The sequence below is a fragment of the Streptomyces sp. NPDC046805 genome, assembly GCF_040645355.1.
Taxonomy (GTDB): domain Bacteria; phylum Actinomycetota; class Actinomycetes; order Streptomycetales; family Streptomycetaceae; genus Streptomyces.
In genome coordinates, this window is sequence record NZ_JBEYYC010000004.1 from 56047 (window position 1) to 283511 (window position 227465).

At 68.5% G+C, this 227465-nt stretch carries 204 protein-coding genes, 1 tRNA gene and 24 pseudogenes (2 of these 229 only partly in view); 128 read left to right on the forward strand and 101 right to left on the reverse strand.

The features are described 5' to 3' along the window. Positions 1 to 298, reverse strand: the 5' end (the start) of a protein-coding gene (locus ABZ910_RS06400; RefSeq protein ID WP_361360149.1) for an aldehyde dehydrogenase family protein. 1145 nt of this gene lie to the left of the window's left edge; the window shows 298 of its 1443 coding nt (coding positions 1-298); it begins with the start codon at positions 296 to 298; the stop codon falls past the left edge of the window. A gap of 379 nt (positions 299 to 677) precedes the next feature. Between ABZ910_RS06400 and ABZ910_RS06405 the strand changes: the two genes are divergently transcribed. After that, positions 678 to 1121, forward strand: a complete 444-nt coding sequence (locus tag ABZ910_RS06405; protein ID WP_361360151.1) for a MarR family winged helix-turn-helix transcriptional regulator — start codon at positions 678 to 680, stop codon at positions 1119 to 1121. A gap of 279 nt (positions 1122 to 1400) precedes the next feature. On the opposite strand, the gene ABZ910_RS06410 is transcribed toward ABZ910_RS06405, so the two are convergent. Continuing rightward, positions 1401 to 1817 (reverse strand): SsgA family sporulation/cell division regulator, encoded by a 417-nt coding sequence (locus ABZ910_RS06410; RefSeq protein WP_361360154.1) that lies wholly within the window; start codon positions 1815 to 1817, stop codon positions 1401 to 1403. Positions 1818 to 1949: 132 nt separating this feature from the next. Beyond that, complete coding sequence (locus ABZ910_RS06415; protein ID WP_361360157.1) at positions 1950 to 2357, reverse strand: hypothetical protein; 408 nt, start codon at positions 2355 to 2357, stop codon at positions 1950 to 1952. 324 nt (positions 2358 to 2681) lie between these two features. Here ABZ910_RS06415 and ABZ910_RS06420 point away from each other — a divergent pair, with 324 nt between their 5' ends. Further along, the gene (locus tag ABZ910_RS06420) at positions 2682 to 3266 is read left to right on the forward strand and encodes a TetR family transcriptional regulator (protein WP_361360160.1); all 585 of its coding nucleotides are present in this window, start codon (positions 2682 to 2684) and stop codon (positions 3264 to 3266) included. 156 nt (positions 3267 to 3422) lie between these two features. Here the strand turns inward: ABZ910_RS06420 and ABZ910_RS06425 are convergent, their stop codons facing one another. From ABZ910_RS06425 to ABZ910_RS06435, 3 genes are all read right to left on the reverse strand, one after another. After that, positions 3423 to 4832, reverse strand: a complete 1410-nt coding sequence (locus ABZ910_RS06425) for an MFS transporter (protein WP_361360163.1) — start codon at positions 4830 to 4832, stop codon at positions 3423 to 3425. A gap of 241 nt (positions 4833 to 5073) precedes the next feature. Then, positions 5074 to 5643: a CoA transferase gene (locus ABZ910_RS06430; protein ID WP_361360166.1), complete on the reverse strand. Its 570-nt coding sequence runs from the start codon at positions 5641 to 5643 to the stop codon at positions 5074 to 5076. After that, a complete protein-coding gene (locus ABZ910_RS06435) occupies positions 5618 to 5788 on the reverse strand; it encodes a hypothetical protein (RefSeq protein WP_361360169.1) in 171 nt (56 codons plus the stop codon). Before ABZ910_RS06435 ends, ABZ910_RS06430 begins: the two co-directional genes overlap by 26 nt. A 503-nt stretch (positions 5789 to 6291) precedes the next feature. Between ABZ910_RS06435 and ABZ910_RS06440 the strand changes: the two are divergent. Then, positions 6292 to 6441, forward strand: a pseudogene (locus ABZ910_RS06440) (hypothetical protein); the annotation flags it as partial. 123 nt (positions 6442 to 6564) lie between these two features. Here ABZ910_RS06440 and ABZ910_RS06445 read toward each other — a convergent pair. The 6 genes and pseudogenes from ABZ910_RS06445 to ABZ910_RS06470 all read right to left on the reverse strand — a co-directional run. Next, the gene (locus tag ABZ910_RS06445) at positions 6565 to 7212 is read right to left on the reverse strand and encodes a TetR/AcrR family transcriptional regulator (RefSeq protein ID WP_361360619.1); all 648 of its coding nucleotides are present in this window, start codon (positions 7210 to 7212) and stop codon (positions 6565 to 6567) included. A gap of 336 nt (positions 7213 to 7548) precedes the next feature. Continuing rightward, positions 7549 to 7656: pseudogene (locus ABZ910_RS06450) on the reverse strand (acyl-CoA thioesterase II); the annotation flags it as partial. 168 nt (positions 7657 to 7824) lie between these two features. Next, positions 7825 to 8628: a maleylpyruvate isomerase N-terminal domain-containing protein gene (locus ABZ910_RS06455; RefSeq protein ID WP_361360172.1), complete on the reverse strand. Its 804-nt coding sequence runs from the start codon at positions 8626 to 8628 to the stop codon at positions 7825 to 7827. Between the two features lie 376 nt (positions 8629 to 9004). Then, positions 9005 to 10111 carry an NAD(P)-dependent alcohol dehydrogenase gene (locus ABZ910_RS06460; protein WP_361360175.1) on the reverse strand — a complete coding sequence of 369 codons (1107 nt, stop codon included), beginning with the start codon at positions 10109 to 10111 and terminating at the stop codon, positions 9005 to 9007. Beyond that, the gene (locus ABZ910_RS06465) at positions 10111 to 10725 is read right to left on the reverse strand and encodes an aldehyde dehydrogenase family protein (protein ID WP_361360178.1); all 615 of its coding nucleotides are present in this window, start codon (positions 10723 to 10725) and stop codon (positions 10111 to 10113) included. The genes ABZ910_RS06460 and ABZ910_RS06465 overlap by 1 nt, the downstream gene beginning before the upstream one ends. A 244-nt stretch (positions 10726 to 10969) precedes the next feature. Then, positions 10970 to 11605: pseudogene (locus ABZ910_RS06470) on the reverse strand (integrase core domain-containing protein); the annotation flags it as partial. Positions 11606 to 11686: 81 nt separating this feature from the next. Here ABZ910_RS06470 and ABZ910_RS06475 point away from each other — a divergent pair. Further along, positions 11687 to 11881: a hypothetical protein gene (locus ABZ910_RS06475; RefSeq protein WP_361360629.1), complete on the forward strand. Its 195-nt coding sequence runs from the start codon at positions 11687 to 11689 to the stop codon at positions 11879 to 11881. 362 nt (positions 11882 to 12243) lie between these two features. On the opposite strand, the gene ABZ910_RS06480 is transcribed toward ABZ910_RS06475, so the two are convergent. Continuing rightward, positions 12244 to 13638, reverse strand: a complete 1395-nt coding sequence (locus ABZ910_RS06480; protein ID WP_361360181.1) for a carboxypeptidase regulatory-like domain-containing protein — start codon at positions 13636 to 13638, stop codon at positions 12244 to 12246. Between the two features lie 100 nt (positions 13639 to 13738). On the opposite strand from ABZ910_RS06480, the gene ABZ910_RS06485 reads away from it, so the two are divergent. Next, positions 13739 to 14221 (forward strand): MarR family transcriptional regulator, encoded by a 483-nt coding sequence (locus tag ABZ910_RS06485; protein WP_361360184.1) that lies wholly within the window; start codon positions 13739 to 13741, stop codon positions 14219 to 14221. A gap of 83 nt (positions 14222 to 14304) precedes the next feature. On the opposite strand, the pseudogene ABZ910_RS06490 reads toward ABZ910_RS06485, so the two are convergent. Next, a pseudogene (locus tag ABZ910_RS06490) lies at positions 14305 to 14463 on the reverse strand (hypothetical protein); the annotation flags it as partial. A gap of 24 nt (positions 14464 to 14487) precedes the next feature. Here ABZ910_RS06490 and ABZ910_RS06495 point away from each other — a divergent pair. Beyond that, a pseudogene (locus tag ABZ910_RS06495) lies at positions 14488 to 14655 on the forward strand (ISKra4 family transposase); the annotation flags it as partial. Between the two features lie 196 nt (positions 14656 to 14851). On the opposite strand, the gene ABZ910_RS06500 reads toward ABZ910_RS06495, so the two are convergent. After that, the gene (locus ABZ910_RS06500; RefSeq protein ID WP_361360187.1) at positions 14852 to 15208 is read right to left on the reverse strand and encodes an SDR family oxidoreductase; all 357 of its coding nucleotides are present in this window, start codon (positions 15206 to 15208) and stop codon (positions 14852 to 14854) included. Positions 15209 to 15229: 21 nt separating this feature from the next. Between ABZ910_RS06500 and ABZ910_RS06505 the strand changes: the two genes are divergently transcribed. Then, positions 15230 to 15667 carry a hypothetical protein gene (locus ABZ910_RS06505; RefSeq protein WP_361360190.1) on the forward strand — a complete coding sequence of 146 codons (438 nt, stop codon included), beginning with the start codon at positions 15230 to 15232 and terminating at the stop codon, positions 15665 to 15667. 99 nt (positions 15668 to 15766) lie between these two features. On the opposite strand, the gene ABZ910_RS06510 is transcribed toward ABZ910_RS06505, so the two are convergent. Next, positions 15767 to 16189, reverse strand: a complete 423-nt coding sequence (locus ABZ910_RS06510; protein ID WP_361360193.1) for a secondary thiamine-phosphate synthase enzyme YjbQ — start codon at positions 16187 to 16189, stop codon at positions 15767 to 15769. A gap of 136 nt (positions 16190 to 16325) precedes the next feature. Between ABZ910_RS06510 and ABZ910_RS06515 the strand changes: the two genes are divergently transcribed. The 13 genes and pseudogenes from ABZ910_RS06515 to ABZ910_RS06575 form a co-directional block, all read left to right on the forward strand. Then, complete coding sequence (locus ABZ910_RS06515; RefSeq protein ID WP_351433102.1) at positions 16326 to 16394, forward strand: putative leader peptide; 69 nt, start codon at positions 16326 to 16328, stop codon at positions 16392 to 16394. A gap of 231 nt (positions 16395 to 16625) precedes the next feature. Beyond that, complete coding sequence (locus ABZ910_RS06520; RefSeq protein WP_361360196.1) at positions 16626 to 17552, forward strand: ABC transporter permease; 927 nt, start codon at positions 16626 to 16628, stop codon at positions 17550 to 17552. Further along, entirely contained in the window at positions 17525 to 18307 is a 783-nt protein-coding gene (locus ABZ910_RS06525) for an ABC transporter ATP-binding protein (protein ID WP_361360199.1), read from the forward strand. Before ABZ910_RS06520 ends, ABZ910_RS06525 begins: the two co-directional genes overlap by 28 nt. A gap of 93 nt (positions 18308 to 18400) precedes the next feature. After that, positions 18401 to 19438, forward strand: coding sequence for an ABC transporter substrate-binding protein (locus ABZ910_RS06530; protein WP_361360202.1), 1038 nt, complete (start codon positions 18401 to 18403; stop codon positions 19436 to 19438). Between the two features lie 14 nt (positions 19439 to 19452). Beyond that, positions 19453 to 20691, forward strand: coding sequence for an LLM class flavin-dependent oxidoreductase (locus ABZ910_RS06535; RefSeq protein ID WP_361360205.1), 1239 nt, complete (start codon positions 19453 to 19455; stop codon positions 20689 to 20691). Between the two features lie 43 nt (positions 20692 to 20734). Further along, a complete protein-coding gene (locus ABZ910_RS06540) occupies positions 20735 to 21865 on the forward strand; it encodes an NAD(P)-binding domain-containing protein (protein ID WP_361360208.1) in 1131 nt (376 codons plus the stop codon). A 154-nt stretch (positions 21866 to 22019) separates the two neighbouring features. After that, on the forward strand, positions 22020 to 22628 hold the full coding sequence (locus ABZ910_RS06545) for a GMC oxidoreductase (protein ID WP_361360211.1): 609 nt from the start codon (positions 22020 to 22022) through the stop codon (positions 22626 to 22628). A 4-nt stretch (positions 22629 to 22632) separates the two neighbouring features. Beyond that, the gene (locus ABZ910_RS06550) at positions 22633 to 24138 is read left to right on the forward strand and encodes an FAD-dependent oxidoreductase (RefSeq protein ID WP_361360214.1); all 1506 of its coding nucleotides are present in this window, start codon (positions 22633 to 22635) and stop codon (positions 24136 to 24138) included. 365 nt (positions 24139 to 24503) lie between these two features. Beyond that, positions 24504 to 25163: pseudogene (locus tag ABZ910_RS06555) on the forward strand (alkane 1-monooxygenase); the annotation flags it as partial. Between the two features lie 234 nt (positions 25164 to 25397). Continuing rightward, positions 25398 to 25550 (forward strand): annotated as a pseudogene (locus ABZ910_RS06560) (rubredoxin); the annotation flags it as partial. A 1-nt stretch (position 25551) separates the two neighbouring features. Continuing rightward, positions 25552 to 25743, forward strand: coding sequence for a ferredoxin (locus ABZ910_RS06565; protein ID WP_361360217.1), 192 nt, complete (start codon positions 25552 to 25554; stop codon positions 25741 to 25743). 209 nt (positions 25744 to 25952) lie between these two features. After that, positions 25953 to 27170, forward strand: a complete 1218-nt coding sequence (locus tag ABZ910_RS06570) for a helix-turn-helix domain-containing protein (protein WP_361360220.1) — start codon at positions 25953 to 25955, stop codon at positions 27168 to 27170. 82 nt (positions 27171 to 27252) lie between these two features. Next, positions 27253 to 27366: pseudogene (locus ABZ910_RS06575) on the forward strand (pyridine nucleotide-disulfide oxidoreductase); the annotation flags it as partial. A gap of 343 nt (positions 27367 to 27709) precedes the next feature. Here the strand turns inward: ABZ910_RS06575 and mltG are convergent. Beyond that, a pseudogene (gene mltG / locus ABZ910_RS06580) lies at positions 27710 to 28564 on the reverse strand (endolytic transglycosylase MltG); the annotation flags it as partial. A 49-nt stretch (positions 28565 to 28613) separates the two neighbouring features. Beyond that, positions 28614 to 30425, reverse strand: coding sequence for an ABC transporter ATP-binding protein (locus ABZ910_RS06585; RefSeq protein ID WP_361360223.1), 1812 nt, complete (start codon positions 30423 to 30425; stop codon positions 28614 to 28616). Positions 30426 to 30589: 164 nt separating this feature from the next. Between ABZ910_RS06585 and ABZ910_RS06590 the strand changes: the two genes are divergently transcribed. Then, positions 30590 to 31039: a MarR family transcriptional regulator gene (locus ABZ910_RS06590; protein ID WP_361360226.1), complete on the forward strand. Its 450-nt coding sequence runs from the start codon at positions 30590 to 30592 to the stop codon at positions 31037 to 31039. 90 nt (positions 31040 to 31129) lie between these two features. Here ABZ910_RS06590 and ABZ910_RS06595 read toward each other — a convergent pair whose 3' ends face one another. Next, entirely contained in the window at positions 31130 to 32818 is a 1689-nt protein-coding gene (locus ABZ910_RS06595) for a peptide-N4-asparagine amidase (protein ID WP_361360229.1), read from the reverse strand. Positions 32819 to 32877: 59 nt separating this feature from the next. Beyond that, a complete protein-coding gene (locus ABZ910_RS06600; RefSeq protein ID WP_361360232.1) occupies positions 32878 to 33624 on the reverse strand; it encodes a L,D-transpeptidase family protein in 747 nt (248 codons plus the stop codon). Positions 33625 to 33970: 346 nt separating this feature from the next. Here ABZ910_RS06600 and ABZ910_RS06605 point away from each other — a divergent pair, with 346 nt between their 5' ends. After that, positions 33971 to 34441 carry a DUF5709 domain-containing protein gene (locus ABZ910_RS06605; RefSeq protein ID WP_361360235.1) on the forward strand — a complete coding sequence of 157 codons (471 nt, stop codon included), beginning with the start codon at positions 33971 to 33973 and terminating at the stop codon, positions 34439 to 34441. Between the two features lie 51 nt (positions 34442 to 34492). After that, a complete protein-coding gene (locus ABZ910_RS06610; RefSeq protein ID WP_361360237.1) occupies positions 34493 to 34771 on the forward strand; it encodes a type B 50S ribosomal protein L31 in 279 nt (92 codons plus the stop codon). A 143-nt stretch (positions 34772 to 34914) separates the two neighbouring features. Here the strand turns inward: ABZ910_RS06610 and ABZ910_RS06615 are convergent, their stop codons facing one another. After that, positions 34915 to 35709, reverse strand: coding sequence for a metal-dependent hydrolase (locus ABZ910_RS06615; protein ID WP_361360239.1), 795 nt, complete (start codon positions 35707 to 35709; stop codon positions 34915 to 34917). A gap of 145 nt (positions 35710 to 35854) precedes the next feature. Here ABZ910_RS06615 and ABZ910_RS06620 point away from each other — a divergent pair, with 145 nt between their 5' ends. After that, on the forward strand, positions 35855 to 38368 hold the full coding sequence (locus ABZ910_RS06620) for a DUF3516 domain-containing protein (protein WP_361360242.1): 2514 nt from the start codon (positions 35855 to 35857) through the stop codon (positions 38366 to 38368). Positions 38369 to 38387: 19 nt separating this feature from the next. Then, a complete protein-coding gene (locus tag ABZ910_RS06625) occupies positions 38388 to 39254 on the forward strand; it encodes an acyl-CoA thioesterase II (protein WP_361360245.1) in 867 nt (288 codons plus the stop codon). A gap of 85 nt (positions 39255 to 39339) precedes the next feature. Here the strand turns inward: ABZ910_RS06625 and ABZ910_RS06630 are convergent, their stop codons facing one another. Both ABZ910_RS06630 and ABZ910_RS06635 read right to left on the reverse strand, forming a co-directional pair. Next, positions 39340 to 40305 (reverse strand): DUF6397 family protein, encoded by a 966-nt coding sequence (locus ABZ910_RS06630; protein WP_361360248.1) that lies wholly within the window; start codon positions 40303 to 40305, stop codon positions 39340 to 39342. Between the two features lie 126 nt (positions 40306 to 40431). Continuing rightward, the gene (locus ABZ910_RS06635) at positions 40432 to 40845 is read right to left on the reverse strand and encodes a roadblock/LC7 domain-containing protein (RefSeq protein ID WP_361360251.1); all 414 of its coding nucleotides are present in this window, start codon (positions 40843 to 40845) and stop codon (positions 40432 to 40434) included. 92 nt (positions 40846 to 40937) lie between these two features. Between ABZ910_RS06635 and ABZ910_RS06640 the strand changes: the two genes are divergently transcribed. After that, on the forward strand, positions 40938 to 41366 hold the full coding sequence (locus ABZ910_RS06640) for a PPOX class F420-dependent oxidoreductase (RefSeq protein ID WP_361360254.1): 429 nt from the start codon (positions 40938 to 40940) through the stop codon (positions 41364 to 41366). A 17-nt stretch (positions 41367 to 41383) separates the two neighbouring features. Here ABZ910_RS06640 and ABZ910_RS06645 read toward each other — a convergent pair whose 3' ends face one another. The 5 genes from ABZ910_RS06645 to ABZ910_RS06665 all read right to left on the reverse strand — a co-directional run bounded on the left by ABZ910_RS06645 (position 41384) and on the right by ABZ910_RS06665 (position 46358). Beyond that, positions 41384 to 41986 carry an ATP/GTP-binding protein gene (locus tag ABZ910_RS06645; protein WP_361360257.1) on the reverse strand — a complete coding sequence of 201 codons (603 nt, stop codon included), beginning with the start codon at positions 41984 to 41986 and terminating at the stop codon, positions 41384 to 41386. Between the two features lie 143 nt (positions 41987 to 42129). After that, the gene (locus tag ABZ910_RS06650; protein WP_361360259.1) at positions 42130 to 42543 is read right to left on the reverse strand and encodes a DUF742 domain-containing protein; all 414 of its coding nucleotides are present in this window, start codon (positions 42541 to 42543) and stop codon (positions 42130 to 42132) included. Between the two features lie 22 nt (positions 42544 to 42565). After that, positions 42566 to 43003, reverse strand: a complete 438-nt coding sequence (locus tag ABZ910_RS06655) for a roadblock/LC7 domain-containing protein (RefSeq protein ID WP_361360261.1) — start codon at positions 43001 to 43003, stop codon at positions 42566 to 42568. Then, positions 43000 to 45534 (reverse strand): nitrate- and nitrite sensing domain-containing protein, encoded by a 2535-nt coding sequence (locus ABZ910_RS06660; protein ID WP_361360263.1) that lies wholly within the window; start codon positions 45532 to 45534, stop codon positions 43000 to 43002. Before ABZ910_RS06660 ends, ABZ910_RS06655 begins: the two co-directional genes overlap by 4 nt. A 47-nt stretch (positions 45535 to 45581) precedes the next feature. Next, the gene (locus tag ABZ910_RS06665; RefSeq protein WP_361360265.1) at positions 45582 to 46358 is read right to left on the reverse strand and encodes an MHYT domain-containing protein; all 777 of its coding nucleotides are present in this window, start codon (positions 46356 to 46358) and stop codon (positions 45582 to 45584) included. Between the two features lie 151 nt (positions 46359 to 46509). Here ABZ910_RS06665 and ABZ910_RS06670 point away from each other — a divergent pair, with 151 nt between their 5' ends. Continuing rightward, positions 46510 to 47109 carry a class I SAM-dependent methyltransferase gene (locus ABZ910_RS06670; RefSeq protein WP_361360267.1) on the forward strand — a complete coding sequence of 200 codons (600 nt, stop codon included), beginning with the start codon at positions 46510 to 46512 and terminating at the stop codon, positions 47107 to 47109. 114 nt (positions 47110 to 47223) lie between these two features. Here ABZ910_RS06670 and ABZ910_RS06675 read toward each other — a convergent pair whose 3' ends face one another. Next, positions 47224 to 47979, reverse strand: a complete 756-nt coding sequence (locus ABZ910_RS06675; RefSeq protein ID WP_361360269.1) for an alpha/beta hydrolase — start codon at positions 47977 to 47979, stop codon at positions 47224 to 47226. Between the two features lie 125 nt (positions 47980 to 48104). On the opposite strand from ABZ910_RS06675, the gene ABZ910_RS06680 reads away from it, so the two are divergent. The 4 genes from ABZ910_RS06680 to ABZ910_RS06695 all read left to right on the forward strand — a co-directional run bounded on the left by ABZ910_RS06680 (position 48105) and on the right by ABZ910_RS06695 (position 51865). Continuing rightward, positions 48105 to 48641 carry a PadR family transcriptional regulator gene (locus tag ABZ910_RS06680; RefSeq protein ID WP_361360271.1) on the forward strand — a complete coding sequence of 179 codons (537 nt, stop codon included), beginning with the start codon at positions 48105 to 48107 and terminating at the stop codon, positions 48639 to 48641. Between the two features lie 174 nt (positions 48642 to 48815). Then, positions 48816 to 49112 (forward strand): hypothetical protein, encoded by a 297-nt coding sequence (locus tag ABZ910_RS06685; protein ID WP_361360273.1) that lies wholly within the window; start codon positions 48816 to 48818, stop codon positions 49110 to 49112. Positions 49113 to 49248: 136 nt separating this feature from the next. Continuing rightward, positions 49249 to 50091: a hypothetical protein gene (locus ABZ910_RS06690; RefSeq protein WP_361360275.1), complete on the forward strand. Its 843-nt coding sequence runs from the start codon at positions 49249 to 49251 to the stop codon at positions 50089 to 50091. Between the two features lie 385 nt (positions 50092 to 50476). Then, the gene (locus ABZ910_RS06695) at positions 50477 to 51865 is read left to right on the forward strand and encodes a tannase/feruloyl esterase family alpha/beta hydrolase (RefSeq protein ID WP_361360277.1); all 1389 of its coding nucleotides are present in this window, start codon (positions 50477 to 50479) and stop codon (positions 51863 to 51865) included. A gap of 5 nt (positions 51866 to 51870) precedes the next feature. Here the strand turns inward: ABZ910_RS06695 and ABZ910_RS06700 are convergent, their stop codons facing one another. After that, a complete protein-coding gene (locus tag ABZ910_RS06700; RefSeq protein ID WP_361360279.1) occupies positions 51871 to 52053 on the reverse strand; it encodes a hypothetical protein in 183 nt (60 codons plus the stop codon). 347 nt (positions 52054 to 52400) lie between these two features. Between ABZ910_RS06700 and ABZ910_RS06705 the strand changes: the two genes are divergently transcribed. Next, positions 52401 to 53741, forward strand: a complete 1341-nt coding sequence (locus ABZ910_RS06705) for an esterase-like activity of phytase family protein (RefSeq protein ID WP_361360281.1) — start codon at positions 52401 to 52403, stop codon at positions 53739 to 53741. Positions 53742 to 53914: 173 nt separating this feature from the next. Here the strand turns inward: ABZ910_RS06705 and xylA are convergent, their stop codons facing one another. After that, the gene (xylA, locus tag ABZ910_RS06710; protein WP_361360283.1) at positions 53915 to 55081 is read right to left on the reverse strand and encodes a xylose isomerase; all 1167 of its coding nucleotides are present in this window, start codon (positions 55079 to 55081) and stop codon (positions 53915 to 53917) included. 261 nt (positions 55082 to 55342) lie between these two features. Here xylA and xylB point away from each other — a divergent pair, with 261 nt between their 5' ends. The 7 genes from xylB (at position 55343) to ABZ910_RS06745 (ending at position 64622) form a co-directional block, all read left to right on the forward strand. Further along, positions 55343 to 56788, forward strand: a complete 1446-nt coding sequence (gene xylB / locus ABZ910_RS06715) for a xylulokinase (protein ID WP_361360285.1) — start codon at positions 55343 to 55345, stop codon at positions 56786 to 56788. A gap of 20 nt (positions 56789 to 56808) precedes the next feature. Next, positions 56809 to 58074, forward strand: a complete 1266-nt coding sequence (locus ABZ910_RS06720; RefSeq protein ID WP_361360287.1) for an ROK family transcriptional regulator — start codon at positions 56809 to 56811, stop codon at positions 58072 to 58074. A 245-nt stretch (positions 58075 to 58319) separates the two neighbouring features. Continuing rightward, on the forward strand, positions 58320 to 59816 hold the full coding sequence (locus ABZ910_RS06725; protein WP_361360289.1) for an APC family permease: 1497 nt from the start codon (positions 58320 to 58322) through the stop codon (positions 59814 to 59816). A gap of 67 nt (positions 59817 to 59883) precedes the next feature. After that, complete coding sequence (locus tag ABZ910_RS06730; protein WP_361360291.1) at positions 59884 to 60897, forward strand: acetamidase/formamidase family protein; 1014 nt, start codon at positions 59884 to 59886, stop codon at positions 60895 to 60897. Positions 60898 to 60970: 73 nt separating this feature from the next. Further along, a complete protein-coding gene (locus tag ABZ910_RS06735; RefSeq protein ID WP_361360293.1) occupies positions 60971 to 61573 on the forward strand; it encodes an N-acetylmuramoyl-L-alanine amidase in 603 nt (200 codons plus the stop codon). Between the two features lie 110 nt (positions 61574 to 61683). Then, positions 61684 to 62988 (forward strand): GAF domain-containing protein, encoded by a 1305-nt coding sequence (locus ABZ910_RS06740; RefSeq protein WP_361360295.1) that lies wholly within the window; start codon positions 61684 to 61686, stop codon positions 62986 to 62988. 110 nt (positions 62989 to 63098) lie between these two features. After that, entirely contained in the window at positions 63099 to 64622 is a 1524-nt protein-coding gene (locus ABZ910_RS06745; RefSeq protein WP_361360297.1) for an aldehyde dehydrogenase family protein, read from the forward strand. Positions 64623 to 65036: 414 nt separating this feature from the next. Here the strand turns inward: ABZ910_RS06745 and ABZ910_RS06750 are convergent, their stop codons facing one another. Continuing rightward, positions 65037 to 65231 carry a hypothetical protein gene (locus ABZ910_RS06750; RefSeq protein ID WP_361360299.1) on the reverse strand — a complete coding sequence of 65 codons (195 nt, stop codon included), beginning with the start codon at positions 65229 to 65231 and terminating at the stop codon, positions 65037 to 65039. Positions 65232 to 65297: 66 nt separating this feature from the next. Between ABZ910_RS06750 and ABZ910_RS06755 the strand changes: the two genes are divergently transcribed. Next, complete coding sequence (locus ABZ910_RS06755; RefSeq protein ID WP_361360301.1) at positions 65298 to 65690, forward strand: alkaline phosphatase family protein; 393 nt, start codon at positions 65298 to 65300, stop codon at positions 65688 to 65690. A 173-nt stretch (positions 65691 to 65863) separates the two neighbouring features. Here ABZ910_RS06755 and ABZ910_RS06760 read toward each other — a convergent pair whose 3' ends face one another. Next, on the reverse strand, positions 65864 to 66457 hold the full coding sequence (locus ABZ910_RS06760; RefSeq protein WP_361360303.1) for a hypothetical protein: 594 nt from the start codon (positions 66455 to 66457) through the stop codon (positions 65864 to 65866). A gap of 45 nt (positions 66458 to 66502) precedes the next feature. Between ABZ910_RS06760 and ABZ910_RS06765 the strand changes: the two genes are divergently transcribed. The 3 genes from ABZ910_RS06765 (at position 66503) to ABZ910_RS06775 (ending at position 68679) form a co-directional block, all read left to right on the forward strand. Then, positions 66503 to 67129 (forward strand): ATP/GTP-binding protein, encoded by a 627-nt coding sequence (locus tag ABZ910_RS06765; RefSeq protein ID WP_361360305.1) that lies wholly within the window; start codon positions 66503 to 66505, stop codon positions 67127 to 67129. Beyond that, a complete protein-coding gene (locus ABZ910_RS06770) occupies positions 67129 to 67812 on the forward strand; it encodes a GAF domain-containing protein (protein ID WP_361360307.1) in 684 nt (227 codons plus the stop codon). The genes ABZ910_RS06765 and ABZ910_RS06770 overlap by 1 nt, the downstream gene beginning before the upstream one ends. Positions 67813 to 67893: 81 nt before the next feature. Continuing rightward, positions 67894 to 68679: an acyl-CoA dehydrogenase family protein gene (locus ABZ910_RS06775; RefSeq protein WP_361360309.1), complete on the forward strand. Its 786-nt coding sequence runs from the start codon at positions 67894 to 67896 to the stop codon at positions 68677 to 68679. Positions 68680 to 68719: 40 nt separating this feature from the next. On the opposite strand, the gene ABZ910_RS06780 is transcribed toward ABZ910_RS06775, so the two are convergent. Next, positions 68720 to 70060, reverse strand: a complete 1341-nt coding sequence (locus tag ABZ910_RS06780; protein ID WP_361360311.1) for an MFS transporter — start codon at positions 70058 to 70060, stop codon at positions 68720 to 68722. A 104-nt stretch (positions 70061 to 70164) separates the two neighbouring features. Further along, positions 70165 to 70338 (reverse strand): hypothetical protein, encoded by a 174-nt coding sequence (locus tag ABZ910_RS06785; RefSeq protein ID WP_361360313.1) that lies wholly within the window; start codon positions 70336 to 70338, stop codon positions 70165 to 70167. A 73-nt stretch (positions 70339 to 70411) separates the two neighbouring features. Between ABZ910_RS06785 and ABZ910_RS06790 the strand changes: the two genes are divergently transcribed. Then, positions 70412 to 71350 carry a LysR family transcriptional regulator gene (locus ABZ910_RS06790; protein ID WP_361360315.1) on the forward strand — a complete coding sequence of 313 codons (939 nt, stop codon included), beginning with the start codon at positions 70412 to 70414 and terminating at the stop codon, positions 71348 to 71350. 439 nt (positions 71351 to 71789) lie between these two features. Here ABZ910_RS06790 and ABZ910_RS06795 read toward each other — a convergent pair whose 3' ends face one another. Both ABZ910_RS06795 and ABZ910_RS06800 read right to left on the reverse strand, forming a co-directional pair. Beyond that, a complete protein-coding gene (locus ABZ910_RS06795; RefSeq protein ID WP_361360317.1) occupies positions 71790 to 72278 on the reverse strand; it encodes a GNAT family N-acetyltransferase in 489 nt (162 codons plus the stop codon). 391 nt (positions 72279 to 72669) lie between these two features. Beyond that, the gene (locus tag ABZ910_RS06800) at positions 72670 to 73143 is read right to left on the reverse strand and encodes a DUF2269 domain-containing protein (RefSeq protein ID WP_361360319.1); all 474 of its coding nucleotides are present in this window, start codon (positions 73141 to 73143) and stop codon (positions 72670 to 72672) included. A 270-nt stretch (positions 73144 to 73413) separates the two neighbouring features. Here ABZ910_RS06800 and ABZ910_RS06805 point away from each other — a divergent pair, with 270 nt between their 5' ends. Both ABZ910_RS06805 and ABZ910_RS06810 read left to right on the forward strand, forming a co-directional pair. Further along, on the forward strand, positions 73414 to 74142 hold the full coding sequence (locus ABZ910_RS06805) for a hypothetical protein (RefSeq protein WP_361360321.1): 729 nt from the start codon (positions 73414 to 73416) through the stop codon (positions 74140 to 74142). Between the two features lie 372 nt (positions 74143 to 74514). Then, the gene (locus ABZ910_RS06810) at positions 74515 to 74763 is read left to right on the forward strand and encodes a hypothetical protein (protein ID WP_361360323.1); all 249 of its coding nucleotides are present in this window, start codon (positions 74515 to 74517) and stop codon (positions 74761 to 74763) included. Positions 74764 to 74773: 10 nt separating this feature from the next. Here ABZ910_RS06810 and ABZ910_RS06815 read toward each other — a convergent pair whose 3' ends face one another. Then, on the reverse strand, positions 74774 to 75508 hold the full coding sequence (locus ABZ910_RS06815) for an alpha/beta hydrolase (RefSeq protein ID WP_361360325.1): 735 nt from the start codon (positions 75506 to 75508) through the stop codon (positions 74774 to 74776). A gap of 1257 nt (positions 75509 to 76765) precedes the next feature. Here ABZ910_RS06815 and ABZ910_RS06820 point away from each other — a divergent pair. Beyond that, positions 76766 to 77986: a metallophosphoesterase gene (locus ABZ910_RS06820; protein WP_361360327.1), complete on the forward strand. Its 1221-nt coding sequence runs from the start codon at positions 76766 to 76768 to the stop codon at positions 77984 to 77986. 358 nt (positions 77987 to 78344) lie between these two features. Here ABZ910_RS06820 and ABZ910_RS06825 read toward each other — a convergent pair. Beyond that, a pseudogene (locus ABZ910_RS06825) lies at positions 78345 to 78428 on the reverse strand (IS5/IS1182 family transposase); the annotation flags it as partial. Positions 78429 to 78468: 40 nt separating this feature from the next. Next, the gene (locus tag ABZ910_RS06830) at positions 78469 to 78909 is read right to left on the reverse strand and encodes a hypothetical protein (protein ID WP_361360329.1); all 441 of its coding nucleotides are present in this window, start codon (positions 78907 to 78909) and stop codon (positions 78469 to 78471) included. Positions 78910 to 79086: 177 nt separating this feature from the next. Here ABZ910_RS06830 and ABZ910_RS06835 point away from each other — a divergent pair, with 177 nt between their 5' ends. The 3 genes from ABZ910_RS06835 to ABZ910_RS06845 all read left to right on the forward strand — a co-directional run bounded on the left by ABZ910_RS06835 (position 79087) and on the right by ABZ910_RS06845 (position 82900). Further along, the gene (locus ABZ910_RS06835; protein WP_361360331.1) at positions 79087 to 80679 is read left to right on the forward strand and encodes an NUDIX domain-containing protein; all 1593 of its coding nucleotides are present in this window, start codon (positions 79087 to 79089) and stop codon (positions 80677 to 80679) included. Between the two features lie 357 nt (positions 80680 to 81036). After that, positions 81037 to 82545, forward strand: coding sequence for a methyltransferase (locus ABZ910_RS06840; protein WP_361360333.1), 1509 nt, complete (start codon positions 81037 to 81039; stop codon positions 82543 to 82545). 31 nt (positions 82546 to 82576) lie between these two features. Further along, positions 82577 to 82900 (forward strand): methyltransferase domain-containing protein, encoded by a 324-nt coding sequence (locus ABZ910_RS06845; RefSeq protein WP_361360335.1) that lies wholly within the window; start codon positions 82577 to 82579, stop codon positions 82898 to 82900. A 114-nt stretch (positions 82901 to 83014) separates the two neighbouring features. Here ABZ910_RS06845 and ABZ910_RS06850 read toward each other — a convergent pair whose 3' ends face one another. Further along, positions 83015 to 83548, reverse strand: coding sequence for a GNAT family N-acetyltransferase (locus ABZ910_RS06850; protein ID WP_361360337.1), 534 nt, complete (start codon positions 83546 to 83548; stop codon positions 83015 to 83017). 77 nt (positions 83549 to 83625) lie between these two features. On the opposite strand from ABZ910_RS06850, the pseudogene ABZ910_RS06855 reads away from it, so the two are divergent. Continuing rightward, positions 83626 to 83868: pseudogene (locus tag ABZ910_RS06855) on the forward strand (hypothetical protein); the annotation flags it as partial. A gap of 24 nt (positions 83869 to 83892) precedes the next feature. On the opposite strand, the gene ABZ910_RS06860 reads toward ABZ910_RS06855, so the two are convergent. The 3 genes and pseudogenes from ABZ910_RS06860 to ABZ910_RS06870 all read right to left on the reverse strand — a co-directional run. After that, a complete protein-coding gene (locus ABZ910_RS06860; protein WP_361360339.1) occupies positions 83893 to 85071 on the reverse strand; it encodes a CapA family protein in 1179 nt (392 codons plus the stop codon). 121 nt (positions 85072 to 85192) lie between these two features. Continuing rightward, complete coding sequence (locus ABZ910_RS06865) at positions 85193 to 86029, reverse strand: hypothetical protein (RefSeq protein ID WP_361360631.1); 837 nt, start codon at positions 86027 to 86029, stop codon at positions 85193 to 85195. Between the two features lie 360 nt (positions 86030 to 86389). Next, positions 86390 to 86647: pseudogene (locus ABZ910_RS06870) on the reverse strand (helix-turn-helix transcriptional regulator); the annotation flags it as partial. Between ABZ910_RS06870 and ABZ910_RS06875 the strand changes: the two are divergent. From ABZ910_RS06875 to ABZ910_RS06910, 8 genes are all read left to right on the forward strand, one after another. Then, positions 86601 to 87233 carry an ATP-binding protein gene (locus ABZ910_RS06875; RefSeq protein WP_361360341.1) on the forward strand — a complete coding sequence of 211 codons (633 nt, stop codon included), beginning with the start codon at positions 86601 to 86603 and terminating at the stop codon, positions 87231 to 87233. The pseudogene ABZ910_RS06870 and the gene ABZ910_RS06875 sit on opposite strands and share 47 nt — an antisense overlap. Before the next feature lie 599 nt (positions 87234 to 87832). Then, entirely contained in the window at positions 87833 to 89158 is a 1326-nt protein-coding gene (locus ABZ910_RS06880) for an ATP-binding protein (protein ID WP_361360343.1), read from the forward strand. Positions 89159 to 89160: 2 nt separating this feature from the next. Beyond that, on the forward strand, positions 89161 to 89583 hold the full coding sequence (locus ABZ910_RS06885) for a roadblock/LC7 domain-containing protein (RefSeq protein WP_361360345.1): 423 nt from the start codon (positions 89161 to 89163) through the stop codon (positions 89581 to 89583). Next, on the forward strand, positions 89580 to 89930 hold the full coding sequence (locus ABZ910_RS06890; protein ID WP_361360347.1) for a DUF742 domain-containing protein: 351 nt from the start codon (positions 89580 to 89582) through the stop codon (positions 89928 to 89930). Before ABZ910_RS06885 ends, ABZ910_RS06890 begins: the two co-directional genes overlap by 4 nt. Beyond that, positions 89908 to 90528, forward strand: coding sequence for an ATP/GTP-binding protein (locus tag ABZ910_RS06895; protein ID WP_361360349.1), 621 nt, complete (start codon positions 89908 to 89910; stop codon positions 90526 to 90528). Before ABZ910_RS06890 ends, ABZ910_RS06895 begins: the two co-directional genes overlap by 23 nt. Further along, a complete protein-coding gene (locus tag ABZ910_RS06900; protein WP_361360351.1) occupies positions 90525 to 91736 on the forward strand; it encodes a cytochrome P450 in 1212 nt (403 codons plus the stop codon). The genes ABZ910_RS06895 and ABZ910_RS06900 overlap by 4 nt, the downstream gene beginning before the upstream one ends. Before the next feature lie 10 nt (positions 91737 to 91746). Next, positions 91747 to 92979: a cytochrome P450 gene (locus ABZ910_RS06905; protein WP_361360353.1), complete on the forward strand. Its 1233-nt coding sequence runs from the start codon at positions 91747 to 91749 to the stop codon at positions 92977 to 92979. Between the two features lie 335 nt (positions 92980 to 93314). Continuing rightward, positions 93315 to 94892, forward strand: a complete 1578-nt coding sequence (locus ABZ910_RS06910) for a GMC family oxidoreductase N-terminal domain-containing protein (protein WP_361360355.1) — start codon at positions 93315 to 93317, stop codon at positions 94890 to 94892. A 54-nt stretch (positions 94893 to 94946) separates the two neighbouring features. Here ABZ910_RS06910 and ABZ910_RS06915 read toward each other — a convergent pair whose 3' ends face one another. Beyond that, on the reverse strand, positions 94947 to 95606 hold the full coding sequence (locus tag ABZ910_RS06915; RefSeq protein WP_361360357.1) for a TetR/AcrR family transcriptional regulator: 660 nt from the start codon (positions 95604 to 95606) through the stop codon (positions 94947 to 94949). Positions 95607 to 95659: 53 nt separating this feature from the next. Here ABZ910_RS06915 and ABZ910_RS06920 point away from each other — a divergent pair, with 53 nt between their 5' ends. The 14 genes and pseudogenes from ABZ910_RS06920 to ABZ910_RS06985 form a co-directional block, all read left to right on the forward strand. Continuing rightward, the gene (locus ABZ910_RS06920) at positions 95660 to 96649 is read left to right on the forward strand and encodes a GNAT family protein (RefSeq protein WP_361360359.1); all 990 of its coding nucleotides are present in this window, start codon (positions 95660 to 95662) and stop codon (positions 96647 to 96649) included. Positions 96650 to 96761: 112 nt separating this feature from the next. Next, the gene (locus ABZ910_RS06925) at positions 96762 to 97274 is read left to right on the forward strand and encodes a YbaK/EbsC family protein (protein WP_361360621.1); all 513 of its coding nucleotides are present in this window, start codon (positions 96762 to 96764) and stop codon (positions 97272 to 97274) included. A gap of 54 nt (positions 97275 to 97328) precedes the next feature. Then, positions 97329 to 97766 carry a hypothetical protein gene (locus ABZ910_RS06930; RefSeq protein ID WP_361360361.1) on the forward strand — a complete coding sequence of 146 codons (438 nt, stop codon included), beginning with the start codon at positions 97329 to 97331 and terminating at the stop codon, positions 97764 to 97766. 76 nt (positions 97767 to 97842) lie between these two features. Next, positions 97843 to 98385, forward strand: coding sequence for an FABP family protein (locus ABZ910_RS06935; protein ID WP_361360363.1), 543 nt, complete (start codon positions 97843 to 97845; stop codon positions 98383 to 98385). Positions 98386 to 98827: 442 nt separating this feature from the next. After that, a complete protein-coding gene (locus tag ABZ910_RS06940) occupies positions 98828 to 100048 on the forward strand; it encodes an argininosuccinate synthase (RefSeq protein ID WP_361360365.1) in 1221 nt (406 codons plus the stop codon). Then, positions 100041 to 101192, forward strand: a complete 1152-nt coding sequence (locus ABZ910_RS06945) for a pyridoxal phosphate-dependent aminotransferase (RefSeq protein WP_361360367.1) — start codon at positions 100041 to 100043, stop codon at positions 101190 to 101192. The genes ABZ910_RS06940 and ABZ910_RS06945 overlap by 8 nt, the downstream gene beginning before the upstream one ends. Then, entirely contained in the window at positions 101189 to 101458 is a 270-nt protein-coding gene (locus tag ABZ910_RS06950; RefSeq protein WP_361360369.1) for a phosphopantetheine-binding protein, read from the forward strand. Before ABZ910_RS06945 ends, ABZ910_RS06950 begins: the two co-directional genes overlap by 4 nt. Beyond that, positions 101455 to 103008, forward strand: coding sequence for an amino acid adenylation domain-containing protein (locus ABZ910_RS06955; RefSeq protein WP_361360371.1), 1554 nt, complete (start codon positions 101455 to 101457; stop codon positions 103006 to 103008). Before ABZ910_RS06950 ends, ABZ910_RS06955 begins: the two co-directional genes overlap by 4 nt. A gap of 28 nt (positions 103009 to 103036) precedes the next feature. Continuing rightward, the gene (locus ABZ910_RS06960) at positions 103037 to 103936 is read left to right on the forward strand and encodes an ABC transporter ATP-binding protein (protein ID WP_361360373.1); all 900 of its coding nucleotides are present in this window, start codon (positions 103037 to 103039) and stop codon (positions 103934 to 103936) included. Between the two features lie 16 nt (positions 103937 to 103952). Beyond that, a complete protein-coding gene (locus ABZ910_RS06965) occupies positions 103953 to 104711 on the forward strand; it encodes an ABC transporter permease (protein WP_361360375.1) in 759 nt (252 codons plus the stop codon). Between the two features lie 10 nt (positions 104712 to 104721). Further along, on the forward strand, positions 104722 to 105498 hold the full coding sequence (locus ABZ910_RS06970; protein WP_361360377.1) for an ABC transporter permease: 777 nt from the start codon (positions 104722 to 104724) through the stop codon (positions 105496 to 105498). A 31-nt stretch (positions 105499 to 105529) separates the two neighbouring features. Beyond that, entirely contained in the window at positions 105530 to 106330 is an 801-nt protein-coding gene (locus ABZ910_RS06975) for a protein phosphatase 2C domain-containing protein (RefSeq protein ID WP_361360379.1), read from the forward strand. Between the two features lie 10 nt (positions 106331 to 106340). Beyond that, positions 106341 to 107795, forward strand: coding sequence for a hypothetical protein (locus ABZ910_RS06980; protein ID WP_361360381.1), 1455 nt, complete (start codon positions 106341 to 106343; stop codon positions 107793 to 107795). Positions 107796 to 108234: 439 nt separating this feature from the next. Then, positions 108235 to 108321, forward strand: a pseudogene (locus ABZ910_RS06985) (GNAT family N-acetyltransferase); the annotation flags it as partial. Between the two features lie 256 nt (positions 108322 to 108577). Here the strand turns inward: ABZ910_RS06985 and ABZ910_RS06990 are convergent. Beyond that, complete coding sequence (locus tag ABZ910_RS06990) at positions 108578 to 111556, reverse strand: hypothetical protein (protein ID WP_361360383.1); 2979 nt, start codon at positions 111554 to 111556, stop codon at positions 108578 to 108580. Between the two features lie 367 nt (positions 111557 to 111923). Here ABZ910_RS06990 and ABZ910_RS06995 point away from each other — a divergent pair, with 367 nt between their 5' ends. The 9 genes and pseudogenes from ABZ910_RS06995 (at position 111924) to ABZ910_RS07035 (ending at position 121190) form a co-directional block, all read left to right on the forward strand. After that, positions 111924 to 113522, forward strand: coding sequence for an AAA family ATPase (locus ABZ910_RS06995; RefSeq protein WP_361360385.1), 1599 nt, complete (start codon positions 111924 to 111926; stop codon positions 113520 to 113522). Between the two features lie 10 nt (positions 113523 to 113532). Then, a complete protein-coding gene (locus tag ABZ910_RS07000) occupies positions 113533 to 114546 on the forward strand; it encodes a UvrD-helicase domain-containing protein (protein WP_361360387.1) in 1014 nt (337 codons plus the stop codon). An 84-nt stretch (positions 114547 to 114630) separates the two neighbouring features. Next, positions 114631 to 116010: a hypothetical protein gene (locus ABZ910_RS07005; protein ID WP_361360389.1), complete on the forward strand. Its 1380-nt coding sequence runs from the start codon at positions 114631 to 114633 to the stop codon at positions 116008 to 116010. Positions 116011 to 116073: 63 nt separating this feature from the next. Beyond that, positions 116074 to 116643 carry a hypothetical protein gene (locus ABZ910_RS07010; RefSeq protein WP_361360391.1) on the forward strand — a complete coding sequence of 190 codons (570 nt, stop codon included), beginning with the start codon at positions 116074 to 116076 and terminating at the stop codon, positions 116641 to 116643. Beyond that, entirely contained in the window at positions 116640 to 116840 is a 201-nt protein-coding gene (locus ABZ910_RS07015) for an endonuclease domain-containing protein (RefSeq protein WP_361360393.1), read from the forward strand. The genes ABZ910_RS07010 and ABZ910_RS07015 overlap by 4 nt, the downstream gene beginning before the upstream one ends. A gap of 364 nt (positions 116841 to 117204) precedes the next feature. Beyond that, positions 117205 to 117462 (forward strand): annotated as a pseudogene (locus ABZ910_RS07020) (N-terminal phage integrase SAM-like domain-containing protein); the annotation flags it as partial. 119 nt (positions 117463 to 117581) lie between these two features. Continuing rightward, positions 117582 to 118289 carry a site-specific integrase gene (locus tag ABZ910_RS07025; RefSeq protein ID WP_361360395.1) on the forward strand — a complete coding sequence of 236 codons (708 nt, stop codon included), beginning with the start codon at positions 117582 to 117584 and terminating at the stop codon, positions 118287 to 118289. A gap of 1162 nt (positions 118290 to 119451) precedes the next feature. Continuing rightward, positions 119452 to 120675 (forward strand): hypothetical protein, encoded by a 1224-nt coding sequence (locus ABZ910_RS07030; protein WP_361360397.1) that lies wholly within the window; start codon positions 119452 to 119454, stop codon positions 120673 to 120675. Beyond that, positions 120675 to 121190 (forward strand): hypothetical protein, encoded by a 516-nt coding sequence (locus ABZ910_RS07035; protein ID WP_361360399.1) that lies wholly within the window; start codon positions 120675 to 120677, stop codon positions 121188 to 121190. The genes ABZ910_RS07030 and ABZ910_RS07035 overlap by 1 nt, the downstream gene beginning before the upstream one ends. 12 nt (positions 121191 to 121202) lie before the next feature. Here ABZ910_RS07035 and ABZ910_RS07040 read toward each other — a convergent pair. Further along, positions 121203 to 123314 (reverse strand): annotated as a pseudogene (locus ABZ910_RS07040) (tetratricopeptide repeat protein). Positions 123315 to 123565: 251 nt separating this feature from the next. On the opposite strand from ABZ910_RS07040, the gene ABZ910_RS07045 reads away from it, so the two are divergent. Together ABZ910_RS07045 and ABZ910_RS07050 are read left to right on the forward strand one after the other, a co-directional pair. Continuing rightward, positions 123566 to 126697 carry a tetratricopeptide repeat protein gene (locus tag ABZ910_RS07045; protein WP_361360401.1) on the forward strand — a complete coding sequence of 1044 codons (3132 nt, stop codon included), beginning with the start codon at positions 123566 to 123568 and terminating at the stop codon, positions 126695 to 126697. A 335-nt stretch (positions 126698 to 127032) separates the two neighbouring features. Next, positions 127033 to 127458 (forward strand): hypothetical protein, encoded by a 426-nt coding sequence (locus ABZ910_RS07050; RefSeq protein ID WP_361360403.1) that lies wholly within the window; start codon positions 127033 to 127035, stop codon positions 127456 to 127458. A 457-nt stretch (positions 127459 to 127915) separates the two neighbouring features. Here ABZ910_RS07050 and ABZ910_RS07055 read toward each other — a convergent pair. The 5 genes and pseudogenes from ABZ910_RS07055 to ABZ910_RS07075 form a co-directional block, all read right to left on the reverse strand. Beyond that, a pseudogene (locus ABZ910_RS07055) lies at positions 127916 to 128114 on the reverse strand (IS110 family transposase); the annotation flags it as partial. Between the two features lie 219 nt (positions 128115 to 128333). Next, positions 128334 to 129602: a Wadjet anti-phage system protein JetD domain-containing protein gene (locus ABZ910_RS07060; RefSeq protein ID WP_361360405.1), complete on the reverse strand. Its 1269-nt coding sequence runs from the start codon at positions 129600 to 129602 to the stop codon at positions 128334 to 128336. Between the two features lies 1 nt (position 129603). After that, a complete protein-coding gene (locus ABZ910_RS07065) occupies positions 129604 to 133881 on the reverse strand; it encodes a TIGR02680 family protein (RefSeq protein WP_361360407.1) in 4278 nt (1425 codons plus the stop codon). Next, positions 133865 to 135145 (reverse strand): TIGR02678 family protein, encoded by a 1281-nt coding sequence (locus tag ABZ910_RS07070; RefSeq protein ID WP_361360409.1) that lies wholly within the window; start codon positions 135143 to 135145, stop codon positions 133865 to 133867. Before ABZ910_RS07070 ends, ABZ910_RS07065 begins: the two co-directional genes overlap by 17 nt. Beyond that, the gene (locus ABZ910_RS07075) at positions 135142 to 136824 is read right to left on the reverse strand and encodes a TIGR02677 family protein (RefSeq protein ID WP_361360411.1); all 1683 of its coding nucleotides are present in this window, start codon (positions 136822 to 136824) and stop codon (positions 135142 to 135144) included. The genes ABZ910_RS07070 and ABZ910_RS07075 overlap by 4 nt, the downstream gene beginning before the upstream one ends. Before the next feature lie 273 nt (positions 136825 to 137097). Here ABZ910_RS07075 and ABZ910_RS07080 point away from each other — a divergent pair, with 273 nt between their 5' ends. Continuing rightward, positions 137098 to 137856 (forward strand): SAVMC3_10250 family protein, encoded by a 759-nt coding sequence (locus ABZ910_RS07080; RefSeq protein WP_361360413.1) that lies wholly within the window; start codon positions 137098 to 137100, stop codon positions 137854 to 137856. 18 nt (positions 137857 to 137874) lie between these two features. On the opposite strand, the gene ABZ910_RS07085 is transcribed toward ABZ910_RS07080, so the two are convergent. Further along, positions 137875 to 138501, reverse strand: a complete 627-nt coding sequence (locus ABZ910_RS07085) for a hypothetical protein (protein WP_361360415.1) — start codon at positions 138499 to 138501, stop codon at positions 137875 to 137877. A 662-nt stretch (positions 138502 to 139163) separates the two neighbouring features. Between ABZ910_RS07085 and ABZ910_RS07090 the strand changes: the two genes are divergently transcribed. Further along, on the forward strand, positions 139164 to 140216 hold the full coding sequence (locus ABZ910_RS07090; protein WP_361360417.1) for a hypothetical protein: 1053 nt from the start codon (positions 139164 to 139166) through the stop codon (positions 140214 to 140216). 396 nt (positions 140217 to 140612) lie between these two features. Here the strand turns inward: ABZ910_RS07090 and ABZ910_RS07095 are convergent, their stop codons facing one another. Genes ABZ910_RS07095 through ABZ910_RS07105 form a run of 3 tightly spaced genes read right to left on the reverse strand, consistent with a single transcriptional unit; the run spans position 140613 to position 143457 of the window. Further along, complete coding sequence (locus ABZ910_RS07095) at positions 140613 to 141572, reverse strand: tyrosine-type recombinase/integrase (protein ID WP_361360419.1); 960 nt, start codon at positions 141570 to 141572, stop codon at positions 140613 to 140615. Then, positions 141569 to 142522, reverse strand: a complete 954-nt coding sequence (locus tag ABZ910_RS07100; protein WP_361360421.1) for a DNA methyltransferase — start codon at positions 142520 to 142522, stop codon at positions 141569 to 141571. The genes ABZ910_RS07095 and ABZ910_RS07100 overlap by 4 nt, the downstream gene beginning before the upstream one ends. After that, a complete protein-coding gene (locus ABZ910_RS07105; RefSeq protein ID WP_361360423.1) occupies positions 142519 to 143457 on the reverse strand; it encodes a hypothetical protein in 939 nt (312 codons plus the stop codon). The genes ABZ910_RS07100 and ABZ910_RS07105 overlap by 4 nt, the downstream gene beginning before the upstream one ends. Before the next feature lie 569 nt (positions 143458 to 144026). Between ABZ910_RS07105 and ABZ910_RS07110 the strand changes: the two genes are divergently transcribed. The 9 genes from ABZ910_RS07110 to ABZ910_RS07150 all read left to right on the forward strand — a co-directional run bounded on the left by ABZ910_RS07110 (position 144027) and on the right by ABZ910_RS07150 (position 155985). After that, positions 144027 to 145016, forward strand: a complete 990-nt coding sequence (locus ABZ910_RS07110) for a hypothetical protein (RefSeq protein ID WP_361360425.1) — start codon at positions 144027 to 144029, stop codon at positions 145014 to 145016. Beyond that, positions 145007 to 145432 carry a pilin gene (locus tag ABZ910_RS07115; protein ID WP_361360427.1) on the forward strand — a complete coding sequence of 142 codons (426 nt, stop codon included), beginning with the start codon at positions 145007 to 145009 and terminating at the stop codon, positions 145430 to 145432. Before ABZ910_RS07110 ends, ABZ910_RS07115 begins: the two co-directional genes overlap by 10 nt. Positions 145433 to 145767: 335 nt before the next feature. Then, on the forward strand, positions 145768 to 147411 hold the full coding sequence (locus tag ABZ910_RS07120) for a hypothetical protein (RefSeq protein WP_361360429.1): 1644 nt from the start codon (positions 145768 to 145770) through the stop codon (positions 147409 to 147411). Further along, a complete protein-coding gene (locus tag ABZ910_RS07125; RefSeq protein ID WP_361360431.1) occupies positions 147408 to 148520 on the forward strand; it encodes a PrgI family protein in 1113 nt (370 codons plus the stop codon). Before ABZ910_RS07120 ends, ABZ910_RS07125 begins: the two co-directional genes overlap by 4 nt. A gap of 119 nt (positions 148521 to 148639) precedes the next feature. Beyond that, positions 148640 to 150415 carry a DUF87 domain-containing protein gene (locus ABZ910_RS07130; protein WP_361360433.1) on the forward strand — a complete coding sequence of 592 codons (1776 nt, stop codon included), beginning with the start codon at positions 148640 to 148642 and terminating at the stop codon, positions 150413 to 150415. 94 nt (positions 150416 to 150509) lie between these two features. Beyond that, complete coding sequence (locus ABZ910_RS07135) at positions 150510 to 151361, forward strand: hypothetical protein (RefSeq protein WP_361360435.1); 852 nt, start codon at positions 150510 to 150512, stop codon at positions 151359 to 151361. Between the two features lie 39 nt (positions 151362 to 151400). Then, positions 151401 to 153896, forward strand: coding sequence for a DUF87 domain-containing protein (locus ABZ910_RS07140; protein WP_361360437.1), 2496 nt, complete (start codon positions 151401 to 151403; stop codon positions 153894 to 153896). An 85-nt stretch (positions 153897 to 153981) separates the two neighbouring features. Next, the gene (locus ABZ910_RS07145) at positions 153982 to 155031 is read left to right on the forward strand and encodes a replication-relaxation family protein (protein WP_361360439.1); all 1050 of its coding nucleotides are present in this window, start codon (positions 153982 to 153984) and stop codon (positions 155029 to 155031) included. Positions 155032 to 155037: 6 nt separating this feature from the next. After that, a complete protein-coding gene (locus ABZ910_RS07150; RefSeq protein ID WP_361360441.1) occupies positions 155038 to 155985 on the forward strand; it encodes a C40 family peptidase in 948 nt (315 codons plus the stop codon). Between the two features lie 86 nt (positions 155986 to 156071). On the opposite strand, the gene ABZ910_RS07155 is transcribed toward ABZ910_RS07150, so the two are convergent. The 13 genes from ABZ910_RS07155 to ABZ910_RS07215 all read right to left on the reverse strand — a co-directional run bounded on the left by ABZ910_RS07155 (position 156072) and on the right by ABZ910_RS07215 (position 165788). Then, positions 156072 to 156572 (reverse strand): hypothetical protein, encoded by a 501-nt coding sequence (locus ABZ910_RS07155; protein WP_361360443.1) that lies wholly within the window; start codon positions 156570 to 156572, stop codon positions 156072 to 156074. Between the two features lies 1 nt (position 156573). Continuing rightward, positions 156574 to 156816, reverse strand: coding sequence for a hypothetical protein (locus ABZ910_RS07160; protein WP_361360445.1), 243 nt, complete (start codon positions 156814 to 156816; stop codon positions 156574 to 156576). Between the two features lie 553 nt (positions 156817 to 157369). Then, positions 157370 to 158263 (reverse strand): hypothetical protein, encoded by an 894-nt coding sequence (locus ABZ910_RS07165; protein WP_361360447.1) that lies wholly within the window; start codon positions 158261 to 158263, stop codon positions 157370 to 157372. A gap of 565 nt (positions 158264 to 158828) precedes the next feature. Further along, positions 158829 to 158902, reverse strand: a tRNA-Ile gene (locus tag ABZ910_RS07170). Between the two features lie 150 nt (positions 158903 to 159052). Continuing rightward, positions 159053 to 159532, reverse strand: coding sequence for a hypothetical protein (locus ABZ910_RS07175; protein ID WP_361360449.1), 480 nt, complete (start codon positions 159530 to 159532; stop codon positions 159053 to 159055). Between the two features lie 145 nt (positions 159533 to 159677). Further along, a complete protein-coding gene (locus ABZ910_RS07180) occupies positions 159678 to 160871 on the reverse strand; it encodes a DUF932 domain-containing protein (RefSeq protein ID WP_361360451.1) in 1194 nt (397 codons plus the stop codon). Between the two features lie 288 nt (positions 160872 to 161159). After that, entirely contained in the window at positions 161160 to 161369 is a 210-nt protein-coding gene (locus ABZ910_RS07185; RefSeq protein ID WP_361360453.1) for a hypothetical protein, read from the reverse strand. A 559-nt stretch (positions 161370 to 161928) separates the two neighbouring features. Beyond that, on the reverse strand, positions 161929 to 162171 hold the full coding sequence (locus tag ABZ910_RS07190; protein WP_361360454.1) for a hypothetical protein: 243 nt from the start codon (positions 162169 to 162171) through the stop codon (positions 161929 to 161931). After that, the gene (locus ABZ910_RS07195) at positions 162168 to 162833 is read right to left on the reverse strand and encodes a hypothetical protein (protein ID WP_361360455.1); all 666 of its coding nucleotides are present in this window, start codon (positions 162831 to 162833) and stop codon (positions 162168 to 162170) included. Before ABZ910_RS07195 ends, ABZ910_RS07190 begins: the two co-directional genes overlap by 4 nt. Before the next feature lie 291 nt (positions 162834 to 163124). Further along, positions 163125 to 163520 (reverse strand): hypothetical protein, encoded by a 396-nt coding sequence (locus ABZ910_RS07200; RefSeq protein WP_361360456.1) that lies wholly within the window; start codon positions 163518 to 163520, stop codon positions 163125 to 163127. A 121-nt stretch (positions 163521 to 163641) separates the two neighbouring features. Beyond that, positions 163642 to 164022 carry a hypothetical protein gene (locus ABZ910_RS07205; protein ID WP_361360458.1) on the reverse strand — a complete coding sequence of 127 codons (381 nt, stop codon included), beginning with the start codon at positions 164020 to 164022 and terminating at the stop codon, positions 163642 to 163644. A gap of 76 nt (positions 164023 to 164098) precedes the next feature. Then, on the reverse strand, positions 164099 to 164473 hold the full coding sequence (locus ABZ910_RS07210; protein ID WP_361360460.1) for a hypothetical protein: 375 nt from the start codon (positions 164471 to 164473) through the stop codon (positions 164099 to 164101). 496 nt (positions 164474 to 164969) lie between these two features. Further along, positions 164970 to 165788, reverse strand: coding sequence for a hypothetical protein (locus ABZ910_RS07215; protein WP_361360462.1), 819 nt, complete (start codon positions 165786 to 165788; stop codon positions 164970 to 164972). Between the two features lie 906 nt (positions 165789 to 166694). On the opposite strand from ABZ910_RS07215, the gene ABZ910_RS07220 reads away from it, so the two are divergent. Further along, positions 166695 to 166907 carry a winged helix-turn-helix transcriptional regulator gene (locus tag ABZ910_RS07220; protein ID WP_361360464.1) on the forward strand — a complete coding sequence of 71 codons (213 nt, stop codon included), beginning with the start codon at positions 166695 to 166697 and terminating at the stop codon, positions 166905 to 166907. Positions 166908 to 166960: 53 nt separating this feature from the next. Here ABZ910_RS07220 and ABZ910_RS07225 read toward each other — a convergent pair whose 3' ends face one another. The 12 genes from ABZ910_RS07225 to ABZ910_RS07280 all read right to left on the reverse strand — a co-directional run bounded on the left by ABZ910_RS07225 (position 166961) and on the right by ABZ910_RS07280 (position 178051). Beyond that, positions 166961 to 169597 carry a hypothetical protein gene (locus ABZ910_RS07225; protein WP_361360466.1) on the reverse strand — a complete coding sequence of 879 codons (2637 nt, stop codon included), beginning with the start codon at positions 169595 to 169597 and terminating at the stop codon, positions 166961 to 166963. Between the two features lie 505 nt (positions 169598 to 170102). Continuing rightward, positions 170103 to 170555 (reverse strand): pilus assembly protein TadG-related protein, encoded by a 453-nt coding sequence (locus ABZ910_RS07230; RefSeq protein ID WP_361360468.1) that lies wholly within the window; start codon positions 170553 to 170555, stop codon positions 170103 to 170105. Then, positions 170552 to 170983 (reverse strand): TadE family protein, encoded by a 432-nt coding sequence (locus ABZ910_RS07235; RefSeq protein WP_361360470.1) that lies wholly within the window; start codon positions 170981 to 170983, stop codon positions 170552 to 170554. Before ABZ910_RS07235 ends, ABZ910_RS07230 begins: the two co-directional genes overlap by 4 nt. 77 nt (positions 170984 to 171060) lie before the next feature. Further along, on the reverse strand, positions 171061 to 171525 hold the full coding sequence (locus ABZ910_RS07240) for a TadE family protein (RefSeq protein ID WP_361360472.1): 465 nt from the start codon (positions 171523 to 171525) through the stop codon (positions 171061 to 171063). 10 nt (positions 171526 to 171535) lie between these two features. After that, positions 171536 to 171721 (reverse strand): hypothetical protein, encoded by a 186-nt coding sequence (locus tag ABZ910_RS07245; RefSeq protein ID WP_361360474.1) that lies wholly within the window; start codon positions 171719 to 171721, stop codon positions 171536 to 171538. A gap of 30 nt (positions 171722 to 171751) precedes the next feature. After that, positions 171752 to 172645: a type II secretion system F family protein gene (locus tag ABZ910_RS07250; RefSeq protein ID WP_361360476.1), complete on the reverse strand. Its 894-nt coding sequence runs from the start codon at positions 172643 to 172645 to the stop codon at positions 171752 to 171754. Beyond that, a complete protein-coding gene (locus tag ABZ910_RS07255) occupies positions 172646 to 173545 on the reverse strand; it encodes a type II secretion system F family protein (RefSeq protein ID WP_361360478.1) in 900 nt (299 codons plus the stop codon). Next, the gene (locus ABZ910_RS07260) at positions 173542 to 174873 is read right to left on the reverse strand and encodes an ATPase, T2SS/T4P/T4SS family (protein ID WP_361360480.1); all 1332 of its coding nucleotides are present in this window, start codon (positions 174871 to 174873) and stop codon (positions 173542 to 173544) included. Before ABZ910_RS07260 ends, ABZ910_RS07255 begins: the two co-directional genes overlap by 4 nt. A 116-nt stretch (positions 174874 to 174989) precedes the next feature. After that, a complete protein-coding gene (locus ABZ910_RS07265; protein WP_361360482.1) occupies positions 174990 to 175793 on the reverse strand; it encodes a hypothetical protein in 804 nt (267 codons plus the stop codon). A gap of 38 nt (positions 175794 to 175831) precedes the next feature. Then, a complete protein-coding gene (locus ABZ910_RS07270) occupies positions 175832 to 176398 on the reverse strand; it encodes an SAF domain-containing protein (protein ID WP_361360484.1) in 567 nt (188 codons plus the stop codon). A 265-nt stretch (positions 176399 to 176663) separates the two neighbouring features. Beyond that, positions 176664 to 177314 (reverse strand): hypothetical protein, encoded by a 651-nt coding sequence (locus ABZ910_RS07275; RefSeq protein WP_361360486.1) that lies wholly within the window; start codon positions 177312 to 177314, stop codon positions 176664 to 176666. A gap of 377 nt (positions 177315 to 177691) precedes the next feature. Beyond that, on the reverse strand, positions 177692 to 178051 hold the full coding sequence (locus tag ABZ910_RS07280) for a hypothetical protein (protein WP_361360487.1): 360 nt from the start codon (positions 178049 to 178051) through the stop codon (positions 177692 to 177694). A 559-nt stretch (positions 178052 to 178610) separates the two neighbouring features. On the opposite strand from ABZ910_RS07280, the gene ABZ910_RS07285 reads away from it, so the two are divergent. Beyond that, a complete protein-coding gene (locus tag ABZ910_RS07285; protein WP_361360489.1) occupies positions 178611 to 179246 on the forward strand; it encodes an A24 family peptidase in 636 nt (211 codons plus the stop codon). 121 nt (positions 179247 to 179367) lie between these two features. On the opposite strand, the gene ABZ910_RS07290 is transcribed toward ABZ910_RS07285, so the two are convergent. After that, a complete protein-coding gene (locus ABZ910_RS07290; protein ID WP_361360491.1) occupies positions 179368 to 180720 on the reverse strand; it encodes a transcriptional regulator in 1353 nt (450 codons plus the stop codon). Positions 180721 to 180854: 134 nt separating this feature from the next. Here ABZ910_RS07290 and ABZ910_RS07295 point away from each other — a divergent pair, with 134 nt between their 5' ends. The 10 genes and pseudogenes from ABZ910_RS07295 to ABZ910_RS07340 form a co-directional block, all read left to right on the forward strand. Beyond that, positions 180855 to 181277: an ATP-binding protein gene (locus ABZ910_RS07295; RefSeq protein ID WP_361360493.1), complete on the forward strand. Its 423-nt coding sequence runs from the start codon at positions 180855 to 180857 to the stop codon at positions 181275 to 181277. After that, positions 181274 to 181858 (forward strand): hypothetical protein, encoded by a 585-nt coding sequence (locus ABZ910_RS07300; RefSeq protein ID WP_361360495.1) that lies wholly within the window; start codon positions 181274 to 181276, stop codon positions 181856 to 181858. The genes ABZ910_RS07295 and ABZ910_RS07300 overlap by 4 nt, the downstream gene beginning before the upstream one ends. 235 nt (positions 181859 to 182093) lie before the next feature. After that, the gene (locus ABZ910_RS07305) at positions 182094 to 183617 is read left to right on the forward strand and encodes a radical SAM protein (RefSeq protein ID WP_361360497.1); all 1524 of its coding nucleotides are present in this window, start codon (positions 182094 to 182096) and stop codon (positions 183615 to 183617) included. Next, positions 183601 to 184311: a hypothetical protein gene (locus ABZ910_RS07310; RefSeq protein WP_361360499.1), complete on the forward strand. Its 711-nt coding sequence runs from the start codon at positions 183601 to 183603 to the stop codon at positions 184309 to 184311. The genes ABZ910_RS07305 and ABZ910_RS07310 overlap by 17 nt, the downstream gene beginning before the upstream one ends. Continuing rightward, on the forward strand, positions 184308 to 185102 hold the full coding sequence (locus tag ABZ910_RS07315; protein WP_361360501.1) for a hypothetical protein: 795 nt from the start codon (positions 184308 to 184310) through the stop codon (positions 185100 to 185102). The genes ABZ910_RS07310 and ABZ910_RS07315 overlap by 4 nt, the downstream gene beginning before the upstream one ends. 22 nt (positions 185103 to 185124) lie before the next feature. Beyond that, positions 185125 to 185934 (forward strand): carbohydrate kinase family protein, encoded by an 810-nt coding sequence (locus ABZ910_RS07320; protein WP_361360503.1) that lies wholly within the window; start codon positions 185125 to 185127, stop codon positions 185932 to 185934. Between the two features lie 24 nt (positions 185935 to 185958). After that, positions 185959 to 186903, forward strand: coding sequence for a nucleoside 2-deoxyribosyltransferase (locus ABZ910_RS07325; protein ID WP_361360505.1), 945 nt, complete (start codon positions 185959 to 185961; stop codon positions 186901 to 186903). Next, positions 186888 to 187382 (forward strand): hypothetical protein, encoded by a 495-nt coding sequence (locus tag ABZ910_RS07330; RefSeq protein WP_361360507.1) that lies wholly within the window; start codon positions 186888 to 186890, stop codon positions 187380 to 187382. The genes ABZ910_RS07325 and ABZ910_RS07330 overlap by 16 nt, the downstream gene beginning before the upstream one ends. A gap of 98 nt (positions 187383 to 187480) precedes the next feature. After that, positions 187481 to 187795: a MazG-like family protein gene (locus ABZ910_RS07335; protein WP_361360509.1), complete on the forward strand. Its 315-nt coding sequence runs from the start codon at positions 187481 to 187483 to the stop codon at positions 187793 to 187795. A gap of 224 nt (positions 187796 to 188019) precedes the next feature. Beyond that, positions 188020 to 188620: pseudogene (locus ABZ910_RS07340) on the forward strand (transposase family protein); the annotation flags it as partial. A 118-nt stretch (positions 188621 to 188738) separates the two neighbouring features. On the opposite strand, the gene ABZ910_RS07345 reads toward ABZ910_RS07340, so the two are convergent. After that, entirely contained in the window at positions 188739 to 189341 is a 603-nt protein-coding gene (locus tag ABZ910_RS07345) for a TetR/AcrR family transcriptional regulator (RefSeq protein ID WP_361360511.1), read from the reverse strand. Between the two features lie 100 nt (positions 189342 to 189441). Between ABZ910_RS07345 and ABZ910_RS07350 the strand changes: the two genes are divergently transcribed. Then, a complete protein-coding gene (locus tag ABZ910_RS07350) occupies positions 189442 to 190368 on the forward strand; it encodes an oxidoreductase (RefSeq protein ID WP_361360513.1) in 927 nt (308 codons plus the stop codon). 17 nt (positions 190369 to 190385) lie between these two features. On the opposite strand, the pseudogene ABZ910_RS07355 reads toward ABZ910_RS07350, so the two are convergent. From ABZ910_RS07355 to ABZ910_RS07365, 3 genes and pseudogenes are all read right to left on the reverse strand, one after another. Continuing rightward, a pseudogene (locus ABZ910_RS07355) lies at positions 190386 to 190592 on the reverse strand (3-hydroxyacyl-CoA dehydrogenase family protein); the annotation flags it as partial. Between the two features lie 697 nt (positions 190593 to 191289). Next, on the reverse strand, positions 191290 to 191481 hold the full coding sequence (locus ABZ910_RS07360; RefSeq protein WP_361360515.1) for an MBL fold metallo-hydrolase: 192 nt from the start codon (positions 191479 to 191481) through the stop codon (positions 191290 to 191292). 167 nt (positions 191482 to 191648) lie between these two features. After that, entirely contained in the window at positions 191649 to 192632 is a 984-nt protein-coding gene (locus ABZ910_RS07365) for an aldo/keto reductase (protein WP_361360517.1), read from the reverse strand. A gap of 98 nt (positions 192633 to 192730) precedes the next feature. Between ABZ910_RS07365 and ABZ910_RS07370 the strand changes: the two genes are divergently transcribed. Next, positions 192731 to 193315 (forward strand): TetR family transcriptional regulator, encoded by a 585-nt coding sequence (locus tag ABZ910_RS07370; RefSeq protein WP_361360519.1) that lies wholly within the window; start codon positions 192731 to 192733, stop codon positions 193313 to 193315. Between the two features lie 432 nt (positions 193316 to 193747). Beyond that, positions 193748 to 193870 carry a hypothetical protein gene (locus tag ABZ910_RS07375; protein WP_361360521.1) on the forward strand — a complete coding sequence of 41 codons (123 nt, stop codon included), beginning with the start codon at positions 193748 to 193750 and terminating at the stop codon, positions 193868 to 193870. Between the two features lie 209 nt (positions 193871 to 194079). On the opposite strand, the gene ABZ910_RS07380 is transcribed toward ABZ910_RS07375, so the two are convergent. The 4 genes from ABZ910_RS07380 to ABZ910_RS07395 are packed head-to-tail and all read right to left on the reverse strand — an operon-like array spanning position 194080 to position 200247. Further along, positions 194080 to 194451 (reverse strand): isochorismatase family protein, encoded by a 372-nt coding sequence (locus tag ABZ910_RS07380; RefSeq protein WP_361360623.1) that lies wholly within the window; start codon positions 194449 to 194451, stop codon positions 194080 to 194082. A 39-nt stretch (positions 194452 to 194490) separates the two neighbouring features. Then, positions 194491 to 196659, reverse strand: a complete 2169-nt coding sequence (locus ABZ910_RS07385) for a hydantoinase B/oxoprolinase family protein (protein WP_361360523.1) — start codon at positions 196657 to 196659, stop codon at positions 194491 to 194493. Positions 196660 to 196687: 28 nt separating this feature from the next. Further along, positions 196688 to 198760: a hydantoinase/oxoprolinase family protein gene (locus ABZ910_RS07390; protein WP_361360525.1), complete on the reverse strand. Its 2073-nt coding sequence runs from the start codon at positions 198758 to 198760 to the stop codon at positions 196688 to 196690. A gap of 50 nt (positions 198761 to 198810) precedes the next feature. Further along, a complete protein-coding gene (locus tag ABZ910_RS07395; protein ID WP_361360527.1) occupies positions 198811 to 200247 on the reverse strand; it encodes an aldehyde dehydrogenase family protein in 1437 nt (478 codons plus the stop codon). A 185-nt stretch (positions 200248 to 200432) separates the two neighbouring features. Here ABZ910_RS07395 and ABZ910_RS07400 point away from each other — a divergent pair, with 185 nt between their 5' ends. After that, positions 200433 to 201533 carry an NAD(P)-dependent alcohol dehydrogenase gene (locus ABZ910_RS07400; protein ID WP_361360529.1) on the forward strand — a complete coding sequence of 367 codons (1101 nt, stop codon included), beginning with the start codon at positions 200433 to 200435 and terminating at the stop codon, positions 201531 to 201533. A gap of 14 nt (positions 201534 to 201547) precedes the next feature. Here the strand turns inward: ABZ910_RS07400 and ABZ910_RS07405 are convergent. Further along, positions 201548 to 202040, reverse strand: a pseudogene (locus ABZ910_RS07405) (transposase family protein); the annotation flags it as partial. A 502-nt stretch (positions 202041 to 202542) separates the two neighbouring features. On the opposite strand from ABZ910_RS07405, the gene ABZ910_RS07410 reads away from it, so the two are divergent. Together ABZ910_RS07410 and ABZ910_RS07415 are read left to right on the forward strand one after the other, a co-directional pair. Then, entirely contained in the window at positions 202543 to 203898 is a 1356-nt protein-coding gene (locus tag ABZ910_RS07410) for an MmgE/PrpD family protein (protein ID WP_361360531.1), read from the forward strand. Further along, a pseudogene (locus ABZ910_RS07415) lies at positions 203895 to 204179 on the forward strand (SDR family NAD(P)-dependent oxidoreductase); the annotation flags it as partial. The gene ABZ910_RS07410 and the pseudogene ABZ910_RS07415, both read left to right, overlap by 4 nt. Before the next feature lie 50 nt (positions 204180 to 204229). Here ABZ910_RS07415 and ABZ910_RS07420 read toward each other — a convergent pair. Continuing rightward, positions 204230 to 205042, reverse strand: coding sequence for an IclR family transcriptional regulator (locus tag ABZ910_RS07420; protein ID WP_361360533.1), 813 nt, complete (start codon positions 205040 to 205042; stop codon positions 204230 to 204232). A gap of 180 nt (positions 205043 to 205222) precedes the next feature. Between ABZ910_RS07420 and ABZ910_RS07425 the strand changes: the two genes are divergently transcribed. The 10 genes and pseudogenes from ABZ910_RS07425 to ABZ910_RS07470 all read left to right on the forward strand — a co-directional run bounded on the left by ABZ910_RS07425 (position 205223) and on the right by ABZ910_RS07470 (position 214506). Continuing rightward, complete coding sequence (locus tag ABZ910_RS07425) at positions 205223 to 206209, forward strand: MaoC family dehydratase (protein WP_361360535.1); 987 nt, start codon at positions 205223 to 205225, stop codon at positions 206207 to 206209. Positions 206210 to 206217: 8 nt separating this feature from the next. Then, on the forward strand, positions 206218 to 207174 hold the full coding sequence (locus ABZ910_RS07430; RefSeq protein WP_361360537.1) for a CoA ester lyase: 957 nt from the start codon (positions 206218 to 206220) through the stop codon (positions 207172 to 207174). A gap of 280 nt (positions 207175 to 207454) precedes the next feature. Further along, positions 207455 to 207532: pseudogene (locus tag ABZ910_RS07435) on the forward strand (hypothetical protein); the annotation flags it as partial. A 45-nt stretch (positions 207533 to 207577) separates the two neighbouring features. Continuing rightward, complete coding sequence (locus ABZ910_RS07440) at positions 207578 to 208999, forward strand: aldehyde dehydrogenase family protein (protein ID WP_361360539.1); 1422 nt, start codon at positions 207578 to 207580, stop codon at positions 208997 to 208999. Continuing rightward, positions 208996 to 210150, forward strand: coding sequence for an acyl-CoA dehydrogenase family protein (locus ABZ910_RS07445; protein ID WP_361360541.1), 1155 nt, complete (start codon positions 208996 to 208998; stop codon positions 210148 to 210150). The genes ABZ910_RS07440 and ABZ910_RS07445 overlap by 4 nt, the downstream gene beginning before the upstream one ends. Before the next feature lie 23 nt (positions 210151 to 210173). After that, positions 210174 to 210572, forward strand: a complete 399-nt coding sequence (locus tag ABZ910_RS07450; RefSeq protein ID WP_361360543.1) for a hypothetical protein — start codon at positions 210174 to 210176, stop codon at positions 210570 to 210572. Beyond that, a complete protein-coding gene (locus ABZ910_RS07455; protein ID WP_361360545.1) occupies positions 210569 to 211423 on the forward strand; it encodes an alpha/beta hydrolase in 855 nt (284 codons plus the stop codon). The genes ABZ910_RS07450 and ABZ910_RS07455 overlap by 4 nt, the downstream gene beginning before the upstream one ends. After that, positions 211420 to 212619 carry a CoA transferase gene (locus ABZ910_RS07460; RefSeq protein WP_361360547.1) on the forward strand — a complete coding sequence of 400 codons (1200 nt, stop codon included), beginning with the start codon at positions 211420 to 211422 and terminating at the stop codon, positions 212617 to 212619. The genes ABZ910_RS07455 and ABZ910_RS07460 overlap by 4 nt, the downstream gene beginning before the upstream one ends. A gap of 250 nt (positions 212620 to 212869) precedes the next feature. Then, positions 212870 to 213769: pseudogene (locus tag ABZ910_RS07465) on the forward strand (acetyl-CoA C-acyltransferase); the annotation flags it as partial. Continuing rightward, positions 213769 to 214506, forward strand: a complete 738-nt coding sequence (locus ABZ910_RS07470) for an SDR family oxidoreductase (RefSeq protein ID WP_361360549.1) — start codon at positions 213769 to 213771, stop codon at positions 214504 to 214506. The pseudogene ABZ910_RS07465 and the gene ABZ910_RS07470, both read left to right, overlap by 1 nt. Before the next feature lie 89 nt (positions 214507 to 214595). Here the strand turns inward: ABZ910_RS07470 and ABZ910_RS07475 are convergent, their stop codons facing one another. Both ABZ910_RS07475 and ABZ910_RS07480 read right to left on the reverse strand, forming a co-directional pair. Next, positions 214596 to 214958: a hypothetical protein gene (locus ABZ910_RS07475; protein WP_361360625.1), complete on the reverse strand. Its 363-nt coding sequence runs from the start codon at positions 214956 to 214958 to the stop codon at positions 214596 to 214598. 173 nt (positions 214959 to 215131) lie between these two features. Then, positions 215132 to 215353 (reverse strand): hypothetical protein, encoded by a 222-nt coding sequence (locus tag ABZ910_RS07480; protein ID WP_361360633.1) that lies wholly within the window; start codon positions 215351 to 215353, stop codon positions 215132 to 215134. Between ABZ910_RS07480 and ABZ910_RS07485 the strand changes: the two are divergent. The 4 genes and pseudogenes from ABZ910_RS07485 to ABZ910_RS07500 form a co-directional block, all read left to right on the forward strand. After that, positions 215255 to 216170 (forward strand): annotated as a pseudogene (locus ABZ910_RS07485) (AMP-binding protein); the annotation flags it as partial. The gene ABZ910_RS07480 and the pseudogene ABZ910_RS07485 sit on opposite strands and share 99 nt — an antisense overlap. A 171-nt stretch (positions 216171 to 216341) precedes the next feature. Continuing rightward, entirely contained in the window at positions 216342 to 216722 is a 381-nt protein-coding gene (locus ABZ910_RS07490) for a hypothetical protein (RefSeq protein ID WP_361360627.1), read from the forward strand. Then, positions 216719 to 218557 carry an alpha/beta fold hydrolase gene (locus ABZ910_RS07495; protein ID WP_361360551.1) on the forward strand — a complete coding sequence of 613 codons (1839 nt, stop codon included), beginning with the start codon at positions 216719 to 216721 and terminating at the stop codon, positions 218555 to 218557. Before ABZ910_RS07490 ends, ABZ910_RS07495 begins: the two co-directional genes overlap by 4 nt. A 674-nt stretch (positions 218558 to 219231) precedes the next feature. After that, positions 219232 to 219690 carry a DUF3237 domain-containing protein gene (locus ABZ910_RS07500; RefSeq protein WP_361360553.1) on the forward strand — a complete coding sequence of 153 codons (459 nt, stop codon included), beginning with the start codon at positions 219232 to 219234 and terminating at the stop codon, positions 219688 to 219690. Positions 219691 to 220287: 597 nt separating this feature from the next. Here ABZ910_RS07500 and ABZ910_RS07505 read toward each other — a convergent pair. The 3 genes from ABZ910_RS07505 to ABZ910_RS07515 all read right to left on the reverse strand — a co-directional run bounded on the left by ABZ910_RS07505 (position 220288) and on the right by ABZ910_RS07515 (position 224483). Further along, the gene (locus ABZ910_RS07505; RefSeq protein WP_361360555.1) at positions 220288 to 221178 is read right to left on the reverse strand and encodes an alpha/beta fold hydrolase; all 891 of its coding nucleotides are present in this window, start codon (positions 221176 to 221178) and stop codon (positions 220288 to 220290) included. Positions 221179 to 221469: 291 nt separating this feature from the next. Continuing rightward, a complete protein-coding gene (locus tag ABZ910_RS07510; protein WP_361360557.1) occupies positions 221470 to 223047 on the reverse strand; it encodes an AMP-binding protein in 1578 nt (525 codons plus the stop codon). 26 nt (positions 223048 to 223073) lie between these two features. Then, positions 223074 to 224483, reverse strand: coding sequence for an MFS transporter (locus tag ABZ910_RS07515; RefSeq protein WP_361360559.1), 1410 nt, complete (start codon positions 224481 to 224483; stop codon positions 223074 to 223076). A gap of 213 nt (positions 224484 to 224696) precedes the next feature. Here ABZ910_RS07515 and ABZ910_RS07520 point away from each other — a divergent pair, with 213 nt between their 5' ends. After that, on the forward strand, positions 224697 to 224915 hold the full coding sequence (locus tag ABZ910_RS07520) for a hypothetical protein (RefSeq protein ID WP_361360561.1): 219 nt from the start codon (positions 224697 to 224699) through the stop codon (positions 224913 to 224915). Positions 224916 to 224919: 4 nt separating this feature from the next. Here the strand turns inward: ABZ910_RS07520 and ABZ910_RS07525 are convergent. From ABZ910_RS07525 to ABZ910_RS07540, 4 genes and pseudogenes are all read right to left on the reverse strand, one after another. Further along, positions 224920 to 225041, reverse strand: a pseudogene (locus tag ABZ910_RS07525) (IS481 family transposase); the annotation flags it as partial. A 639-nt stretch (positions 225042 to 225680) separates the two neighbouring features. Continuing rightward, positions 225681 to 225980: a hypothetical protein gene (locus ABZ910_RS07530; protein WP_361360563.1), complete on the reverse strand. Its 300-nt coding sequence runs from the start codon at positions 225978 to 225980 to the stop codon at positions 225681 to 225683. Between the two features lie 140 nt (positions 225981 to 226120). Next, complete coding sequence (locus ABZ910_RS07535; RefSeq protein WP_361360565.1) at positions 226121 to 226267, reverse strand: hypothetical protein; 147 nt, start codon at positions 226265 to 226267, stop codon at positions 226121 to 226123. Between the two features lie 359 nt (positions 226268 to 226626). Then, positions 226627 to 227465: the 3' portion of a phosphotransferase family protein gene (locus tag ABZ910_RS07540; protein WP_361360567.1), read on the reverse strand. It continues 181 nt past the right edge of the window; the window shows 839 of its 1020 coding nt (coding positions 182-1020); its start codon lies off the right edge, out of view; its stop codon occupies positions 226627 to 226629.

The window sequence follows — 227465 nt, forward strand, 5'->3', positions numbered from 1 at the left end:
CAGTGGGCAGTTTGCCGCTGTCGGCGCATTCCAGCTCGACGAGCCAGTCGATGTTCTCCCGCATCCCGGCCGCGATGGCCTTGAGAACCCGGGAGCGCTCTGCGGTGGTCGTCCGCCCCCAGGCCCGCTGGGCCTGGTGAGCGCGGGTGACAGCCTGCTCGACGTCCTCGGCGGTTCCGTCGGCGATGCGGAACACGAGCTCGCCGTCGTGGGGACTGGTGGAGTCGAGGTGACGGCCCGAGGCGGGCGGCACAGAGGCGCCGCCGATCCAGTGCTCGAACTGCGTGATGGTGCTCATGATGTTCTCCGTTCTTGCGGTGGGGGATCGAGCAGGCGCTAGGCGGATGGGCCTTCTCGGAGACCGATGGATGTCCACCGATCTTCGGCAAGGTCCGGCACGCCCTGCTTCCAGCGGCCGAACCGCTCGACGTAGGCCTGACCTGTGACCGGCCGCCCCTGGTAGGTGCCACGCACCGAGGAGTCGGCCTCTTTGATCCCAGGCGTGAACGGCTGGTCGGCCTGGAGCGCCGACGTCGGTCGGCCCGGGCCGCGACGACTCCCGCACCGGGGCCGCGTACCTGCAGGTCAGTTACTCCGTGTTTAGACATTCCGTGTTTGGACTGTCCGTGCATGGACTAAGCTAGGTCACGTCACCGAGAAACGCAAAGGAGGCCGGCATGGCCGAGACCGACAACCCCGCCGAGCAGCAGGAACGCGTCGGCCACCTCTTGCGTTTGGCCGTCCAACGATGGACCACGCTCTGGGCCGACCACGTCGACGCTCCGCTCACTCTGGTCCAGTCCACCGTCCTGTGGGAGCTGAAGCACGAGTCCCCGCTCGACCAGCAGACCCTCGGACACCGGACCGGGCTGGACAAGTCCACCTGCGGCTATCTCGTCGACCGCCTCTGCAAGCGTGGCCTGCTCGACGCCGGCATCGACCCGACCAACCGCCGCCGCAAGCTCATCACCCTCACCCCAGAGGGCCGCGACCTCGTCGAGAAGACCGCACCCGCGGCTGTCCGCGTCAATGAGGAGGGTCTCGCCGGCCTCTCCCCCGAGGAACGCACCCAGCTCGCGCACCTGCTGCGCCGCGTCGCGCACCCCGGCACGGACAGCTGACACGGGTGACCGGCCGCAGGAAGGTCTGACATCCCGCACGTACGCGGATCCGCAAGCATGGTCGCGGAGCGGCAGGGACAGGAGCGGACCGGGCGGGCGCGGGTGGAGCGTGAAGGGTCGTGCCGGTCTTGCCGAAGAAGGCACGGTCACCACGGCAACTTCCGCGCGCCGACTGGCGACTTGCCCACGGCTGCGACGTCGGCGCGCGGGTACGGGGGTACGACGAGCAACCGCCAGTGCGGCAGCCGCGCCTCGCGACCCTCCCGTCGCTCGGCACCCTCAGGTGGCACCATGCAGCAGCCGCGACAGTTCGGCGTCCACGTCGAGTCCGTCTGTCTCAGTGCCTGCCGGAACCAACCGGTACGTGCGCTCCAGCCACTGCGCCACCATGGGAAGCGGAGCAACGAACCGTGCGGCACCGTGCGGGGAGGACAGGGCGAGGTTCAGCTCGGCGTCCGGTCCGGATCCGGTAGGCCAGATGCGTACATCACCTTGCCCGCACGGCCGGAAGACGCCCTCCGCCAGCAGGTCGCGGGCCAACGCCCACACAACCGGGCGCTCATTGCCGATATCGAAGGCGATGCACACGGCAAACGGGTCAACTGACGCGTACCGCAGTTGGGTCGGCACCACGATGCGCTCGTCGTGCGCGAGCACTAGCTGCATATCCAGCAGTTCATCCACGTGGATCGCCATGGGTCACTCACATTGCTCTTCGAGAACCGGGTGCACCACTGCGCTGCGACAGCAGTGCACCCAACAGCCCGGGAAATTAGGCCCCGTTCGGGCCGGCGCGCAGTACGCCGACCCGACGTCCGCCTCTGACGGTCAGAAGAAGATGCGGTAGTCGAAACCATGGGCATCGCCGGTCACGATGTCCCAGGTTCCGTGGTCCCACGCGTAGAACCGGAAACCGTCGTAGCGGTACCACCGGCCGTGGTCGTCGCAGTACCAGTGGCCACCGGTGCGGTACCACGAGCGGTACCCGTCCCAGCGACCTTCCCGGCCGTCGTACCGGTTGTGGTCACGGCGGTCATCCCGACCGTCGTACCGGATGTCGTTGGCACGATCGCCATAGCGGTGGTCACCGAAGTGGGCGGCGCTCGACGAGTGGGCGACGGCAACCGCCGGGCCCGACGCGGCCGAGGCGGTGCCGCCCACCGCCAGGAGTGCGCCCACCGCAACGGCGAGCGTGGCGGCCGCGGTGGCGGCCCGACGTCCGAAGGGTTGATTCATGACCATTCTCCTTGGTGCACTCAGGAGCCCAGGATGGGAAGGCTCCGCTTGATGGCTGCGGGGTACCCCGGTACTCGTGGGACCGGGGCAACTCGCATGCCGGTCGCCGATGCCTGTCCGGGATCGGCGACCCCCTGCGCCTACGACGCATGGGCGCGGGAGGGGTGCGCTCACATTGCCGGCCCCGGGAACCGGGTGGGCGAGTCGCTGCGGCGATCCCTCGCGCTGTCTCTTCGGGCTGATTCAGCCTCCGAGCAATCTGTACGATAGTTCAGTCTGTACGATGGTTCAGGTAAATGTCGGGTGATGTGACGGAGGAGACTCATGAACCCCTCGACCAGGCAGCGGCGACCGCACGGTGATCGCACCCGGGAGCAGATCCTGGACTCGGCGATCACGCTCATCGCGGCCGGTGGCCTGACCGCGGCGACACAGCGCAAGGTGGCCCAGCATGCCGGGGTCTCACTCGCCTCGGTCACCTATCACTTCCGGACGGCGACCGATCTGCTCGACGCCGCGCTCGCACGGGCGACGAGCCTGCACGTCGCGAGGCTGGAGAGACTGCGGGATCGAGCGCTGAGCGGTGAGCTCTCACTCATCGAGGCGTATCGCGCGGCGGCACGCGACGCAGACGGTGCCGTGGCGGACTCGGCCGTGGCCGCGTACGAGCTGCTCGTCGGCGCCATCCGCAACGAGCGCCTGCGTCCTCGCGTGGACGAACTGGTCGCCGCGCTCAGCGCCTTCTTCGAGCCGTGGGTCCCGCCTCCGGAATCCAGTACCGGCATGGCTGCCACGTTTTTCAGCCTGACGCTCTTCGATCTGGCGCGCGGGGGAAGCCCGGAGACGTCGGCGCAGATCGAGACCATGTTCGACCTCTTCGGACTCACGTCACCGCACCGGCCGTTGTAAGGAATGTCATCTGGTGCGGTAGCTGTGGCCGCGATGTCGGCCGGTCCGAGTGCCTCGGTGACGAGCGCGGTCATGGCCGTCACCGCCGCAACATCGGGCGCGCGATCGCGCGCCCGATGTTGCGGCCGGCACCGGTCACCACCACGAAACGGTCGCTCAGTGCGCTCCCTGGGCCGTCCCTTCCACCGCCCGGGGAGCCGGTGCCACGCTCGCGGCATCGGAGAGCGACTCCAGGGACCGGCCGCGGGTGCGCTCGCCGAACATGCCCATCACCAGTGCCGCCAGGACCGCCGCTCCGACCAGGCAACCGAAGACCGCCTTGTCGCCGAAGCGCCCCAGGATGAACGCAATCAGGAAGCTGCCGGCGACGACGGCCAGCCGCCCCGCCCCGTTGCCGATGCCGACGCCCAGCGCGCGCAGCCGGGTCGGGAACATCTCCGGCAGGTAGGTGTAGCCGCACGCCCCGGCGGCCTGTGAGGCCAGCACCATCAGGAGCCCGGCAGCCACGAGGACCGGGTAGCTGTTCACCAGCGCGAACACCAGCAGCAGCGCGGCACTGACCGAGTAGATCACCGTGAGGGCGGTGCGTCGCTCGACCCGGTCGATGAACAGCATGGCCAGCAGCGCGCCCGGACAGGCGGCGAGCGCGACGGTCGAGCTGAAGCTCAGGCTCTGCTCGGTGGTGAACCCGTTCTCCACCAGCAGGGTGGGCATCCAGGCGCTGAACCCGTAGAACACGGTCAGCGCGAGCATCGTGAACGTGCTCACCACCACGAGCCGCTTGCGCAACGGCGGGCGCAGCAGCTCGCGCGGCGACGCAGGCGCGGGAGCGGGAAGCGGTTCCACGGGCGGCAGGTCGCCGCCGATCGCCGCGCGTGCCTGCTCCTCCACACGCGCCACGACGGTCTCGCTCGCTGCCCCACGCGCGTTCGCCGCGTTCCATCGCACGGACTCGGGCAGAGCGCGCAGCGCGACGAGCGCGATCACGATGCCGGCCGATCCCGCGACGAAGATCCAGCGCCATGCGTCGGGGCCCTGCGGGATCACCCACCTCGCCAGGGCGGCGGCCGCGGGGATGCCGAGCACACTGAACGCCAGGATCAGGGCCTGCACCCGGCCGCGCAGCCGACTGGGGTACATCTCGCTGATGTAGGTGAGCAGGACGACCGTCATCGCCTGCAGCCCGACGCCGGTGAGGACCCGGTAGACGGCGAGGTCGGCAACGGAGACGGCGAACGCCGAGGCGAGGGAGAACAGGGCGTAGAAGAACGTGGCACCGATGATCACCCGCTTCCGGCCGTAGCGGTCGGCCATCCGGCCGCCGGCGATCGAGCCGACGAACATGCCCAGGAAGGACGCGGCCGTGATCAGGCCGACGTCGGCGACGGACATGCCCCAGTCCTCGCGGATGGCGGGCGCGGCGAAGGCGAAGGCGTTGATGTCGCTCTGGTCGAAGAAGAACAGCAGGCCGAGCAGGACCATCCAGGTGCGGTGGGAGCGGGTGAGGACGGGCACCCGCTCCATCCGGTCGCTGAGACTGGGTGCGGCGGGTCTTACGTCGGTCATGGATCCTCCGGATCGAGAGAGCGGTATACGGGGACGCCGGGTCCGGGGAGGACTCGGGTGATGCGGGGACGCCGGCGGGACCGGGGCCGACGCCGGTGAGGGACGCCGCTCGGTTCGGGACGTCGGGTGAGTATCGGGTTCGCGGCGTACTGCGGCCGCTCAGGGCCTGTCGCGAGCTACGGCCCGGTCTCGGCGAGATGCGTGGCGGCGCCGAGTGAGTGCCTGAAAGCGCTGATAAGAGTCAGGGGCATGACATGGATGGCCTCGTGGGCCCTGATGCCGGCTGCGAGTTGAATCGCGGGACGCCGCGCCGGGATCGTGACGGCTCCGTCGTGTGGTGGGTCACCGCTCCCGGCCGGGTTACGGCCGGGGCTCGGGACGATGTCGAGCGATCACGCCGCGGTCCGTGGTGTGGCGCACCGTCGGCAGGGCCGACCTGCGCGGTCGACCTGGCCGCCGCCCCCTGTGCGGCAGGCCCGCGTTGCCGGTGGGCCGCCACTTGTCCAGTCGGCGATGATCCGGTCGATGTCGTGCTCGCCGACCGGCGGCCCCCGGCTGCTCGACCGGCACGAGCATCCCGCGAGCAGAGGCATGTGAGGGCCGCGAAGTTGTCGGTCGCGGTGTAGAGCGGGCCGATCGACACCTTCCCGCCGAAGATGCCCACAACCTGCCTGGCCGTCTGCGTGGCGAACCATTTCGCGAGCGCCGCGCGCACCTCAGCGTGGTGGCGCACCCTGGCACGGCGTGTGGCGTAGCGCTCGTCGGTTTCGCCATGTCCGGCCTGCCTATCGCATGCGCGACGGTGGTCCACTGCCGGTCGTTCGCGGCCAGGGCCACCCAGCGTCCATGGTCGGGAGGCTGTCGAACGGGCACAGCAGGGAAGGGGTGTTGCCCTGCTGCGCGAGCACCTCGCCGGTGTAGGCGTGCTGGTGGACGATGCGCTCGGACAGCGCCACCACACCGATCCACTCACCGCGGGCGCTACCGGCAGGCAGCTCCTCGGCGACCTTGCAGTACTAACGTGCCGATCCCCATGCCGCCCTGCTCCGCGGCCCCCGTGATGCCGAAGTAGCCATGTTTGCCACGGCGGTCGAGGAATTCCCGGGACATCTCCGCCTTCTGCGGGTCCGACTCCCGCTGCAACGCGACGCATGGCGGCGTCCGCCAAGGTTCGGTGAGCTCCGGCCCCGGCAGGTGAAGTTCTGCTGTGATCACGATGCTCCCGATCGGATGAGTTCGCTGCGTTTCAGAGACCGGCTTACGGCGATGTGGGGGCTCGAGGTGTGGGTGACTCTAGTAAGGAATTATGTGTCTGACAAGAAAATTTTCTACATCCTCGCGGAACCACGTCCCCGACCGGATCCGGGGTGCGACACCCGGCCACCGCGGCCAGGCCGCCCCGGGGGCAACGACCTCTTGAGACGGTGGCTGAGCACCAGCCTGTCGGCGTCGGACAACAGACTTGCCCAAGGCGACCGTGCAGAGGATTCTGCGAGCCCTCGCCCAGGACGGATGGCTGGAGCCCACCGCGGCCCCCGTGACGCGCTGGGCCCTGAGCCCGCGCACGCTATCGCCTCGGCCGTCAGCAACGCCGACGGCACACCCGTAGCAGTGGTGTCCGTCTCCATGCCGGAGATCCGGCTCGACCCGACCGCCTCCCCGAGATGGGGGCACTTGTCGCGACCGCCACGAAGGGCATCGAGCGGAGCTGTTCGACTGATGTCCTGCAGCGTCAGCGATCAGGGGTGTGAGACGGCTCTGGGAGGATCGCATCGACCATTGTCTGTACATCGACGAGAGCGTCATCGAGCGAGACCTCGTCAGGATCAAGCATCGCCTGGTACACCGCACCACGGAGAGCGCCCACGATGAGCCGCGCCACGCGTGCAGAGTCGATGCGACCGCTCAGGCTCCCGTCGGAGATTCCGCGCTCAACCGCATCCTGGACACTGCGCCGCAGATCGCGGTGCAGCTCCGCCATCCGCTGGTGCAGGAGCGGAATCGGCATCAGCGCCTCGAACATGAGGATGTACAGCGCGCGCATGCGTGACGGCGCGCGCCGCCAGCTGTCACGCAGGGCGTCGATCGAGGTGTGGATCGCCGCAGCGGCCGTCTGACCACTGACGGTCGGCAGCAGCAGAGTGTGGCTCCAGTCGACGACCATCCGTTCGACAAGCGCCCACAGCAGGCCTTCCTTGGAGCCGAACCGCGAGGTGACCAGCCCATGCGTGTAGCCCGCGCGCTTCGCGATGGCGGACAGTGTCATCCGCTCATAGCCGCCCTCGGCTATCAGGTCGGCGGCGGCATCGAGAAGGCGACTGGTCGACAGCTCCGAGCGGGCCTGCTTCGGAGCGGGCAAGGGGCGATCGACACGTTCCAAGGGTCCTCCTGCTCGCTCCGGGCCGACGCACGACCGACGTGGCCCGGCATCCGCTTCCCCGGCGATCATATCGGGCGACTCCGACCGGTCGCCGTCGGCGGCTTTGGTGACGGCCTCTGTCGGCCGGGGCGTAAGGGCTGGCGATGCGGCACTGGTGACCGGTCTCCGGCGCCGGCATCGGAGCTGGTCAACGCTAGGTTTGCTGGGGAGCGATCCTCTCCAGCATGATAAGGAGTCCCTCGGCTCCGGGAGCCTCAGACATGACGATCTGGTACTCAATGCGGCTCTGCTCGGCTTCGTGGAAATCGGTGTGAGGCGAAGATCGACCGCCCGCCCTCCCGGCACGCCGGGGCGCATAAAGCAGGCGTGCAGCGAGTGCACCGGGCGGCCCCGGTCCCCCTTCCGGCCCGCTGCGACCAACGCTTGGCCGACTACCTGGCCTCCTGGTTCACAATGGCCTGCTGCAACGGCATACCGCCCTGGCCGCCGTGTCTCCGTGCTCGAGTTCGGCACTGTGCGTGCAGAGCAAGTCCCGGACCTGTTGCCCCTACGCGGCCTCGGCAGGGCGGCTTCGAAGTCCGCTGATGAGACCTTTCGTGCAGTGACCCGGGACTAGACGATGTTGACGGCGTCAAGAAGCGGTGCGGCCAGCGACTCCGACCCGGTAATGGTGCAGTCCTGGCGCCAGTCGCGGCGCTTGGTACCCCAGGCGATGAAGGCGTGGGCGTCGGAGGTGACCACGACGTCGCCGCCGCCCTTCTCCTCGACGACCAGCCCGCCGGTCGGATCGGGCCGGGTCACCGTCCACCCACTCTCCCCAGGACCGGAGAACCGGAACGTGACGGGGGCGATCACCGTGGCATCCAGTGCGTCCCCCTGCATCTGCGGCAGGCCCCACATCATCCACTGGACCGCGGCATACACGGTCTCGTGCTCCGGCGCCGGCAGGACACGCTCGATCGGACCCACGGGACCCAGCAGGTCGTGCAGCAGGTGGCAGTAGTAGTCGAAGGCCATCCCATTGGCCATGGCGTGGAACGGATAGACGCCGAGACCGGGCGCAGTGAACGTCTCGGAGGCCTTCGGCTCGGCCTGGAGACCAGCCACCATGTCGGCGAGCTTCGAACTGTACGTGCGGTACTCCTCGAGGACCTCCTCCAGGGACCACCCGTTGCGGCGCAGGACGAACACGTCATGCTGGCGCTCACGAATCTCCGGCAGCGGAGCCGCATCGGGCGGTTCCGGCAGCGGGTCGATCACGGACCGCGCGGAGGCTCCGAGATGCGCGACCATGTCGCGCACGCGCCAACCGGGACATGCTGACGGCCGCAGCCACTCCTCGTGAGTCAGGCTGTCGAGGACACCATCGAGCTGATCACGCACGAGATTCCACGCGGCCAAGGCTTGAACGGTCATGGGGGTCCTAACTCGTAGGAGGTTCTGGTTCTCACCGGGTCCTGCCTGCGTTCGCCCGCAGGGAACCGACGTGCCCCGTCGGCGAACTGCCGCCCGGGATCGGCCACACGCTGTTCAGCGGGCCACGGACGACGGCCAGTGTCGTATACACCGTACAAGAAAGTTAGCTGACCGACAACATTTTCTGCCCGCTCGGCGGCCGACAGTCGCCACTCGTCACGCGCGTCGACCAGCAGCCAGGCGCGTCTCCGTACTTGGTTGCTGGTCGACGTGAGCGTCGCGGTCGCTTTCCGCAAGGTCGGCCGTGGGATGTTCCACGACCAAGGGCCGCTGCTCGATACGGGAAGCGAGCGCGAGCCCGGCGACCGATCGGCTCTCAGGAATCGGCCATGGTGAGCACGGCCTTGACGGTCGCACCGCTCTGAGTGGCCTTGACCGCCTCGTTGATCTGCTCGAACGCGAAGTGCGTGATAAGCCGGTCGAAGGGGAACCGGCCGGCGCGGTAATGCTCGATCAGCTCGGGGATGAACAGGTCGGGCACGCTGTCACCCTCGAGCATGCCGCGCACGGTTCGCCCGGTATGGATCAGTCCCATGTCCAGTTCAATGGGTGTGCCGGGTGCGGCTGCTCCGCCGAGCAAGCAGGTGCCGAGGGGCTTCAGGGCCGCGACGGCCGTTCGCACGACCTGACCGTTGGAGGTGTAGTCGATGGCGTAGTCGAGACCCTCCCCCGTGATCCGTCGCAGTTCTTCGGCCAGGTCGTCACGGGCCCCGTCGAGTACATGCGTGGCCCCGAGTTCGAGAGCCAGCTCACGGCGCTCCGGCATCAGGTCCACCGCGACGATCACACCGCACCCGGACAGGCGCGCGGCCATGATGGAACTCAGACCCACCGAACCGGCGCCGAAGACCGCCAGAGACTGTCCGGGCCGAGCGCACAGGGTGTTGAGTACCGCACCGGCACCGGTCTGGATTCCGCAGCCGAGAGGGCCCACCAGGTCTAGGGGGACGTGGTGGGAGACCTTGACGACGTTGCGCTCCGAAGCCACGGAATAGGTGGCGAACGAGGACTGGCTGAAGAAGTGGCCGCTCAGCGGGGCGCCGGTGTCCCGCGTGTAGGCGGTCGAGCCGTCCGCGCGGGTACCGATGACGTTGAGGGCGGAGCCATTGTGGCAGTACGTGGGTTTGGCGCTGCGGCAGTTGCCGCATGAGCCACAGGAGTTGAACGTCAGGACGACGTGGTCGCCGGGGGCCACCTTGGTCACGTTCGAGCCCACGCGTTCGACGACTCCCGCCCCTTCATGTCCCAGGACAGCGGGCATTTTCAGGGGGTAGTGATCGGCGGCGGCACCGAGGTCGGTGTGACAGAGACCGGCGGCGCTGACCTTGACTAGCACTTCGTCCGGCCGCGGTTCCGCGAGTTCGATGTCGCCGAGGACGAACGGGCCACCCGTCTCTTCGACCACTGCTGCGGTAATGCGCATCAACGCTCTCCTTTCCGGGTCAGGCCTGCTTCTGAGCTTCGATCGGAGCGCGGATGGCCTCGCCGAACAGCGGGCGCAGACCCGACATGCGCAACGTCCTGGTCGGTCTGGACGTACACGCCCTTGGCATGGCTGAAGGCACGAAAGCCGTCCCGACCGCGGTTCGCGCCGATTCCGCTAGGCCCGACGCCGCCGAGAGGCCGCGGGCGCGCGTTGACGTAGGCGATGGTCTCGTCGATGTCCCGGTACGTCCTGATCGGAAGCAGAGGACCGAAGATCTCCTCGGTCGGGACGAGTGCGTCCTGCTCGGGCTCGATGATCAGCGTCGGCGCGAGCTTGCGGGTCGACGCGGGCAGATCTTCCCCGGCCGGATTGATCTCGATCGGACCGATGACGTCCGCCACTTCAGTCAGCTCGGTCGACTCGGGCGAGCGATGACCGAAGTCGGCGCTGATGGTTTCGACGATGGGTCGGCTGTTGCCTCGTACCAGGGCAGCGAGCAACTCCAGACGGTCCAGCCGGACTTCAAGTGAGGGCGTGCCGTCAGTGAGGAACGCGTCGCGCTGAGCTTGCAGCGTTTTGCTCATGTCGTCGAATTGGGCGGTGCCGGACATAGGAAAGCTCCTGAGACTGCGTGAAGCGAAGTGCAGTGAAACGAAGGACCCCACGGCACTCTGGCCGGGGCGGGTCGGTCCGCGTGGCCCCGTGACCTGACAGAGACATGAGGCTTGGCAGCGCCTGACGGAGGGACTGCGGCTGTCTGTGCCGGCACTGCATCAGCGGTCCCGTCCCTACGATCCACCCTTGAAAAAATGTTGTCAACTAGCAAATTTTTTCGCGGCCGACCCGATATCGCGACTAATGAGCGGTTGCCGGCGACGGCGGGAAAGCGCGGTGCGTCCATGGCCGGGGTGGCCTGTATTGACCCGCAGCGTTGTTCACGCGGCTGATCGGTGGCTGGCCGCCGAGTGCGGTGTGGCAGCGGTGGTGGTTGTAACTGTGGAGGAAGTCTGGCAGGGCTTCGGCGCGTTCGGTGTTGCTGGTGTAGGGCCGCAGGTAGGCCCATTCGTCGAGCAGGGAGCGGTTGAAGCGTTCGACCTTGCCGTTGGTCTGCGGCCGGTAGATGCGGGTGAGCTTGCCGGCCGCGCCGAGGTCGGCCAGGGCCGGCCGCCAAGCGAAGCTCTTGCGGTAGGGCCAGGCGTTGCCGGTCAGGACGCGTTCGATGCGCTCGATGCCGCAGGTGGCGAAGAAGGCTGCGGCCCGGCGGAGGAAGCCTGCGCAGGTGTCGGCCCTCTCGTCGGTGTGGATCTCGCTGTAGGCGAGGCGGCTGCGGTCGTCGACGGCGGACTGGACGTAGTCGAAGCCCATGCTGCTGCGCCGAGCGCGGCCGGCTTGGCGGCCCAGGACCTTGTGACCGCCGCCGTCCGGGATCCGGCCGAGTTTCCTGACGTCGACATGGACCAGCTCGCCGGGGCGGTCGCGTTCGTAGCGGCGGATGACCTCGCCCGTGGGCCGGTCCAGGCGAGCACGTGATCGCCAACCAGCTGACCGGCGCGGCCAGCGAGCTCCGCGCCGGTGCCGCCGCTGGACGGCCTTCCGCTGGACGCGGCCTTCGACCCCGTGGCGATGGCCACCCGCCGGATCAGGGACCTGCTTCCGCTGTACCGGGACACGCCGGGCGGCGAGTTCCACCTCGGAGGCGACAACCTGGCGATGGGCTACCGCGACCTGCTGCTGTCGTGTCGCGCCACTCCCAGGATCCGCCGGTAGTCCCCGGGCAGCGCCGCCTCGTCCCGCGCTCGCGCCGCGGGACCGGCAGCACCGCACGGCCCGCGACCTGCCCCGCGGTAGGCGACGCTGCTTCTGCTTCCGTCTCGGCGTGCACCTGCTCGGCCGGCCGGTTCGCGACCCGCTCTGCGACGGCGAGTTCCTCGAGCTCATCGCGTACCTCCTGGAGTTGCCGGCCCAACTTCCCGGCCTACCCGATGCAGCGATGGCCGTCCGCCCTGATGGTGATCGGAGTCGTGAAAGGAGGCCGCGATGCACTGCTCGCGTCAAGGGCTGCACGAGCGGCTGCCCGAGCGGATCGGCCGTGGCCGACGAGCAGACCCGACGATGACCGAGCGCGGAGATCAGTCGGCGGCGGTGGGCCGGAGAGCGGTCCGATGGTGCTCCGGCAGGGTGAAGTCCCTGTGCAGGGTCCTACCCGACCGCGGCAGGACCCGGGCCACGTCGGGGGTCCGGCCCGGTGCCGAGAGAACGATGGTGACGATCCCCTCGGGCAGCCCCGTGGCCGCGTACACGCCCTCGCGGTCGGTGACGGTCCGCACGAGCTGGCGGCCTCGCGCATCCATGATCGTCACGACGGCGCCCACGACACCCGCGCCGTTGTCTTCGCTCACCTTGCCGATGAGCATCGGGGCCTCGCGGCGCGCGTGCTTGCCCATGTGCATCTGAACGGGGTGCGGTAGCGGGGTTTCGAAGGCGGGGTCCTCGACCACTGCTTCCTCGACCTGATCGCCGTCGTCGGCACTCGCGTCGTCGGCACCCTCGAGCGCTGCCTGCTGTTCCTGGCGGCGCTGCAGCAGCGCTCCGACTCCGATCAACGCCGCACCGACGACCGCCCATACACAGAGCACCACGGTGGGATGCAGCAGCCCCTTGTTGTCGAAGTAGAAGATCCCGCGCAGGGCGTCCAACAGGTTGCCCATCGGCATGACGGGGTGCAGCCACCGGAAGAACGCGGGCGTCATCTGCCAGGGTATGGCCCCGCCGCTGGAGGGAACGCTGAGCATGACGAACAGGCCCACCGCCACACCGGGGAGGGCCTGCCGGGCGAACGGGACCAGTCCGTAGGTCACCCAGGCGACCGCCTGCGTGATGAGGAAGGCGTACAGGAGGGCGAGCGGCTCGTTCGGGATGACATCCATGCCGACACCGATGAAGTAGCCGACGATGCTGGCGAACGCGCCCAGGCCCATGACGGCCAGCAGCTTCACGCGCCGGCTCAACGTGACCGCTCGCAACATCATCATCACGGCGAGGTAGCCGATAAAACTCCACGCCATCGCCAGGTAGAACAGCCCGGTCCCCAGGGTGTCGCCGCTCGCGGTGGGCACAAGCTCGACCGTGGACAGCTTCTCGTCGCCCTGAGCCGCGACCTGGCTGAAGGTGGTGTTCACCACCCTCTCCAGCGACGCGCCGGCGGCCTTGGCCGTGTAGAGGGTCGCGTGATTGCCGTGCAGGGCGAAGCCGGCCACCGCGTCACGGTCCAGTACCGCCTCACGGGCGGCCGAGGCGTTCTTGACCGGGATGACGTCGTAGGCGCCCGGTGCCTGCTGGTCGAAGGCGGCCTGGAGTTCACCGGCGACCGCAGGGCCGGACACAGCGACCTTCACGTCATGTGGCGTGGGCGCGTGGAACGGCAGCAGATAGCAGAGCATGAAGCCGAAGAAGAAGAACAGCGGGAACCACAAACTTCCCGCCAGCGTGCGTACGAGCTCGCCTCCGCTCTCGCGATCGGACATTCCCTTGCTCCCTCTTGCCGCGTTAACTTACTTAAGTTAAGTAAGCACAGATGGGAGCGTAAGGCAACTTTTTCTCCCCGGCCCGAAGGGGAGGTGAGGCATGATGGTGCTCATGTCCGACCAGGTCACCGACCCGATGAACGAGCTGCTGCAAGCAGTGACCGAGCTTTCCTATGTGATGAGCCGCAAACAGGTACACGTTCAGATGACGGCGTCCGGTGACGTCAAGATGGAACGGGCCGGGGTGGCGCTCCTGAGCATCCTGCGCCGCCGTGAGCCCCTGAGGCTCAACGAGCTCGCGGAGCGACTCCTGGTCCGGGCCCCGCACGTCACCCGCCAGGTCTCGCAGTTGGAAGGGCAGGGACTGGTCGAACGCACCCGTGACCAAGCCGATCACCGTGCGCAACTGATCCGGCTCACCGAGCGCGGCCGCACGGTCGCCGACCAGGTGGACCGGGCGTATTACGACCGCCTGTGCCGGACGCTCGACGACGTGCCGATCGAAGACGTACGCGCGGCCACCCGCATCCTGCACCGCCTGGTCGCCGACTCCTTGGAGAACATCCGCACCGCCCAGGAGTGATCGCACGAGCGGACCACGAAGGCATCCGTCGGTAGATCGGCCGGAGCCTTGATCATCGCACGGTTGCCCGCGGCCGACGCCTCGATGGCGGGCTGGACCACGAGGGTGACCGGGAAGTTCCAGGGGCCGATGACCTCGACGACGCCCTTCGGGCGGTCCAGGCCCGCACGCTCATGCGCCTGGGGCTGGCGGTCCGCGCGACGGACGCGGCCGGGCGGGCATGCGAGTTCGCGCTGGAGCATACTGGCAACCGGGTGCAGTTCCTGGACATCATCGGCGCCCGCTGGGGCCTCTCCGGTGCTGAAGCCGTACTCAAGCTGCGTGCCGTCCGCGCCAATGGCGACTTCGACGCCTGCTGGGCCTGGCACGAGCAGCAGGAATTCATCCGCAACCACCAAGCGCGTTCCCGCGACCGGCTCATACTCACCGCCTGATCGACAGCACCCTCGTTAGATGTGCACCCAATGGTGAAGCCACGGCGCCGCTCCGACGCAGCGGCAGGAAGCCGTAGAAGTCCGCCGTCCTGGACGGGCCCGAGGCGTCACGGAGCATCGGGTATCGAAGGAGCCGGGGTGGATCGCGTTCACCTGCTTTCTTGCGAGGCGGCCCCGGCGTTCAGGGATCGGGGATTCAATGCCTCCCCGAGATCTCGGCGCTGAACTCGTGCAGCCCCTTCCACAGATGGTGGCCGCCGTCGATGGTCAGCACCTCGCCGACGATGTACGTGGCGTCGTCGGAGAGCAGATATGCCACCGCCCGCGCCGTCTTCTCCAGCTTCAGCAGCCGCCCGGCCGGGATGGCGCCGATCAGCAGGTCCCGTACCGCCTCGTCTCCCGCAAGAATGTCCGTGGCGCCGACCGGCATCCACCCGCGCGCGACCGCGTTCACACGCACCCCGCGCCCTGCCCACTCGGCGCCGAGCGTCCGGGTCATGGCGAGCACGTCACCCTTCGCCGACGCGTTGTGCACGATGCCGGGGGCGCCCATCCACGCGTACGGGTGAGGACGTTGACCACCGCACCTGAGCGCCCTGCCGCCAGCCACCTGCGCCCCGGCTCCGACGTGCAGTGCCACGTGCCGTTCAGCACGATCCGCACCACCGCCTCGAAACCGCGCGGCGACAACTCCTCCGCCCGGTCCACGAGCGCCGCCACCGACTCCGGTTCGCGCGCGTCCGCCGTGACGGCGAACCGCCGGTCCACGGCTGCAGCCACCAACCCGTCGTACTTCCCCCTCTCATCGCGCAGCCAAGGCCCCAGCTTCGGCCTGGCCGTCGGGTCGGTGGCGCCCGACACCTCCCAGTCGTCGGCCCAGCCGATGATGTGGCCGCCGACAGACGCCGCGACGGTGAGTACGTCCTCCCTCTGCCGCTCCGGGGACGACGTGGCGAGCTTCATCCGCGACAACCGGCGCACCCCCAACAGGCACTTCCCGCATCCGTCGTAGGGGCGTTCGATCATGTTCAGGTCCGTAGCCGCGCAAGATTTTTCCGTTTCGAACACGCAAGGTACGGAGATTTGGCGGCCACACCCAGGATGATCTTGCTCAGCCCAGGAAGCTCAACCGAACCTGACGGTTGGGATTGTCCCTGTTGGTATCCACCAGGCACACCGACTGCCACGTCCCCAACTCGAGCCTGCCGTGCAGTACCGGCAGCGTCGCGTACGGGGGGACGAGCGCCGGGAGGACGTGGTCGCGGCCGTGTCCGGGGCTGCCGTGGCGGTGCTGCCAGCGGTCGTCGGCGGGGAGCAGGGTGTGCAGGGCGGTCAGGAGGTCGTCGTCGCTGCCGGCACCGGTCTCGATCACGGCGATGCCGGCCGTAGCGTGCGGGACGAAGATGTTGAGGAGGCCGTCGCGCTCGGGCACGGCCTCGCGCAGGAAGGACTCACAATCCGCGGTGATGTCCACGACCCTCTCGCGGGACCCCGTGGCGACGTTCAGCACGCGCGTGGTGAAGGCATCTGACATGACCCCATCCTGACCCATACTCAGAATTTCGCAGACCACCGGGCTTATGAATTCGAGATGCGCGGTCCATCCTCCGAGACGCCGTTGACCGGCGCCTCTCCGACTGGCTAGTTTCAGGCGCATGTTGCGTTCAGCCATGCTCACCACGCGCGGTCACATCGACCTGCTGCGGGTGGCCTCCGCCGCGTGTCGCCGCGGCCGCTGACGCCCTTTCCCCCTTCTCCTGCTTCAGCTGCGCTCCGCCGCTTCTCCTCACGTTCGATGACGCGCGGTTCGATCGGTGCCTGATCTATGCGTGATCCACGCGTGGGTCCCTGTCTGGCCTGCGCGTGATCTACGTGTGGTCCACGTCTGCGCCATGCGTGATCTATTCATGACATAGCCAGCGCCGGAGCAAGCACCCTCCCTACCTCCGCTCTCCCTCCGTGGAGCATTCATGAGCATCAGTCATGCCCCGCCCAGCTCATCCGAGCCCGATATTTCAGGAATGTCGTCGTCGACATCCGCCCCGGCCTCGACATCCGGCGTCGTTGCGGCGGACGCCGCCGAGCAAGCTTCACCCGACCTCCAGCCCCTCGTCCCCGCCTCCTCCCGCCGGACTCGCGTCCCCCGCTGGTTGCGCCGCGCCGCCGGTCCGCTCGTGCTGCTGGTGCTCTGGCAAATCCTCAGCGGTACTGGTGTGTTGACCTCCGACGTGCTCGCGTCGCCCAGTCGGATCGCGCAGGTCGGCCGGGATCTCGTCGCCGACGGTTCGCTGCCCTCGGCGATGGGCACCTCGCTCCAGCGCGTCGCCGTCGGGCTGCTGCTCGGCACGCTCGTCGGGACCGGGCTCGCCCTGGTTTCCGGGCTTTTCCGGATCGGCGAGGACCTGGTGGACGCTCCGGTGCAGATGCTGCGTACCGTGCCGTTCGTCGGTCTCATCCCGCTGTTCATCATCTGGTTCGGCATCGGCGAAGCCCCGAAGGTCGCGATCATCACCCTCGGCGTGACCTTTCCGCTCTACCTCAACGTGTACGCCGGAATCCGGGGCGTGGACGCCCAGTTGATCGAGGCCGGAGAGTCCCTCGGACTGTCGCGATGGGGACTCGTGCGGCACGTCGTCCTGCCGGGGGCCCTGCCCGGGGCGCTGACCGGCCTGCGCTACTCCCTCGGCATCGCCTGGCTCGCCCTGGTCTTCGCCGAGCAGGTCAACGCCGATTCCGGCATCGGCTTCCTGATGGTGCAGGCACGGGACTTCCTGCGGACCGACGTGATCGTGGTCTGCCTGATCGTCTACGCCTTCCTCGGCCTGTTGGCCGACTTCGTCGTCCGCTCCCTCGAAAGGCTGCTGCTGCAATGGCGACCGACGTTCACCGGACGGTGAACCCCACTCCCGCGGCGAAGAGTCCCCAATCGAGCCGGAGCCGTGCTGCACAGGCCGTCCGTGTCGCGGGCCTCACCCGTTCCTTCGACGGGCGTGCGGTCATCGACGACCTGCAACTCGACATCGCACCGGGCGAGTTCGTCGCCCTGCTCGGCCGCAGCGGCTGTGGCAAGTCCACGCTGCTGCGTGTCCTCGCCGGGCTCGACCGCGACATCGAGGGCACCGTTCTGGTGCCGCGTCGCCGGGCTGTCGCCTTCCAGGCGCCCCGGCTGATGCCGTGGAAGAGGGTGTGGCGCAACGTGCTGCTGGGACTGCCCGGTCGGCCCGAACGCGGCGCCGCCGAGAGGGCGTTGGACGAGGTCGGTCTCGGCCATCGCAGGGACGCATGGCCCAAGACGCTGTCCGGCGGCGAGGCCCAGCGCGCCGCGCTCGCCCGCGCACTGCTGCGTGAACCCGATCTGCTGCTGCTCGACGAGCCGTTCGCCGCGCTGGACGCGCTCACCCGCATCAAGGCGCAGCGGCTGATCGGGGAGCTGTGGCAGCGCCGAGGATGCGCGGTCCTGCTCGTCACGCACGACGTCGAGGAGGCCGTACTGCTCGCCGACCGCGTCCTCGTCATGGACGGCGGTGTCATCGCGCACGAGCAACGGATCGACCTCGACCGGCCGCGCGACATCAGCGACCCCCGCTTCGCCGAACTGCGCCACGCACTGCTGGAACGGCTCGGCGTCACCCCCTCGACCGAAGCCGCCTGAACTCCCTTTTTCTGTCACGCGGTTCGCCGCAGACACCCGCGGCGCCTCCGGCACTCCTCACCCGGACGCTCCCCCTACACGAACGGACCCGCCATGCACCATCGCCATCGCCATCGCCAAGTCCTGGCTCCCGCCGCACTGCTTGCCTCCCTCGCCCTCCTGCTCACCGCCTGCGGTGGCAACTCCTCCGCCAGCACAGGCACAGGCACAGGCACCGACGGATCGGGCGCCGTCACTCTCAACGTCGGTGATCAGAAAGGCGGTTCGGAGGCCATACTCCGGGCTGCCGGCGAACTCAAAAACCTCGACTACAGGATCAAGTGGTCCACGTTCACCTCGGGACCGCCGCTCCTCGAAGCCGTCAACGCCAAGGCCGTCGACATCGGCGGCGTCGGCAACACGCCTCCCGTCTTCGCGGCCGGCGCGGGCTCCGCGATCACGGTGGTGGCTGCCTGGCACGGCACGTCCAAGGGCGACACCATCCTCGTACCGAACGGATCGAAGCTGACCAGGCCGGCGCAGCTCAAGGGCAAGTCGATCGCCGTCGCCCAGGGCTCCTCCGCGCACTACCAGTTGGTCGCCAATCTCAAGGCGGCCGGGCTGAGCTTCGACGACGTCAAGGTCAAGTACCTTCAACCGGCCGATGCGCTCGCCGCGTTCACCTCCGGCAAGGTCGACGCGTGGGCGGTGTGGGACCCGTACACCTCGCAGGTGCTCCAGACCAAGCGGGGCCGCGTGCTCACCACCGGCGACGGCATCACCAACGGCCTGAGCTTCCAGGTGGCCGCCCCCTCCGCGCTGAAGGACCCGAAGAAGACCGCCGTCATCAAGGACTACCTGGCGCGGCTGCGGCGGGCGACGGCCTGGGTGCACGGCCACCAGGAGGAGTGGGCCAAGGTGTGGGCGAAGGACACCGGGCTGCCCTACGACGTCGCGCTCGCGTCGGTGAAGCGCACCCACTCCACCCGGGTCGGCGTCGCTGTCGACAAGCCGCTCGTCGCCTCCGAGCAGCAGATCGCGGACACCTTCACCGAGTTGAAGCTGATCCCCCGCAAGGTCGACTTCGGCGACTTCGTGGACTCGCGCTTCAACGGTGACCTGCCGCCGTCGACCACTCCGGCCCGTTCCTGAAGGAGATTCGCGACATGACCGTACGACTGCACTGGTTCCTGCCGACGGGCGGCGACGGCCGGACCCTCGTGGACCGGCACGCTTATGCGTCCAACGCATTCAGCTCGTCCAAGACGTCCGACGCGGCCGGCTCGTCCGCCTCAACGGGCGCGGCACGGAAGGTCCGTGGGATCCGCACCCCCGACATCGACTACCTGACGCAGATCGCCAAGGCCGCCGAGCGGCTGGGCTTCGAGGCGGTGCTGACGCCGACCGGTACCTGGTGCGAGGACGCGTGGCTGACCACGATGGCACTCGCCCAGCACACCGAACGGCTGAAGTTCCTGGTGGCGTTCCGGCCGGGACTGATCTCCCCGACGCTGGCCGCCCAGATGGCGGCGACCTACCAGCGGGTGACCCGGGGGCGGCTGCTGCTCAATGTCGTCACCGGCGGCGACTCCTCCGAGCAGCGGCGCTTCGGTGACCACCTCGACCACGACCGGCGGTACGCGCGTACGGACGAGTTCCTGTCCGTCGTCCGCGGAGTGTGGCGGGGACAGCCGTACGACTTCGACGGCACCCACTACCAGGTCGAGGGCGGGCTGTCCGCGCTGCCGCCGGACCCGGTGCCGCCGGTGTTCTTCGGGGGTTCGTCGAAGGCGGCCGGTCCGGTGGCGGCACGCCACGCGGATGTGTACCTGACCTGGGGCGAGCCTCCGGCCCAGGTGAAGGAGAAGATCGACTGGATTCGGGCGCTGGCCGAGGAGGAGGGGCGTACGGTCCGGTTCGGCATCCGGCTGCACACCATCTCCCGTGACTCGTCCGCCGAGGCGTGGTCGGCGGCGAACCGGCTGCTCGACGACCTCGACTCCGGCACGGTGGCGGCCGCGCAGGCGGCGCTGGGGCGCAGCGAGTCGGTGGGGCAGCAGCGGATGCTGGCCTTGCACGGGGGTAACCTCCCCCGAGCTCTCGGCTCCGCTCGAGCAGGGGGGACCCCCACCGAACTCGAGATCTACCCGAATCTGTGGGCGGGGGTGGGGCTGGTCCGCGGTGGCGCCGGCACCGCGCTCGTCGGCAGCCACGCGGAGGTGGCCGACCGCATCGAGGAGTACCACGCACTGGGCATCGAGCACTTCGTGCTGTCCGGGTATCCGCATCTGGAGGAGGCGTACTGGTTCGGGGAGGGTGTGATCCCCGAGCTGGCGGCCCGCGGGCTGCTGGAGCGCGCAGACACCGGGAGCGGGGCGCCGATCCTCGTGGCCGGGGGCCGCTGACCGCCAAGGGAAGATCCCCGCCCACCTCGCGGTTAGTAGAACCGTGAACGATGTGCGCGAGGTCGAGGTAGTCGTCGTAGGCGCTGGACAGGCCGGTCTGTCCAGCGCCTACCACCTGCGGCGGAGCGGCTTCGAGCCGGGCCGTGACTTCGTGGTCCTCGATCACTCCCCCGGCCCGGGCGGCGCCTGGCAGTTCCGGTGGCCGTCACTCACGTACGGCAAGGTCCACGGGATGCACGCCCTGCCCGGCATGGAGCTCACGCACGCCGATCCGGACCGGCCGTCGGCCGAGGTCGTCGGCGCGTACTTCGACGCGTACGAGCGCGCCTTCGACCTGCGCGTACGCCGACCCGTGGACGTGCGGGCGGTGCGCGACAGCGACAGTCGCGGACTGAGGGACGGCGACGACGGCGACGACGGCGACGACGGCGACGGTCGCAGGCTGCTCGTGGAGACGTCGGACGGTACGTGGTCGACGCGGGCGCTGATCAACGCCACCGGCACCTGGGACCGGCCGTTCTGGCCGCGCTTTCCCGGCCAGGAGACCTTCCGCGGGCGGCAGTTGCACACCGCGCAGTACGCCGGGCCCGAGGAGTTCGCCGGGCAGCGGGTGGTCGTGGTGGGCGGTGGCGCGTCCGGCACACAGCACCTGCTGGAGATCGCCCCGTACGCGGCCGCCACCGCCTGGGTCACACGCCGGCCGCCGGTCTTCCGCGAGGGGCCGTTCGACGAGGACACGGGCCGGGCCGCGGTCGCGCTGGTCGAGGATCGGGTACGGCAGGGACTGTCACCCAGAAGTGTGGTCTCGGTCACCGGGCTGCCCCTCACCGACGCCATCCGACAGGGACTGCGGGAAGGGATCCTCGACCGGCTGCCGATGTTCGACCGCATCACCGAACACGGCATCCACTGGCCCGACGACACCACCTACGACGCCGACGCCATCATCTTCGCCACCGGCTTCCGCCCCGTCCTCGACCACCTCGCCCCACTCCACCTCCGCGAACCCGGGGGCGGCATCCGCATGGACCGCACCCGCGTCGCACGCGACCCCCGAATCCACCTCGTCGGCTACGGGCCCTCCGCAAGCACCATCGGCGCCAACCGCGCAGGACGAGCAGCCGTACACGACATCCGCCGACTACTGGCCCCAGGCGCGGAATCCGCCGCCTGACCTCGCGAACACCGGCCCGATGGCCGACGGCTGCCCGCGTAGCGACTGTGCTGCATGCCAGCAACATCCCCCCACGTCTGGTCTCCAGACCAATGCCTCTCTGCAGGGTGAGGCCGAACACTTGCGGTCGTTGAAGGACGACCGGGAGGTTCGCATGATCGATCCTGCATCCACGCCGCGTGCAGGTGAGGGGGACAGTCGGTACGACACCGACGTTCTCGTCATAGGTTCCGGCTTCGGTGGATCCGTGAGCGCCCTCCGGCTGTCGGAGAAGGGTTACCGCGTCACCGTCCTTGAGTCGGGCCCCCGCCGGACGGAGGAGACGCTCCCCAAGACGTCCTGGGACATCCGGAACTTCCTCTGGGCGCCGCGGCTGGGTTGTTACGGCATCCAGCGGATCCACCTCTTGCGCGATGTGGTCATCCTGGCGGCGCACTTCATCGGGGGTTGCACCATCTCCGACGACCCGTCTCAGGGAGCCATCGATCCGTATCACCGCGTCTGGGGATACGACGGCCTTCACATCGTGGACGGATCGACGATCTCCGCCAACCTCGGCGTCAATCCGTCGCTGACCATCACGGCGCAGGCCGAGCGAGCCATGTCGTTCTGGCCGAACAAAGGGGAGCCAGATCCTCGCCCAACGGCTGGGAAGCCGTACCAGCGCATCAGTTCTGTCGCTCCCCACCGCCCCGCGGTTCCGGCGGGTGCTCCGGCCGCTCTGTTGACGATGTCGCGTATCGGCGACGGCAGGGAGGTGTGAGCGCATGAGCAGCGCGGGACTGGTGGTGGTAGGCGCGTCGCTGGCCGGCCTACGGGCTGTCGAAGCGGCCAGGGTGACGGGTTACGACGGGAAGATCACCCTCATCGGAGCCGAGCGGCATTCGCCGTATGACCGGCCTCCTCTGTCGAAGGCTTTCCTTCGTGACGCCGAGCCCGTTGTTCCCTCGCTGACGGATCGCCAGACGCTCTCCGGCCTGGATGTCGAGGTCCGTCTCGGGCAGGCGGCCGACGGGCTGTGCACAGAGCGGCGTGAGGTGGCCGTGGGCGGTGAGTCGGTCCCGTACGACGCTCTGGTCATTGCCACGGGCTGCACCCCCACGGCCCTTCCGGACACCGGCGGAATCCCGGGGGTGCACAGTCTGCGCACTCTCGATGACGCACACGCAATCCGGGAACGCATCGCCGAGGGGACACGTGCTGTCCTGATCGGAGGGGGCTTCATCGGCGCGGAGGTCGCCACCGTACTGCGCGCGCGTGGTGCGGAGGTCACCATCGTCGAGGCAGCAGAGGTGCCGCTCGTCCGCGCGGTGGGGCGGGAGATGGCGCCCGCTCTGGCGGCACTGCACGCGCGCGCCGGGGTGGAGCTGTGCTGCGGCGTGTCCGTCCGGGGCGTGAGCGACACGCCTGGCGGTAAGCGGGTCGAGCTGACGGACGGTTCCGTGCTCTCCGCAGACCTGGTACTCGTCGGGATCGGTGCGAAGCCGGCCACTTCGTGGCTGTCGGGCTCCGGAGTCCCGGTGTCGGACGGCGTCCTCTGCGACGAGACGTTGCGCGCGGTGCCCGGCGTCTACGCCGCAGGGGATGTGGCCCGCTGGCACAACCCCCTCTTCGGTACCACGATGCGACTGGAGAACTGGACGGCAGCGGCCGAACTCGGCGGTGCGGCAGGACGCCACGCCGTTCGCCCGGACACGGCGGTTCCCGTGTCCACCGTGCCCTACTTCTGGTCCGACTGGTACGGCTCGCGTATTCAGATGGTCGGTGTCAGCGAGGCCGACGAGGTCCGTGTCATCGGCGATCCTGACAGTGACTCCTGGGCGGCTCTCTACCGCACCGGGGACCGCGTCGTCGGCGCGCTGACGCTGAACCAGCCGCGGCGCATCATGAAGTACCGGGCCATGATCGTGCGCCGTGCGTCCTGGGACACGGCGTGTGAGTTCGCCGGCGCGTTCGCAGGGTCGGGAGGCGCGTCATGGCATTGCGTCAGCCAGCCGGCAGCGAGACGGCCGAGGCTGCTGCGACAGCGGCCGTCGTTCATGGGCCGTTTCGTCCCCTGCCCGCATCACTGCTTGCGGCGAGTGGTCGCTCTCGCCCAAGCCGCCGTGGTGTGCGAACAACCGCACCGCGGCCACCACGGGTCGGCGCCTGACCGCGTTCGCCGCGCGTCCTCGCTGGTCCGCGCTGCCGGGCATCTTCCTGCCCGCGCCGCGTGGCTGACTCTGACAACTCCCCCGTCGTCTCCCCGTCCGCGTCTCAAGGAGGCACAGTGAAAACCTTCCAGCTTTCCAGGCCGATCGACGGCAAGGAGGTGTGGCAGGACCGGAAGCGGTACCTGTGGCCCCTCGGTCTCGTCGTTCCTCTGCTGCCGTTCCTCGCCGGCGCCCTCTGCACGCTCGCGAAGAACGATCTGCTCCTGTGGATCGGCCCCATCATCCTGCTGGTTGTCATCCCGCTCATCGATCTCGTGGCCGGCAACGACCCCACCAACCCACCGGATGACGTCATCGACGCACTCGAAGAGGACCGCTACTACCGCTGGGTGACCTATCTGTACTTGCCTCTGCAGTACGCAGGGTTCGTCTACGGTATGTGGATCATCGCGTCGGACGGTGTGTCGGTGCTCGGGAAGATCGGCATGGCGTGCACCCTCGGCACCGTCTGTGGCGTCGCGATCAACACCGCTCACGAACTCGGGCACAAGCGCGAGGACTTGGAGCGATGGCTGGGCAAGATCGCGCTCGCCCAGTCCGCCTACGGGCACTTCTACATCGAGCACAACCGCGGTCACCACGTACGAGTGGCCACGCCCGAGGACCCCGCGTCGAGCCGCTTGGGGGAAAGCCTCTACCGCTTCTGGCCGCGTACGGTGGCGGGGTCTCTGCGCAGTGCCTGGGAGGTCGAGCGCAAGCGGTACCAGCGCAAGGGCAGGCATCCGTTCCGTCTCGGCAACGACGTGATCAACGCCTGGCTCATGACAGTCGCTCTGTGGGGCTGTCTGATCGCGTGGCTGGGTGTGGGCATCCTGCCCTACCTCGCGGTACAGGCCGTCTTCGGCTTCACTCTGCTGGAGATCGTCAACTACATGGAGCACTACGGGATGCTGCGCCAGACGGTCACCCACGGCAAGAAGCAGCGCTACGAGCGGGTGACCCCGTCGCACTCCTGGAACTCCAACAACATCGCCACCAACGTCCTGCTCTACCACCTGCAGCGCCACAGCGACCACCACGCCAACCCGACCCGGCGCTTCCAGACCCTGCGTGACTTCAAGGAGAGCCCGGTCCTGCCCACCGGGTACACGGGCATGATCGTCGTGGCGCTGTTCCCGCCGTTGTTCCGCCGTCTCATGGACCCCTTGGTGGTCGACCACTTCAACGGTGACATCCGCCGGGCCAACGTCCAGCCGGGCAAGCTTGAAAAGCTGCTCAAGAAGTACCCGGTGCCGGAGGGAGCCATAACCGTCGTGGACAGCGTCGACCGATCGGCCAAGACCTTTGCCGACGGTGTCGAGGCCGCCCGCTGCCCGGGCTGCGGTCACACCTACGTCATCGCCGAAGGCAACGAGCTGGAGGGATTCGCCGCAGGCACCCCGTGGTCGCAGATCCCCGACGACTGGACCTGCCCGGACTGCGGTGTGCGCGAGAAGATCGACTTCGTTCCCCTGGCAACCGAGGCGGCCTGACATGCGCATTCTCACAGATCTCCACAAATGCGAGGGCCTGGGCATGTGCGAGGCCATGGCCGACCAGTACTTCGAGGTCGGAGACGACGGACACGTGGTCCTTCTGGACGAACACCCGAACGATCAAGACCGCCAACTCGTCGACTCCGCAGTGAAGTCCTGCCCGGTGTCGGCGCTGCGCCTGGAGAACTGACAGACGGTCTTCGCCGCGCCTCCCGGCACGGACAAGTACCGCTGTCCCCTTTCCTGCACGCCAGGCGCGGAGGAAGTTTCCCGAACACCCAAGACCGGCAAGCCAGTCCGAGAGGAGAAGCTCTGAACAGGATCAGCGGCCTACCCAGCGCAAACACGACGGCTACGATGCCCAGCGTGCCCCAAGCGACTACACCGACACTGCGACGTGTGGCCGCCTCCATGCTCGCGGAGGTCGACGATCTGGCCGACGCAGTACTCGCCTCTGTCACAGCACAGCTTCCAGAGCTGGCCGCTGATCCCCGTACGGCCGAGGTCTTCACCAGCACGGTCTTCGACAATGTGGTGACGGCCCTGCGCGCGCTCAGCGTCGGCGCCCCCGCCGAAGGGTCCCCAACACCGCCAGTGGCCTTGGAGTTCGCCCGACGGCTCGCCCAGCAGGCCGTTTCCATCACCACCATGCTGCGCGCCTACCGCATCGGGCAGGAGGTCTTCCAGCAGCACGTGATGACCCAGGTCGCCAAGTTCTCACTCGCGGCAGAGGAGGTGGCCGAGACGGCGATGGCCCTGTCGGCATTCGCCTTCTCGTTCATCGACCAGGTCTCCGAACAAGTGGTCAACGCCTATGTTCTGGAAAGGGATTCCTGGCTACGGCACCGCAACGCGGTGCGGCTGGCACGCGTCCGGGCGCTGCTCGACGGGAGGATCTCAGACCCACAGGAACTGGAGGCAGTGGCCGGGTTCCCAGCAGACATGCCTATGGTGGCCTTGATCATCTGGCATGAGCGCAACTCGGGCAATTCCAATCACCTTGGCAGCCTGGAGCAGCATCTGGGTCAACTCGCCTCATCGATGGAGATCAGCCCCAGAGCAACACTGTCGGTCGCTCCGGACGAGTCGACACTCTGGGCATGGATGCCCTGCTCGGGACTCAATCCGACGGCCATGGCCGAGCGCATGGGTAAGGCAGCCGAGGGGGTGCTGGCGACCGCCGGCAACCCAGGGCTGGGAGTCGCCGGGTTCCGTACCAGCCACAGGCAGGCCCGCCAAGCGCAAGCCATCGCTCTGATCGCGGACCGCGACCGCCTGCCGCCGTTCCTCGCCACGTCCGAACTTGGCCCGCTGGCCTTGCTCGGAACTGATCCGGGCGACCTGAAACCGTGGGTCGAATCGGTACTGGGCCGCCTGGCCACCGACGACGATCACAACGCCCGCTTGCGGGAGACCGTGTACGTCTATCTGTCCACGGGCAACAGTCTCAACTCCGCCGCGACCGAACTTCACCTGCACAAGAACACCATCCAGTACCGCATCCGCAAAGCCGAGGAAGCCCGCGGCCGACCACTCTCCGACGGCCGAATCGACGTAGAAGTAGCCCTCTTCGCCTGTCGGTTGCTCGGCAGCCCCGTGTTGCGCTCCGCACCGTGAACCTCCCTGCCGGGGTGGCGCGGCCACCTGCGGCCTCGCCGGCGCGTGCAGAGTCGGCAGGCGAAACCGCGCAGCCTCGGGCATCGACCTGGTCGGCTACGGCCCCTCGGCGAGCACCATCGGCGCCAACCGGGCGAGGCGCGCGGCCGTGCGGGGCATCAGGCGGCTACTCGGCGCGGAGCCGAACGCCGCCTGATGCCCCGGCAGATCGTCTGTGCATGTTCCGGTAGGTGGCCGACTGGGTGACGGCCCTGCGGGTGGCCGACCATGCGACGGCCCCATAGGCGGCCGACTGGGCGATGGCCCGGTTGGTGGCCGACTGCGTGGTGTCCGGTAGGTCGTCTCCGTGATGTCCCGCCGGCTCACTTCGCGGGCTGCGCGGTCTGGCTTGCGCTCTGACTCGGACTCTCGCTCGGGCTCTGACTCAGGCTCGGGCTCTGCTGGGAGCCCTTGTGGGCCTCCTTCTCCTTCTCCTGGTTGGCCTTCTTCTCCTTGGCCTTCTTCTCGTCGGCCTTCTTCTGAGCCTGCCGGGCCTGCTCGGCGTTGAACTCGGTCACGTTGCGCTCGTGCTCCGCGTAGTCGGCGGTGAAGCGGGTGTCCCCCGGCTTGACCGTGACGAAGTACAGCCAGTCACCCTTCGCCGGGCTGAGCGCGGCACGCATCGCGTCCTCGCCCGGGTTGTCGATCGGCGTGGGCGGCAGGCCCATGCGCTGGTACGAGTTGTAGGGGTTGTCGATCTGGGTGTCGGCCGAACTCGTCCGGAGCGTGTTGCGGTTCAGGGCGTAGTTGATGGTGGAGTCCATCTGCAGCGGCATACCGCGCTCCAGCCGGTTGAAGATGACCCGGGCCACCTTCGCCATGTCGGCGGTGGAGCCGGCCTCGGCCTGGATGATGCTCGCGATGGTGACGGCCTGGTAGACGTTCATGGTGTTGCGTTGCGCACCGGCCGCGACCGGAGCGCCGTCGAACTTCTTTTTGGCGGTGGCGACCATGGCCCGCAGCACCGACTGGGGCGTCGCATGCGCGTCGAGCGGATATGTCGCCGGGAAGAGGTAGCCCTCCGGGTTCCCCTCGGCGGCGTTCGGGAGCTTGAGGGCGGCGCGGTCAAGGGACTTCCTGGTGCTGCCCGCGGGCAGGGCGAGGGCCTTGTCGACGGCGTCGTAGACCTGGCCCGCCCGCCAGCCCTCCGGGATGACGAGGGTTCTGGGCTTGGCGGCGTGGCCGTTGTCGTGGGTCAGCAGCGGCACCGCCACGGCGGTGGCCGCCGCGACGGCGCCGGTCGCGATGAGAGCGAGCCTGCCCCGGCGCGTCAGGCGGACCGTGTTCTGTGGCGGAGTGTTCGGTGGCGGAGTGTCCGGTGGCGGAGGTGTCAGTGGCGGAATGTTCGTCTGCATGCGGGCACGTTAACCCGCAAATCGCCATAAACCCGGCATATTCATATTTTCATTTCGCAGGTTCCAGTCGCGCGTCTCGGCGGACGAGGGCGGCGTACCGCCCGTCCAGCTCCAACAGCTCGTCGTGCGTGCCGCGTTCGGCCACGCGTCCGGAATCGAGGACCACGATCTGGTCGGCGCCCCGGACGGTGGACAGGCGATGCGCGATGGTGAGCGTCGTCCGGTTGGCGGACAGGGCGTCGATGGCCTCCTGGACGGCACCTTCGGTACGGGTGTCCAGGGCGCTGGTCGCCTCGTCGAGGATGAGGACCGGCGGGTCGCGCAGGATCGTACGGGCGATGGCGAGGCGCTGCTTCTCACCGCCGGAGAAGCGGTGGCCCCGCTCGCCCACGACGGTGTCGTAACCGTCGGGCAGCCCGGCTATGTGGTCGTGGATCTGGGCCGCCTTCGCCGCCGCGTGCAGTTCCTCGTCCGTGGCGTCGGGCTTGGCGAAGCGCAGGTTGTCGGCGACCGACGCGTGGAAGAGGTACGTCTCCTGCGAGACCACGCCGACCGCGCGGGCGAGGGTGTCGAAGTCGAGGTCGCGCACGTCGACGCCGTCCAGGGTGACCCGGCCACCGGTGACGTCGTAGAGCCGGGGCACCAGGTAGCCCAGAGTGGACTTGCCCGCGCCGGTCGGACCGACGATCGCCAGGCTGCCGCCCGCGGGGACGGTGACGTCGATGCCGTCGAGGACGGGGCCGACCGTGTCGTTGTCGCGGTCGTAGCGGAACTCGACGCCCTCGAAGCGGACCTCGCCCTTGACGCGGTCCAGGCGGAGCGGCCGGTCCCGCTCGGTGATGTCGATGGGCAGGTCGAGGTACTCGAATATGCGCTGGAAGAGCGCGAGCGAGGTCTGCATCTGGACGCCGGTCGTCAACAGGCTGACCGCCGGGCGGAACATGCCCTGCTGGAGCGAGACGAAGGCGACGATCGTGCCGAGCGAGACCCGCGGTCCGCCCATCTGAAGGGCCACACCCGCGGTCCAGTAGATGACGGCGGGCATCGCGGCCATCACGATCGTGATCACCGCCATGCGCCAGCGCCCGGCCATGTTCGACTTCACTTCCAGACCGACCAGCCCCTCGGACTCCTCGGCGAAGGACGCGGTGAGCGAGTCGGAGCGGCCCATCGTGCGGCCGAGCAGGATGCCGCTGACGGAGAGCGACTCGGTGACCGTGGCCGCCATCGCGGCCATCTGCTTCTGGCGCTGGGTGGTGATCTTCGTGCGCTCGTTGCCGACGCGACGACTGATCCACACGAACGCCGGCAGCAGGAGCAGGGACACGATGGTCAGCCGCCAGTCGAGCGCGACCATCGCGACGATCGTCGCCACCACGCTGGTGAGGTTGGAGACGAGGGAGGTGGCGGTGGAGGTGACCGTGGCCTGCATACCGCCGATGTCGTTGGCGATGCGGGACTGCACCTCGCCAGTGCGGGTGCGGGTGAAGAAGGCGAGCGACATGCGCTGCAGCCGTCCGTAGACGGCGGTGCGCAGATCGTGCATGACCCGCTGGCCGACGGTCGTCGAGATCAGGGTCTGCAGCACACCGAAGACGCTGGTCAGGACGGCGCTCAGGATCATGCCGAGCGCGAGCAGGCTCAGCAGCCCGGTGCGACCCTCGGGGATCGCGACGTCGAGGATCTCCTTGAGCAAAAACGGTGTGGCGACCGACACCAGCGACGAGGCGCCGACCAGCAGGCCGACCATCGCGAGCCGTCCGCGGTACGGACGGAAGAGCCTCAGGATGCGGCGCACCTGCCGGGGCTGTTCCTTGGCGTCGGGAGGCGGGGTCCAGGTGAGTTGGCGGTCGGGATGCATGGGCTCCTACGGGGGGTGAGCGGTCCGCGTTGCGGACGTCGGCGTTACGGGCGTCAGCGTCATGGATGCCGGATTACGGGCATCGGCCGGCGAAGACCGACCGACTGACCGTTGTTCATTGTTACCTACACTCACAATGAACTGCATCCTGATATTGTTCCCACATGACCAGCCCCGATCCCGACAGCCTGCTCGCCGAGCAGCTGCTGCGGCTCACCCGCCGGGTGCACCGCGTCCAGAAGCGCCACCTGGCGCAGCGCGAGCTGGGCGTCACCCCGGCCCAGTCCCGCCTGCTGCGCACCCTGGCGCACTACAGCTCGCCGCCGCGCATGGCGGACCTCGCCGAGCGCCTGGAAGTGGTACCGCGCGCGGTGACGACGCTGGTCGACGGACTGGAGGCACGCGGCACGGTCCGCCGGGTACCCGACCCGACGAACCGCCGGGTGACCCGCATCGAACTGACCGACGACGGGCGCAAGACCCTCGGCGAGGTACGTGCCGCGCGCCGGTCAGCGGCGGAGGAGATCCTTGCGCCGCTGACCGCGGGGCAGCGGGAGGCGCTGGGCGGACTGCTGGACACACTGATCGACGGGGCCGCTGTCGAGCACTGCTGAATTCCGCCGGATTCCGCTGGTTCCCGCTGAACTCCTCGGATCGCCGACGCGTGACCGGTTCTGTATGCGCCTCGCGTGGCCTCTGTGTGATCAGCAGCCGGTGTCGTCCTGGGTGAGCACCCCCTGCACCGTGGTCAGCGAACGGTCGTAGCAGCCTGCTGAGCCGTACAGCCGGTACCGCTCGCTCGTCGTGCCGACCGCGTGGCGCTGATCGCGGGGAACATTCAAGGTGTACGTCGCGTCGCCGGTGTAGGTGTCGTCGAGCCGCGACCACGAGGTGCGGCGATCCCCGTGCGATTCCTCGACCGCCGCCCGGTCGCCGAGCGTCAGGACGGTGCGCAGCCGGTCGTCCGTGCCGATCGTCGTGGCGCCGTTCATCGTGTACGTCCGTCGCGTGTGCGTCGTCCTCACCGGCCCGCCGCCGTCGACCGCCACGGACTCGTCGTCCGTCCATGTGGCGTCGAGGCCGTCCGTCGTCTCACCCTCGGTCCAGCGGTGCACGGAGGAATCGGCCAGCGTCCGGTCGACGGTGGTCGTCACGCGCCCGTGCGAGGTGTCGACGTATCCGGCGACGGTCAGCCGGTGACCGGCCTCGGTGTCGACGCGGTCTTGCTGCGAACCGGGTATGTAAGTGGACGAGTTGGTGACTTCGGTCGCCTTGTGCACGGTGAGTCCCCCGGTGACGTGCGCACGCTGCGCGTCCCGCCACACCAGCACGTTCACTCGGGTGCTCCAGCCGGCCTGCCCCTCGGGGACGCCGGCGACCGAGACCTCGACGCGGTGGGGGCGGCCGTCGTCGAGCAGCCCCGCGAACGGCGTCAGGTCGCATTCGATCGGCTTGACGTCGAAGGCCCGTGGCCCCGGAATGACGTACCAGAGGTAGGGGTCGGACCAGCCGCCGGTCCACACGTTCGGGAACGGCGCGGCGATTCCGGCCAGTTGGCCGTCGACCGTTATCTGCACCTCGCGGTACGCACCCCGGTCCGCCTTGCAGGAGTACGGCGCCGGCTCGGGCACCGTCAGATACCAGAACTCCTCGCAACCGCCGCCCGATCCGGTGGCGTACACCTCAGCAACGATGCGCTCACTGTTGCGCGGGGTGGTGAGGGTCGCACCGGAGGCTGTGCCGGCGAGGGGCAGAACGCGGTCGGGCGGCGTGGCGGCCCTGGCCTGCGGATCGGCCGTGTAGAAGGTCAGCGTGGCCCGGACGTCGATGACACCCGTGTACGTGCCGTCGACGACGTTCCCGATGAGCATCTCGACGTCCCGCGGGCTGTGGAAGGTGTCGCTGTATCGCGTCACATCCTTCTCCATGGACCACTCGATACCGTCCGGCGACGGCTCCGGCGTCGACGTACGCAAGACCTCCACCCCACCGACGCGCAGATAGCCGAGCCGGTCGAACTGGCGCCCCTTCACCTTGCCCTCGAGCCGCAGGACGACCTTGCTCCAGCGGTCACCGCATCCGCCTGGTGGCGTGTAGGTCCCCTTGTACGGCGTGTAGTCGCGGAACTGAGCCTCGGCAAGGGTGACTTGGCACGACTTGCCGTGCGGCTCGGCGACGGGCGGCGCGGCAGTGACCGGGTCGTGCCAGTCGGTGCCGAACTCGGCCGGGACATCGGCGGGTTGAGCTGCTTGAGCTGGGGCTGCCTGAGCCGGAGCGGCTTGAGCTGGAGCGGCTTGAGCTGGAGCCGATTGGGCGGGTGACGCGCCGACTCCGAGGGCGCTCACGAGGAGGGTCGCTCCGGCGAGCATGGACATGACGATCCGTCTTCTCATGTGCGGTGTTCTACGGCGACTCGTCCGTCTCGGCAATGGCGCCTCTCCCGCCAACCGCGTCAGGCCGCCAACTCCGCCCTGTCTCCCATGACCACGACCGGATGCCGGGCCGGGTCCAGCACCCGCAGCAGATACTCCATCGCCGATCTGGACACGCTGACGCAGCCCGACGTACCGCTGCCATGGTCCATGTGCAGCCAGATACTCCCGCCCTTCCCCTCGCCCTCGGGGCGCGCCGGATCGTTCGGCGGGGTGCCCTTGATGCGGTTGTAGTCGATGGCGATGACGTAGTCGAAGTCGTGCCAGTGCGACGCGGCCCACCAGCGGGGCGCCGCGAAGGAACCGTCCTGCGTGTACGGCAACTTGGACCCGGGATCCGCGAGCACACCACCCGCATCCGTGAGGGTGAAGACGCCGACGGGACTGCGTCTGTCGCCGGAGCGGTGGTCCGTGGTCCACCCTCTCTTGCCGTTGTGCGCCGCCCACTCCCGGGTCCGCGTCCAGGTGGCGCCGCGCCTGCTGTACAGCACCACCGTGGCGTTCGCCGCGTTCCCGCCGTCGCCGTAGACCGCGACGACCTGGCCGGATGCCGCGGGGATCCGCTGCCGCATCCGGGGCCCGACGCCGGGGATACGCGACGGCTCGAAGGCGCGGTGCGCGTGTGCCGGCCGGGCGGCCGTGGGCCCGTCGCCTCCCGCTCCCCCAGCGGCGCCGCCTCTCGCCGCGCCGCACCCGCACAAGGCCACCCATAAGATCCCGCAGGCCGCCACCGCGACCGCCGCACGCCGCACACCCTCGATCAGCACCGGACCATGCTGGCATCACACACCGGGGGATCGCGTGAGGTTTCGGACACCGGCGGCCCCGGTGATCCGGCCGAGGATGACGGCCCGATGCAGAAAACCGGGTCAGCGAGCCTCCGCCCATGCCTGGCGTCGGCCCCCGGTGCGAGTCGTGAGGGTGCGTACGCGCAGGCCAGGGTCCGTGACGTTGCGCGGTCCCGAACCGGGGTGGAAGGCTGGAGAGCAGCACCGGTTCGGGGACTGCCCGCGGACCGTCCGGTTCGCGCCGGGTGAGACCGGTGCCCCGCGTGCCGACGGTTCGCCGCCGACCGCGGTATGAGCGGGCCGTCCCCATCACCTGGAGGTACCCGTGAACAGCGCCGACGGATGGGGAGACGACGTCTACCAGCCCGATGGGTCCGAGGTACAGGACGACGCAGGGCTGCTCGACGCGGAGGACACGCTGGTCAACGACGGCGTCAGCGACCCTCTCGACCGGGGCTGGTCGCCTCCTGAGCGACCCTGGGCGGTGGAGCACACCGGTGTGACGGCGGCGGAGCGCCACCAGGGCGAGACCCTGGATCAGCGGCTCGCCGAGGAACTGCCCGACCCTGCCGTCCCCGACGGCGACGGCATCGGCGACTGTCAGGGCACCGACGGCGAAGCGCTCGACGACGAGGTCGGCGACCGCCGGTCCGGCCGCCTCGTCGCGCCCGACGAGGGAACTCACGAGGACGAGGAGAGCGCGCTGGTCGCCACGGACGTGGGCATCGACGGCGCGGGCGCCTCCGCCGAGGAGGCCGCGATGCACATCGTGGACGAAGAGACCTTGCCCGGTTGACACCGGCGTCCCCTGCCCGTTCCCGCCCACTGCCCCGTGCGAGGAGCCGACATGCAGCAGGACAAGCACCCCGAATACCGGTCCGTGGTCTTCCGCGACCGGTCCGCTGGTTACGCCTTTCTGACACGGTCCACCGCGACCAGTGACCAGACCATCGACTGGGACGACGGCGAGACATACCCCGTGGTCGACGTGGAGATCTCCTCGGAGAGTCACCCGTTCTACACCGGCAAGGCCCGCACAGTGGACACGGAGGGTCGCATCTCGCGCTTCGAGCGGCGCTACGGCGGGGCCGCACCGGACTCCGGCGGGCCCGGCGGAGCGGCCTGACGTCCCACTGCCCGGCCACTCAGCCGACGGTCGGGCAGAGCGGCGGCAGGACCGGACAGGCCGGCCGAACCCCCGAACAGGACGATCAGCCGGCCCTCGCGGCCAGACGGCGGGCCCGCACGGTCGACCGGCCCACCCTTCGGTCAGATCACATTGAGGGCCGCCGCGCAGCCCACTCCCCCGAGGATCATGAACGCCGGCATCAGCACCTTGATCTCGATCCAGCTGCCGGCCCGGAACCGCATGCCCTTCGGCGGCCCCACCGGGTACCAGCGCTTGCGGCCCAGCGGGATCGGCCACAGGATCGGGCAGCCGGAGACGGTCAGCGCGTCCCCGACGCAGTGCACCAGCGCCCCCAGCACGATCGGCAGCCCCAGCCACAGGTACTCCTGGCCGGGCTCGGTGAACAGCCAGTGAGAGCCGTTGCCCGGTTTGTCCAGGACACCGGCGATGATCCACGAGCTGGTCGCGGCGAGCAGCCAGACCAGAACATCGCTGCTGGAACCGCGTGCGGCCCGCCACAGCAGCCCCTCGATCGCCAGCACCATGTGCGCGAACAGGATCGCCAGCACCGCCCAGCGGCCGCCGGCGACCGCCAGGGCGGACGCGCCCGCGCCGATCAGCACCGCCCACACCCAGGTGTGCGTCAGGGTGCGGTGCCCGCCGGAGCGACGCGGGTCGCCCGGCTTCCTGGTCCCCTTGTAGACGGCGTAGGAGAGCGCGTCCACGAACTCGCACAGCCAGCGCGACAGCGGCCCGAAGGAGCGCGAGATGGTGGCCGCCTTGTGGTCGAGGTCCGGGGCGAGCGCGGCGCCGGCACAGATCAGCGCGCCGGACAGAACGACCGGCCAGGGCATCGGGTACCCCGCCGCCGCGGCGGCCGCCCCGACGCCGAGCCAGGCAGCGGCCCCCGACAGTGAGTGTGCTGGTCCCATCATGGCCGTTGCCCGCCCCATTCCTCGTGTGCCGCAGTCCAGTTGACCAGGTGCGTTGACGCTTCGTCGGCGACACAGCGTAGCGGTAGCGATCTTCGCATCCACAGCCGATTCCCTGATCGGCCGGAAGGCCAGGCAAGATGGGTGCGTGACCCTCATCGATCAGCTGCCGCCGACCGCCGACCCCGATGCCCTCTACGAGTCCTTCGAGTCGTGGGCGCAGGACCGCGGTCTCACGCTCTACCCCCACCAGGAGGAGGCGCTGATCGAGGTGGTCTCCGGCGCGAACGTGATCGTGTCGACCCCCACCGGCTCCGGCAAGAGCATGATCGCGGCCGGTGCCCACTTCGCCGCGCTGGCCCGCGACGAGGTCACCTTCTACACGGCCCCGATCAAGGCGCTCGTGTCGGAGAAGTTCTTCGAGCTGTGCAAGATCTTCGGCACCGAGAACGTCGGCATGCTGACCGGCGACGCCTCCGTCAACGCCGACGCCCCCGTGATCTGCTGCACGGCCGAGGTGCTCGCGTCCATCGCGCTGCGCGACGGCAAGGACGCGGACATCGGCCAGGTCGTGATGGACGAGTTCCACTTCTACGCGGAGGGCGACCGCGGCTGGGCCTGGCAGATCCCGCTGCTCGAACTGCCCCAGGCGCAGTTCATCCTGATGTCGGCCACGCTCGGCGACGTGGCCTTCTTCGAGAAGGACCTCACCCGCCGCACCGGCCGCCCCACGGCGGTGGTCCGCTCGGCGACCCGCCCGGTGCCCCTCTCCTACGAGTACAAGTTCACGCCGCTCACGGAGACGCTGACCGACCTCCTCGAGACCAAGCAGGCGCCGGTCTACATCGTGCACTTCACGCAGGCGCAGGCCGTGGAGCGGGCGCAGGCGCTGATGAGCATCAACATGTGCACGCGGGAGGAGAAGGAGCAGATCGCCGAGCTGATCGGCAACTTCCGCTTCACCACCAAGTTCGGCCGCAATCTCTCCCGTTACGTCCGCCACGGCATCGGCGTCCACCACGCCGGCATGCTGCCGAAGTACCGGCGTCTGGTGGAGAAGCTCGCGCAGGCCGGTCTGCTGAAGGTGATCTGCGGCACGGACACGCTCGGCGTGGGCGTCAACGTCCCCATCCGTACCGTGCTGTTCACGGCGCTGACCAAGTACGACGGCAACCGCGTCCGTACGCTGCGCGCCCGCGAGTTCCACCAGATCGCGGGCCGGGCGGGCCGGGCCGGCTTCGACACGGCAGGTCTGGTCGTCGCGCAGGCGCCCGAGCACGTCATCGAGAACGAGAAGGCGCTCGCCAAGGCGGGCGACGATCCGAAGAAGCGCCGCAAGGTGGTGCGCAAGAAGGCGCCGGAGGGCTTCGTCGGCTGGGCGGAGAACACCTTCGAGAAGCTGATCGCGTCCGAGCCGGAACCGCTGACGTCCCGTTTCCGGGTGACGCACACCATGCTGCTGTCGGTGATCGCCCGCCCCGGCAACGCCTTCGAGGCGATGCGCCGCCTGCTGGAGGACAACCACGAGCCGCGCAAGCAGCAGCTCCGGCACATCCGGCGGGCGATCGCCATCTACCGCTCGCTGCTGGACGGCGGCATCGTCGAGAAGCTCGACAAGCCGGACGCCGAGGGCCGCATCGTCCGTCTCACGGTCGACCTCCAGCAGGACTTCGCGCTCAACCAGCCGCTGTCCACCTTCGCGCTCGCCGCGTTCGAGCTGCTGGACCCCGAGTCGCCGTCGTACGCGCTGGACATGGTGTCCGTCGTGGAGTCCACGCTGGACGACCCCCGGCAGATCCTGGCCGCCCAGCAGAACAAGGCGCGCGGCGAGGCCGTGGCGGCGATGAAGGCGGACGGCGTCGAGTACGAGGAGCGCATGGAGCGTCTCCAGGACATCAGCTACCCGAAGCCGCTGGAAGAGCTGCTCTTCCACGCGTACAACACCTACCGCAAGAGCCATCCCTGGGTCGGCGACCATCCCCTGTCGCCGAAGTCCGTCGTCCGTGACATGTACGAACGGGCGATGTCCTTCACCGAGTTTGTGTCCTTCTACGAGCTGGCGCGTACCGAGGGCATCGTGCTGCGCTACCTCGCCGGCGCCTACAAGGCGCTGGAACACACAATTCCGGACGACCTCAAGTCGGAGGATCTCCAGGACCTGATCGCCTGGCTCGGCGAAATGGTGCGCCAGGTCGACTCCAGCCTGCTGGACGAGTGGGAGCAGCTGGCCAACCCGGAGGAGATGACCGCGGAGGAGGCCCAGGAGAAGGCCGACGAGGTCAAGCCGGTCACCACCAACGCGCGCGCCTTCCGGGTCCTGGTCCGCAACGCGATGTTCCGCCGCGTGGAACTCGCCGCCCTCGACCAGGTCGAGGAGCTCGGCGAGATGGACGCCGAGTCCGGCTGGGACGCGCAGGCCTGGGGCGACGCGATGGACAAGTACTGGGACGAGTACGAGGACCTCGGCACCGGTCCCGACGCCCGCGGCCCCAAGCTGCTCGTGATCCAGGAGGAGCCGCAGAACGGCCTGTGGCGCGTCCGGCAGATCTTCGACGACCCGAACGACGACCACGACTGGGGCATCAGCGCGGAGGTCGATCTCGCGGCCTCCGACGCGGAGGGCCGCGCGGTCGTCCGCGTCACCGATGTCGGCCAGCTGTGAACACAGGAGAATCCCACCCATGACCAACCCTGCGGAACGACTGGTCGACCTGCTCGACCTGGAGCAGATCGAAGTCGACATATTCCGTGGCCGGAGCCCGCAGGAGTCCCTCCAGCGCGTCTTCGGCGGCCAGGTGGCGGGCCAGGCCCTGGTCGCCGCCGGACGCACCACGGACGGCGACCGCCCGGTGCACTCCCTGCACGCGTACTTCCTGCGCCCGGGTCGGCCGGGCGTGCCGATCGTGTACCAGGTGGAGCGGGTGCGGGACGGGCGTTCGTTCACCACACGTCGCGTCACCGCCGTGCAGCAGGGCCGCACGATCTTCAATTTGACCGCCTCCTTTCACAAGCCTGAGGAAGGACCGTTCGAGCACCAGTTGCCGCCGGCCCGCGAGGTGCCGGACCCCGAGTCCCTGCCGCCGGTCGCGGAGGAGATCCGCAAGCACATGGGGGCTCTGCCGGAGCAGTTGGAGCGGATGGCGCGCCGCCAGCCCTTCGACATCCGTTACGTGGACCGGCTGCGGTGGAGCGCCGAGGAGATCAAGGGTGCCGAGCCGCGCAGCGCGGTGTGGATGCGCGCGGTCGGTCCGCTGGGCGACGACCCGCTGGTGCACACGTGCGCGCTCACCTATGCCAGCGACATGACGCTGCTCGACGCGGTCCGCATCCCCGTCGAGCCCCTCTGGGGTCCGCGGAGCTTCGATCTGGCCTCCCTGGACCACGCCATGTGGTTCCACCGGCCGTTCCGCGCGGACGAGTGGTTCCTGTACGACCAGGAGTCGCCGATCGCCATCGGCGGCCGCGGTCTGGCACGGGGCCGCATCTACGACCGGCGCGGACGTCTGCTGGTCTCGGTCGTCCAGGAGGGACTGTTCCGCCCGCTGTAGGGACTGTTGCCGCTGCGGTGGGGAAGCGTCCGGCCCATGTCAGGAATGTCTGTTCAGGGCACCTGCGGACCTGCGGGTCAGAGCATCACAGCGCAGCAGGCCGGGGGCTTCTGCGACGCAGCCAGCCCCGCAGTCGGTGGGGTGGAGCCGACGTCTCGGGCGCGACTGATCCGTGTCGTGGAGCGGGGGCTTCGCTGTGGGCTGCGGAGGCCTCACCTCGCGGTACGGGCGACACCGGCCGCGGTGCGGGCGTGATCTGTCGCGGCACGGGGCGCGGTGCGGAGCGGTGCGCACGTGCCTCGTCCACCGCTCGAGTCAGGCCGTGCCGCAGCCGGTCGGCCTCGTCCGTGTCGTCCGCCGTCATGATCCTCTCCGCGAGGTGCGCGGACGGCGATCCCGGTGTGCCGTTGGCAGGCGGCCCGGGGCGGAACCGGTTCAGGTGGGCGCGTTCGTAAGGGTCCTGGACGATGTCCGCGACATGGACCGGATCGAGGAAGGCGGCCAGGGCCCCGGCACGCGCCCATGGATCTTCGGCTTGCTGGAGCAGGCATCCCAGATGGCGTCCGCGCCAGTTGCGGGCGCGTAGATCGAGGTCCGTCCTGAGTTGGTCGCGCAGCGTCTCGGGCATACGGCCGGTCAGCAGGCGGGAGTTCTTGTCGTCGTCCGCGAACTGCCGTAGTTCTTCGGCCAGATAGAGCCAGACCACGGCTCGATACCGGTTGAGGTAGAAGGTCACGGGCACGATCAGCCCCAGACGGGCAAGGCGGGTGAACCTGCCGGCCGACACGTCCATCAGGTGCGCGCCCTCGGTGGTTGCCACGGTCGTGATGCCCTGGCGGAGGGCTTCGAGGGAGCCGTCCGCCGCGCGCAGCCGGTCGATCTCGGCGCGCTGGACCCTGCGGCCGCCACCCCCTCCCTCGTCGGGCACCGTCCGGAGGCGTCCGAGGTGCACAGCGAGGTCGAACTCCCGTCGCTTCAGCCCCAGTTCGCGTGCGGCTCGACTCGACGTACAGGTGAGGTGGCGCGGTGGTGTGATGGTGTCGCCCGACATGGTCGTACTCCCCCGTGAAGTCAGTGCTCACGCTGTGTGCGCTTGCCGTGACACACACCGTAGCCGCTCCGGCGATTGCCGTGGCGAGCCTGTGGATAACTCCACGGGGAATGGCAAACCCGCAGGTCAGAGATCCACGACCGGAGTACGCTCAGGCTGTCTGGCGTCCAGGCCGAGGTGCTCGCCGACCCGGTTGACGAGCAGCGTCATCTCGTAGGCGATCTGGCCGATGTCGGCCTCCGCGCCGCTGAACACGCACAGGCAGCTGCCATCGCCCGCCGCGGTGACGAAGAGCACGGCGTCGTCGTACTCGATCATCGTCTGACGCACCTTGCCCGCACCGAAGTGGCGTCCCGAACCCTTGGCCAGGCTGTGCAGTCCGGAGGCTACGGCGGCGAGGTGTTCCGCGTCCTCGCGGCGAAGGCCCGTACTCGAGCCCGTCACCAGCCCGTCGTTCGACAGGACGAGGGCGTGCCGTACGTGCTCCACTCGCTCGGTCAGGTCATCGAGCAACCAGCCGAGTCTCTGGTTCTGCACCATGCTCCGTCTCCCCGTGCGACGTCTCCCCCTGGCCGGAGGAGCTGTCCGCCAGCCTTCCTGACGGCCGCCGTCCCGGCAAGCAGGATGGAGCCATGGCACAGAAGATGACCGACGAGGAATGGCGGGCGTTCGTCTCGGACGGCACCCGCACCGGCAAACTGGCGACCGTACGAGCCGACGGGAGTCCTCACGTGGCACCCGTCTGGTTCCTGTTGGACGGGGACGAGCTGGTCTTCAACACCGGTAAGGAGACGGTGAAGGGGCTCAATCTCGCCCGTGACGGGCGGGTCGCACTGTGCGTGGACGACGAACGGCCGCCGTTCGGGTTCGTCGTGCTGAACGGGCGCGCCCAACTGTCCGAGGACCTCGACGAGGTCCGCTCCTGGGCCACGCGCATCGCGGCCCGGTACATGGGCGAGGATCGCGCCGAGGAGTTCGGCGCCCGCAACGGCGTGCCGGGCGAGCTCCTGGTCCGCATGGCGATCGACAAGGTGACGGCAGTGAAGGACCTGACGGACTGAGGACCGCCGATCGCGACTCAGCCCACGGAGTCGAGGAGCCGGGCGGTGTGCATCCGCCCGGCGTACTCGACCAGACGGATCAGGACCTCCTTGCCCGAGTCTCGGTCGCGCGCGTCGCAGAGGACGACGGGTGTCCCCTGGTCGAGGTCGAGGGCGCGGCACACGTCGTGGGAACCGTAGGAGCGGGAGCTGGGGAAGCAGTTGACGGCCACGACGAACGGGATGCGCCGATGCTCGAAGTAGTCGACGGCCGGGAAGCAGTCCTCCAGCCGCCGGGTGTCCGCGAGGACCACCGCGCCGAGGGCTCCCTGTGACAGTTCGTCCCAGAGGAACCAGAAACGGTCCTGGCCCGGGGTACCGAAGAGGTACAGCGACAGGCCGGAGCGGATGGTGATCCGGCCGAAGTCCATGGCAACGGTCGTGGTGACCTTCTGGTCGACGCCGTCGGTGTCGTCCACCGACTGGCCCGCCTCACTGAGCAGTTCCTCGGTGCGCAGTGGTCTGATCTCGCTGACCGCGCCCACCAGGGTGGTCTTGCCTACGCCGAAACCGCCGGCGACCAGAATCTTCAACGCCAGGGCGGACGTGTCGCCTTCGGCTTCGGAGTGCTCGGAGACCATGATCACTTCTCTCGGGAGTGCCGGTGGTGATCGACGCCCGGGGGCGACGTCGGCATCATGACGACTGTGGCTCCACCACGCGGGAGTGGACCGGTGTGCGACTCGACCGTCCGGCCCGCGCCGGGTTGTCTCTGATTGCTCATCTACAGGGCCCGCAATCCTGCGATGACCTCGCGCAGAATCCGTTCGTCGGGCAGTTGGGCCGGCGGCACCGGGCGGGTGACCGTCACACATCCCAGTTCCAGGAGGTCGCCGAGGAGCACCCTGACCACGCCCACGGGAAGGTCGGCGCCCGCGGCGAGTTCCGCCACGGACTGGGTTTCCGTGCGACACAGGTCGATGAGCGTCCGGTGCTCGGGGCCGAGGGCCGTGTCGCCGTCGACAGCGGGCGCGCCGGGGTCGAGCGTGACGAGTGCGATCAGGTCGAACCGCGCCCCGGCGGGCCCGGGTTGGGTACGTCCGCCGGTCATGGCGTACGGGCGGACCAGAGGCCCGGCCTCGCTGTCGTACCACTGGCTGCCCTGTTCCCACGAGGCCCCCGTCATGTCCTCGGTCATCGGTCCCGACCGCCCTCTCGGCTCATCCGGCGGCAGGCGGCCGCGCAGCGACGCGAGGGGCCGAGTAGAGGTGCTCGCCGACGCGCTTGACCAGCCGTGCCATCTCGTACGCGACCAGACCGATGTCGGCGGTGACGGCCGTGAGGAGCGCGAGACACGAGCCGTCTCCGGCCGCGGCCACGAAGAGAAAGGCGTCGTCCATCTCCACCATGGTCTGGCGTACCCCGCCCGCTCCGAAGTGCCGACCCGCGCCCTTGGCAAGGCTGTTGAAGCCCGAGGCGACCGCGGCGAGGTGCTCGGCGTCCTCCCGCGCCAGGCCGGTCGAGGCGCCGACGGCGAGGCCGTCGTTGGAGAGCACCACGGCATGCCGCACTTCTGCCACGCGCATCACCAGGTCGTCCAGCAGCCAGTCGAGTTCGCCGGAGCGCTGGGCCGTACTCATACTCGGGTCCTGGATCATGCGGGGTCTCCTTCACTGCTGTCGCGGCCCGCTTCGGAGGCCGGGGCGGCGGCGCGGCCGGGTTGCCTGCCTCCGCCGCGTGTCCAGCCGTCGCGGTAAGCGGCCATGCGGTCCCGTACGAGTTCGGGGGTGCGCCGGTCGTCGTCTCGGGAGGCCGGTGCGGGGACCGGCTCCTCGGTTCTCTGTCCGCGCAGCTGCGGGGCGAGGTTCGCCTGCCGAACCCGGCGCGGGAGGTCGTCGGTGCCCTCGCCGTCGTGCGGCGGGCGATGCGGCCGCAAGGCGGTGACTCCGGGGGGCGGGGTTTCGGTGACTCGCTCCGGCGGTTTCGGGACATTGGCCACCAGGGCGGGGCGGCCGACCGGCGCGGCCACGGCCTCGTGGGACACGGTGGCGTCGGGCACGCGCGCGTACCTGTGTTCCGCGGAGTGCTCCGCCTGTGCCGCCGAGTGGGGCGCACGATCCGTGGTTCCGCCGTGGAGCAGGGCGGTGGGCAGCAGGACCACGGCGGTGGTGCCGCCGTAGGGCGACGTCTGCAGGTGCACTTTGATGCCCTGGCGCGCCGCGAGTCTGCTGACCACGAAGAGTCCGAGACGGTCGCTGTCGAGCAGGTCGAGTGCCTCGGACTGTTCGATGCGGCGGTTCGCCTCGGTGAGGGTGTCCTGGCCCATGCCCAGCCCCCGGTCCTCCACCTCGAGCGCGTAGCCGTTGCCGACGGGTTCGCCGGTGATGCGTACGCGCGTGTGGGGTGGGGAGAACTGGGCCGCGTTCTCCACGATCTCGGCGAGCAGGTGGGTGAGGTCGGCGACGGCCGCACCGACGACGGAGGCCTCGGGAAGCTGGCGTACCTCCACGCGCGCGTAGTCCTCGACTTCGGAGACGGCCGCGCGCACCACGTTCGTGAGGGACACCGGCATGCGCCAGGCCCGCCCGGGAGCCGCTCCGGAGAGGATGATCAGGCTCTCCGCGTGCCGCCTCATACGGGTGGTGAGGTGGTCGAGCCGGAAGAGGTCGCTCAGTTCGTCCGGGTCATCGGAACGGCGTTCCATGCGGTCCAGCAGGCTCAGTTGGCGGTGCACCAGGATCTGGCTGCGACGGGCGAGGTTGACGAAGACTCCCGAGATGCCGCTGGCGAGTTCGGCGCGCTCCACCGCGGCACTGAGGGCGGCCCGGTGCACCGTGGCGAGCGCCTCGGCGACCTGGCCCGTCTCGTCGTCCGCGGGCGAACCGGGGGGCGCCTCGGCCCGGATGTCGATCTCGTCGCCGGCCCGCAGTCGCCGCATGGCCTCCGGGAGTTTGCGACGTGCGATCTCCAGGGCGCCGTTGCGTAGGCTGACCAGTTCCACGACGAGGGCGCGTCCGATGCGTACGGAGATGACGAGCGAGACGGCGACGGCGACCAGTCCGAGGAGGACCGCGGCACCGGCCGGGGTGAGCAGACCGCGCGTGAACGGGTCTGCCCGGCCCGCGACGGCACGGCCCGCGTCCGCCTCGATCGAGCGCATTCCGTCCTGCACGCGTGCGTGAGCCGTGTCCCAGGTGCCCGCGGGGGCCGCGCCGATCGCACGGGCGCCCGCGCTCGCGAGGGCCCGGTCCTCCAGCGTGCCCACAGTGGTGTAGGCGGCGCCGTCGGCGAGGTCTCGCCAGGCGGCTCGCGGGGCGGTGGGCAGGTCCTCGGCGGATTCGGTGAGCGTGCGGCGCGTGCCGACGGCGCCGGTGAACAGTTTCAGCCGCTCACCCTCGAGGCGCCCGGTGAGGCGGGCGCCGGCGAGGATCGTGTCCTCCTGGGCCAACGCCTCCTCCGCCCGGGAGAATTCGAGCAGCACGCGCGCGTCGGAGCCGAGATCGTCGGCCTGGATGCCGGTGAGCGCCCCGTCCACGCCGAAGGCCGTCGCGATGGTCTTCGTGTACTGCTCGTACGCCTCGTCCCAGCCGGCCCGGCGGTCGAGTACCGCCGTGCGCAGTGTGCGCAGGTGCTCGGCATCGGTGACGAAGGCCGTCAGGCGCTGCGCGACGCCGGGCGGCAGTTCCTCGCTGTCGGCGACCGTGCTGCCGTCGCCCAGCCGCAGCTCGGCCACGGCACGGTCGGTGCGCGCCGCGAGCTCCCTGAGGTCGCCACGCTGTCCGGCGGCCGGGGCCGTCGCGTAGGCCACGGCGGTCGTGCGCTCGGCCTGCAGGGCGGCGACCGCGGAGGCGACCGGGGCCCGCAGCTTGGCGTCGACGCGCTGCGACTGCCGGAGCCGGGAAACGTCCTGGGCGGTGCTGACAGTGGCGTACGCCCACAGCGTGAGCAGGGAGACCACAGGCACCATCAGCAGGCAGACGACCTTGGCCCGCACCGTCCGCGGACGGAGGCGCCATCGCCCCGCGCGCGTGGGCGCGTTGTCCGCCACCGTGCCGAGGGGAGCGTCGTTTCGTTCGTCGGCGGGCGGACCGGCGTGCGCGCGGCGGCCGCGTACCGGCGGCGTGCTCGGTATGGTCCGCGCGGACGGCGTCTCCGGGCCTTCGGTGGGGGTCCTACGGGGTGTGCGCATGGCCTCCTCGCTCGGTGGTGGTACGGAACGTGCTCTGCCGGATTCCACTAGCGGGCGGCGGCGCCCTCGACCGGCCGCTGGGCCGAGGCGGATGCGTCGCGCTCCCTCGCCGTGGGCGAGAGCGCGACGAAGGCCGAGGTGAGGAACAGGTAGGACCCGAGGCCGACGGCGAGGGGGAAGATGAACTGCATCGCCGTGGCCCCGGGCAGGATCGAGCCGGACGGCGTGACGCGTACGGCGACAGCGAACATCCCGGTGTAGTGCATGCTGCTGACGGCGGCTCCCATGACGAGAGAGGCGACGGTGACGGCGATCGGCGACTTGATGTTCAGCGCCGCCCACAGGGCGACGGTGGCGGCGACCACGGCGATCAGGACGGAGAGCGCGACGAACACCGGGTCGTAGACCACGTGGCCGTGCAGTCGTACCGCCGCCATGCCCAAGTAGTGCATGCTCGCGACGCCCAGCCCGGTGGTGAGGCCGCCGAGGAGCAGTGCCCGGGTGCGGTCGCGGCTGTAGCCGACCGCGAAGACGCCGACGCTGACGACGACCATGGCGACGAGAAGGCTGAGGATGGTCAGTGGTACGTCGTAGCGGATGTCGGTGCCGCTGACGCTGAAGCCGAGCATGGCCACGAAGTGCATGGTCCAGATGCCGGTGCCGATCGCGGAAGCCGCGGTGAGGAGCCAGTTGCGGCGCGAGCGGCCTGTCGTGCCCAGTGCGCGGACGGTGCAGCGCAGTCCCAGTGCGGCCCCGATACAGGCCATCGCGTACGACAGCACGGGGGTCAGCCAGCCGAAGGTGGCGTGGTCCAGGTGTCCCATGGCCACGGGACGCTAGCCGGAGGAGGGGCGTGCAAAGGGGGCGCATTTCGAAAGCTGCCGGAATATGACGCAGAAATACGCTGGAGTGATCGCATCACGCTCGAACATGTGCGCCGGAGCGTCCCTCGTCATGGTGAGGGATCATGGTGACATGAGCGACAACCACACGCATGTCCAGGAGTTCTTCGGCGCGAGGGCGGCCGGCTGGGACAGCAAGTTCCCCGATGACGGCCCCGCCTACGCGTCCGCCGTCGCCGACCTGGGCCTGCGCTCGGGTGACCGCGTGCTCGACGCGGGGTGCGGCACAGGGCGCGCGCTGCCCCCGCTGCGTGCGGCCGTTGGACCTTCGGGTGTGGTCGTGGGCGTCGATCTGACTCCCGCGATGCTCGAAGCCGCCGTACAGGCCGGAAGGGACCACGACGGGCACCTGCTGCTCGCCGACGTCGCCGCGCTGCCGCTGCGGACGGAGTCCCTCGACGCCGTCTTCGGGGCGGGCCTCATCTCGCATCTCCACCGGCCCGCCGAGAACCTGCGGGAGCTGGCGCGCGTGGTGCGTCCGGGCGGCACACTGGCCCTGTTCCATCCGATCGGCCGGGCAGCCCTGGCTGCACGCCAGGGACGGCAGATCACCCCGGACGACCTGCGCGCGGAGGACAACCTCCGTCCGATGCTCGCCGGTTCCGGTTGGCGCATGACGTCGTACGTCGACGAGGACGCACGCTTCCTCGCGCTGGCGGTCCGGGAAGGCTGAGCGCGGGCCGTCCTGTGTGCGGGCAGCCCTCCTGCGGGTGGCCAACCCTTCCGGCGAGCGGCTGACCCTTTCTGCGAGTGGGCGGGGCTCCCTCGCGCCGGCCGGCTACCCCCGTCACGCCGTCCCGGCCACCGCCGCCACGAAGGCGTCCGGATTGTCGAACATGATGTTGTGCCCAGCACGGGGCACGGTCGCCACCCGCACTCCGGCCGCTTCCAGACGCTCCCTGCCCGCCAGTTCACCACTGAGCTCGCCCTGCAGGTACACGCGGTCGATCGCCAGCCCCTCCAGGAGGGTGCGCATGACAGGGTCGGAGCCACGCATGAGTCCGACGGCGCTACGGTGCAACGCCAGCGGGTCGGCCAGCCGCATGGTCGCCGCCCAGAGGGGGCCGACCTTGTCCAGCACGCGCGCGTACGCGCCCTCCATGAATTCCTCCTCCCCATAGGTGGCGATTCCGCTGCTTCCAGCGGTTCGCGGCGCAGGGGCGTCGAGGTTGGCCTCCGTGAGGACCAGCCGGGAGACGAGGTCGGGCCGCCGGTGGGCGAGCACGATGGCGACCGCGCCGCCCATGCTGTGTGCGATCAGCTCGGCGCCGGTCAGCTCCGCCGCGTCCAGAGCCGCCGCCAGGGCGTCGGCGTTCTCCTCGATGCTGTAGCCGAACTGTTCGGGCCGGTCACTGATGCCGTGCCCCGGCAGATCGACGAACAGGCTTCGGCGGCCCGCGAGTTCCGGTCGGGCCGCGATGTGCGCGTGATACACGGCCGACATCGCCCCCAGCCCGTGCACATACACGCGTGCGGGTTCGTCACCGGGCGTCTCCGTCCAGCGGATGCAGTTCCCCTTGCCGTCGAACTCGGCCTGCTTCATCGCGCCCTCCCAGGTGGCATGTGTGCCGCGGTCAGCACCGCAGGGAGAATACATCGAGACCGATGTATTGGTAAGTCGAAGTATCAAAGCTTCGATGTACAGCGGCCATGCGAGAGAATGCGTGCATGCTGGAACTCGCCATCCTCGGATTCCTGTACGACGCGCCCCTGCACGGCTACGTCCTGCGCAAGCACATCGCCGCCTTGACCGGGCACGTGCGCCCCGTTGCCGAGAGCACGCTCTACCCCGCGATCAAGCGGCTGGAGAAGGCCGGCCTGCTGGCGCGGGCCACGGAGCCCGGTTCCGTGGCCGCGCCGCGCCACGTGCTGACTCTCACCGAGGAGGGCAGGAGTGAGCTGCGCCGCCGCCTCGCCGAACCGCCACAGCGCGACATCACCGACGAGAACCGCTGGTTCACGGTGCTCGCCTTCCTCAGGCACCTCGACGACTCCGCCGCCCAGGCGACGGTGCTGCGACGCAGGCTCACGTTTCTGCAGGAGCCGGCGAGCTTCTTCTACGAGGGCGACCGGCCGCTGCGCGCCGAGGAATTGGACGATCCGTTCCGACGCGGCATCCTCACCATCGCGCGGGCCACGAGCCACGCCGAACTCATCTGGCTGCGCGACACCATCGAGTCACTCGAAGCAGCAGGCTGCCGTTGAGGTGTGACGTGACGGGCGGACACCGGCGCGGTACCGAGTAGCGGGGAAGCCGCGCGAGCCCCTCAGGGCGCTTCACTGCAGCACCCCTCTTCTGCCGTCGAAGTTCCAACTCTACGTTGAACAGCAGCAGATGGACCTTCGGATACGACACCACGTAGGGGGAAGGCGGTCCGCATGTTCACCAGGATCCGTACGTACGTCGCCAGATTCCAGGCCTCCGCGCGCACAGAGGCGGCCGTCAGTCGTGAAAAGCGCGCACACAACTTGTTCGAAGCCGCAGCGGCCTACATCTCGGCCTGCGCGGAGGACGACCAGGACGGAGCCGACGAGGCGGCGGCCTGGGTGTCACCGGAGGCGTTGTCGTTCGGGGTGAGCGAGCTGGCATGCCGGGCCGTCATAGCACTGGCCCGGGAGCGCGACGAGTCGCCACGCACGGTGGCCCGCGACCTCCTCGGGCTGCCGGTGACCTGACCGTCCGCGTCAGATCCGGCCGATTCGCCCGCTCCAGGGTGGATAACTGCAGGTCCGGCGCGGTCGGCTGTGATGACAAGCGCCTCACGTTCGCACTAAGGTGCGCGCCGTTGAACAAACGACAGGGGAGGCAGGGATGGCCGGGACGGACGAGGAGGCCGTCGCCGCAGCGGACGATGCGCTGTACGTGCTCACGGCGGTACTTCTGACGCCGGCGCAGTTTCCGAGCGTGCTGGGCGACGACTATCCGGAGGCCTGTGCGGCGCTCGATCTCGCGCCGCTCGCCGACGGATACGGCCTGGTGCTCGGCCAGGACGGCGGCGGTGCGCGGTGGACGGTCGTCATCGACGACGTCTCGCTGGTCGCCGTCGCGATCGCGTCCTGGGACTGCGGCATGGAGTACGACCTGTCACCCGACGAGCGCACCGTTGTGGCAGCAATGCCGGGCTGGCCCCTCGCGGTCGCCGTCGCCGCCCCGGGCGTGCCGGCGCCGCACGATCCCGCCCCAGAGGGGGCCGATGGCAGCCCGCTCTCGCCGCCGGACACCAGCCACTGGGGACCCGCCCAGCGGCGCCTGGGCGCCGACGAGATCGCACTGCAGTGGGCGGTCTGGCGGGAGCAGATCGACGACGCCGACTTCCCGACGTCGGGCGAGACCGCGGAGAAGGCCTCGGACGCCGCGCTGGACGGCGGGGCAGGTAGCGCCCCGACCCACCTCGGGATCCGTCGCGTCCTGGCGGAGGCGCGGGCGTACGTGGACACGCCGCCGCCTCTGGGCCGGGTCCGCTCGTCGTTCGCACCGGGTGACGCCCGGACCCTGCGCGCCGACGGTCCCGGCTGGTCGATGGTGGCCCGCACCGACGACATCGCGTTCGTCCTGCTCGACGAGGAGCCCGGCGAGGTCCTGCCGGTGGGCCGGGGCCCGGAGCTGCCCGGCCTGCTGGAGGCGCTCGACAAAATGGCCGTGCGGCCCAGCTGAGCCCGCGTGGGCCGCGCCCTGAGCCGGCACAGGGACCGCTTTCCGCCCTCGCTTCGCTGCGGGCCAGGTATGCGCACCTGTCCCGGCGATGCGGGACGTGGCCGGCGGGACGGTGTCTGGCGGGAGATCCCAACAGCGCTGGGGGATCCCGGCAGTCCCGGGGAGTGTCGGCGCCCCGGGGAGTGCCGGCGAGTGCCGGCGAGTGCCGGCGGCCTCAGGGAGCTCCGGCAGTCCCAAGGCGCGCCCAGTCCCAGTTCGCCGTCCGCGCCCTGTGTTGACACACCATCGCCGCGTACGGCTCGATGTGGTCCCAACCCATGGATGACATCGGCTCCGGCTACCACCATGAGGCACCCCGCACTCGTGTCAACGCCCGGAGGCTGCCATGCGCCTGTCCCGAAGTGCTCCGCTCCTTGCGGCCACCGTCATGGCGGCGGCCCTCGCCTCGCCCGCTCCGGCCGGTGCCACGGCAGCCGACAGCGATCACTGTGCCCGCCAGGAGCAGGCCCGGGTGCCGGGCGCGGCCTTCCAGCAGAGCGCCTGTCTCACGGACCTGACGACCACGGGCCTGGCCGGCACCCCGTACACGGACATGGCGGACCAGGCAGGCCTGACGGCGGGCGCCACCCGCTCCCCCTCCGGCGTGCCCGGGTTACAGATCGACGGATACTTCCCGGACAGCTCGCACTTCAACGGCACGCACGGCTGGCGGCACGACGCGCAGTTCGTGATCCGGCTGCCAGACCGCTGGAACGGCGGTCTCGTCGTCACGGGTGCACCGGGAACACGCAGGCAGTACTCCACGGACAAGGCGATCTCGGACCGTGTACTGGCACAGGGCTACGCGTACGCCGCGACCGACAAGGGCAACAGCGGAACGGACTTCTACCGCGACGGAGCCCGGCCCGGCGACGCGGTCGCCGAATGGAACACCCGGACCACACAACTCACCCGGGCCGCCCGGCGCGTAGTGGCCCGGCGCTACGGCCACGCCCCACGCCGGACGTACATGACCGGCATGTCCAACGGCGGCTACCTCACGCGCTGGCAGCTGGAGAACCATCCCGAGCTGTACGACGGCGGCGTGGACTGGGAAGGCACTCTGTGGACGGCACAGGGCCCCAACCTGCTCACCTCCCTCCCCACGGCCGTGGCGTGGGCGCTCGGCTCAGCCCGGGACGAAGACCTGTACAAGGTGGGCTTCTCCCGCGAGTCCGCATTCCTCTGGCCGTACTACGCGAAGGCCTACTGGGGCGTCACGCAGAAGATCTACCGCGCCGAGTTCGATCCCGCCTATGCCCCCGACTGCCCCGGGCCGTCGGCCGGGACGAGCACAGAGGAGATCCTCGCGCCCTGCGCCGCCGACGCCGCCTACGCCTACGCGTCGCGGCCGGCAGGCGTCCGGCACGCCGTGGCCGAGGTGGCTCTGACGGGACGGATCGGCAAACCGTTGATCACCCTGCACGGCGACCTCGACGCACTGCTGCCCCAGGCCGCGGACTCGGACGTGTACGCGCGCATGATCGACGCGCGTGGACGTGGATCACTGCACCGCTACTACACGGTCCGGGGAGGCACCCACGTCGACGGGCTGTACGACGTCTATCCGGACCGGCTCCGCCCGATCCTGCCGTGCTACCGCGCGGCGTTCGACGCGCTGGTCTCCTGGGTCGAGCGGGGCACCCCGCCGCCCGCGGACCGTACCGTCGGCAGGCCCGCGAGCGGCGATGTGGTCGACTCCTGCACCCTGGACCAGGACACGTCGACGCGATAGCCCCGTCAGCGGCCGAGTTCCTTGCGCGTCACACGCCGCAGCCTGCGGCGCTGTGAGGGGTCCAACGTGAGATACGCGGCCGCGGGGATTCCCAGCATGATCAGGATCGCCGCCCACCAGGGCAGCCATATCAGCAGGATGAGCCCGACCGCCACACCACCTGCGGCGATCTTGGCGTTCTTCGACATGAGCGTCGCCTCCTTCGCGGCCGCTGCCGGCCTCTGTCCTGAGAACGGGCCCACGCTTCCAGCGGTTCCGGACCACGCCCCTGAGACGTCCCTGATGCTCAACCCTTACTTGTCCCTGAGGGGCCCTGCCCGCCCCTCATTCGAACACTGCGTGAAGTTACTCAGGTCACAGCGTAACCAGCGGCGACGGTCAGCGACAGTCGGCCATGCACGGCGACAGTGGCCCGCGGTGGCAACGACGCACCCCGACGACTGGACGACGCTCCCGGTACACCGGACGGCCACATCACGTTCCTTCAGGGCCTCAAATCTTGCTGTGATCAACGGAGTTGCTCTCAGGAGGCCTCATGTCCCCGCACGTCAACGGTCGTCGCCGCGTCCATGGTTCCCTCGCGGCGGGACTGCCTCTGGCCGTGGTGGCCGCCCTCGCGGTGGCTGGTACGGCTGTGGCGTCGTCGCCCGGAGACGCGCGCGTGATGCGCACCGCGACGCTCGAGGACATTCCCCTCGGCGAGTTCAGCAACGGACTGCTGCCCGGCAGCGTGGACGACGACCGGGGCGTGAAGCTCGGTGGCATCGGCAGCGACATCTACCCCGCGGGTCGTGAGGGCGAGTACTGGACGGTGACCGACCGCGGGCCCAACGGCCAGATCACGGTGGACGGCCGGAAGCGCCGTACGTTCCCGGTGCCGGGTTTCGACCCGGCGATCGTGAAGATCCGGGTGTCCAAGGACACCGTCGAGGTCATCGACGCGACCCCCCTCACCACCTCCTCCGGCAAGGCCGTCACCGGGCTGCCCGATCAGAAGGGCCGTGACGAGGCGCCGTACACCTACGACGCCGGGACGCCGCTGCCGTACGACCCGAACGGGGTGGACACCGAGGGCATCGTGCGGGCCGCGGACGGGACCTTCTGGCTCGTCGACGAGTACGGACCCTCGCTGATCCATGTCTCCGCGCGCGGGAAGGTACTCAGCCGCTACGTGCCCAAGGGGCTGAACCTGACCGGCACCGACTACCCGGTCGTCGAGGCGTTGCCCTCCGTCCTGCTGCACCGGAAGATCAACCGCGGGTTCGAGGGGCTGACCCAACTTCCCGACGGCGACCTCGTGATGGCGCTGCAGAGCCCGCTGTCCCTGCCGGACTCGGACGCCGGCAACGCCTCACGCACGACCCGTCTGCTGCGGTTTTCACCGGGGAAGGAAGCGGTCACCGCCGAGTACGCGTACCGGTTCGACCCGGTGAACGTGGTCGACCCGAGCGAGAACGACACGTCCGAGCTCAAGATCTCCTCAGTGGTGGCCGTGGGCCGCGACCGGCTGCTGGTCGAGGAGCGCACCGACAAGACGGCCCGACTGCAGATGGTGGAACTGGGGCACGAGGCGGACATCCTCGGCGGCCCCTGGGACGACGACACCACTTCTCCGTCACTGGAGCAGCTGGCCGACCCGGCGGCCGCGGGCGTCCCCGTCCTCGCCAAGCGACTCGTCGTCGATCTGGGGACAGTGAGCGGCGTGCCCGGGAAGATCGAAGGCATCGCGCGCGTGGACCACGACACGCTTGCCCTCATCAACGACAACGACTTCGGGATGACGGACGGCGCGGGAGCCTTCGACGCACACGGGCGTCTCATCGACAGCGGGATCGAGACGACGGTGACGTACGTGCGCCTGCCGCACGGCATCTGACCACGGGCGACTTCAGGGCGGTTCCCGCGGACGAACACCGAGGGCCGGACGGCACTCGGCACCCGGCGAGCGGCCAGACAGCGTCATGCGTGTCTGCCGTACTCCGTGTCCGGCCGACGCCACGCGCGCGTGGGGCGGCAGTGAGGACAGCCGCCTCACGCGCGCGCGTGTGGTCAGCTCCGTGCGCCCAGGAGGTGATCCATGGCCAGCTGGTCGAGCCGTTCGAAGGCCATCCCGCGCGCGGCCGCCGCCTCGACGTCGAACTCCTCGAAGACCGCACGGTCGGCGAGCAGCGCCTGCAGGCCGTCCGCCGCCGTCGGCTGCGCCAGCTCGTCGAGGCGCGAGGCGCGCAGCGCCTCCTGGACCTCCGGATCGGCGCGGAAGGCTGCGGCACGCTCCTTCAGGATGAGGTAGTTGCGCATGCAGCCGGCCGCCGATGCCCACACGCCGTCGAGATCCTCGGTCCGCGGCGGCTTGAAGTCGAAGTGGCGAGGCCCGTCGTAACCGGCGTGCTCCAGCAGATCGACCAGCCAGAAGGCGGCGCGCAGGTCACCGGCGCCGAAGCGCAGGTCCTGGTCGTACTTGATGCCGGACTGGCCATTGAGGTCGATGTGGAAGAGCTTGCCCGCCCACAGAGCCTGCGCGATGCCATGCGGGAAGTTCAGCCCGGCCATCTGCTCGTGGCCCACCTCGGGATTGACGCCGTACAGCTCCGGCCGCTCCAGGCGTTCGATGAACGCCAGGGCGTGGCCGACGGTGGGCAGCAGGATGTCGCCGCGCGGCTCGTTCGGCTTGGGCTCGATGGCGAAGCGCAGGTCGTAACCCTGGGACGTGACGTACTCGCCCAGGAGGTCGAAGGCCTCCTTCATCCGGTCCAGGGCAGCGCGTACGTCCTTGGCGGCTCCGGACTCGGCACCCTCGCGGCCACCCCAGGCGACGTAGGTCTTCGCGCCGAGTTCGGCCGCCAGGTCGATGTTGCGGATCGTCTTGCGCAGCGCGTAGCGGCGGACGTCGCGGTCGTTGGCGGTGAACGCGCCGTCCTTGAAGACAGGGTGTGTGAACAGGTTGGTGGTGGCCATCGGCACCTTCAGGCCGGTTGCGTCGAGGGCTTGGCGGAAGCGCTTGATGTGCGATTCGCGCTCGGCGTCCGAGGAATCGAAGGGGATCAGGTCGTCGTCGTGGAACGTCACTCCGTGGGCCCCGAGTTCCGCGAGCCGCTGCACCGTCTCGACCGGGTCGAGGGCCCGGCGGGTGGCCTCGCCGAACGGGTCCCGGCCCTGCCAGCCGACGGTCCACAGGCCGAAGGTGAACTTGTCCTCGGGGGTGGGCTGGTAGCTCATTCCACGGCTCCTCACTCGCTTACGACTTGTCGTACGACCACGACGCCAACTACGGCTTCGGCAACTGCGATGCCATCCATGACTTCGGCGTCGCCATCGACTGCTGCGACCATTTCGTCATGGCGGTTTACAAATTAGTCTGCGGTCGCATCTGTGGGAAGAGAGCAAGATGTCCGCGACGGGTGACGTTCTGGCCGCCATCCCTGGACGCACCGAAAACGCCAGGTCGGTTCCCGCGAGCCATGGAAAAGGGAGTGCCCGATGTCAGCAGCCGAGGGTCCGCTCGTCGTCGGCGTGGACACGTCCACGCAGTCCACCAAGGTCCTGGTCGTCGACGCTGCCACCGGTCAGGTCGTCGCGAGCGGCCGGGCGCCGCACACTGTGTCCTCCGGGGCGGGCCGGGAGAGCGACCCACGCCAGTGGTGGGACGCCTTCCGCGAGGCGTTGCGTCAGTGCGGGGAGCCGGCTCATGAGGCCGCCGCGATGTCGATCGGCGGCCAGCAGCACGGCCTGGTCACCCTGGACGGGGAGGGCGAGCCGGTGCGTCCGGCCTTGCTGTGGAACGACGTGCGCTCCGCACCGCAGGCGCAGCGTCTCACCCGGGAACTGGGTGGACCACATGCCTGGGCGGAGCGCATCGGCAGCGTGCCCGGCCCGTCGTTCACGGTCACCAAGTGGGCGTGGCTGGCCGAGCACGAGCCGGACGCGGTCCGCGCCACGAAGGCGGTACGACTCCCCCACGACTACCTCACCGAGCGCCTGACCGGGCAGGGCACGACCGACCGCGGCGACGCCTCCGGCACCGGATGGTGGGCTTCCGGCACCGAGGCGTACGACGAGGAGACCCTCGCGCACGTGGGACTCGACCCCGCACTGCTGCCCCGTGTGGTGGGGCCGGGCGAAGTGGCGGGCACCGTGCGCGACAGCCACGATCTGCCGTTCTCCAAGGGCACCCTGGTGGCGCCGGGAACCGGCGACAACGCCGCGGCGGCACTGGGCCTCGGGCTGCATCCCGGCACACCGGTGCTGAGCCTGGGCACGTCGGGCACCGTGTACGCCGTATCGCGGCGCCGTCCCGCCGACCCGACCGGCACCGTCGCCGGCTTCGCCGATGCGCACGGTGACTGGCTGCCGCTCGCCTGCACTCTGAACTGCACCCTCGCGGTCGACCGCATCGCCGCCCTGCTGGGCTTGGACCGTGAGGCGGTCGATCCCACCGCCTCCGTCACCCTGCTGCCGTACCTCGACGGCGAACGCACCCCGAACCTGCCGGATGCCTCCGGCCTGCTGCACGGGCTGCGCCACGACACGACGGCCGGGCAGCTCCTGCAGGCCGCGTACGACGGTGCCGTCCACTCGCTGCTCGACGCCCTGGACCTGGTGCTCGACGAGGACGCGGACCGGAGCACGCCGCTGCTGCTGATCGGCGGCGGGGCCCGGGGCGCCGCCTGGCAGCAGACGGTGCGGCGCCTGTCGGGTCGGCCGGTCCAGGTTCCGGAGGCGCAGGAGTTGGTCGCGCTCGGCGCCGCGGCGCAGGCGGCCGGACTGCTGACCGGCGAGTCCCCGGCCGCGGTCGCCCGCCGCTGGAACACAGCCGCCGGTCCGGTGCTGGAGGCGATGGAGCGGGACGAGGCGGCGCTGGCCCGGATCGCCGGCGTAATCTCCGACGCGGCCCCGCTGCTGGGTCGCGCGACGGATGCCCACTGACCGAGGACGGACCCGGACGCATGACCGCACCACCGCACGAGAACCGTCCATCCGGAAGGGCAAGCGCACATCTGCCCCCGTCGTACGACGACCGCCCACCCGGGTCGGGGCGTGCGCTGCCCGACACCCAACAGGGCATACGCCGCCGCAACCTGGCGCGGGTCATGCACGCCGTCAGCGCCGAGGGACCGCTGTCTCGTGCCTCGGTGGCCACACGCATCGGCCTGACTCGGGCTGCGGTGTCCACGCTCGTCGACGAGCTGATCCGCTGGGGGCTCCTGGAGGAACTGGGTCCGGAACGACCCGGACGGGTGGGGCGGCCAGGGTCGGCGCTCGCCGTCAGCGGGCACGGTCCGGCCGGGATCGGGGCGGAGATCGGCGTCGACCACCTCGCGGTGTGCGCGGTCGATCTGCGCGGCGAGGTCAGCGCACGGGCGGTGCGCCACGGCGCCAACAGGGGTCGCGCTCCCTCACCGGTGATCGAGGAACTCACCGCGCTGGTACGCCAGGTGGTCGCCGAGGCCGCGGGCGAGGGGCTGTGGGCCGCAGGGCTGGCCGTCGCCGTGCCCGGCCTGGTGGCGCGCGACGCCCGTACGGTCGTACGCGCCCCGAACCTCGACTGGCACGACACGGACCTCGGCGCCCTACTGCCCGCCGACCTGCCGCCGGCCGTGGACAACGAGGCCAACTTCGGCGCCCTCGCGGAACTCTGGCTCGGCAAGCACACTCCTCGGAACTTCCTGCACGTGTCGGCCGAGATCGGCATCGGTGCCGCGGTCGTCGTGGACGGACGGCTGTTGCGCGGGACAAGGGGGTTCGCGGGCGAACTGGGCCACGTCCCCGTCTGGCCGGACGGGCCTCGCTGCCGGTGCGGCGGGCGCGGATGCCTGGAGCAGTACGCCGGTGAGGAAGCGGTGCTGCGTGCGGCGGGCGTTGAGCGGGGCGAGGACCCGGCAGGTCCGGTGGGGCTGCTCGCCCACCGCGCCGAGGACGGTGACGAGGGTGTACGGCGGGCCCTGCGCGGCGCCGGTACGGCCCTCGGCATCGCTCTGACCGGTGCGGTCAACCTGCTCGACCCCGAGTCCGTCGTGCTGGGCGGTGCGCTGGCCGGGCTCGCGCCGTGGCTTCTGCCGTCGCTGGCACATGAGTTGGCGCAGCGGACCGCGGGGCCGGCCTGTCCCGTTTCAGTCTCCCGGCTCGGCCCCGAGGGCTCGCTCCTGGGCGCCGCGCACTCCGTCGTACGGGCCGTCCTCGACGATCCGGCATCGGTGGCCGAACGCGCCTGACCGAGGATTCCTGCTGCCGGTCCGAGGCCCGCCGAGGGCGTGGAGGACGCCGAGGTCGTCGGGCGACGTCAAGACTTCTCACCCGATCGGGTGGCCGAGTTTTCCACAGTTCAGGCGTCGTCCACCGAACCACCGCGCACCCTTCTGTCCAACCCGCAAGCGCCGTACCGTGATTCACGTGAGGCGCAGCCGCCGGCCCATGTCCGGCGGGGAATGTGTGTCCGGGTGGACGAGGGGGTTCACACATGTCGGGGGAAACGACTGGGGAGACGACTGGAACATTGCGGCGCGACGCCATCGGGCTGCGCGAGGTCCTGTTCCAGAGCATCACTGCCATGGCGCCCGCCGCGGCGGTCGCCGCGTCCATTCCGTCGGGCGCGGCCTTCGCGGGCGGCAGCCTGCCGCTGTCCGTACTGATCGCACTCGTGGCGTGCCTGTTCACGGCGTCCTGCGTGGCCGAGTTGGCGCGGGAGTTACCTGCGGCGGGCTCGGTCGCCACCTATGCGGCACAGGGGCTGCATCCCGCCGTGGGTTTCCTCGTCGGCTGGGGCTATGTGTTCGTCGAGGCGCTGGTACCACCGCTGCTGCTCCTGCAGCTGGGGTTCACCACGGCGGGTACCCTGCATCAGGAGTGGTCGTCGTATCCGGCCGACCTGTGGTGGCCGTGGTCGCTGGCGGGTGCCGCCGTGATCGCCGCCGCCGGTTACCTCGGCGTCCGGGCCTCGGCCCGTTTCGGCACCGTTCTCGGTGTCTTCGAGGTCCTCGTCTTCCTCGTGTTCGCCGTATGGCTCATCGGTAAGGCCGGCAGCCACAACACCCTTTCGGTGTTCGGTACTTCGCACACCCCCAAGGGGCACGAGGGCGTCAGCGGCGTCTTCGCCGGGTCCGTCTACACGGTGCTGGCGTTCGCCGGTTTCGAGGCGGCCGCTCCGCTCGCCGAGGAGACGCGCGAGCCCCGCCGGACGATGCACCGCGCGGTACTGGGTGCGGCCCTCGGCATCGGTCTGTTCTACGTGGTCACGACATACGCGATGACGGTCTACTTCGGCCCTGACCGCTTCGCGGCGTTCGGGGCGTCGGGTGGAGCGTCCTGGGACGGAGTCGCACGGGCGTCGTTCGGCCTGTTCTGGGTGCTGGTGTTCCTGGCGGTGGTCAACTCGACCATCGCCAACGCCAACGCGTGCGCCAACGTCTCGACGCGTACGGCCTTCGCACTGGCCCGCATCCGCGTCCTGCCCCGGTTCCTCGCCGTGCTCCATCCCCGGTACCGCTCCCCCGTGGCAGGCATCGCGGTGCAGACCGTCGTAGCGGTCGGCGCCGTGCTGGGACTCGGTTTCGGCTACGACCCGGTGACCGCGTTCCTGCTCCTCGCCACGGTGATCGTCACGGTGGTCGTCGGCGTCTACATCGTCGTGAACCTCGCCTGCGCGGGCTACTTCCTGCGCCGCGGCCGCGAGTCCTTCAAGGTCGTACGGCATCTGCTGTTGCCGCTGCTGGGCATCGGGGCGTTCGTTCCCGCCCTGCTGACCGCGGCCGGACTGCCGGTGTTCGACTTCGTGAGCGAACTGACCCCGCCGGTGTCGTACGCCGGTCCCGTCGTCGGTGTCTGGATGGCGGCCGGAGTCGTGGTGCTCGTGGTGCTGATGCGGCGGCATCCCGACCGAATAGCCGACACCGCCCGCGTCCACATCGAAGAGCCCGCCTCAACGGGCCCGGTGCGCAACGGAGTGGCCCCGCGATGACGGCCTGCCTCGTTCAAGGCAGCAGCCCGGCGATGACCGACCACCAGCGGAATGGAGCGATGCAACGATGACCGACCGGCACATCCTGACGGTGCGCCCCGAACCGGGCGAGTACGCGTGGACATTCGGTGGCGCACCCCCGGTGGCACGCATCGCGCCCGGCACGGTCCTCGACCTCTACACGGAGGACTGCTTCGCCGGCCGGGTGCGGTCCGAGAAGGACCTCGTGTCCGAGGTGTGCGAGTTCCCGTTCCTGAACCCGCAGACCGGTCCCTTCCACATCGAGGGCGCGGAGCCGGGCGACACGGTCGCCGTGCACTTCGTGTCGATCGAACCGGCCCGGGACTGGGCCGCGTCGACCACCGTGCCCCTGTTCGGCGCGCTCACCTCGACGCACGCCACGGCCACGCTGCAACCTCCCCTTCCGGAGACCGTGTGGATCTGGCAGCTGGACCGTGTTCGGCGCACCGCGCTGTTCCGGGCACATGCCAGCGACATCGAGGTCGAGTTGCCCCTCGATCCGATGCACGGCACGGTCGGCGTGGCGCCCGCCAACCTGGAGGTGCGCTCGGCCCTCGTGCCCGACGCGCACGGGGGAAACATGGACACCCCCGAGATGCGGGCCGGGGTCACCTGCTACCTCGGGGTGAACGTCGAGGGGGCGCTGCTCAGCCTCGGTGACGGACACGCCCGGCAGGGTGAGGGCGAGACATGCGGCGTGGCCGTCGAATGCGCGATGAACACCGTGGTGATCGTCGAACTCCTCAAGCAGGTCGCCACTCCGTGGCCCCGTATGGAGTCGGACACGCACATCATCTCGACCGGCTCGGCGCGCCCCTTGGAGGACGCCTTCCGGATATCCCAGCTCGACCTGGTGCAGTGGCTGGTACGCGACTACGGGTTCGGGGAGCTGGACGCGTATCAGTTCGCAACCCAGGCGGTGGAATCGCCGTTGGCCAACGTGTGCGACACGAACTACACATGCGTAGCCAAGCTCCGCAAGGCATGGCTGCCCCCGCGCGAGACGTATCGCGGTGTACACGCCCAATTGTGTGAGGCTGCGCAGGCGCTCCGTCGGTAACCGCGCCAGAAGCGCCCGCCGTACCCCACTCTCGGCCCTAACCCCCACTCCCCACTCCCGAAGGGCCCCCACCATGGACCGGGCAAGATCGCTCCCCAGCAGACGTCTGCTCCTGAAGGGCGCGACCCTCGCCGCCATCCCGTATGCGTTGCTGCCCGACGCGCGGGCCGGTGCGCAGACTCAGTCCGTCGACTATCCAGCTGCGGAATGGAAGCCGGCCAGCACCTCCAACTTCACGGCCTCCATGCGCCCCGCCGCCCACACCCTCAACCGCGTGATCATCCACGTCACCCAGGCGGCCTATGCCACCACCCTCTCCATCTTCCAGAACCCGGCGAAGAAGGTGTCGGCTCACTACGTCGTGCGCTCCGCCGACGGGCACATCGCGCAGTGCGTGCGGGAGACCGACATCGCCTGGCACGCGGGGAACTGGGGCTACAACACCCGGAGCATCGGCATCGAGCACGAGGGCTGGGTGAAGCAGCCCTCCTACTTCACCGACGCCTTGTACGAGCAGTCGGCCAGGCTGACGGCGGCGATCTGCGCCAAGCACGGCATCCCTGCGGACCGCGAGCACATCATCGGGCACTACCAGGTGCCGGGCACCAATCACACCGATCCGGGGCCGAACTGGGACTGGGACCGCTACATCAGAATGGTCAACTTCATCGGATAGGACACCGTGAGGAGGTGAACCGGCCGCAACCGTTGCGACCCGGGCTGTCGTTGCCCCTGTCGGGATGAGAGTGCTCGAAACGGTTGTCCGCGCGAACACCCCGAGTGACGATGTCCTCGTCCGCATCGCCGTCCGGGGAGGCCGAGTTGACCGATCCGTGGGTGGCCCTCGAACCGGGGACCGACCCTGCTGAGCGCGTACAGGTGCTGCGCCGTGCGCACGAGACGTTCACCACGGCGGGCACCGTGCCACGGCCGGTGCGGTCGGTGGTGGCGGAGTCGTGGCGGCGTTCCGCCCGGGCGGGTGTGGGGCCGGAAGGCTCCGCGCGCGTGGAACTCACGGACGGCGACCTCGGCGCCTACCGCGCGGAACACCCGCTGGCCCGGGTGATGCCGCTGTTCCGCGAGTTGCTGGGGACGTTCGCCGCGGACGGCGAGCATCTGCTGGCCGTGTGCGACGCGCAGGGCAGGATGCTGTGGGTCGAGGGCCATCCGGTGACCCGGCGCAGGGCGGACCGGATGAACTTCGTCCCCGGCGCGCGCTGGGCGGAGAGCTCGGTGGGGACGAACGCGCCGGGCACGGCGGTCGCCGTCGACCGGCCGGTGCAGGTGTTCGCGGCGGAGCACTTCATCCGCCGGGTGCAGCCGTGGACGTGCGCGGCCGCGCCGGTGCACGATCCGCGCACTGGCCGGGTGCTCGGTGCCGTGGACATCACGGGCGGCGACGGGCTGGCACACCCGCACAGCCTGGGCTTCGTACAAGCGGTGGCACGTGCGGCCGAGTCCCAGCTCGCGCTGCTCGCGCCACCCAGGCCGGCCGACGCCGCGCCCGGCCTGATGGCGCTGGGCCGTGACGAGGCCCAACTCTCGCTGAACGGGCGCCGGATCAGGCTCAGTCGTCGGCACAGCGAGCTCCTCGTGCTGCTGACTCGCCATCCGCAGGGGCTGACCGGCGACGAGTTGCTGTGCGCGCTGTACGAGGACGAGTCGGTGACGCCGGTGACGCTGCGCGCCGAACTGGCTAGGCTGCGCAGGGTGCTCGGTCCGGGGCTGCTCGCGTCGCGGCCGTATCGGCTGACGGCTCCGGTCGAGTCCGATGTCGCCGTCGTCGAGCGGCGTCTGGAGGCGGGCGCGATCACCTCGGCCGCGGCGGCGTACACGGGCCCGCTGCTGCCCGGCTCCCAGGCCCCGGCGGTGGTGCGGCTCAGGCGACGCCTCGCCGATGGCCTGCGCGCGGCGCTGATCGCCCGCCGTGATCCCGACCTGTTGGCGGACTGGGCGCACGCGCCCTGGGGCGGGGACGACCTGGCGGTGTGGCAAGCGCTGGCGGCGGTCCGGCCGACGGCACCGGTGCGGGCGCGGCTGGCGGGTCTGGAGTCCGAACTGGCGGCGCCCGCGCACCGGATGCCGCGCTGACCGGCTGGCCGTCCCACCGGTCGCGCAACGCGGTTGCAACGTCCGCCGTCCTACCCTCCCGGTCAGAGCTGCCCAACGGCGGGCAGCGCTTCACCGGGAGGCAGACCAGCATGACCCGTTACGCGGCGCCCGGCACCGAGGGCGCGATCGTCTCCTACCAGCCCCGCTACGACCACTTCATCGGCGGTGAGTACGTGCCGCCGGTCCGGGGGCAGTACTTCGAGAACCCGTCGCCGGTGAACGGGCAGCCGTTCACCGAGATCGCGCGCGGCACCGAGGAGGACGTGGAGCGGGCGCTCGACGCGGCGCACGCGGCCGCTCCCGCCTGGGGCCGTACGTCGGTGACGGAGCGCTCCGACATCCTGCTGAAGATCGCCGATCGCATGGAGGCCTACCTCGAGCCGCTGGCGGTCGCCGAGAGCTGGGAGAACGGCAAGCCGGTGCGGGAGACGCTGGCGGCCGACATCCCGCTCGCCATCGACCACTTCCGCTATTTCGCGGGCGTGATCCGCGCACAGGAGGGTTCGCTGAGCGAGGTCGACGACGACACGGTGGCGTACCACTTCCACGAGCCGCTCGGGGTCGTCGCGCAGATCATCCCGTGGAACTTCCCGATCCTGATGGCCACATGGAAGCTGGCGCCCGCTCTCGCAGCAGGCAACGCGGTCATCATCAAGCCGGCCGAGCAGACCCCGGCCTCCATCCACTACTGGATGAGCCTGGTCGCGGACCTGCTGCCGCCGGGTGTGGTGAACATCGTCAACGGCTTCGGCGTGGAGGCGGGCAAGCCGCTGGCGTCGAGTCCTCGGGTGGCGAAGGTCGCGTTCACCGGCGAGACGACGACGGGGCGGCTGATCATGCAGTACGCCTCCGAGAACATCAAGCCCGTCACGCTGGAGCTCGGCGGCAAGTCCCCCAACATCTTCTTCGACGATGTCTGGGCACACAACGACGACTTCCGCGACAAGGCCCTCGAAGGCTTCACGATGTTCGCGCTCAACCAGGGCGAGGTGTGCACCTGCCCGTCGCGCGCGCTCGTCCAGAGCGGCCACTACGCCGAGTTCATGGAGGCGGCGGTCGCCCGCACTCGCCTGATCAAGCCGGGGCACCCCCTCGACACCGACACCATGATCGGCGCCCAGGCCTCCAACGACCAGCTGGAGAAGATCCTCTCCTACCTGGACATCGGCCGCCAGGAGGGTGCGAAGGTCCTCACGGGCGGCGAGCGCGTCGAGTACGGCGGCGAGTTGAAGGGCGGTTACTACGTCCAGCCGACCATCTTCGAGGGCGACAACCGCATGCGGATCTTCCAGGAGGAGATCTTCGGTCCGGTGGTCTCGGTGACCCCCTTCGACGACTTCGACGACGCGATCAAAATCGCCAACGACACGCTGTACGGTCTCGGTGCCGGCGTGTGGACGCGCGACATCAACACCGCGTACCGAGCGGGCCGTTCCATCCAGGCGGGCCGCGTCTGGACCAACTGCTACCACGCGTACCCCGCGCACGCGGCGTTCGGCGGCTACAAGCAGTCCGGGATCGGCCGCGAGACGCACAAGATGATGCTGGAGCACTACCAGCAGACCAAGAACATTCTTTGTTCTTACAGCGCTCAGAAACTTGGCTTCTTCTAGAGCCTAAAGTCGGTTGCCTGGAGGCTTTGTTGCGCTCCAGGCAATCCGACACAGACCCTACCCTGTGTAATCAGTCGAGTCTTTCGCGTTACCGTCTGACATCCAAGGGAGATTCTCCCGGACCAGTCGCGGACCAAACGGCGCTGAAGGACATCACCCCACGAGCCGCCCGCTCATGAGCGCCGCGAGTCCATGAGAACCACAGCCACCCCAATAAGCCAGGCAGCGAGCACCGCCTCCTGGCACCGCATCAGATTGAATGCCGGGCGTGCGTCACAGGCGTCACTCGCGCGTCAAAATTTCGCCCCTGCAGGTCAGGACTTCTTTTCGGCGGCCACGAGAGCGTCCCCCCGCACAACGCAAGGCGCAGCGCTCGGATCAGCAGGAACGGCGCTTCCACGATGAGGCACCGGATCAGTCGACTGCCAGGATGGTGACGTGGTTGGCCACCGCCAGACCACCCATGTTGTGCACTGCACCGATCCGCGCGTTTTCGATCTGTACGCCGGGAAAGGTTCCAGTCAGCTGCATCGCCACCATTACGTGCTGGGAGACACCCGTTGCACCAACCGGATGCCCCTTCGACTTCAGACCACCCGAGGGGTTCACCGGCAGCTCACCGCCCGGAAGCACCGATCCGTCGGCCAGCGCACGCCGGCCCTCGACGCACCCTGCGTGGACGGCCGACCCGGCGGCCTGGTCTCCGCCGACGCGTGGCTGCAGAAGTGGGTTCCCCTGATCACTTCCTCCCCCGCCTTCAAGGAGGACGGGATGCTGGTGATCACCTTCGACGAGTCGGACGGTCCGCAGGAGGACGCGAGCGCCTGCTGCGGCGAGGGCCCCGCCCCGAACGCCGCGCTGCCCGGCATCACCGGCCTCGGTGGCGGCCGAACGGGCGCTCTCGTGCTCTCGCCCCATACGAAGCCGGGCACCTGGAGCAGCACGCCGTACAACCACTACTCGCTGCTGGCCAGCATCGAGGACCAGTTCGGCCTGCCGTACCTGGGCTACTCCGGCCGGCAGGGCCTGAACCACTTCGGCACCGATGTGTTCAACGCGGGTATGTGAAGTGCCCGTTCATGCCCTCCGGCGAGAGCAAAGGCCCTCGCCGGGTACCAGCGGCAGAGGGTCGGGGGCAGCTGTACGGTGTTCCCGCTTCGAGGCCCGACCGCAAGGTCGGGCCCTGCCCTTGCCGGAAGAAACCAACCAGCGCCTTGCCATGCGGTCAGTCAGCGCACTCCTCAACGGTGCCCCAGCGCGTGAACTCCGCTCCCGAAGCTCCGGACCACGCAATAGGCGAACCGGGTGTACAGCCAGGCGCTTCCCTCAACCCGCCGCTTGCTGAGCAAGCTCTCACAGACCCGCCCGGCCACCATGTCGGACCACTCGTCGATCTGTTGCCGGCTCCAATCGACGTGGTTGTTCCACACATACATGGCCGACGTCTTGTCGAACCCGACAGCGATGTCGTCGGTGTCCTCGATCTTCTGTACGCCCAGCTCCGCGGCGGACACGTTGGTTGCCCCCAGAAGGTCATTCATCACCGTGTCCGCGAACCGGATCTCGGACTGGTCGCCACTCGGCCGTGTCGCCTCCGTGTAGCCGGTCATGTCCGGCGTCCAGCTTCCGTCATCGGCGGGAGCGTCTTGCTGGTCCGCGGCTGTCATGCATGTGGTGTTGGTGGTGAAGTCATCAACCCATGACACATGCGGTGCCCTGCCCGTCGTCTGGTCGACCATCACATATGTGCGGTACGGCAGGTCGGGGTGGAGCCGGATCACCACATCCTGGAGCGTCTGACACATCGCGGTGGCAACCTCGGTCTCGGTGTACATCCTTCCGTCTTCGTCGCCCTTCAGCGTGTATTTTGGAGAGAGTCCTTGCCGGCCTACAGCACATTTGACACCGACACCGCTGTCCTTCCCCTCAAGGTCGTCATCAGTGGCGGCTTCGGGGCTGGCAAGACAACCTTCGTCGGTGCCGTCAGCGAGATAACTCCGGTGCGCACGGAAGAAGACCTCACCGAGGCGAGCGTCGGCACCGACCATCTCCGTGGTGTCGAACAGAAAACCGCCACCACCGTCGCTCTCGACTTCGGCCGGATCACGCTGCCATTGCCGCCGATCCGCGTCCAGTTGCAGCTGTTCGGCACTCCCGGTCAGGACCGCTTCTGGTTCATGTGGGACGACCTCGCCCGCGGCTCCATCGGCGCGATCGTGCTGGCTGACACCAGGCGTCTCGTTGACTGCTTCGCTGCTGTGGAGTTCTACGAGCAGCGCGGCCAGCCGTTCATCGTCGCCGTCAACGAGTTCGACGGCGTCCACCAGTACACGGAGCAGCAGGTACGCGATGCCATCCGGCTGAGCGAGCACGTCCTGCTGATCTCGTGCGACGTGCGTCTTCGAGCCTCCGCGAAACAGGTGCTGATCCCCCTCATCCACCACGCCCGCGAGCGGGCCCTCGCCACCGCCTCATCCGCTCCGACTCGTGAATCCGAGGAAGCCTGATGCCCACTTTTAACCCCACCAGCGGCCTCCACGACACCCCCGCCGACCCCGAACTCGCCCAGCGGAAGGCTTTGTTGCCGCACCTCGGGCTGGCGGAGGACCGTCCCGTCCAGCAGCTCGACGACCTCGCCCGTCGGCTCGCCGGGGCGACATCGGAACTGGTCGGCCACCAGGAACTCGGCACCATGGTCAACATCATCAAGGATGACCAGTACTTCGTCGGGCTCTACCTGCCCACCGCGACGACCGGCGCGAGTCATGCCAGCACGCCCCCCACCACCAGTCTGCGAACGATGCCCCACAGCGAGGGATGGTGCGTGCACACCCTGCAACGGCGCAGCTCCCTTCCCCTGGACAACGTTCTCGACATGCCGCGATGGTCCGGCAACACCGCCATCAGCAAGCTTCGCGTCAAGTCCTATCTCGGAACACCGCTCATCCACCGCCCTACGGGCATCAGCCTCGGCACCGTCTGCGCAATCAGCACCGTCGAGAACACGTGGGGCCGTGCAGGCGTCGACCTGATCAAGGACTTCGGGGAACAGGCACTCGACCTCATCGACATCATTACCGCCAACCACCAGCAGCAGACGCAGCCACATCTGCCGCCCATTCCAGTGCCGGCCAGCAGCTCGACACCGGCCACGCGGACGCACCACACCAGCGAGACGAACCGGCGCTGACCCGGTTTCGCCCCCACCCGGAAACCCGCGCGGCTGATCCGGCCGCCGTCCACCGTGCGATCTTCGCCCAGGGAGAGGGACATGACCACGCCGCTCCAACCCACCGCACCGCCACCAGCGCTCAGCCCCTACCTCACCGACCGGCACGAGCAGCTCTGGCGCGAGGTCGATGCCTTCGCGGCCGAGGATGTCGTCCCGCGCGTGAAGCGCATGGAAGCCGCACCTGGCCGGGTGGAGCACAAGATCGCCCAACTCATGTCCCAGCGCGGCTGGTTCGCCGTCACCATCCCACGCAGGCACGGGGGGCCTAGCGGCCGGACACGTCGCCAAAACGGTCTTGGTCCACCGGATCTCCCGGATATCGGCGGCGGCCGGGGCCATCCTGCAAGCCACATCGGAGGCATCGAGACCACCGCCAAACGGTCCGGCGGGGACTGGGTGATCACCGGCAGTAAAGCCCACGTCGGGAACTCGCATCTAGCTGGCGCGCACATCGTTCTGGCCCGCACCGCCGAACCCGGAGTCCCGACGAGCGCCGCGCTGACCGCGTTACTGGTCGAGTCCGGCCGCAAGGGTGTGACCGTCCGACGCCACATGCCCGGCCTCGGCCTGCACGGCTTCTCCCCGGCCGGCGCGCTCAGCCGCGCGGCTGGCCGAGGCCCAGGCCCGGGAGGCCATCACGCTCGCCGCCACCCCGCGTTACCCCACCAGCCCCGACGTGCAGCCGATCCACCTGCTCGCATCCAGCGGATCCCACCGGCTGGACCGGCTCACCGGCTGCGAGCCACGGCCCGACATACCGCCTGGCGGAGCTGGTCCGGTGGTGCGGTTTCATCGGATCAGCAGCTGCCGGCGTCGGGTTCGTGAGGTCGATGACGGCTCAGGATGGCCGGTGTCCGAGCCGAGTTCAGCGCGAACGGTCTGCTTCGGTGGACTGGGCGGAGATCTCCGCGGGCTCGGTGAGATGCTCCATGCGGCCGTCCGGCCGTGGGGAGTTCAGCCGTACGAAGCCGGGACGTGCGGCCAGCAGGCCGCACACGAGCTCGGGCACGACCAGCAGGAGCAGCAGCCAGATCGACACGTTCCAGCCGCCGGTGACGCTGTGCAGCACACCGAAGGAAAGCGGCCCGGACGCGGCGAGGAGATACCCACCGGACTGGGCCATGCCCGAGAGGCGCGCCGTGACCGTGGAATTGGGTGAGCGGAGATTGAGGAACGTGAGGGCGATCGGGAACGCGCTTCCCGTGGCGACCCCGAAGACTGCGATCCAGACCCATCCGGCCTGCGGGGCCAGGAGCAGGCCGCCGAGTCCGACCACCATCAGGGCGATCACACCGAGGACGAGCGGCCGCTGGTCGCGCAGGTGGGCGGCGACCACCGGAACGACGAAACCGAGGGGGATTCCGGTGATGATGATGGCCGAGTTCATCATCCCGGCGGTGGCGGGAGCGAGCCCGTGATCGTGCATGATCTCGGGAAGCCATGCCGTCAGCGTGTAGAACATCAGCGACGTCATGCCCATGAAGACCATCACGGACCACGCCAGCGGCGAGCGCAGCAGCGACCCCTTCTCCGCATGAGCCTCCGTCACGGCCTGCGCGTGAGCGTCTGTCCGGGCTTGCGCGTGAGCGGCGGACGTGGATACCGAGGCATGGGCGGTCTGCCGTTCCGGCGGTAGCCTCCGCCCGCGGAGCGCGAGCGGACCCCACACCAGGGCCGCGATCAGAGACGGGACCGCCCATGCGGCCAGGGCCGGCCGCCAGCCGCCCATGTGGTCCAGCGGGACGGCCAGGCCCGCCCCGGTGGCGCCGCCGACCGACAACAGCATCATCGACAGGCCGGTGAGCGATCCCACGCGGCGGGGGAACACGCGCTTGATGACCGCCGGTACCAGCACATTGCCCGTGGCCATCCCGGCCCCGGCCAGCACAGTGCCGGTGAACAGCGCCGCCTGGGCGGGGACGACGCGCAGCAGGAGCCCGCTTGTGATCACCACGAGCGCTACGGCGATCGCCGCCTCGGTGCCGATCCGGCGGGCGAGCACGGGGGCGAGCGCGGAGAAGATGCCCAGGCACAGCTCCGGCAGGGTGGTGAGCACGCCGACCTCGACGCCGGTGAGCCCGAACTGGTCCTGGAGCTCGGCCAGGAGCGGGGGAATGCCGGTGATGGCCGCCCGCAGGTTGAGGGTCAGCAGCACCAGACCGATGAGGTTCCAGATGGCTGTGAAACGAGTGATAGGGGGAGTCATTTCGCCTTCGTCCTACGCAGCAGCGTGTCGAACGTCGGGGAAAACGCGGTTGCCGAGGGGCTGCGGACGCTGCGTCATGCCGTTCGTCATGACGCGGAGCGGCGCTAACGGCCGCAGCGGGGGCACTGGTTGGCGTGTCCGCCCGCGGCGAGTCCCTTGCCGTCGGTGCCGTAGGGAACCAGGGTCATCCGAAGCCGTCCACAGGCGCAGCGGCTCCAGACCACGACGCCCTCGCTGGTGATGTGCCGGGAAACGATGGTGTCCGTGTCCATGTGCATGGCAGCAGGATGACCCCGGACAACCGTTGCGGTCTATTGCATGTTTTGCGGGAGATGTGTGCAAAATAATTTCATGATTGACCTGCGCCGGCTTCACATGCTCCGTGTGGTGGACCAGCAGGGCACGGTCACAGCGGCCGCCGAGGCCCTGCACCTCACCCCGTCGGCGGTCTCCCACCACATGCGCGAGCTCGCACGCGAGCTCAAGGTCCCGCTCCTGGAGCCGCAGGGCCGCGGCATCCGGCTGACCCCGGCCGGGCGCCTGCTCGTCGACCACGCGGACGCGCTGCTGGCCCGGTGGGAGGAGGCGCAGGCGGAGCTGGAGTCCCACCGGGCAGGCATCACCGGCCCGCTGCGCATCGCGGGCTTCACCACTGCGATCAGCGGCCTGATCGCCCCCGCGGCCGGACGGCTGCGGCACAGCCATCCCGACCTTCTGGTGCAGGTACGCGAGTGCGACACCGCGCAGAGCATGGACCTGCTGGTGGCGGGCAAGGCGGATCTCGCGGTCGTGGAGCCCGTCGAGGGCGGGCCGCCACCGGATGACGCGCGGTTCGAGCAGAGCCCGCTGCTGGAGGAGCCGTACCTCATGCTGGTGCCCGCCGACCATCCGCTGGCGCGGGCGGCGGCGGTGCGGCTGGAGGACGCGGCGGCCGAGGACTGGGTCGTCGCCGACCCTGGCACCTGCGACCACGCCCAGCGGGTGCGGGTGCTGTGCGCGGCGGCCGGGTTCTCGCCGCGGATCGTGCACGCCGCCACCCACTGGCCGGCGGTCTGGTCACTGGTCGGGAACGGGCTGGGCGTCTCGCTGGTCCCGCGGCTGGCCGAGGGCCCGGCGGGCCAGGCGGTGGCGCGGGTGCCGGTGTCGGACGAGACCATGCCGACGCGACGGATCCTCACCTGCTTCCGCCGGGGCAGCCGGCGAAACCCCCTCATCGACCTCGGGATACGGGCGCTGGAAGAGGCGGTGCCCGACCAGCAGACCATGGACGACTGGCCCCGATCCGCCTGACGGCTCACCAGCCACGGCGTGCTGATCGCATCGAGAACGTTCATGCGGGCAGCGCGTCGGGCGGGTCAGACCGCGGCAAAGATGCCGATGAACGCCGCGCGCCACCACGGACAAGCCGAGGCGGGTCGGCCGGGCCGCCGGGACCCGCAGGCTTCTCCGGACCTGCCGGAGCTCCAGGCCGGCTACCGCCGGCTCAATCCACGCTCCGAAGCTTGAGTGACCGTAGCGCCGGGTTCCGATCACGCCAAGCTGGTGTTCACTGCTGCCGTTCTCCAGGCGTGCCGGAGGTGAGGGAGTCGTCGGGAGAGGCCGCTGGCGCGGGCGGATCCCCCCGCCAGGGCAGGGACGGCGGCACACACAGAGCGCGCGGCGTCCAGCGGCTCCTGCATGCCGGCCACCATGCAGGCGAAGCCGGTGCCCTGCGAACCGGCACACCGCGTCATTCCGAAGGAACGCGAAACTCGAATTCGGGACGGTCCCACAGCACGGCTGGCGGGTTCGCAAGCGCGGTCCCGATCCGCACTGCACCGACGCGGTGGTAGAAGCCCTCGGCGGGAAGATGCGACACGACCTTGACACGGTCGAGCCCGGCGGCACGGGCCTCGGACTGCATGTGCGCGACGAGCAGTCGCCCTATACCCCGTCCTTGCGCTTCGTCGGCGACGAACAGCAGGTCGAGCTCCGGTGGAGCGAGGACGAGCGAGTAGAACCCGAGGACCCGGCCTCCATGCTCGTCGGCGCTGACGGCTACGAAGGCGCGATGGGCCTCGATGTAATCAGGACCGACCCGGTAGCCCGCGACTGCGGCTGCGTACTTACCCTCGTAGGCGCCTGAGCCACGCACGAGCCGCGTGAGCCGTTTAGCATCCCGCGCGACGGCCCTCCGTATCCTGATCGGCTGACTGATCGGGGAAGTGCGTGAACTCATCGGGAGAGTATTTCGCACCGGGGAATGTCTTCGTGCGGTGGGTCGGCTGCTCGCGCAGGCGCTCCTGCACCGCTCCCGGGGAAAGGCGCGGGCGTCGGCCTCGACCTCGGCAGGCCAGGTGACCGGCCCGCGTAGGCCGACAGGTCACTGGTCGGCCACGACGAACCCCGCAAAAGCCCCGTCGGGATGGTTCCCGACGGGGCTCCGCCATATCACTGCCCCTATGACGAGGGCCAACGCCACGGCGCGTTGGCCCCGACGAAACTCCGTGCGGTGTGCGCGGCGTAGTCAGACTTCGCCGCCCTCGTCCCACCCACATTCAGCACAACGAACTCCCGCGTACATGTCGTCTCGGACGTGATCAACGGCACTCCAGCCTTCCAACTTCGAACTAGGAGCTCCGCAACGGGGACAGCCAACGATGACGCCGAACATGCCGGGCCACCGCGTCCGCCGCGTCGTGCAGTCTGGCAGTGAGGGCGAAGATCGAGGCCACCGTCGCCGCCAGGGTCAGCCAGAACTTGGTACTGACCCAGTAGTACCGAAACAGGCCCCACGGCGTGCCGAGCGACAGCACTATTCCGCTGACCAGCGTGAGCAGGCTCAGCGGGGTGATCAGAACGCCCCCCAGCATCTCCATCGCCCGGTAGGCGATCCGCAGGGTGTCGGCATTGTCCGTCGCCAGCGCCGTCGTCCCGAGGGTGAGCAGGCAGAGCATCAGGGCCAACCAGCTGACGGAAACGACCACATGCACGACGACCATGCTCTTACGAGCCTTCTGAGACAACCGGCGGCCTGAACGCCGCCGCGCGCCATCGCCGGCGAGCGTCGTCACCGTCGACGATTCGGCGGAGGGGGCATGCATACCTCCATCAGGTCGGGGTCACAGATACGCGGCCAGGCTCTGCCCTCCGATCGTCCGGGGCATCCGCCGGCGGAAGTAACTCCCGCTGCTCCGAGGCGAGTACGGTCGGCGCTCCGAGCAGTCCAGCGGATGGATCCGTACGCCCCCGGGAGTACGCCCACGGCCTTCCCGCGCGGGACGTCCAACAGGAGCCGCTCTGTGAGGGTGAAGGCGCCGGGGCCGGGACTTCCGCCCCGTCGCCACCGCTTTCCTCGGGAGGAGTCCGCCTCGGTGACCACCGCCACGCTCACCCGCACGAGCGCCCAACGCCGGAACTTCGGCGCTCTGACAGGCGTGCTGTACGTCCTGTTCTTCGTGGTCAGCCTCGTCATCGCCGGGACAATGGGCCCATCCGGCATGGTGACCCCGTACTCCAGCGACGCCGACGTACAGGCCTATCGGCTGAAGGATCCGGCAACGCTGGAGGATCTCTTCCGCATCCTCGGCCTGCTCCAAGGGCTGTCCGCCCTCGCGCTGCTGGCGTTCGTCCCCTGCCTGACCGCGTTCGTACGCAGGTATGGCAGCGACGCCCGGGCGGGCGTGGTCCGCGCGCTGGCCACCGTCGCCGGAACTCTCCTCCTGCTCTCCGCGAGCACCAGCTGGGTTCTGGCCCAGATCGGCCCCAGGGCGGAACTGTCCACGTATCGGGCCGTCTCGGATCTGTCCTTCATCACCGGTGCGAGCCCGGCCATCGCCGCCCTTGGCGTGGCGGTCTTCCTCGTCGCCGCGACGGGACGCGCCAGCCACGCCTTGCCCACCTGGGTCGCCTGGAGCGGCATGCTGATCGGGGTGGCCAGCGTGTTGTCGATGAGCTCGCTCGTCGCCGAGGGCGGCTCGGTGTTCATCCCGCTCGGTCGCTTCCTCGGCTTCGTCTGGTTCGTCGCACTCAGCGTGTTGCTGTGGGGGCGCGGCGGGCGAACGGATGATCTCACCGGTGCCCGCATGCCGCGGCATCCGTGAGGGGGACTGTCCAGTGACCGTACAGACCCACTCGGCGGCCCCGGTCGGCGGCCGGAGCACCGCGGCCAGTTTCGCCGCAGCCCTCCAGAGAGCGGAGAGCCGGAGTGCAACGGTGCTCCTGCCGGAGGGCCCTCTCCGCAGTGGCCCACCCACTCGGAAGCCCCGCCGAGCACGGCGGGGCTTCGCCGTATCACGCGCTCTCACACAGCTCTCACGAACTGGGCAGACCTCCCGGGACCAGGAGGTCCTGGCCTGAATACCGCCAGCGCATCCGGCGCCATCGTCCCAGTTCACTGCTGCCGCTGATCGCCGCGGCGGCGGCACGCTTCAGCACCCTGGAGCGGCCACAGCCCTGGCTGAAAAAGCCCGTCGATGAAGTACACGCCCTGGGCTCTGGCTGACGCGGCCCGCGTTTGCCTGGCCTACGGCACCGAGTACCAGCGGTCGGACGCCACCGAGCGTGACCTGCTGGAGGTCCTGACGGCGTACTCCAGCTCCGGGCACCACGGGCCCCTCCCGAGTTGGCAGGGGCCCGCAGCACAAACAGCAGAGGAGCGCCGGGACCTGCCCTCGACCAGCAGCATCCTGGCCAACATGGCTTACCGTCTGCTGGTGGCCTGACGGCCCAGCCTCACTTCAGGTGCCGGGTGAAGAACTGCGCCGCAGCGTCCCCCGCGAACTGCGGGACGCCGGTGTGCCCGCCCATACTGGCTTGTAGGGACTTCTCCTTGGAGCCGAAGGCGTCGAACAGGTCCAGGGCCGCCTGCCGGTCGTTCCCTTTGTCGTCCCACTGCAACAGGACATGCAGCGGAATGGTGACCTGGCGGGCCTCCTCGAACATTGCGCGAGGCACGAAACTCCCGGCGAAAAGACCGGCGGCCACGATGCGCGGCTCGACCACCGCAAGGCGAACGCCGATGGAGATCACTCCCCCCGAGTACCCGACCGGGCCGCCGATCTCGGGCAGCGACAGGAGGGCGTCAAGGACGGCCTGCCATTCCGGGACCGCCTTGTCGACGAGCGGGAGGACGAGGGCATCGATGATCTCGTCGCTGACCGGCTCGCCGGCTTCCATAGCCCGGCGCAGGTCGGCGCGGGCCTGCTCGGCGGCGGCCCAACGGGGCCGCTCACCGCTCCCGGGGAGCTCGATGCTGGCCGCAGCGAAGCCATCCGCCGCGGCATGCCGGGCCCGCGCCACCAGCCGGGGGTACATCTTGTGCAGTCCGAGCGGGGGGTGGCCGAGCAGGATCAGCGGCGTGGGTGCGGATGCGGATCCGGGCGTCCACAGGATGCCGGGGATCTCGCCGAGGGTGAATTCGCGTTCGAGGACGCCGTCGTCGAGGCGCTGTTCGGAAGTGAAGTGCATGGTCGTGCCTTTCGGGAGTGCTCGTGAACGGCGCTCCCGGACGACCTAACGCCCGACCGTGACCCCGGAGGGGAGCACCCATGTCGATACTGCGTTCACGGGTACCACCTCCTCGTTCTCTCGCACGGCCTCCGGAAAACTAGCAGTGGTCGCCGCGGTCCGCCAACAGAGTTTTGCGGAGGCTCCGTGGCCAGATGCCACGGAGACACTACGCAGCGCTACTTGGGGCCTCATCGTGGCTTCCCGAGGTGAGGCCCTGCGACGGCGGGTGCGTGCTGTGGCGCTGTCGTTGCTCATGAACATCGAACACGACGCACTGCCGACGTCTCCCAAACTCTTGTACAGGCGCCGTCGTTTCACGCGAACGAAGCCACCCCACCCTGCACGGCACGGACGAACCCACGGTCTGCCTCCGGGACTTCATGATGCGCCTGAGAGGAGAGCAGGGAGCCTGGCAGGCCCCGGAGTTCAACAGTCTCGCCCGTACCGCGGCGCTGTACCTGCACACCCCGTTCCCCGAACACCGGCAACCCTGCTGCATGGTCCCAGGCTGCCCGTCCCCGATATTCCGACCACGGTCGTCGGCGCTCAGGAGATCGAACGCCTGGTGACCCTGACCGACATCGCGCCCAGCTCGCCGCTCCTGGAACGGGCAGCAGACCCCCAAAGCTCCACCTGGGCGATCAACGAATGCCTCGACGGACACGACGGTGACCGCAACCCGGTCCTTGACCAAGGATGGGCGTCCTTCCCCTGGGCGACAGCCCAGCTGCCATCTGTCCCGGAGAGGCTGTAGGTCCCTCCGCCGCGATTCCCGTACAGGGTTGGTCACTCTTGGCCGTCCTGCTCGAGATGTGGCGCGGAACGGTGACGGCCTGGCCAGCGTTCAGACCCGCCACGCTGTGGTCCATTGCCGCCTCAACGGCCGCCCTGTCGAGTACGCGATCTACGGGTCGGACAGCCCCGCCCCGCAGACGCGACTCGCTCTTCGCCAACCAGGGTTACGACCATGACGTCAGCACCGAGCATGCTGACCTCAGACAGGCCGCCTGATTGACATAGGAACCATTGGACGCAACCCCCGCGGAATGGCGCCCTGATGGCAGCTCATGCCAGTGGAGGTGTCTACGGCGGAGTCTTGCCATCCCGCAGAGAACCCTTCGCCCCAAGGGGCCGCACTCATGAACGCCCGTCCGGCCAGCCCTAGGACGACCGGATACAGTGCGCGAGACGGCAGCCTGGTCAGGGAGGGGAAGCGTGACCGCCACCAGTAACATCCGATCCGCCGACGGTGAAGCGCAAGCGCCGCGGCAGAGCCGACTCCACCGCCTGATGCGCTACATCCCCCTGATCGCCCCCGTCCTGTTGTGGACCGTGCCCTGCTGGGTGCTCCTGTACACCGGCCAGCACTGGCCGCTCCCCGTCACCCTGGTCGGCACCGCCCTGTTCACCCTCGGCCTCATATGTATGCCGCTCACGATGGTGCGCGGCCACGGCCGGCGCCAGCAGGACCGGGCGGCGATCATCGGTGACACCCTGCTGGGCACCAGCTGGGTCCTGTTCACCTGGTCCGTTCTGATCGGCGTCCTACTACGGCTCGCCCTGACCGTGGCCGACGTCGGCGAGAGCCAGGACCGGGCCCGAATCGTCACTTGGGCCGTCCTCGGTACAACCGCCGTACTACTCGCCTGGGGGTACGCCGAGGCCCGCCGCGTACCACGCGTGCGCCGACTCGACGTGCAACTCCCACGTCTGGGTGCCGGGTTGGACGGCATCCGCGTCGTCCTCATCACCGACACCCACTACGGCCCCCTCGACCGCGCTCGCTGGTCGGCACGGGTATGCGAGACGGTGAACACTCTGGAAGCCGACTTGGTCTGCCACACCGGTGACATCGCGGACGGCACGGCCGAACGCCGCCGCTCCCAGGCCGCCCCACTCGGTACCGTGCGGGCCACTCGGGCCCGTGTCTACGTCACCGGCAACCACGAGTACTACAGCGAGGCCCAGGGCTGGGTCGACCTGATGGACGAGCTGGGCTGGGAGCCGCTGCGCAACCGCCATCTGCTGGTCGAACGTGGAGGCGACACCCTCGTGGTCGGCGGCGTGGATGACGTCACCGCTGAGTCCTCCGGCCTGGCAGGCCACCGCGCGCACCTCGCCGGAGCCTTGAACGGCGCCGACCCCGACCTGCCCGTCCTGCTCCTGGCGCACCAGCCCAAGTTCGTCGACCAGGCAGCATCCGCGGGCATCGACCTCCAACTCTCCGGCCACACCCACGGCGGCCAGATCTGGCCCTTCCACCACCTGGTCCGCATCGACCAGCCCGCCCTCGCCGGCCTCAGCCGCCACGGCACCCGCACCCTCCTCTACACCAGCCGCGGCACCGGCTTCTGGGGCCCGCCGTTCCGCGTCTTCGCCCCCAGCGAGATCACCCTGCTCGTGCTCCGCTCCCCACACCTGCCCACCTCGCCATAGGCGGGGCGGCCCAACACATCCGCTTGGAGGTGTCCTCGAGCTGAGGGGTGCGGCGGCAAACAGATGACCAGGCTCGTCTCGCCGAGGACAAGATCCGGGCCATTCCCGGGCCGACGGCTCCAACGAGCCGCACGTGGCCACGTTTTACACAGGTCAGCGACGCTTGACGCCTGTACCACCAGCAGACGAAAACCTCCTGGTGTCGTACTCGCCGAAGAAGCTGGGCTTCTTCTAGACACGAGAAAAAGGGCGCCTGTCCAGGGCAGACGGCCGGCAGGCGCCCCTATCAGGCTCACTCTGAAGGTCGTCCCGCAATGATCACTTGGTGTTGCAGGAGGAGCAGCGCCAGCGGTTCGGTCTATCCGGCGACCATGAGGTTGTGCAGGCGGACGATGCCGAGCATGGCGTGGTGGACACCGTCGCCTTTGAGGCGGCAGTCGCGGAAGGTCATTCACCCGGCTGGAGCTGTGCCGGGCCATGCCTCAAAGTTCCGGGATCAGGCTGGGCCGCACACCCATCGCCGTCACGTCGTTGCGGACGACAGTCACGAACCGTCCGACCTCCGCCGCAAGCACTTCCCAGGCGACCGGCGAGGTCCATGTGTCCGGCTCGGAGACCGACCCGATCCGCCATCCCTCTGTCGACCCCGCGATCCGTACTTCGCCCACGTCCGCGTAGGACATCGAGTCGAACTCGAAGTCACCGTGCTCGCTGTCCTGCTGGTGAAGCCAGTGCGCCAGACTGCGCGCCAACTCGGCCACGGGAAACAGCCCTTCCGTGAACACCACATGGTTGCCATCCCGGATGACCAGATCGGCCTCGATGTCCACGAGCAGCACTCCAAGGTCTGCCGTCTCAGGCTGGAGGCCGCGCCGGTACAGATCCGGCATACCCAGGTTCTGGTACGCGAACTTCACCGACATCTGGCCCTCCCGAACCTTCAAGAGCCGCAGATCTACCGGCCACCCAGGTGCCGAACCTACCAAGCGGACCCATCGCGCCCCACGTGGATTGCGGGACAGCCCTAACAGCATGTCCCGGAAGTTGCGGTCCCATCAGGTCACTTCCGAGCCGGACAGCGAGCAGCACGGGACATGCGCATGAGTCGTACCTACGCTCCTTCAGCAAGTTCCGCCAACATGGCCTCGGCCGCCGCTACGCACTCCTTCGACCATCCCACGCCCCGCTCCACGCTCTCCCGAGGTGATGACGTGCCGCCCACCCGCTCCCACATTCGTGCGGCCACCGAGGCGTACCTGGCACGACACCTGCACGAGCGGGAGGCCCTGGCAGGGCTGCTGGCCCTCCTCGACGGAGGCGACGAACCGACAAGCCGCGCAACGCTGCCCGGCCACATCACGTGCAGCGCGGTCGTCATCGACCGTGACCGGCGTGTGCTGCACATCGGTCACAAGGCGTCGGGGAAGCTACTCACGCCAGGCGGTCACGTTGAGGATGACCGGACCCTTCTGGCTGCCGCGCTGCGTGAGGTGTGTGAGGAAGTCGGAGTCCGCCCCGAAGGCCTGTGTCTGACACCGCAGTTCCTCGGTGGCCCGATCGACATCGACGTCCACGACATCGACGCCAGTCCGGCCAAGGGCGAACCCGCACACGAGCACTTCGACTTCCGCTTCGTGTTCTACCTCGTGGCCGATCAGCCGCCGTCCCTGGCATTGCAGGACGAGGAAGTCTCCGGCGCCGAGTGGCTGACGTTCGCCGATGTCAGGTCGCCGACGCTGCGGGCGAAGCTCCTGGACGCCGAGGCACAGGGCCTCAGCGGGCGGCCGGAGCCGGTGAATGCCTGCGCTTTGATCCATGACGGTCACGGTCGCTATCTGCTTCACCTGAGAGATCAGCGTGAGGGCATCTGGGCTCCGGGGGTGTTCGCCCTTCTCGGTGGCGGCCGGGAGATGGACGACCCTGACTTGGTGGCGACGCTGCGCCGGGAACTCGCCGAGGAGACCCCCGGTCTGGAACTCACCGACTTGATGCCGTACGCGATGGAGGAGGAGGCGAGCGTCGACGGCTTCGCGGTACCCGTCCAGGTCTACGCAGGCTGCTGGCATGGCGATCCCGACACCGTGGACCTGCGCGAAGGGGTGCTGCTGCGGTGGTTCCCCGTCGACATGCTGGACCGGCTGCCGCTGAGCCCCGGCCTGGGTGACCTGATCCGTCGGCACGCGACCGAGCATCCCCCGGCCGGCAGCCCACCGGCCGGCGTCGGTCTGTTGCGTGACGAGGCACCGGAGGGGACCGAGCTTCACATCGTCGGCGTCCACCTCTGCCTCCAGGACGAGCACGGTCGGATTCTCCTGGGACTGCGCCACCCCGACTCGAAGTTCGCCGCGAATGAATGGCACTTTCTGGCCGGGCACTGCGAGCGGGAGGCCGCGATCAGGTGCCTGATCAGGGAGGCGAAGGAGGAGGCCGGGCTGATCATCGATCCCGGCAGCGTCGAGCTCGTGCACGTGGTCCACCTCGTTGACTCGCCGGGCGCACGGCCGCGCATCGGGCTCGTCTTCCGGGCCCACTCCTGGTCCGGAAGCCCGGAGATCTTGGAACCTGATCGCTGCGTGGAGTGGCGGTGGTGGAGGCCTCAGGATCTTCCGGCCGAGGTCGTGCCATATACCCGGCTGGCGATCGACGGGGTGCTCGCCGGGCGCCTGTACTCGGAGATGGGATGGCGTGAGTAAGCGGTGAGCGCCCTGGGTACACGTCCGGCCCATTCCGACCGGGCGACGGTGCACGAAGCGCGGCCGGTGCGGTCGCCTCTCGCGGCATCTTCCCGTCCCCCGGCCGTCGGCCGAGGGAGCTGCGTGACCTGTCCCGACGCGTCCTTTCCGGGCTCCGCACCGGAGCAGGAGACCGTGTTCGCGGCCGCGGCCTCCGACTACGCCCGTTTTATCGGTACTTGGGCACAGAAAAGGACGTGATCGGCTACCTTCGCAGCACGCACTCGTCGACCTCGCTGATGTCCGTGCTGCGCCGGACCCTCACGTGTCGTCGGCCAGCCCGCTGCTTCCTTGAGACCGCCGCTTCCAGGAAAGGACGTGACCCCGCACATGTTCACCTCGCAGGAAGAATGGGACCGCGGCTACGCCGACGGCCGCCGCTATCGCCAACTCAGCGACAGCGAGCGCGCACTGTTGGCCACTCATGTGCCGGCACCGGACGCGGGCAGGGCCCTCGACGTCGGGTGCGGGGTCGGTGAACTCGCAGCCCACCTGGCCGGTCTCGGCTACGCAGTGGACGCCGTCGACTGGTCCGAGACCGCTCTCGCCGAAGCCCGCACCCGACACGGCGACGCCGCTCGATGGCTTCGCCTCGACGTCGAAGGCGACGACTGGGAGCCCTTGCACGTCGACGGGTACGACTTGATCACCCTTCGGTTCGTGGCTGCGTTCCTCCACGCCCGCGATCGCACGCTGCCCGCGTTGGGCCGGCGACTGCGTCCCGGGGGAACCCTCGCGGTCATCACACCGCTCGCTGCCGACACCCCTGCCGAGCGGCGCTGTATCGCACTCGACGAGGACGAACTCGCAGCGCTGCAGAATCGCTGGGCCACTGCCGAGCGCCACGACACCGAAGGGCTGGCCTTCCTGATTCTGCGCGGCCCGCGCCGGACCGAGGCCGCGGCGCAGAACAGCCCACCTGGCACTCGAACGCCGGCCACGCCGTCCAGCACCGAGAGCGGCGAGGCCACCGCGACCGCCTCCCCGCGGGAACACCACTTCCACCTGTTGGGGCGCTACTACGGCCAGGTGGAGTCCGGCCGAAAGACGGTCGAGGTACGCGTCGCCACCCCGGACAAGGCGGCTGTCGAAGCCGGGGACGCGATCGTCTTCCACGACCGCGCCAGCGGCCGGAAGCTCGATATCGTCGTGAAGCGGGTCACCCCGTACGCCTCGTTCGAGGAGCTGCTCGACGCGGAGGACCCGTCACGCATCGATCCTGACGCTCCGCGCGAGGAGTTGCTCGTCACGCTCCGCAGGATCTACCCGCCGGACCGGGAAGCGCTCGGCCCGCTGGCCTTCGAGTTCGACCACCGTACCGGGCGTCCAGGCCGCTCCCTGCCCATGACGCCTGCGCAGTACGCGCAGACCGTGCCCCACCACACGGTGTACGGCTGCCTGTACGTACGCGACGAGCACGACCGGCCCGTACAGCTGCGTTCGGTCTACGGATCCCGGCCCTGGCAGTTCCCGGGCGGCAATCTCGATACACAGGGGGAAGACCCCCTCCAGACCGCCCGCCGTGAAGCCTTCGAGGAGACAGGGCTCGAAATCGGCCTGGGCACACCGAAGTTGCTGCTGACGCACTTTCTGCGCGCCGGGTCCCAGATGCCGCTGAACAAGGTCGGCTTCATCTTCGACGGAGGGCGCCTCACCGCCGACCAGCTCCGCCGGATTCGCCTCGATCCCGTGGAGCACGACATGTGGGCCGTCCACGACCTCGACGGATGGCGGCAGTTGATGGCACCCGTGGCCTTCACCCACCTCGAGGCCGTCGAACGCGCCCGGCTCGGCGAAGGCCCCGCCTACCTCACCACGCACACCTGAACCACGTCGCGCCGCCCGCGAAGGGGACACCGTGCCCGTCGAAGACATCAACACCCCAGCCTGGACCGTCTACGGACAGCGCCAGCTCAGCCGCTCCTACATGCCGCCCATCCCCGAACAGCTGTCCTGGACACCGTGGGAGGGCGTCGGTCCCGGTGCTGAAACCCTGGGCGCCATCGCCGGCCGTCGCGTCCTGGACATCGGCTCCGGCGCAGGCCACCACGCCGTGCATCTCGCCCGGGCCCACGGCGCACACGTCACCGGAATCGAGCTGTCGCCCACCCAGCACGAGCGCGCCGCCTCCACCCACGCGGATGTTCCGGGCGTGGAATTCGTGCAGGCAGACCTGGTCTAGCTCCACAGTCCGAGCCGTTCGATGCCCCGCACCGTCCATACCGTCGCGATCAATGCGCTCGGAGACGAGGGGACAGTGGTCGGCTGTCCTGAGGTGACCGACGGCTCGGGCGGATCATGCCTGGAACTCGGTCAGATCGATGGTGTGAACGCGCAGCGGGTAGCCGTACACGGGGTGTGTCGTCTCGCGATCGGGCACCATGCCGAGCTTGCGGATGACGTTCTCGGAGGCGTTGTCACCCACCCGGTTGATGCTGATGACGCGGTCCAGGCCACGGTCCTGGAGCGCGAACTCCAGCGTGGCGTGGGCGGCTTCGGACGCGTATCCCTGGCCCCAGAACTGTGAGCCGATCCGCCAGCTGATCGCCACGGCGGGCATCACCTCCGGCAGGAACTCGGGTACGGACAGTCCCGTGAAGCCGATCAGTTCGCCCGAGGCCAGCAGCTCGACGGCGAAGAGTCCGAAGCCCTCCTCGTCCCACTCCTCCTCCCACCGCTCGATGTCCTCGGCCGTGTGGTCCAGGTCGCGCACCGAGCCGTCGTCGATCCAGCGCATGACCCGTGGGTCCGCGTTGATGTCCGCCATCGGCACGAGGTCGTCGTCGTGCCAGCTACGGAGGAGGAGACGGGGTGTACGGATCTCGGTCATGCGCCCATCCTGCCGAAGGCGAGCGCCTCACCGGTAATCCGGCGCTGCCGCCGCGAAGCCACAATGCGTCAAGCCGCCTGCACCGGATCGACGCAGGCACGCTCCTGGACAACATCGGCTTTCAGCGCGTGCTGGGGAAATTGGGATTCGACCGGATCGGTCTCGCGCCCAAGTACCTACACAGCAATGGAGCCTGGCGCGACCACGTGCTCTCCCAACACACGTCGTGGCCGCGGCCGCGGGACCCGATTTCTCTGTGCAGGCGGGGGTGGTCGGCCAACCTCGATCGTGTGGGGGCGAAGAGGAAACAGTCTCGGTAAGGCAGCAGCCGTCCACGCGCGCCACTACGGGCGCCGGATCGTCCCGTCCGTCGAGATGTCGGCGGCGTGCGAGCCGAAGTCCTCCTGCGACATGCTGGAGACGAGGTCGATCGCGTCACCGCCCGGCTCCGGCGTGCCGGGCTCCACGATCTGGGTCGGGCGCAGGCGCCCGGACACGTAGGTGCCGTCGGCGCGGAGGCTGACCTGCAGCACTCCGCTGGTCGAGAGTGTGCCGCCGAGGCCGAGCACCTTGTAGCCGGTGAAGTTGCCCAGGCTGTAGGCGATCAGTCTGCCCTTGTAGAACTCCATTCCCCGCATGACGTGCGGGCCGCTGCCTACGACGAGGTCGGCGCCCGCGTCGATCACGGCACGGCTGAAGCGGTAGCAGTCACCGCGGTTCTCGCCGAGGAAGTACTCGGTGCCGGGTTCCACGTGGGTGCGATCCGAGCCCTCCGCGCCGGCGTGCATCGTGACGATCACAATGTCCGCCATCTTCGCGGCGCGGGCGGTGAGTCGCTTCGCGGCGGGGATGTCCGTGAGGTCGTTCGCCCCTCGGTCGGGAGCGAACCCGATCAGTGCGACCCGGATGCTGTGCACCCGCTGGATGGTGATCTGACCCAGGCGGCCGGTGAACGGCAGGTTCGCGGAGCGCAGCGCGGCGAACGTCTCGCGCCGCCCCTCCGCCCCGAAGTCGTCGATGTGATTGTTCGCCACGTTCATGGCCGTGAACCCGGCCTTCTTGAGCCGGTGGCTGTAGGACGGCGGGGCGCGGAACGCGAAGCAGTGCGGGCCCTCGATGTCGTCGCACTTGCTGGAGCCGCCGGTGGTGAGCGTGCCCTCCAGGTTCCCGAGCACCACATCGCCGGCGAGCAGGTCCTCGACAGGGTCGAAGAACGAGGCGCCGTCGTCTGGCGGCAGGTCGTCAGGCAGCGTGCCCATCACGATGTCCCCCACGGCAGCGATCCGCACGTTGCCTCCAGGGCGCGGCGGCGCCGGCGCACCGGACGCCGTGGTCCCGGTCGCCCGTAGGGGGGCCGGGGCGGAGCTGATGGACGCTGCGCCCTCGGAGCCGACAGGGAACCCGCACGCCGCAACGACCAGCACACCACTCCCGACCAGGCCGAGGGCGGACAGGAGGCGGCGGCGTACCGCCTTCTGCCGCTCGCGCCGCTGCTGAGGACACTGTCCGCCGGACGTGATCATCGGCTCATGCTACGAAGCAGGCACCCATCCTTCACGCAGGGTCATCCACCGGCGTGTTCCCTACGCCGTTCCCATTCGACGCCTCCCGGACAAGGCAGGCACCGTACCCGGCGTGGGATGGTCAATGGCGGCTCGACACGGCGGCTGTGATGCGCCCGCGCAGAGTGACGGCCTCGCTCACGGCGGGGTGCCTGGACGCGAACGTGCCCAGTTCGCGCAGGTTGTCGGTGGCGCGGCGCGACGTGAGTCGGCCCACCTCGTCCAGGGCGTGCTGACCGATCTCGGCAGCCTGGCGGGGGTCGCCCTTGGCCATGATGAGCGTGGCGAGTTTGGTGCGGGAGATCGCCCGGGAGCGGTGGTAGGCAGCCGTGTGGCCCTGGACCGCCGTATCGAAACGGCAGGCCGTACGGCCCGGGTCATGGCCGGCGAGGATCACGAGGTCGAAGAGCGCGTGCGCGGTGTCACCGTTGTGCTGGGCTTCGTCGTAGTAGGCCATCCACGGCGGGTCCTCCGAGGGCCGGGCCCGGGAGAACGCCTCGTCCGCCTCGCCGACCGCGGCCATGCAGTCGCGGACGTTGCACATCGTGCCGAAGGCCCGGGCGCGTGCCGTGTGCAGCATGGCGCGTTCCGTGGCGGTGAGCCGGTCGGAGCGCACGAGGCCCGTCTCCGCGTAGGTGAGGCCGTCGTCGGGCCTGCCGAGCCATACCGCCTGCCGGGCGAGGAAGGAGTAGGCCTTGGCGCGCAGGTGCCAGTCCCCAGCCTCTTCCGCACAGTCGGCGGCGAATTCGAAGGTCCTGGTGGCGTATTGGTGGTGATGGCTGTCGAAGGCGGAGGCGCCGACGACAGTGGCGAGTCGGGACAGGGCGGCGAACAGGTCGGCTCGCAGGCGCTCGGAACGCTGGGCCTGGAGCAGCCCGACGGCCCATTGCATCGCACGGCCCGCGACGTCTTGGACCATTCCTCCACCGCCGAATTTGTTGTCCCAGTCACCGACCGCTGCGGCGATTTCCTGAACTTGGTCCACATCGTGAGCGCTGACCGTTTTGGGAACTGTCGACGGGGGCGAAGGGAAAAGCGGTGCGGAGCCCGCCGGAGTGACGGCGGACTCGCCGCCGACTTGACGGACCCGGCCCCGGGAGGCGGGGTGACACTCCCTAGGATGAGGAGATATTTCACCCCTGCCCGGGATGCGGTCATGGCGTAATTGAGCCGTAGCCTCCCTCGCCCTCCTGGTTTGGTTATCGGCATCGGGCCGCCTTTTATCGGCATCGCGGGGAGTGAAAACCATCGGCCAGGCCCGTTCGAAGACGCCGCCCGTGTCCAGCACCTTGTCCAGCCGCTGCGCCACCTCGCGTCGGCACGAGGGGTACTGGCCTTTCTCGACCGCCAGGATCATGTCGTCGCTGACCTGCGCGAGCCGCCCGAGAGACCTCGCCGACAGGCCGTCCGCCTTGCGCCGTTGACGCAACTCGTATCCGAACCACTCCTGCGGGGAAGCTCCCGGGTCGAGGGACTTCTCCGGCTGCGGCATGACTGCTCCCGTCCTCGTGATGCCGAACTTTTCCATTCTCGGCATCAAGCCCTGCACGTGCACGGCGTGCTCTGTCTCAATGGTGGCCGATCGGTTCGGTCCCCGTACACACCGCAACCGATACCGCTCGCGCGGCCACCGGCACTATGGACGGAGCATCTTGAGGGCACTCCTTGCGACTCCCGATGAGGGTGTTCCCGCTCGCGTCACCTCAAGAAGCATCCGCGGCCGACTCGACATGAACTGCCTTTTGAAAGAAAGGCACCTGCGCCTCGTTCGGGACATTGTGCGCCGGTATCTGACGTGGTGGGAGGTCGGCGACAATGCTGCCGAGAAGGCGGTTTTCGCGGTGCATGAATTGCTGACCAACATGCTGAAAAACGCCGAACTCGACGTGAATGGAAGCGCGTTGGCCGGCCTGCTCGTCCGGCAGGTGCCCGGCGGCGTCACCGCGGTCATTCGCGACGGGGACCCACGTCCGCTGGAGCGGCCGACCGCGGACCCGTTCGGCGAGTCCAGCCGGGGGCTCGTCCTCGTACGCGCTCTGGTGGACGAGTTGTCCGTGCCGCGGTACGGCGTCGGCAAGGACGTGTGGTTCTACGTCGGGGACGCGACTCCGTCATCGGCCTAGGCCCGCCGGAGGGAACGGTCATCCGCCCGGCCCGCCAGGGGGAAGACGAATGCATCCCCCGGCCGCCCTCGCCGAACAGCACCACCTGGCCACCACCGACAGAACCAGTGAGGAACAACGCCCCATGTCGGCAGCTCACCCGCTTCCGTCCGCGTATGAGAGAGGCGCACGCGCTGTCGGGGCTTCGGCCGCACACAGACCCGGCAACGACGGCTGCGACATGACCAGACCCTCGGCGGGGACCGTCGCGACCCCAGCACCGGTCCTTCGGTTCCGACCGTCCCCGCCGGGGCGGCCCGATCGCCACCCGGGCATCGAGCGGCACACGTTCCTCGGCGGCAGACGGACCGCACCCCACGTCCGCGGCGACGGGTCGGCCGTCCGGCCACCCCTGACGCGCCGCTCCTGACGGAGGAGCACCACCCCGTGTCCGGGTCGCGGCCCGGAGACCCGAAGGCGCTCCGAGCGCCTCGCCGGTGTGTCCGCTTGCTTCGCGTCACCGCTCGGTGGCGCGAAGACTCCCCTGGCGCCGCACCACCGCGCCGACAGTGACGTCGGTACGGACCCTGCCCAGGATGCCCCGACTCTCGTGAGGATCTATGACTGCGCTGATATGGGCTCTCGCCGTGGTGGCGGTCGCCGCGGCCGCGCCGGCGGTGCGCTACCGGCAGAAATGGCAGCAGGAGCGGCGACGGGCCGACCGGCTCCACGAGCACGCGACCACGCTCGCCGAACAGATGGGCTTCGTCGAGCGGCAGCTTGAGCACGTGACGCAGACGGTCGTTCCCGCCGCCGCGAACGAGGCGCGGAGCGGAAGGGCCTACCGTCCCCGTCCGACGGGAGTGCCGCAACTGGCCGGCACGTCGATCGTGGGTGTCCTCGACGCCCTCGCCCCCCAGGTGTGCTCCGCGATCGTCCAGACCGCTCAGTACACGGAGGCCAAGGCGCAGGAGCAACTCGCTCAGGCCCAGGCCGAGTCCGAGGAACGGGTGTCCCACGCCCGGCAGGAGGCCGTGGACGTCGCGCGTGCCGCCGTACGCGCCTTCGGCTCCAGCCTGGTGGCCCGCGCGGAGAAGCTGAGCACCCGGATCAGCGCCGGGGTGCGCCTGCACGTGGGCGACCCGGCGTACGAGACGCTGGTCGAAGTCGACCATCTGGCACAGCAGATGCTGCTGACGGCCTCCGGCTACGTCGTCCTGGCCGGCGGCAAGCTGTCCAAGCGCCATCCGGCCACGCCTCTCACCGATGTCGTCCGCGCCGCGATGGGCCGCGTCGTGGGCTACGAGCGGGTGCAGCACCCGGAGATGAGCGGCATCGCGGTGGAGGGCCGGGCCGTGGAGGCCGTCGTCCACACGCTGGCGCTGCTGCTGGACAACGCGCTGCGGTACTCGCCCCCGAACGCGCGGGTCCACGTCTCCTTGGAGCACGGCAGCAACTGCGTGTTCCTCAACGTGGACGACGCCGGCCTGCGGATGGAGGAGGAGCGGCTGACCTGGGCCCGCCGCGTGATGACCACCTCCGAGCGTGACGACATCACCCGGCTCGGCGCCTACCCGCAGACCGGACTGCGTGTGGCCGCCGTTCTCGCGGCGAGCTACGGCTACCGCGTCGAAGTGACGTCCCCGAACATCTACGGAGGCAACCGCGCCTTCATCGTGCTGCCGAAGGAGTTGCTCACGACCCAGCCCCCGAGCAACACCGTGACCACCGCGAAGCGCCAGCAGCCCAAGCCGCGCCCGCAGACCGCGGACACCACCACCTCGAGCGGGCTGACCGTCCGCCGGCCCGCCGCGGCCGCGCCACGTCCCGCCGCCGCCCCGCAGCAGGTGGAGCCGGGCCGCCCCGAGCCGGCCGTCGCCTGGCTGGAGGGCACCCGTCGCGGCCGCGAGAGTTCGACCACCCCCCGTGAGACCGAAGGACACTGACCATGAACACCACCACCAACACCCTGGGCTGGCTCCTGGACGAACAGCTCGGCTCCGTCGAGGGGGTCCGGTACGCCGTGCTGATGAGCAGCGACGGTCTTCTCAAGGCCCGCACCCAGACCCTCAGTCAGGAGGAGGGCGAGAAGTTCGCCGCCCTCACCGCCTCGCTGCGCGCCTCGAGCCGGGCCTGGGACGAGTTCACCGGAGGGGGCGGTGTACGCCAGCACCTGATCGAGTGCGTCAATCACTTCGGCCTGACGACGGCCGCCGGACAGCACACGATGCTGTCGGTGTGCACCACCGGCCCGCACGCCGACCTCGGCCTGATCGGGCATCACATGGCGGCACTGGCCGTACAGGTGGGTGAGCAGCTCGGCACCCAGGAGCGCCAGTCCGTCGACTCGGACGGGAGCACAGCGGCATGAGCGGGCCGCGGCGAGATCCGGACATCGTCAGACTGTACGTCCGCACCGGTGGCCGCACGCGTCCGCGGGCGGACGTACGTCTGGAGAGCGTGGTCATCGCCGCAGCCGAGCCCGTGGCCGGACTGGGGCCCGACACCCGGCAGGTGATGGGTCTCTTCGCTGTGGGGCGCGGGGGTCTCGCAGTCGCGGACATCGCCGCCGCCCTCCAGATGCCCCCTTCCACCGTGCGGATCCTCGTCTCCTCCCTGATCGACTCAGGCCACCTCACCATCCCGGCCGCCGCCTTGGAACGGCCCGAATCCAATCTCATGCAAAGGGTGCTCGATGGACTACGAGAACTGGTCTGACATGCCTGTCACCTACGTGCCGGAGACGGTGACCCAGTCCGCCAAGATCGTGGTCGCCGGTGGCTTCGCCGTGGGCAAGACCACCCTCATCGGCAGCGTGTCCGAGGTGACACCGCTGCGCATGGAAGAACCCATCACGGTCGACAGCCTCGACGTGGACGACCTGCGCGGGACGCCGGAGAAGACCACGACCACCCTGGGCATGGACTTCGGCCGCATCCACCTGGCCAACCGCACGCTCGTCCTCTACCTGTTCGGGCTGCCCGGACAGATGCGCTTCCAGCCGGTCTGGGAGGACCTGGCCGAAGGAGCGCTCGGCTGCCTGGTGCTGGCCGACACCCGCAACCTCGACGCCTGCCACGGCGCCCTGGACCTGCTGGAAACACACGGCATCCCCTTCGCCGTCGCGATCAACGTCTTCCCGGACGCCCCCACCTACGAGGAGTCCGAGATCCGCCAGGCCCTCGCTCTTCCGCCCGACACCCCGCTGACCACCTGTGACGCCCGTGACCGCACGTCGTCGCTGTACGCCCTGATCACGCTCATGGAATACCTCACCGCGCACCGCCCGGCCCAATCCCTGGAGCCCCTGCGATGATTTCCACGCACTACGACCCTCCGGACGCGCTGAGTCCCGTCCTTCTGTACGCGCCGGAGTTCGCCGCCGACCCGCACGCCGCCTACGAGCGCATGCGGGAGACGTACGGCCCCCTCGTGCCCGTCGAGCTGGCTCCTGACGTACGCGCGACGCTCGTGATCGGCTACGCCCAGGCGCGCAGCATCCTCAACGACCCCCTCCGGTTTCCCGCGGACCCCCGGGCCTGGCAGGAGTCGATTCCCGAGACCTGCCCGGTGCGGCCGATGATGGAGTGGCGGCCCAACGCCCTGCGCAGCGGCGGCGCCGAGCACTACCGCTATCGGTCCGCGAACACCGCCGCCATCGAGGAGGTGGACCAGCACGAGCTGCGGGCCCTGGTGGAGAAGGTCGCCGACGACGCGGTCGGCGAGTTCCGTTCCGCCGAGCGGGCCGACCTCGTCACCCAGTTCGCGTTCCCGATCGCCTTCCGGGTCCTCAGCGCGCTGCTGGGCTGCCCCGACGAGATCGGCACCCGGATCGCGGACGGCATGGCGCGCATCTTCGACACCACCGACGCCGCCCGCGGGAACGAGATCCTCGAACAGGCCGTCTCCGACCTCGTCTCGCTGCGCAGGCGCCACCCCGCCGACGACATCACGACCCGGCTGATCGCCCACTCCGCGCAGCTGGACGACGTGGAGATGGGCCACCAGCTCGTCACGCTCTACGGCGCCGGCATCGAACCGCTGACCAACCTCATGGTCAACACCTGCCGGAGGCTCCTCGTCGACGAGGAGTTCTCCGCCACGCTGCACTCGGCCCAGTCCACGATCCGCGACGCCCTGGACACCGTCCTGTACAAAGACCCGCCGCTCGCGAACTACTGCATCAGCTACCCGCCCTACCCCGCCGACGTCGGCGGCATCGTGCTCCCCGCCCACCAGCCGGTCGTGATCTCCATGGCCGCCTGCAACAACGACCCCGAACTCACCCGCGGACTGGGCCCGGACGCCATCGTCGGCAACCGCGCCCATCTGGCGTGGAGCACCGGTCCGCACTCGTGTCCGGCCCGCTCCCACGCCTATCTGATCGCCGAGACGGCGATCAGTCATCTGACGGACGCCTTCCCCGAGATGGACCTCGCCGTTCCCGCCGAGGAACTGTGCTGGCGTCCCGGCCCTTTCCACCGGGCCTTGGAGTCACTGCCCGTCATCTTCCCGACGATCTGAAGGAAGCCCTGTGTCCGAGCAGCCCGTCCTCGTTCTCGACCCCACCGGTTCCGACCACCACGCCGAACACCGGTCCCTGCGCGCCCAGGGTTCGGCCGCCCTGGTGGACATCCTCGGGGTGACCGCCTGGTCCATCTCCGACCCTCACCTGCTCAAGCAGCTCCTGACCAGCTCCGAGGTCTCCAAGGACGCCCGCGCCCACTGGCCCGCCTTCGCCGAGGCCGTCTCCACCTGGCCCCTCGCCCTCTGGGTCGCCGTCGAGAACATGTTCACCGCGTACGGCGGCGACCACCGCCGACTGCGCCGTATGATCGCCCCCGCCTTCGGCGCGCGCCGCATCGCGGCGCTGGAGCCCGCCATCGCCGCCGTCGTGACCGCCCTCCTCGACGACCTCGACACCTGCGCCCCCGGCGAGGTGGCCGACCTGCGCGAGCGTCTCGCCTACCCGCTTCCCATAGCGGTCATCGGCCGGCTCATGGGCGTCCCGGAGGACCAGCGGGCCGAGTTCCGTACGACGGTCGACGGCGTCTTCGACACCACCCTCAGCGTCGAGCAGGCGACCGCGAACACCGCCGCCCTGTACGAGATGCTCGACCAGCTGATCGCCGCCAAGCGGGCCGAGCCCGGTGACGACATGACGTCCCTCCTCATCTCCGCCCGCGACGAGGAGGGCGACGGCAGCGGTCTCAGCGCCGCCGAACTGCGGGACACCCTGCTGCTGATGATCTCCGCCGGGTACGAGACCACCGTCAACGTCATCGACCAGGCCATCACCGCCCTCCTCACCGACCCCGAACAGCTCGCCCACCTTCGTGCCTGCCGAATCGACTGGAGTGACGTCGTCGAGGAGACCCTCCGGCACGAGCCCGCGGTCAAGCACCTGCCCCTGCGCTATGCCGTCAAGGAAATCTCCCTCCCCGACGGGCAGACGATCCGCGAGGGCGAGGCGATCCTCGCCTCCTACGCCGCCGCCAACCGCCACCCCGAATGGCACGGGACCACGGCCGACACCTTCGACGCCACCCGGCCGTCGAAGGAGCATCTGGCCTTCGGACACGGTGTGCACTTCTGCCTCGGCGCGCCGCTCGCGCGGCTCGAGGTCGTCATCGCCCTCAGGCAGCTCTTCGAGCGCTTCCCCGAGATCGAGCTCGCCGTGCCCGCGGACAAGCTCGAGCCTCTTCCGTCGCTCATCAGCAACGGACACCAGGCGCTTCCCGTGCGCCTGCGGCCGTCGGCCGACTAGTTGGTCCCTCCCGTGAGGCCTTGGACGGAGACACACGTCCCGGCCGGGGGATCCTGACATGGGCGAGGGCCTTCCGGCCCGGCGTGGATCGCGACATCCACGACCGGCGCCGGAAGGCCCTCGCCGGACGGTCATCCGGGAGAGTTCCGGGCTCCCTGGTCAGCCCCGCGCGCCACAGGTGGGTCGAGCCGTCGGGTCCGCGGCCGTACTGCCGCGTGCGCCGCACCTGACCCCCTCCCGCGCCACGACCTCGTCGTACAGCCGTAGCCGCTCTGGACGGAACTCCTCATCCACGGAAGTGTGCTTCGGGCATGTCTCCCATCGAAGGGGATGAAATGAGCACGTACGACTACGTCATCGTCGGCGCCGGTTCCGCGGGCTCCGTGCTCGCGGCACGGCTGTCGGAAGACCCCGAGGTCCGGGTGGCGGTGATCGAGGCGGGCGGCCCCGACACCGCGCAGGAGATCCATGTCCCCGCCGCCTTCCCCCAGTTGTTCAAGTCCAGCCTCGACTGGGACCTCGACTCCGACCCGGAGCCCGGGATCGGCGGCCGGCGGACCTATCTACCCCGGGGCAGGATGTTCGGCGGCTCCAGTTCGATGAACGCGATGATCTACATCCGGGGCAGTCGCGCCGACTACGACGGCTGGGCCGCGGCCGGGGCCACGGGCTGGTCGTACGCCGACGTACTGCCGTACTTTCGGCGCTCCGAGGACAACGAGCGCGGCGCGGACGAATTCCACGGCGTGGGCGGTCCGTTGACAGTCAGCGACGGCAGGTCCGGGCACCCGCTCGCCACGGCCTTCGTGCAAGCCGCGGAGCAGGCCGGGCACAAGGCGAACGACGACTTCAACGGCGAGACGCAGTTCGGCGTCGGGCGCTACCAGCTCACCCAGCGCGGCGGCATGCGCTGCAGCACGGCCGTCGCCTATCTGCACCCCGCCCTGGAACGGCCGAACCTCACCGTGCTCTCCTCGGCCCGCGCCCACCGCGTGGTGATCGAGGGCGGCCGGGCGACGGGTGTGGAGGTGGAGCGGGGCGGCGCCGTCGAGGTCGTCCGCGCCGAGCGCGAGGTGATCCTGTCCGCGGGCGCCTACGAGTCCCCGAAGCTGCTGATGCTGTCCGGAATCGGGCCCGCCGTCGCCCTGTCCACCTTCGGCATCGACGTCGTACGCGATCTGCCGGTCGGCCAGGGCCTGCAGGACCACTACGCAACGCTGCTGAACTTCCGTACCGAAATCGAGTCGCTGATCGGCGCGGCGAGCCCGGAGAACGCCGCGCTGCTGGAGCGCGAGGGGCGCGGCCCGCTGACCTCCAACATCGGCGAGGCCGGCGGCTTCTTCCGCAGCCGCCACGGCCTGGCCGCCCCAGACCTCCAATTCCACGCCGCCGCCGTGCTCTTCCACCAGGAGGGGCTCGGCCCGGCCACCGACCACGGCTTCGCCTTCGGCCCGTGCGTGCTCGCCCCGACCAGCCGCGGCGCGGTGACCCTGCGCTCCCCGCGCCCGGACGCGGCGCCCCGGATCGTGCACAACTACCTGATGACGCAGGAGGATCGGGACTGCATTGTCGCCGGCATCCGGATCGCCCTGGAGATCGCGGCCCAGCGCGCGGTGGCCGACCTCGCCACCGGCCCGTACGGCGACGCGCCCGCCTCGGACTCCGACGCGGACCTGCTCGCCTGGGCGCAACGGTCCGGACAGACGCTGTACCACCCGACGTCGACCTGTGCCATCGGCGTGGTGGTGGACCCCGAGCTGCGCGTGTTCGACGTGGCGGGCCTGCGGGTCGTCGACGCCTCCGTGTTCCCGGCGGTGCCGCGCGGGAACACCAACGCGCCCACCATCATGGCTGCGGAGAAGGCGGCCGACCTCATCACGGGCCGCAACGGCCTTGAGGGAGAGACGCCCTGACGCCCCGTACTGCCCAGACGCCGGCCAACTGACCCCGTTCACTACCGTCTGCAATCATGACGAGCTTGATGATTGCGGACGGTAGTCAAGGTCGGGGTGTGCACCGACACGCGAGCCGCCACAAGGCGAGGCGATCGAGGCGAGGAAGTCGTCGAGCATGGCGGTCTGTACGTCCTCGGGGAAGCGCCCGGGGTCGAAGAGCGCCTGGACGACCAGGCCGTGGGTGAACGCGACGGCGGTGGCCGAGAGGTGCTCCGGGTCGGCGTGGGCGGGGAGTTGGCGCAGGTCCCGGGCGGCTTCGAGGTGAGGGCGGAGCGTCTCGCGGAGTCGGGTGTAGCGGCCGGCCTGTTCCGCGGCCAGTTCGTCGTCGGCGAGGGAGAGGTCCCACGAGCTGACCCAGATGCGGTTGCGGGCGGTGTCGTCCGGGGACAGCGGCAGGATGTCCAGCAGCATGGCGCGTACGGTCGCGAGGCCCGGGGCGGGGCGCGCACGGCGGGGGCGCTGTGCGGTGCGGCTCTCCAGCAGGTCCAGGGCATGCGTGATCAGGGCCCGCTTGGTCGGGAAGTAGTGCATGAGCATCCCGGTCGAGACGTCCATCGCGGCGGCGACGGCGCGCAGCGTCAGTCCGCCGAATCCCCTGTCGGCAAGTACCTGCCATACGGCGCGAGTTACGTCCTTGCGGCGGGCTTCGTGGTCTCCGGGTGCGGGCGGCATGCTGCTACCTTACGTACCGAACGCTTGTTACGTACCCAGGGAACGAGGTGCCCGTGTTCACTCTGCCGATCGGCGACCATGCTCAGCTCCGCCCTCTGGAACCCTGGCAGGCACAGGAGTTCCTCGACCACATCGACCGCGCCCGGCCCTTGGTGGACCCCTGGATACCCTGGGCGACGTTCAGCGCCGACCTCGAATCCGCCACCGCCACCCTCCAGCGCTACGCCGACCGTCTGGCCCAGGACACCGGCCGTATCTACGGGATCTGGCTGGACGGCACGCTCGTCGGCGGCGTCATGTTCACCCGCTTCGACCGCGAGTCCGGAACCTGTGAGATCGGCTGCTGGCTGGAGCCCGCCGGGGAGGGGCGGGGCCTGGTGACCCAGGCGGGCCGGCTGCTGATCGACTGGGCGTTCACGGAACGCGGGATGAGCCGGGTCGAGTGGTGGGTCACGCCCGAGAACAAGCGCAGCATCGAGACCGCACGCCGGCTGGGCATGACCCGCGAGGGTGTGCTGCGTCGGCGCTATCCCTACCGCGGCGTGCGGCGCGACAGCGAAGTCTGGTCGGTCCTGTCCGACGAGTGGCCGCCCCCGGCGGACACCACCGCGGACGCCACCGCGAACGCCGACAAGGCCGAGCTCGACCGGCTGATGCGCGACCTCTTCGGCGCCTTCAACACCATCGGCGGCAACCGGCCGAACCTCGACATCATCCGCGCGGTCTTCCTCCCCCAGGGAAGCATCATCAAGAACGTCGGGGACACGACCCTCATCTACGACATCGACACGTTCGTCGAGTCCCGCGAGAAGATACTCACCGATGGGACGCTGACGGAGTTCTCCGAATGGGAAGTCGCCGAGCGGACCGAGATGTTCGGCTCGATCGCCCACCGGTTCAGCGACTACGGCAAGTCCGGATTCCGCGAGGGCGAGGGGTGGTTCGAGGAATCCGGCCACAAGACCACGCAGTTCATCCGGACCCCCGAGGGCTGGAGGATAGCCTCGCTGGCGTGGGACGACGATCCCGCCATCGGCGCCTGATCGCACGGGTCCCCGTGATCCGCATCGGTGCGCGGCCCGAGCAGACCTGAGCAGGATCGAGAGACGACCGGGAGTCACCTTGCACGAGAGAGTACGACGGGTCCGCGCGGCCCTGAGCGAGTTCGGCAGCACCGCGGAACTGGTCGAGCTCCCGGCCCCGGGGCCCACGGCAGCGGAGACGGCAGCTCAACTGGGTTGCGCGGTGGGCGCCATCGCCAACAGCCTGATCTTCGCCGTCGACGGTGAGCCCTTGCTGGTGCTGACCAGCGGAGCGCATCGCGTGGACACCCGGCTGCTCGCCCGCCTTCTGGGGGTGGGCCGTAAAAAGATCCGGCGCGCGGATCCCGACTTCGTGCTCGCCGTGACGGGCCAGGAGGTGGGCGGCGTGGCGCCCGTGGGGCATCCGCGCCCGGTGCGCACGCTGGTCGATGAGGCGCTGGCCGGCCACGAGCACGTGTGGGCGGGTGCGGGCATGCCGCACACCGTGTTCCGTACGACGTTCGCCGAGTTGGTGAAGCTGACCGGCGGGGAGTCCGCCGTGGTGGCCGACGACGAGGACAAGCGCGACGGTGGGCAGCCGCCCGCTCACCGGCCGGGCTGGGTGACGTCACCGCCGCTCGCCTGACGGACCCGCACTGAACGCGGATTCCCTGCGCGGCCGAGTCGTACAGCGGCCATCATGACGCGTGTGGCGCTGACGACGGAGTTCACGGAGTTGTTCGGAGGACGGCACCCGATCGCGCTGGCTCCGATGGGCGGGGCGGCCGGCGGGGCGCCGACCGCCGCTGTCCGACGCGGTGGCGGCCTCGGGCTGCTGGGCGCCGGGAGCTGGGATCTCGACATCGCCCGCGGCGCCGGATGGCCGTCGAAATACACCGCCCGCACCCTGAGCCACCCCTACCTCGATCAGTGGCGTGGCCGCGAGGCGGAACTGGCGGCCGACGTCGAGGCCCAACGGGCGTACCAGGAAGACGTGGCGCGCGGCACGGTGCCCTCGCTGCCGATCTGGGCCGGCGAGGCCGTCCACCTCATCTCCGACCTGCCCTCCGCGGCCGACCTGGTCGCCACCCTGGCCGCGCAGGCCGAGGCGGCACTGGACCGCGCGGGCAGGCGTTGACCCTCGCTTCCCGGGGCGGAGTCCGGGGCCTCTCTAGGCTGTCACCCGGCACCGGCACGACCCGAGGAGCGCAGAAGTGATCGACCCCGCACCGGAGCACCCGTACCCCGACGGCTACCGGCCGGACGAGGCACCCGCCCCGCACACGCTGCTCACGCCCGTGCTCGGTCTGCTGGGCAGGTGGCACGGCCGCGGACAGGGCGGATACCCCACGCTCGCCGAGGACTTCACGTACGCGCAGGAGGTCACCTTCAGCCACGACGGCCGCCCGTTCCTCCGCTACGAGGCCCGGGCCTGGCTGCTCGACGCCGAGGGCGCACCGTTGCGTCCGGCGGCCCGCGAGAGCGGCTGGTGGCGGCTTCAGCCCGACGGCCGGGTGGAGGCACTGATCACCCAGCCGACCGGCATCGCGGAGATCGCGGTCGGCCGTGCGGCACACGACACGGTCGACCTCTCCACCCACGAGGTGGCCCTCACGCCCACCGCCAAGGAGGTCGACGCGACCCGCCGCCGCTACACCCTGGCCGACGGCGACACCCTCACGTTCGTCCACGAACTCGCGGCGGTCGGCCTGCCGTTGCAGCACCATCTCTCGGCGACCTTGCGCCGCAGGCGATAGCCCGACGTACGTGGCTGTGGGACCCGTCCGACGCTCGGCGACAAGGTCCTGCAACACGTACTTCGACAGCGCGTCAAGATGCTCCACCGCTGCGATCCGGCCATCTTGCTGCCGGTGCCGCAGGGCCTGCTCCCCATGATCCCGCGCCGATGAGGCTGGTCCGGATGAAGCAGGCGACACGGAATGGAAGCGGATCAAAATCAAATCGATGGCGCGAAGTTGTCCCTCCGGAACGCGTTCCGAATGGAAAGCCTTGACGGAGCATTTGACGGATTGACATGGTCACGCATGTGTGAAGAAGGAAGTGAACACACATCCCAAGTATGGATGCTTAGGGGGCTGCCGGAAAAGTTCGACCACGGAGCAGAGACCGGAGATGCGGATGACACGACAGTCAGCGGTCCAATTCGATTCCGAGGACGGACGGAGTTCGGCATCTTACTTGGCCGGCCACGGAGATTTCAGAGAATGTCTACTACTTTTCTCCGGCGGGCTCGACACGTCTTGTCTGGTCAAGTGGCTGACGAGTGAATATCGTTGCGAAGTTTCGACACTGGTGGTGGATGTCGGCCAGCGGGAAGATTTCGCCGGACTGGAGAAGAAGGCCTACGCACTGGGCGCCGGCACGCACTACTACGTCGACGCCCGGGAGAAGCTGGTCGCGGACTACTGCCTTCCTGCGATACGGGCGAACGCCCGCGTGGGACGCAACGGCCACCCGCTGTCCGCGTCGCTGACCAGGCCGCTCATCGTGAGCGAAGCCATCGCGGTCGCCGAGTCGGCCGGGATCGACGTCATCGCGCACGGTGCCACGGGGCGGGCCAATGATTCGCTCCGCATGGACAACACCCTCCTGACGCTCAGGCCGCACTTCAAGATACTCGCGCCCGTGCGTGAACGGGCGATGTCACGAGACGAAGAACTGCGGTACGCGGTCCAGAATGAGATCGACGTTCCGGTGACCACGGAGCGATTGCACAGCATCGACGAAAATCTGTGGGCCCGTGAAATCGAAGCAGGGGACCTGGAATCCCCGTCGGTGACCCCGCAAGCCGCACTCTTCGGCGCCGCGGAGGCGACCGGGTCGGCCGGCGGGTCCACAGTCGTCAGGATTCGGTTCGCTTCGGGAATTCCCGTCGCCGTCGACGGCAAGCGCATGAAACCGCTGGACCTTGTGACCCTGCTCAACGACCTCGGATCGCCGTACGGAATCGGCCGCTTCGACTGCATGGAGGACAGGGGCGTAGGCGTCAAAGTACGTGAACTCCACGAGGCGCCTGCCGCAACCATACTCATGACGGTCTTCTCCGACCTGCAGGAACTCGTCCTCACGCGAGAAGAGATCAGGGTGGCCCGCACGCTGGAGATGGAGTGGGTCGACCTCGTACTCAATGGTCACTGGCACAACACGCTCAAGCAGACGATGGACCAATTCTTCGCCACGCTGGCAACTCGCGTCGAAGGCGAGGTAACCCTGCGCATTCAGCAGGGTCAGTGCGCCGTCGTGGCCAGAGAATCCCCGTATTCGCTCGATCTGACCAACCTCGTCTCGAAGGGTCTGCTCGACGAGCTGAACATGCGGGCAACCGCTCCGTTCATCGAGGTGTCCGGCCTCCAGCGGCGAATGGCGTTCCAGCTGAATCAAGGCGTACGCCATGCCTGAGGGCCGCCTGCCCAGCCAGCGCTCACTGATGACCCTGCTCCGGGAGGAGTACGACCCGTTCGTCGCGGACCTGGGCATCGGTGAGCCGCGACGGCGCCCGCCGCAGGCGCTCGCCTCCGACATCGAAAAGGTGCTCCGCGCCGAAGCGACCGGATACGGGCCGGTGGCGGGCCTTGCCGAACTCAGGAATCTGATCGCCGAGCGTCACGAGTTCACCGCACTCAAGCCGACCTCGGTGGAGAATGTCCTGGTCACCACCGGTGCTACACAAGCGATTTACCTGTCACTGCTGGTGGCGACGGACGGGCGTGGCGGTGAGGTCCTCTATCCGGATCCCGGTTTTGTGCAGTACGTCCCTGCAATACGCCTTGTCGGCGCCGAGCCGGTACCCTACCGCCTCCCGCCTGCACGGCAATTCCGGTTGACGGCCGATGACATCATCCGGCATCTCGGTGCCCATACGCGAGCTGTTGTCGTCAACAGCCCCTCGAACCCGCTGGGGCATGTCATCGAGCGTGAGCAACTCGAAATGCTCGTTGCCGAATGTGCGCGACGGAACATCCTGGTCGTGTCGGACGAGGTGTACGAGTTCCAATGCTGGGACAAGAGGCACGTTTCCGCTCGGGAATTCGGCGACAACGTGCTCGTATGCAGTGGGGTGTCCAAGCTGTTCCAGATGGCAGGGTGGCGCATCGGCTGGGCGATCGGCAGCGAGCCTCTCGTGCAGCGTCTGCTGTCGGCCGCGCAGTACATCACTTTCCGGCCGTCGACGGTGGGGCAGCAGGTGGCTCTCAGCGTGCTGGGAGCGCCGGCCGCCATGGAACAGCTCATGAACGAAACCCGTCAGCGGCGTCGCGCCATGGCCCAGGCACTAGCGGCACTTCCCGGCATGGAGCACCTCCCGCAGGCAGGGGGCCTCTTTTTCTACGTCAACGTCGGCAACTGCGGGACGGACTGGGATGTGGCGCTCGACCTGGCAAAACGCGGTGTTGCCGTGGTGCCGAGTGTGGGTCCGGGCGCCGGGTTCGGCGATCAGGGCTTCGGCTGGATCCGTCTCTCCTTCGCCGGAGACATGCGGGACGTCACGGAAGGAATGGCCGTGTTCGCCGAGTACGCCACGGAGAAAGGGAGCGGACTGGCGTGAACCGGGGCGAGGTAGCGACGGCGATTGCGGACGTCTGGCGTTCCGTGCTCGACGTGCAGAATCTGGGGCCGGGTGACGACTTCTTCGCACTGGGCGGAGACTCCCTCGCTGCACTGGCCATGGCGAATGAGGTGGCCGGTCTCTTTTCCCAGGGAGTTCGGGACGAGCACATCGAAGAACTGGCCATGTCCGTGTACGACAGCCCGAGTCTGCACGCGTTCACCGCCGCAGTCGGAACCATGATGACGGAAAAGGGAGAATCGTGAGCACGGTCATCGACCTGATCGACAAGCGGTCGGCCGAGAATCCCGAGGGCACGGCGATCACCTGCAACGGCAGGACCACGTCTTACCGCGCATTGATGCGCACCGTGGATGCCGTCGCTGAAACCCTCCGCCGGCATGTCGGTGAGCGCAAGCATGTGGTGATCGTCGCGGACAGGTCGGACGCCACTGCGGCCTGCATCCTTGCCGCTCTACGGACGGGCGCGGTGTGCGTACCGGTGTACGAGGACTACCCCCGTGCCAGGATCGAGAACATCGTCGCCGCGATGGCCGGGGATATCGCCGTAGTCATCACAGGATCGAAAGCTCCCACCATCGACGGGTTCGAGGGCGCAGCCCTGTCGCTCGAGGACCTCATGCACGATGCGACTCGCGGTGCGGGCGAGGCACCGCACCGCCCGTCCGCAGCGGCGCCCGACGACACTGCGTACGTGTTGTTCACTTCCGGATCGACAGGAGTGCCGAAGGGCGTTGAAATAACGCACCGTGCCTTGCTGAGCGCGGTGGCGGAGTTGATTTTTCAGTACGACATCGGCCAGAGCGACCGCGTGCTGCACGCAGCGCCGCTGGGGTTCGATACCTCGATGTCCGAGATCCTGCGGGCGCTGTGCTCCGGGGCCACCCTGACCATTGCGGACAGCGCGGTGACCTCCTCACCGAAGTACTTTTTCGGGCTCGAATTCCTGGAGGCCGAGAGCGTCACGCGAGCCGTGCTCCCGGCAGCGCTCCTGGCGCGGGCCAGGTATCGCGAACTTCCGGCACTGCAGCTCCTGGTGACGACAGGAGAGGCCTGCACGAAGGACGTTGTGGAGAAGTGGGCCCCGGGCCGGCGGCTCCTCAACGCCTGGGGCTCGACGGAATCGACGTTCTCGGGAACCATCATGGACCTCAGCCGCTGGGACCGTTCGGGGACGGCACCCATCGGGAGAGCGAACCGCAACTGCAGCGTTTTTGTGGCACGACCGGACGGTTCGATGGCCGGGACCGGTGAAGAGGGTGAGCTTTTCATCACTGGGGAAAATGTGGCCCGGGGTTACTACCGAAACCCTTCTCTGACCCGCGAGCGATTCCTTCCCGCGGACGCCGACCGCCCCCATCCGACGTTCCGCACGCGCGATCGTGGGCGGCTGAGAAGTGACGGATACCTGGAATGTCTCGGCCGCGCGGACAGCCAGGTGAAGATTCGCGGATACCGCGTGGACCTGACCGAAGTCGAGGATGCGATCCGCACTTCGTCTTCGCTCCTGACGCACCAAGTGGTGGTAGTGGCCGTTGACCGTTCGCAGGCTCAGGGCCAGGAGCTGGTTGCCTTCATCACCGCGGCGAACGAGGTCACGGCCGACGGTGCCAGGAGAGCACTGAACCCCGAACTGGCGCGCCAACTACCCGACTATGCGATTCCGAACCGTTATGTGCCGCTGGACCGGATCCCGCTGAATGCGCACGGAAAAATCGATCGACGCGCTCTCGTCGCAGGGCTTTCAACGGGCTCCGCGCAGCAGCTGGAAGCGCGGCAGGACCATGACGGTTGATCCAGGCCCCGTACTGTCGGCCGAAGGCGTGACCAAGTCCTATGGAGAGGTACGGGCACTGAACGGAATCTCGTTCAGCGTCGAATCGGGCGAATGCTTCGGGATCCTGGGACCGAACGGCGCGGGCAAGACGACGCTCATGCGTCTCATCTCGGCCGTCAGCCGACGCAGTTCGGGATCCATGTCGGTACTCGGAATGGATCCCGAACAGGAAGGATCCGCCGTGCGCGCACGCATCGGCGTGGTACCTCAGGAGGACTGCCTCGAGGAGGACTTGACCGTACGCGAGAACCTCTACGTGTTCGGACGCCTCTTCGGAATCTCCCGAAGGGAGTTGAAGGAACGCATTCCCGCACTGGTCCGCGACGCACGTCTGGAGGAAAAGGTCGGTACCAAGGCAGCCGAGCTGTCGGGAGGCATGCGTCGCCGGCTCACCATCGCGCGGGCATTGATCAGCGGTCCGGACATCCTTCTCCTCGACGAACCCAGTACGGGACTCGACCCGCAAGCGAGGCAGGGCCTGTGGGAAGAATTATTCGCTCTGCGGTCGACGGGGATGACGCAGATCGTGACGACGCATTACATGGATGAGGCAGAACAACTCTGCGACCGCATCGCGATCGTCGACCATGGCACGATCATCTCCGCGGGAACACCGAGCGGACTGATCAAGTCCACGTTGCCCTCCGGTGTCGTCGAATTACGAGGGGACGAGCGTGACATCGCTCAGGGGTTGGCCCTGCTCAGCGTGCCCGTGCAACGGGTTGAAAAGGTAAGCCGACGTCTCCTGCTTTTCGACGACGACGTCGAGGCGGTCAGCCAGGACATGCGCACGGCGACGGACGGCAATGCCATGGTCACGGTCCGCAGAACGACGCTGGAAGATGTCTTCCTCGCTCTGACGGGGCGCGAACTGAGGGAAACGTAGATCCGTGGTGACGACAATGGTCGAGGAGGTACGCAAGTCCCTGCCGTACTACGCCGCCACTTACCGTCGCACCTGGCGCTCGACGGTGCTGTCCTCTTTCGTCGCACCCGTGGCCTATCTGGTGGGCATGGGGTTCGGCGTCGGCTCGGTGACACAGCCGGGCCATGCGGTCGCATACACGTCGCAGCTGTTTCCCGGATTGGCGGTGCTGGCCGCCGTGTCGACGGCGGGAGCCGAAGGCACTTATCCCGTCTTCGCCCGTAGCGCTCGCAGCGGGTTCCATTCGGTCATGAAGTACACGCCGCTGAGCATCAGCAGCATCGTGCTGGGGCAGACGTGCTGGATTGCGATGCGAGCAGCTGCCGCCTGCTGCGTCTTCGGGATCGTCGGGCTCGCATGCGGCGTGGCATCCCTCCGAGGAGCTGCGACAAGCGTGTTGATCGCGACGGCCGCAGGAACGGCCGCCGCCCTCCCCATGATGGCGTTTTCCGTATCGTTGCGCCAAGCAGGAGCACTTGAGCTGGGAATGCGCCTGGTGTATGCGCCGATGGTGCTGTTCTCGGGTGCCCTGTACCCGATGCACGTTGCGCCCCCCGCCTATCATGCGGCCGCCTGGTTCAATCCTGTGTGGCATGCGGTGGAAATTTCCAGGGCGGTGGCAGGAAAGGCGGATGCCTCCGCGGCCACCTCACTTCATGCTGCCGTCATCACAGCACTGGCAGGCGGGTCCTTTTTCCTTGCCGTGCACTGTTACGGCAGGCGGCTGAGAAGATAGGAGGGGCGTCGTGCTCGCAGTCCATTCATGGCGCGTTTTCCGGAGGAACTGTTATCTGTCGACCAGGACTTGGTGGGTGTTCCTTTCCGGCCTGGTGGAGCCGCTGCTGCTCTTTCTGTCGGTTGGCGTGGTCGTGGGAAACGCTGTGCACCCCGACGTGTCCGATGCGATGCCGACAGGCGACCATGCGTACCTGAGGTTCGTCTTCAGCGGCCTGCTCGCCGTCGGCGTCATGAATGGCGCCATATACGAGAGCACACTCAACTTCTTCTACCGGTACCACCACTTGAGGAGCTACGACGTCGTCCTGACCTCACCGCTCACATCGCGCAGCGTGGTGATCGGTGAAGCGATGACGGCCTGGTTGCGCGGCATCCTGTATGGCGCCATATACGGGGTCATCGGCTGTTCCTTCGCATTGATCAACCTCCCGCAGTTCGCCGCGATGCTGCCTTGGCTGCCCCTGGGTGCGTTCGGCTTCGCGGGACTCGGCATCTGGCTGGCCAGTCTGATGCGTTCATGGAACGACCTGGAGTTGGTGAACCTGGTCATGCTGCCGATGGTCATGCTGGCCTGCGTGTTCTTTCCTCTCTCCGCCTATCCCCAATTGATCGGGGATGCGGTCAGGTGGCTGCCACTGTCGATGCTGGCCACGTGTATGCGAGGCGTCCAGGATGGGACGATGGACCGCCTGGCCGCAGCGGGCCTGGCCGCTTTCGCCCTCGTGGGAATGGCGTGTCTGTGGCGTGCGGTGGCGAAGGCAGACCGTCTTCTCCTTCGGAGCTGATCCGGGAAGGGGAGAGGTGGGGTCAGTGGCAGTGGGTCGGCTGGAGTCGATCACGATCCCGGGTAGCGGGTCGGCATCCAACGAAGACTGTGCACGCGTGTGCCTGCGGGGCGATGAGGGCGAAGCCGTCGTGCTCGACGGGGTGACGGGCCGCGGTCCGGACGCCTCGGGCTGCCGGCACGGCGTTGCATGGTTCGTCGACCGTGTCGGCGACGCGCTGCTTGCCTCGCTGGGCAGGCGCTGTGACGCGTCCGGCGACGCGGTCATGCGCGACATCGTGCGCACTGCACTGAGCGCCGCGCGACGCACCCACGAGCGGACCTGCGATCTGTCGAATGCGCTCACTCCACAGGCGACCGCGGCGCTCGCCGCGTGGACGGCACGGACCCTGACCCTCGGGGTGCTGTGCGACTGCTATGCCGTCGTGCGGTACGTGGACGGCCATATCGAAGTCTTCGAAGACGCCGCACTCCGCGTACTGGAACAGCGGCATCCCCCGCAACGCATGGAGGCCTTCAGGAACACGGACGACGGGTTTCATACCCTGGCGGCGGATCCGTCGGTGGCGAAATGGCTCCGTACCTGGGAGATCCCGGCCTCGGGCGTCGAATCCCTGCTCATGGTCTCGGATGGTGCGGCGCGCTTCGTTTTCGAGTACGGCTTGGGACACTGGCACGACCTGATGCGCCTCGTCGAGGAGTCCGGTGTCGCGGCGTTGGCGAGGCGCGTGCGCGAGTTCGAGAACGAAAAAATGGCAGGACCCGGAAAAAATGCAGAAACCCGAAAACCTTCCGATGACTTGACAGCCGTCCTGCTGCAGTTCGACGCGTGAAGGGATGCGCATGTTCACCTTGAACGTTGCTCAGCAAAGGGGACTGCGCAACTGGGTCGAAGAGGGCATTGTCCCGTGGCCCGTGGTGTCCTGTCACGTTCTCGTCGCGCGGTCGGGACGCTCCCCGGAAGCGGTGCGGGATCTCGCGGCGCGGGTGACGGAACATCATGCGGCGCTGTGTTCACGGGCAGTCTGGCAGCCCGACGGCGACGTCGGCATTCTCAGGGATGCCCCGGCGCAGATAGACCTTGCCGAGGTCGTCACGGTTTCCGAAGCGCCAGAAGAGAGCCGCGTGGACCCGTTTGTGCGCTCGGCAACCGTACGCATCGAGGTGGACGACCGAAGAATTGGGCTGATGGTCACGATCAGCCACCTGTTCGCCGATGCAGGGGGCGCCGACTCGGCACGCCGGGCATTTGAACGCGCCTTTGCCGGTCCGGATGCGGCGGATCCCGCTGTCCAACCCCGGGAGACCCAGGAGCAGTTGGCATCCGAGGACGTCCTGGCGCGCAACGGGCGCTTCTGGCTTGACGCGCTCACAGCGGCACCGCGGTCCACGGGAGCACTCGTCCTTTCAGACCGGCGCCGGGTGACGGCCACAGCATGCACCTACCCCTTGCCACGCGAGCTGACGGAGTCGGTGACCAGGGAGTCGAGACGTTTGCGGCTCTTCGCTTCCTCGATTTGGATGTCCGCCGCCGCCGCGGTGGCCTGGGAGTTGGGTGGGGCGCCCCGTGCGGTGGTGTGCAGGACGACCTCGTCGAACCGGCAGACCGCGGTCGCGCGGCGGGCCATCGACTACCGGGCGCAGGCCGTCTTCGTCCCCATCCCGGTCACGCTCAACGATCAGCTGATGGAACTGTGCTCCCGCGTGAACCGGCTCAACATCGCGGGGCTGTCGCGCTCCCAGTACGACGCACTGGCACTCGTACGGCAGTTGGACACGCACTTCACGGGCGCTTCGTTCCAACCGGCCATCGAGGTGAACTATCTGCCAGAGGAACACTGGGGAGTCGACGCACCACAGAAGCGCGAAGTCACCTACCGCTTCAACCGGATGAGCGCCAAGGCGGACCTGGCCGTCGTTGTCTGCGCGGATGCCCTGCGCATCACCTCCCGCATGGTTCCCGCATCCGCGTACATCGACGGGATCCGGGAGCGACTCCTGCACTGGGTCACCGCCCTGTTCGTCGACGCAGAGGCAAAAGTGGGTGATATCGCACGCATCTCACAGGGCCCTGCAGACGTCCGCCTGCATCCGTCAGGAGTTCTCTATTCCATGAAACAGGTGACGACGCTGGTCGCCAAGGTGTTGCAGTTCCCCTTCACACTGCGGATCGACCAGGAAGGCAGGATCGTCGTGCACCAGGCCGCGCATGAGCGCGCCGTCGACCACAGCGAACTGCGTGCGGTCCAGGCCGAAATGCCGATGACGGTCGTACCGGACGAATGGGTCCGCGCGTGACGGCACCCTCGACGCAAAAAGGACCATCCGAAGATGGCCCTTACGCTGCGGAAACTACACACAGTGTCCGACGTAAAACGTCGGGACGACAGGATTTGAACCTGCGACCCCTTGACCCCCAGTTGGGTGGTCCGTGAGCGGCGTGCGATGGGTCGTTCTTCGAGGTCAGTGTTCAGCGTACTCGGCCGAGTAAAGGAGTCTGTTCACTCTGGCCTCCGCCGGACAGCCTCGTCGCGTCACGCACCGCCTTCCACTGATCGATGGGAGCCGCTACAAACTCTGGCGCTTCCATCGTCGCGCTTCAGCTGGGAGCGGGCAAGTGAACACATGTGCGCCTCGGCTCTCAGTCAGCGACGCCCAACTTCTATTGCGGACTCGAAGCAGGCCATGCAAGACGAACTCCCAGAGAAAGAACGGTACTTGGCCACGCTGACGGCCCTACAGGTCGTGGGGGTACGAGGACACCGGGCAGAGCCAGCCATCACCGGCCTCGCCGATTCTCACCGTGACGATGGACAGGACGAGGCACTCGCCGCCTGAGTGTCCGCGTCGCTGCTCCAGTAGGCCACATGCCATGTGGGGGGCCGAGCAGCGGCGCAGCCCGCTGTGGGTCCTCGAGGCGTTCGCAGACGCGGCAGCCCATCGCGATGGCCGAGGAACGGTGTTGCCAGAGCGTTGTCCGCGGTCTTGAAGACCGCAACGACGTCAAAGGTGATCCCGGAGGATTCACATCCAGCCTCGATCGCGCCAGCAAGGCATTCCCGAGCAACCCCAGCAGCAGGTCAGTCCGCGCCGCCCGCAATCTGCCCATCGGCTTCCAAACCATACTTACGCAAGCGATCACCTTCGTCCTGACGCCCTAGTTCCTTCAACAGATCCACCATCTCGGCGATAGCAAACGGTTCTCCCGCCAAGATTGCCCTCCTGTACCAGGAAAGAGCCTCATCGCCGTTGGCTTGTCGCGCAGTGAGGAATGCCGTGAGATGGAGCGCCGATGTGTGGCCTTGCTTGGCGAGTTTCTTCGCGCGCGACACTGCCTCGTCAGCTCGACCGAGCTGTTCAGAAAGCCCTGCCATGCGCCAGAGGGCGAAGACATGTCCTTGCTCAGCCAAGGAGCCCAGCCAACGTAGCGCCTCGTCCTCGCGCCCTGCCGCGACCAGCAGCTCCGCGGCGGTGTGAAGCACTGCCATGTCCACACGCCTCTCGGGCTCCAGACACCAGCGCAGCGCGTCGTCAGAACGCTCTGCCTCCATGAGGATTTCGAGATATGCGGCCGAGGCGAATGGCCGGCCAGCCGTCGCGAATGGCTCCAACCACGTTGCAGCTTGCTCCAGTCCTTCACACTTCACGGCCAGTTCCGCTCCGACACCGAAGGCCATGTCGTGGCCAGCGTCAGCCGCACGCTTGAAGGATGAGAGCGCCTCGGCCGAACGACCAGCCTGAGCAAGTGTGTTGGCCGTGACCATCAGGTCGCTGGCCCCTTCTTGAGCCAGCTCGTTCAGCCAAGCAAGGGCCCTATCAGGACCATCGGTGTTCCACACCATGCCTACGGACTGCCGGATCGCGAGTGCGTCGCCAGAAAGTGCTGCTCGCCGGTAGAACTCAAGTGCCTCTGTTAGTCGGCCGTTCTCCTGAAGCTTCTCACCGGCTTCGCGGGCGGCAGCGGCGTCACCGCGGTCGGCGAGTCCGCCGAGCCACGAGATTGCCTCATCCGTACTGCGCGAGTCGGCTGTCAGCTCGAGAACCCAGGAGAGCGCGAGCTCATCTTTTCCTTCGGCCAGTCGTGTCAGCTGGTCGACTACTTCATCCTTCTGACCGAAAGCCTCCGACAGCTCGACCAGGTTCGCGTAGGCGTCCTCGTCCCCAGCTTCGACTGCGCGCTGATACCAGCGCAAGGCTTCCTGGTGCTGCTCGGCTCGTTCCATCAGATCGCCCGCGAGCCAGGCAGTGTCTTCGATACCCGCGGCGTCGGCACGCAGATGGAGTTGGAACGAGTATCGAAAGAGGCCGCGGTTTCGGGCTTCCCAGGCCAACCCGGCAAGATCATCCATCTCTGCATGTTCGGGAAGCGCACTCCAGAGCGAAGCCGCAGCAGGCTCGGTCGCCCGACTCGACCGTCCATGGTGATCGAGATAGTCGGCAAGACGAAAATGGGGTTCCGCGTGAACTACCTGACCGGGACGGGGGCGCACCAGGCTGAGAGGACTGGTCGCACCGCGGCAGGGCTGTTGAAGCACGGAGAGGGTTTGGTCGAACCAACCCTCACTCAGGGCAGACCATTCGTCATCGGTGAGATAGCCGACGGCAGCCAGATCCAACAGCGTTCGAGGAAGTGCTCCACTGCATCCGATCCGGCGGGCATCCATTGCCGCATGGATCACGGCCTGCGCAGGGGCCGGGGCAGTCGTATAGCGCTCCATGAGAGCGAAAGCGGCAGAGAGGTACTGGACAATCCGTCCGTCGCCGACTCGGTCAAGTGCCTCTGCCAACCGCCGGTCCTCGTGTGCTGCTCTGCCTGCTTCCAGCAGAGCTGGCTCATCGAACGAACGGGGGACGAGGACACTGTGGCCGGCAAGCAGCAGGCGGGCTTCTCGGCGCCCATCCGGTGCGCCCGAAGCGGGCGGCACGGTAAGCCTTTCCCAGTGCTGGGGCCAGGCTGTTCCCAAGACCACGACCGGGCCCCGGGTGGGATCCTTAAGTAGCTCCCTCAGCGCCGCGGCCACCTGCTCGCCCAGTTGAGGCGACGCCAGGTAGGGCTCGATTTCGTCGAGCCAGACCACCGTCCGCGGCCCGACGCACGGCATGCCATTTAGGAGTGCCTCCGCTGGGCTTGGCGCAATCGGATACCAGAGTCGCCAGTCGCCCGGTAGCGCCTGGATAGCCTCCCAGCATGCTCGTGTCTTGCCCGTGGAAGAGTCGCCAACAAGTACGGCCAAAGCGCTCTGTTCGGCAGCAGCCCGTGCGACGAGCTGGTCCACCCGCACATCGTGTTCCCGGCTGATGTAGGCCGGCAGCGGGGGCAGCCGGTCACCGGGATCCCTCTCTTCGGCCTCGATGACACGGTGCACCTCAAGAGCGAACGGATCGGTGAAGTCCCGGATCGGGGAGCCCACCACGGTATGGGTGTGCTGCGTGCCGAGATCCGGACCGTCTGCGCAGAACCCATCCGCCGTCGCCCGCCCAAAGAAGCGGTCAACCAAGGCACGTTGCGGGAAGAGCAGGTCCGAAAGCTGCTGCCGGCCCCAGAGTTCAATGTCGAGTGGGTGATAGTCCCTACGCAGTTGATGGAGCCGATCCTCTACCGCAGTGTCACCGGTATAGGCAGTGGTGACCAGCACGAAGCGAGTAGCGTCGAAGGGGCGGATTCCTTCGACATACATCCGAACCGCATCCGAGAGGGCATCAGCGGTGAAACTCTGCCAGCGCTTGGCCTGATAGACGGTCAAGCTGCCATCCTCGAAGTACCCCACGACATCGATGCCGTGCTGCTTCTGCCCGTTCCTACCGTACAACCTGGACCGGACCGCACCCTCAACTTCACGGGCCAGCGCCACAATCAGACGCTCGAGGCTCTCCCAGGACAACTGCTCCACCTGAAGGAGCAACGGGGCTGTCACCGTCAGCGGCGGAGGAAGATCTGGAGGTGGATCCACAAGCCTGTGACCAGCATCGATCTCTTCCCAGAGTTGTTCCACGCCCTCTTCCCCCGAGTCGGCTGCGGGAATCGGCTTGGAGGGATCGCGCTGCGGGTCCGTCGTCATACGGTCATGATGCATTCCGCCACTGAGGCTATTTCAACCTCCGGTTGAGCAGGCCAGGTGGAGGGTGGGGATGGCCAGCTCAAACGGAGGTTGAAAGCGAGTCTGCCCCAAGCGCCGACGGCTCCGATGACTCCTCCGCCGAGCGCTCCGCGTTGGGGTCTGACTCTGCCTCCGCCGACATGTCGCACAAAGGGGCCATGCCGCCAAGTTCGGTCGCTTCCCGTCGGCGGGTGATACGCCTGCTACGCTCCTGAGCCCCGGCTGCACCGGTAGGTATGTATAACAACTACCGTGACTGCTACACACCTTAGGCTCGCAGAGATCGCCGGGTGATCATAAAATAGGGCATATGTAACACGGGGGCGACGTGCTCACCAAGATCGTCGTTAAGAACTACCGGACGTTTCGAGACTTCACTCTTGAGTTCGATCCGAAGATGAACATCTTGGTCGGCGACAACGACCGAGGGAAGTCCACGCTCCTCGAAGCGATCGGCCTGGCCCTGACGGGTCGGATCCGAGGCCGGCTCCTGGCCCAAGAGCTGTCGCCGTACCTGTTCAACAAGGAAGTCGTCGACGAGTACATCCAGGCTCTGCGTGACGGTGTTGAGTCCAAGCCACCCGAGGTCATCATCGACCTGTTCCTCGACGGCAAGACCGCGCCGGCCACCTTGAAAGGGATGAACAACCTCCTCAAGAGCGACGAGCCGGGTGTCCGCATCCGGGTGATGCTGAACCCGGACTACGAGGCGGAGTACCGGGAGTTCGTGCAAGATCCGTTGCAGGTCCGCCTGGTGCCGACCGAGTACTACAAGGTCGACTGGCTCGACTTTGCGGGCAACGGCATCACCTTCCACCGCATTCCAGCCACGGCCTCCCTGATCGACGCCACCAACATCCATCTGCAAAGCGGCGTCGACTACTACCTCAACGGCATCATCAGCTCGCACCTGGAGGCCAGCGAGCGTGTCGAGCTGGCCCGCGCGTACCGGAGCCTGCGCGAGAACTTCGCCGACGATGAAGCCATCGTCAAGATCAACGAGAAGTTGCGTGGGGCCCAAGGTGAGGTCAGCGACCGTGAGTTGACGCTGAGTATCGACGTTTCCCAGAAGACCAACTGGGAGAGCAACATCGTGCCCCACCTCGACGAGCTGCCGTTCCAGTTTGTCGGCAAGGGGGAGCAGAACACCCTAAAGATCCTGCTGGCGTTGAACAAGCAGGTAGAGGACGCGCACATCGTCCTGGTCGAGGAGCCCGAGAACCACCTGTCGTTCCCGAACCTGGGCAAGCTGATCCGCAAGATCAGCACCAAGTGCGAAGACAAGCAGGTCTTCATCACCACCCACAGCTCGTACGTGCTCAACAAGCTCGGTCTGGAGAACCTCGTCCTGCTGTCCGCCGAGCAGGGCTTCCGCCTGTCGAGCCTGCCAGCCGACACCCAGGACTACTTCCGCAAGCTGTCGGGCTACGACACCCTGCGGGTCGTCCTGGCCCGCCGCTCGATCCTGGTCGAGGGCCCGTCGGACGAACTCGTCATCCAGCGCGCCTACCTCGATGTCCACGGCTGCCTGCCCGCCGAGGACGGCGTCGACGTGATCAACATCCGCGGGCTGTCCTTCAAGCGGTTCCTCGACATCGCGTCGCTGCTGGAGCACAACCAGGTCGCGGTCGTCACCGACAACGACGGCAAGGACGCCGCGAAGGTGGAGGCGAGGTATGCCAGCTTCGGCGGCTTCCCCAACATCTCGGTGCACGTGGGTGAAGACAAGGACTTCCCGACATTGGAACCGCAGTTGCTCAAGGCGAACGGGCGCGCCGCGCTCAACGCCATCTTGGGAACGACCTTCACCACGGACGACGAACTGCTTGCGTACATGAAGGCGCGCAAGACCACCGTCGCGTTGGCCATCTTCGAATCCGCCGAGTCCGTCACGATGCCGGGGTACATTGCCGATGCCGTCGCATAACAACCTCGCCGTGTTGGCGGCGGCCGGCTCCCGCAAGACGCAGCACATCGTGGACTGTGTCCTCAGTGACCCGAGCCAGCGGGTGCTCGTGACCACTTACACGACCGAGAACATGAACCAGCTGGTCGATCGGCTGAGCGCCGGCACCGGGCTGCTGCCGAAGCACGTCACGGTCATGACCTGGTTCACGTTCCTGCTGAACCAGTGCGCTCGCCCGTACCAGAGCGCCGTCCTCGACGACGTGGGCGTGATGCGCGGACTGAACTTCGTCGGCGAGCGCAGCAGGTTCATCCCCAAAACGAACGTCAAGAAGTACTACCTCGACTCCAACGGCGACATGTTCCGTGACGCCGTGGCTGCCTTCGCCTACGAGGCCGATCAGCGTAGTGGCGGCAAGGTCGTAGGCCGGCTGACCGAGATCTACGACCACATCTACATCGACGAGGTCCAGGACCTCGCTGGCTACGACCTCGACGTCCTCGACCTGCTGCTCAGGTCGCCCATCGCGATGACGATGGTGGGGGATCCGCGCCAAGCCACCTTCGCAACCAACAACGCGACCAAGAACAAGCGGTACAAGGGCAGCGGCATCGCTGACTGGCTGGACGAGCGCAAGGACATCTGCGAGATCGAGCACCGGCTTGAAAGCTATCGCTGCAACCAGGATATCTGCGACTTCGCCGACGACCTCTTCCCGGACTTGCCGAGAACGATCTCCAAGAACACCGAGAGCACCGGTCATGACGGCGTCTCCACCATCACGCCGGCCGAGGTAGCGGCATATGTCGAGAGGTACGACCCGGTCGTGCTGCGCTGGGACAGGCGAACCAAGACCCAGGGTCTCGAAGCGATGAACTTCGGTCAGTCGAAGGGATGCACCTTCGATCGGGTGCTGATCTTTCCGACCCAGCCGATCACCAAATACTACAAGAATCGAGAGTCTGAGCTGACTGATGGCAGTCGCTTCAAGCTGTACGTCGCCGTGACACGAGCTCGCTACAGCGTGACCTTCGTGATCCCCTAACGGTCGCTCGCGCCCGCCAGCCGCACTCGGTAGAAACCTAGAAAAACCGTCGCGTCAAGATAGGTGGATCGCCACACTGGCGAGGTGAAACTGTTCGACGCCGACTACTACGATCCCGACGAGGTGCTGGCGCACCCGCGACATCAGGAGATGCAGCCTGTCATAGCCACGCTCATCCAGCAGCTGCGGGACTGTACGACGGAAGAGGCCGGTGTCGCCTTCCAGCGGGATCTGCTAACCCGGCTGCTGGAGGTGGAGAAGGATCGCAAGGAGCTCAAGCGCGCCGCAGACCGGATGCGGAAGCGGAAGTCGCCGCATTTAGAGGCCCCCGAGCCGCGGTCGGGCCGTGACCTCGGCAACATGGAGACCTGGCGGTTCGAGCACGACGTGTGTGAGCGGCTGGCTCGCCAACTGCGTTCGGTAGGCGACGCGTTGGCCTGGCGTGTCTTCGGCTTCCACCGCCCGTTCATTCTCGCCCTGTGCCGCAACGACCCACCGGGCCCGATGTACGGCAAGGCCGGACTGCAGGCCGAGCTTGATCGTGTCGAGGAAATCTTCAAGGAGAATGGCTCCTTCGCTCTCCTGCACGACCTGACCAACTGCCTGCGCATCGGCGACGTCACTGTTTGGGATGGAGCCAATCCACCATGCACCGAAGAGATCAAGACGAACCCGGGGGTGCGCAAGAGCGCCCAGATCCGGCGGATCAACCAGGCCAGGGCGGCGGTGCTGGAAGGCGGTCCGCTGCCGGGGAGTAACGCCTCAGAGCTCCTGCATGACCTGGACCTGCCACTGCGCACACACCTAGACGTATTGCGCGATGCCCTGGAGCAAGCTGCGACCGAAGGCATCCACGCCACTGCCGTGCCCGGCAGCCGAGCCCTGTACGTCGTCGACCAGTACGGATGTGTTCAGCAGGGCCTATCCTCCGCACAGTTCAACGAGCGACTTCAGCAGGCCGTGGGTGCCGCGCTAGAGAACGCGGGCATCGCCGCCAGCCGAGAGGACCACAACGTCCACTTCACCAGCATGGACAGCACGGCCCGCAATCCACTACGGGTGCCATGGGCGAACTATCCGTTGCACCCCGTAGTCTGCGCCCGGTTGATCGGCGACTACGCCGCGATGACCGTTGAGACCTCCGGACCAGCCCTTGCCGACCTACTACGGGTCGCCGGCCTCGATGCTCACTGGGTTCGTCCGCCGGGGAAGGCCGACCTTAAGCCGGGAGACGTCGTCATGGAGATCCATCACCAGGAGCAGTTCCTTGCCGTGTCCCTGCCCGGAGGCCTGACAATGACCCCGGGCTGGACGTTGCAGATGGGCCGCTCCGAACTGGATCGCTACATGATCGAGCTTGTCCAGCCGGGCTCGTGGATTGCTGGCATGAAGCACCTGCTTGCCGCGCGTCGGGGCGGGCAGCCCTGGCCGCACTACCGCAACGAGCACGAGGTCTGGGTCTAGGCCAAGGTGCTGCTGCCCGGAGGCGGGCTTCCCGACCTTCAATGTTCATGTCACCGTGGGATCATGACGGCCGACTTACCGGTTCGAATCGTCGATGGACGCGTCGTCACCGACCCTGGCATCGGGCCCGTGGCGATGTTGTGGCTCCCGTTGCATGGCGAGGTCATCGCCAAGATCCCGCCTCGGAAGGGCAACCGCGGCTGGCTGCACGAGACGGTAGGCATCCGTTCTCCGAAGCTCGACGATGACCGGTGGAAACTGCCGCGGAGCTGTCTGGTGCGGTTGGTGACGGCTGCGATCGACCGGTACGGGTACATCGTGCTTTGGCGAGACATGTCGAAGCTTTCGCAGTGCACCAGAGCATGTCTAGAGGCCACGGGCGTTGAATGTCAGTGTTCGTGCCTCGGAGCACACCACGGCCAGGATGCTGCCGGCTGGTTCGAGCGGGTCGGGGATGCGGTGGTGGCCGAGCAAGGCGAATACACCCGCACCGGGGTCGTCTATGGTCCGCGGGGCAGTGACTCGAACGCCTCCGTGTACGACTGTGAACTGGCGGGTGAGCGCTACCGCGTCGATCCCCCCGCCGACGGAACTGGCCGACCGCGGCGCGGTTCATGTGCGCGAGCTGCATGACGGCACAGGCGAGCGTGTGGGACCACTGCCACACGCACGGCTTTGTACGAGCGCCGCTATGCAACCGCTGTAACACACGCTACTGGCGGGGGTGGCGCCCGCAGCACGGCCGAGCCACGCACAGCCGCAACTTCGACGATAGCTATTACCGTTGGTGTCCCGAGCATGCTAACCAGTGGAGACGGTGCAGCGCGTAGATCTCAACCTGCTGCATGGGGCCAAAGAATTGAGACGCTGCGCTACCCAAAGGGGTTACTGCTGCTCAGCCGTGGCGGCGCGTGTCTCGTGACGGCGAGGTGATGGCACCCGCCCTCGTACGCCATGATCCGCCAGCTGACGCGCCGGAGGGCGACGCCGTCACCGTGGAGTCAACGCACTCCCCCGCTGGAGGTGGGCATCATGGCTGCTCGCTCCCCTGAGCGCGGTCGTCTCTACCGACGCTGCGGTTGCCGTCGCCCCGAAGGCCGGCAGTTCGGCGCGGCCTGTCCGAAGCTCAAGGGCCGTTCCCGGCACGGCTCGTGGGCCTTCGCCGTCGACCTGCCGTCCGTCGATGGCAGACGAATGCTGCACTGCCGCAGCGGCTTTCCCACCCGCAAGGCCGCTCACGCCGCCCTGGAGCACGCCCTGACGTGCGAGCGTACGGGCCTGTACGCCGACGAGGACCTCACCCTGGCCGCCTACCTGACCGACTGGCTGCGCACCAAGGAGGAGACGCTGAAGCCCACCACGTTCGTGCGCTACCGCAACTACGTCCGCGCCGACCTCATTCCGTCCCTCGGACGTCTCGCCATCCAGGACCTGCGACCGCGGCACATCACCGCCTGGCAGGAGGCCGAACTCGCCCGCGGCCGGGGGCGCACCACCGTCTACCGGATCGGCGCCACCCTCTCCAACGCGCTCGGCTCCGCGATGCGTGCCCGGCTGATCGCGGACACCCCGTGCCGGCACGCGATGCTGCCCCGCCCGCGGCCCAGGAGCGGATCTGCTGGAACCCCAGCCAGGCGGCCGCGTTCCTACGTCACAACCACACCCGCTACAGCGACCAGCTGGCCGACCTGTTCGAGCTGCTGCTGGGCACCGGCATGCGCCGCGGTGAGGCCCTCGGCCTGCACTGGACCGATGTCCACCTGCCGGAGAAGACGCTGCTGGTGCGGTGGAACCTCACGGCCGTCAACAACAACCGGCTCTACCTAGGCCACCCCAAGACCAAGGCGAGCCGGAACTGGGTGAGCCTGTCCCCGCGCGTCGCCGCCGCGCTGGAGCGCCAGGCGGCCCTCGCCCGGGCCGGCCAGCCCGCGGGTACCCCTTTGGAGGGCCTGGTGTTCTGCCAGCCGGACGGCTCCCCGCTGCGCCCGCAGGGCATCCTGACCGAGCTGCGCCGGCGCTCTGAGGAGATCGGCCTGCCCCGGCTCGACGTCCACGACCTGCGCCACACCGCCGCCACCATCATGATCAGCTCACGGGTTCCCCTGGCCGTGGTCTCCAAGACGCTGCGCCACTCGACGCTGTCCACCACCGTCAACCTCTACGGTCACCTGCTGCCCCACGCCGCCCGCGACGCTGTCACCGCCATCGACAAGGCCCTGGCCCGCGCCGACCGCAAACACCACCAGACCGCCCCGGCCAAAGCAGACCCCGCGGCCTGAGACCGGCCGCCGAGCGCCCCGGGTTGCCATCACGCCACCATCACGTGTCACACGAACGCATCCAGCGGGTCTGCCATTTTCGGCAAACCCGCTGGTCACAACCGTCGGGACGACAGGATTTGAACCTGCGCCCCCTTGACCCCCAGCTGAGCGGCGTGCGATGGGTCGTTCTTCGAGGTCAGTGTTCAGCGTACTCGGCCGAGTAAAGGAGTCTTTGAACTCAGGCCTCCGCCGGACTGCCTCGTCGCCTCACGCACCGCCTTCCACTGATTGATGGAGCCGCTACAAGCTCTGACACTTCCATCGTCGCGCTTCAACTGAGAGCGGGCGAGTGAACGCATGTGCGCCTCGGTGCCCAGGCAGCCACGACCAACTTCTCGCGAGGATCCGGAGCGGGCCACGCATGACGAACTGCCAGAGAAGGAGCGGTACTTGGCCACGCTGACATTGGCGCGACCCACGCGCGGCACGCGGGACCGACCTGGCAATCCGATGGCAAGCTGCCTCAAGCGCGAGGACTCGACCAAGACGGTGCCAGCACCGCTTTCGGGGTCCAAAACAGTGACGCCGAGTGCATTGAAGTGATGACAGAAGGGCCTGTCCAGCGTTCCGGGCCGCAGTCGACCGTGGTCGACGACGGTGCTGGTCATGCAGGCCGAGGTGGTCAGCGGCACATGTCCCATCACGACCGGCCAGCCCATGTGCACCGATGATGGCCACAGTGCGTGGGCTGGGATGGAGATCGCATCGTCCGCCCGAACAAACCAGTAGCCCACGACCTCATTAGCACCGGCCGCCAGCACCAACTGCCGTACCAACGGCCTGTCCTGCTCCGCGCCGGGCAGCGCTACGCCGAAGAGCGCAAAGGCCGCGAGGCCCCCACGAGAGGTTGGAGTCGAAGGCCATTGGTGGACCGTGGCCGCAACCGCCGTAACTCGGCCGCGGCCGTGGTGACGCACTCGGGACACATGCTCCGGTCTCCCCATGCCTCACCCGTGATGATGTGCATCCCACGCCCCTGTCGCCACCGGCCACCGTGGCGGGAGCGGGAAGGCCGTTGCAAGGTTTCCGCAAGGTCCCGGCAAGCCTTCCGTCCACCGGCAGGGGGCAGAGGTCCGGCAGATGGGGGCCGAACCGGCCCGCACGGACAACGGGGGACATCATGTCGGCGTTGCGGAAGAGTACGAAGGCGTCGGTCGAGGAGCGGGAATGGCTGACGCTCGTGGAACGCAAGACGGTGCTGGTCGTCGTGCACACCCTCACCTACGGAAAGCGGCTGGTGGACGTTCTGGCGCTGCTGGAGGCCGACTTCAGGGTGCAGGTGGTGTTCACGGCACCGCCGCACGTCTTCGGCGACGAGGTTCGGCGCTTCCTCCAGAGACTGGGCGGCGCGGTGCTGCCCTGGGACGAGGCGGTGCACATGACGTTCGACCTGGCCCTCGCGGCCGGGCCACGAGGCGTGGAGAGGATCTCCGCCCCGCTGATCACCCTGCCCCACGGGGCCGGTTATCTCAAGCGCCTGGTCTCGGGACCGCATCCGGGTGTGGCCGGACTGCGCAGGCAGGACCTCGTACCCGGTGGCCGCCTGCCCGCCGCCGTCGCGGTGCCCCATCGGGCCGAACTGGCCGACTTGGAACGACACTGCCCGGAGGTGCTCCCGCTCACCCACGTGGTCGGCGATCCCGCGCACGACCGGATCGCGGCCAGCCTGCCGCTGCGCGCTGGATACCGCCGGGCCCTGGGCCTCGCGGACAGCGAACAACTGGTGGTCGTAGTCTCGACCTGGGGTGCGCACTCGTCCTTCGGCCGGCTCGAGGCACTGCTGCCCCGGCTCGTCACCGAGCTGCCCGCCGGGCGGTTCCGGTCTGTCCTCCTCGTACACCCCAACGTGTGGTCGGGGCATGGTTCCTGGCAGATCCGGGCCTGGCTGGCGCGCTGTGCCGCGCTGGGCATCGCGCTCGTACCCCCGGAGGCCGACTGGCGCACCGTCCTGATCGCCGCGGACTGGATCATCGGCGACCACGGTTCCGTGACGCTGTACGGCACGCTCACCGACGCGCCGATCCTGCTGGCCAGTTCACCGGAGCGGGAGATCAACCCCGCCTCACCCGCAGCCGCCCTCGCCGTAACCGCGCCGGCGCTCTCGCCAACCTACCCACTCGTCGCCCAACTCCACTACACCGCCGCCGAGTACAGGCGGGAGGAGTACGCGGCGATCGCCTCGCGCATCACCTCGGAACCGGGCCGCTTCAACCGCAACATGCGGCGGCTCATGTACCGCCTGCTCAGCCTGGGCCAGCCCGCCCATGAACCGGAGACGGTCCCCCTGTCTGAGCCACCGCCGCTGCACACGTGGACGAGGGGGCGCAGCGAGGTACCGGCGTGATGAGCCTCGTCTCCGTCCGACTGCGGGCGTCGCTGCCGTGTCCGTGGGCTCTGCGACGGGACGCCGTGCGGGACCTGTTGCTCCGTGTACGGGCAGCCGGGAGGGATTACGACGTGCTGGCCCGGGTCGGTCCCACGGAGCCTGGCGCCCCGCTGGGCACCGACGGAACGACGGCCGCTGTCGACGAGCACTTCGCCGCGGAGGCCGGCCTGTGCCTCCAGGACCGGTGGTCGGCCTGTGCCGACGTACTGCACGAGCGGCACCCACGCCCGTTCGCCGACACGGTGCGCCGGCTGAACGACATCACGGCCGCCCATCCGGGATGCCGCCTGGCTGCGGCTCCCCTGGCCGAGGGCGGCTGGGCGGTCACCGAGGGCAGGAACCGTACCGTCGTGCCGCTGGCCCGCCGGGTCCCCCCGGGCGAGCCTCTGTTGGCGTCCTGTCTACACGCCTGGCTCGTGGCGGGACACGCACTTCTGGACATCGAGGACATCCGCCTGTTGCACGGCACGTGAGGACGACTGTGCCTACGTTCGCCGGAGTCGGCGTGCGTCCGCCGGGCTGGTGGTCTCGTACAGGTCGAGGGCGCGTGCGTGGAACTCCTCGGCGGAGGCGTCCTCACCCCGTTCGCGTGCGGCGTCGCCGAGCATCTCCAGGGTGCGGGCCTGCCAGTGGACCGCGCCGGAGGCGGTGAACACCGCGAGCGCCTCCTCCATCAGCGCGGTGCCCGTGGCCTGCTCGCCAGCGCGGGCCTTGGCCCGGCCGAGGAAGGCGAGGGCCCGGGCAGCGTCATGCGGGTCGGCCACGGCCAGGAGCCCTTCCCTGGCCCGGGCGAAGCAGGTGACGGCCCGCTCGAGGTCGTGCTCGGCGAGAGCGACCTCACCCAGCACGATCCGGGCGAGGGCCACCCCTCGCGGGTAACCGCACCCCTCCCAGGTCGTCACCGCGCGATTCAGGTGCGCCACGGCCTCGGCGAAGCGCCCCGCCTCGTAGTGGCAGCCGCCGAGGCCGAGCAGCGCCTACCCCTCGTCGCGCGTGTCCCCGGCCTCTCGTGCCGCGGACAGGGATGCCGAGTACCATTCGGCGGCCTCGTCGGTCCGGCGGGCGGCGCTCAGACCGATGGCCCCGGAGTTGAGCATCTGCCGTTCAGCCTCGCGGTGCCCGTGGCCGCGGGCGGCTTCCAGACCGATGCGGTGGGCCTCGATCCACAGGTCGTAGTGGCGCAGCCGGAGGAACAACGGCCACATGGCGTCCACGAGTTGCCAGGCCGTGGCGTGCCAGCCGCGCTCGACGCACAGGCGCAGAACCGCCATGAGGTGGGTTCGCCGGTCGTGCAGCCAGCCGAGGGCGCCGCGGTCTTCGGTGAAGGGGGCGGGCAACGGGGACGGCTCCGCGTAGGTCCGGGGCAGGGTGAACTGGATGGGTGTGATGCGGCTTTGCGCCGCGGTCGCGGTCTGGAGATACCAGTCGGCGACCCGCCGCAGGGTGCGTTCACGGTCCGCTTCGCTGTCCGTCGCGGTCGCGCGGTCCCGGGCGTGGATCCGGACAAGATCATGGAAACGGAACGCGTCCAGGCCGATGTCCTCCAGCACATTGGCCTCGATGAGTTCGTCCAGTCGATGCTCCGCCCAGTCGAGGGACGCCGCGCAGGCCGCGGCGGCCGTCCGGGAGTCGAAGTCGGGCAGGGGCAGCAGGCCGAGGGCCCGGTACATCCGGGCGGCCTCCGGGCCCAGCACCGCGTATGACGCGTCCAGGGCCTTGCGCACGGTTGCCTCCCCTTCGACTTCCAGTACGGCCAGCCGGCCGGTGTCCGGCGCGAGTGCCTCCGCCAGTGCGGCGACGGGCTGTCTCGGCCGGGCGGAGGCGAGGCACACCGCGAGGGGCAGGCCCGCGCAGAGGTTCACGACCTGGCGGACCGCGGCCAGGTCGCCCGAGACCCGGCCCTCGCCGGCGCCGCGGATGAACAGCTCCAGCCCGGCGGCGGGACCGAGCGCCTGCAGCCGGTGGAACTCCGCTCCGTCCAGACGCAGTCCCGTCAGCCGGTGCCGGCTGGTCACCACGACGAGGCTGCGGGATCCGCCCGGTAACAACGGCCGGATCTGTGCCGCGGTGAAGGCGTTGTCCAACACGACCGCGATCCGCAGGTCCGCGGTGACGGATCGCCACAGGGTCGCCTGCTCCGCCAGGTCGACGGGCACTGCCCAGGCGCCGAGCGCCCGCACGAACCGGCCGATGATCTCGCCCGGGCCGACTGGTCCGTCCGCCGCGTGCCCGCGCAGGTCGGCATACAACTGCCCGTCGGGGAAAGCGGATTCATGCCGACGCAGCCATCGGGAGACCAGGGTGGTCTTGCCGATGCCGGCCGGGCCGTTCACCACGATCAGCGGCTGCCGAGCCCCGGCATCCACCTGTTGTGCTAGCCGCCCATCCAGTGCGGCCAGTTCGTCGTGCCGATCGGTGAAGTGCGCGGGTACGGGAAGAAGTTGACGTGGTGTCGGTGGCGGTGGTGGCGAGGCGGTCTGGACGTGGATACCGCCGTGGACGTCGCGGGCCTGGACCGTGGGCCCGTAGAACCGCGCCGAGCCGCCGATGACATTACTGCTCTCGCTCCCGCGGCCGTCGTTCCGCGCCGCACTCATACCGCCCGTCCCCCTTCGACCGGTTGCCCGCCACATCGGCGTCCTCCCCCGCCGTGCCCCGCCCGATGCGGATCACGAGCGTCGGCTACGCCACAGAGAAACGATTCAGCCAGCCCACCGGCATCCCGTCCCATTCAGCACGGAACCGCACCTGGAAACACTCTCCGCTCCCTGTCATGCTCGTCGGTCTATGGCATGTCCATTCCCCTTTGCCATGTTCGTCGAACTGGCCGGACCAGCGGGAGGCGCCGGTGGAGTTCCAGGTACTGGGCCCGGTGGGTCTCCGGGTGGACGGTCGGCGGACGGAGCTCGGCTCGGACAAGGAGCGGACCCTCCTGGCCGCGCTCGCGCTGGACGTGGGCCGACCGGTCGCGCTGGACATGCTCATGGACCGGCTCTGGGACGGCGAACCACCGCCGCACGCCCGCGAGAACACGCACAGCTATGTCTCGCGGCTGCGCAGGCGCTTACGGCTCGCCGGCCCGTCGTCCGCGAGCGCATCTCGCATCGTCAGCCGAGCGCACACGTACACCTTGGAGACCGCCCGCGAATCCGTCGACTGGCACCGCTTCCAAGATCTCGTGGCGCAGGCCGGTGCCGCCGCGTCGGGCGGTGACGACGAGCAGGCGGCCGCCCTCCTCGACCGCGCCGAACGCCTGTGGCGGGGCGAGGCGTTGGCAGGGCTGCCCGGCCTGTGGGCCGAGACCATGCGCCGGGCGCTGGCGGAACGGCGGCTCAGAGCCACCGTCTCCAGGTTCGGCGCCTGCCTTCGGCTGGACCGGTTCGCGGACGTGAGCGCCGAGCTGTCCGCCCTCGTCGACCGGTATCCGGGCGACGAGACGCTTGCGGGTCAGCTGATACTGGCGTACTACGGCAGCGACCGGTACACCGAGGCGTTACGAGTACACCAGGAGACCCGTCAGCTGCTGCTGACGCAGTACGGCTCCCGCCCCGGCGCCGAGTTGAACCGCATCCATCGCGGAATTCTCGATCGCGTACCGGCCGCCGCTCTCGTCCGGGGCCAGTCGGCCGCACCCCGCCCGTCCGCGGCCCCGCCGCCTCCACGTGCGCACCGGCCGAGGAACCTGCCGCATCAGCCGCCCCTGGTCGGGCGTCACGCGGAACTACAGGCGCTGAGCACAGCGGTCGACGCTGCGGCCGAGGACGGCTCGGTGATCAGCCTGGAGTGCGTCAGCACCGTCAGCGGCATGGCCGGAATCGGCAAGACCGCCGTCGCCGTGCACGGCGCGCACCGGCTCGCCGAGCGGTACCCCGCCGCCCAGTTGTACGTGGACCTCCGCGGCCACTCCCCCATCGGCGAACCGCTCAGCGCCGGCGCGGCCCTGGCCACGCTGCTGCGGCTGCTCGGCACGCCCGCGGAGACCATTCCCGTCGAGCTGGAGGCCCGTACCGCGCTGTGGCAGACCATGCTTGCCGAGCGCCAGGCCGTGATCGTCCTCGACGACGCGGTGAGCGCCGACCAGATCCGCCCGCTGCTGCCGAGCGGCTCGCCCTCCCTGACAATCATCACGAGCCGACGCCACCTGACCGGCCTGCCGCACGCCCGGCACATCCCGCTCGACGTGCTGCCGACCGACGACGCCATCGCCCTCTTCCGCGCGTTCGCAGGCGGGGAACGCACCCTGGACATCCAGGAGACGACGCGAATCGTCCGGATATGCGGACATATTCCGCTGGCGATCGAGCTGGTGGCGAACCGCTTCGGCGCGCATCCGGCCTGGACACTCGCCACACTCGCCGACCGCCTGACCCGCACCGAGGGCCGGCTGAACGAACTCAGGGACACCGAGCGGGAGATGGGCCGCGCCTTCGACCTCACCTACCAAACACTCACGGAAGAGCAGCGCGCGGCGTTCCGCCGCCTCAGTGTGCTTCCCGGCCCGGACCTCACCGCGGACTCGGCCGCCGCCGCGCTCGGCCTGTCCCCGGCCGCCGCGGAACGCATGCTGGAGTCGCTGCTGGCCTGCCACCTGCTCCGCGAGCCGAGCCCGGACAGGTACCAGTTCCACGATCTCCTGCGCGAGTACGGCCACCACAGGTCCCTCACCGACGACACCGACCAGGACCGCGCCGCTGTCCTCCGCCGCCTCGTGGACTTCCATGTCGCCGCCGCCGAGCGCGCCGACCGCCTCGCGTACCCTCGGCGCCCGAGGCCCGCTCCGCCGGAGGATCATGACTGCACCCGCCTCCCCCACTGGCCCGACGCCCCGGCCGCTCGGTCCTGGCTGGCCACCGAGCGCGCGAACCTGCTGGCCACGGAGCTCCACGCCCGCAGTCGGGGCCACCACGGCGCCGCCGCCCGACTCGCCTACGCCATGGCCGGTTTCCTCAACGAGGAGTGTCACTGGCACGACGCCCGGACAGTGCTCCAGCACGCCGCCGACCACTGGACCCAGGCCGACGAACAGGCCGCGCTGTGCCGCACTCTGCTCCACCTCAGCGCCGTCCACGCACACACTGCCCGATACCGGGAAGCCGCCGAGAACGGCGACCGGGCTCTGCGGATCGCCCGTGCGACGGGAGACGCAGAGGCGGAGGCCGAAGTGCTGCGCACGCTCGGCACCCTGAAGTGGCACCAGGGCGACCACCGGGCCGCGCTCACCCTCTTCCAGAAATCGTTCGCCATCAGCGCGCGGTCCGGCGATTCCCTGGACCGCGCGCGTCTGCACAACAACATGGCAGTCACCCTGCTCTTTCTCGGTGAACACGACCGCGCACTCGAGCACTTCGAGAAATCACTCAGCGGGTTCACGGAGGCGGGCGACCACGCGGCACTTGGAAAGACACTCAACAATATCGGTGACCTATACATGCGTCGCGGAGATCTGGATTCAGCCCGTCGATCCTTCGAGGAATCTCTCGTCTTCCTCGAGCACTCCGGCAACCGCTACGACCGTGCCACAGTGCGCGGCAGCCTGGCCGACTCCCTCACGGAATCAGGCGACATCACAGCGGCACTCCCCCTTTACCAGGAAACATTGACGGAATTCCGTGAACTTGGTGACCGAAAGAGCCAAGCCGACACATTGATCGGCCTGGGAGAGGCACACCGAAAAGCAGGTGCCCCCGAGAAGGCTGTACGGCAGCTTCTGGATGCCCTTGACATCGCCCGCACGATCGGCGCAGCCCACCAGGAGATACAGGCACTGCACCGCATCGGACAGGCCCATTTCGACGCCGACCGGTTCGACTCGGCGAGGGAGCACCTGGAGGCCGCAGTTTCGCTGGCCGAGCGCACACATGACGCCGACGAGAAAGCGAAGACGGAAAGCCTCTTGACGCAGGTGCGACTGGAGACGAGGGAAGCCGCCGAGAGCAAGGCTCCGATGCAACAAACGTTCGAGATGCCTGGCAGTAATTAAATCAGCAACCACTGGACTCGTTCAATTAGCAATCTAAGCTGAAGATCGCTACGCTCCCCTCCACCACGTTGATCACTCAATGAGGGGAACTCGTCCAGGTGAGCAAGATATGCCGACTGACCATTGTCGGAGCCAGTTTCGTCGCCCTCGGCATAGTTGGCGTGAACGCACCAAGCGCTTCGGCGGCCGAACTCGCTTCGACCGCAACGGTCACTGCGAACCGATGCATCATGATGTGACCCTCTGAGGGTCAGTCGGCGCACCTGGGTGGCGGCGCAAGCCGCCACCCACCCATCGAACGCGGAAGGGCGGTACGGGAGTTGGAGCCCATATCGGTGGCACTGTTGGCGGCGCTGGCAGGGGGAGCGGGCGGCGAGGCGGGGCGAGAAGCCTGGGCCGCGCTGAGTTCGCTGATCCGCCGCCCGTTCCGGCGGGGCGGCAACGCGGGCGCTCCTACTGCGAGTTCGGGCGAGGCAGAGTTGGTCCGACTGGCAGAGTCCCCGGACGATACGGCCCGCGCACACGCATTGAGCACGGCACTTGCGGTGCGGGCAGCGCTGGACACGGAGTTCCAGGCCGGGTTGCGGCGGTGGAGCGAGTTGGCCGAGTCCCTGGACTCCGGCGACATCCACAATGAGATAACAGGCGGCAGTTTCACAGGACCGGTACTCCAGGGCCGGGACTTCTCCGGCATCACCTTCACCACTCAACCCCCGCCGATGATCGACCCCGAACAGGACACTCCGCCAACGTCCGCGTGAAAGCCCCTGACACGCACCGGCACGCGTCCACGAACGAACTCAGCGGCTCTGCCGTAGTCGGTAAACTCGCTGGTCACAACCGTCGGGACGACAGCATTTGAACCTGCGACCCCTTGACCCCAAGCGACGGGTCGTTCTTCGAGGTCAGTGTTCAGCGTACTCAGCCGAGTAAAGGAGTCCGCGTACTCAGGCCTCCGCCGGACAACCTCGCCGCCTCACGCACCGCCTTCCTCTGATCGATGGGAGCCGCTACCAGCTCTGGCGCTTCCATCGCCGCGCTTCAACTGCGAGCGGGCAAGTGAACGCATGTGCGCCTCGGCGCCCAGGAAGCGACGACCAACTTCTCGCGAGGACTCGGAGCGAGCCATGCATGACGAACTGGCAGAGAAGGAGCGGCACTTGGCCACTGGGGGCTGCTGGCCGCCGCATACTGGCCGACGAACCTCACGCTGCGGCCGCGTTTCAGCAGCCAGGTGATGGTCTGGTGGCTCAAGTGCGGGCCGACGACCGCTCGAGGCTGGGGTCGAACTGGGTGAGCAGGCCGCGGAGCGGGTTGGAGGTGCAGGTGGCCTCGGCCGTCAGTTGCTGGTCGAAGTCGACGAGGACGGGTGAGTTTCAGCGGTGATCTCGTCGGTGAGTTCCAGCGAGCGCAGAGTGGCTACTTCCACGGCAGTGGAAAACTGCCCTCGCTCCGGCGGCGTGGTCAGGGCCAGCCGGCCTGCCACTGGAAGGGTCAACAAGGGTTATCCTTTCAACCACTTGGCCAGCACAGCCAGACGGACTGAAGCGGTCTCACAGGGCGCGAAATATATGTAAACATAACAAGGGACACAAGAGCGACTTCAACGCCGTAATCACCCACGAACCAGATGGGCTCAGAACGGCTTCAGTTCGGCCAGCCAGCGGTGCAGGTACGGGAGGACTTGTTCATGCATGCCTTCCTGTTCACAGCGAAGTCCTCCGTGTTCGATCATCGCGGCCACCAGGCCCTCGAAGTAACTCGGGACGGTGTCGGCCTGCTGCTTTGCCTCGTTCAGCCACTTTTCGAGCTGCGACGGCTCCTCCACGAGTTTGCGTCCGCGGCAGTACAATTCCGCGTCCATCGCGATCGGCTGGATGCTGCGGCCACTCTTTTCCGAGAGGTCGAGGATGATGTCGATTCCCGCCGGGTCGAGATCCCCCCAGGCCGCGATCGGCAATGACTCGGGTACGCGACTGCCCAGAAAATGCACCAGCGCTCCGGAGGCAAACCCTTCGGTCCAGATGCAGAGCCAGTTCTTGGGGACGCTGGTGCGCGAGGCGACCGCCTCGAAAGTCTCTTGGTTCTCGATGAGGAGAACGCCGGAAGCCTGGAGGTCGAACCGGCCGTCTCTCGTGACCGTCCAGCCCGGCAGTTCAATGAAGGGTTCAGCGAGGTTGAGGTCCGCCACGAGACCTTGTCGGTGCCATTCCGCCGGACCGATCATCCTCAGGCCGGTATCACTGGTGTAGACGGCCTCGGCGAACGGGAGGCGGACCAGGTTGGAGAAGGCAGCCTTGGAAGCATCGGTCCACGTCTTGGTTCCGCCGAGCGCCAGCGCTGCCAGTTCACGCTCGCTGCATTTCCAGCCGCGGCTCGCGGCACGGAACCACTCGGCTGCTGCCCGCAACGCGGCGCAGTACGTGATCCAGTGAGGAGTGGCGGCACGTGAGCCATCGGGAGGTACGCGTCTGTTGTCGTCCGGCAGTGCCGCGAGCAGTTCATGTTCGAAAGCCAGTTCCGAAACATCGGCGATGGCGGCCAGAGTCTCCGTACGTTCTCGCATCAGGCGATCGCGTTTGACGATGGCCCGGTACCGGGCCTGGCCGCGCTTCGTGCGGATCGGCCCGCCGGCTCCGATGATCAGCATCCGGAGCGGCAAAGTGTGCCGACTGCCGCGCAGCACTGTATCGGCGCGTGCAAGCTGGACGCCTGCGGCGTTGACGGCGTCACCGAACAGGTCGATGAGATCGGCGCGTTCACGGTCAGTCATCCGCAGGACGAGACGCCGGTTCAGCTTTCCCCCGTTGGCGATGTGCTCGCGCACTCGGGTGCAGAACAGGACTCCACCCGGGCTGACCGCCCAGTGCGCGAGATCGGGGTGAAGGGCGACGCGATGTCCCATGTCAGTTGAGGTCGAAGTCATCCAGCAGCCCACCGGCCCGGCCATAGGCGGTGGCGTGCTCGTCCGTGTCCTCGAACTCCTCCTCAGCCTCGGGCTCGTCGTCCAGGTCCTCGTACTCGTCGCTCTCGTCGTCGGCCAGTTCGTCTTCAACGAGTTGGTCGTCAGCGTCGAAATCGAGGCCGCTGCTGCCGAGCAGCGCCGGATCGAGCATGAGATGCCGGTCGGCCCCGTCCCAGACGACAGGGGTGGTGAGGACCCCCTCCACCTGTGGGTCGCGGTACAGCTGGTAGGTGGCCACGCCTGGGACTTCTTCGTAGAAACCCCATTCGTCGTGGCTCGCCATCACGAAGTCGAGGTCGAGTTGGACGAGCAGTCCCATGCACTCACCCCGCATCTCGGCGTCGATGCCGGCGAACGCCTCGTCCAGGTACACCGGGCGCGGAGCGGTCCGTGCGGCTCCCGCATAGTGGGCCGCGGCAGCGGCGAAGAGCGGGAGTTGCAGCATGACGGCCTTCTCACCGCCGGATCCTTTGCCGTGCATGCCGGCGTCGATGTCGGTCCATCTCTGCTGCGGGCCGGTCTTGTATTGGACACGGATCCGGCTCCAGGTCCGGTAGTCGAGGGCGAGGCGCAGGTGGCTCTTCCAGTCCATTCCGCCCTCCGCCTCCCTGGCCTCGGCTATCTGGCGGCTGAGGAAAGCGATCAAGTGCTCGCGGGCCTCCTCGGGCAGGAACCTACTGGCCTGCCGGTCCAGTGTCGCCAGTGCTTCCCTGGTCTCTTCGCCCTTGTCGGGGTCCGGCTCCCACACCAGGCGCATGACGTGCCCGGAGGCCGTGCGGCGCAGGCCGAGAAGCCTGTTCATCTCTTCTATGAGCGCCTTGGCCCGCGCGCGGCGGCGGCGTAGATGGTCGCCCACCTGCCCGAGCAGGACCTCTGTGAACAGGTCGTGTTCACTCGCGTCGAGCAGGCGGTTCCGTTCGTGGACCTCCCTCTGCACGATCGCGAGTCCTTCCGCGACAGTGAGGTGTTGACCGTTGTGGAACAAACGGACAGAGACGAGCCGGTCCTCGTTTCCGGCTCGTACCTTCCAGTCCGGACCTGCCAGTACTTCCTCAAGGTCCTGGCGGGCACGGTCCACGTCGTCTCGTGCTTGGTCGAGGGCGTGCGGATCCGAGGGATCGTCGACGAGCTGCCGGATCAATGCCTGTGCGGCAGCGACGGCGTCGAGAGTGTCCGCACCTGTCCCTTCTCCCGAGACCAGCGCGAGAAGACCGAGCCGGTCAAGCTCCCGGTACTGTCCTCGCCGCTCCTCCAGGGCTCGTTCTCGTTGCCCGACGAGGTCACGGGCATGTGCGCATGCTGATTGGGCAAGAGTCTCCTGTTTGATCGCATCTTCCAGGGCGGCCAGGCTCTGCGTTTCCAAGGCTTGGTTCTTCTTGAGGCCGGCCTGGGCGACGCCGAGTCTCTTCAGCACGTCGTCGACGTCCGCCCCGACAGCGCTGCGCCGCACATCGTGCTGTCGGCGCTTTCTCTTCGCGTCGCGCTTGGCGTTGTCCAAGTCGGTCTCGGCCAGCTTCTGATGCTCTCGACAGGTGGTGAGCAGTGCGTCGGCACCGGTTCGTTGCTCCACCCGGCTCAACCAGGTGCTCAGCCGTCGGAAGAGGTTGTCAAGACTCGACCTGTAGTCCGTGAGCACCTGCTGCTCTTCGGCAAGTGCTTCCAGCCGAGTGGCCGTCGAGCGTTGCCTGGCGTAGCGCTCAAGCTCCGCGCGCGCCTCCTTCCAGGTGATCTCACGCTTGTCCAGCGTGGCATTGGCGGCCTGGCACTCTGCGTCGTGCACTTCGAACAGGCTCCTGGCTGTCGAAAGAACCAATTGACAGTCCCGCAGTGGCTGGTCAAAGGCAGCGACTTCGTCGCACTCCGCCCGCAGGTCGTCCTGCCGCTCGGTGAGGCGCTGGTGCCGCTTGTTGAGCTGTACGATCCGGCCGTCCAGTTCAGCAAGCTGATGGTCCAGCGCCTTCAGCCGACGGCGGCGCTCGGCTTGACGGGCGGCGGCGCCGATGTAAGCAGCCTGCGTCACCGTGGTACGGCCATGGATCGGGCCGATTCGCCAGGATCCGTCGGTCGACACCCAGTCACCCAGCGGTTGCTCAGAGTCTGCGGGGGCTAGCGCGACAGCGGTGAGAATGCTCGTGGTCACCCGCGACGGGACCATCTCGTGGTCGACCGCGTGCAGGACGTCGGCGAGGGAAGGGCCGAGAACCGGTTCCCGGTCAGCGAGCAGGAGACTGTCGAGCGTGCTTCCGTCCAGTAGGGATCCCTCAGAGGTAACCCATGCGTCGAGTACTCCCGACCCGAGCAGGGCGGCTTCCAGTCCCGCTCGGGTCGTGTCGTCGACGTCCGGTGCGAAGTCGAGCAGCCGCCACAGTGGAGCCCCATCTGCGGCGATGCTCCGATCCCGCCGCTCATGCACCGGGGCCGCAGGGAGGGGATCCTTCTCCTCGGCGACACTCAGCCGCAGGGCGGCTGTCTGATCTCTTTCCTCCTGGACACCACGGAGTTCGGCGACCAGGTCGGATGCCTGCTGGGCGAGCAGGGCGCCTCGGGAACGGGAGAGGCGGTCCACCTCCTGGGAGAGGGTGGTGGCGCCCGTGAGGCCGAAGGTCGGCACCAGTGACTGGAGCGCGCCCAGTTCGACGTCACTCAGCCGCAACTCCTGGCACCGTTCACTCCAGTCGACGAGCTTGATGCGCAACTCGTCCATCCGGACGGCGAGTTGCTTCTCGCCAGCGTCCACGGCCTGCTTCGCCGTTTCGCACAGCGCCAATGCCTTCTGAAGAGCTTCGTCTGCTTGATCGCGTGCGACTTTGGCGTCCTGCGTGGTCTTGGCCAGGTCGACGGCACGCCGGAGAACGTTCGTGCGGGCTTCTACATGGCCCAAGAGCATCTTCTCCGTCCGCTCGGGCTCCTCGCGGACGACTACGGCGAGTTCGATGTGGGCATCCCCGATGCGGGTCCTGGCAGCCTGTGCCAACGCCTTCTCTTCGGCGTCCAGGAGAACGGCGGCAGCTCCTTCGAGAAGCCGGGACTGCTCGGTGGCCTCGCCTTCCGCCTTCGCTGTAGCGGTTGACGCCACCTCCAGACGCTTTCGGAGGTCGGGGAGCTTTTCTTCCGCCTCCTCGGCCTGTTCCTGAAGCTTGGTGAGGAGTTCGTGCTGGTCCATCAGCGGATCAGCACGAAGTTCCTCGACGGCGATGCGGAGCGTCTCGCGCTCATCGAGGAAGCGCTGGCGTTCCTTCTTCCCCTCTTCCAGCGTTTTCCTAGCACTGGCGGCCTTCTCAACAGCTTTCTCATTGCCCCGTTGTGCCTCGGTGAGCTGAGCATCCGCCTCGGCCAACCGCTCCGCGATGCTCCTGGTCCACCGGCGCGCGTAGCGGGAGTACACCGACAGGAAGGTGGACATGCCCAGTTGATGCCGTTCCTGCTGCTCCAAGTCGGCGCGGTCACGGGCCAACTGATCGAAGCGGACGGCCAATCCGTCCAACAACGTCGTGCTGACCGGTGGCAGACCGTTGGTTAGCATCCGGCTGAGCCGCTCGCCGTTGAAGTTCTCGCTCAGCTTCGGCTTGCGCAGGACCAGTAGGAGCTCCACCAAGGCGGCCAGCTTCCCGACGCCGAAGCCGAACAGGCGCTCCGCGACTGCTGCCCGGTACGCACGCCGCTCCTCGAAGACGTCTGCGGGGTCGAGCCTCGCCGCCAATTGCTTGCGCAGATATGGCTGCCTTCGCTCGTCCAACAGGCTGAAGTCCTGGCCGACTCGCTTGGCGGTGACGAAGAACCAGGGCTTATGGACTCCTCCCTTGACGGACGTGCTGCCCCTCATTCCTATGCCGATAGTGATGAATTCGTAGCTGCCGCCCTCGGTCACGCGTCCGTACTCGCACCAGGCGTACCCGACGCGGTGGCTGCGCCCCCGATGGAGCAGGTTGTCCCGCATCGGTCGTGCGGTCGAGCCGAACGGGTCCAGCCGCCGAGCACTGAGCAGCGCATCCAGCAGCAGCGGGCTGGTCACCTCCATCACCTTGGTTTTGCCGGCGCCGTTCCGTCCACGCAGGATCAGCCCGTTGCGGTAGGAGACGAACTCCTGTTCTTCGTATTCCCACATACCGATGAGGCCCAGGCGCAGTTGCTGGAACCGTTCCCGTTCCGGCACCGGCAGCTCCCCGTCGAGTATGCGTTGGAGCGCGAGCGCCGGTGTTCGGTCAGTCGGCGATGCCATCGGAGTGGCCTTCCAAGGTCGAGGTGGGAGGAGCTTGCCGCTTGCCTTGGCGGGGCGGCACGTCGAGATCCTGGCCGAAGAGCAGCGCTGCCTCCCCCGTGACGCGGACCCCGCGTCCGGAAGGGTCGCGGTAGCGGGCGAGAGCGGGACGGACGAGTACGCCATCCTTATGAGGATCGACAAGTCCGAACTGCATCAGCACGGGCACGGAATACTTCAGCACGACAGAGCCGTCTACGGGTTTGCGCTCGATGTTCGGCACGACGCGGCGGATCTGTTTCGCTACCAGGCCCGCCAGCTCGACGAGACGGTCGTGTCCGACCAGGAAGCTGTCCGTCTGAGCCGGGTCGACCCCTCCGGCCAGCAGGTCGGCCAGTGCCAGCGCCGCCACCGAGACGGCGCTGGCCGCAGGGAATTCGATGTCGGAGAAGCGGGAGTCGACGATCGCGAGGCCCTCGGTTCTCACTTCCACCCGGGTGTCGAGTCCGAGGGTGAGTTCCGCCGTCAGCTCCTTCCGGTGAACTGACAGGTACTCTCGTTGGTCCGGCGGCAGGTCTTCCAGGTAGACGACCGGATCGTCGACCAGACGACGCATGAGCGCCTGCCGAAGCTCGGTGTCGGTCCTGGCGCCGCCCCCACGGTCCCCTTCGGTGACGCGCAGCAGCGTATCCGGGCCGTCGGCCTGGCTGGGCGGGACAGGGCAGATCACGGCGGAGGCGGCCAAGCGGTGGTCGACGTCGTAGATGGCGTTGCCGCGGCCTGCGATGTAAGCCTGTTCGGAGTCGGCCGTGACGCCCGCCTCACGGGGGGACCGCAGCACGCCGCCCACCGCGAGGAGCCGGAGCGCCGCGACCAGATCACGGCGCTCCCGTGTCGAGGTGGCGTCGAATCTGCGCAGACTGCGGTGCGCGGTGGTGAGAGCGGTCACACGATCGGCGAGCTCACTGATCACGGTCTGCCGGTCGCAGTCGGCCAGGACCGCCAGCAGCAGGCAGTACAGTGCGCACTGCCGCGAGCTGGGAACGGCCGGATCGGGATAACGACCGGGATCCTCAGGGATCTTGAGCAGCCGGATCAGGTCGCGCTCGACCACCAGCGGCCATCCCAACTGCCGATCGAACCAGACACGCAATTGTTCCTCGTGCCGGCGAGCCTGATCCACCAGTCGTCTGTGCCGGCCCTCACGCCGAAGCACGGGAGTGTGCAGCAGGGCTCGAACCACCTCGCGGCATTCGTGGCCCTCCTGTCCGGTCCAGTCCTTCACCTGCGCCCACGCTCCTCCACCAGCAGCGTCAACTCGAAGTTTCGCGTGCTCATCACTCCGCCCCGTAACTCCACAGCGGCGGCCGTGCTTTCCACCGCAGGACGCAGTGTGATCAGCAGACGGCCGTCAGGGGTACGTGTGCGCCGGACACCCCCGCTTCGCTCCCGCACCGACAGGACGAGTCCCAGACAGGTCAAGAAGACCTCCGCCTCGGCGGAGTCCAGCTGACCGAGCTCCGACAGCCGCACCGGGCCTCTGTCTGCCAGCGACCGCTCCGCGGCTTCCGCCGTCGCGTGTTCCCGCTTCTGCCGGGCTGCCAGCAGGCTCTTGGCGCGGCGTGGGTCGCGAATACGTGGCGGGGATCCCGTGTGCGCCCGAGGCCCACGCGAGCGCAGCTCCGCCGACACCGGAGCCGGCTCGCTCTGCCACCAGCCGACCTCGGGCCGAGCATCGCAGTCGTCCTCGATCGCACCAGGATGGCCGAGGTGCCTGGACGAGTAGGCGCCGAAAGCCGTACGCCACAAGGCGATGGTCTCGCGCCCGCCGCTGGTCATGTCGAACCCTTCGAACCAGCCGGCCAGGGCCACCAGATCCGCCGTTCGGCTCGCCCGCCGGAACCGCTGGTCGTTGATGTGTCCGACGGTCATGACGATGAAGGCGATCGCGTCGGAGGCCCGGTCGAGCAGCAACTCGGCGACCGGTGGGCGGTCTTCGGCGGCGACGAACCAGCGGCGCAGGCCCTCCCACATCTCTCCCATCCGCTGGGCCTCGCGGTCGACGACCTCCTCGTGGCTGACACCCAGGACCGGCGCGGCCTCCAGCGCCGCCATCTCGGTGAACCGGGTCAGGAGCCCCGCCTGCTCCAACCTGATGATCAGCTTCGCGATGGGAGCAGCGCTCTGATGGAGGACGACCGTAAAGGACTGCAGATACCCCACCACGACATTCTTGTAAGCGATGAACACCTCCGGATCTCGGATCTCCTCCGAAGCCAACGAGCCGTTGAGACCTTGGACGAAGAGCTTGGCGTCCTCCGACAACCGCATGAATCCCTCCGTCGTGCGCCGGAAAGCGCCGAGGGCGCTGCTGAGGTCGCCGTCCTCCTCACGAATGGCGCGCAACAGCGCCGCGAGTGAATCGAGAATCTCTGGAAGCATCGAGGCCTGTAGAGAGCCCGCATTGGACATGTCCTCGTCGATCCTGGTCATCTCACGATGGACCCGAGCGCCGGCCGAGGTCAGCTGGTAGAGGAAGTCCCGCTGAAGGTATTCTTCGGGCGTGTTGGTGTACCGGGTGTTGTGAATCCGGTCCACGTTCCGCCAGCGATGCAGGTCGTCGAGCAGACCCTCGACCGCCGGAAGAGCCTCCAGTAGATCCGGTTCACTTGCAAGCTCGTCCTGTACCCGCTGCCTTATCTGCGCCATGCTGAGATGGACGCCGAGTCGAGCCTCCTCCTCCAGCAGCACATCCAGGACCAAGCGGTAGAACAGCGTCTTTTCGTGGTCGAGGTAAGCCACGATCTTCATACGTCCGCCGAATGCGGCCACGTGCGCTACTCCCGCCCCCTCGTCACAAAACGCATCGAGTCCCTCAGATACTGCCAGACGCCGCTTGCGTCCTCGTTGCGATTCGAGGTCGCCGCAGAGGGCGACCGCCACCTCGCATGCGCCGCTCGCCATCCCGACAGACGTGCAGTTGCGATCCTCGGTCGCTCCGAACAGCGACCACCACGTGAACCGGCTCCCCCGCAGGCGGTGCCGGCTTGATGTTGTGAGCCTCAGCCGCCGGGAGGACGACCGCCACGCGCGTGCCCCCTATAGAGACGCATGGCCCGGCCGCCGTTTCGATTCCCTGTCTCCCCGCAGGGCGACCCCGTCGCATCTCCTGTCTATGCTGCTGGGCACCGTCGTCACCTCGATGGACCTTGGGGGATCGTGCATCAACTGCGCTACGTGTCAGAGAAGAAGGCCCGGTCGGTCCTTTCTGGGGCGGCTGATTCCCGCCTGCCCCGCCTCAACGGCACGGTCACTTTGCCGTTCGGGGCCAGCGTCGAAGTTGCCCAATCGAGTCCAAGTGACGGCAGCACGGGTGGACTACTGACCGAACAGGAGCTGAGCCGGGCTATCCGTCAGCTCGAGCGCCACGAAGACCTCCTTGAGATCTCGGAGTCAGGCCTGCGCCCAAACTGGTGGATCAGGTTCGACCTGCAAATGATCGAGCGGACCATGCACGAGGACAGCGGAGGGCTGCCCGACGATGTCGCCATGTTCGCGGGCCGCCATCCGGCGCCGGGCGGTCGGTATGGGCGGGGTACTAATCTTCTGCTGTGCGGTTCAGTTCACCATCTCCGGTCGGCGACTGCCTCGGCCGGTCGCATGGGCTCCGACACGGGCTGGCTCCGTGACGTCCTCCTCCAGCTCCACCGGCGCGAGGAGGAGGGGGTGTTCGTCATCCCTGAGTTCCTGGAGGAGCTCTGTCCCACCCGTCACCATGGGTCAGCGCTGGAGTCAGCAGCCCATTACGTGTTTGGCATTCTCGACCGGGAGTACCCGTCCTATATGCGTGGCCAGCTCCGAGGACTCGCCAGCGTTTTGATGGATATCGACTCGCAGCAGTGGACATCGCGCCTTGTGGTGGCAACGCCTTTGTACGTGGAGACGGTGCCGCGCCGTCAGCCAGCCAGCTACTGGTGGAGGAGGCCCAAGCCCTAGAGCGCGCAGCCCAGTGACTCAGGGCCCGTTTATACGTCCGGCCCGCTGAAGGTCCAGCCGCGCCTGGTCGCGTACCTCAGACAGGACCGACTTCAGCTTGCCTCTCTCAACGAAGAACTCGGCACCAGCGTCCTGGCCTTCGGTTTCATCCATAGTGGACCTTGCCCTCAGCGCTGTCTTCCCTTTGAGGACGAACCGTGCGGAGGCGCTGTCGAACTTGTGCAGCAACGTCCGCACCTCGCTACTCCAGTACAGCTCAGCCCAGGCGATGTCGACGGGGATACGCAACGTCTCCCACGGCCACCGGTCCAATGTCATCGCCGACTTGGCTGCATCCTCTTCTCTTCCGGTCACGGAACCGGCCCAAGCTTCGTCGATCGTGCGGGACAGTTCCCGGAGCCACCGCGCGAGGACGTTGTACGCCTCTTCCATGCGCTCCCGCGCGCGCTGCGCATGCTCGGCCTGGTACCGCAGTTCCTGTTGGCGCTCGGCAAGTCTCAAATGTCCGGCGATGGTGCGTTCAAGGACTTCTAGGTCACGTGCCGACTGCCGACTGGCGCCGGTGTAACCGAGCCACGTCCCGACAGTCAGCAGCAAGAACATGCCCGCGGCAGTCCAGACTTGAGCGCTGATTCCAGAAGCCATTGCGTCAGCTTGCCCTTTGACGAGAACTTCTCACAACGCTGACCCATACAAGCCTGCCCAGCCGAAGCGATTGCGAGGAGGAGCTCGCGGTGGATCAGTGTCTCCGGACTCCGTCAACGCGTCTGCAGCGCCCACCAGTCTGCGTAGCTCATGTCTCCGGCCGTGATCAGCCGGACTACATTCCGCGCTAAATCATCGTGCCCCACTACGGGCTGGCCCGCGGTGCGCCATCGGACGCGGACTACGCCCCCACACCGCCAACCGCTCCACGCCGAGCGAAAGACCCGTCTCATTCCCCGTCATCGGCAACCGCCCCACCCGAAGCAGCCTGCGGCCCCCACTGCTGCCGGGCAGACCTCGGTTGCGTCCGACGGTCAGGGTGACAACGCCGTGATAGGCCTACGTCCAGGCCCACGAGCACCACCTGCCGGAGATCGCCCTCGCCGCCTGCACTGGGCACGCGCCATCGACCCTGACTTCCCACTGTCCAGCGGCAAGAGCGGACCGAACGTCTCTACCGCGTCGGCGACCTCAAGTGCTGGGGCACGCGACCAGACCGCGCCGCCGTCGCGCCACGGAACCGTCATGTCCCTTGGACGGACGGCCCATTGTCATACCTCCTCCGTAGGCTGGTCATCAGGTACCTGAGACAGGAGGGCAGCGTGGCCCGGAAAACCAAGATCGATCAGCGCGCGATCGAGAGACACCTCAAGGACATCGCCAAGGGCTATGAGCGCGCAGCCCGGCGGAACCCGATCCGCGTGCCGATCCAGACGGACGCGGCTACGGAAGGAGTCTCCATGGCCGGTCGCGACGCCGTCGAAGGCAACCCCGTCTTGGCCCGGCTTCTGATGTGGCTGGACGCTCAAGCGCAACTCAACCCGGCGCACTACGTCGACGTGACCCGCTTCGTCGAAGAGCAGCAGCTGGACGGCGAGGACCCGTCCGTCCTCGCCTTCGAGCTGGAACAGCGCGACCTGGTCAAGATCGCACGCACCATGGGCGGAACGCCCGACGTGCACCTCAGCGACGTGGGTCGCGTCGCGGTGAATCGGCTGAAGAAGCTGCAGCAGGATCGCGCCGCCAGGCTCCGCTACACCATCGACGCCTTTCTGCGGTGGCTCTTCGACACCGCAGGCGACCAGGCACCCACCGCCCCGTCCCTGTTCCTGGCAACCCCCAGTTCGTACTTCGCCGGTGCCGACATTTCCGCGACCGACCTACACCAGGCGCTCGCCTACCTGGCAGAACACAACCTCATCGAACGCATCGACACCGACCCCGCCACGGTCGCCATCACCCCCGAAGGCGTTAGCTGCGCCCTGTCTGGAGGAAGCGTGCAAGACCACACCAATCCGGCGCGCGCTGGCACCACGTACAACAACTTCATGCCGAACGCGCAGGGCATCATCATCGGCGAGCAGCAGAACGTCACCCAGAACAACACCGCTGGTATCGACCCGTCCGCGTTTATTCAGCTCGCCGGGTACGTGGGGCAGATCAGCGAGACGCTGGGGCTCGCCGAGCCGGACCGGGTAGAACTGGCGCGCGTCGCCCAGGAACTGCACACCGAAGCGACCTCGCCAAATCCCGAGCCGGGCCGGATGCGGCAGTTCGCCGCCCAGGTCAAGGACAAGCTGCTGGAAGCCGGGAGCACCATGGCCGCCACGGTCGGTATCCAAATGGCCGAGCAGGCCCTCGGAACGCTGATGTAGTAACTCCCTGCCGCACAACGCCGCCGAGTAAAGGGATCCGTGCATCCAGGGTTCCGCCGGGCACCCTCGTCGTCTCCTCACAGCACCTCCGCTCATCAACGCGGGCTCATCCGCGACGAGTTCTGGCTCTTGCGGCGACGTGCCTCCGCCGAGAGGCGGGCAAGTCGGAGCATGTACGCGGTTCTTGCGCTCCGCGCCATCTGCTCGCGGACCTCCGGCGGCAGCTTTCCCTCGGGATCCACCTGACGTTCAAATCGGTCGAGGAACGCCCTCGTGCCCGGTGCCGTGCGCGCGGTGCGGTCGGCCGTGTTCGCCCACGAGGCGTGCGCGGCAGCCCTCGCCCGGTAGCTCCGCTTCTGCCGCGTACGCGCCGAGGTGGACGTGGGGGATGATGGGTTAGACATTTTCGCCGATCCCCATCCTGACGTGTGTTTCTTGAGCCCGCTCGGCAGCCGCGCTGGCCCCGTAGTGGCGCGGCATGTCATCGGACGTCCAACCGAGTAACAGCATGAGGTCGCCGCTGTCGCCGCCGGCTCGTTTCCACTCGTGGGCGAAGGTATGACGCCAGCGGTGGGCGTGAACGTGGGCAACACCGGCGGCGCGGCCACGCCGCTTCAACATGAGTTTGATGCCGTTCGGAGCCAGCCTCCGGGCACCGCGGTCCGCCAACCACAGATCCGGAAGCTCGGCGCCCTTGTGCTTGTCCCGTGCCCGCAGGTATCGGCTCAACGCTCGACCGGTCCGCGCGCCGAATCGCATCCGCCGATCCTTGCTGCCCTTGCCGTGGTAGTGCACCGAGTCCGTGTTCATGTCGACGTCGCCGAGCGTCAGATTGCCGACTTCCGAGAGGCGAGCACCGGTGTTGTAGTAGAGCCTGATGATCGCCTCGTCGCGCAGCTGGACGAAACTCTTTCCCCTGCACGTCCCCAGCACTCGCGCGGTGTCCTCGTCCTGGATGACCGGCACCAGCTTCTTGACCGTCTTGGGTTGCTTGACCCGGTCCATCGGCGATCGGTCGATCTCTTCTTCATCGTCTCGCAACCAGTTGAAGAACTGCTGCAGGGCTTTGTGTTTGTTCAGCGCCGTGGAGGCTGAACGGGTCTGCACCATCCACGCCTGGAAAGCCTCGACATGGGATCGGGTCACCTCGGTCGGATACCGTTCCCCAGCCCCCGCACCAGACTCCCCACTATGCTCGCCCAAGTAGCGGGCCAGCTGGGAGGCTGCGAGAAGGTAGTTGTAGCGGGTGGTCTCCGGGTAGTTTCCGGACCGCAGCGAACGGTCCCAGTCCCGTAGAAAGCCCGCCCAGGTCTTCGGCAAACCGTCGGTGAGCCGCGCAAGATACCCGGCCATCATGCAGCGCTCCGCTGTACGCGGGCCTGGTGCCCATGTTCCAGGTCCAGTTCTTCCGGTAGGTGACGCCGGATCAGGTGCCTGGAGAGAGAGCCTGCCATCGGAACGGGAACAGGGCGCGCGGTTACTTGGGCGGCCTCCGCTGGAGCACGGAAGACGGCGACGTCGTGGTGAACGACGAGTGTCGCCGGATGGCCGGTAGCACGCTGGCGCCGGCCTGCGGAGCGCCGCTGCGTTGGCGAGGTATGCGTGATCAAGCGGTCTCCGCGGAGTTCGGCCAGCAGAGCAACGCAGCGGTCTGTCGGGATGAGGCCGGCTGCCTCTCCTGCCTCCGATACCGGGCCTGTCAGATCGAGCAGATAGCCCCGATGGCGACGCGGGCGGATGGTGACGATGACGTGTCCGCCGGGACGCAGCAGGGGTCGACACTCGCTCAGCGTCTGGCGCAGTCGGGCGGCGGGGTCGTCCGGTGCTGCTTCGCCGTCGCCTGGCCGACGGGGCTGGTGGGCGAATGCGGTGGGGCGCAGGGCGGTCAGGATGAGGGCGATGTGCCCGGCAAGTCCGGCCAGCCGTGCGGCGGCGGTGGCGGGCGGGTGTTCGAGCACCATGCCGTCCGCTGCGGCGCCGTCGTACTTGGCGGCGGTGACGTTGGCGCGGGCGATGGGCCACCAACGCCGCTGGCCGGTCAGTCCGATGGCGTGTCGGCCGGCGCGCAGGGCTTCGGTCAGGACGATGCCCGCGCCGCAGTCCGGGTCCAGGACGGTGTCGCCGGGGCGGGTGTACGTGGCGATGGCGTGGGCGGCGACGGCCGGGGGTATCCGGCCGGAGTCCTGGGCGGTCTCGGGAACGTAGCCGCCCTCGGCGAGTTGGGCCTGGCTGTCGAGTTGCCCGGTGGGCCAGACCGAAATGAGCGGGCGTGGGCGTGCGCAGGGCTGCGGGAAGCCGGCGTTCATCGGCGGTCCTCCCCTATCTGGTTGGCGGCGTGCCGGGTGCGGGCGAACAAGAGAAGGTCGGCGTGCACCCGTGTGTGCCACGGCACCGGTGCGCAGGACGCGTCCTCTGCGGGAAGGGCGGTCGGCAGGTTCGGGTCAGGGGCGAGGGCGCCGTGGCGGACAGGGATGTGAAGGAGCACCACGCGGTCGAACAGCGCAAGTCCGGCGCTGCGGGCGGCGCGTGTCGCACGGGCGCCCGGGTCGATCAGCCTGCCCCGCTGTTGGTCACTGTGGGTGATGAAGGTGAGGGTTCCGGAGGGGGCCAGCAGACTGTCCCATGCGACGTCCGGGACCCAGTCCGGGTGGTGTGGATCGATGATCGCGATGACGGCGTCGAAGCGATCCGGACCGACTGCGGTCGGTCGGCAGCAGACGTGGGCCGGTCGGCGGCCGGTCGGTGTGGGAGAGACCGACTCGGGTGGGAGTCGGTGTACCGACTGCGGCCATAGCGGCGGGGCGTCCGCGGCGGTCCGGACAGTGATCTCGCTGGCGGGGTGGGCGGCTTCGAGGGTGCGGCCGAGTCGGCTTGCGGCCCCGGCCGCCTCGATCAAGGCGGGAAGTAGTCCGCCTCGGGTCCGGATGCCCGGTGTGGCCCGGTGGTTGGGAGTGCCAGGGTCGGTGGGCGGCGGCGCGAGGAGCAGTACGCGGTGGCCGGGCCGGGTGTAGGTGGCGACGATCCGGACGATGGTCTCCATCAGCCACGGTTCGATCAGGCGAGCCTCGGGATGACCGGGGTGCTGAGCGACCAGCCATACGGAGCCCGGGCGCTTGGGACGTCGGGGCCGATGCGTTTCCGCGCGGCAGCCGCTTGCCAGCACGGCGTGACGCGGCTGGTGCCGGTTCGGCGAGGCGGGGCAGCTGGGCGGGGGCTGCGAGCGGGGTGGTCGTGTCGTCATGCCCACTCTCCTGGGTGCGGGTGACCGGGTTGTGCGCTGTCACCGCAGAAGGCCGGGATTCGGGACCGTTTTGGACACCGCGCCGCGAGGTTCGTCGATCCCATCCACGCTCGCGGCACCGCTTCCGACCCGTTGGGCCACACGAAAAAAATCCAGGTCGTCAGTATTCTGAACCCACCTCGACGTAACTCTGAAGAGGGGGCAGGGACTCGCTGGCAGCCTTTCTTAGTCTGCCGACAGCAGCGCTTCCCCGACAACTAATTAGCCGCGACAAGACGCCGCACAATCGGCGTGATGCGCCCACCAAGACACCTAAAGACTTACTACTGCATCACTAAAATTGCAGGTCACTGGCTATTAAGCGGCTACTACAACCCACTTAAAACCAACTTGCTCAGCCGGTTCCAACCATCACGGGACCCTCCCAAACCAAAAGCCAATTTAAGTAACATTTAGCAGGGGAGAGTCCCCTCAAGGGGATCTCCTTGCCCTTTCCTTGTCGTTTCCTTGTCGACTGTCTGGATTCCTTGAGGCGTCGTTTCTTCCGCGTCGTGAAGGAGGCGCCTGACATGGCTGAAAGGGATTACGCCCACCGTGCCCGCGTCACCGGGCAGCCGTCGCCACTGGACACAGCACGGGAGTGCTTCACGCTGCTGGTGACCGGCCCGCAGCCGCTGTCCCTGGACGGCCGAAGCTACCCGGGGCTGCCCAACCGGCGTATCCCGCTCGATGAGTTGCGGGACCGGATGTTGCGCCGCCGCTGCCCGCGCCGTACCCGCGACGAGGTCTGGGCGCATCTGGTGCGGCAGTCCCGAGAGCAGGGTGCGACGTGGACGCTGGCGTGCGCGGGGATGGCTCTGCCGGCGCTGGCCGGAGTGGCCCGCTGGTTGGCGGCCCGGTTCCCCGGCGATGTGGTCGACCTGCATGCCGAGGTGCTATCCGGGTTCCTCGGCGGGCTCGCGACAGTCGACGTGGACCGACCAAGGGTGCTGGTGCGGCTGCGCTGGGCGGCCTACCGGGCTGGGTTCGCGGCACTGTCCGAGGCCCTGGACGCGCCCATGCCGGTGGCCGGGGCCTTCCGCTCGACGCCGCCGAAGCCGCCGTGGGGGCACCCGGACTTGGTGCTGGCTCGGGCGGTCCGTCAGTCAGTCCTCACCCGGACTGAGGCCGACCTGATCGGGTCCACCCGGCTGGACGAGGCGCCCATCACCGACTGGGCCGTCCGCCACCGAATGTCCACCGACGCCGCCTACAAGGCGCGCCAACGCGCCGAGCGACGCCTGGTCTCCTTCCTCCGCGAGCAGACCTCGGACACCGACCCGCACGACCCCGTCGCCTCCTGCCTCGCCGACGAACTCGCCCCGCACAGCCCGCCTTCCACCCCGGCTCGGCGGTCACCCTGTGTCACCACGGTGGGGCAGGGCGCCCCGGCAAGGACCCGTGAGAAATCCGCAGCGGCGGTGTCCAAATCCGGTGCCGATTCCGGCCTTCTGGGATGCGGGGGATCCACACCCGCCCTCGCGTCCAGCGTGTCTTCGGAGGTACACCGATGCGCCTGATCCCTCTGCGCTGCCGCCGCGCCCGTACCCCTGCGGACGCCGAGGCCCACCGTCGCCCCGAACATGAGTCTCACAGCGGCTGGTTGTGCCGAGGGCTGCTGCTCATCGGTTTGACCGCGCTGGTACTCGCCGTCGTCGTCTCTTCGGCGCATGCCGCCGAACCGGATCACCTCTTGGGGCTGGAGAAGTCGGTCAACGCGGTGCTGGACAACATCCGCAACTGGATCATGGGCATTCTGGCGGGTCTCGCCACAGTGTTCCTGTCCGTCGGCGGCGTGCGCTACGTCATGGCCGGGGGTGATCCCGGGGAGGTGGAGAAGGCCAAGACCGCCTTCAAGAGCGCCAGTTGGGGCTATGCGCTGGCGGCATTGGCCCCGCTGGTGGTCGAGATCCTCAAAGGGATCGTGGGGGCCTGATGGCCACCGACCAGGCCACCATCGTCCTGGCACACCGGCTCCCGGGTCCGGCTGTCTCCGGCCGGTCCGGGACCAGGCGCCCTGCCCAGCCGAACCCGCCGAGCCGCCGCAGCCGTTGGTGCCGCGCCCTGGTGCTCGGCACCGTAGTCCTGGCCGTGCTCGCCTCGGTGTTCTCCGCCTATGCCGACCCGAGGCCGAGCCCCGGCCCGGCGCCGGCCCCGACCGCCTCCCCCGAGCCCACACCGACACCATCAGGGACCGCGTCCTCGTGCTCGGCGTCGGACTGCATCCCACAGCCCAGCACATCGGCCGACCCGGTTCCAACGGCGGGAACCATGCCCCCGGCCCAGGCTCCCGAAGGCGACGACACAGGTGGAGTATCCGGGTGGATCGCCAAGGGCATCAGCAGCGCGATCACGGGCTTCTTCAAGTCGGTGATCAAGTTCGCGCTCAATCCGCTGCTAGAGCTGCTCAGCGGTACGCTGCTGACCACGCCGAGTCCGGCGTCCATGCCGCGAGTGGGCGAGCTGTGGACCAACTCGTGGCAGATCGCCCTCGCTTGCTACGCCCTGCTGGTCGCCATCTCCGGGGTCGTGGTGATGAGCCACGAGACGGTGCAGACCCGCTACTCGATCAAGGAAATTGCGCCACGGATTCCCTTGGGGTTCCTCGCTGCCGCCCTGTCGTTGTTCCTCGCGGGCAAGGCCGTCGACCTCGCCAACGCTCTGTCCCGGACCGCCATGGGCGGCGGCGTCAACGCCGATACCGCCGGGCCCGCGTTGCGCGACTTCGTGCTGAACTCCTTCAACTCCGACAGCGGCAACATCTTCCTCGTCCTGATGTGGCTTCTGACCATCGGGGTTCTGATCGCACTGCTGCTGACCTTCGTCGTCCGCGTGGCCCTCACGATCATTCTGATCGTCGCCGCGCCCCTTGCGCTGATCTGCCACGCTCTGCCGCAGACCGACGGGATCGCCCGCTGGTGGTGGAAGGCCTTCGGCGGCGTGCTGGCCATTCAGGTCGCCCAGTCCGTGGCCCTGATCACCGGAGTGCGGGTGTTCCTGACCCCCGGCGGATTCGGCTCCCGCGGTCTGTTCGGGCTCACCGACAACGGGCTGGTCAACGTGCTGATCACGCTGGCGCTGATGTACGTCGTCTTCAAGATCCCGTTCTGGATCCTGGGGTCGATCCGTTTCGGGCGCGGCCGCTCGTTCATCGGCGGTGTGGCCCGCGCGTACGTGATGTACAAGACGCTCGGACTGCTGCGCGGCGGGCGGGCAGTAGGCGGCGCTGGGCGCGGCGGTGCGCGCCGCACACCGCCCTCCGCAGGGCCGGGCGGCACGTCTCGTTCGCCCCGGCCGTCCGGCTCGGGGCCGTCCTCGGGCGGTTCGGGCCTCCGTAGCGGCAGCGGCAACCCCTCGCCTCCGGGGCCCGGCAGGCCGACGGGCGGCACGCGGCGCCCGCCGGGGCCGCCGCTGTTCCTCCAGCCGGTTCCCCTGGCTCCCGAGGGGGACAGGCCGACCGGCCCGGCCAGCGGACCGCCTCCGATGCCGGAATTCCGGGCTCCCGGAGACCCTCGACCCGGCACTTCCCCGAACCCGCGCGCCACACCGTGGGCAAGGCCTGCCCGCTCGCCCGGCGGCTTCCCTGTGTTCCAGGCACCGGGCAGTACCCAGCGCACTCCACCGACCAGGCCGACCGGCAGGCCCTCGGGTCCGGCCCGGCCGCGTTTCCAGCAGCCCACTTCACAGCCCCATGTCGCGCCCCGGCACGCCGCCCGGCCTCCCGCATCCGCCACTTTCCGGCCGCCGGTCCCCGAGCCCAGGCCCACCCCGATGCCCCGCCCGCGCACAGGCGCCCCACCCCCGGTCTCCTTCAACTCCCCGTCGTCTACCAGTCCTCCGCCCGTGAGGCCCACCCCACCATCCCTGCCATCGCGCCGTACCGGCGACGCACGCTCAGGAGGTGACTCGTCGTGACCCAGCCCGTACGCATCCCCGCCGACGTCGACCGCGAGGACACCGTCCTGGCCAACCTGACCGCCCGCCAGCTGCTGATCCTCGCCGTCACCGGCATCGTGCTGTACAGGGCCTGGTCTCTCACCCGCGAGTTCGTGCCCCTGCCGGTGTTCCTGATCCCCGCCGTCCCCGTCGCGGCCACCGCCGCTTTCCTGGCCCTGGGCAAGTGCGACGGGATGCCGCTGGACCGGTTGATGCTCGCCGCGTTGCGCCAGCGCATGACACCCCGCCAGCAGGTCGCCGCCCCGGAAGGCATCCACGCGGCGCCCTCCTGGCTCACTCGCCAGGCCACCGAGCCCGAGCATCCGGCCGGCGGCATTGCCCCGGCCGCGCTCCGACTGCCCGCAGAGGGCGTGAGCGAGACCGGCGTGATCGACCTCGGCACCGACGGGGTCGCGGTGGTGGCGGTGTGCAGCACCATCAACTTCGCCCTGCGCACCCCTACCGAACAGGACGCCCTGGTCAGCGCGTTCGGCGGATTTCTCCACTCGCTCACCGCCCCCGTCCAGGTCCTCATCCGTGCCGAACGACTGGATCTGTCCGCGCAGATCGGCGAGTTGCGCCAGCGCGCCCCATCGCTGCGGCACCCCGCTCTGGAAGCCGCCGCCCGCGAGCACGCCGACTACCTCGCCCAACTCGGCCAGAACACCGACCTGTTGTCCCGTCAGGTGCTGCTCGTCCTACGCGAACCTCTCGGTCCGGGCGCTCCCGCCGACGCCCTGGGCGCATCGCCCCTGGCTGCTTTCGCCCACCGCAGGAAAGCCCCGACCGGCGGCTGGGTCGAAGATTCCGCCGTCCATCGCGCCGCCGAAGCACGTCTGGTCCGCCGACTCGGCGAGGCAGTGGAACTCCTCGGCCCCATCGGCATCATCGTCACCCCGCTGGGCGCCGGGCAGGCCACCGCCGTACTGGCCGCCGCCTGCAACCCCGACAGCCTCCTGCCGCCGACCTCCGCGCTCGCCGGCACCGACGACGTCATCACCGCCATCGCCGCCTCCGAGGAAGACTGGCCCAGCCCCCAGGCCGCCTCCCCGTCCTGGAACGAGGGGCACGGGAGGGACGTACTGTGAAACGCTCGCGCACGCCCACCCGACACCAGGCATACCCGCAACCGGCCTGCGATGCCGGAGCGTTCGTCCCGGACTCCCTGGTCGTCGCACCCCGGCACTTGGAGGTCGGAGCTGAGCGAGTGGCGTCCTTCGCGGTCACCGGTTATCCCCGCGAAGTGCATCCGGGCTGGCTGCAGCCGCTGCTGACCTACCCGGGCCGCGTCGACGTCAGTCTGCACATCGAGCCGATCGACCCGGTCACCGCAGCCAACCGTCTCAGGCGGCAACTCGCCAAGCTGGAATCCGGACGCCGCCACGCCCAGGACCACGGCCGTCTCCTCGACCCTCAGGCCGAGGCCGCCACCGAGGACGCCTACGACTTGTCCGCCCGGGTCGCCCGCGGCGAGGGCAAGCTCTACCGGCTCGGCCTGTACCTGACCGTCCACGCCACCAGCCGGGAGGAGTTGGCCGACGAGGTGGCGGCGGTACGGGCGCTGGCCGCCAGCCTGCTGCTGGACGCCAAGCCCACCGCCTACCGCAGCCTCCAGGGCTGGGTCACCTGCCTGCCGATGGGCCTCGACCTGGTGAAGATGCGACGCACCTTCGATACCGCCGCGCTCTCCGCCGCGTTCCCGTTCACCAGCCCCGACCTGCCCCCGCCCGATCCCACCTCGGTCGCCGCCCCGTCCGGCGTGCTCTACGGCTACAACGTCGGCAGCCAAGGCCTGGTCCACTGGGACCGCTTCGCCCTGGACAACCACAACTCCGTCGTCCTCGGCCGCTCCGGCGCCGGCAAGTCCTACCTGGTCAAGCTGGAGTTGCTGCGTTCCCTCTACCGCGGCATCGAGAACTACGTCATCGACCCCGAGGACGAGTACGTCCGCCTCGCCCGTGCGGTCGGCGGCACGTATGTGCATCTCGGCGCCGAGGACGTACGGCTCAACCCCTTCGATCTGCCCATCCACACCCGTCCCGACGGACGGCGCACCGCGCCCAAGGATGCCCTGGTCCGGCGGGCCCTGTTCCTGCACACTGTCCTGGCCGTGCTGCTCGACTCGCAGATCTCATCGGCTGAGCGAGCGGTTCTGGACCAGGCGATCGCCGAGACGTACCAGCGGGCGGGCATCACCTCCGATCCCCGCACCTGGAACCGGTCCGCCCCGCTGCTGGCCGACCTCGCCACCACCCTGCACCGCTCCAAGGACCGGACCGCAGCCGAGTTGGCGGCCCGGCTGCATCCCTTCACCAAGGGTGCCTTCTCCGGACTGTTCGCCGGACCCACCACCACTCGACCCGACGGCCATCTGGTGGTGTTCTCCCTGCGCGACCTGGCCGACGAGCTCAAGCCCATCGGGACCCTGCTGACGCTGGATGCGGTCTGGCGCCATGTGTCCCATCCGGTGTTACGTCGGCCGCGGCTGGTGACGGTGGACGAGGCATGGCTGCTGATGAAGGAACCGGCCGGAGCGGAGTTCCTGTTCCGGATGGCCAAGGCGTCCCGCAAGCACTGGGCCGGACTGACCGTGGCGACCCAGGACACCGCTGACGTGCTCGGCTCCGACCTCGGCAAGGCGGTCGTGGCCAACGCCGCCACCCAGATCCTGCTGCGACAGGCCCCGCAAGCCATCGACGAGATCACCCGGACGTTCGACCTGTCCGAGGGCGAGCGGCAGTTCCTGCTGACCGCCGACCGCGGCCGAGGGCTGCTGTCGACCGGAACGCAGCGGGTCGCCTTCCAGGCCGTGGCCTCGCCCACCGAGCACTACCTGGTGACCACGAACCCGGCAGAGCTGGCCGCCTACGCGGACGGCGGCGCGGATGCGGATCCCGAGGCCTCGTTCCTCGATCTCGAAGCGGCCGACTCCCCTCGCGACACCGCCGTTTGCGGCAGCGAGGTCGATCTCGACATCGGCTGAACGGCCACGTCACCCCTCCTGGGCCCTGCGCATCGGCCTCTGGTCACAGGTCGCCCTAACCGTTTTCTCCTGATCTTCCTTTGAGAGGCCATCTATGTCGTCTCACGCATCGGTGCCTGTTCTCGTTCCCCGGCGGCCCACGCGGCTGCTGACCCAGAACCGCGAATTGCGCGCGATCGGCGTCTGGAACTGGACACTGCCCGCCTGGGCAGGTCGCTTTCCCGACGGTACGACCTACAACACCTGCCCCTCAGCCGGGATTTGCCGCGACGTCTGCTACGCCCGGTTCGGCACCTACACCTGGCCCACCGTGAAAGCCAAGCACCACGCCAATCTCCGCTTCGTCCTCGAAGACCTAAGCGGCTGGGAAGAGGCGATGATCACCGAACTCGGGCGCCGCAAGTTCCGCGGAATCTGGGTGCGGATCCACGATTCGGGCGACTTCTTCTCCGACGCCTACCTGCTGGCATGGCTGCGCATCATGCGCGCCCGGCCAGCGACAAACTTCTACGCCTACACCAAGGAAGTCGCCCGGTTCCGGGCCCTGGTAGAGCCTGATCCGCCGGACAACTTCGCCTGGGTCTACAGCTTCGGCGGAACCCAGGACGCCGCGCTCGACATCGACCGCGACCGCGTGGCCGACGTCTTCCCCGACGAGGACGCCATCGCCGCTGCCGGATGGCACTCGCAGGAAGCCAGCGACCTGCTGGCGGTCCTAGGTCCGCGCCTTGTGGCCATCCCCGCCAACCGCATCCCGCACTTCCTCAAGCGGCTCGGCGGCCGAACCTTCCGCTCCTGGCAGGCCGAAGTCGACGCCGAACGCCGTGCGCAGCGCCGCCAGCGCGGCGGTCTGCGGCTCGTACAGGAATCCGCCGGGCCCAGGCCGTTGGCTCCGGCTGAGCCCGACCAGGTGCCCGCCGCGAAGCGCCGTGGTCGGGCCGCCTGACCCCCGGTTTCTCGTCCTCGCCCCCTGGAGATCCCTGCCATGCTCACCAGCCACCTCCACTCCCCCACCCTCCTCGCGAACTCGGCTGACCCGGATTCTCCGCTGGAGAACTATCTGCGCGATCCCGGCGGGACGATGCACGCGGTCCTGTCCCACCTCGCGCAGTGGGCCCTCACCTGGTGGCCTATCGCTGTCCCGCTCCTGCTGCTCACCGCTGCCGGGCTCGGCAGGATGCGCTGGTGGTGGCGCCGCCACTGCCACCGGACGCTGAGCGCCGACGCCCGGATCGTCAGCGTGCTGCCGCCGCCCACCGCCGACCCAGCCGGAGCCGAAGCGCTGTGGGCGAACCTGCTCGGGCTGCTGCGGCCGGCCTGGCGCCGCCTCCTGACCGGCCAGCCCCACCTGGCCTGGGAGTACGCCTTCGATCGCGAAACGATCCGTATCCGCCTGTGGGTCCCCGGCACCATCCCGCCCGGAATGGTCGAGCGGGCGATCGAAGCCGCCTGGCCGGGTGCCCGCACCCGCACCTCCCCCGTACGGCCCTCCGCTTCCGTCGCCGGTCAACACATCGCAGCCGCCGGAGGCGAACTGCGCCTGGCCCGCCCCGAAGCCCTGCCGATCCGTACGAACTTCCCCGCCGACCCGGTCCGCGCCCTGCTGGGCGCGCCGGTCGGCCTCGGCGTGAACGAGGAAGCGGTGGTGCAGGTCCTGGCCCGGCCCGTCACTGGGCGCCGGGTCGCCCGCGCCCGCCGGTCCGCCCGCCGAGCCCGCGCCGTACAGTCCGCCCGTCCCGTCAGCCGTCTGCTGGACCTACTGACCCCGGGGATCCGGGCCACGCAGTCCCGTCGCACGGCTCCGGTACTGAATCGGCAAACAGCACTGGAGACTGCCGCCGAGGACAAGGTGATCGTCGCCAAGCAGCGCGGCGCCTCGTACGAGACCCGCATCCGCTACGCGGTGGCCGCGACCGTACCCGCCGGCCTCGCTACCGACAAACGCGCGGCCGTACGTGACCGGCTGCGTGGCCGGAGCCACTCCATCGCCAGCGCATTTGCCGCGTTCACCGAACACAACTACTACCGCCGTACCCGGCTCCGGCGTCCACGGCCCTACGTCAACGAACGCCACCTGAACAAGGGTGACTTGCTGTCCATCCCGGAACTGGCCGCCGTGGCCCACCTTCCGTGGGACGAGGCCATCCCTGGCCTTCAGCGCGCGGGTGCCCGCGCGGTGCCGCCTCCACCCGGCATCGCCACCGTTGGCTCGGCCGTGCGGCCCATCGGGCTGAACGACTCCGGCCACCACCGCCCGGTGGGCCTGCGTGTGCCTGACGCCCGCCACCATGTGCATGTCCTCGGCGCCACCGGCTCCGGCAAGTCCGAGCTGATGGCCCGCATGATCCTGGCGGACGCCGATGCCGGACGCGGCGTGGTGGTCGTCGACCCCAAGGGCGACCTGATCACCGACATCCTGATGCGGCTACCGGAAGACCTCGGCTCCAAGGTGATCCTCTTCGACGCCGACAGCAAGGCCCGACCGCCCGTCCTCAACCCGCTCGAAGGCACCGACGCAGCCCGCACGGTGGACAACCTCGTGTCCATCTTCTCCCGCGTCTACGCCTCCTCCTGGGGCCCGCGCACAGACGACATCCTGCGCGCTGGCCTGCTCACCCTGCGCGCGCAGGGCGGCATCCCGGTCCTGACCGACCTGCCGAAACTCCTGGCAGTCCCGTCGTTCCGGAAGCGGGCCGTCGACCAGATCGACGACGACGTCCTGCGGGGCTTCTGGTCCTGGTACGACGACTTGTCCGGACCAGCCCGTTCCCACGTGACCGCTCCACTGATGAACAAGCTTCGCGGCGTACTGCTGCGCCCCTTCGTCCGCGCCGCGCTCGCCGGAGGAACATCCACCGTCGACATGGATGCCGTGCTCGACGGAGGCATCTGCCTGGTCCGCATCGCCAAGGACGCCCTGGGCACCGAGACCGCTCACCTGATGGGCTCCATCGTGGTCGCCCGCACCTGGCAGGCCGCCACCCACCGCGCCCGCATCGCCCAAGGCCGACGCCAGGACAGCGGACTATATGTGGATGAGGCGCACAATTTCCTCAACCTGCCTTATGCGCTTGAGGACATGCTCGCCGAGGCCCGCGGCTACCGACTGTCCATGACGCTCGCCCACCAGTACCTCCGGCAACTCCCCAAGGAGCTCGAGGAAGGCATCAGCACCAACGCCCGCACCAAGATCTTCTTCAACGCGTCTCCCGAGGACGCCCGCCACCTCGCCCGGCACACCGAACCACGGCTGACCGCACACGACTTGTCCAATCTCGACGCCTTCCACGCCGTCGTCCGCCCGGTCCTGCACGGTGCCGAAGCCCCTGCCTTCACCGTCGTCACCGAACCGCTGCCGCCGCCCGTCCCAGGCCGCGCCAAGCAGATCCGCGCCGCAGCTCGCCGTAATGCCCGCCCCCAGCCGGTCTCGTCCCGCAGGGGACCAGTCGCGCCAACCGCCGACCCGCGCCGCCCTGCCTGAGCACCAGAGCCCCGCCCTCCTCCACAGGCTCGTGGTGCCGCACCGCCGTTTCACCATCGGCCTCACTCTCCGGAGGTGCACCGCCGTGATCACCAACCCCACTCCCCAGCGCTCCCTGCGCGGTCACCAGCCCCAGCGCCCCAGCCAGCGCACGGCCATCACCAGCGGCTACGTCGCCCGGCTCGCCACACGGCTCACCGAGCGCGACCGGTGGCTGGCCCGCATGCTCTACGAGCACCGCGTCCTGACGACCCACCAGATCGCCGCGATGGCGTGGCCGTCCGTACGAGCCGCCAACATGCGAGTGCTCAGGCTGTACCGGTGGCGTCTCATCGACCGGTTCCAGCCCTTCGTCACGTACGGCACGGCACCCATGCACTACGTCCTCGACCTTGCCGGAGCCGCCCTGCTCGCCCGCGAGGACGGCCTCGAACTGCGTGATCTGGACTACCGGCACGACCGAGCGACCGGCATCGCCTACTCCCTGCACCTGGCCCACACCGTCGGCACCAACGGCTTCTTCAGCTCCCTCGTCGCACACTCCCGCCGCCCGGACACCTCCGGCCAACTCACCGCCTGGTGGTCCGAGACCCGCTGCGCCAAGCACTTCGGCGACATTGTCCGCCCGGACGCCTATGGCCTCTGGCAAGACGGCAGCACCACACCTGCGGCGCTGGAGTGGTTCCTGGAGTTCGACTTCGGCACCGAGCGGCCGGACCGACTCGGCCGGAAACTCGTCGGCTACGCCAAGCTGGCCGCCACCACCGGCATCACCACGCCCGTCCTGGTCTGGCTGCCAACCACCCGCCGGGAAGCCCGTGTTCGCCGCGCCCTGGAAGCCGCTCTGGCCGGTCTCGACGATCCTTCACTGGTGCCGGTAGCCACCTCCAGCGCGGACTTCCTCGACGGCCAGGACAACAACGAGCCCACCGCAGCCCGTTGGCAGCCGCTGGACGTCCGGCACCCCTCGACCCGGCGCCTGCGCCTCGCCGAACTGACCCACGCCTGGCCGCATCTGCCGCTGCTGGGCAACTCGTCGAGCGACCCAGCCCAGGCCAACAGCCACGTGGTCAGCGGCCTCCTGCCGCCGTCCCCGCTGCCGCCCGGCCCGTCAGACCGCCGCCCACAGCGGTGATCCGCCATGGGAAAAGTCGCCGCCACGGCCCTGGGACTGCTGATGCTGGTCGCCGTCCTCGGCGGCGCTGGGGCCGGAGGCATGCTGTCGGCCTTCGGCAGTAGCGGCAGCACACAGCCAAGCAAGGCCGCCCTCACAGACGTCCCGTCCGACTACCTCGCCCTGTACATGGAAGCCGCCACCACGTGCCCCGGCCTGGACTGGTCCGTCCTGGCCGCCGTCGGCAAGACCGAATCCGACCACGGCCGATCGACACTCCCCGGCGTCCACAGCGGCGCCAACTACGCCAGGGCCCGCGGCCCCATGCAGTTCCTCTCCCCCACCTTCCAGAGCGTCGTCGCCAAGCACCAGCTGCCGGAGGGCGGCGCCACGCCGCCCTCGCCGTACAACCTGCACGACGCGATCTACGCCGCCGCCGCGTACCTGTGCGACTCCGGCGCCCGAACCGGAAAGAACATCCCCGGCGCCATCAAGACCTACAACCACGACGACTCGTACGTCTCGCAAGTCCTCGCTCAGGCCCAGATCTACGCCAGCAGCGCAGGCTTCGGCGCCGACACCAACCCGACCGCTGCCGCCCTCCAGGCAATCAACTATGCCCAAGGTCAGCTCGGGCTCCCCTATGTATGGGGCGGCAACGGCCCCGGCAACGGCGACGCCGGCTTCGACTGCTCCGGCCTGACCAAAGCCGCCTACGCCGCCGACGGAATCACCCTGCCCCGCACCGCTCAAGCCCAACACGACGCCGGCCCCCGCGTCCCCGCAGGACATAAGCTCAAGCCGGGCGACCTGGTCTTCTACGGCAACCCCAACGGCGGCATTCATCACGTCGGCCTCTACATCGGAGGCGGTCAGATGATCGACGCTCCCCGCCCGGGCAAGGCCATCAGGATCGCGCCGTACCGGTACCAGGGGGACGACTACTCGGGCGCTACCAGACCATCCGGAATGTGAACAAATATTCGAGCGTGAGGCTATCGCCTGACTGCTTCGGACGGACCGCAGGCAGCAACAAGTGCTCCGGCACTAAGGACGCGAGTTCATGTACCGCGGGACTCGGCCCCGTCCTGTACAAGGGCCCTCAGCAGGATCCAGCCCGGTGCTTGCTCACGAGGTCGGACGGCGGCTGTGAAGATCTCAGGATCGGCGAAGACCGGCTCGCCGTTGGGCCGGCGCGCATACGGTACGAATCCGTAGTCCACGCCATCGTGGGCGTCGTAGCTCATCCAGGCGATCACTTCACGTTCGCCCTCGCGCAGCGGGTGGTTGGACACCGCCCGTGCTTGGACGCTGTCGCCGGTGTCGACCCAGACCTGGGGAACGGCGAAGACGAAGCGGGAGGTGTGGTTCTGTCGGGCTTTCTCGGCCGCGCGCCGCTCGAACGCCGCAGCGGTGGGCTCGTCGCGCAAGTAGTCGTAGTCGGACAGCACGAGAGTGCGGTCGCCCTGCAACGCCACCAGCGCCGGGCAGTCCCGCTCGAGGATGGCCCGTTCCAGTCGGCCGGCAACGTCGAACAGCAGGCTCTCGGTGTCCGGGTTCACTTCAGTCGTCACTTCCCTGCAGCGGCGGCTCATCCCGGAGCTTGAAGTCGTGGTAAACGTCCATGATCTCCACGGAGACCCGGTCGCCGAGGTGGGCCAGGCGCAGCAGAGTGCGGCTGGTGTGGCTGTTCTGACGGCGTGCTGCGCGGCTCGGCCTTTCAAGCACTTCCGTACCGTCCAGCGCTTCTAGCGCTTCGGCCAGTTCTTTCACTGTGGCTCGGGCTTGAGCCAAGTCGATCCTCACTGTCCTACCTCCAGCCTCCCCGGGCAGTCTGCCGCATCCGGGAGACTTGCGGAGCCTGGCGCTACAGGTTAGTGGCTGGCCCGTTCGATGCTGGCCTCGACGTAGTCCGACAGTTGGTGGACAAGGAGATTGGCTGCCTGGGCGGCCTCCTGCAGGATAGCGACGGCAGCCTCGATCCCCGCCCGAGAGAGGTGCGGTTCTCCCAGCACCGCCATCGCCTTGGTCAGTACCGCGGCCTTCGGCGGACTGGGGGCGACGATGTCCAGCCACCAGCGGTAGACGCCTTAACCTCCATCATCCACAAACTCAGCGGCCCAGCCGATGGGCCAAGGCCAGGTGCACGGCGCCCGTGTGGCCCTCTCCCGGGCGGGAGCGCCCGGGAGAGGGTCGTCGACCGGCGGCAGGGAATGCAGACGAAAGCCGCCGCCGGAGTCTTGGATCGTAGGCATCGCTCCCTGCGATGGACGGTGTGTGTTTGTGGGCCAGGGCAGGACCGCTACCGGCCATGACGGCATCGGTTGCCAGGATCGAGGCGAGGCGTTCCCTCGTGCGCTCAGTGGTTGTGTCCGCCCGACGGCCCCGCGATACCGAGGTCGGGTGGCTCGCGGTAGTCGACTCCCGATTCGGGGGAGACGAGGTCTCCTGATTCGACGTCGTTGCAGTAGGCGTCGAACACCTCACCAGCAGTGAGGGGCTGGAGTCCGTCTCCGCGCAGTCGCCAGCCGTAGACCTGGTCGGTGGTGCCGGATGCGGTGGTGCGCATCACGAGTCCTCCGGCGCTGTGTGTCGCCATGCCGAGGGCGAGGACAGCGGTGAATTCCAGCGCTTCGCTCTCGTCGAGTTGGGTTGCGCCTTCAGCATTGTCGTCGGCGTGCAGGACGGCGACGAGGGTTTCGGGCGCGGCGGAGACACTGCACACGAGGTGGTGTTCGCCGGGGGCGGCGGTGTCGAGGATGCGCGCGAGCAGGTTCAAGGCGCGGGCGAAGGATGCGCGGCCGATGTCTTCCCCGCAGGTGGCACAGGGGCCTATTCGGGCGAGGGCGGCGGACGCGTACTCCCAGGTGGCCTTGCGGACAGCCTCGTCGATGAGATGGGGGACCAATTCGGACAGGGACTGTCCTTCGTAGAGAAGAGTAGGGCCGGTGGTGGCGAGCTCCGCGGTGAAACGGGTGCGGCTGGCCGAAGCGTCGGGGTCAAGGCCCATGTCGGCGCAGAACTCGGCGTATTCCCCGGGGTCGAAGAGAACGACCGTGGTGTGTCCGCCTTCGGCCGCGCGGTTCCGGAGTGCGGCTTCCACTTCCCGCAGATAGGACTCGTAGTCGTCAAAAGGGAAGGTGCGGTAGCGCCGCATCGCGGTGAAGTCCTGCTCGTCGGTGAGCAGGCCGATGGTGCCAGCGATTTCGCGGCGCAGAACGTGTTGCATCGAGTGCTGCTTGGTGGATGCCATAGTGGCCCCCTGTAGGTGCAGTTGATCAGTACGCGGATGGTTCCGGGGTCTCCCGGCTGACTCGACGCAGCGGAGTGCAAGTCAGCGAGCGTTGCGGCGAGGACCTTGGGCCGATGTGTGTGATGTCGTCGTCGCTGGCCCGGATACCGGAAGCTCGTAGACAGCGGGGCAGGGCCTGTTGGAGTTCAGCCCAGAAGTGGCGCTACGGGCTCCAAAACCGCCTCGTCGGCGAGACGACAGGGCGAGGAACCGGCTCGGCCATGTCCAGGGCGACGCCCGAGTCCTCCCACCCGGAGTCCTGCGTGCTCACCAGCAAGACCACGTCGACGAGTTGAAGGTCCAGGCTGGTGGCGTCAGGCGTACGCAGAGGCCTGAGGCATTGGCGAGGTAAAGGTCAAGCTGTATCGGGTGGATGAGGCGGGTCGCGTTCGGCGTCGGCCCCGCTGATCCGCAGCAGCCGGGGAGCGGTCGGCTCGGGGATCCGGCACCACGCAGTACCGCTGAGCGAGAGATCCACGTGGTAGGTGCCCAACCTGGTGGTCGGACGTGCGCGTGCTGTGGCGGGTGGCTGCGGCGGGATTCGAACCCGCGACCGCATCGGCTTATAAGACCGGCGCTCTACCGCTGAGCTACGCAGCCGGGTAAGGGGCTGCGCTCCAACTATCGCCGGAGCGCAGCCTTGAAGGCGGACGGCCCTGGGGAGGCTGAGGGTTCGTCCGCTGTCCTCGAAAGACCGGTGAGGAGGTGCATGTTGGACGCTAATTCGGCACGGTGACGGACGGTCACGGGTTACGTGTCGCCTTCTCTAAACCGGCAAGTTGAGGAGTGAGCAGGGTGCAAGTCGAACTCCTCGGGATAGCTGCTGGGGAGCCTCCCGCCATCCGGCAGCGGCTCTGGGCCAGTGGTCAGGAATGACCCAAGGTCTGCCAAGTTGCGTATCTCCGCGAGCGGCACGGCGCCACCGCATTCCGGGCAGGGGCCGAGCAGGAAGAACGGCTCGTCGTCATAGAGCGGGTCCCGGTAGGAGAAGCTGTAGACCTGCTGTGGGTCGTCGGGGTCGTCCGCGTGCAGCGTGAGTGGCGCCAGCGGGAGTGACAGGTGGTTCCAGTTGTGGTTCGGCTGCACGTGGACCGGATCGATGCCCAGCAGCGCGGCCAGACGCACGGCGGTTCGGGCGATGTCGACGGCGCTGCGCGGGGAGATCAGTGGATGGGTGGAGTGTTCCTGTACGTAGGCAGTGGCGGATGCTGCGCGGTTGGCGATGGTCACAGTCGGACACCTCCAAGTGGTAGATCGATTACGGCTCAGCGCCTGCGCGACGGACGTCTGTCGCGCACCGCGCTGGAGCGTGGGTGGGCGGAGACGGTGCCGTCTGTTGTGCGGCGAATGTGTCGCGGACCGTTGCCCTTTTCGCTCACCGGCTCAGTAGGAGCAGACGATGGTGGGCCTTGCTTTTCAGGTCGTCGTGGGTCCCCTCCAGCGCCCGCTGAGCGCGTGCCAGATCCTCGGTGAGGTTGCGGGGCACGACCTTCAGCCGGTGGTCAAGGTAGTCGGTGATGGTCCGCTCAGCCGTGTACAGGGTGCGGCCAAGCTTCTTGGCCTCCTCACGGAACATGCCGTCCAGCAGGTCATGCCTCCGCGTTGACGAGGCGATCTCCAGGTCGCTTGCGTCCTCCTTCAGCGGCCACAGGCCGGAGACCAGGTCGTGGAACTGGTCGATCAGCAACTCGGTGCGGACGAGCTGGTTCTCCTCGCGCTCGAACGCCTTCGCGTAGTCGAGGGTGAGGCCGAGCGCCCGTCGGGCCTCGTTCAGCCGGTCCAGGGCGCCGGACGTGTGCCGGATACCCCAGCGGTGCACGGCGTCGCGGGTTGCGAAGCGTTCCGTGTTGCCGCACTGGATCCGCCACGGGGTGACCACCCACTCCGATTGCCGGGTACCGTCGTGCGAGTTGATCGCAGCGAGATAGAGGAGGATCTCGTCGTTGAGTCCGCCCCGATCGATCACGATGGACTGGGGGATACGGACGGTGACGAAGGTCCTGCGGCCGTCACGTAGAGCGCCGGCCGACTCCCAGACCAGGTCGAAGCTGTTGGTCAGATCCTGGAGGAACTCGAACACTCGCCGGTTCTGGAACACCGTGTAGTCCCTGCCGACGGCACCCAGGGCGCGGCCGGTGTCTTCACGCACGGTGTGGAACCGGTCGTCGTGGTGCCGGATTTCCCCCTCCCACTCGTACAGGGCCGGGACCTTGCGGACCTGCCAGTCGAGCCGGGCCAAGCGCAGCACCTCGTCGATGTCCGTGGTGCCCCCGGGGATGACGGTCCCCAGGCCATGCCATGTAGGCACAGTGGAGTAGAGGGCTGCCTGCCCGGTGGTGGTGTCCAGTCCGTGCTGGCCGAGGATCTGAGCGATCCTGCCGTCCGTGTCGCGCTGCACGCGGAAGGTCTCGCCCGCGTCCCAGCCGGTGAGCACGCGGTAGCGGTCCTCGCCGATCGGCTCGACCTCGCCTCGGTCGATCCGCTCCTGGAACCGCCGTGCCTCCTCGTGCACGGCTTCGATCTGGTCCGTCTTCTCCTTGACGAAGGCGGCGTTGACGTCAGTCGTCATGGTCATTCCTCGGTGATGTCTCGAATAGTGATGCGGTAGCGGCGCACCGGCCTGGTCCGGCCTCTACGCCGACTTCGATGGGCGCGGCCTGCCTGCCGCGGAGCTGTCTCAGGCGGGACAGGAACTCGTAGATCGAGTCACGTAGTTGGGCGCTGTGCAGCGGGCACACCCAGGAGGTGTTGCGCGTGACCGTCCACAGGTAGAAGTCCCGGCGGCCGGTCTCCTGGCGGGGCTCCGCGTCCCAGGTGACGTGGTCACCGGCCTCTTGGAGGTCGCCCGCCCACTGGATCAGCAGACCTCTGCGTACTTGACCCAGTGGGCGGGCACGTCCTCCACGAGTCGCTTGTGATCGGGGTCCCGAACGGACAGCCGAGAGCCGATGCCGACGACGTAGCCCCTGAACGGCGCGTGGGCAGGAGGCGCGACCACGACTGTCAGTTGCTCGTCCGAATGCATGCCGCGCTTCATGGCGCGGAGCGTCTCGAGCGTGTAGATCACACGCTTCTCCTTCAGTGTTTACGGCAGGGCAGCGTGCCCATGCGGATCGGGCACCCGCCTCGACCGGGTTGTCCGACCTGGCGGTCGCGGAACTCACGAGGCGCGGGGTCTAGGAAGCGGTCAGCCAGGCCGGCGATCTCGTCCGCCAGAGAACGGCATGCGTCCCTGACCCGCCAGACGGTCAGGTTGGCGGGTCAGGGAGCAGTCCCCTCCGGGGTTGCCCCCCTGCGGGCCGAGGAGGGGAGAGGGACCCGCAGGGGGAGTGCGCGTGGCGGGGTGTGAGCCCGCAACTCAGCCGGGCTGAGAAGACCCCGCCAACTGCCGTGCGGGTACACGTGCTTGGGATACGCGATCACAGCTCGCACGTGCTGATCAGGGTGGCGGCACGCGCCGGTCAACGGTGCCCACGCTGTCGGCAAGGGGGTGCCGCGCTTGAGCCACTCGTCCAGCTACTCCCAGGAGTCCGCCAGGTCACGGGCGACCTCGATCGGATCCTCGGTGGTACGCACCGTCCGCAGAGCCTGGCGGGCGTCCGTCAGAGCCACATCGGGGTCCACGCTCACAGCTCCTCGAACCACGCGTAGGCGACGCCGTCTTCGGCGAGCCAGTCCACCCGCAGCGGACGGCCGTCGCGCGTCACAGTGTCTACGCCGTGGGCACGAAGGTCGACGTCCCGGAAAGACGACAGCTTCCGGAAGCGCTCGACACCCTCCCCTACGACGTAGTCGCGTTGTGAGGGAGTCATGGGACGGTCGACGATCCGTACGGTGCCGTCCGGCCAAGGACGGTAGTGGGTGATCACGATGAGTCCTCCTCTCGGGACGGCGGGGCGTAGAAGGTGACTCCGTCGATTTCGACGGGCTCGATGGGGCCGCGCGTGGACGTGCTCGCCAGTCGCTCGGTGTGGGCGACCCAGGTGACCGACTGAACTGTTGCTGGGAGTTCGCCGAGTCGGTGGGCCGCTTCGCGGTAGACCTGTGCGAGCAGGGCGTACCGGTTGGGGTTGGTCAAGCCCCGGTCACGGGTGCCGTAGGTGTCGCCCACGGCAATGTCGTGTGCGTGCCGGTCGATCACGACCGCATCCAGGTCGGACGGATCTGCGATGCAGCGAAAGAAGTTGCCGGTCTTCAGGCCCATCGGGAGGACGTCCTCCGGGTCCTCCCCCAGCATGATCCGTTCGGCCTTGCACAGCGCATCGCGGACGTGGCCGGAGGCTCTCCCGCTCCGTAACGCGCCACGGGCCAGCCTGCAGTTGAGCGACCAGCTCTTGTTGGCGCTCAGTGCGGCGATCACACCGGCCCCTTTGCGCGTCTCGCCGTCGGCGATCACCGTCGCCAGGCCGTGTGCGGTGGGGTACCAAGCGCGTCCCCGCGCGACCTGTTCGGGGGTAGCGCGATGCCACGCGGAGATGATGTTCTGGACGTATCCCTCACGGGTTGCATCGTCAATTCTGGTAGGGATCATGGCGCACTCTCCTCAATCTCTGCGCCATAGACACGGCCCCCGGGATGCCGCCCGGGGGTCGTATGCGGGTGTGAACGTGGGTCAGTCGCCCTGGTACGCCTCATTGCGAGGGGTGGGGCCACACACTGGGCAGGTGACGTCCAGGTCATGACCATTCGCTCCACTAGGAGCGGCCCCGGCTTGGGGCTGCGACTCAGTGGACGCCGAAGAGACCCGGGGCGACGTTCAGCAGCGCAATGCAGGTGATGGCCAGCCAGCCGATCACCGGTCCTACGCGCTCACGGAGGTGGCTCATGACGCAGAGCCCTCGCTGACGGGATCGCGCACGATCTCATCCCACGCCCTCTGTCCCTCCGGACGGTGGGGGTGGAAGGGAGCGGCCTTGTCCGGGCCGACCCGGAAGAACTCGCGGCACTCGTGGATCTCCAGGTCGATGAACCACTGGATCATGGCCGCGTATAGGTCGTCGGCGATCACGTATTCATCGGCGCTGATGATCGCCGTGGACGCGAGAAGGATCTTCTCCGGGTAGCCGCTGAGGGCTTGGTCGCGGTTTGAGTTGACGGTCTCGACGGACGCCTGAATGATCACGAACGGCGTCCCCTCGGCCATCAACTCCGCCTGGATTTCCCACCCTGGGCGGAAACTGACCTGGTTGATCAGGTCGGCTGCTTGCTGCGCCTCCATGGCCTCTCTCCTCAGTCCCTGGGCCAGGCATCCGGACCGGTATGCCGACCGGCACGGACGTGCTCTCGTCTGTAAGAGCAAGGGGGCGCACCCGGCGGGATGCGTCCGATGCTCCGGCAGATCAGTGACCGCCGAACCCCAGGGCCGACGTGATCGTTTCGGCCCAGTGGTAGTGCTCGAAGAAGGCCAGGGGGACCAGGGCGAACGCCCCCGCCAGCAGGTAGTCGTCGACCTTGGCCCACGTGTGGCGCACCGCGTTGCAGATGTCCTGGCGCCAGGTGACGTCGATCGTGATCTCGCAGCCGAAGACGCCGGGGTGGTACTGGCGGTGGATGCGCCCCAACTTCCCGTTCGAGCAGGTGACGTGCACGTGGTGATTGCCGTCCGGCCGCTCGACGATGTGTTCAAAGCGCCATGCCCGTCCGGCATCCGGGCCGGACTGCATGTGCAGCGTCGAGCGGGGGGTGATCTCCTGACCGGTCGTGCCTGAGACAAGTTTCATGATCGCCTCTCCAGATCGGTTCTGGTCCTGCCCGCGAACAACGGCCCCGGGGGGGGACCATTGATCACGGGCAGGATCAGAGCCTGATCTCTTCCGAGGCGGACAGGTCGTAGATCGCGATCTGCTTCCGCTGACGACCAAGGAACTCGGCCTGAGCACGGTCGTCGATGATCTCGACCGGGTCCAGGTACAGCTGCTGGCCGTCCACCCACCCCCCGAGTGCGTTGGCTCCGGGGTACAGGGCGTGCAGCCGCTCGACGTCCGCCGCGAAGTCCGCAAACGGGACGTCGGACGGGATGGACCACTGTTCGTCAGTGGCGGATACCGCGAACCCGGATGCCGCCGGGGTCAGGGTTCCATCCGCATTGAAACGGATCGTGAAGCCGCCGTCCGTGAACACGGCGTCGTACAGGTGGATTAAGTCGCTGGTGACCAGCATGGAATCGCTCATGATCAGCTCTCCCCGTCTGACCAGGAATAGATGAACTCACCAGACATGCAGAGAGCAGCGCACCACTAAATCCCGGAATCCCGGACCGGCACACCACTCTCACCTAAATACGGATCCGCAAAGTCTCCGATTACCGATCACGGAGAAATTCACCGAAGATCCTTTGAGGCATCAGGCAGTACGACCCACTACGTCCGGGCACACGTATCGGCTGCCCGGTTGGATCAAGCGCTATGGCGTCTGCCGTTTCGCGTTCGAAAACGAACCGGAAGCAACAGAGCGGCATTCATGCGTTCGATTGCTGCTGTAACGCGCTCTCACCTATATACGGAACACCGGACCATCCAATTACCGATCACGGGGAAATAACTTCAAGATTCTTCCGCGGGCAAGGATGCCGCCCAATGACGGAGACTGTCGCGCCTCCGGCATTCAAACTGGGGCAACGCTAGGTCCCCGGGCATTTAAGTGCCCGGGGACCTAGCGTTGCACGCTATCAGGCAGTGTGCGGCGGCTCGGTGCTGCGGTAGACGAGTTCGTCTCGCACGGCGTCAAGAGACGCTGTCAGCGATCGCCATTCCTTGACCGCAGCGTCACGTGTGCGCTGCACCTTGGACGACGAGTGGCGCGGTCCGCCGTACATATCTTGCGCAGTCCGTCCGAGCACGCTGGTACGGCCGAGATCATCAGCCTGCTTTGCGATGTCCAGGATCGTGCTCAGAACCGGGAACTCGCTTCCGTCACCCCACGCAGACCGGAAGATCGTTTCGCTCTGCCCCGAGAGATACGGCGTCACTGCCAGCGTGGACAGTTTGTCCGCGTGCGGGATTCCGCGCGTGATCTGTACGCCCGGAGTAGCGTCCAGCGGATCCGGTTTGACGTCCAGCCGGTACCCGTTCCGCGCGGCGGCATCCCGGACCGCCCAATAGTGGAGCGTCTTACGGAACACGATGATCGTTTCGCCGTCCCTGCGGACGTACTGCCATGCGCACGGTTCGCGGGTTTCCACCCACACAGCCGAAATCTCGCAGGTTGCGATAATGTCGCGCAGCCGCTTTGTGAAGATCAAAACGGAATCCTGGGTGGCATCGTCGCTCACGTCATCCGTCCCGTACAGTGCGGACCCGCTACGCGCTATGGTGGCGCTTCCGTCCATCCGCTTACGAGACCGTGTGGAATCGACTGTGCGGCAGTATCCGCGCGCGATCCTTTGCAGTTCCGTAAAGTCCTCCGACGTCACCCGTTTCATGTCCTCTGCCGTGACGTCCCCCACAGGCTTGTCCGCCTGTATTCCCTTGGCGGGAAGATCGCTCACGATCCTCTCCGATCACTTATGACGCGTACCCTCTGTATCGCGTCCCTACCCTTCCATTCTTGCGCATTTCCACTTCAATTCAAGGGTAGGCGCTCGAATTTCCCTACCCTTTACGGAAATTCGAAGCCGGCGAGGAGATCAACATAAATAGAAATGAGGGACCCTAAAGGGTGGACACGGTAACAAATCAAAGACCCAGAAGGGAGCGAATTAAAGTACAGCAAATCCCTGAAAGTTATTCACGTGATCGAGGAATCAAAAAAGACTTCCTAAAAGCATTCCATGCATCACCTACGCCCTCCCCCGCTTCGTCTGTCTACGTGCCTACCGGCCACACAGTTGCGCACATCCCGGGAAGCAGCCACAGTGTCGCCCGCCTGCACCAAGTGAGGCTGCAGGGGCTGCCGGTCTAGCAGGCAGACGTATAAGTAGATGCCATGGCACTGAAATTGGAACCCCCATCGTCTGCAGCGTTCCCACCCACCATGACAGACTGTGACCGTGGCGTATGCGCTGGGCTTTTACGGAAGGCGGTTTACCTCCGTGGCGGGGCTGCCGTAGCGTGACGAGACCGATGCGTCCAGACGCAAGGGGAAAAGGGTCATGCCCGATCGAGCACACAGAAGGTCAAGATGGGCCAGCAACGCTGGGCAAGAAGGGCTTTTTAACGGTAACAGGTGGCGACGCGGGCGGAGCACAACCCCCACTGTTCTGCCCGGCGACGAGAGGTACTTGCGGGGCATACTCGATCTGCGTCATCTACTGTGCGGCGAATGGGTGTGGGACGTATTCGTCACCCTTCATCAGCGGCCGGCTCAGTATTCGAAGTTACTCACTGCTATTCAGGAAAGACACGTCGACGATGGCTGGCCTGGCCGTACGCACCATCACCTCCGGGACAGCACGTTGAACCGGACTCTGCGGCGGCTGGAGCAGGGGGAGCTCGTCGAGCGAATCCGTGAGGCGGAGTTCCCTTATCACACGACGTATCAGCTGACGCCTGCTGCGAAGGAGCTGCTGGACGTGGCGGTGCCGATCGTTGCATGGGCGGAGAGCCATTCGGACCTGGTGGAGCGGGCCCGGCAGCGTCGGCACCAGGAGGCCTCCAGAGACGACTGAGCGTCACATCGCCGATGAGCCAGTCGGCTTCGGTGCCCGAACTTCGCGCGCCGTCAGCTGGCCTGTCGGTTACGGGGCGGTCGGCGCTGGAGGCGTTCGAAGAGGGCCACGGTGTCGGGACTCGGCTCATCGTCGACTTCGGCGAGTGTGGTCGTCAGCAGCGCGAGGGTACGAGGTATGGCGTCGTGCTGATCGAGTTCAGCCTGGAGCCGGGCGATGTCGCAGTACAGGGCTTCGTTGTAGCGATCGAGAACGCGGGCGCGTTCGAGCAGAGTGAGTGCCTGTTCCGGGTCGGTATCACGCACACTGCGGACCAGGGCGCTGACGGCGTCGAGTACATCCCGGCGGAGGGATTCGCGCGGCACTTCGATCCATTCGGTGGCAAGGTCGTCGGCGAGGTCCCCGGCGTACAGGTCGACGGCATGTTCCAGGGCCGCGCGACGTCGGGGTTCGTCGCTGTCGCTGCGGCTCTTCTCGAGTGCGTCTTGCAGTTCCCAAAGGTCGACGGCGACTTGGTCGCGGTCCAGGCCGTAGTGGCCGTCGTGATGGACGGTGATGTCGCGGACTGCGTCGTGGGTGGCGGCGCGAAGCGACCGGCGTAGCTGGCTGACCGTGGCGTGGAAGGCGTTGGAAGGACGGTCTCGTGGGGCGTCGGGCCAGAGCGCGGCTGTCAGCGTTTCACGGCGGGCACCGTGCCGGTGGAGCGCGAGGTAGGCCAGGACTTCGCGTTGCCTGGGAGACAAGTCGTCAGTGAGATTGGCGTGTTCTCCTCCGTCGCCTCGGTGGTGAGTCAGGCGCATGCGGCCCAGAACGGCGAGTTTCAACGGCTGCTGAGTCGCGAGTTGGCGGCGGGGAGCATCGCCTCCATCGGCAAGCGAAGGTGCGGTATCTGTTGGTGCTGGCCGGCCAGTTGTGACTCGGCGAGGGGCGTCTGAACGAGCCGTGGTCGGCGGCGTGCCAGGAACGAACGCGGGGCCGGGGCCGGGCGGCGTGGATGCCTCATCTGGGGCGGAGCCGGGGCGTGGGGGCGTCGTAGCAGGCTGGAGATCTGCTGCACCAGGCGTAGCGGTGGATGCTTCAGGGCGTTTGGCGTTGTCCGGGCCAGTGCGTTGGTCTCTGGCTGCCGTAGGTGTCTGCCGGATGTCGGGGGGTGTGGTGGCAGTTCCGTCGGCTGGACAGTGGCGAGGCCGTGGGGGTGCTGGGCCAGAAGCGGCTGGTTCAGGGCCGGGGCTGAGGTTCCCTGAGGCGGGGTTTTCAGGGGCCGTGGTGCCAGGGGGCCGGGGGGTTGGAGGCGGCGTTACAGGCTCGGCTTCGTGCAGAAGGTCGAGCAACGCCTGGGCATCATCGGCGGGCAGAGTGAAGAGGCGGGCGCCGGTAAGTGAGTCCGCGGCGGAGGGGCTGGTGGCCGTGACGTTGCCGTCCGGCCGGATGCGGGCGGTGACGCCCGGACGCCACTGGCCGACGAGGATGCCGGCCAGGCCGAGGGTGGAGCCGTTGTCGAGGAGAGCTTGCAGGCGGCGGTCGGCGTGCGGGGCGGGGGTGGCTACGAGCACCAGATCCCCGTGAGCCGGGTTGTCGGCGTGCGACGCCGTGCCGGGCTCGGTGTGGGTCCGGGTGCGGGTGAGGAGTTCCGTCTCCATGGCCTCCAGCGCCGCGTCGATGTCATCGACAATGCGCAGCCGACCCGGGTGACCGACGTGCTCACCGATCAGCATGCGTGCGTCGGAGGCCGGGATGAGGATCTCGATAGGGACGGCGGTGGGATGGCGGGATTCAGCGAGCAGGGCAAGCAGCAGGGCGCGGATCGCGTCGACGGCCCCTGGGCCGATGAGACCGAGTCCGTGCACGCGGGCCAGGTCCCAGGCGAGCGACTGACCGTCCTTAATGCCGATGACCCGTCCGCCCGTCGATGGGGATGCTGTTGCGTCAGGTTCATCGTCGGTCGATCGGAGGGCTTCGGGAAGGGCTGGCCGGGGTTCTGCCGACGCGGCGTCACTGCGTTCGGAGAGGTCGGGGTCGCCGCTGCGGGTTGTGTCGTCGTAGGCGCGGCGTAGGGCGCGTACGACGGGGGCAATCGTCAGGTCGTCGCGTTCACCGCTGCCCGGGCGGTAGCGCACGCGGCGGCGCCGCCGGACGGTGAACAGGGCGGCGGTGATCAGCGCAGCAAGGCCGATGCCTACGAACGCGCCGGTGGGCAGGCTAATGCCGGGCTGGCCATGAGGACGGTACGAGGGAAGTTCTGTCGGGGTGGAAGGAGGCGTCGGGGTGCCGTTGGGCGGCGGCGTGCTGGTCGGCGGGGAAGTGTCGGGCGACGGTGAGGGGCTCGACGTGCTGGGGACACTGGTCTGCGGGGGATGCGGTGATTCCGATGGAGGGCTGATGGGTTTGCGGTGTCCGGGGCCGTAAGTGCCGGAATCGGGTGGGTCGTTGGGCAGGCGGAAGATCCAGCCGGGGCGGATGAGGTTGGGGGTGGTGAGAGCGTGTCCGTCGGGCTGGGGCCGGCCGCGGTTGAGGGCGTAGATGTCGGGCCAGCGGCTCCCGTCGCCGAGGGTGCGGTCGGCGATGCGCCACAGACTGTCGTAGATGCCGTCGTGAGGCGGTTCGACTTCGACCGTGCCAAGTGTGCGGTCGTCGCCTTGGGTTTGAGTCGCGGTGGCGGGCTCTGTGAAGGTGATCAGCTGTGCGGGCAAGCGCGTTGGGACACTCGCGGTTGTGGTGGTCGTACTCGCCACGACGGGGGTCGGAGGGGCGGCAGGGAAGGCCGTGGGCCGCTGGGAGATCAGGGCCATGATGATCGTGCCGACGAGCACGGCGGCCAGGGCGTTGAGGGGGCCGGTGTGTTGGGGCACGGCGGGTCGGGGGAAGGCTCGGACCTCGTCCACGGTGGCGCGGGCGACGTCGACGACGAAGGCGGCCCAGACTGGCCAGAGGATGCACGCCAGGGTCTGGAGCAGGAAGCTGGTGCTGATCGGGGCGAGCAGGGTCGCTTCGATCTCGGGCCAGGTGGGGAGGTGACGCGGAAGCGGCCAGCCGATGTAGTGGGCCAGTCCCCAGGGGATCCCGGCAACCAGGGCCGTCAGCACCGCGGTGGCGAGCAGGCCGCGCAGTAGTCGCATGCCGCGCCGCAGCAGGCCGGTGCCGCGCCGGGCCGGCCGAGGGTGGGCAGGATGTTTGCGTGCGGGCATGGCCGGGCCTTCAGGGTTCAGGGGCGGTGATGCCCCGGGCGGGATGGGCGGAGCCGGTGCCGGTCACGGTCAGGGAGTCAAGGCCGAGCAGGCCGAGGAGTTGGGTGTGCTGGCGGGCGGTGACGGTCACCGTGACCGTGTCGTCGGTTACGGTGACGGTGCCGGTGTCGCGGGTGGAGGCGAGGTAGGTCTGGGCCAGCGTGCGAGCCTGGCCGGGGGCGAGGCGTACGGTGCTGGAGTCGCGGTACGCGGCCAGGTCCAGGGCCTGAGCGCCGGCGCGGGCGGCTTCCTGGGCTTCGCCGATGGCGCGGACCTTGGTGGCCAGTGCGAGGCCGCCGTCCACGACGAGGCCGGCGAACATCACGATCGCGACCGCGAGGATGACGACGAACGGGGTGACCTGGCCGTTCTGGTCACCGGCGAGGCCGCGCAGGCGGGCAGAGAGGCCGTGCGGTGTTTTCACGGTGTGTCACCTCCCGCGGTGGGCGTCGTAGAGCGGTAGACGTCGACCGGCGAGGCGAACTCGGCGGTGAGCGTGGTGGTCCCCGGAACCTGGAGCAGGGCCAGGTCGTGCAGGCCGACGGTGCAGGAGACGGCGACCCTGACAGTGGATCCTGCTTGCAGGGTGCCGCGGACGGTGGCGGACAGGGTCTGGCAGGTGACGCCGGCTTCGCTGAGGGCGTCGACGGCGGTGGAGCGGGCGTCGGCCACGGCGGCTGGTCGGCTGCGTTCCAACGTCGCCGCGCGGGCGGCCTGGTGGGCGGCGTCCTCGATCTGGAGGCGGGTGTCGGACAGCCGTCCGCAGTAGACCAGGAACCACAGCATCAGGAGCAGGATGGGGATGGTCAGCACCAGCTCGACGGTCACCGATCCGCGCGCGTCGTGCCGCATCCGGGCAGTCCCGCGGAGGGCATGGTGCCACTGGTCTGGGACTGGCCAACCTGCGCGCGGCAGACGGCTCATGGCTCTCATGGCTTCGTCTGAGCACTCGAGCGGAACTGCTCGACAAGGCCGGACGCGTGGGTTCGGACCGGTAGGTTCAGGAATGGGACGAGGCTGGTCGCTGTGCCGGTGATTTGGACCTCGGCGTGGCCGGCGGTGCGGGTGACGGTGACGTGCGCGCCGCGCAGAGGTCCGCGGCCGAGTTGGTCGAGGACACGCTGGGCCTCGTCCTGACCGGCGGCGGTGGTGCCGTCCTGGACGCGGGCAGCGGCCAGCGCCTGGGCTGAGGTGGCCTGGGCGATGTGGACGGCGTGCCACCAGACGGTGGCCTGCGCAAGCAGCAGCACCATGGTGAGCAGCACTGGCATGATGATCACCATCTCGGTGGTGACCACTCCCCGCTCGTCCCGCAGCAGGCCGGTACGCAGGCGGGTGGCGGTGTGGTCGGTGCGGCATGTGCGATGTTGCTGTCCGGCATCGGTAATCGTCATGTCAGCACACCTACTTGAAGACCACGCTCTTCGCTGCGGCGATGATCGCCGGGCCGAAGATGCCGACAATGGTGAGGGCGAGGGCCGCGAGACCCGCGATCCAGATGACATGTTCCGTAGTGACCCCGCGCTCGTCGTCGGCGAGGCTGGAGATAAGGGACCGAGCTCGGGTCACAAGCGAATTCAGCAGAGACATCAAGGGGTTCCTTCTGGCGTCGACGCCTCGTCACAACGAGTTCGTGATCTGGGTCAGGGCCGGATAGAAGATGAAGATGATGAAGCCGAAGGCCATGAGGATGCCGGGCAACGCCATCCGTTCCGTGGCGGCGTTGGCTTTGCCTTCGGCCTCGGCGCCGCTGCGTTGTCGCATGGCGGCGGCCTTGGCGGCCAGCGAGGCACGTATCTTGGCGCCCTCGGTACCCGCCAGGGAGAGGGCGGCGGCGAGTTCAGTCAGTTCGCTGATCTGGAGTTCCTCGCCGAGCTGCCCCAGTGTCGCCCAGGGGGAGGTGCGGGTGAGGCGGGCGGTGTTCAGCGCGCGGCGCAGTTGTCGGAAGGACCAGCCCTGCCCGATACCGGCCGCGTCGGTGAGGGCGCCATCGACCCCGGCGCCTCCGGCGAGCAGGACGTGGATGAGGTTCAGGTAGGCGCCCAGCGCGTGGCGGAAGGCCTCCCGGCGCCGTTCGGCCTCGGCCCGTACCGTCGCATCCGGCAGGAGGAAGCCAGCGGCCGCCAGGGCCAGCGAGCCGCCCAGCGGCACGGGCCAGGGCAGCGGGCGGCCGCCGAGAGTCAGGAGCACTCCGACCGCGGCGGGCAGTAGCAGCCCGGTCAGTGCGAGGGTGGCCTTCTCCGCCAGGTGCGTTTCGGGTGATCGTTCGGCGATGGCCAGGTCGTGGCTGACTGTGCGGCCGGGCAGGCCGGCGGCGCGCAGCAGGCCGGTGAACGGGCTGCCGAGGCGTACGGCCCAGCCGCCCGTGTCGGTGGTGAGGATGGGCGGCGGGGCGGGGGTGGTGTTCAGCTGGGAAATCAGCGTGGCCAGGCGCGGGCGGGGCGGGATCAGCCACACCACCAGTGCCCACAGGCCCAGGCCGACCCCGACGCCCAGCAGGGCCAAGGCGATCATTCAGGTCACCTCCCGATGCGCGGTCGCGGCAGCCTCTGAGGGCTGGCCGACGTTCTCCAGTCCGGTGAAGAACCGGTCCGGTTCCTCGATGCGTGCCATGCGGCGCAGCCATACGAAGGCGAGCGTGAACAGTGCCCCGATCAGGAGCAGGACGAGTTGCCCAGTCACAGAGTCGTAGGGGGTGAGGAATTGGGGGTTGAACAGGATGAGGGCGCCGGCGAACGTCAGCGTGGTGATCACTACCACGCGCATGGTGGTGCGTGTGCGGGTGCGGCTGGCCTCGACCCGGTGGCGCATTTCCACCTGCGCGCGGGCGGTGGCGGCGAGTTCGCCCAGTAGCGAGGCGAGTTGCCGGGCCTGGTGCTCGGTGGAGAGGATCAGGGCGGCGATCACCAGGTCGGTGGTCGGGTCGGCCAGCTCGTCCGCCAGGTGGCGCAAGGCGGTATGCAGGCGCTCGCCGCGCTCCAACTGGGCAGCCACGTCCGCTACTTGGGGTCGGATTGCCTCGGGCGCGGCGGGGGCGGTGGCCAGGATCGTCTGTTCCAGTCCGGCTGCCGCGGCGAGGGTGTCGCGCAGCATCTCCGTCCATCCGGCGATGCCTTCGATCCGAGCGGTCTGCTCGCGGTCGGCCGTGTCGGAGCCGAGGATCCGCGGCAGGCTCCAGCCGCCCATCGCCGCCAGGAGTCCGCCGGCCACCCACCCGGTGACAGCCCCAACCAGGAGCCCGGCCCCGACCGCGACCGCAAGCCAGCGCCTGGCATGGCGGCGCGGCTCACGCCGCCGCCGGGGGCGAGCCAGACCGGCAGCGGGGGCGGGAGTCCGCCACGCGTGTATCAGCAGCACCAGGCCGCAACCGGCACCGATGCCCAGGAGTCCCATCACGGGCACGTATCCGGTCATGGCCGGCGCCACATCCACTCGGGGCGGTCGATCACTTCCGGTTTGAAGCCCGCCGCGACCAGGTGCTCCATCGTTTCAGTGCGCAGCGGCACGCCGGGTACCGCGCGCAAGTCGGGGCCGGGGCGGAAGACTTCGTTGGAGACGATCTGCTTGTCGTCGGCGTCCACGATCTCCCGGATGGAGGACACCACGCGCTGGTCGTCGTGGCCGCGGGGCTTGTCCAGGTGGATGACGAAGTCGAGCGCGTTGGCGACGAGGAGGTTGGTGGCCTCCAGCGGCAGCCGCTCGGGACCCTGGACGGCGTAGGCGGCCAGCTTGGTGAACGCTCCGCGGCTCGTGGAGGAGTGGAGCGTGCCCATGGAGCCGTCGTTGCCCTGGGACATGGCGTTGCACATCGGAATGACCTCGGGCCCGCGGACCTCGCCGACGATCACCCGGTCCGGGGACATCCGCAGTGCCCACCGCACCAGTTCGGCCTGGCTGACCTCGCCCTGGCCCTCGATGTTCGCCTCGCGGGCCTGCATCGCCACCACGTCCGGGTGCGCCTGCTCATCGGTATCCAGGCCGAGTTCGAAGACGTCCTCAACGGTGACCAGGCGCTCCCACGGCGGGATCTCGGATGCCAGGGCGCGCAGCATTGTCGTCTTGCCGATCGCGGTCCCGCCGGTGATCAGGATGTTCTTCCGCGCACGGACCATGGCGGCGAGCAAGGATTCCAAGCTCGGGTCGAGAGTGCCGTTGTCGCGCAGTTGGCCCAGGGTGGCGCGCTCGAAGCGGTGCCGTCTGATGGACAGCGACGGACGCACGGTGAGCGCCATCACCGCAAACGCGCGCTCTCCACCAGGAAGTTGGAAGCTCACTCCGGGACTGCCTCGATCGAATCGGCGTTCCTCCAGTCCGCTGCGGGCTGCCAGGTCGCGGATGAGCTGCACCAGTTCCGCGTCGGAGCCGACAACCGATGGCAGGCGTTCTCGACGGCCGTCGGCATAGCGCACGAAGACGCGATCGCCGGTGACGTTGATGTTCTCGATCTGGGGGTCCTTTAGCAGCGGCTCCAGCCCGGCCAGCCCGAACACCTCGTTCAGGACGGTGGTGATGACCATCTGCTCGACGTCCGGCGCCACCACCGTCTGTCCGTCTGTGAGTAACTTGTGGGTGTACTCCTCGGCGGCGTCCGTGAGGATCTTCTCCGCCAGGGCCCGGCGGGCGGCATCGTTCATCGGGTGGCGGCCGGCGGCCTCGTCGTTGCGGATCTGCTGTGCCATCCGTGCCGAGAGCTGTTGTCGCAGGTGGATGCGCAGCCGGTCGGCCGGCGGCCCGGTCTGCATCCGGCGGGTGCTGAGGCCGTTCCGCAGGCCTGGGCGGGTAGGTGGCTGTCCGTGTCCGTCGGGGGGCGGGATAACTCCCCTGTACGGCAGGGCTGTGTACTTCTTCTCTGGTTCAGTCATCGCCGTGCCTCACTCCATGACTGCCTTGGATCGTTGGCCCGGGGGGTCGGTGGCTCGATGAAGCCCATCCCGGTGTTGATGTCGGCGGCCTGCTCCTGCTGCAACGCTCCGGGTGGATCGAACGCCCGGGAGGCGGTCAACTCGGCGATCTGGACCATGGCCCGGCCAAGGGGCGAACGGGTCGTTGCCGAGCGCCGTCCGGGTCGTCCGCCCAGTGCGGCGGCGCCCTTCGGGTCCTCCGGGATGCGGGCCATCACCTCGACCTCGAGCTCCCGTGCGACCTCGTCAGTCGGATAGCCATCGCCGACCAGTACAAAGCACAGACACCGCGACCAGCGCGCTGCGGTGTGCCATTGCATGGCCACGTGGGCCAGGGCGTCGTCGCGGGCGCGGGCCAGCAGCAGCATGACGTCGGACTCGCGCGCCACCTCCAGCGCCGGGGAGTCCGGGCCGATGCGCCCGCAGTCGGCGATCACCACCGTGCCGGCGCGGTCCGCAGCCCGCCGCAGCACCCCGGTCCCGGTTGCGCTCGGGGCGAGTTGGGCGAGCGACACACGGGCCTGATCCGCACCGGCCGGCCCGACGACCACCGGCAGCCCGCCGGGCAGCCGCTGCGTGTGCTGCCAGACCAGCCCCGGCTCAGCTCTGTGCCGGGCGGCCGCCGCCAGGCTCATCAACCCCGGAACCGTCTCCAGCCGGTAGCGCGCCAGCAGGTCTCCTCCGGCCGGATCGCACTCGACGACCACCGGCTGCTCCGCGCACTGCCAACGGGCCGCCAGCCCCAGGGCGGCCGTGGTCACACCCGGGGATCCCTTCAGGCTGCACACCGCCACCAGCGTCACTGCCCGCCTCCATGCACCATCACCACACTGATCTGGCCCGTCGGTGCAGCAGCCAGCTGGCGGGCGTCCTCCTGGGCCATCTGCAGCGAGATCACCGAGGTCTGATCGGTGCTGTTGCTCCGTACGTCGGTCACCGAGGCATCCCACGCCGACGCCTGCGACGACGAGGACGCCGAACCGGTGTCGGTCGCGCTGGTCGGCGCCACCACCACCGTCACGCGGTTACCGGGCTGCACACCGGGCGGGAACCGGCCCGCCTTCAGCCCCACCGCGGCCACCGCCTGCCCTGCCGGCGGGACGTGCGCCTCTCCCAGCAAGTTCTTGGTCAGCGGGGTCCCAGCCGGCAGGGTGTAGGCGACCGGTCGTCCCTCCACTCTGGCCCGCGACCGTACGGGGATGAACGCCAGGGCGGTGTCAGCCGACAGACTCTCCTCGCGCAGGTCCTGGTCGGACAGCACCTGCCCGGCCGTGACAGAACGGGTCAGCACCAGCACCGGCTCCTGATGGCCGACCCTTGTCGCCACCACCACACCGCCCGCGGCGCAGCCCAGGACCAGTAGCATTCCCACCAGCAGATGCGGAAGCCGACGCGGTCTCGGCGCACCGGCCACCCGTGCCGGTGGCTTCCCATTGCGGCGCCCTGTCCAGCCCGCAGGAGATGTGCTCCCCTGCCCGGTCGGATCCGAGTGCGTGGGCACATGGGTATTCACCAACTGCCACCTCCCGGCACAGGACTTCTCCCACCGCGCCATCGACGCGGCGAACAAGTTCAGATGTAGGGGTTGTCGCTCCCCCGCCGCCTGCTGACAACGCGGGCGAACAGCGGCGTCAACCGCCGTTGTTCAGTGCCTGGCTCTCCGCGACGCGGAAGTCCGCATTCGATGTGGTCGTCATGCCGGGAAAGACGCCGGTCTGCCCGGCACCAGCCCAGGTCACCGTCCAGTGCACCGTCGCTGAGACCGCGAAGGCGCTGTCCGACCGGCCCGCGGAAGAGGTCCGGTAGGTGTAACCGCAGTCCGGAGACTGGCTCTTCGGGCTCGTACGCGACCCGTACGGGGTCCCAGGTCCCTTGCACGTCACCGAGTTGCCGTCGCCCATCGTCCACACCACGGACGACGGGCGCGCCACTGCCCTCACCGACACCCCCGGAACCGATGCCGTCGCCGACACATCTCGCCAGTCGCCGCGGTCAAGCCACAACCAGGTCGGCAGGTTTACGAGTTGCTCATCCGCCGGATTCGCCTTGATCTGCGGGGACAGCAACCGCAACTGGTTGCGCGCGACCAGCGCCAGCTGCGCCGGCGTCGGTTGCGGAGCCCCGCCGCCCTGCTGCGGCCCGTCCGGGATCCAGATCGGCGGCCGGTACACCGCATCCCGCACGCCACCCGCCTCGCACTTGTACACGTACCACGCCCCCGACTCCCCCGGCTTCGGGTCTGCCACCGGCACGACCTCAGACGGCGCGGCCGGGGAGTACACGGCGGACACCGCCCCAGCCACCCCACCGCTGCCCTGCCCGCCCTCGTACGCCGTCTGCGTCGCCCCGGGCGGGGGCTTGTAACCGCTCCGCCGGTACGAACAATTAGCCAAGTTCAAATCCGGGTTCGAGAACTTCGGCTTCTCCCGACCACCGTGCCCGCTGTCCCCTCGCGCGCTGGGCGAACCACCCGAGCGAGAGGTTCCGCCGCCGCCCTGCGGAGGCACAACACGCCGACCACCCGATCCCGCACCGAGGTCACATCCGGGATGCGGGTTCTGGTCGCACTGAACCGAACCCCACCCGCTATCGCCGAAGGCGGGCACTGCGACTGCTCCTACGATGGCGAGGGACAGCCCTGCGACGACAGACCCCCGTCTCAACATGAGCCCACCGCCTCGACCGCGAAGCGAGTGACCTTCCACGCGCCGTTGAGTTTCTTCACCTCGGCAGTGATCGCCTGTCGCCCACCGGGCTTGTCGTCCGCGAGCTTGCCGTTGTCCTTCCGATACTTCAACCAGTGCGTGGAATCACCGCAGTCGGAGATCACGACCGCCGTCGGATTCGCGGCGGGCGTAGCCGAGGTCGCCTTCGGATAGTTCTTCGGTTCGCCCTTTGTCACCAGGCCATTGACATGATCCGCGTACATGCCGCGCGAGATCGCCGACAGGGCGGCGCCGCCCGCGTACTGCGCCAGCTTCGGCGAGTTCCAGTCCGACGTCTTCGCCGCCTGCGCCATGTCCCGCCACATCCCCAAGTACGCCGTCGTCGCCTGCGAGCGCGCGACCTCAACGAGAGAGGCAGAAGGCGAGGACCCGGACGCCGAGCCGCTCGTCGGGCCGACGGGCGTCCTGCCCCCTCCCTGCGAGGTCGAATCGCTCGGCCCGGTCGCACTACAGCCCGCGATCAGCAGCGTGACGACAGCCGTACCCGCCCTCCCGGCAACACGCCCGGCCGGCGTACGTATCCGTGGGACCTTCACAGCCACATCACCCCGCGAACGATGCAGTTCCCGTCACTCGGCACATGAACGATTTCCACGTCTATCGCTTCGCTCCGTTCCCACTGCAAGGCGCGAACGCTACCCGGAACGCTCCAACTTCAAAGCGGGAACGACACTTTGATGGATTCTTTACCTAAGTGCTAAGTCAGCATGGGTATTTGAGTGACAGACGCAGGGGTAGCGTCAATCCCCCGGACAGACAGCGCCGCGTTGCAGTCGGGAACTTCGGGTGACCGTTTCCCCCTCCCTCGCACCACTTGCCAGGTTGATGTGACATTTCCGCTTCAGGTCTGACATGGAGCTTCAGGAGATCGCCTTATGGTCCGCTGCGGGCGGGGCCATCGGCAGCCTCATGGAGAGAACGGCCCGCCGCCTGGTCCCAATACCCGAGTCCATCCGGCGTATGGCGCCGCGGCTCATTCCCGAGATCATCACAGCCGCGCTCTTCGCAGCGCTTGCCAGCAGGATCGACAGCTGGCCGCAGCTCCTCGCCTACGGTTGGTTCACCGCCGTCGGGGTCTCCCTGGCCATCACCGACCTGACCATACGACGCCTGCCGAACGCGCTGATCATCCCCTCCTACCCTGCACTCCTTGCCCTCTTCTGCGTTGACGCCGTCAGCTCACACAACACCACGCCACTGCTGCGAAGCGCGGCCTCGATGATGGTCACCTTGGCAGCCTTCACCGCCATGTACGGCCTCGCGCCTGGACAACTCGGCGGAGGAGACGTGAAGCTCTCCGGACTCATCGGCCTGGCCCTGGGACACTTCAGCTGGACCGCCGCCTTCACCGGTATCCTGTTGGCCTGGCTGCTCGCCGCGTTCGGCGCACTCGTCGTCCGTCTATCACGCAAGTCCCAGCGTGAAGGGCTGCCGTTCGGAACCTGCCTCATCGTCGCATCGATCACAGAAGTGCTCGCGAACAGCTGAGCATGCGCTGACCGCTGTAAAGGACCGGAGACATGCTGTCTCACATGGGCGAGGACAGACCAAGCACTCCGGTCCCGACCCGAGCCCCCGGAACCGGAGCATTTGTCCCGTTGCCCACTCGCTATGCCGCAGCGACGAGGTCTCGTGCCCGTTCGTTGAAGTCGGCGATGAGCCGGTGCGTACCAAACGGCTCCATTCGACGCTGCAAATCCTGCACCGCCTCGATGCAGCGTGAACTCTTCACCTGCTGCGACAGCCTCAAGGTTCGCACTCCGGCGGCGTGCGCGGCTTCGAGATCTCGGCGCTGGAGATGTGAGACGGCGAGTGCGGCCTGCGACATCGCGCCGCGGCGGGCGCGGCGCTGCTGCCGGGCGTGGTCGATGGACACCCGCGCGTGCTGTTCAGCAGTCGCGGAGTCACCGATGTCCCGGAACGTATTGGCGTGCTCGCCGTGCAGGTAGGCAGGGTCGATGAACGCCGCCCACTTCTGCTCCTCTTCCAGGCGTACCCGGCTGTACGCCGTCTCGGACTGGGCGACGGCACGTGCGGCCTCGGTGTTGTCGCCGAGCTTCGCCAGCGCACGGGCCTCCAACGCCCACAGGTCGGCCAGGCAGGCGGGCGAGGTGCGCTTGTCCAGTCCGGCTCGGCCGGCCTGAGCCAGCCGCCGCCCCTCCGTCGGGTTGCCGAGAAGCGTCGCCTGGTCGGCCATGCCGGCAAGGACGTGCGCGCCGAGGGCGGGGTTCTGTGATTCCTCCGCGAGGCGCAGCGACTGGATCAAGTAACGCTGCGCGGTGCCGTGTTCACCGTTGTCGTACGCCATCCACCCGAGCAGGTACGTCTGTTCGGCCGCGGCTTCGCACAACGCGCGCCGAACCTCGTCGGAATGCGTACGCCGCAGCAGTGGATAGACGTGCTGGTTCATGTACTCGGCGAGGATCAGTCGCCCTGAGCCGCCGCCCTGGAAGATGTCCATCTTCTGGAATTCGCCGAACATGTTCTTCACCGCGGTGACGTCTTCCAGCCGTACGCGGGGTCCGGGGTCAGGGTGCTGGTCCAGCGTGTTGAGCAGCCAGTCACGCGAAGGCCCGATGGCCGCGACGGCGGCGAACGGCGCCGCTGCCAAGAATTTGCGACGATCCACGTCGGCCCGCCCCAAGTCGGCAACGGCTTCCACGGTAACGGCGAAGTCAGCGTTGTAGACGAGGGAGCGGTCCGCGCTGCCGCCCTCGGCGAAGCCGAGATCGTACGTCGTGACCCGGTATCCGACGCTGGCGGAGATCACGTCGGCAAGGATCTCCGGCACTGGCGGGCGCGGCTCGTGACCGGCCAGCCAGCGCCGTACGGATGTGGCGTCTGGTTGGATATGCGGCTGACCCCATGTTTGAGCTGCGGCTTTGACACGCCGGGCCAGTTCCTTGTTGCTCATTCCGGACCGCTCAAGCCACCGCGCGAGGTCGGTGTTCGGTGACGTCATGTCGGGCCCTTACCCCTTCACTGCGGTGTGTAGTTCATGTGCCACCCTTTGCCACCCCCTTCGACGGTACCCCCGGGAGTGGTGCGGCTGTTGCCTGGTTGAGCGAACCAAGCGTGAAGGCAAGGGAGTTGCACATGCCAAGACCGGTAGCGCACCGGTTTCCCCGAGCCGATGCGGCAGTACCCGAAGCCCGTTCCTTCTTACGCCAGGTGCTGGCCGATTGGAACATCAGCGACCGTCTCGACGATGCCCTCAACTGTCTGTCCGAACTCGCGACCAACGCGGTGGTTCACGCAGGCGCGAGCGCCGGGCACTTCGATGTCGAGGTCGGCTTCCTCGACGGCTGCCTACGCATCGAGGTACGGGACCTTTCGCGGCAGACGCCGACCAGGAAGTCGCCAGACGCGGACGACCCGACAGGGCGTGGCCTGCTGATCGTCGACGCGTTGTCGGATGGATGGGGGGTGGAGCCGTGTGTCCGGGGCGGCAAGACTGTGTGGACCGAGTTCAAGATCGAGGCAGAGCAGGGGTTATCGGCGGGGGTGAGCCCGTGGTGACCCAGAACGCGAATCCGACCGGCCCGACGGCCGTCGCTCCCACCGCCGGGCTGATCGCCTCGGTGGCCGCGTGGTTCTGGATCGACCTGACGCACGTCGGACACGTCGCCTTCCTTCTGCTGGCCCATCCTCCCGAGCGGCGTCCCAGCGACTCACCCGAGGCGATCGAGGCACGCATGCGCGGCCTTGCCGAGGCACTGGCCCTCGCTGAACCCCACAAGCCGCTCCCCGACATCGGCGCCCGTCTCTTCATGCACCGCGATGCGGACGTGCTGCTCAGCCTCGACGAGTGCGACTACCTCCTCCACGTACCCATCGGAGGCGAATGGGCCCGCTTCGTGTGCAACGGCGGCCCTGTCACCGTCGCGGTCGGCCTCGATCCGCTCCCCGCACGGTCTCACCTCGAAGTAGTGGAGGCCTACCTCACGCAGCGGGTGCGCCAGGGGCGTCTCCTGCTCGGCAAAACACGTGCCTCGCGGGTCCAGTCCGGGCGTCCTTCGCGTACTGCCAGGCAGACGGAAGGTCCCGTGAATGACGAGATGCGGCTGGTGCGGCTGTCCGTGCCGCCCTCTCCCCCATGACTCCCGGTCCGGGCGGCGGACGCTCCCCGACATTCCCGCCGCCTGGACCGGGTCAACCGAACACTGCCTGCCGCCGAGAACAGGCTCGTTCGAAGCATCGAAGGTTCGCGCGATTGACCGATCCGCACACCTCAAAAAGGCAATAATCCGGGCATCATCCGCCAACACCGCACTGATGGCCTGTAGTTCGCGAAGTCCGCAAGTGGCCTCCTGCCCTCGACGAAGGGACAGAACGATGACCGAGCACTGCGTGGTTCTGGACTGCTACACCGTGGAGCCGAGCGGCCTGGGAGTGCCGCCCTACCTCTCGACATACGTACGAGCGGCCTGGTCCGCGCTTCGACGGGCACGTCCCGAGGCGGACGTGCGGTACCTGACGATCGATGATGTGCGCTGGTGTCTGGCCGGAGGCAGGCCAAATGTCCATCCGCCGGTCAGTGACCCGCTGACTTACTCGGCGACCGTGAACCGCGAGGACGCGATCCGGCTATTACGCGACGCCGAGGTGGTTGTCGTGGTGGCCGGCGACAAGGTTCCGTCGGTGCATCTCCACGCGGTCAACGGCAACCTGGAGGAGATCGCCCGAGCTCTGGCCTGTGTACGCGGGCGCCGATACCTTCTCGGCCCGCTGGCGACCTATGCGGTGGACACTCCGGCGGAGTATGCCGGGTTGTTCGACGCCGTGCACACGCATACCACCACCTCGCGCGACCTACCGTTGGGCAGCCGGACGGCGGCGGCGTACGGGCAACTGCGCCAGGACCGGGACTCCTTCACCGGACTCGTGGAGCAGATGCAGTGGCGGCCGATCGCGGAACTGGAGCTGTACCGGGGCTGTACGCGCCGGACCTTCTGCGACTTCTGCAACGAGCCCGCCAAGTCCCCGCTGGTCGCCTTCCGCGAGGTCGACGATGTACTGGAAGAAGCCGCGCAGCTGTACGCCGCGGGCGTGCGCAACTTCCGTCTGGGGCAGCAGACCTGCTTCTTCTCCTACATGCGCAGGGACGAGGAGGCGATCCGCAGGCTGCTCGCCGGCATCCGCGAGCGGTGCCCGGAGCTGGAGGTGTTGCACATCGACAACGCCGATCCACTTGCGGTCGCCGCGCCGGTCGGTCGCCGCATCGCTGCCCTCGTCGCGGAGTACTGCACGGAGGGCAACTGCGCTCCGATGGGGATCGAGTCGTTCGACCCGGTAGTCATCGAGCGTAATCATCTCACCTGCACCCCAGAGGTGCTGCTGCGTGCCGTAGAGCACGTGAACGAGGCGGGCGCCGAACGCGGCCCGGGCGGGCTGCCCAGGCTCCTGCCGGGCCTGAACCTGATCTACGGGCTACCCGGCGAGACTCATGCCACGCACATCGCGAACCTGACCTGGCTCGACCGGATCCTGGACGCCGGTCTGCTGTGTCACCGCACCAACCTCCGGCAGGCCCGAGCGTTCCCCGGCACCCCGCTCTCCGAGCAAACCCAGCGCGAGCCCTTGCCGTCGGCGGAGCACTTCGCCTCCTGGAAGGCGGACATCGACCACGGCTGGGACCGGCCGATGAAGGCGCGCGTCTACCCGACCGGACTGCGGGTCCCGGGACTCCATGCGTACTTCGTGGGCCGCAACGGCACCTGGTGGCGGCGCCTGGGCTCGTACTCCATCCAGATCATCGAGGAAGGCAGCATCGCGCCCGTCGGCACCGCAGCCGACCTGACGGTCACCGGCCACGCTCCTCGCATGATCTTCGGGAAGCGCCTTGTCAAGGCGGCCTGAGGACGCGCTGGGCCTGCTCGCCTCCTGGGACGGACAGGCCCGGCGGACCGCCCGCATCGGCGTGCTGCTGCCCTGGGCGAACCAGGCGGTGGAGAGCGAACTGCCGCGCCTTGGCCTGGCGCACACGGTGTTCCATCACGCCCGCCTGGCCCCGGCTTCTCGGACGACCGCCGTGGACGCCGCGTTCTGGCACGGCCTGCGCGAGGCGGCCGCCGACGCCTTGGAGTCACTGAGCCATCTGCCGCTCGACGCCACGGTCCTGGCCTGTACGTCCGCCGGCTTCACCGACGGTCCGCCGCTGCCGTCCGATGTGGTGACCGCCTTCGACGCGCTCACCCACGTCCTCAAGGCTCTGGACGCCTCCCGCGTCGTGCTCGCCACTCCGTACCCAGGCGATGTGACTGCGGACGAAGCTCTGGCCCTCACCAGACGTGGGATCGCCGTCGTCGCGCACGCGAGTCTGGGACTGGCCGATGGATATCCCGGCGTGACGGCCACTGACATCCATACGCTGATCCGGCAGTTCCCAGCCGACGCGCTGCGCACGGCCGACGCCGTGGTGCTGTCGTGCACCGGCTGGCACACCCTGCCCGTCCTTCTCGACATTCAGCAGGCGGTCGGCATGCCGGTGATCTCCTCGAACCTCGCCATGGCCCTGTTCGCCGCCCGCCTGGCGATGGGAGCGTCGCTGTGACCACAGGAGCCGACCGGATTCTCCGCCTCGTCGACACCGCCGCAGCCCTGCCGGGCGTACGACGCGAGGTCGAGGCCAACCACGACGACAACCGCTGGTGGCCCACCTCCATCAGCGATACCCGGATGCGGATGCTCGTCGCCGGCTGGTCCACCCGGGTCTCGTACCGGATGATCGACACCTACGCCACCGTGGTCACCAACGCGAACGCGCTCGGTTTCGACGCCCTGGCCGACGCTACCGACCGAGAAGTCGCCGGTCTCGTCAGGCCGATCGGCCTGACGACCGCCCGTGTCGACTATCTCAGATCCCTGACCGACCTCGTCCGCCGCTGGAACAAGGACGCCATCGACCCGACCGCCGGAGGTGTCGGCACCGACGAACTGATCGCCACGTTCGCGGAACAGGTCCATGGCGCTTCATTCAAGGTCGCCCAGTGCGCGCTGCTGTACGCCCGCGGCTACCACTGCGGCATCATCCCCGTCGACTCCGGCATGGTCACCCGGCTCGCACCCGCCCTGGGCATCGCCCTGCCCTCCGGGCCCAGCGCTCACGAGGAGCTGCGCCACCGCCTCGAGGCAGCCGTCCGCATCCGGCCCGGCGACTTCCGCACTCTCGCAGACCGACACCATCACGGCGTCACCATCCCCGCCGACACCGCGCCCACCTGGTGGGTGCACCTCGTACTGATCTACTTCAAGCGCCTCTTCCTCAACGGCCCGTCACGACGCCTGTGCACCCGGCGCCCCCTCTGCGCGGGCGCCATCGACTGCACCCACGTACACCGCTGATCCGCATAACCAAAGGGGGGACATGCAACGGATATCCGTCATCGGAAACATCTCCCGGGACCAGACCCGCTATCCAGACGGCCACGGCAATGACCAGCTCGGCGGCGCCGCCCTGCACGTCGCACGGGCGGCCATCCGTGCCGGCGCCCGCGCCACCCCGGTCTCCGTGATCGGTGGAGACCTCCGGTCCCTTCCGCATCACCCGGCCCTGTCGGGCGTCGACTGGACCGCGCTCCGCGTCACCACAGGACCGTCCGCCAGGTTCGTCATGCACTACGACGAACGCGGACGACTTCTTAACCTCAAAGCCGCGTACGGGGCGTCCAGCCAGCTCACCGACCACGCTGTGGACCACATCACCCGACACCCCCGCGATCTCTACCACGTGTGCTGCCGCCGCCCCCTGAACGTCCCGCAGGTCCTGAAGCTCCTGACCGACAGCGACATCGGATTCAGCGTCGACTTCTTCCTGTCCAGTGCCGACGAGTTGATCGGGGAAGCTGCGCCCTGGCTGCCTCACGCTTCCTGGATCTTCGCCAACGCCCGCGAATACGCACTCCTGGATTCCGTGTTCGACGCGTCTGTGCTCGGCGGCATCGTCGTCACCGACGGCCCTCGCCCCGTACGCCTCATCAGCCGTGGCAGCCAAGTCGCCGAAGCGACGCCTCCCGCCACCGCTCCTGTGGAGGTCACCGGCGCAGGCGACACCCTCACCGGCACCTACCTGGCACGTATCGCCTGCGGTAACGGCATGAGCGCGGCGCTCGAAGCCGCGGTCGACGCGGCCAGCCGCCACACCACAGCCCCGCCCCTCATGCTGCACCGCAACTGAACCTTCGTGGAAGGGAGTTATCCGGTGTACTACGTCGCGCATCGCCTCTTCGCGGCCCATGACCGCGCCCTGGGCGCTTTCATCGCCCAGCGCCTGGCCGCCAAAGCAGGGCCTGAGTCCGTTTTCCTCCCATTCTGCGACACCGACGAAGAGGACCTCATCGCCCCCGTCAAAGGCCGCCGTCTGTTCGAACTGGACCGTGCGCGCCTTGAGTCCCTCACCGGGATGATCGCCGTCCTCCACGGCCCAAGCCTCGACGACGGGGTCTGCATGGAAATCGGATACGCCACGGCTCTCGACATTCCGGTCGTCGTGGTCACCACCGACTTCCAGACCTACTCCGCCGCCGACAACAGCACTCGCTGGGAGTTCCCCGATCCCCTGATCGAAGTGGTCGCCCGGCGCATCGTCCGCGTCGACCGGCTCGGGACGCCGGGACCAGGAGCCTCACGCGACCGCTTCGCGGCCTTCGCGGCCCGCAACCAGGCCCAGCTTGAAACAGCCGCCGCCTTGAGTGTCGAAGCCGTCCTCGAACTGGCCACCGCCAATGCCCCTGGCGCCTCCGTCACTTCTCCGACGGACAAGGGACACGCGTTCATCGAGCCAAGCCCGTACACCGCACAACCGGAGACTTGGCCCGCAGCGCTCCAGGCTGCCGGTTTCTCCGTCACCACGGCGAGCCGCCACCGAGCACCGGACCCCGTCACGGCAGCCCGCGGAGACTGGAGGGCAGCCCTGCATTCCGAAGTCCTCGTCGCCGACGTGTCCGGCCCCGAGACACCCCCGGGAGCCGCCCTGCTCGTCGGGGCCACCACGGCACTACGCCGCCGCATCGCCGCCTACCTCCCCACCACCACGCTCACCCACGCCAGGGGCCGCGAACCCAACTGGCGGAATCTGATGATCCAGTACGCCGCCGGGTCCCGCATCCGCGATGTGCACGATGTCGCCTCATGGCTGGCCTTATGAACACCGAGGAGATCGCAGCCGTCCACCGGACCATCGTCATCGAAGGCTGCGACGGAGCGGGGAAGAGCACACTCGCGACCCGTCTGGCCCGTGAACACGGCTTCACCGTGATCCACTGCCCACGCACCCCGGACTCGGTCAGCCTCCTACAACGCTACCTGGACCTACTCGCCCGCCCCGGCCGCCTCGTCCTCGATCGCTCCTTCATCAGCGAACTCGCCTACGGCCCGCTCTACCGAGGCGGTTCACGTATCACCTGGGACGAGGCCCGGATGCTCGCCAAGGCCGTCGCCAATCGGGACGGAGTCTTCCTCCACTTGACAGCGTCAGCCGCAGCAATCCGCGCACGGCTGCTGGACCGGGACAAGGAAGCACCTCTGCCCGAGGAGATAGCAGCGCTCCTGGCCGCCTACCAGACCGTCTTCGCAACGCTCGCGGAATCCGTGCCGGTCATGACCGTCGACACCACTGCCGGATGACGTCCTCCAACCGAATGACAACCACCAAAGCCCCAGTGGGCACAGCACGTTCTCAGTAAGCTCCGGCATCGGCCGACCCACCACGCGCCGGAGGAACTGTGGACATCCGCTCTGCCCAGAAGCTGGCCTGGGACAACAAAATCAACAAGGGCTTCAACACCACTGACCTGTCACTGGAGTTCAACCTGCTCACGGCAGAGATCGGAGAGGCCTTCACCGCGTGGCGCAAGCACCACTCCGACTTCGGCGAAGAGCTCGCGGATGTCTTCCTCTACCTCGCCGCCATCGCCGAGATGAGCGGCCTCGATCTGCAAACCGAAGTACAACGCAAGATCGCCAAGAACCGCGATCGCGTCTATGCGCGCAACGAGCACGGTGTCCCCGTTCGGATTGCAGAGCCTGCGCAGGACTGATCCGCCACTCATCGGCGCAGCGAGTGCTTCGTTCCAGTTCGCTGAGCAGTCGATCTTCAGCCGTACGAGTTGATCGCACTGCTCATGGTTCGGGGCGCCAGGGGTCCGGCAACAGCTGCCAAATTGAAGGTGGTCCGGTGCACGTGCGCGTACCGGACCGGCAGTGCGCGGACAACGCCCGCTGGCAGGCCGCAGTCGAGGCTCCCACATACCCGTCCGACACGCTGAAAGTTCACGCCGAACTCGACCCGGGAACCTACCGGCATCAAGGTCACCGACATCGACATCGACGCCCTGCCCATGCATCGGCACCGCTTCCACGGCGACTGGAACTACACCCTCCATCCACGACCTCGCGACACCGCCCGCGCAGTCAAGAACCCGCGGCCGGCCAGCGGCCCGCCCCCGCAGCCCTGCACCTGGCGTCTGCGCAACCCGGAGCTGACCGGTATGCCCGAACCCGTGCTGGACGAACTCGTCTACCAACTGGGCGGGAAGCTAGATGAGTCACCTGAGCAAGGACGGCTTCAGCACCGAGGAGGTGAACGCATCCGTGCTCGCGGCGCAGGGGCCAAGGACAAGCTGAGCACCGCCGACAGAGTCCTGGCCAGCGTCCTCTATCTGCGCAAAATCGGCACCCGAGACCTGCTCACCCGGCGCTTCGGAGTCAACGGCAGCACACTCACCAGAGCCGTTCACCAAGTCCAGCCCCTCCTGGCTGAGCGCGGCTGCATCATTCCACCCTCGACAGCCCGGTTCCGCACGCCCGCTGACATCGCCGCGTTCCTTGCAAACAGCAGCCCTGAGATCAAACCCGCATGTTGATTCTCTGCGAGCCCTTAGGGAGGGCTCTCCGGGCCGTGCGGAGCTGCTCGCTCAGGGCTTTATCCCGGGGTGGCCGGCGGACTGGATTGTCGCCGCCGAGGTCGATCGCAGTGGCGCCCTATTCCGGCGCGCACCCCCGCAGCATGTACTCGATGACGTCGTCGAGGCCGGGTTCGAGGATCTCGGCGGGCAGTACGCCGCTGCTTGCCAGGCTTGCGAAGCCGTGGAGGGTGGCGAAGAGGGGGAGGCCGACACGCTCCAGCGGGCCCTTCCGGACCTCGTTTCGGTGTTGCCCCTGCGCGATCAGCTCCAGCACCTGCTCGCCCCAGCGCTGGGACGCGGCGACCAGCGCTTCGGACGCCGCCGGGTCGTGCTTTTTCGCGTACATGAGGTCGAGCAGCTCGGCGTTGGCGGTCGCGAAGTCCACGTACGCGCGGGCTATGGCCGCGACCCGCTCGGCGAACGTCTCGCCGACGTCCTCCTGCGATGCCGTCAGAGTTTCAGCGAGCCGGTCGAAGCCCGCCACCGCCAGCGCGTCTAGCAGGGCCTGCTTGTCCTTGAAGTGGCGGCTCGGCGCGGCATGGCTGACGCCGAGGTTGCGGGCCAGTTCGCGGAGGGACAGGGCGCCGGGCCCCTTCTCCTGGAGCGTCTCCTCGGCACGGGTGAGCAGCGCGGCGCGCAGGTCTCCGTGGTGGTAGCGGCGGGTCTGCGTGGGCGTCATGACCGTCAGTGTATCGGTCATGTGATCACCGACTACATTGTTGCCACTGCCATCATTGTTGTCATTGACATCATTGTTGCCGATGACTACATTCTGGGTCATGAATATGCAGCAGAAGAAGTGGAACGTAAGCGACATCCCTGACCAGAGCGGCCGTACGGCCGTCGTCACCGGGGCGAACAGCGGGCTCGGCATCGCCACCGTCGACGCGCTGGCCCGCGCGGGCGCGCATGTGGTGCTCGCCGTCCGGGACCCCCGGCGCGGGGAGGCCGCCGCGGCCACGGTGCGGGGACGGGGGAGCGTCGAGGTGCGTCGCCTGGACCTGGCCGACCTCGCCTCCGTGCGCGAGTTCGCCGCCGGCTGGCAGGGCGACCTGGACCTGCTGATCAACAACGCCGGCGTCATGAACATCCCCGAGGCCGCCACCAAGGACGGCTTCGAGATGCAGTTCGGCACCAACCATCTGGGGCACTTCGCCCTGACCAACCTGCTGCTGCCGCACATCACCGACCGCGTCGTGACCGTATCGTCGGGCGCGCACAAGATGCCGGGCAGCCCGCACATCCACTTCGACAACCTGAACCTGACCGGCGAGTACGCCCCCATCACCGCGTACAGCCAGTCCAAGCTGGCCAACCTGTTGTTCACCCTGGAGTTGCAGCGTCGCCTCGCCGCCGCGGGCTCCCCCGTGCGCGCTCTGGCCGCCCACCCCGGATGGGCCGCCACCAACCTCCAGAGTCATGACGGCAGTGCCCTTCGCCGCGCGTTCATGCGCGTGGGCAACCGCATCATCGCCCAGGACAACAAGGCGGGTGCCCTGCCCACCCTGTACGCCGCGGTGGAGGATCTCCCGGGCGCGAGCTACGCCGGCCCTGACGGCTTCGGCGAGATGCGCGGCGGCCCGACGCTGGTCGGCCGCTCGGCCGCGGCCAGCGACCCCGCATCGGCGCGCCGCCTGTGGACGGCCTCCGAGGAACTGACCGGCGTCACGTTCCCCGAACCGGCTGTGTCCGTACGGGGTCAGTAGGCAAGCTCTAGTAGCCGCGCCGCCTTGAACTCCTCGCGTATCTTGCGAGGCAGGGTGACGGTGAGTTCGTCCATCAACTGGAGCGGCGGGGCCGGGCACCCGGCCTGGCTGCCGGCCTGCTCGATCGAGACGGGGTTCAGGCCCTCACCCACCATGGCCACGGCCTCGTCCAGGAAGGTGCCGATCACCCGGCCGTTGAAGAAGCCACGACTGTCGTTGACGACGGCCGAGGCCGCGGCGCCCTGTTGCACGTTCTTCTGCGGTGGCAGGGCGAATCCGGTCGTTTCGATGAAGTCGGCCAGCTGCTGCCGGCCCCGGGCGTATCGGATGTCTGGGGCAGGAGCAGGATTCCCCTGAGGCCGTCGGCCGAGGGCCCGACCGCGTGCAGCTCAGTCGCCGCTCGCGCTCGGAACCCGGGCGGTCGGTGTATCAGGGGGGTGCGTAGGCCCGTCCCCGGCATGGGTATGGCGGGTCCCACCAGACGCCGGTCAGCTACTGACAGGAATCCACTTGGCGGCGCCACCCGCCTGCTCGACCCGGTCGAACACGCCGTTTGTGAAGTGCCCGGCGGCGATCACGGTGTCCGGCCGCCGGAGCATGCTGCTGCGCACCGCTTGGGCCTGCTCCGGATTGACGTCCGAGGGGAAGGCACAGGTCGAGTCGGCGATTTCCCCCGGAGCGTGGAAGGTGTCTCACGCGATGAACACCGATTCGGCACTGGTGCCCGACGGGTCACGCACGACGACCACCAGGTGTCCGGGGGTGTGCCCGGAGGTGTCCTCCACGGTGACGCCGCGACGGTGTCGCCGTTGCCGATGAACTCGACGACGCCGTCAAGTGGCTTGAGCGTGGTCTCGGCGTCCGGGCCGCCCAGCTCGCCTGTCGCCTCAGTGGTCCAGTACCGCCATTCTTCTTCCGCCATCAGATGCCGTGCCCGGGCGAAGGTGGGGCCGCTCGGCGTCTCCGTCGTGGGGGCGTTGGGCACCGGCGCGACATCGCTGGTCCGCCGATGTGATCGAGGTGCAGATGCGTGTACACCGCGGTGTCGATGTCGATGTCGTCGGGGGACAGTCCCTCCGCGGTGAGGCGCTGCGGGAGCCGACCTCCCTTCACGTGAGCAAGGCCGGGAAGATCCGAACGCGAGGATGAGCCGGCCGTCTTCGAGAGAGCCAGGGTGGGCCGCCCAGTCCACTCCCGGCATCATAGGTAGGTGATCGACGTTTCGCCGACGGTGATGCGCTCGGCCGTTCGGGGCATCGCAACGTCCTTCATGGATGGTCTCAGCCGTTCAGCATGCCCATGAACTCGGGTGCGTAGCGGTCGCCGGAGACCGCGCCGTGCGGGGCCACCGCCTCGGTCGCGGCGATGTCCTCCGAGGTGAGCGTCACCTCGGTCGCGGCGACGTTCTCCTCCAGGTAGCGGCGGCGCTTGGTGCCCGGGATGGGCACCGCGCCCTGGTGCAGCACCCAGGCAAGCGCCAACTGCGAAGGGGTGACGCCCTTGTCGGCCGCGATGCGGCGGACCTCACGAACCACATCCAGGTTGCGGTCGAAGTTCTCGCCCTGGAACCGGGGGTCGGTGCGGCGCCAGTCGTCCTCGGCGAAGTCGTCCGGAGAGGTGATCGCACCGGAGAGGAAGCCGCGGCCCAGCGGGGAGTAGGCGACCAGGCCGATCCCCAGCTCCCGCAGCGTGTCGAACACCCCGTCGTGCTCGATCCCGCGCTCGAACAGCGAGTACTCGGTCTGGACCGCGGTGAGCGGGTGGACGGCGTGCGCACGCCGGATCGTCCGCGCCGAAGCCTCGCAGACGCCGATGTGACGCACCTTGCCCTCGGCGACCAGCTCGGCCAGCGCCCCGACGCTCTCCTCGATCGGCACATTGGGGTCGATGCGGTGCAGGTAGTACAGGTCGACGTGGTCGGTGCCCAAGTGGCGCAGCGAGCGCTCCAGGGCCCGGCGCAGATACTCGGGCCGGCTGTTGAGGCCGACCAGCTGCCCGTCGTCGGTGATCTCGACACCGGTCTTGGTGGCGAGCACGGCGGCATCCCGGCGCCCTGCCAGCGCCTTGCCGAGCAGCTGCTCGTTGACGAACGGGCCGTAGCCCTCGGCGGTGTCCAGAAGGGTGACGCCGAGCTGCAGCGCCCGGTCGATGGTGGCCAGCGACTCGGCCTCGTCGGTGGCGCCGTAGAGGGCGCTCATCCCCATGCAGCCAAGCCCTTCAAGGCCGACGGTCAGGCCCTGGCTGCCCAGTGCGCGATGTTCCATGACGGACTCCCTAGCCAAAACTAACCGGATAGATACATAGCATAGACCAAGGTCCGGCGGGGTCAATAACTAGATAGTTACTTGTTAGCGTGGCCTGCATGCCACGCGATTCCAGCGCCACCAAGGCCCGGCTACTCGACGCCGCCTTCACCGAGTTCGCCGCCCACGGCATCGCAGGCGCCCGAGTGGACCGGATCGCCGAGATCGCCAGGGCCAACAAGCGGTTTATCTACGTCTACTTCGGCAGCAAGGAGCAACTCTTCGACGCGGTCCTGCAACGAGCGATGGCGGAAGGCGAGTCGGTGCCGTTCGCCGTCGAGGACCTGCCCGGATACGCCGGCGCGATCTTCGACCACCTCGTCGCCCGCCCGGACCTCATCCGCCTACGCCTATGGAGACTCCTGGAACGCCCCTCCGCCACCGGACTCGAACCGGACGCGTTCCACCACAAGACCGCCGAGATCGCCGCCGCCCAGCAGCGCGGCGGCCTCACCCCGGAGATGAACCCGGCCGACCTCCTGGCCATGGTCCTCGCTGCCGCGCAGGCCTGGTTCCTGGCCTCCGAAGGCACCAACGCAGAGGAAGGGAGCCAGTCCTGGCAGGCCGAACGCCTGACGCAGCACCGCTCGGCAGTCGTCGAGGCAACCCGCCGGATCATCACACCGAAGAACTCCGAGGGGTAGCAGCCCACGGGGCGCACGTCCGAGCCCTGAAAGGCGGCCGGCAGCGCCGGGGGGCTCCGCGCCGGTGCGCGTGCCGCGTGTGAAATGTCAGGCGGTTCTCACCGGCTGGGCTGGGCAGGTGGGCGGCGCGACAACATCCGAAGCAGAGATCGCGGCCGAGTTGATGAAGGCGATGACCCGGCTGCGTACCGAATCGGCGCCTGACGAAATGCCATAGACCTGGTCACAGCTCGACACCCTGGCCCCCATCACCAGGGAAGGCCCGACCACGGCAAGCGCACTAGCAGCGGTGGAGCACGTACGCCGCCAGTCGATAGCCGAGACACTCTCGGCCCTGCGAGTCGGCGGACTGATGACGTTCGGCGAGGACCCAGCGAGCGGCGCAAGACGCTCGTCCGCGCGACCGCCGAGGGACGGGCACTGGTTCAACCGATGTCGGCGGCCCGCGAGCCCTGGCTCGAAGCAGCGCTCGAAACCCAGCTCCGGGCGGACGAGCGCAAGACCCTGCTGAAGGCCACCGCACTCATGAACCGGCTGGCCGGCAGCGTCTCATGACGCACGGGCCCAGCAGGCGGATGCCGCCTGCTGGGCGGGTAGCGGCGCCCGGAGTGTCAGACGCTCTTGCTCAGCTCGTGCAGGTCGTCGGTCTCGATGACGTGAGCCTACTGCGGTAAGACCGTCTCGGTGAGCACGCGGTGCACCTCGGGGTCCGGGTCTGCTGTGGCGTCCTTGAGGACGTAGAGCGCATAGTCCTCGTCGGCCGCCTAGCGCAGGGAGGTGGGGACCACTCCCCCGGTGGACAGGCCGGCCAGGACGAGGGTGTGGATGCCCCGCTCGCGGAGGAGGACGCGCAGGTCAGTGGCGCTGACGGAGGCCCTGATCCGCCTCTTGCGGACGGTGATGTCCTGCTCGCGCACCTCGAACGAGTCGTGGAGCCCCGCCTCGGGGCTTCCGTCCGCGAGGAAACCGTTCGCAGCGATCGGGGCGAAGCCGATGTTCCGGGACGGCACAGCGGCGAAGTCCTCCGCACTGAAGGCGGCCCGGACGTACGCCACCTGAACGTCGTGAGAACGGGCCCAGGACAGCGCCGCGTGCGCGCGCTTGAGCGCCTCCTCCGATCCGGGAACGGCAGCCAGAGGAGAAGCCGGGACGAGGGTGAACGGTGCACCTGGCCGTCAGGGCTTGACGAGCAGTTGCGTTTGCACTTGAGTCCCGCAGTGACGGCAGTAGTGCTCCTCGAGCCAGACACCCTGTTCGCCGCCACTTCGGTCTCGCGCCTTGACGCCGTGGTCGGCAAGCCGCGCTGCCGCGGGCCGCGATACCGCGACGGTCTCGGCCGTCCATCCGGGTGACGTGCCGAGCGACGATCGACATGCCGGGCACCGCCACTCTCCGTCGTCGTCGACCGTGGGGATCGCGTCGGCGGCGCTGGTGATCTCCGCGACCACCTCTCGCGTCGGGCTGACGGCAGGTTCGGCGTCGGCGAGGCGGGCGCGACGGATCGCGGTGCGCTGCGCGTCGGTCGCGGCAGCGTCCCAGCCCTCGGCGCCCCGGTCGACCACGACGCCGTACAGCGATCGCGCCAGCTCGGGGCTGACGTAGGAGTCCCTGACGTCGGCGACCACCTGCGACGCGGGCCGCAGGAGCGGGTCTCCCATGCCGCCACCGCCGGCGATCCAGCAATGCAGCACGTCCCCGGCGCGGAGGGCGACGCCTTGCGCGTTGACCGGTAGCTGTTCGACGGTCGCGGCCTCGATCGTCGCGTTGTCCGGTGCGACGCGCTCAGAAAGCAACCGGTCGAGGTTCGTGTCACGCAGGACCGCGAAGCCGCTCCCCCCGCCGGGGCATCCGCCGGCGAACCCCCACGGCGGGACGGCGGCGGTCGGGCTGAACACGGTCTCGGTGGTCTCCTCGGCTCCCCAGAGCGTCCAGGCGAAGTCGAGGCCCATCCCACCGCGGCTGGTGCCCGGACCGCACGAGTCGACCGCGAGTCGCTTCCATAGATAGAGGCTGGGATAGAGGAGCTCGTTCATCTCCACATCGGGAAGCATGTTGCCGACCGCGCCCATCGCTCCCCCGGCGTCGAGACCGTCGCCGACGACCTGGGCGCCGGTGCCGGTACCCCCGCCGTCCATGTTGAACCACACGAAGAACTCACCGGTGTCGCGGCGCGTGCCGGCGGTGATCCCACCGGTCCACGAGTCGCCCCACTCCCCTTGCACGCGCCGTGACACCTGGAGGTTGCCGCTGCGCACACAGGCCTGGCTCAGCAGCCGGGTGACCAGCCGGGTGGCGCGCACGCCTGTCGTCAGATGACCGTTGCTCACCGGCGCCGGAACGTCCGGGTTCACCACGGTCCCCCTCGGCGCCGTGACGTCGAAGGCGCGCATCACGCCCTCGTTGAAGGGGACATCCCAGCCCAAAAGGGCGACCGCAGCCGTGGCGACGCTGCCGACGAGTGCGCCGAAGCTGCAGTTGACGAAGCCGTCGGTTTGCGGGCTCGAGCCGGCGAAGTCGAACGCGATGGAGTCACCCGAGACCGTCATGGTGCAGGCCACCTTGATCAGGCCGTCGTCGTGGCCGTTCCCCTCGACCCACTCCTCGCTGTGGAACGTCCCGTCGGGGATCTCCCGGATGCGCTGACGCAGCACCTCCTCGGCCAGCTCGAAGCTGAGCGCCGTGTAGTTGCGGAACTCGTCGAGTCCGAATTCTTCGATGGTGGCCTGCAGCCGTCGGATCCCGGTGTTGTTGCTGGCGACCATGCTCCGGATGTCGTTCCAGTGAAGGACGGGAACGCGGACGTTGTTGGCGATGAGTCGTCGCATCGCGTCGACCGGCTCGCCGCGGTCGAAGATCTTCATCCCGGGCGGGAGCCGTAGCGCCTCGGCGTAGCAGTCACGGGCAGCGGGCGCGAACCCGCCCGGGGTCATCCCGCCGACGTCGACCAGGTGCGCCTGGGATTGGGCGAAGCCGACCAGCGTGCCGCCGAAGAAGATCGGCGAGATGACGGTCGTGTCCGGTGGATGGCTCGAGCCGGCCGTGTGGGGGTCGTTGCTGATGAACGCGTCTCCGGGATGCATCTCCTCCGTCGGAATCGCTTCCAGCAGGCTCCTGACCGCGACCCCACCGGAGCCGATGTGCAACTGGACCGCGTCGGAGTAGGAGAAGAATCGCCCCTGGTGGTCGAAGAGTGCGGTGTTGTAGTCCCGCGCCTCCGTGATCACCGGCGATCCGGAGGAGCGGATCATAGCGATGCCCATCTCCTCGACGATGTTGTCCAGCCTCATCCGGATCACCTCGAGGGTGATCGGGTCGAAGTCGGCGCGAAGATCACTTCTGGTCATGCTGCGTCTCTCCCTGACTTCTGCTGGTTCACCGGGCGGCGGCGTGATCGAGTGCGATGAGGAGGTCCCCTGTATGCGAGAGTTCCGCCTCGGCACCCGCCGGCAGGTAGACGGTGGTGTCCGGCTCCTCAAGAAGGCAGGGCCCCGAAACTGGCTGCCCGGGCGTGATGCCGCGGTGGACGTCGACGACACGATGCCGCCCTGTCGCCGGATCGACGATTCGCCGTTGGTAGCTCTCCGACGAGGTAACTCCGCCGTCACGGCTGCCCGCCACTCGAGGCAGTGCCTCTGACCTGCCGACCGCGCGGACCCGGGCGTTGATCAAGGCGATCGGGCTCTCCGACCACGCGGTTCCAGCTCCGAACTCGGCCTCGTAGTCGCGGATGAACCGCTCCCTGATCTGCCGCTTTGCCGGCTCGCCGATGGGCCCCTGGGGCAGCGTGGTCGTGACCTCGAAGATCTGGCCGACGAACTTCATGTCGGCTTCGCGGACCAACTGCCGGTCCCTGGCTGGAATCGACTCACGCTCGAACCAGCTGGTCGCACCGGCCTCAAGTTCGACGAAGGTGTCTTCGAGGTCCGCGGCCGGCGAGTCGAAGTCCCACGGGCTGGTGCGGACCTGGGTGTAGACCGCGTCGGCATGCATCAGACCCCAGGCCGAGAACACCGCAGCGTTGGCAGGCACCAGGATCTCGCTGATGCCGACCTCGCTCGCCACGGCGGCCGCGAAGAGTCCCATCGCCCCGCCGAAGTTCATCATCGTGAACTCGCGCGGATCGTAGCCGCGGTTGATCGTGATCTTCCGGACAGCGTTGGCCATTTGCTGGACCGTCAGCCGGTACATGCCGTTGGCGACCGTCTCCGGGGCCATGTCGAGTCGGCGACCGAGGCGCTCCGTCATCGCGGACCGTGCACCGTCGACGTCTAGCTTCAGCCCGCCGCCAAGGTAGTAGTCAGGGTTGATCAATCCCATGACCAAGGTGGCGTCGGTGATCGTCGGCTGGGTACCCCCGAGGCCGTAGCAAACCGGGCCCGGGCGTGATCCGGCGCTGTGCGGTCCTACTCGGAGCATGCCACGCTCGTCGACCCAGCCCAGGCTGCCGCCGCCGGCGCCGATGGTCTCGATGTCGACGGCGGTGAGGCTAGTGGGGAATTGGGCGATCTGCGCCCGGGTGACGGTGCGGAGCTTTCCGTCGACGATCGCTGCGGCGTCCAGGCTGGTGCCGCCCATGTCTGCGGTCAGGACCCGGGAACGGCTGATCGATTCGCCGAGCAGCCGGGCGCCCGCAACGCCGCCGACGGGGCCGGAGTTGAACATGTTGATGGGTGCCTTGAGCGTGTCCTCCACCGAGAGGAAGCCGCCGTGTACCTGCATGATCTGCGGCCGAACCCGGAGGCCTGCTGCTGCAAGTCGCTCTTCGAGCTTCGCGAAGTGGTCCAGCACAAGCGGCTTGACCGCGGCGTCGAGCACGGTGGTGACAGTTCGCTCGTACTCCCGGTACACGGGAGCCACGTCGGAGGAGAGCGTGAACCGCAGTCGCGGATACGTCGACGCGATCAGGTCCCTTATCAGGCGCTCGTGGTCGGGATTGCGGAAGGACCAGAGCAGGCAGACGGCGATCGCCTCGACGTCGTCCTCCTCGACCAGCCGCCGCAGCGTGGCACGCACGGCGTCAGGATCGAGAGGAACGACGACCCTGCCCCGTGAGTCCACGCGCTCCCGCGCCTCCACTATGTGTCGACGGTCGAGCAGCGAGGGGTGGGGACGGTGATCGTGCGGGTCCCGGCTCTCTCCCCGCGCGGAGCGCGAGATCCGCAGCGTGTCCTTGAACCCCGCAGTGGTGATCAGTCCCACCTTCGCGAACCGGAGCTCGTCCACAGCGTTCGTCACGATCGTGTTGCCGAGCACGAAGCGCTCGATACCGGGGAGGAACTGCTGTTCGTCGAGCGCCAGCTCGCGGCGCAGCGCGGCGAGTGCGTCCAGGATGCCACTCGTGATGTCCTGCGTCGACAGCGCCTTGCCCCTCACCGTCGTTCCATCAATGATGGCGACGGCGTCGGTGAAGGTGCCACCGACGTCGACCCCGACGTGCATCGTCATGTCCACTCCTTTGGTGTGCTAGCGATCCACGGCGGCCGGCTGCGCGAACGTCAGGCGTCGACCGCGACGTAGACCGACTTGGTCTCCAGGTAGGGATCGAGGCCGTCCGGTCCGAGCTCGCGGCCCCACCCGGACTGTTTGAAGCCGCCGGTCGGCATCGCGACGTCCGGCGAGGCATGCACGTTGACCCCGATACGGCCCGCCCTGATCTGCGCGGCCACTCGGTGGGCACGATCAATGTCGGCGGTCCAGACGCTCCCGGCGAGGCCGTAGTCAGTGTCGTTGGCCATCGCGACCGCCTGCGACTCCTCGGCGAAGGGCATCACCGCAACGACCGGTCCAAATATCTCCTCTCGGACCAGCGACATCGTCGGGTCCACCCCCTTGACGACCGTCGGACGGTAGAAGAACCCCGCCCCCGCCGGCGCCGTTCCGCCGGTGACAACCTCCGCCCCATCCCGGATCCCCTGCTCCACATAGCCGCTCACCCGCTCGCGCTGGCGACGCGAGATGAGCGGTCCGATCTGAGCCTGTTCGTCCGTCCTGTACCCCAGGCGGACGGCGTCGGCCGCGCGCACGAGCCCTTCGACGACTTCGTCGATCACCGACTCGTGCACGAGGAGCCGCGAGCCGGCAGTACAGATCTGGCCGGCGTTGCTGAAGATGGCCGCAGCGGCACCCGGGATCGCACTCGACAGGTCGGCGTCCTCGAACACCACCACCGGTGACTTCCCTCCCAGTTCGAGGGTGAGCTTCTTCAAGTTGCCCTGAGCGGCCTGGAGGAGAGAGCGGCCGACCTCTGTCGACCCTGTGAACGAGACCTTGTCGACGTCGAGGTGTGCGGCGATGGCTGCGCCGGTGACATGTCCCACGCCCGTGACGACGTTGACGACACCGGGCGGCACACCGGCTTCCAGGCAGATCTCCGCCAGCCGGATCGCGGTCAGCGGCGTCTCCTCCGCCGGCTTCACGACTGTGGAGCAACCGGCTGCGAGAGCTGGAGCGAGCTTCCAAGACAACGACAGCAGAGGCCCGTTCCAGGGGACGATGACGCCGGCGACGCCCACCGGCTCGCGGCGCGTGTAGGCATGAAATCGGCGTGTGCCCGGCGACGTGAGCTCGACCGCCCGCCCCTCGATGCGCTCGATCGCGCCCGCGTAATAGCGAAAGGTCCTGGCAATTCCAGGGAACACGTGGGCCTTCGCGAAGGCCAGCGGCATGCCCTGGTTCCTCGTCTCGAGCTCCGCGAGCTCCGCGACATTCTGCTCGATCAGCTCCGCGATCCGCCAGAGCACCTGGGATCGCCTATCGGCGCTCCAGCCTCGCCAACGCTGGTCGTCGAAGGATGCTCGAGCCGCACGGACCGCGTCGTCGACATCTCGGTCGGACGCCTGGGGGACCTGGGCGAACGACTCGTCGAGTCCCGGATCGACGACGTCGATCCACTCGCCCGATGAGGCGCCGCGATGACCGTCGCCGACGATCATCTGCCACCTGTCTCGTACCGGTTTGACGGAGGGCTGGACATGCTCGCGCTCTGACATGGCCGAGACGATAAGGACAAACTTGTCTGTTGACAAGCATGTGAACGGATGTAACGGTCTTGTTTCGCAGACGGCGGCGGCATGCCCGCTGCATCAATCCTTATCGAGCACGAGCCGGAGGACTGGCAATGCAGATCACGGCAGCGGTTTCGATGGAACGAGATCCCCATGGCGAGCTGGTCCTGCAGGAGCTGGAGCTGGAGGCGCCGCGCGCGGACGAGATCATGGTCCGGCTGGTCGCAACGGGCATCTGCGGGTCGGACCTGCACGGCCGCGGCTCATTTCACCCACGCCCGATCGTCCTCGGCCACGAGGGGGCCGGCGTCGTCGTCGAGGTCGGGTCGAGCGTGACGAAGGTCGAGGTCGGCGACCATGCGCTGCTGAACTACATCGCCTGCGGGAAGTGCCCCACCTGCGTGAGCGGCATCCCCAAGCTCTGCCCCCACAACGCGGTCCTCAATCACAGCGGCGCCCGAGCCGACGGCACTACGGGACTCTCGCGGGACGACCAGGTCGTCTACGGGCAGTTCTTCGGCCAGTCGAGCTTCGCCACGCACTGCCTAGCCAACGAGCAGCAGGCAACCGTCCTCGACCCATCGCTCGACCTGACTCTCGCTCCCGCCTTCGCGTGCGGGGTGCAGACCGGCGCCGGGACGGTCGCGAACGGACTCCGGCCACGGGTTGGTGACTCGATCGTCGTGATCGGCGCCGGAGCCGTCGGCATGTCAGCCATCATGATGGCGCACCTTCTCGGCTGCGCAACCATCATCGCCGTCGACGTCGCCCCCCAGCGCCTCGCCCTCGCCAGCGAGCTCGGGGCGACCCACACCGTGGACTCGCGCGAGACCGACAACCTAGCGGAGGCGGTCAGGGCGATCGTGCCGGGCGGCGTCCAGTTCGCCATCGACGCCGCCGGAAGGACCGACCTCACCGAGACCGCAGTCGCGTGCCTGGCCAAGGGCGGCTTCTGTGCCGTCCTCGGACTGGACATGGGCGGGGGCTCCTTTTCCCTACCGCACTACCAGTTCGCGATGACCGGCGTCCGCGTCGGCGGCTTCCCTGGCGGCCTGGTCGTACCCGACGAGTTCATACCGCGTTTGACCACCCTCCACGCCCAAGGCCGGTTCCCGGTCGACAGGCTCGTGCAGACCTTCGACTTCGCCGACATCGGCGCCGCGGTCACCGCGGCCGAGTCCGGTGCGGCGATCAAACCAGTCCTCGTCTTCTAAGGGCTCGCAGAGAATCAGCATGCTGATTTGATGTCCGCGGGGCTGCTGTTTGCGAGGAACGCGGTGACGTCAGCGGGGGTGCGGAACCTGGCTGTTGAGGGCGGGATCGTGTAGCCGTGCTCGGCGAGGAGGGGCTGGACTTGGTGGACGGCCCTGGTGAGGGTGCTTCCTTTCGGTGACTCCGAAGAGCTGGGCGAGCAGATCTGTGGTGCCGAGTTTGCGCAGGTAGAGCACGGTGGCCAGGACTCTGTCTGAGGTGGTCAGCTTGCCCTTGGCCCCTGCACCGCGAGCACGGATGCGTTCGCCTCCTCGCTGCTGGAGCCGTCCTTGCTCACGCAACTCGTCCAAGTCCACACCCAGTTGGTTGACGAGTTCGTCCAGCGCAGGTTCGGGCATGCCGGTCAGCTCCGGGTCGCGCAGATTCCTCGTGCATGGGTGCGGGGACGGGCCGTCGGCTGACCGGGGGTTATGGGCTGCGTTGCTGGTGTCACGGGGGTGAGGGTGGAGACCCCCAAGCTCATCCGCCTCGCCGACTCGTTGCCGTGGCACGCGAACGGCAAACTGCTCATGCGCCTCATCGCCGGGTGGTTCACTGCCGACACCGCCAGCGCCGGAGTCGGGCTCTCGTCCGTCTGGGACCGAGCGCCCGCCTGCGGTGCGGACGAGTCGGTATGTGAACAGTTGCTCCATCTCTCCTGCGTACGGTTCCAGCCCTTCCTCATGATCTGCCGGTTTCCGCCGCATCATCGGCGATCGGTCTCACAACCAGACGCGTCGGAGCGCACGATCTCCTGGTTGCTGCGGTTCAAGCGCACGGGGCTGCACGACGACCGCACCAGATCCACGTCCTCGATCCCGGCCGGGACGACCAGGATGAGCGCTCCGGCGTCAGCGGTCGGTAAAGCGGACAAGTATGTGCTGCTGCTTGACACAGGCTGCAGAGCTTTCCATGCTGACTGGTGGCACGCTGTGCCGTTGAGTGGATCTTGTGCTCGTCGAGGAGGATGAGATGACCGCTGCGCCCGAGACCGTCGGGGCCGTCCCCGCCGAACTGCGGTTTCGCGACATCCCGGCCGATGTGACCGACGCGGCCGTGGACAGCCTGCTCGACACCGTGGCGGTCGGCGTCGCGGGCGCGAACGAGGAGGTCGTGCGACTGGTGAGCGCCGCGGCGGAGGAATCCGGCGACTGTCTGACCTTCGACGGCCGGTCGCGGGGCGCTCGCGCCGCGGCCCTGGTCAACGGGACGGCCGCGCACGCCCTCGACTTCGACGACTGGCTTCCCGCCGCAGGTGTGCACCCGTCGGCGCCGCTGCTGCCGGCAGTCCTCGCCGCCGCTGACCTTGCGGTCGCCGCAGGCGCGGAGGTGGACGGCGGGCGGCTGCTGGCCGCCTTCGTCGCGGGCTTCGAGACTCAGGCCCGGATCGGCGCCGCGGTCGCGCCACACCACTACGCGGCCGGACACCATCCCACGGCCACGATCGGTGTGTTCGGCGCGGCCGCCGGGGCGGCCCACCTGCTCGGGCTGCCACCGTCCCGAGTGGACGTGGCGTTATCGATCGCCGCGACGAGCGCCGCGGGACTGCGGGCGATGTTCGGGACGATGACGAAACCCCTGCACGCAGGGCGCGCCGCCGAGACGGGCCTCCTCGCCGCTCGGCTCGCCGCGCAAGGCTTCACGGCGGCTGCCGACGCAGTCACGGGGCCGCGCGGGTTCGCCGAGGCCCTCGGGATCGACGTCGACCGGGAGCTGCTGGCGATGCCCCTGGAGGAACGCTGGTTCCTACGGGAGGTGCAGTTCAAGCGGCACGCATCCTGCTTCGGCACGCACGCCGCCGTCGATGCGGCGCTGGGCCTGCGGGACACGGTTCGCGACGCGGAGGTCGAGCAGATCGAGCTCACGGTGTCCGACGTGCTCGCGTCGGTGTGCGCGATCCCGGTCCCGCAGACGCCGCTGGAGGGCAAGTTCAGCCTCGCCTTCACCGTCGCGCTGGCCCTGCTGCGGGGGCGGTGCGGGATCCGGGACTTCACCCCCGACTCGGTGGTCGAGCCGCGCCTGCGCACCCTCGCCGCCCGGGTCCGGCTGCGGTACGACCCGACCGTCCCCGCCCAGCGCGCGAGCATCCGGATCCACCTCGCAGACGGTCGGGTGCTCACCGCGGCGGCCGACTCGGCGGTCCTGCCGTCCCCCGCGGTGCGGGCGGAGGTCGTCCGGCGCAAGTTCGACGAGATCGTGGGGCCGGTGTGCGGTCCCGACCGGTCCGCGGCGCTGCGGGCCGTACTCATCGACCTGCCCGCGGGGCGCTCGGATCACCGGGCACTCCGCCGGGCGCTGTCCCTCCACAAGGAGGGAGATCAGGAATGAAGCTGTCCTTCGAGGGCCGCACCGTGGTCGTCACCGGCGCAGCGGGGGGATTCGGCTCGGCCACCGCGCGCACGTTCGCCGAGGCCCCGGCGAACGTCATGGTCTCTGACATCGACGAGCGGTGCGCGAAGGAGGTCGCCGCCGGGCTGCCCTCGGCGATCGCCGTGCGGACCGACGCCACCGCCCCCGGAGCTACGGAGCGCCTCGTGACGTCGGCCGAGGAACGGTTCGGTGGGCTGCACATGATGGTGAACAACGCCGGGCTGCCGCACCGGCAGGCTCAAGGGGGTGTGTCTCGACGTGGACGGGGGCCAGTCGATCCGGTAGGCGTTCAGGCGCCGAGCTCGTCGCTGATCGCCCGGGCGGCGTCCCGGACCCAGGCACCCCACTCCGGCACCCGCGTCGGCTCGAACCGCATGTCCGGCATTGAGATGGCCACCGTTGCCACAGGTCTGCCGGACGCTTCGGCGACGGCCGCCCCGATCGCGCAGACGTTGGCCCGGTTCTCCGAGATGTTGACCGCGTACCCCCTGTCGCGCGCCTCGAGGACCTGGTGCATGAGGTGCCGAGGGTCGACGCTCGTGTTGGGCATGACCTTGTCGAGCGGGCGGGCGAGGATCCGCTCGACCTCCTCGTCGGGCAGCAGGGAGAGGAACGCCTTGCCGCTCGCGCTGGTGTGCAGCGCGGTCGATGCGCCGATCGGGTTGAAGGTGCGGACCGGGTACACCGAGTCGATCCGGTCGATGAGGACGAGACGGAGGTCGCCGTCGGGTACCGACAGGTGGATGGTCTCACCGGTGCGCTCGCCCAGCGCGGCGATGTGGGGCTGGGCGACCTCGCGCAGGTTGCGCGAGGGCGCGCCCTGCCGGGCCAGCGCCAGCATCCGGGGACTGAGCCGCCACCGGGTGACCGGGTCGGTAGTCATCTGCGCCCAGCCCTCCTGGTGCAGCGTGCGCAGCAGGCGCTGCACGGTCGACTTCGGCAGGTCGATGAGCCGGGATAGCTCGCCGACGCCGACGGACCCCTCGTGGTCAGCCATCGCCTCCAGGACGCGGAGGCCGCGGACCAGGGTCTGGGTCCCCGCATGGGTGGGGGCGGGCGGCGTGTCGGAGGCACCCGTCAGGGCCGGGTCCGTGGAGGTCATCGGGGCACGCTCCTCGTGCGGTGGGGGCGGCGGCCACAGACGGAATGTACCACTGAGTGGCACGACTCAGCTCTCCGGTCAAGGTTCACCCCTTGACACGCGTTCCGTCTTTTCAGAACACTCCGCCTGACTACTAATCGGCACATCGTGCCATCTAATGATACGAACGAAGGGGTGGCGATGGTGTCATCAGATCCCGCGAGCTGGCCGGTGGTCCCGCGCGGCACCGCGTTCGAGGACCACGTCCTTGGCCAACGGTTCGAGCACCACTGGGGTCGGACGGTGCACGCGTCGGACAACATCGTGTTCAGCACGCAGACCCTGGCGTTCAACCCGGTTCACTTCAATCGGGAGGCGGCCGCCGCGGCGGGTCATCCGGACGAGGTAGTCAACCCGCTGCTCGTGTTCGCCATCGTGTTCGGTCTCAGCGTCGAGGACCTCAGTGAGGCCGGCGGCCTGTTCCTCGGCGCCAAGGGCATCCGATACCTGCGCGAGGTGTACCCAGGCGAGACGTTGTACGCGTCGAGCACCGTGGTGGATGCCCGTTCGTCGGGGTCCCGGCCGGACGTCGGCATCGTCACCTGGCACACCGTCGGCCGGACCGGGTCGGGCGAGACGGTCATCGAGTTCCACCGCACCAACCTCGTGCGCAAGTGCTCCACGGATGCGACGCGGGCCGCGGTGCCCGACGGTTTCGCCGAGGACTTCACCGTCGGGGCACGCTTCCGCCACGCCCGCACCCGGACCATCACCGACCTGGACCTCAACGGCCTGACCCTGGCGGTCATGAACACCGCGCCGGGCCACTTCAGCGACCAGGAGATGGCCGACACCCCGTTCGGCGAGCGGATCAACTTCGGCGGCCTGACGCTGTCGCTGACCATCGGCCTGGCCACGCAGGACACGACCGGCCAGGCGGTGCGGGAGATCGGTCTCGACGACATCGAGTTCGCGGTGCCGGTCAAGCGCGGCGACACCATCGGCGCCGCGACCGAGGTGCTCGCCGTAGAACCGCAGGGCGAGCACGCCGACGTGACGTTCCGCCACCTCGGGATCAACCAGCGCGGCGAGATCGTCTGCCGGGCCACCCGCACCGTGCGCGTCCGAACCCGTGCGGCCACACAGACCCCGGCGGATGACGCGCCCGCCACCCCGATCGGAAGGTGAACCACCCCGTGACCTCCATCCGCCCCGCCCGTCCCCGACGCTCCTGCCTCGCCGTGCCGGGCAGCAGCGCGAAGATGCTGAAGAAGGCGCAGACGCTGCCAGCCGATCAGGTCTTCCTGGACCTCGAGGACGCCGTAGCGCCGATCGCGAAGCCCGCGGCCCGCGGCACCGTGGTCGAGGCGCTCAACCACGGCGACTGGTCCGGCAAGGTCCGGGTCGTCCGGATCAACGACGCCGACACCGAATGGGCCCACGAGGACGTGCTCCAGGTGGTCCGCGGCGCCGGACCCAACCTCGACGCCATCATGCTGCCCAAGGTCGAGCGGGTCGCCCACATCCACTGGTTGGACGTGCTCCTGACCCAGCTCGAACGCGAGCTCGGCCTGCCCGAGGGCGGCATCGGCATCGAGGCGCAGATTGAGGGCCCCGCCGGGCTCAGCGAGATCGAGGCCATCGCGACGGCCACCCCCCGCACCGAGACCCTGATCTTCGGGCCCGGCGACTTCATGGCGGCGATGAAGATGCCCGCGCTCACCATCGGTGCCCCCGGCGCCAACGGGTACGACCCGTTCGACACGGTGCTGATGACCATCACGATGACCGCCCGCAAGCACGGCCTGCAGGCCATCGACGGGCCCTTCGCCCTGATCAAGGACCACGAGGGCTACCGGGCCTCCGCCGAACGCGCCGCCGCCTACGGCTACGACGGCAAGTGGGTGCTGCACCCGGGGCAGATCGACATCGCCAACGACGTGTTCGCACCCAGCCAGGCCGACTACGACAAGGCCGAGCTGATCATCGAGGCCTACGCCCACTACACCTCCGAGGCTGGCGGCAGCCTCGGCGCCGCGATGCTGGGCGAGGAGATGATCGACGAAGCCAGCCGCAAGCTCGCCCTGGTCACCGCGGAGCGGGGCCGACTGCTCGACATGAAGCGCACCACCGTCTTCGAACCCGGTCGGTGAGGGGCGCGGGTGGACCGACACGTCTACGACCGCGATCACGATGCGTTCCACGAGGTCGTCCGCGAGGCCCCCCCCACCGTGAGGAGTGGGAACGCACCGGACTTGTCTCGCCCTCGGCCTCGACGGCCGTAGGCGCCCAAGGCCTGATCGGGGTGGATGCGCCGGAACACCTCGGCTGATGGCCTCGAACTCACCGGCGATGACGTGCTCGGCACCGTGGGTGGCGGTTTCGGGCACCTGATGGAGCGGCTGTCCCGCGAGCGCCTGTCGGGCGTACGCCGACGCGCGTATCCAACCGATCTGTGGCGGGACGAACGAGATCACGAAAGAGATCATCGGCCGCGATCTTGTGCGCTGAACGCGCACCGAGCCCGGATCTGCCGTTCGACGAGGAGCGAGACCCATGATGACCAAGTTCGACCACTGGATCGGTGGTCGCAGCGTGCCTGCCGTGGAGGGCGGGCGCTTCACCACACACAGTCCCGCGGACGGGGCCGAGATCGCCGAGATCGCCGCAGGCACCCGTGCGGACGTCGATCGGGCCGTCGCGGCGGCGGTCGCGGCGGCATCGGCCTGGCGCAGGCAGAAGCCGATCGAGCGGGGCAGGCTGCTGCAGAAGCTCGCAGCAGCGGTGCTCGCCCACGCCGAGGAGCTGGCCGTGCTCGAGTCGGGGGAGACCGGTAAACCGCTCGCCCAAGCCAGAATGGAGGCGGCCGGGTCGGCGGGGTACTTCGAGTTCTACGGGGGACTGGTCAACGTCGGCCACGGCGAGGTGATCGACCTCGGGCCCGCGCACCACTGCTTCACCCGTCGCGAGCCGTTCGGGGTGGTCGGGGTCATCACGCCGTGGAACGCGCCGATGAACCAGGCCGCCCGCGGGGTGGCGCCCGCGCTGGCCGCGGGCAACGTGGTGGTGCTCAAGCCGTCGGAGTTCACCTCGGCGAGCAGCCTGGTGCTGGCCCGCCTCGCCTCCGAGGTCGGCTTCCCGGCGGGGGTGCTCAACGTCGTGACCGGGGACGGGAAGGGCACGGGCACAGCGCTCGTCGAGCACCCGGACGTCCGCAAGATCGCCTTCACCGGCTCGGTGCGTGCGGGCCGTGAAATCGGCCGGATCGCCGCGGACCGGATCATCCCGCTGACTCTCGAACTTGGCGGCAAGTCCGCCAACATCGTCTTCGCCGACGCGGACCTTGACCGGGCCGTGGCAGGCTCGCTGTCGGCGTTCTCGCTCAACGTCGGCCAGGTCTGCTCGGCGGGCACCCGGCTGCTGGTGCACCGCTCCATCCACGACGAGTTCGTCGACCGGCTCGTCTCCGCGAGCCGGGCACTCACCGTAGGCGACACCCTCGGCCCGCTGACCACCGCGGCGCAGTACGAGAAGGTGCTCGAGTACTTCGGCGTCGCCCGAGAGGACGGCGCGAAGGCCAGAGCGGGCGGCGAGGCCCTGCCCGACGCCGAGCGCGGCGGGGGCTACTTCGTGCCACCCACGATCTACACCGAGGTGGACAACTCGATGCGGATCGCGCGCGAGGAGGTCTTCGGGCCCGTCGTCGCAGTGATCCCGTTCGAGGACGAGGACGAGGCCGTCGCCATTGCCAACGACAGCGACTACGGCTTGGCGTCCGGGATGTGGACCCAGGACGTGTCCCGGGCGCTGCGGGTCGCCGACCTGCTCGAGGCGGGCCAGGTGTACGTCAACACGTGGCTCGCCGGCGGCATCGAGACCCCCTTCGGAGGCTACAAGCAGAGCGGCTACGGCCGGGAGAAGGGTGTGGAGGCGTTGCACCATTACACGCAGGTCAAGTGTGTGACGGTGGCCCTGTGAGCCGGCTGCTGACGCCAGCGCAGGAGAAGCTCCGCGACGAGGCGCGTGAGTTCACCGCGACCGAGCTGCTGCCGGTGGCGAACGAGCTCGACCCCCAGCACGCCGACATCCCGTGGTCGACCATCGACCGGATGGCCGAGCTCGGCTACTTCGGCATCATGATCGACAAGGAGCACGGAGGGCTCGGCCTGGGCATGACCGAGTACTGCCTGGTGACCGAGGAGCTCGCCCGAGGCTGGATGAGCGCGGCGAGCGTAATCGCGCGGGCCAACGGCACGGGATCGGCGCTCGCGGACCCCGATCGGCGCGCGGAAATCCTGCGCAAGCAGGCGGCCGGACAGTGGATCTCGGCCGGCGCGTTCAGCGAACCGGAAGCAGGATCCGACGTGGCCGCCGTGTCCTGCCGCGCGGAGCGCCACGGTGACGTGTACGTGCTCAACGGGGCGAAGCGCTGGTGCGGCTGGGCGCTGGCCTCCGACGCCATCCTCATCCTCGCCAGAACCGCTCCGGGCCGCCGTGAAGGTCTCGACGTCTTCCTGGTGGAGAAGGCTCGGGGCGAGTTCCCGAAGGGCATCACCGGTACCCCGATCCCGAAGATCGGCTATCACGGCATCACCTCATGGGCGCTGCAGATCACCGACCTCGAGGTCCCGGCTGCGAACTTGCAGGTCGGCCCGCACGGCAAGACGGGATCCGGGTTCGAGATGTTCGCGAATCTGATCAACTGGGGCCGCCTGCACACCGCGGCCCGCGCCACGGGCGCGGCCAGGGCGGCGCTGGAGGACGCGACCGCCTACGCGAAGCAGCGCGTCCAGTTCGGCAAGCCGATCTCCTCGTTCCAGGGCATCAAGTTCCGCCTCGCCGACATGGCCACCCAGGTCGCCGCCTCTCGGGCCTTCTACCTCGACGCCGCAGCCCGCTTCGACGCCGGGCTGGACTGCCGGCAGGACTGCTCGATGGCCAAGCTGTTCGCCAGCGAGGCCGCCGAGAAGGTCGCCAGCTCGGCCATGCAGGTGCTCGGCGGCAACGGCTACACCACCGAGTACGCCGTGGAGCGGCACTGGCGCGACGCCCGACTCACTCAGATCTTCGAGGGCACCTCGGAGATCCAGCGCACCATCATCGCCCAGCACCTGCTGCGCGATGCCTGACGACCCTGACCGGAGGCATGTCGATGACCGCCGTACCCCTCGATCTGGCTGCGTTCGAGACCGAGCTCCGCAGTGATCCTGAGTTCGTCCTGCATTCCCGCTACCTCACCACGGTGCTCCGTGTGGTGATCGGACAGACCCAGAGCTTCCGCATCGTCGTCCGCTCCGGTGCCGTCGTGGAGATCGACCCGGGAGTCACACCGTTCGACTCCTACGACATCCAGCTGGCCGGCACCGAAGAACAGTGGGAAGCACTGCTTGCGCCGATCCCGGCCCCCTTCTACCAGGACTTCTACCCCGCGATGCTGCACCACGACTTCCGCATCGAGGGAGACATGGAGACGATCATGGCCTACTACCCGGCGGTCCGGCGGCTGGGAGACATCTTCCGCACCGTGGCGAACGCGGGGGTGGCGGCGTGAGCGCGCGCATTCCCGGTGTGACGGGCCGCTACCTGTACCTGGAGGTCCAGGGCGTCGAGTACCGCGTCTACTTCGAGGAGGCGGGGACCGGCGTCCCGGTGGTCCTCCAGCACACCGCGGGCTGTGACAGCCGGCAGTGGCGGCACGTCCTCGAGGACCCGGACTTCACCTCCCGATACCGGCTCATCGCACCGGACCTGCCCTTCCACGGACGCTCGCTGCCTCCGGAGTCGCAGGAGTGGTGGACCGAGGAGTACCAGCTCCACCAGGCCTTCATCCTCGCCTTCCACGTTGCCCTCGTGCAGGCGCTGGAGCTGGAGGCCCCTGTGTACGCCGGTTGCTCGATGGGCGGGCACCTCGCGCCCGACCTCGCTCTGCACCACCCGGGCCTGTACCGGGCCGTGATCGGGCTGGAGGCCGCGCTGCACACCCACGGCGTGGAGCGGATTCTGCCGTGGCTCTATCACCCGAGGATCAACAACGACTCCAAGCCCGCTCTGATGCACACCCTCTGCGCACCGCAGAGCCCCGAGCGGTACAAGCGAGAGACCACCTGGGTCTACAGCCAGGGGGCGCCGGCGGTGTTCAAGGGTGACCTCAACTACTACGTGGTCGAACACGACCTGACCGAGACCGCCCAGAAGATCGACACCGCGCAGACCGCGTTGCACGTGCTCAACGGCGAGTACGACTGGTCCGGGTTTCCCGCGGCAGGCGAGGAGCTCGCCGCGGCGGTCGACGGGGCGACCTTCACGCTCATGGAGGGTGTCGGTCACTTCCCGATGTCGGAGAACCCCGAGGCGTTCAAGTCCTACTTCCTCCCGCTGCTCGAGCGGGTGACCTCGGGATGACCGGCGGGCCCCTGGCCGGGGTCCGTGTCGTCGACCTGACCCATGCCCTCGCCGGTCCCTACACCACGATGCTGCTCGCCGACCTCGGTGCGGATGTGTTGAAGGTGGAGCCGCCCGGCGGCGACATGGCACGGCGCGCGGGCCCGACCCCTCCGGGCAGCGACCCGGCGGCCTACGGCGGCTACTTCCAGAGCATCAACCGTGGCAAGCGCAGCGTCGTCCTGGATCTCAAGACGGACGAAGGCGCTGCGGCGCTGCGGGCGCTCGCCGCGGACGCGGACGTGGTGGTGGAGAACTTCACGGCGGGCGTCATGGACCGGCTCGGGCTGTCCTACGAGGAGCTGAGCGAGGTCAACCCGCGCCTCGTGTACGCCACCGTGCGAGGCTTCGGGGACACCCGCTCCGGAGGCAGTCCGTACCTGCAGTGGCCCGCGTTCGACCTGGTGGTGCAGGCGATGGCCGGGCTCATGGGGATCACCGGCACCGAGGACGGGCGGCCGATCAAGGTCGGGCCGGGGGTCGGGGACATCTTCCCGGGGACCATGCTCGCGCTGGGCATCACCGCAGCCCTGTTCGAGACCCGGGGGAGCGGCCGCGGCCAGTTCGTGGACGTCGCGATGTACGACGCGATCCTCGCGCTGTGTGAGCGGATCGTCTACCAGCACTCCTACACCGGCGCCGTTCCCGGGCAGGAGGGCAACCGGCACCCGCTCCTCAGCCCGTTCGACATCCTGCCCGCCGCTGACGGATGGATCGCCATCGCAGCGCCCAACAACGGCCGGTGGCGGCGGCTGTGTGAGCTCATCGACCGGCTCGACCTGCGGGACGATCCCGCTTTCGTCACCAACGAGCTGCGGGTCGCCCGACGCGGCGAGGTCTTCGAGGCGCTGGCTGCATGGACGTCGGGACGGACCAAGGCGGAGATCCTCGACCGGCTGGGCGGGCAGGTCCCGGTCGGGGCGGTGCGCGACATCGCGGAGATCGTCGCGGACCCACATGTCGCGGCGCGGGAGATGCTTGTCGAGCTCGGCCACCCGGGTACCGGGAAGCGGTTCCATGTTGCCGGGCAGCCGCTGAAGTTCTCCCGCACCCCCGCCCGCCCGCGACGCCGGGCCCCACTACTCGACGAGGACGGCCCCGGTGTCCGTGCCGAGGCGGCGGGGCGGGCAGCAAGCCAGTCGGAGGCACGGACATGACCGAAGCAGGGCTGCGCGCCGCCCGCGCGAACGTCGACGAGATCGCCACGCTCGTCGACTCGGTTGGTCCGCAGGACTGGCAGCAACCGTCCGCCTGCGCAGGCTGGCGGGTGATCGACGTGATCACCCGCCTGGGCGCGGTCGCGACCTCGATCGTCGCGCCCATCCCGACCGACCCGCTGCCCGCGGAGCGCGAACGTCAACACGACTTCCTGTCGACCGCTTGTGGCCGGTCGAGCAGGTCGTCACCGAGTGGGACGTGTTCGTCTCTGCCGGCGTGGAGACCCTGTCCTGTTTCGACAAGGGCAGCTCGGACGAGGTACCGGGCACACACAACCCGCTGTTCGCCGAGGCGGAGGCGCGGACCCTCGCCGCCGAGTCCGGCGCCGACACCTGGACCGACCCGCGGGTGGCCGGCACCGTTCCGGACGCCTACATCGCCATGGGCCAGACCGCGGAGAACGTCGCCCGAGCCTTCGGGGCGTCCCGCGAGGACATGGACCGCTACGCCGTCCGCTCGCAGCACCTCGCCGAGCAGGCCATCGCCGAGGGCTTCTACACCCACGAGATCACCCCCGTCACCCTCCCCGACGGCACGACCGTCACCACCGACGACGGCCCCCGCGCCGACGTCACCTACGAGGCGATCTCCCAACTCAAGCCTGTCTTCCGCCCCAACGGGCTGATCACCGCGGGCAACTCCTGCCCACTCAACGACGGCGCCGCCGCCCTGATCCTTACGTCCGACACCAAGGCCCGCGACCTCGGCCTCACCCCGCTCGCCCGCGTCATCTCCACCGTTACCGGGCTGTCGCCCGAAAACATGGGCTACGGCCCGGTCGAAGCCTCGAAGCAGGCGCTGGCCCGCGACGGCATGACCATCGACGACGTCGACCTCGTCGAGATCAACGAGGTCTTCGCCGCCCAGGTCATACCGTCGGCGCGGGACCTCGGCATCGACCCCTTCGGGGACACGCTCAACATCCACGGCGGCGCCATAGCCGTCGGCCACCCGTTTGGCATGACCGGCGCCCGCCTCACCACCACCCTGCTCAACGGCCTGCGCACCAGGGACAAGAGCAGCGGTCTGGAGACCATGTGCGTCGGAGGCGGCCAGGACATGGCGATCATCTACGAGAGGCTCTCCTGATGGGCAACCTGACCTTCGATTTCACCGGTCGCAGCGTGATCGTGACCGGCGCCGCCCGCGGCGTCGGCAACGCGATCGCCCGCCATTTCCAGGCCGCCGGCGCGGCAACCTACCTCATCGACTTCGACGGCGACCTCGCCGCGAAGGAGGCCGCCGAGATCGGCGCCACCGGCCTCGCGGCGGACGTCAGCGACACCACGCAGGTCGAGCGGGTGGTCGAACAGGTCGTCGCCGACACCGGCCGACTGGACATCGTGGTGAACAACGCCGGGATCCTCAAGGACGGCGTCCTGTGGAAGACCACGGACGAGGACTTCGAGGGGGTGCTGGCCGTGCACTCGGGCGGGACCTTCCGCTTCACCCGGGCCGCGGTACCACACTTCCGGGCGCAGCAGTACGGCCGGGTGATCAACGTGACCTCCTATACCGGGCTGCACGGCAACCCGGGGCAGGCCAACTACGCGATGGCCAAGGCCGGGATCATCGGCTTCACCAAGACCGCGGCCAAGGAGCTGGCCCGGTTCGGTGTGACGGTCAACGCCATCTCCCCCAACGCCGCGACACGCATGATCGCGTCCATCCCCGAGGAGAAGAAGGCGCTCTTGACGCAGGCGATCCCGATGGGGCGCTTCGCGCAGCCTGAGGAGATGGCCGACGCGGTGGCCTTCCTCGCCTCCGAGGAGGCCGGCTACATCACCGGCACCGTACTGGCGGTCGACGGTGGGATGTCGATGTGAGCGCCCGACCCGACCAACCGCTGGCCCCGGAAGAACCTGCACGTGTAGCTGTGCGACGGGCAGGACGCAGCCGCCCTTCTCGTCGTTCGTCATTGCGTGAGCAGCACGCGGATGGAGCCGCCGATCTTGTTCCGCAGCACGTCCAGGCCGCGCTCGAACTCCTCGAGCGGCAGGACCTGGGACACGCAGCCGGACAGGTCCAGGCGCCCGCGCTGGACGAGCTCCGCGACCTGCTGGAGGTGTCGGGGCTCGGAGCCGTCGCGGCCGACGTCGCGCTTGCTGACGCGGATCAGGAACGGGCTCGAGGGCAGGGCCAGGTCGGCGCTCACCACGCCGACCAGTACCACCCGGCCGTACCGATCAACGGCGTCGAGCACCTGCCACTGCACGCTCGAGTGTCCGACGAACTCGACGGCCACGTCCAACAAGCGACCGTCCTTCGTCTCCAGAATCCGCTCGGTTCAGCACGGCCCGCCTGCATGCGACACGGTCGCCAGGACCGCCTCGACTGAACCCGCGGAGCGGTCGGACCCGCACCAAGCCATCTGCCGTACCGGCCCGGGCACCACCGGCGTCGGTACCGGCCCCTCCCATCACGGAAGCCGGAGATCGCACCTTGGACACCTCATTCACGCCGCAGACGGCGATGGTCGCCGCCCGCGCCCGCCGCAACGGCATCGCCGATCTCTTGCACCGAACCGTTCGCCGGCACCCCGACAAGCTCGCCGTCGTCGCCGGCGAGCTGCGGATCACCTATGCCGAGTTCGACGCCGCGGTCAACCGGTGCGCGCACGCGTTGGCCGACCGCGGCCTGGTGACGGGCGAGCGGCTGGCGGTGCTCTCGCACAACTGCTGGCAGTACGCCGTGCTCGTCTACGCGGCGGCGCGCCTGGGTGTGGTGTTGGTGCCGGTGAACTTCATGCTGGGGGCCGAAGAGGTCGCTTACATCCTGACCCACTCCGGCGCGCGGGGGCTGGTCGCCGAGGACGCGCTGCTGCCGACTGCCGAGAAGGCGCTGGCCTCGGTCAGCGTCGCGGGCGGTGTCCGCGGGGTGATCGGCCTGTCGGGCTCAGGTCGGGTCGAGGGTTGGGAGGACGTCGACGCGTGGTGGCAGGAAGGGGACGACACCGCGCCGGATGTCGCGGTGTCCGACGACGACCCGCTGCGACTGATGTACACCTCCGGCACCGAGTCCCGGCCCAAAGGGGTGCTGCTCACCTCCGGCTCACTGATCGCCCAGTATGTCAGCTGCATCGTCGACGGAGGGATGAGCGGCGACGACGTCGAAGTGCATTCACTGCCGATGTACCACTGTGCGCAGCTGGACTGCTTCTTCGGCCCCGACGTCTACCTGGGCGCGACGTCGATCATCCTGCCCGCCCACGGTGTGGATCTCGCTGCTGCGGCACGCCGATTTCGACACGACCGACCTCTCGTCGCTGCGCAAGGGCTACTACGGCGCCTCTCCGATGCCGGTGGAGGTGCTGCGGGAGATCCAGCGCAGGCTCCCAGACGTGCAGCTGTGGAACTTCTACGGGCAGACCGAGCTGGCGCCGGTGGCCGCGATCCTGGCCCCGCACGAACAGCTAGAAGGAGCCGGCAGCGCGGGACGGCCCGCGCTGAACGTGGAGACGATCATCGTCGACGAGGACGACCGCCCGGTGCCCGCGGGCCAGGTCGGCGAGATCGTGCACCGCAGCCCGCACGCCATGCTCGGCTACTACCGGGACGAGCAGAAGACAGCCGAGGCGTTCCGCGGCGGGTGGTTCCACTCCGGCGACCTGGGGGTCATGACCAAAGACGGCTGCCTGACCATCGTCGACCGCAAGAAGGACATGATCAAGACCGGCGGGGAGAACGTCGCCAGCCGGGAGGTCGAAGAGGCCCTCTACGAGCTGGAAGGGGTCGCCGAGGTCGCGGTGTTCGGGATCAGCCACCCGCACTGGATCGAAGCGGTCACGGCCGCGGTCGTCCCCAAGAACGGCAGCGCCCTGACCGCCGCAGATGTAAACGCGTTCGCTCGAACGAAGCTCGCGCCCTACAAGCGCCCGAAGTACGTCGTTGTGACCGAGGCGTTGCCCAAGAACCCGAGCGGCAAGGTCCTTAAGCGAGACCTGCGCAACCAGTACGCAAGCCTGGCCACCGACGAGACCGGCCGTCGACGGCCGACCGACGTTCCCGAGAAGGACGAGCCGGACGGGAGGAAACAGACGTGAGTACGAACGGCGCCCAGGGCATCGGCGAATCAACCGGAGGCGATTCCGGGGCACTGGCGGGTGGCGAGGTAATCGGCGTCCCGTCGATCGGCGAGATTATCGGTGGACTCGCCGCCGCGCTCGTCCAGGGCCGGGTCGTCGCCCACGAGGCCATGGCATGGAGCGCAGAGCTGGTGCGCGTCGCGCTCGGCCGCTCCGAGCTAACCCCGGCGAAGCAGGATCGGCGCTTCACCGATCCGACCTGGACGCACAACCCGCTCTACTCCCGCATCAAGCACGGCTACCTGGCCACCGCCCGCGCGGTGCGCAACGTGGTGGACAAGCTGGGCGCCGACGCCGACGCCGACCCGCAGCGGGCGGAGCAGGCCCGGTTCGCCACCGACATCCTGAGCAGCGCGCTCGCCCCGACCAACTTCCTGCCCACCAACCCTGCGGCGCTCAAGCACGCCTTCGAGACCGGCGGGTCGAGCCTGCTGCACGGGCTGCGCAACGCCGTCGATGACCTGCGGCACAACGGCGGCATGCCCTCGATGGTGGAGCGCGGGGCGTTCGAGGTGGGCCGTGACCTCGCCGTCACCCCGGGCGCGGTGGTTGACCGCGACCCGGTCGGCGAGCTGATCCAGTACCGGCCCAGCACACCGCAGGTGCACCAGCGACCGGTGCTGATCGTGCCACCGCCGATTGGCCGGTTCTACTTCCTGGACCTGCGGCCAGGCCGCAGCTTCGTCGAATACACCATCGGCCAGGAGATGCAGACCTTCCTACTGTCCTGGCGCAACCCGAGCGCGGAGCAGGGTGAGTGGGACCTGGACACCTACGCCGCCTGGGTGTCCTCGGCCATCGACGTGGTGCGGGAGATCACCGGCAGCGCGGAGGTGAACCTGATCGGGTTCTGCGCGGGCGGGATCATCTCGACCACGCTGCTCAACCACCTGGCCGCGACCGGCGACGAGCGGGTGCACAGCATGTCGTACGCGGTGACCCTGCTGGACTTCGGTGAGCAGGCGCCGATCGCGGCGTTTCGCAGCGCCGGGTTGTTGCGGTTCGCGCGGGCCCGGTCGCGCCGGGCGGGCATCATCACCTCGCGGCAATTGGGGGCGGCGTTCACCTGGATGCGCCCCGATGACCTGGTGTTCAACTACGTGGTCAACAACTACCTGATGGGCAACAAGCCGCCCGCGTTCGACGTACTGGCCTGGAACGCCGATGGCACGAACCTGCCCGGGGCGTTGCACTGCCAGTTCCTGGACATCTTCGCCGACAACCGGCTGGTGCAGCCGGGCGGGATGAGTGTGCTCGGCACCCCACTGCACCTGGACAAGATCTCGCTGCCGACGTTCGTCACCGGCGCGGTCGCCGACCACCTCACTCCGTGGGCCGCGTGCTACCGCACCACCCAGTTACTCGGCGGTGAGACCACGTTCGTGCTCAGCTACTCCGGGCACATCGCCAGCCTGGTTAACCCGCCCGGCAACCCGAAGGCGCACTACTGGACCGGCGACCCGCCCGGGCCCGATCCACAGGCATGGCTCGATGGCGCGACCAAGCACCAGGGCAGCTGGTGGGAAGCCTGGTCCCGGTGGCTGGAGCCGCGCGCGGGCCAACGCAAGGCGGCACCGAGCGAACTCGGCACCACCTCCCACCCGGCACTCGACCCAGCACCGCTACGTGCGCGACCGGACCTAAGCGCCGCCACGCATCCCTGGAAGGTCTCTCGATGCCCAAGACGAAGTGGCTGCAGAGCCCCTGGCACCAGAACCCTGATTCGAATCGGTGGCCGCGGCGCAGCGGCGGCAGGCACACAGCTGCCCGCCCCGTATACGGGGCATTGGTGACGGTGTTGCAGCGCGGCCAGACGATCGCGGACAACGAGGTGGCGTTTCGAGAGTGGGCTGCCCGCGAACGGACAGGCCGGTGTGGGGAAGGTGCTAGATGTCCTCGTTAGCGGCGCCGGCTCGGCCCTGCTCGGGATGGGTTCTGTCCTCGGTCCACGAGCTCGGGCCCGACCAACTACTCATCCCGGACGACGTCCATCGCGCCCTCTGCGCCACCGCCGGTCAGATGAAGGTTGCAGGCTGACCTTGGGCTCGTACCGGCGACCCGACCGATGCACAGACGAATACGTATCACCACCGCCCGACGTAGGGAACAGCAATGACTGTCACCGCAGAGTCGCGAACCGAGCTGGACCGCGCCGCTTCCACGTCGACGGCGCAGGGATCGAGCCACGTGGCTCTGAGACCCACCGCTCGATTGAGGCCGTCACCGGCGACCTGCTGAGCACCGCGTCGCTGGCCGCGCGTCGGACGACAGACCCCGGTACCTCACCAGCGCACAAAATGGCTCTCAGCGTTCGGTCGCAGATCTCACTGGCATCGCCGCCGCGGCCTGCCGCCCCGTCCGCCAGCGCACGACCGTCTACCACGACGACCCCCGCGCGCTTGTCCCACGGCGCACGCCCCATCATCCCCATCGAAGTTGTCGCCAACCCATCAGAATTGAGGACGCCATGCCCACGCTGGCCCCCGAGCTCACCTTCCGCGCCGAACTGCAGCTCGACGACCTCGGCACCGGCCCGTTCGGCTCACGTGTCATCGCCAACGTCACCGGCGGCAAGTTCAGCGGTGATCGTCTGACGGGCAAGCCGATCGGCGCCGGAGCCGACTGGCTCCTGATCGGCGGGGACGGCTACGGTCGTCTCAACGTCCGGGCAACCTTCCAGACCGACGACGGTGCGAACATATACGTCCATTACCACGGGGTGATCGAGGTAACGGAGGCGATCGGCGCCATCCTCGGCGGCGCGGACAACGCCACCGAGTTCGGCGACCAGTACTTCTTCACCAACCCCCGGATGGAGACCGGCGACGAGCGCTACGCCTGGGTGAACCGGACGATGTTCCTGGGGCAGGGTCGCATCCTCGCCGGTCCCGCTGTCGAGTACGTGATCTACCGCGTCGACAACTGACCGTGCTCGGCTGTGGTCCTCGCCGGACCGGGCGTGGTGGCCGGAGTAGCGGATGTCGGCGGCCGCCTGCACCGGCATCCGCGCCCCGAACGGCACCAGCCGCCCTCCGGGCCGACCGTCTCCAAGCGTCGTCACACACTCATCAGAGGATGTTCGTGCTGCTGACGTGCAGGTTTAGTCGTTTTGCCAGTCGCCCGAGATCAACCAATTGACACGCCTCGCACCGAATATGCAGTGGCAGAGTCAGCTGCCAGCCTGGCGTGTTGTCGCGTTCTGTCCCAACAGCTTCTGTCCGGTTCGAGTATGGGCGAATCGGCTGCCGCCGTTTCGCCCGAGCGAGCGATACCGCCCTGCCGCGCCAGCACGTATCAGGTGGCGCCGCTGGTGAAGATCGTGACCGACAACGGCGGCCCGTAGGAGTCCGGCGAGCACGGCGGCCAGGTCTTGTGCGTCCGGGGCATGCCCGGGATGCGGTTGAGGCGGTCGCTCAGCCGGGAGCCCTCCCCAGACAGCGGGACAGCATTCAAAGGTGTCTCGAGTGCCTCATTCAGTGGCACGTTGCTCCAGCTGTGTTCACGCAATGGAACGGGCGAGGCATCAACCCGGTCGAGGCGCCGCGGTCGGGCGCGCCACGGTGGATGAGGTCAGGAACTGCGCGACGAACTCGACGGTCTCAGCGGTGCGCTCGAACAGCATCAGGTGCCCGCCGCCACGCACGACCTCCAGGTGCGCGCGTGGTATCAACCTGGCCATCAACCGGGGGTTGAGCATGGGGATGACTGGGTCGTCATCCCCGGCCAAGAGCAACGCTGGCTGGCGCAGCAGCGGGAGTGCGGGCAGGCTTGACCACCCCGCCAGAGCGAGAATCTGCTGGTAGTACCCTCGGAAGGTCGGCGGCTTCGCCAAGCGTGCCGCCGCGTGTTCGCCGGCGCCGGCACCGGATCCGCCGCCGAACACCGCCGCCGCTTGAGCCAGCGCGTCGGGTGAGGTGTACCGCGCAGGTGTGGCGAGCACACGGAATGCTCGCGGGTTACCGGGAAGGCTGCCGAGTCCGAAGTTCGTGTTGGCCAACACCACGCGGCGTACGCGGCATGGGTGGGTCAGTGCCACCTGCTGGGCCAGCAAACCACCCCAGGAGAGGCCGAGCACGTCGAACCGGCCGAGCCCCGCGGCGTCGGCGACCCGCATTGTCAGCATCCCCAGCGCGGCGAACGGCCACGGCGAGAGTCCCGCAGGTGAATCACCGGTTCCCGGGATGTCGAACGCGACCGTTGTTGCCCCTGTGCGCTGCGCCAGCTGTGTGCGGAACGGCTCCCACATCTCAACGTTGCCGCCGAGACCCATCAACAGCAGCAGGGGCGTGGCCTCAGGGTCGCCCGGTCGGACACTCACTCTGATCGGGCGACCCCACACGGTCACCATGCGCGTATCCTCACCGTTGACAACCCGTTCCCGTGTGTCAAGCAGTTCGCCGCCGATGTCGGCCACCTCCTCATTGCCCGTAATCGCCGCGGTTCGGGCGGGCATTGACAGTCGAGAAGCTCCGATGGCGTTGGGAGCGGCCCGTCGTGGACCTGCGCGAGATCCACCAGGATCTGCTGTCAACCGCCAGGGCGACAGCAGACGAGTCCCTTCGGACCGCCCGTACGCGCTGTGGCCGCGCTGCGCCGTGCTCGTACTTCACCTGACTCGCTCGCCAGGCCCGTGTGCTCACCGAGGTTGCCCCGCGCCGCCCGCTGGTCGGAGCGTCACCTGCGGCGAGTACGGGAGAGTGCGTCGTCATGAGCGCTCCTCAACATCGGCGGTGACGTGTGAGGGACGGCACCGGTCGGCGGGCGGGAGGTCGGCGGCGAACCGATCGGCGATCAGCCGTTTGAGTAGCTTCCCGTTCTCGTTGCGGGGCAGGCCTTCGGCGAGGTGGATCAGCTTCGGGGTCTTGACCCCACCCAGTCGGTGACGGAGGTGTGTGCGAAGCGCATCGATGTCCATCACCATTCCCGGTTGGGGGACGGCCACCAGGGCGACGGTCTCTCCCCATTCCGGGTCCGGCACGCCGAAGACCGCGCACTCTGCGACCTCGGCGAGTTCCATTGCCGCGTTCTCGACCTCGGCGGGGTAGACATTGAAACCACCGGTGATGATCAAATCGGTCTTCCTACCGACGATCGTCAGACGGCCCTCGGCGTCGAACCGGCCGACGTCACCGGTGCGCCAGTAGGCACCGCAGCGGCGGGCCTGGGTCAGTTCGGGGGCGCGGTAGTACCCGGACATGGTGAACTCCCCGCGCACGAGGATCTCGCCGGTCTCACTGGCGGGGAGGGCGTGGCCGTCGTCGTCGACCACCAGCACGTCGCACCAGGAGGTCGGTCGCCCGACGCTCGCAAGCCGGGCGTCGTCCACAGGCCTGCCTGCGGGGTCGACGAACTCGTCCGGCCGCAGCCGCGCGATCAGCATCGGGGCCTCGGTCTGCCCGTACCCGGACTCGAGCACCGGGCCGAATACCTCCAGCGCTTCCTTGATCCGGCTCAGGGCGGTCGGCCCAGCCCCGAAGGCGAGGGCCCGTAGCGAACTGGTGTCGCGGGTCCGGATCTCGGGATGGTCGAGCAGCCGGTAGAGCATCGTCGAGGTCAGCGTCGTGGCGGTGACGCGGTGCCGTTCGATGGCCGTGAGCACGGCCCCCGGCTCGAATGCCGGCAGGACTGCGATGGTCCCGCCACTGGCCAGGACACCCAGGCAGATCCGCCCTCCGACGTGCGTGAGCGGGGCGGCGGCGAGGTAGACGTCGTCCGGGGCTGCGAGGACCTCGTAGTACCCGCGGATCAGCGCCGCCAGGCGCGGCGCGGAGAATGCGACACCCTTCGGGACGCCGGTCGTGCCACCGGTGGTGAACACGGCGGCGAGATCGAGATCGTCGGGATCGGCAGCAGGTACAGGGGTGGCCAGGAGCTCGCGGCGCGACCCGATCTCGATCGCGACCGCCAGTGAGGGAACGGCGTCGGACAGCGGTCCGGCCTCGCCAGCCAGCTCCGGCGCGACCAGGAGGGCGTGACAGCCGAACCGGGTGAGAACATCGCCGATGGTCGTCCGCGATTCCCGGTTGTTGATCGGCAGCCACGCGGCTCCGGACCGCACCAAGGCCACCATCGCCACGACGCAGTCGACACTGTTGGGGCTCAGGACGGCCACCTTGTGTCCGCGGCCGACGCCGAGCCGGCGCAGTTGCTCGGCCAGCTCGCCTGCGCGGTCCCACACCTGCAGGTAGGTCAGGAGCTCGGTGTCGGTGACGACACAGGCCGCGTGCGGGCGGGCGTCGACGGTCGCGCGGATCTGCTCGGCGACGAGCGGGGTTCCGGCCATGGCGTTGTCGTGTCCCCTTCCGTGGGTCAGGACGTCTGCGCGGCGCGCGGCTGCGCGTGCTCGGCCGCCGGGCGCGCGACCTGGGTGATCTCCTCGAGGCTGCGGCCACGGGTGCGTTCGCCGAAGAGGCCGATGGTCAGACCGGCGAGGAGGATGACCGTGGCGAGGTAGAGGAAGACGGCGGTGAACCCGAGCCAGCTGAGCAGGGCTGCGATGAGAAAGGTGGTCACGAAGGTGGCCAGCCGGCCCGCCCCGTTGCCGATCCCGGCCCCGAGTGCGCGCAGGTTCGTGGGGAAGATCTCCGGCAGGTAGGTGTACATGCAGGGGGTGGAGGCCTGCAGCAGCATCGTGATCAGCAGGCCGCTGGCTAGTAGGACGCCGTCGCTGTCGGTGAAGCCGAACACCAGGAACAGGCCCGCCACGATCGTGTAGATCACCAGGACCGCGGTGCGGCGCTCGACCTTGTCGATGAACAGCAGGGCCAGGAGCGCGCCGGGCAGGGCCGCCAGCGACAGGATGGACGAGTAGGTGAGGGCCTGGGCCGGGGTGAGGCCGTGCTCGTTCAGCAGGGTCGGCACCCAGGAGTTGAACCCGTAGAAGCCGGACAGGGCCAGCATCATGGTCAGGCTCAGGACGATCGTGCGCGTGAGATAGCCGCCGCGCACCAGGTCGATCGCACGACCGCTGTCGATGGTGGGTTCCCGGACGACCGCCGGCAGGTCGCCGCCGATCTTCGCGCGGGCTTCCTGCTCGATGCGCTCGACGATCTGGAGCCCGTCGTCCCGTCGTCCATTGGCCTCGAGCCAGCGGACCGATTCCGGGAGCCCGCGGACGACCAGCAGCAGGAACAGCAGACCGACGGCGCCCAGGACGAAGATCCAGCGCCACGCCGACGGTCCCGTCGGCACGATCGCGCGGGCGAACCACGCCATGGCAGGGATACCGAGCAGGCTGACCGCGACGATCCAGGCCTGCGACCGGCCACGGTGCGCGCGGGGGAACATCTCGGCGACGTAGGTCAGCACCACCACGGTCATCGCCTGGAGCCCGAAGCCCGTGAGCACCCGGTAGACGGCGAGATCGGTGGTGCCGACGGCGACGGCGGACAGCAGCGAGAAGAGCGAAAAGAAGACCGTGGCGGCGATGATCACCCGCTTGCGGCCGATGCGGTCCGCGATCCGCCCGCCGGCGATGGAGCCGGCGAACATGCCCAGGAACGACGCGGCGGTGATGGTGCCGACCTGCTGCACGGACAGGCCCCAGTCGGCACGGATCGCCGGTGCGGCGAACGCGAAGGTGTTCAGGTCGGCCATGTCGACGAGCAGCAGGCCCGCGAGCGGGCCGGTCCAGCGCTTGTGGGTCCGGGTCAGGACGGGAATGCGGTTGAGGCGGTCGCTCAACCGCTCCGGCTCGTCGATCGCGGGGACAGCATCCATGACGTCTCCATCTGTGCCAGTGAGTGGCGCGCTGTTCCAGAAAAGCTGCCGCTATGGAAGATGCTCGCTGAGGGGCTGTCAAGTGCTTCAACATCGGGAAAATCGCGGGATCGTCCGGGTTTCGGGCGGGAGTTGACGCGTCGCGCGGCCTTCCACATGCTGCTCAGCAGCACAGCGTGCCGATAAGTGGGCAACGACATTCGGGAGACAGCTATGGTTCGTGTATCCAGCAGCGCGGCGGGGACGTCAGCGCCACCCGCCTTCGCGGACCAGGCGCTCAGCGCGTCCTGCGCGGGCCTGTCCTTCGCCGACATCCCGGAGGACGTGCTCGACGCCGCGGTCGACTGCATGCTGGATACCTGTGCCGTCGGCGTCGCGGGCTCGGGGCAGGACGTCGTTCGTCAGGTCGCCGTGGCGGGCGGTGACGGTTGACTCACTTGCTCGCGCAGGCACGCGAGATGCTCATCTCGCGGCTACGTGGGCGATCGGCCGTTCCTGACACCGCCGGACCAGACGACGACGGCCTCCGACGGGCAGCGGGGCATCACGCTGGGACACCAGGCAGGTCCTGGTCCTTTCGCCGGCGGACGAGTGACTTGGCGGTTCTCATCCTGCCGCCCAAGGACCCTGCCTCTTACGCACCGACCCCAGCATCTACAACGTCACGACCCGCAACACCTAGCGCCCCTTGGAGTGCGGCCAGGCTTTCGGCAACGGCCTCTGTCGCTAACGTCCCCGCGGGCGTCGCAGGCAGTGCCGGCCCGGCCAGCCCCCTCCTCGCTGCCGGGGCTTCGATAGGGGCGCTGTTGTTCGCCTCGGTTACGGGCATGGGTGCCGAGGTGCTCTCCGACGGGCCAAAGGCGGGTGCCGCGAAGCGGATGGGTCATGGGCCCTTCCAATGCACGGGCTGCGGCTCCTTGTCTGGAGGCGCGGTGCCCTCCTCCGCACCGAGGGCGTGACGAGCTGTCTGCTCGATGACCGTCCACCGCTGTTCGGGGGTCTTCCGGCAGACGACCCGGCAGGCTGTGATGAACGGCCTCCAGGCTGTCGGCGGTTAGGCGGCCGCCCAATGCGGTAGTGACGTCGCGGACGGCTTCGTAGAGGGTGACTGCCGCATCGCGGCGGTGCCGCTGTTCGGTCTTGCAGGTGATTTTCACTGGGACGGCTTGGGCACGGTGCCGGTTTCGTTGCGCTGTTTCAGGGCGAGCGGCGTTTTTCCCTCAACTGGTGTCCGTAGACGGCGGACCGGCCGATGGTCGCCTCCGCGTAGGCCCCGAGACTGTCACGGCTGCGCCGCCACCATCGCCCCTTGGCCGCTCGCTCCAGGCCCTGTGCGATGACCCAGACCGCTGCGTCTCCCGCCGCGAGCGCCGTACCGATGACCTCTTCGGTCGGCTCCTTCTGCCGCTGTTCCGTCTTCGTCAGTTCTGAAGCGTCGTGGGCATCGACAGTACGAACTCTCTCCAGGTCCGGCTGCCCCTCAGCAAGCCGGAGCAATACTGGCAGCCGCCGAAAGGACCACCTGCCGGCTGGCGACCGTGTCGCCGCGAGACGACCGATCTCTCCGGTGGCGTGCCCGCGATCGTCACGCGCAACTACACCAGCATCCCGTGCCATCGGCGGAGTGTAAGGGCTCATCAGGCACCGATGGTGTGCGGTGCCAGGTGTTCGAGGACGGTGTGGTGGGCTTCCCAGCCGTCGGGGATCTTGGAGGGGGCTCCGGGGTACGCGGGGTCGTTGGAGGGATGAGCGTCGAGCAGTTCGGCGATGCTGGCGCGGGCCACGACCGGCGTCTTGTCCGTGACTACGCCAACGGGCCGAGCCCCGCTCCCCCTCCGACATGCGCCTATCCAAGCGCGCAATGATCGGGAACACCACCTAGCCGACGAGTAGCAGCGTGGTCACCTGATACTCGCGCAGACGAGCAGCCGCGCCCGCCACCAGCCAACCTCACCCAACCCAGCCCTGAAACGGACGATCACTCGCGAACGTCCTCTCAGGGCTACCCTATTGGGTCCCTGTCCGGAAACTTCGTGACCCCTCAGGGGGAGGCGTCCCCAGAACCGGAAGGAAGTCCCTGATGAACGGCCCCAATTTGGCGGCCACTCGGCCTTCCGAGCGGATCAGATCAGGACGAAGGGGCTCATGCGTTCCTCTTCAGTGCGTGCAATCCGGCCGCGGCCAGGGGCGCGGGCGCGTCGCCTACGGTCTCGAACCCGGAGCCGACGGTCAGGCCTTGGCGGTGGCGCGCATGGATGCCTTCGGCGATCACCGCGATCTTGAAGTAGCCGAGGGCGATGTAGTAGCCGAGGTTGTCCAGGCTACGGCCGCTGGCGGTGGCGTAGCGCTGGGCCAGGTCGGCGGGGGTGGGCAGACGCGGACTGGTCGAGGCGGCCTCGCCTGCCAGCACCGGTGCGAAGGACGGGTCGGCGTAGACCAGGTGCAGGCCGAGGTCGGCGAGCGGATCGCCGAGCGTGGCCATCTCCCAGTCCACCAGGGCGCGGACCTGCGACAGGTCGTCGGAAGCGAAGATGGCGTTGTCGATCCGGAAGTCGCCGTGCACGATCGAAGCGCCGCTCTCGGGTGGGCAGGCCCGCGCCAACTGCTCGTGCAGGGCGTCGATGTCGGGCAGATGGCGGGTGCGGACCCGCTGCCACTGGTCGTACCAGCGCCCGACCTGGCGGGCCAGGTAGCCCTCAGGCCGCCCGAGGTCTGCCAGTCCGACAGCCGCGGGCTCGACGGCGTGGAGCCTGGCCAGTACGTCCACCAGGGTGTGGGCGCAATCGGCGATCGCCTGGTCCGGCCAGGCGTCCAGTTGCTCTTCGGTGCGGATGACGACGCCGTCCACGTACTCGGCCAGGGCGAACGGCACGCCCATCACATGCGCGTCGCCGAGGGCGACCGCGCGCGCCACGGGAACGCCGCTGCCGGCTAGCGCGTGGATGACTCGGAATTCCCGGACCATGTCGTGCGCGGATGGGG

What these genes read in the sequence shown, in the direction of transcription:
- ABZ910_RS06405 (WP_361360151.1), top strand. Translation starts at nt 678, where the DNA reads ATGGCCGAGACCGACAACCCCGCCGAGCAGCAGGAACGCGTCGGCCAC.
- ABZ910_RS06410 (WP_361360154.1), bottom strand. Translation starts at nt 1,817, where the DNA reads ATGGCGATCCACGTGGATGAACTGCTGGATATGCAGCTAGTGCTCGCG.
- ABZ910_RS06415 (WP_361360157.1), bottom strand. Translation starts at nt 2,357, where the DNA reads ATGAATCAACCCTTCGGACGTCGGGCCGCCACCGCGGCCGCCACGCTC.
- ABZ910_RS06420 (WP_361360160.1), top strand. Translation starts at nt 2,682, where the DNA reads ATGAACCCCTCGACCAGGCAGCGGCGACCGCACGGTGATCGCACCCGG.
- ABZ910_RS06425 (WP_361360163.1), bottom strand. Translation starts at nt 4,832, where the DNA reads ATGACCGACGTAAGACCCGCCGCACCCAGTCTCAGCGACCGGATGGAG.
- ABZ910_RS06455 (WP_361360172.1), bottom strand. Translation starts at nt 8,628, where the DNA reads ATGACCGTTCAAGCCTTGGCCGCGTGGAATCTCGTGCGTGATCAGCTC.
- ABZ910_RS06460 (WP_361360175.1), bottom strand. Translation starts at nt 10,111, where the DNA reads ATGCGCATTACCGCAGCAGTGGTCGAAGAGACGGGTGGCCCGTTCGTC.
- ABZ910_RS06465 (WP_361360178.1), bottom strand. Translation starts at nt 10,725, where the DNA reads ATGTCCGGCACCGCCCAATTCGACGACATGAGCAAAACGCTGCAAGCT.
- ABZ910_RS06480 (WP_361360181.1), bottom strand. Translation starts at nt 13,638, where the DNA reads ATGTCCGATCGCGAGAGCGGAGGCGAGCTCGTACGCACGCTGGCGGGA.
- ABZ910_RS06485 (WP_361360184.1), top strand. Translation starts at nt 13,739, where the DNA reads ATGATGGTGCTCATGTCCGACCAGGTCACCGACCCGATGAACGAGCTG.
- ABZ910_RS06500 (WP_361360187.1), bottom strand. Translation starts at nt 15,208, where the DNA reads ATGGGCGCCCCCGGCATCGTGCACAACGCGTCGGCGAAGGGTGACGTG.
- ABZ910_RS06510 (WP_361360193.1), bottom strand. Translation starts at nt 16,189, where the DNA reads ATGTCAGATGCCTTCACCACGCGCGTGCTGAACGTCGCCACGGGGTCC.
- ABZ910_RS06520 (WP_361360196.1), top strand. Translation starts at nt 16,626, where the DNA reads ATGAGCATCAGTCATGCCCCGCCCAGCTCATCCGAGCCCGATATTTCA.
- ABZ910_RS06525 (WP_361360199.1), top strand. Translation starts at nt 17,525, where the DNA reads ATGGCGACCGACGTTCACCGGACGGTGAACCCCACTCCCGCGGCGAAG.
- ABZ910_RS06530 (WP_361360202.1), top strand. Translation starts at nt 18,401, where the DNA reads ATGCACCATCGCCATCGCCATCGCCAAGTCCTGGCTCCCGCCGCACTG.
- ABZ910_RS06535 (WP_361360205.1), top strand. Translation starts at nt 19,453, where the DNA reads ATGACCGTACGACTGCACTGGTTCCTGCCGACGGGCGGCGACGGCCGG.
- ABZ910_RS06545 (WP_361360211.1), top strand. Translation starts at nt 22,020, where the DNA reads ATGATCGATCCTGCATCCACGCCGCGTGCAGGTGAGGGGGACAGTCGG.
- ABZ910_RS06550 (WP_361360214.1), top strand. Translation starts at nt 22,633, where the DNA reads ATGAGCAGCGCGGGACTGGTGGTGGTAGGCGCGTCGCTGGCCGGCCTA.
- ABZ910_RS06565 (WP_361360217.1), top strand. Translation starts at nt 25,552, where the DNA reads ATGCGCATTCTCACAGATCTCCACAAATGCGAGGGCCTGGGCATGTGC.
- ABZ910_RS06585 (WP_361360223.1), bottom strand. Translation starts at nt 30,425, where the DNA reads ATGCATCCCGACCGCCAACTCACCTGGACCCCGCCTCCCGACGCCAAG.
- ABZ910_RS06590 (WP_361360226.1), top strand. Translation starts at nt 30,590, where the DNA reads ATGACCAGCCCCGATCCCGACAGCCTGCTCGCCGAGCAGCTGCTGCGG.
- ABZ910_RS06595 (WP_361360229.1), bottom strand. Translation starts at nt 32,818, where the DNA reads ATGAGAAGACGGATCGTCATGTCCATGCTCGCCGGAGCGACCCTCCTC.
- ABZ910_RS06610 (WP_361360237.1), top strand. Translation starts at nt 34,493, where the DNA reads ATGCAGCAGGACAAGCACCCCGAATACCGGTCCGTGGTCTTCCGCGAC.
- ABZ910_RS06615 (WP_361360239.1), bottom strand. Translation starts at nt 35,709, where the DNA reads ATGATGGGACCAGCACACTCACTGTCGGGGGCCGCTGCCTGGCTCGGC.
- ABZ910_RS06625 (WP_361360245.1), top strand. Translation starts at nt 38,388, where the DNA reads ATGACCAACCCTGCGGAACGACTGGTCGACCTGCTCGACCTGGAGCAG.
- ABZ910_RS06630 (WP_361360248.1), bottom strand. Translation starts at nt 40,305, where the DNA reads ATGTCGGGCGACACCATCACACCACCGCGCCACCTCACCTGTACGTCG.
- ABZ910_RS06635 (WP_361360251.1), bottom strand. Translation starts at nt 40,845, where the DNA reads ATGGTGCAGAACCAGAGACTCGGCTGGTTGCTCGATGACCTGACCGAG.
- ABZ910_RS06640 (WP_361360254.1), top strand. Translation starts at nt 40,938, where the DNA reads ATGGCACAGAAGATGACCGACGAGGAATGGCGGGCGTTCGTCTCGGAC.
- ABZ910_RS06645 (WP_361360257.1), bottom strand. Translation starts at nt 41,986, where the DNA reads ATGGTCTCCGAGCACTCCGAAGCCGAAGGCGACACGTCCGCCCTGGCG.
- ABZ910_RS06650 (WP_361360259.1), bottom strand. Translation starts at nt 42,543, where the DNA reads ATGACCGAGGACATGACGGGGGCCTCGTGGGAACAGGGCAGCCAGTGG.
- ABZ910_RS06655 (WP_361360261.1), bottom strand. Translation starts at nt 43,003, where the DNA reads ATGATCCAGGACCCGAGTATGAGTACGGCCCAGCGCTCCGGCGAACTC.
- ABZ910_RS06660 (WP_361360263.1), bottom strand. Translation starts at nt 45,534, where the DNA reads ATGCGCACACCCCGTAGGACCCCCACCGAAGGCCCGGAGACGCCGTCC.
- ABZ910_RS06665 (WP_361360265.1), bottom strand. Translation starts at nt 46,358, where the DNA reads ATGGGACACCTGGACCACGCCACCTTCGGCTGGCTGACCCCCGTGCTG.
- ABZ910_RS06670 (WP_361360267.1), top strand. Translation starts at nt 46,510, where the DNA reads ATGAGCGACAACCACACGCATGTCCAGGAGTTCTTCGGCGCGAGGGCG.
- ABZ910_RS06675 (WP_361360269.1), bottom strand. Translation starts at nt 47,979, where the DNA reads ATGAAGCAGGCCGAGTTCGACGGCAAGGGGAACTGCATCCGCTGGACG.
- ABZ910_RS06680 (WP_361360271.1), top strand. Translation starts at nt 48,105, where the DNA reads ATGCTGGAACTCGCCATCCTCGGATTCCTGTACGACGCGCCCCTGCAC.
- ABZ910_RS06685 (WP_361360273.1), top strand. Translation starts at nt 48,816, where the DNA reads ATGTTCACCAGGATCCGTACGTACGTCGCCAGATTCCAGGCCTCCGCG.
- ABZ910_RS06690 (WP_361360275.1), top strand. Translation starts at nt 49,249, where the DNA reads ATGGCCGGGACGGACGAGGAGGCCGTCGCCGCAGCGGACGATGCGCTG.
- ABZ910_RS06695 (WP_361360277.1), top strand. Translation starts at nt 50,477, where the DNA reads ATGCGCCTGTCCCGAAGTGCTCCGCTCCTTGCGGCCACCGTCATGGCG.
- ABZ910_RS06700 (WP_361360279.1), bottom strand. Translation starts at nt 52,053, where the DNA reads ATGTCGAAGAACGCCAAGATCGCCGCAGGTGGTGTGGCGGTCGGGCTC.
- ABZ910_RS06705 (WP_361360281.1), top strand. Translation starts at nt 52,401, where the DNA reads ATGTCCCCGCACGTCAACGGTCGTCGCCGCGTCCATGGTTCCCTCGCG.
- xylA (WP_361360283.1), bottom strand. Translation starts at nt 55,081, where the DNA reads ATGAGCTACCAGCCCACCCCCGAGGACAAGTTCACCTTCGGCCTGTGG.
- xylB (WP_361360285.1), top strand. Translation starts at nt 55,343, where the DNA reads ATGTCAGCAGCCGAGGGTCCGCTCGTCGTCGGCGTGGACACGTCCACG.
- ABZ910_RS06720 (WP_361360287.1), top strand. Translation starts at nt 56,809, where the DNA reads ATGACCGCACCACCGCACGAGAACCGTCCATCCGGAAGGGCAAGCGCA.
- ABZ910_RS06725 (WP_361360289.1), top strand. Translation starts at nt 58,320, where the DNA reads ATGTCGGGGGAAACGACTGGGGAGACGACTGGAACATTGCGGCGCGAC.
- ABZ910_RS06730 (WP_361360291.1), top strand. Translation starts at nt 59,884, where the DNA reads ATGACCGACCGGCACATCCTGACGGTGCGCCCCGAACCGGGCGAGTAC.
- ABZ910_RS06735 (WP_361360293.1), top strand. Translation starts at nt 60,971, where the DNA reads ATGGACCGGGCAAGATCGCTCCCCAGCAGACGTCTGCTCCTGAAGGGC.
- ABZ910_RS06740 (WP_361360295.1), top strand. Translation starts at nt 61,684, where the DNA reads ATGTCCTCGTCCGCATCGCCGTCCGGGGAGGCCGAGTTGACCGATCCG.
- ABZ910_RS06745 (WP_361360297.1), top strand. Translation starts at nt 63,099, where the DNA reads ATGACCCGTTACGCGGCGCCCGGCACCGAGGGCGCGATCGTCTCCTAC.
- ABZ910_RS06760 (WP_361360303.1), bottom strand. Translation starts at nt 66,457, where the DNA reads ATGTACACCGAGACCGAGGTTGCCACCGCGATGTGTCAGACGCTCCAG.
- ABZ910_RS06770 (WP_361360307.1), top strand. Translation starts at nt 67,129, where the DNA reads ATGCCCACTTTTAACCCCACCAGCGGCCTCCACGACACCCCCGCCGAC.
- ABZ910_RS06775 (WP_361360309.1), top strand. Translation starts at nt 67,894, where the DNA reads ATGACCACGCCGCTCCAACCCACCGCACCGCCACCAGCGCTCAGCCCC.
- ABZ910_RS06780 (WP_361360311.1), bottom strand. Translation starts at nt 70,060, where the DNA reads ATGACTCCCCCTATCACTCGTTTCACAGCCATCTGGAACCTCATCGGT.
- ABZ910_RS06785 (WP_361360313.1), bottom strand. Translation starts at nt 70,338, where the DNA reads ATGCACATGGACACGGACACCATCGTTTCCCGGCACATCACCAGCGAG.
- ABZ910_RS06790 (WP_361360315.1), top strand. Translation starts at nt 70,412, where the DNA reads ATGATTGACCTGCGCCGGCTTCACATGCTCCGTGTGGTGGACCAGCAG.
- ABZ910_RS06795 (WP_361360317.1), bottom strand. Translation starts at nt 72,278, where the DNA reads ATGAGTTCACGCACTTCCCCGATCAGTCAGCCGATCAGGATACGGAGG.
- ABZ910_RS06800 (WP_361360319.1), bottom strand. Translation starts at nt 73,143, where the DNA reads ATGCATGCCCCCTCCGCCGAATCGTCGACGGTGACGACGCTCGCCGGC.
- ABZ910_RS06810 (WP_361360323.1), top strand. Translation starts at nt 74,515, where the DNA reads ATGAAGTACACGCCCTGGGCTCTGGCTGACGCGGCCCGCGTTTGCCTG.
- ABZ910_RS06815 (WP_361360325.1), bottom strand. Translation starts at nt 75,508, where the DNA reads ATGCACTTCACTTCCGAACAGCGCCTCGACGACGGCGTCCTCGAACGC.
- ABZ910_RS06830 (WP_361360329.1), bottom strand. Translation starts at nt 78,909, where the DNA reads ATGTCGGTGAAGTTCGCGTACCAGAACCTGGGTATGCCGGATCTGTAC.
- ABZ910_RS06835 (WP_361360331.1), top strand. Translation starts at nt 79,087, where the DNA reads ATGAGTCGTACCTACGCTCCTTCAGCAAGTTCCGCCAACATGGCCTCG.
- ABZ910_RS06850 (WP_361360337.1), bottom strand. Translation starts at nt 83,548, where the DNA reads ATGACCGAGATCCGTACACCCCGTCTCCTCCTCCGTAGCTGGCACGAC.
- ABZ910_RS06860 (WP_361360339.1), bottom strand. Translation starts at nt 85,071, where the DNA reads ATGATCACGTCCGGCGGACAGTGTCCTCAGCAGCGGCGCGAGCGGCAG.
- ABZ910_RS06865 (WP_361360631.1), bottom strand. Translation starts at nt 86,029, where the DNA reads ATGGTCCAAGACGTCGCGGGCCGTGCGATGCAATGGGCCGTCGGGCTG.
- ABZ910_RS06875 (WP_361360341.1), top strand. Translation starts at nt 86,601, where the DNA reads ATGACTGCTCCCGTCCTCGTGATGCCGAACTTTTCCATTCTCGGCATC.
- ABZ910_RS06880 (WP_361360343.1), top strand. Translation starts at nt 87,833, where the DNA reads ATGACTGCGCTGATATGGGCTCTCGCCGTGGTGGCGGTCGCCGCGGCC.
- ABZ910_RS06885 (WP_361360345.1), top strand. Translation starts at nt 89,161, where the DNA reads ATGAACACCACCACCAACACCCTGGGCTGGCTCCTGGACGAACAGCTC.
- ABZ910_RS06890 (WP_361360347.1), top strand. Translation starts at nt 89,580, where the DNA reads ATGAGCGGGCCGCGGCGAGATCCGGACATCGTCAGACTGTACGTCCGC.
- ABZ910_RS06895 (WP_361360349.1), top strand. Translation starts at nt 89,908, where the DNA reads ATGGACTACGAGAACTGGTCTGACATGCCTGTCACCTACGTGCCGGAG.
- ABZ910_RS06900 (WP_361360351.1), top strand. Translation starts at nt 90,525, where the DNA reads ATGATTTCCACGCACTACGACCCTCCGGACGCGCTGAGTCCCGTCCTT.
- ABZ910_RS06910 (WP_361360355.1), top strand. Translation starts at nt 93,315, where the DNA reads ATGAGCACGTACGACTACGTCATCGTCGGCGCCGGTTCCGCGGGCTCC.
- ABZ910_RS06915 (WP_361360357.1), bottom strand. Translation starts at nt 95,606, where the DNA reads ATGCCGCCCGCACCCGGAGACCACGAAGCCCGCCGCAAGGACGTAACT.
- ABZ910_RS06930 (WP_361360361.1), top strand. Translation starts at nt 97,329, where the DNA reads ATGACGCGTGTGGCGCTGACGACGGAGTTCACGGAGTTGTTCGGAGGA.
- ABZ910_RS06945 (WP_361360367.1), top strand. Translation starts at nt 100,041, where the DNA reads ATGCCTGAGGGCCGCCTGCCCAGCCAGCGCTCACTGATGACCCTGCTC.
- ABZ910_RS06965 (WP_361360375.1), top strand. Translation starts at nt 103,953, where the DNA reads ATGGTCGAGGAGGTACGCAAGTCCCTGCCGTACTACGCCGCCACTTAC.
- ABZ910_RS06980 (WP_361360381.1), top strand. Translation starts at nt 106,341, where the DNA reads ATGTTCACCTTGAACGTTGCTCAGCAAAGGGGACTGCGCAACTGGGTC.
- ABZ910_RS06990 (WP_361360383.1), bottom strand. Translation starts at nt 111,556, where the DNA reads ATGACGACGGACCCGCAGCGCGATCCCTCCAAGCCGATTCCCGCAGCC.
- ABZ910_RS07010 (WP_361360391.1), top strand. Translation starts at nt 116,074, where the DNA reads ATGACGGCCGACTTACCGGTTCGAATCGTCGATGGACGCGTCGTCACC.
- ABZ910_RS07015 (WP_361360393.1), top strand. Translation starts at nt 116,640, where the DNA reads ATGACGGCACAGGCGAGCGTGTGGGACCACTGCCACACGCACGGCTTT.
- ABZ910_RS07030 (WP_361360397.1), top strand. Translation starts at nt 119,452, where the DNA reads ATGTCGGCGTTGCGGAAGAGTACGAAGGCGTCGGTCGAGGAGCGGGAA.
- ABZ910_RS07035 (WP_361360399.1), top strand. Translation starts at nt 120,675, where the DNA reads ATGAGCCTCGTCTCCGTCCGACTGCGGGCGTCGCTGCCGTGTCCGTGG.
- ABZ910_RS07060 (WP_361360405.1), bottom strand. Translation starts at nt 129,602, where the DNA reads ATGGGACATCGCGTCGCCCTTCACCCCGATCTCGCGCACTGGGCGGTC.
- ABZ910_RS07065 (WP_361360407.1), bottom strand. Translation starts at nt 133,881, where the DNA reads ATGGCATCGCCGACTGACCGAACACCGGCGCTCGCGCTCCAACGCATA.
- ABZ910_RS07075 (WP_361360411.1), bottom strand. Translation starts at nt 136,824, where the DNA reads ATGGCGAGCGGCGCATGCGAGGTGGCGGTCGCCCTCTGCGGCGACCTC.
- ABZ910_RS07085 (WP_361360415.1), bottom strand. Translation starts at nt 138,501, where the DNA reads ATGGCTTCTGGAATCAGCGCTCAAGTCTGGACTGCCGCGGGCATGTTC.
- ABZ910_RS07095 (WP_361360419.1), bottom strand. Translation starts at nt 141,572, where the DNA reads ATGATGGCCGGGTATCTTGCGCGGCTCACCGACGGTTTGCCGAAGACC.
- ABZ910_RS07100 (WP_361360421.1), bottom strand. Translation starts at nt 142,522, where the DNA reads ATGAACGCCGGCTTCCCGCAGCCCTGCGCACGCCCACGCCCGCTCATT.
- ABZ910_RS07105 (WP_361360423.1), bottom strand. Translation starts at nt 143,457, where the DNA reads ATGACGACACGACCACCCCGCTCGCAGCCCCCGCCCAGCTGCCCCGCC.
- ABZ910_RS07110 (WP_361360425.1), top strand. Translation starts at nt 144,027, where the DNA reads ATGGCTGAAAGGGATTACGCCCACCGTGCCCGCGTCACCGGGCAGCCG.
- ABZ910_RS07115 (WP_361360427.1), top strand. Translation starts at nt 145,007, where the DNA reads ATGCGCCTGATCCCTCTGCGCTGCCGCCGCGCCCGTACCCCTGCGGAC.
- ABZ910_RS07120 (WP_361360429.1), top strand. Translation starts at nt 145,768, where the DNA reads ATGCCCCCGGCCCAGGCTCCCGAAGGCGACGACACAGGTGGAGTATCC.
- ABZ910_RS07135 (WP_361360435.1), top strand. Translation starts at nt 150,510, where the DNA reads ATGTCGTCTCACGCATCGGTGCCTGTTCTCGTTCCCCGGCGGCCCACG.
- ABZ910_RS07140 (WP_361360437.1), top strand. Translation starts at nt 151,401, where the DNA reads ATGCTCACCAGCCACCTCCACTCCCCCACCCTCCTCGCGAACTCGGCT.
- ABZ910_RS07150 (WP_361360441.1), top strand. Translation starts at nt 155,038, where the DNA reads ATGGGAAAAGTCGCCGCCACGGCCCTGGGACTGCTGATGCTGGTCGCC.
- ABZ910_RS07165 (WP_361360447.1), bottom strand. Translation starts at nt 158,263, where the DNA reads ATGGCATCCACCAAGCAGCACTCGATGCAACACGTTCTGCGCCGCGAA.
- ABZ910_RS07180 (WP_361360451.1), bottom strand. Translation starts at nt 160,871, where the DNA reads ATGACGACTGACGTCAACGCCGCCTTCGTCAAGGAGAAGACGGACCAG.
- ABZ910_RS07195 (WP_361360455.1), bottom strand. Translation starts at nt 162,833, where the DNA reads ATGATCCCTACCAGAATTGACGATGCAACCCGTGAGGGATACGTCCAG.
- ABZ910_RS07200 (WP_361360456.1), bottom strand. Translation starts at nt 163,520, where the DNA reads ATGGAGGCGCAGCAAGCAGCCGACCTGATCAACCAGGTCAGTTTCCGC.
- ABZ910_RS07205 (WP_361360458.1), bottom strand. Translation starts at nt 164,022, where the DNA reads ATGAAACTTGTCTCAGGCACGACCGGTCAGGAGATCACCCCCCGCTCG.
- ABZ910_RS07210 (WP_361360460.1), bottom strand. Translation starts at nt 164,473, where the DNA reads ATGAGCGATTCCATGCTGGTCACCAGCGACTTAATCCACCTGTACGAC.
- ABZ910_RS07235 (WP_361360470.1), bottom strand. Translation starts at nt 170,983, where the DNA reads ATGCGGCACGACGCGCGCGGATCGGTGACCGTCGAGCTGGTGCTGACC.
- ABZ910_RS07240 (WP_361360472.1), bottom strand. Translation starts at nt 171,525, where the DNA reads ATGACGATTACCGATGCCGGACAGCAACATCGCACATGCCGCACCGAC.
- ABZ910_RS07245 (WP_361360474.1), bottom strand. Translation starts at nt 171,721, where the DNA reads ATGTCTCTGCTGAATTCGCTTGTGACCCGAGCTCGGTCCCTTATCTCC.
- ABZ910_RS07250 (WP_361360476.1), bottom strand. Translation starts at nt 172,645, where the DNA reads ATGATCGCCTTGGCCCTGCTGGGCGTCGGGGTCGGCCTGGGCCTGTGG.
- ABZ910_RS07255 (WP_361360478.1), bottom strand. Translation starts at nt 173,545, where the DNA reads ATGACCGGATACGTGCCCGTGATGGGACTCCTGGGCATCGGTGCCGGT.
- ABZ910_RS07260 (WP_361360480.1), bottom strand. Translation starts at nt 174,873, where the DNA reads ATGCAGACCGGGCCGCCGGCCGACCGGCTGCGCATCCACCTGCGACAA.
- ABZ910_RS07270 (WP_361360484.1), bottom strand. Translation starts at nt 176,398, where the DNA reads ATGCTACTGGTCCTGGGCTGCGCCGCGGGCGGTGTGGTGGTGGCGACA.
- ABZ910_RS07280 (WP_361360487.1), bottom strand. Translation starts at nt 178,051, where the DNA reads ATGGCGCAGGCGGCGAAGACGTCGGACTGGAACTCGCCGAAGCTGGCG.
- ABZ910_RS07285 (WP_361360489.1), top strand. Translation starts at nt 178,611, where the DNA reads ATGGAGCTTCAGGAGATCGCCTTATGGTCCGCTGCGGGCGGGGCCATC.
- ABZ910_RS07290 (WP_361360491.1), bottom strand. Translation starts at nt 180,720, where the DNA reads ATGACGTCACCGAACACCGACCTCGCGCGGTGGCTTGAGCGGTCCGGA.
- ABZ910_RS07295 (WP_361360493.1), top strand. Translation starts at nt 180,855, where the DNA reads ATGCCAAGACCGGTAGCGCACCGGTTTCCCCGAGCCGATGCGGCAGTA.
- ABZ910_RS07305 (WP_361360497.1), top strand. Translation starts at nt 182,094, where the DNA reads ATGACCGAGCACTGCGTGGTTCTGGACTGCTACACCGTGGAGCCGAGC.
- ABZ910_RS07320 (WP_361360503.1), top strand. Translation starts at nt 185,125, where the DNA reads ATGCAACGGATATCCGTCATCGGAAACATCTCCCGGGACCAGACCCGC.
- ABZ910_RS07330 (WP_361360507.1), top strand. Translation starts at nt 186,888, where the DNA reads ATGGCTGGCCTTATGAACACCGAGGAGATCGCAGCCGTCCACCGGACC.
- ABZ910_RS07345 (WP_361360511.1), bottom strand. Translation starts at nt 189,341, where the DNA reads ATGACGCCCACGCAGACCCGCCGCTACCACCACGGAGACCTGCGCGCC.
- ABZ910_RS07350 (WP_361360513.1), top strand. Translation starts at nt 189,442, where the DNA reads ATGAATATGCAGCAGAAGAAGTGGAACGTAAGCGACATCCCTGACCAG.
- ABZ910_RS07365 (WP_361360517.1), bottom strand. Translation starts at nt 192,632, where the DNA reads ATGGAACATCGCGCACTGGGCAGCCAGGGCCTGACCGTCGGCCTTGAA.
- ABZ910_RS07370 (WP_361360519.1), top strand. Translation starts at nt 192,731, where the DNA reads ATGCCACGCGATTCCAGCGCCACCAAGGCCCGGCTACTCGACGCCGCC.
- ABZ910_RS07375 (WP_361360521.1), top strand. Translation starts at nt 193,748, where the DNA reads ATGTCGGCGGCCCGCGAGCCCTGGCTCGAAGCAGCGCTCGAAACCCAG.
- ABZ910_RS07385 (WP_361360523.1), bottom strand. Translation starts at nt 196,659, where the DNA reads ATGACCAGAAGTGATCTTCGCGCCGACTTCGACCCGATCACCCTCGAG.
- ABZ910_RS07390 (WP_361360525.1), bottom strand. Translation starts at nt 198,760, where the DNA reads ATGACGATGCACGTCGGGGTCGACGTCGGTGGCACCTTCACCGACGCC.
- ABZ910_RS07395 (WP_361360527.1), bottom strand. Translation starts at nt 200,247, where the DNA reads ATGATCGTCGGCGACGGTCATCGCGGCGCCTCATCGGGCGAGTGGATC.
- ABZ910_RS07400 (WP_361360529.1), top strand. Translation starts at nt 200,433, where the DNA reads ATGCAGATCACGGCAGCGGTTTCGATGGAACGAGATCCCCATGGCGAG.
- ABZ910_RS07410 (WP_361360531.1), top strand. Translation starts at nt 202,543, where the DNA reads ATGACCGCTGCGCCCGAGACCGTCGGGGCCGTCCCCGCCGAACTGCGG.
- ABZ910_RS07420 (WP_361360533.1), bottom strand. Translation starts at nt 205,042, where the DNA reads ATGACCTCCACGGACCCGGCCCTGACGGGTGCCTCCGACACGCCGCCC.
- ABZ910_RS07425 (WP_361360535.1), top strand. Translation starts at nt 205,223, where the DNA reads ATGGTGTCATCAGATCCCGCGAGCTGGCCGGTGGTCCCGCGCGGCACC.
- ABZ910_RS07440 (WP_361360539.1), top strand. Translation starts at nt 207,578, where the DNA reads ATGATGACCAAGTTCGACCACTGGATCGGTGGTCGCAGCGTGCCTGCC.
- ABZ910_RS07450 (WP_361360543.1), top strand. Translation starts at nt 210,174, where the DNA reads ATGACCGCCGTACCCCTCGATCTGGCTGCGTTCGAGACCGAGCTCCGC.
- ABZ910_RS07460 (WP_361360547.1), top strand. Translation starts at nt 211,420, where the DNA reads ATGACCGGCGGGCCCCTGGCCGGGGTCCGTGTCGTCGACCTGACCCAT.
- ABZ910_RS07470 (WP_361360549.1), top strand. Translation starts at nt 213,769, where the DNA reads ATGGGCAACCTGACCTTCGATTTCACCGGTCGCAGCGTGATCGTGACC.
- ABZ910_RS07490 (WP_361360627.1), top strand. Translation starts at nt 216,342, where the DNA reads ATGATCAAGACCGGCGGGGAGAACGTCGCCAGCCGGGAGGTCGAAGAG.
- ABZ910_RS07500 (WP_361360553.1), top strand. Translation starts at nt 219,232, where the DNA reads ATGCCCACGCTGGCCCCCGAGCTCACCTTCCGCGCCGAACTGCAGCTC.
- ABZ910_RS07510 (WP_361360557.1), bottom strand. Translation starts at nt 223,047, where the DNA reads ATGGCCGGAACCCCGCTCGTCGCCGAGCAGATCCGCGCGACCGTCGAC.
- ABZ910_RS07515 (WP_361360559.1), bottom strand. Translation starts at nt 224,483, where the DNA reads ATGGATGCTGTCCCCGCGATCGACGAGCCGGAGCGGTTGAGCGACCGC.
- ABZ910_RS07520 (WP_361360561.1), top strand. Translation starts at nt 224,697, where the DNA reads ATGGTTCGTGTATCCAGCAGCGCGGCGGGGACGTCAGCGCCACCCGCC.